Origin of the sequence: Martinezella multihospitum (assembly GCF_900094585.1) — a bacterium.
Lineage (GTDB): Bacteria > Pseudomonadota > Alphaproteobacteria > Rhizobiales > Rhizobiaceae > Rhizobium > Rhizobium multihospitium.
Window position 1 is genome coordinate 168933 of sequence record NZ_FMAG01000007.1, and the last position, 186619, is coordinate 355551.

Genomic DNA, 186619 nt, shown 5'->3' on the forward strand with positions numbered 1-186619 from the left:
GACGCGCTCGGCGTCCTCCTGCGACAAGGCGATGGTGCTGGCGCCGGTGTCGATCAGCATGTCGATCGGCTGGCCATTGATCATGACTCGCGCTTCGAAATGCCCGCTCGACCGCTTGTGGAGGATGACTTCCTGCCCGCCTTCGCTCGTGGTGACGACGACGGCATGGCCGGGCATCAAGCCGGCGAAGACGCGGTTGCCGACCTGCTCGGCATCGTAGCGGTAAATATAGGCGGTCGCGAGCGCCATGATGATGACGAACCAGATCAGGAGATTGCGGATCGACTGGCTGACCGTATGCCGGCTCGCCCAGACGGCGGCGCTCATCATCAGGGCGATCGGCAGGAGATAGACGACACGCGCGAAGTCGTCGTTGCGTATGCCGAAGGTGGAGCCGGTGTTATTGTTGAAGATGAGCAGTGCGAGGCCGATGCCGAGAATGGCGAGAACGATGTTCAGGCGGTTCATACGGCACTGCGCTCCCGTGCCATTCTTTGGCGGCGGGTCTCCCGGCGCGGCTTGCGCTCGACCTTCGTCAGGCGCTCCGGAAGCATCTTCATGATCTCACGCCGTTCGTCGTCGCTGTAGTTCATCCACGCACCGATTTCGGCTGATGTGCGGCCGCAACCGAAGCAATAGCCGGTATTTTGGTCGATGGAGCAGACGAGGATGCAAGGTGTCAGCATGGGATCATATATCGATGCTTCAAACGCACATGGCAAGAGTACAGAGGGATGCGATCTCGCAAATCTGCTGGGTCGCGCCGATCGTATCGCCCGTGTGTCCGCCCAGTTTCTGGCGGACATATCGGGTGGCAAGAAATGTCGCGACGCTTGTCGTGAGAAGGCAGCCAACCAGCGCCGGAACACCCATGGCAGGACCGACAAGCAGTATCGCAAGGCCGAGTGTCGCAATCAATGCCAGCTGCATCGCATCGCCGTCCGGCTTGCCTGCCGATGCCGCGATCCCATCCGGTTTGGCTGATGGCAGGGTGTACCAATGCCAGACCATGGCACCGCGGCTCAAGGTGGCTGCGGCGAGGATTGCGACGGCCGCATCCTCAGGCGGAAGATGTCGGGCAATGGCGGCAAGCGCCGCCGCCCGCAACCCGAACGACAGTATCAATGCCGCCGCCCCGTAAGTGCCGATACGGCTGTCCTTCATGATTTCGAGTGCGCGCTCGCGGTTCTTGCCGCCGCCCAATCCATCTGCCGTGTCGCTGAGCCCGTCTTCATGAAGGGCGCCGGTCAGGATCGTCTGCACGGCAATGGCCAGCAATGCGGCCATCAATGGATCCCCATTGAGGGCGAGCAGCACGCTGAACGTCAACGCCGAGGGCAGGGCGATCAGCAGGCCAGCGACAGGAAAAGCGCGTGAAACGCGCGAGAGCTTGCCATCGTCGCCCTCGAAGAAGGACGCTGGTACGGGAACGCGGCTCAAGAAAGCGACGGCGCGTGCGATGTCACGCATATATTCCCGCATTTCTTCCTCTCCCCGCCATACGCGCGACAGCATCGGGCGCTTTTTGGAGTTGTTCGCGCCGATTCCCAGGACTAATAGAGTCGCACGCAAAGAACCCGATTTGAGACCAAAAGACAAGGAACGCATTCATGAGCGTCAGCGGCCTCCCATTCGACGATTTCCGCGCATTGCTGCGCGACCTCCCAGGCCCGGATGCCCGGGCGCTCGTGGCAGCGCGCGAACGTGATGCGCAGCTCACCAAGCCGCCGGGCGCGCTTGGAAGGCTCGAGGAGATCGCTTTCTGGCTGGCCGCCTGGACCGGTCGTCCGCCGGCCGTCACCCGGCCGCTCGTTGCGATCTTTGCCGGCAATCACGGTGTCACCAAGCAAGGAATTACGCCGTTTCCGCCGTCCGTCACGCAGCAGATGGTGGAAAATTTCGCGGCCGGCGGCGCTGCGATCAATCAAATCTGCGTCGCCTATGACCTCGGCCTCAAGGTCTTCGACCTCGCACTCGATTTTCCGACTGCTGATATCACCGAAGAGCCGGCGCTCAGCGAGCGCGATTGTGCGGCTACCATGGCCTTCGGCATGGAGGCGATTGCCGGCGGTACGGATTTGCTCTGCATCGGCGAGATGGGCATCGGTAACACCACGATCGCCGCGGCCATTCATTACGCGCTCTATGGCGGCAAGGCTGAAGACTGGGTCGGTCCCGGCACCGGCTCCGAAGGCGAGATGCTGAAGCGCAAGGTTGCCGCCGTCGAGAAGGCGGTGGCGCTGCATCGCGATCATCTCAACGATCCGCTGGAAATCCTGCGCCGCCTTGGCGGCCGCGAGATCGCCGCCATGGCCGGTGCCATCCTTGCGGCGCGCATGGAGCGCATCCCCGTCATCATCGACGGCTATGTCGCGACGGCTGCGGCTTCCATTCTCAAGGCTGCCAATCCCTCAGCTCTCGACCATTGCCTGATCGGGCACGTCTCGGCGGAGCCGGGCCATCTGCGCTCCATTGAAAAGCTCGGAAAGACGCCGCTTCTGGCGCTCGGCATGCGACTTGGCGAAGGCACGGGAGCAGCGTTGGCCGCCGGCATCGTCAAGGCTGCGGCCGCCTGCCATTCGGGCATGGCGACCTTCGAAAGCGCTGGCGTTACGAACAAGCATTAGAAAATCGGAGCGGCGGGACGTTGAAATAAGCGTTTCGCCGCTAAATTTCCTGTAGATGATCGGTTTTTCGTCATAAATCTGCAATGAATTTTGAAGGTGGCGAGAGGTGTCGCCTTGCTTCGCCCACGGTGAGGCGGTATTCGCAAAGCATCCAGATTGCAACCGGGACAATACGGGCGGAGCGCGAATGGCTGAGTTTTCAAAATCAGCGGTCAACAAAGAGACCGGCATTCGGCACTTTTTCGCCGCTGCCGGCTATTCCTGGGGCGGATTTCAGCGGTTGTTGCAGGAATCGGCCTTTCGACAAGAGCTCCTTTTTGCCGGGGTTGGACTGATCCTGTTGATTGCCGTCGGCGCGACCATCGGTGAGATTGTCATCGCGATGGTTCTGTTCCTCGCCGTATTCGCCGTCGAGGCGATGAATACGGCGGTGGAAGAGGTGATCGACCGGATTTCGCCGGAGATTTCCAACGTCGGCAAACATGCCAAGGATCTCGGCTCGTTTGCCGTTCTCTGCATGCTGGTCGCGTCCGGCATCTACCTTCTTTATGTCATCGGCAGCCATCTGCTGTTCCGCTAGAGCAATTCCAGGAAAAATGCGTAGCGGCTTTCCGTCCGGAATTGCGTGAAAACAAAGAGATAGAGCGGTTCAGAGATTCCGTGAAAAGCTGACGCGCTCTAGTGGCCGGCACCCGAGCTTCGTTTAAGCGAAGCTCTTCTTGCGGCGCTCGACAAGAGGAGCGTCTTCGACTGCCGGCAGGCTTTGAAGGACGCGCTTTGCCGGCAATATGGCAATGACTTCCGTGCCTTCGCGCAGCTTTGATTTCAGCATGAACTGACCGTCATGCTTGGCAAGAATGGCCTGTACGATCGGCAGGCCGAGGCCTGTGCCCTGTTCGGCGCTCTTGATGGCGATGGAGCCCTGGCCGAAGGCGGACAGGACAATCGGGATCTCCTCTTCGGGGATGCCCGGGCCGTTGTCCTTGATCGCCACATATTCCCCGCCGCCGGCGGTCCAGCCGACCTTGACGCTAATCTCGCCGCCTTGCGGCGTGAATTTCACCGCGTTCGACAGGAGATTGAGGATCACCTGGCGCATCGATTTCTCGTCGGCCCAGACCGAGGGCAGCTGCGCTTCGAATTGCGACGAGATCGAAATATTCTTGGCGCGTGCGCGCAACTGCACCATGCCGATGCAATCCTCGGCAATATCGAGGAGGGAAATCGCTTCCTCGTTCAATTCGTATTTGCCGGCCTCGATGCGCGAGAGGTCGAGGATTTCGTTGATCAAGTTGAGCAGGTGCTGGCCGGATCGATGGATATCGGTGGTGTATTCGCGATAGGTGGGATTGTTGAGCGGCCCCATGACCTCGGCCGACATGACTTCGGAAAAGCCGAGAATGGCATTGAGCGGGGTTCTGAGCTCATGAGACATGGATGCGAGGAAGCGCGACTTGGCAAGGTTTGCCTCCTCGGCACGCCGGCGCGCCTCGTCCGACATCGACTTCGCGACTTCCAGTTCGGCAATCAGATCGTCCTTCTCCGATTGGAAGAAGAGGATCTTCAGGTTCGACTGATACATGCGGTTGGTGATGAAGCTGAAGAATATCACGGCAACCGAAATGGCTGCAGTGAGCGCAATATCGGAAGGCCTTCGCGTCAGGACGGCAGTCACGACCAGTGCTACGGTCGCCGGTGCGAAGGAAAACGGGACTGCCCGCGGCAGCATGAAGCTGGACATTGCCGTGATGCAGATCGCCACGAGCAGGGTCGTGCCCTTGTAGAAGGCGAAACTGTCGCCGCCACAGGTCGAGCAATTCTGGATGGCGAAGAGCGCCCAACAGAAGCCGACGAGCAATTGCCCGAGCAATAGCAACTGGCGCCATTTCCTGGCGCTTTCGACTGACATTTCCTGCTTTTTGGCGCGCCGCCCTATCAGCATGTTGATGGCATGCGCCGTCAGGATCGGAATAGTCCAGAAGAGAATGCCCGTATCACGCGTCAGATAGACGCCGAGAACGGCAACGACGATGACGAAGATCGGCACGACGGCGGCACTCTGCCGCAAGGTGTCGATATGCATCATCATCAGTTCGAGGTCGAAATTGCGGCTATGGCCGCTCTGCAGGCGCTCACGCGTTTGCCGCACGGCCTTCGACACAGCCCGGTTACGGTGACTGCGCGATCGGTCGACAATGTTTTTATCTGTCGATGTGCTGACGCCGGTGCTCATGGTTACATTGAAACTTGGCCTGCCTGAGACTACACACTAGCGTCCAAACCTTAAGAAGATGCTGCGCCGAAATGATTTGTTTGCCATCTTCGCCAAGGATTTGTTCTTAAAGGAGGCAACAACGTGATGCGGTCGCGCCGCCTGTTTCGTGACGGCGTGGTCACGTTCGCGCTGCTTGCTATTCTTGCATTATTCGCGTTGAAGATGAACAATCGACCGGAAATCGTTCAAAACGGCAGCTTTTATGTCATCGACGGTGACACGCTTTCCGCCAATGGCGAGCGTTTGAGACTGAAAGGTATCGATGCTCCCGAATATCGGCAGCGCTGCCGGCGCGATGGTGCGGATTGGGCCTGCGGCGAAGAAGCACGCAAGGCGCTTGCCACAATGATTAAGACCGGATCGCCCGAATGCAGGGGGCAGGAAAGGGATCGGTATGGTCGCCTGCTGGTGACATGTGTCGCCGGCGATCTCGATATCAACGCTGCGATGGTGCGCAATGGCATGGCGGTTTCCTACGGTGCCTATGCCAGCGAGGAACGGAGCGCAAGGCAGGCGAAAGCCGGGCTTTGGGCCAGTGATTTCGAGAAGCCTAGCGACTATCGGCGCGAGGAGCGTATGGCTGATGGCAATGACAATGATCCGATTGCCGGATGGTTCAGCTATTTGCGCCAGCTTGTCGGATGGAGCGCCCCATGAAGCAGGAGAGCGAATTGCAGATCCTGCGTTCGGCGATTGCAGCCTGTCGCCTCTGTCGGGATGCGCCGGCCAAAGGCGACGCGGATCGTTTGCCGCACGAGCCGCGTCCGGTTGCGACACTATCATCGACTGCGCGGATACTCATCGCGGGGCAGGCGCCGGGATTGCGCGTTCACGAGAGCGGTCTGCCCTTCAACGATGCCTCGGGCGACCGTTTGCGTCAGTGGCTCGCTGTGGATCGCGAGAGTTTCTACAATCCGGACCACTTCGCCATAATGGGCATGGGTTTTTGCTTTCCGGGCTATGACAAGGCGGGGAGCGATCTGCCGCCGCGCAAGGAGTGTGCACCATTGTGGCGGCAGCGGGCGATGGATGCGATGCCGCAGATCGAATTGATCCTGACGATCGGTCAATATGCGCAAGCCTGGCATCTAGGGGCGGAGCGCATGGGTTCGATGACCGAGACGGTCGCGGAGTGGCGGCGCTACCTTCTAACCAACCGGTCGCCGTCCGTCCTGCCATTGCCGCATCCGAGTTGGCGCAACAGCGGCTGGCTGAAACGTAACCCGTGGTTCGAGGCCGAATTGCTTCCAGTCTTACAACAACGTGTGAAAAGCCTGCTTCCTTGAGAAAAAGTTTCTTTTCTCTCGCTTAAAATAGGCTATAGAGAGAATATAATTCGAAGGGATGCTTTTAATGGACCGTCTAGACCGCAAAATCCTGCGCCTGCTGCAGGAGGATTCCACTCTGGCCGTAGCCGATCTTGCCAAAAAGGTCGGCCTCTCGACGACGCCTTGCTGGCGCCGTATCCAGAAGATGGAAGAGGATGGCGTCATTCGCCGCCGTGTGGCCCTGCTTGATCCGGAAAAGGTCAACACGAAGGTCACGGTTTTCGTGTCCATCCGCACCAACAGCCACTCCATCGAATGGTTGAAGCGCTTTTCGGAAGTGATCGCCGATTTTCCGGAAGTGGTCGAATTCTATCGCATGAGCGGCGATGTCGACTATCTGCTGCGTGTCGTCGTTCCAGATATCGCGGCTTACGACGCCTTCTACAAGCGCATGATCGCCAAGATCGAAATCCGCGATGTCTCTTCGGCTTTTGCGATGGAGCAGATCAAGTATTCGACGGAATTGCCGCTGGATTACATGCTGCTGGAAAATGCCAAGTCCAACGAGGATTGACATGGACTGAGCGCCGCTTTCATGAGGCGCTCAGCAGAAGTCGCCGATTTTCCGGCGCTCTTTACTTCTTGTCCAGACGCGCGAGCAGCGAGGAGGTATCCCAGCGATTGCCTCCCATCGCCTGGACGTCGCCGTAGAACTGATCAACGAGGGCCGTGAGCGGCAGCTTTGCCTGATTGCGGCGCGCTTCCTCCAGCACGATGCCGAGATCCTTGCGCATCCAGTCGACCGCAAAGCCGAAATCATATTTGCCTGAGTTCATCGTCTTGTGGCGGTTTTCCATCTGCCAGGAGCCGGCGGCACCCTTGGAAATGACCTCAACGACCTTTTCGATATCGAGCCCTGCCTGCTTACCGAAATGAATGCCTTCCGCCAGGCCCTGGACGATGCCGGCAATGCAGATCTGGTTGATCATCTTGGTCAGCTGTCCCGCGCCGACAGGCCCCATCAGGCCGACCATGCGGGCATAGGCGTCGATGGCGGGGCGGGCCTTCTCGAACACGGCCTCATCACCACCGCACATGACGGTCAATACGCCGTTTTCCGCGCCTGCCTGTCCGCCAGAAACCGGAGCATCGATGAAGTCGATGCCCTTTTCCTTGGCGGCGGCATAAAGCTCGCGGGCAACTTCGGCGCTTGCGGTCGTATTGTCGATGAGTATGGAGCCCGCCTTCATGGTTGAAAGGACGCCGTTCTCGCCTATGGTCACCGAGCGCAAGTCGTCGTCATTGCCGACGCAGGTGAAGACGAACTCTGCGCCGTCGGCAGCCTCGGCCGGGGTAGGGGCAAACTTGCCATTATATTGTTTGGCCCAAGCCTCGGCCTTGGCGATGGTGCGGTTATACACGGTGACGTCATGCCCGCCCTTGACCTTCAAATGCCCGGCCATGGGATAACCCATGACGCCCATACCGATGAATGAGACCTTTGCCATTTCATAACTCCATGACCGAATTTGTTTCGAAGGCTTAGCCGAAAGGCCAAAGCGACGAAAGACCGATTTGTCGGGCAACTTGTCACCATGGCATATGATTTGAAATCTGATTTCAAATTTTTTCATTTACCGGAATGAAATTTCGCTCTCGCTGCGAATCTTCATAATATCCTTTGTCGATATAATCTATGGATTTGCGATCTTAAATTATCGACAACGAGCCAATGGCAGCGGAAGCGCCGAGGCCTTATGAATAAGGGGATCTTCGATGATTTCGCGCAGACAGACACTCGGCCTTCTCGGGGCTACGGCGGCGGCCTTCGCGTTGCCTTCCATCCGGCCGGCGCGGGCGGCGACCGCGACGACGCTTCGCATTGGTTGGCAGAAGAATGGCGTATTGGCTTTGGCGAAACGCAAGGGAGCGCTCGAAAAGCGACTGTCCGATCGTGGCATCTCCGTCGAATGGTCGGAGTTCACATCCGGCCCGCCATTGTTGGAAGCGCTCGGCGCCGGAGCTCTGGATTTCGGCGCCACCGGCGATGTGCCGCCGCTCTTTGCCCAGGCCGCCAATGGCAACTTGCTCTATGTCGGCCTTTATACCGGCAGCCCGGAAAGCTCCGCCATTCTCGTGCGCAAGGATTCGCCGATCCAGACGCTTGCCGATCTCAAGGGAAAGAAGGTTGCCTTCAAGCGCGGTTCCAGCGCCCATAATGTCACCGTCAAGGCACTGCGCAAAGGCGGGCTGGCGGTCGGCGATGTTCAGGCGCTCGATCTTGCGCCGCCGGACGCCTCAGCGGCTTTCAAGACCGGTGCCATCGATGCCTGGTCTATCTGGGACCCCTATCTTGCAATCGCCGAGGCGGACCCGGACACACGCATCCTGACGACGGCGCGAGGTATCGTCGATTCCTTCAGCTATTTCCTGGCGAACGGCGATTTTACCAAGGATAATCCGCAGGTCGTCGTCGATGTTATCGACGAGTTGGCAAAGGTGGGCGTCGCGGCGCAAAAGAATCTGGACGACACGGTTGCTGCACTCTCCGAAATCACCGGCGTTCCGGCCGATGTGACGCGGGTGACGCTGACGCGTCCGGGTGCCGATCTCGGCGGAGTCTCGACCATCACCGATGCGGCGGTGTCGTACCAGCAGGGATTGGCCGACGAATTCTACAATCTCGGCATTGTCCCGAGGAAGCTCAACGTCACGGACATCGTCTGGCGGCCAAAGGCGAGCTGAGGCTAACGACGAGCTGCAGATTTAGCCTGCGCCCCAAGCACTACGGGTGCGGGCTTTATCAGCAAAAATATTTCGTCAAACACCGGCGATTTGAAAATCTATATTGTCGATATAATCGATAGTCTATGCCACTATCCAGATCGAGCATCGGGAAGTGGCTCCCGACCACGCGCATCCAGAAGGCAGGAAGCTTCATGACCGCGACCGCAAAACCCATCGATTTCCTCTGGTTCATTCCGACCTCCGGCGACGGCACCTATCTCGGCACGACCGATCTCAACCGTGGGCCGGAGATCGGCTATCTCCAGCAGATCGCGCAGGCGGTCGATCGGCTTGGCTATACCGGCGTGTTGCTTCCGACAGGTGTCTCCTGCGAAGAGTCTTTCGTGACGGCGGCCGCACTTTCGGCGCATACGCAGAAGCTGAAGTTCCTGGTTGCGATCCGCCCGGGTACGGCGTCGCCGGCTTATTATGCGCGCCTTGCTTCGACACTCGATCGCGTCTCGAATGGTCGCGTGCTGCTCAACATCGTCGTTGGCGGCAGCCCGGCGGAGCTGGCCGGTGACGGCATTCATCTCGAGCATGACGAACGCTATGCCCATGCCGATGAATTCTTCCATGTCTGGGAGGAGTTATTGGAGACGGGGTCGTCCACCTTCGAGGGCAAGTATATCAAGGCGACCAACGCAAGGCTCGGCCTGCCGCCGGTGCAGGCACCGCGCCCGCCGCTCTATTTCGGCGGCTCTTCCGATGCCGGTATCGAATTCTCGGTCGGTCGCGTCGACAAGTATCTGACATGGGGCGAGCCGCCGGCGCAGGTTGCTGAGAAAATTGCAAAGGTGCGGGCCGCCGCCGCCAAGCGTGGACGCGAGGTCAGCTTCGGCATCCGCCTGCATTTCATCGTCCGTGAGACGGATGAGGAGGCGTGGGCAGCGGCCGACAAGCTCATTTCGAAGCTCGATGACGAGACCATCCGCGAGGCGCAGGAACAGTTCGTCAAGCAGTCCGATTCGGTCGGGCAGAAGCGCATGGCGGCGCTGCATGGCGGCCAGCGCGACAAGCTGGAAGTGTCGCCGAACCTGTGGGCCGGCGTCGGGCTGGTCCGTGCTGGTGCCGGTACGGCTCTGGTCGGTTCTCCCAAGACGGTTGCCGCAAGGCTGCGCGAATATCAGGAGCTTGGCATCGAAACCGTGATCGGCTCCGGCTATCCGCATCTGGAAGAAGCCTATCGTGTTGCAGAGCTTCTGTTCCCCGAACTGGGATTGAAGCGTGATGAGCAGCGTGCCGGGTTCCGCAACGAGTTCGGCGCCAAGCAGATTTTTGCCGGCGGCAGCCATGGCGGCAATCTGAAGGTCGTTTCCGGCTCGTAACGCCAGCTCAAAAGGGAGATCCCCATGTCGGCATTCGACACGTCCTTCGTCCGCGTCGGCTCGGAGCGCCGCGCACGCTCGGCCAAGGCGGCTCGGCAGGCCATCTCGTTGCAGAGATTCCTGCCCTTCCTGCTGCCAGTCGTCGTCATTGCGGCATGGCAGCTCGGCTCCTCGTTCGGCTGGATCTCCACCCGCATCATGCCATCGCCGGCGGCTGTCGTGGTCGCCTTCTGGCAGACCACGATTTCCGGGCAGCTGCCGAACAATATCCTCGTCAGCGCCGGTCGCGCTTTTGCCGGCCTGCTGGTCGGCGGTTCGATCGGCTTTCTGCTCGGTATCGCCAACGGAGTCTCGCGGCTGTCGGAACAATTGACCGATACGACGCTGCAGATGCTGCGTACTATTCCGCACCTTGCCATGGTGCCGCTCGTCATTCTCTGGTTCGGGATCGGCGAGGAATCCAAGCTGTTCCTGACCGCGCTCGGCGTGCTTTTCCCGATCTATCTCAACACCTATCACGGCGTGCGCAATGTCGACCGCGGCCTGATCGAGATGGGGCGGGTCTATGGCATGAGCAACTGGACGCTGTTCCGGAAAGTCATCTTCCCCGGCGCGCTTCCGTCCATTCTCGTCGGCTTGCGTTTTGCCCTCGGCATCATGTGGCTGACGCTGATTGTGGCTGAATCGATCGCCGCATCGTCAGGCATCGGCTACATGGCCAACAATGCCCGCGAGTTCGGCATGACCGATGTCGTCGTCCTGACGCTGGTCATCTATGCCATCCTCGGCAAGCTTGCCGACGTCGTCGCACGGGTGATCGAGCGCAGAGCCTTGCGCTGGAACCCGGCCTATCAGAATTGAGGAATCTGCCATGAGCGCCATCGCGATAGATCGTCCACGGGCAGAGACTGCAAATATCACGCCGCAGGTTGCGGGTGCCGCTGCCATCCATATCAAGGGCCTGGAGAAGAGCTTTGGCAACAACCGTGTCCTGCGCGGCATCGATCTCGATATTCCTGCCGGGCAATTCGTCGCCGTCATCGGCAAGAGCGGCTGCGGCAAGAGCACGCTGCTGCGCATCCTGATGGGGCTGGAAGAGCCGAGCGCGGGCCACCTGCGCTTCGAGGCGGCCGATGGCAGCGACGCGCAGCCGAATACGCGCATCGTCTTTCAGGAGCCGCGCCTGCTGCCCTGGTTTTCCGTCGCTGATAATGTTGCGGTCGGTCTCGGTGATGGCGTGCCGCAGGATATTTCGCGGAAGGAGACCGCTGCCGTTCTTTCCGAGGTGCAGCTGGCAGAGAAAGCGGGCGAGTGGCCCTCAAGCCTTTCCGGTGGCCAGAAGCAGCGCGTGGCGCTTGCCCGCGCGCTGGTCAGCAAGCCCGGTATCCTCGCGCTCGATGAGCCGCTTGGCGCATTGGACGCGCTGACCCGCATCAGCATGCAGGAATTGCTGAACCGCGTCTGGCGAGAGCTCGGCTTTACCGCCGTGCTCGTCACGCACGACGTCAGCGAAGCCGTGCATTTGGCCGATCGGGTCGTTGTGCTGGATGAGGGCAGGATCGTGCTCGATCTTGATGTTCCCTATCCGCATCCCCGCCGCCACGGCAATCCGGCCTTGGCAGAGCTCGAAGGGCAGCTGCTGGCGGCAATTCTGGGTGACGCACGGAGTTAATTCGGCCTGCTGTCGTCTCCCTCGACGTAGAGCCTGAGATTGTCGAAACCGATTTCCGTGCCCATGAGGCGCGAACCGTTGTCGCTGTAGCCGTCGAGAAAGACAACCTGTTCGACGAAGATCATCTTCGTGCCGCCGGGCTCCGCAGCAAAGTTGACCGTTGCCAGCGACACGGAAATTCTGACGTTATCGAGCATCATGTCGAAGGCATAGATGAAGCGCTGGTTCTGGACGACATCGATGTAGCGCGCCTGATACGCATGAACGACACCGTCCGGGGAGGCGACACGGTTGCTTTCGCTGCCTCCCGTGCGGAAATCAAGCTGAGATTCCAACGGTTTCCAGTCTTCATGACAGCCGAACCATTGCCGCTTGTGCTCGGGGATTGCCCAGGCATTGAAGACCTTCGGCAGCGGCGCCTTGAAATGGCGTTCTATGGTGATGGTCGTGTGTTCGGTCGATCGTTCGCTCATTCGTCTGTCGTCTCCGTCGATGTCTCTGCCAGAAACAGGTCGAGCCGGTCGAAGGCCTGGTTCCAGGATGCCTTGTGCTCGGCGATCCATCGCTCGACGGATGCCAGCGCTTCCTTGCGCAGGTGATAGGTGCGCACCCGGCCAGCCTTTTCCGACAGCACCAGCCCGCTCGTCTCCAGCACCTGCAGATGTTTCATCACGGTCGGCAGCGCCATGTCGAGCGGCTGCGCCAGTTCGGTCACGGAAGCAGGACCGCGGCCCAGCCGGTCGATCATGCCGCGCCGACTCTGGTCTGATAGGGCCTGGAACATCCGGTCGAGTGCCTGTGTCTCCTCAAGCATTCGGCTTTTCCGGCCGGAACTGAGTCGGCAGTTTCTCGCTGTACGGATAAAAATGGAAGTAGGGCATGGCTTCCTTGAGCACGCGCGCAAAGGACGGGCGGTCGAGGAGGCGCTGATAATAGGCCTTCAGCCGGCCATGCTCTTCGCCAAAGGGAACGAGCGTCTCGGCATAGAATAGGGCTGGTGCGGCGGCGCAATCAGCCATGGTCAGGCTATCGCCGGTGATCCAGATTTTTCCGTCCAGCTGCTTTTCGATCATTCCATAGGCGGTGCGTAGCAGTGACTGCGCTTCGGCTACGCTCTGCGAGCTCCGATTCTCGTCTGTACGGCGCACGTCCGCGACGATCGCTTGCATCGGCTCCTGCACATATAGGTCGAAAAAGCGATCCCAGAGCCGGACGCACAAGGCATCCGAAATTTCGGTCGGCAACAGCTGCGTTGTGCCGGGATAATGCCGGTCGAGATATTCGATGATGATGCTGGTTTCGGGAACGGTGCTGTCGAGTGCTTCGTCACGCAGGACTGGAAACTTGGCAAGAGGCCAGAGGCGTATCAGTGAGGCGCGCGATTCCGCATTGCCGAGATCGATGATGCGGCTTTCGAACGGTGTCCCGTTTTCATAAAGCGCCATCAGAACCTTATGGCAGAACGAGGCGAGGGGATGCTGATAGAGAATAAGGGACATGCGGCGACCTTTCCTATATGAAGGCTCGATCTGAAACTTATCTGAATGGCTAAGTATCAGCTCGTTGGTCACGGCGCAAGAAAATGGTTATCCAAATGGATAACTATTTTCCATACGGCATGTTTCGTCTCAATCGGCAATCAGGCGCGCAATGACCAGATGGCCCGGCGTCGGCTGGCCATCTTCCATGCGGACGTTGATATCGGTGATCTCAATGAGTTCGAAGCCGGTCGCTTTCAGCCGTTCGCGCACATAGGCTTCCGAATGGGCGAAGCGCTGATGCACGCCGACCATATAGGGGCGTCCGGCCATGGTCGCTTCAGGCAGGGTTTCGGAGGAGAAGATGAAGAGACCGCCCGGCGTCATGTTTTCGGCGGTGCCGAAGAAGAGGGGCTCCAGCGCGCCGAGATAGGGCAGAACGTCAGTCGCGGTGATCAGATCGAAGGCATCCTCATCATTGTCGTCGAGGAAGTCCTCGACTTCGGCGACGAAGAGCGTTTCGTAGATGTCCTTTTCATGGGCGACTTCGACCATGTTCTCGGAAATGTCGATGCCGGTGATATCCTCGACGATATCGCGCAGCGTACCGCCCGTCAGGCCCGTGCCGCAGCCGAGGTCGAGCATGCGCTTGAAGGGGCCGAGGCCGAGCGCCTGCAGGCGCTGACGTACGAGAACCGGGACGTGATAGCCGAGCTGCTCCACCAGCACGTCTTCGAAAACCTCGGCATGCTGGTCGAACAGGGTTTCGACATAGGCGTCCGGCGCCTTGACCGGCGTTTCGCCGCGTCCCATCGAGGCGATGCGAACGGCTGCGCCGCCATGATCCTCCGGGTCGAGGGCCAGCACCTTTTCATAGGCCCGCACGGCAGCGTCGATATCGCCCGCCTTCTCCAGCGCCAAGGCCTGGTTATAGGCTTCCGCCAGCGCGTCTTCGTCGATCTTCTTCTTTGCCATGATTACAGGCCCTTCCTTTTGTCACGGAGGCATTAAGACGCTTGCTCAGCTTTTGCAATGCTTGCCGCACAGGCGCAGAATATCGCCTTCGGCAAAGGCGAGTTGGGGGGCGCTATCCGGATAGAACAATAAATAAGGGAGGAACGACAATGGACACCGAATTGACTGCGCCGAACCAGGCAGGTGGCGCGGCGGAGCGCGCGCGTCCCGCCTTGCCGGCAACGTCGGCCGAGGTCACCAATACATTGACCCATTACTACCGGGGCGAACTGGGACGGATGACCAGCTGGCGCGATCGCATCGACCGGACGTCGAACTGGGCAATTACGGTAACCGCGGCTCTGCTTTCCGTATCGCTGTCGACACCGACGTCGCATCATGGCGTGCTGTTGTTCGGTATGATGCTGATCACGCTTCTGCTCATGATCGAAGCGCGTCGATATCGCTTCTTCGATGTCTACCGCTCGCGGGTGCGGCAGCTGGAGCGGCATTATTTTGCACAAATCCTGGCGCCGCAAGCCGAGCTTACCTCCGACTGGGCGCTGCCGATCGCCGCCAGCCTGCGATCGCCTCGGCTGCTCCTCAGTCATGCCGAGGCGGCGCAGCGGCGGCTGCGGCGCAATTATTGCTGGATGTATGCGATCCTGTTGCTTGCCTGGATTCTGAAAATCTCGACGCCAAGGCTTCAGACCGATGGCCTGGCGCGGGAGCTGGCGCATTCGTGGAACTATATCGTTGACAACGCGGCCCTTGGACCGATGCCCGGCTTCATCGTCATCATCCTTGTTGCGGCCTTCTATGCCGCCATTCTTTACGGCACGCTCCATCGCGGGCCGGATGACGGGGATTTCGTGCATGGCGAGGCGCATGTCTGAGGACGTCCGGTCGCTGCTCAGACGATGTTTGCCCCTGCCTGATGTCTAGTGCAGGATGAATTCGCCCTTTACGGCGCGCCATTCGGTCGCTGAAATCAGCTTGCGATGGACATAGCGCACGGAATGGAGCGGCCCGTCCAGCGTTTCCTGCCAGAATTTCAGGAAGCCGCGCATTTCGGGAAAGTTCGGGGCGAGGTCGTAGTCCTGCCAGATATAGGTCTGGAGAAATTGCGGGTGATCGGGCAGGCGGTAAAGAATCTGTGCCGTCGTCAACCCATAACCCTGCAACTGCTTTTGCATGTCGTCGTGCATGAGCTTTCTCTTTCCGTTCCCATTTTTTCGTGACTCATGGTCACAGAGATATGGAAACAGCTGATGGTAAACTCAAGCTTTACAAAACTGTCATGAAGGAAATTTATTCACAGAAATCAATGTGTTGGCAGCGATGATGCGAGAGTGCTGCCAAAGGCGGCGCTTCAAACGCCGCCTTTTATCAGATCAGCGCTTGAGATGTCGGGTCAGCCGGCCTTCCATCCGCGCCCAGCCGTTGCGCATGAGTTCGACGATCACCAGATAGAAAATCGCTGCCCAGAGATAGATCTGGTAATCATAGGTGCGTGAGAACGCATAGCGGGTCTCGCCCATCAGGTCGTAGACCGTGATGATGGAGACAGTGGCCGAGCTCTTGATCAGCAGGATGATCTCATTGCCGTAGGGACGCAGTGCGACGATGAGCGCCTGTGGAATGATGATCTTGCGCAAGGCGATCCATGTATGGATACCGAGCGCGCTTGCTGCTTCCGTCTGGCCCTTCGGCACGCTCTGAATGGCGCCGCGGACGATTTCCGTCTGATAGGCTGCCGTGTTCAGCGTCATGGCGAAGACGCCGCAATAGAAGGGGTCCTTGAAGAACCACCAGAGGCCGATATCCTCGAAGAACCAGCGAAAACTCGGGAAGCCGTAATAGACCATGAAAATCTGAGCCAGCAGCGGCGTGCCGCGGAACAGATAGACATAGCAATAGGTCAAGGTGCTCAGAACCTTGTTGCTCGACATGCGGGCGAAGGCCAGCGGTATCGACAGGATCGCGCCTAGGATGAAGGATGTGGCGACCAGCTTTACCGTGATCCAGAGGCCATGCAGAAGCCGAGGCCCATAGGTCTGGAGCTTGTCGACATCCCAGCCGGTGACGATCATGGCTATCAGGGCGATGCCGAGAATGGCCCACAGGGTCAGGAAGAAATAGCCCGCCATGGCGGATTTGGACACTTTCCTGGCCGTTTTTGGCGGCGCAGGCTGCGCCGCTATCAGAACTTCGGCATGGCTCATCGACGAACCTCCGCGCGTTTGGCCCATCGATCGAGATAGAAGAGGCCGATCGAAGAGATCACGGCCAGAGTCAGATAGAAGAGGCAAGCGATAGAATAGAAGGTGAAGGGCGCCTTTGTGGAGCGAACGGCAATGCCCGTCTGCCGGATGATATCGGCAAGACCGATGATCGACACATAGGATGTATCCTTCAACAGATTCATCCAGAGATTTCCGAGATTCGGCAGGGAAATGCGAACGAGCTGCGGTATGATGATCAGCCGCATGGTGCGCACGCGGTGGAAGCCGAGAGCATCGCCCGCCTCATACTGGCCCTTCGGTATCGCCTTGAAGGCCGATAGCAGCACTTCCGAGCAGTAGGCCGAGAACACGATCGCCAGCGCGATCATGCCGGCCGCGAAGGCGTTGATCTCGATCGGACCGTCATAGCCGAATTTGGCAAGTACCGACTGCAGCAGGATCTGCATTCCGTAGTAAATGATGAAGAGCGTCAGCAGCTCCGGCAGGCCACGGAAAATCGTCGTAAACACGCCGGCAGCAAGCCGCAGCGACTTTTCTTCCGATTGCTGCGCGAGTGCGACGAAGAAGCCGATGACCAGCCCGAGCGGCAGCGTCGCGACAGAGACGGCTATCGTAACCTTCAGGCCGCCGGCCAGTTCATCTCCCCAGCCGGTATCGCCGCAGGCCAGCATCGTGTTCTGGAAGAACACACTGAACAAACCGGCCGGACCACACAATGGGTCAAAAATCGTAGTCAACCAGGTCCAAAACGAACCGAGGGCGGAAAACAATCCGCTCATGCTGTATTTCCCCTAGCGGCTTTTGCCGCGTTTCTGCTTATATTCTTCTCGTTGTCAAACAAAAACGGCGGAAGAGCAAGCTTCCGCCGTCATCTTTTCCCAGGGAATCGACGGGCGATCAGTCGCCGTAGACGTCGAAATCGAAGTACTTGTCCTGAATCTTCTTGTAGGTGCCGTCGGCGCGGATCGCAGTGATCGCGGCGTTCAGCTTGTCCTTGAGGGCTGTATCGCCCTTGCGGATAGCGATACCGGCGCCGGCGCCGTTGACGACCGGGTCGATCTTCAGCGTGCCGAGCATCTTGCAGCAGCTGCCGGCATCCGACTTCACCCATTCCGACAGCACGACGACGTCGTCGATGGCGGCATCGATACGGCCGTTGCCGAGGTCGAGCTTGTATTCGTCGGCCGACGGATAGAGCTTCAGCTCGGCGTCCTTCAGGTGGACGGTCGCGTAGTTGGCGTGCGTCGTGGAGGACTGTGCACCGATGGACTTGCCCTTCAGGGCTTCATCGGTCGCTTCCTTGATGGTCGAATCCTTCGGAACGGCGATCGCCGGCGGCGTGTTGTAGATCTTGTTGGTGAAGTCGACGATCTTCTCGCGTTCCGGCGTGATCGACATGGACGAGATGATGGCGTCGAACTTCTTGGCCTGCAGGGCCGGAATGATGCCGTCGAAATCCTGATTCACGAAGCTGCACTTGACCTTCATCTGATCGCAAAGCGCATTGGCTATATCAATGTCGAAGCCGACGAACTTGCCGCCTGCTTCCAGCGATTCGAAGGGCGGGTAGGTCGCGTCGGTGCCGAAGACGATCGTGTCGCCGTCGGCAAGCGCCGCGCCGGCGACGAGCGACATCGCGGCAAAGGATGCGGCGGCAAAAAGACGAGTGGAGATGCGCATATTGACCCTCTCTGTTGGTGGCCGGCAGCCCATTATTGTTTTTGGCAGACGGCTCGAGTGGAGCGGGCCGGTGGCCCGCCTTGCGGCGATATTCGTACTTTTTTTCTGGAAAATGCAACTGGAATTACGAAGGCAACCCGCCTTTGCGCAATGCCGCCGCAATGCAGGCCCGCCACAGGGAAACCTGAACGAAAACCATCCACTGCGTTCAGCCAGGGTTAATTGCGGCAACCTAATAGTGCGGGAACATATAGCGGCCTGCCGCGATTCAGCCTCATGAGAACCGAAAATTGGCCGGGATCTTGGGGCAATCGCCTTGCCCGCTGAGATTCGCAATTCGGCGGACAAAGATCATAAGAGGAGACCCCATATGGGAAAGCGATCCAGACTATTTGCCAGCGCCGCGTTTCCGCTGCTTTCGCTATCGCTCGCCTTCGAGCCGGCAGCAGCGGCGGCGCTTCGCGAACAGCCCATCGCACCGCTGAACAACGGCATCGGCGATGCGGCCGCGATGGCTCCCAACGCCAGTTTCGAGGTGGCGCAGCAGGAAGCGCCGGCAGCTCAGCCCGATGAAGAGCAGCTCAAGCACAAGAAGCCTGCCGAAGGCGGAGAGGGCCAGAAGCATCAGGGTGGCGGTGAGCAGCAGCACCAGATGAAGCAGGCCGAGCCGGAAGGCGAGCCGCAGCAAAAGGCGCCGAAGCAGCAACAGCCGGAAGCCCAGCCGCCGAAGGCCGAGCGTCAGCAACCTGCAGAGCAGGAGCAGCCGAAGCCGCAGAAGCAGCAGCCGGCTGCAGAGGCTCCGCCCGAGCCGAAGAAGCAGCGCCAGCAACCGGCCGAAGAGCCACAGGCACAGCCCGAAGCCAAACCGCAGCCAAAGGCTGTCGCTCCCGAGGCACAGCCAGAGGCACCGCAGCCGAAGCCGCAGGCAAAGCAGCCGGAAGCCAAGCAACCGGCCGAAGCGCCGCAGCCGAAGGTAGAGCAGCAGCAACCTGCTACGGAAGCGCAGCCGGAAGCCAAGCCCGAGCCGAAGGCCAAGCCTGGTGCGAAGGTGCAGCAGCCGGCGCCGGCTGAGAAGCAGGCTCCTGCCGCCAGCGAACAGCCGAATCAGGAGGCTCAGCCTGGAAAGCAGGCGCAGCCGGAACAGAACACCCATCCCAAGCAGCAAGGTCAGACCGAGGCTCCGGCAAAGCAGCCCGCCGAGCAGCCGCCGGCACCGGCCGGTGAGCCCGCCCAGGGACATAAAGCACAGCCGGGAACGCAGGCGCAGCCTCAGACACAGGCACAGCCCGAAACGCAGCCCGGAACGCCGGCGACACCTGGCGCCCAGCAGGGGCAGAAGCAGGGTGGGGACAAGACCCACGGCAAGCAGCCGCAGAACCAGCAGCAGGGCGAGCAGCCCGCCGTCAATCCGCAGCAGCCGGCCCAGCAGGGCACGCCGCAAGGACAGCCCGCCCAGGCTGGCAACCCGGCGGCGCCGCAGCCTGGCAAGCAGCAGCCGGCCAATGGTGCCGCGACGCCGGCTCAAGGTGGTGCAACGGCTCCCGCCGCCAACGGCAATGGCCAGCAGGCTGGCGAAATCCAGGTGCCTCCGGCCGAGCAGGTTTCGCCGCAGGAACTGGAGCGCCGCAAGAAGATTGCCGAGAACCCGGCTTCTGCCAACGGCCCGGTCATCCTGCCGGTTGAAAACGGCAGCGCGGTTCTCGACAGCCAGAAGGGCGCGGTTCGCCGAGGCGATCACCTGAACAACGGTCAGAACCCCGGCGCTCCCGGCGCGCAGGGTGGTCGCGGGCAGGCCGGCCAAGGCCAGGGCCAGAATGGACAGGCGCAGAACGCGCCCGGCCAGCAACCGCCTCCGGCTTATACCAAGCCGCCGACATCCGATGCCGAGGCTCAGCGTGTCACAGGTGGCGGCCAGGCGCAGCCGCCGGTGAAGATCGAAGCCGTGACCAGCGAGCAGGGTCGCCGTATCGATCGCCGGCCGGACTTCGCCCCGCCGCAGGGAACGACGGTCCAGACCATCATCAATCAGGACAACCGGACCATCGTGAATGTCGACAACACCTATGTCGTTCGTCACGATGACAGCGAGCGTTTCATTCGTGGCGGCGAACGGCCGGTCTACGAACAGTTGCCGCGTGACCGCTATCGCGAGACGATCGATCAGCCAGACGGCGATCGCGTCGTCACGATCCGCAACCGCTACGGCGACATCATCCAGCGCTCGCGCATCGACGCCAGCGGCCGCGAATATGTGCTGTTCTACTCGCCGGAGCTGGAAGATCGTCCCGACAATGACGACTACTTCCGCGATCCGGGCGATAGCCTGCCGCCGATGCGACTGCTCATTCCGCTGAGCCAGTACATCATCGACACGGCATCGAACCGCAATGCCGACTACTACGACTTCCTGCGCGAGCCGCCGGTCGAGCCGGTCGAGCGTATCTATTCGGTCAACGAAGTCCGTTATTCGGCTCGTATCCGCGACAAGATCCGCCGTATCGACCTCGATACCATCACCTTCGCAACGGGCAGTGCCGACATTCCGATGTCGCAGGCGAGCACCCTGCGCGGTGTCGCCGACGGCATATCGAAGATCGTCAAGCGTGATCCGACCGAAACCTTCCTGATCGAAGGCCACACGGATGCCGTCGGCTCGGCCGAGAGCAACCTGATCCTGTCGGATCGCCGCGCCGAATCGGTCGCCAACGTGCTGACGGATGTCTACGGCATTCCGGCCGAAAACCTGGTCACCCAGGGCTATGGCGAGCAGTATCTCAAGGTGAATACGCTCGGACCGTCGCAGGAAAACCGCCGCGTCACCATCCGCCGCATCACGCCGCTGGTGCGCCCGGTTGCGTCCAATCAGTAAGCATTGGCTACATTCAGAGCAGGGGCCGCCGGGAAACCGGCGGCCTTTTTATTTCGTCGGTTTGCCGAGGCCAACTTTCGCAGCGATGAAATCGGCGATGGCGAGAGTGTCGTTGAGGTCGAAAACGGCGAGAGGACCGGTGTCTTCCACCGGATGGTCGGCGGCGATGGCGACGATGTGAGGGTCCTGTGGGGCGAGCGGCTCGCGATTTGCCGCTTCCAGCCGGCGGGCTTCGATCTTCGGTATGGGTTCGCGCTTGTAACCCTCGATCAGAACGAGGTCGCAAGGGGCAAGACGCGCCAATATTTCTTCGAAGCTCGGTTCGGGCGCGCCGCGCAATTCGTGCATGATGGCATAGCGCGTGCCGGAGACGATGGTGACTTCATGCGCGCCCGCCTCACGATGGCGAAAGCTGTCGGTGCCGACCTTGTCTATATCGAAATCATGATGTGCGTGCTTGATGGTCGAGATCCGGTAGCCGCGCTGGGTGAACTCGGTGACCAGCCGCACGGCGAGCCCTGTCTTGCCGGAATTCTTCCAGCCAGCAATGCCGAAGATCTTGGGCCGAGATTTCGTCATGACCTGCTTTCCAAAGCTGCCAGCCATGCCTCCGCTTCGGCGAGATCGGCTGGTGTATTGATGTTGAAGAAGGGATCGAGAGGCCCGATCGCCGTTTCGATCGCGGGAAATTCCACCTGCCGCACCTTATGCCGGGCGAGGAAATCTCTTACGCGCCGCTTGTCGTCGGAGACGATCCATCGCTCCAGATCCGCGGCGGCGGAGACGGGCCAGAGACCGAAAACAGGATGATCCTGGCCGAGCGATGCTGCAATGGCAATCTCATCAGGGCCGTGAATGACGCGAGCAAGGTGCGTGACAAGATCGGGAGGAAAGAACGGGGTGTCGATGGGGATGGTGGCGACATGCGAGGTCTCTCGGTAACGCGACTGCGCATCCTGCAGCGCGGCGAGCACACCTGCGAGCGGCCCCAATTTACCGGGAATTCTATCCGGAATAAGCCGCATCCCCATGGCGTCTGGCCAATCGGCATCCGCATTCAGCGCGATCGGTTTGCGCTGTTGTTGCCCAACCTTCGACGCGATGCGAGCGAGCAAGCTTTCACCGCCAAGGAGTGCAAAGGCCTTGTTTGCGCCCATGCGGCTGGAACGGCCTCCCGCAAGCAGAACGACGGGAATATCTTCGGGATTGGGGATGAAGTCGGACATGATTGCGACCTCAGGCGGGAACGCGGGGTTCTGATTCCTGCGCGATGGGCTCGGCCGCCCGCCGTTTGCTTTCGCGATAGAAAGTATAGATGCCGGAAGCGATGACAACAGCAGCGCCGAAAACAGACCATCCGTCCGGCACTTCGCCAAAGGCGATCAGTCCGAGCAGGGCCGACCAGATGAGACTGAGATAGCGGAATGGTGCGACGAAAGAGATTTCGCCCGTGCGCATGGCCAAGATGACGCTCTGGTAGCCGATCAGCACCAGGACGGAGGCCAGCAGGATCTGCAGAAGCGATGTCGTGCTCACCGGCTGCCAGCCGCCGAAGGGGACGATGCACAATGCTCCGAATATGGAAATGGAAATTGCGGTGCAGAGCGTGACCATCAGCGACGGCACGTCCTTGTCGATGCAGCGTGTCGCCAGATCGCGGGCGGCGGTCGCAAACATGCAGGCGATAGCAAGGAGGGCCGCGGTCGTGAACCCGTCCCGGCCAGGCCTGATGATGATCAGCACGCCGACGAAGCCGACGGCAATGGCCGTCCATCGCCTCCATCCCACAGGCTCCTTAAAAAAAATCATCGCGCCAAGCGTCACGGCAAGCGGCACGGCCTGCTGGATGGCGGAGGCATTGGCGATGGGCATCATTCCAAGAGCCGTGATATAGGTTGCTGCCGCCAGAGCTTCGCAGGCGATGCGCAGCGCAATCATCGGCTGCAGAATGACGCGCCAATTGCGCAGGGCGCCCATTCTACGGGCGAGCAGATAGACGAAAAAAGTCGTGAACAAGCCGCGGATGAAGATGATCTCGCCTGCGTTCATCGTGGCGATGACCGTCTTGGACAGCGCATCGCTGCAGGAGAAGCCGGCCATGGAGGCCGCCATGAAGAGCGCGCCCTGCGTATTCTTGGTCAGTCGCATGAGAAAGGTGAGTCCCCCGATATACCCATTTGGATTAGCGCCGTTTTCGGCAAATTGGAATCGACTGTGCTTTGACTGCAGTTGAATTCGATTGTGCGGTGCGGCGAAATTGCTGCGAAAGAAGGTTGGTTTTTCGCGTAATGGTCGCGAAATGATACGGCGGTTGTAATTTTTTTGCCAATGCGAAGGGTTTCGGGCAGGCGATTAATCCTTATTCAATCTTATTTCCCGAGGCTCACAGCGGTTTTGCATGAGGCAGAAGCACCTACCGCAGCGCAGCAGGAATGACGATCCCGCCTTCGCTGGAGATTTTTATAATCCAGTTGAGGCGCCGCATGTTTTTCATTGATCGTCTTTTGCAAGGCCGCAGGATTGTCACCAAAGTCCTTATTTTCGTGGTGCCGCTGGTGGTTCTCATCGCCGGTGTTGGCCTGGTCGGCTACCACACCGCCAATATTTTGAATGGTCATATGACCGTGACGCGCGCCACGATCGAAAATATCAGCGATTTCGAAAACCTGCAGGCGGCGCTGCAAGAATTCACCGGCTCGCCTTCGGAAGAGACGCGCCAGGCACTGGCCGACAAGATCGACGCGCAGGAACAGGGTGTCCGTCGCTTGAGCGGGCTGCTCAGCGACGATCAGCGCGCCAAAATCGTTCCGGTCACCGAGCTTGCCGCCAAGATGCGCACGCAGGAAGCCACGCTCTGGTCTATCAAACAGAAGCAGGACGGTGACGTCGAAGCCATCCGGAAAGCGGTGCAAAACGTCGAGGCGACCGCCAAGGCCGCCGGCAAGCAGATCGACATCATTCGCAAGGATTTCAGCGACAAGGAAACCTTCGCCAAGGAACTGCTTTATGATGCCGCAGCCTACAAGGGCCTGTCGGAGAAGATGAGCAATCTGCGTATTCAGGTGCAGATGGCAGCCGATTCCACCGAAGAGATTTCAGACGCGCGTACCTATGCGGACGCGATTCTGAAGCAGGTGACAGTCTCCAAGGCACTGGTTTCCAAGCGCGGTGCCAGCCTCGTCGCCAATGCCTCCGATGCCGCCGACAAGCTCGATGCGGTCTTGAAGGGCTCCGGCACGCCCGACCAGAAGGTCGAGGCCATGGGGCCGATCCTGCAGAGCTTCGTCAAGATCGAGGGCGATATGACCCTTCAGTCTGCCAAGAACAGCGATACGGCCGCCGATCGTTTCGTCAGCCTGGACAAGATCATTGATGGCCAGAAAGAGCTTCTGGATCACGTCGACCAGGCGCTCGGCCTCGTCGATCGCCTGACGCTGCATGCCTCGCGCATGGAAAATGTCCGCGATGCTGCATCGCGCGAGCCTGTGATTGCGGATCTCAAGGATCTGCAGAGCGTTGCTGCCAGGATCTCGGAACTCGGCCAGACCAACGCCACCATGCGTGATTTTGCGGCACACATGAAGCCGCTGATCGACGGCCTGACCAATGGATCGGCCGATCTGCTGCAGACGGCGGCCGATTGGAAGACGACGCGTGTTCAATCCAACGGCCTTCTTGCCGATGCGATGACTTCGCTGCGCGGCTTCGTCGCCCAGGCGCAGGAACTCGGCAAGGAAGACAGCGAGCGCTCGGCCAATGTCTCGGTCATCGCCATGATCGTCGGCACGCTGCTTGCCATCATCGGTGGCCTCATGCTCGTGGAAACCCTGCGTGGTCCGCTGAAGCGCGTCGCCGACGTGATGACGCGCCTTGCAAGCGGCGACCTGGAAGTCGCGATCGACGGCCGCAATCGCGGCGACGAGATCGGCGACATGGTGCGCTCTGTCAGCGTCTTCCGTGATGCCGCCCTCGAAAATGTCCGGCTGGAGCGAGAAGCCGAAAGCGCCCGCGCGCTCTCTGCCGAAGAGGCTGCCCGACGCGCCGCTGAGCGCGCCCGTATCGAAGCCGAGCAGAAACAGGCGCTCAATGCACTGGCGGATGTCCTTTCCAAGCTTGCCGACGGTAATCTGGAGGAGGGCATGCGCGAAGATCTTTCCGCAGACTTCGTCGAAATGGCCTTCACCTACAATCACGCCGTCGAGGCTCTTCGCGAGACCCTGACGGACGTTCGCTACACGGCCGAGGAAATCAAGGGTGGCACCGGCAACCTTGCCATGTCGGCCGACGATCTGGCGCGGCGCACCGAGCAGCAGGCGGCCGCTCTCGAGGAAAGCTCACGGGCACTGCATCGCCTCAGCGACGTCGTGCGCTCGACGGCCGATCGTGCCCGACAGACGGCAAGCTCCGTCAACGAAACGCAGGCCTATGCGACGCAGTCGGGCGAAGTGGTTGCCAAGGCTGTGGGCGCCATGAGCGAGATCAACCGTTCCTCCGAGAAGATCGCGACGATCATCGGCGTCATCGACGAGATCGCCTTCCAGACCAACCTCTTGGCGCTGAACGCCGGCGTCGAGGCTGCTCGTGCCGGCGAGGCGGGCCGTGGCTTTGCCGTCGTCGCCCAGGAAGTGCGCGAATTGGCGCAGCGTTGCGCCAATGCGGCAAAGGAGATCAAGGGCCTGATTTCGGCAAGTTCTGCCCAAGTGCAGAATGGCGTTCATCTGGTCGAGCAGACCGGCGCGGCGCTTGCGGAGATCATCAACCACGTTACTGGGGTCCAGAGGCTGGTTGCCGATATTTCGTCTGCCACCACCGAACAGTCGACCGGTATCGAGGAGGTGACGCGCGCCGTGTCCGAGGTGGAGCTGATCACGCAGCGCAATGCGGCCATGGTCGAGGAGAACAATGCCGAGATCCACGGCCTGCGCCAGCGCGTCGACATGCTCTCCGAGAAGATCGACCGCTTCCGCACCGGCGATGGCGAGGCGGATTACACAGGCTACAGCAATGCGGATGCTCGTTATCGCGCAGCATAAAGCGGTACTTTAGATAAAACTTATAACCGATTGATGCGCTGGGCCAATGGTTCGGCGCATTTTGATTGAAGCTTACTGTCGCAATCACGGCGTTGCGGACGAATTACCGGCCGAGATTAAGCGTTTCACCATCGGCGGGGATTAACAGGCGCGACGGATCGAGACCACTTGCGTCTGCGGTTTGACGAAGATTTTGGCGCGTGACGGTCGCGTGATCGAGCGCTTCCATATGGGTTGCGATGATGGTCGCTTGCGGTGCGAGGCGGCTGACTTCGAGTGTCTGCTTGTCATCCATGACGATTAGGTCACCATCCCAGCGGGCGCCGCAGGAATGGGTGATGATGATATCGGGTGAGACCTGCCGGATCGTCTCGACGACTGGCGGATAAAGCACGGTATCGCCGGACCAGTAGACGATGGGCTCGCCTGACGCTTCCAGGGTGAAGCCGATGACCGGCCCCATTTTTTCCACCACCGGGCCAACGCCGTGGCTGCCCTGCCGCGGCGTGATCGTCAGTCCCTGCCAGACGGTCGATTGTGTGAGGGGCGTGACGTTCGTGAAGCCGGCGTCACGGATAGTTCCTTCGTCGCCGGGTTGGCAGAGGATTGGCAACGATTTTGGCACTCGCTCCTTCGCGACGGCATCGAAATGATCGGTGTGCAGATGAGACACGATCACCAACTCGACACCTTGGAGAATGTCGTCGATCGAGCGCGGCAGTTCCGTCATCGGGTTGGGAGAGCGGCCGGTGAAGGACGGGAGACTGTGGCGCGGTGCAAAATACGGGTCGATCAGCAGCACATGGCCGCCATAGGCGATCTTCAGCGTCGCGTTGCGAAGGAGCTCAAGCTGCATGTTGATTGTCCGGGTTTCGGTTAGCCGCCGGTGACGCTCATGTGGCGCGCGACCGCTGGGCGGTTGTGCGTGCGGTCGATGATAAAGTCATGACCTTTCGGCTTGCGGGTAATGGCTTCGTCGATTGCGGCATGGAGCAGGGCATCGCTCTCGCTGGCGCGCAGCGCGGTGCGCAGGTCGGCCGCATCGTTCTGCCCCAGGCACATATAGAGCGTGCCCGTGCAGGTGAGCCGCACGCGATTGCAGCTCTCGCAGAAATTATGGGTCATCGGCGTGATGAAGCCGAGGCGGCCGCCGGTTTCGGCGATTTCGACATAGCGGGCAGGGCCGCCCGTCTGGTAGGGAATGTCGGTCAGCGTGAACTGACGTTCGAGATCGGCGCGCAACTGGGAAAGCGGCAGGTATTGATCGGTGCGATCCTCGTCGATTTCGCCCATGGGCATGGTCTCGATGACGGTCAGATCCATGCCGCGACCGTGCGCGAACCGCAGCAGGTCGGGAATTTCGGTATCGTTGAAGCCTTTGAGTGCGACGGCATTCAGCTTGATCTTCAGGCCGGCTTTCTGCGCTGCGTCGATGCCTTCCATCACCTTGGAGAAATCTCCCCAGCGGGTGATCGCGCGGAATTTGTCGGGATCCAGCGTATCGAGCGAGACGTTGATGCGCCTGACGCCGCTCTCGTAAAGCTCGTCGGCATGGCGGGCGAGCTGAGAACCGTTCGTCGTCAGGGTCAATTCGTCGAGCGCACCATTCTGCACGCTCTCACCGAGTTTGCGGACCAGAAACATGATGTTCTTGCGTACCAGAGGTTCGCCCCCGGTGAGCCTGATCTTGCGCACGCCCTTGGCGATGAAGGCGGAACAGAGCCGGTCGAGCTCTTCGAGCGTCAGCAGATCCTTCTTCGGCAGGAAGGTCATGTGCTCGGCCATGCAGTAGGTGCAACGGAAATCGCAGCGATCGGTGACGGAAACGCGCAAATAGGTGACCGCGCGCCCAAAGGGATCGATCATCGGGCTTGTATCCGCTGCCAGCGGCGAGGCGCCGCCTATCGTACCGACAATGCTATTCACTCAAATCTCCATCACACTGCTAATGTGTGCATAGGCGATTGTTGCGTCAAGGAAAATGCCTTTCAATTATGCTTGCGTGTGAACGTGTGGCGGCATAATTCTCGGAAAGACACTGAAAGGCATGGGAAAATCGATGAGTGACGTTTGGCCGACCGAATTACGGGTCTCGAAGGATCGCCATCACCTCATGGTGACGTTCGATAATGGAGCGAGCTTCGACTTGCCGGCCGAGATGCTGCGGGTGCTGTCCCCCTCCGCGGAGGTCCAGGGACACGGACCGGGACAAAAGGTTACCGTGCCGGGTAAGCGCGATGTCGGCATCATGTCCATGACGCCGACCGGCAACTATGCTGTCCGCATCGGCTTCGACGACATGCACGACACAGGCATTTTCACATGGTCCTATCTGCGCGAGCTTGGAGAAAAGGGCCAGGAGCTTTTCGCGGCCTATGAGGCCGAATTGAAGGAAAAGGGTCTCAGCCGCGATCCGGTTGGAAAGCCGCACTAGAAAATCTCCAGTAACGGACAGGGGGCGCAAGCATGATCCTTGGGGGTAGGGAAAACTGGCTTCGCGCCAAGGGCAGCAAGAACGAGAGCAAGGTCTCCTTCGTCGAGCTGTTTTTCGATCTGGTCTTCGTTTTCTCGATCTCGCAGCTTGCGCATGCGTTGGCCGAGCATTTCACCCCAATGGGGGCGCTCGAAGCCATCATGCTGATCTTTGCGGTGTGGTGGGTCTGGGTTTTCACCGCCTGGGTAACCAACTGGCTCGATCCGGATCGCATGCCGGTGCGTATCATGCTGTTTACGCTGATGTTTGCGGGACTTATCCTCTCTGCCGCCATTCCCGAGGCTTTTGGCGAGAAGGCGATTTTCTTTGCTGGCGCCTATGTCTTTATGCAGGTCGGTCGTTCGCTGTTCACCGTCTACGCCCTCAAGAATGCCAGCGCGGCCAACCATCGCAATTTTTTGCGCATCACCAGCTGGCTCGTTCTGTCCGGCATCTTCTGGATTTCAGGCGCCCTGATGGAGGGCGAAACGCGCATCATATTCTGGCTGATCGCGCTCATCATCGAATATGCGGCTCCGGCGCTCGGCTTCCGGGTGCCTGGGCTCGGCAAATCGACGACGGCGGACTGGGACGTGTCGGGTGCGCATCTGGCCGAACGTTGCGCACTTTTCATCATCATCTGCCTCGGCGAAGCGGTCCTGCAAGCCGGCAAGACCTTTGCCGAGCAGCCGGTGACGCCGCTGATCGTGGCGGTATTCATCACCGCTTTCATCGGCACGGTTGCTCTCTGGTGGATCTACTTTCAATTTGGGCATGAAAGAGCGGCTCATCGCATCGAGCATGACGACACGCCCGGCAGCCTCGCGCGACAGGCATTCACCTATGCGCATATTCCGATCCTCGCCGGGATTATCCTGAGCGTTGTCGGCGACGAATTCCTGTTCGCGCATCCCCGCGATGCGGCCGACATGCACGCCGCGGCCGCCGTTCTGGGCGGCCCGGCAGTCTTCCTGCTTGGAAATCTGTGGTTCAAGGGGGTGACCACCGGCCGGCCGCCGCTATCGCATATGGTGGGGCTCGCCGGGCTGGCACTGTTGCTCATCACCCTGCCGATGGTCGTGGTCTACCAGCTCGGCATTCTTGCGACAGCCGTACTCGTCGTCGTCGCGATCTGGGAATTCGCCTCGTTGAACAGGGTCGTTCCCTCGGCGCGTTCGACTGGCGATCATTGATCGCCAACGGGCTCCAGCGGTTCACGCTCTTCCTGTATCAATAGGCTGACGACGCGCTCCATATGCACGGTGATCGCTTCGCACTCTTCGATCGGCGCATCCGAGAGCATCCGGTCGATGAGCGCGGTCTGGATGGTCATGGCTTCCTCAGTTACGCGTCGCCCTTCCTCGGTCAGGTGGAGGCGGAGCACGCGCTTGTCGAGACGATCGTCGCGCCGTTCGATCAGTCCCCGCTTTTCCATCTGCGGCAAGAGCATGCTCATGTTGGAGCGGCCGACCAATAGCTTGCGGGCGAGTTCCTGCTGGGAAATCCCTTCAAAGCGAAACAGGTTGACGAGAATGTCGAGATGCGGCGGCTTGATGTCGAGATGCGCCAATGCCCGCCCGAGTGATTGTTGCATCAGCTGACAGGCGCGCGCCACGGCGATCCAGCTTCGAAAACGCGGATGGTCCCAGGGAAGGGATTGATTTTTGTTCATCGTTGTACTTTATTGTTCATAGTTGAACATTATTGGATTCCCACTATGCCATCCTTTGCGCTCAAGGTCACCCGGTCGGGTCTGTCCGGCCTCGAAAGGCTGTCTCCGCGGCTCGCCGGCAAGGCGGCTTTCCGACTTTTCTGCCTGACGCCATCGCGTCGCCCCCGTGGCTCGAAGGCCAAGGTGGCGCATATGGAGGGCAGGCAGCGTCTGCTCGCGGCAGAGCAGGTGCTGCTGCCATTTCCGGGCGGCCGTGCCATGGCTTACCGCTTCAATGGCGGAGCCAAGGGATCGCGCAAGCGCTATCTCGTGGTCCATGGCTGGGGTTCCAGCAGTGAATACATGTCCGAACTTGCTGCTTTTCTTGCCGATAGTGGGGCAGAGGTGATTTCCCTCGATCTTCCCGGGCATGGCCGCTCGGACGGGCGGTTCCTGAATATCCGCTTGGCCGTTTCCGCGATCGCAGCGGCGTCGGCCCGTTTCGGCGCCTTCGATGCCGCCATTGGCCATTCTTTCGGGGGGGCGTCGCTGGCACTGGCCTCCGCGGGTTTTCTGCCCGATGTGGATCCGTTGCGCGCAGGAAAACTGGTGCTGATCGGCTCGCCAAGCGCCATGGGTTGGCTGTTCAAGGATTTCGGCCGACTGATGCGCCTTGGTCCCGCGACACAAGCTGCACTGGAGGATGAGGTTCGCCGCGTCACAGGCAGGACGCTCGCCGCTTACGACCAGAAACGCGACATTCTCGATCCGGCACGGCCGGTCCTGGTCGTCCACGCCGAGGACGACAAGGAGGTGAGCGCGGACCACGCACGCACTTACGCCGCCGAAGGATCGCATGTGCGCCTTTTCTGGGCCAACGGCTTTGGGCATCGGCGCATCGTCAGCGCCGCGCCGGTGTTCGAGGCGATCGATGGCTTTCTGTCGGAAACCGTAAATCCCGAAAATCCGCTCGAAAATGGCGATGGGACGGTGCTATCGTTCTACCGAACTCCGCTGCGTCGCTCGTCGTAACAATGTCTGTGCCGCCCCGGATCTGAGTGGATTGCCACAGAGAAGCGTGAGGCCGCATGTACATCGTCACATCCGTCGAGGAACTGAAGCAGCTCTATGGTGACGCTGGCGAGGCGTCGATCACCAAGGTTACGAGCGTTCTGACACCGTTCTATCGCCGAATGATCGAAGCGTCGCCGTTCATGGCGCTGGCAACGGCCGGGCCTGAGGGGCTCGATTGCTCACCGCGTGGTGACTTGGGCGGAGTCGTTCGTGTCGAAAACGAAAAGACGCTGCTTCTGCCGGATTGGCGCGGCAACAACCGCGTCGACTCTCTTGCGAATATCGTGCGCGATCCGCGCATAGCGCTGATGTTTCTCATCCCGGGATCGAATACGACGATGCGGCTCAATGGTCGGGCAGTTGTCTCGATCGAGCCGGCCTTGCTCGACAGTTTCGAGATGGATGGCAAGCATCCGCGCTGCGTTGTCGTCATCACGATCGAGGAGGTCTATTTCCAGTGCGCGCGGGCGGTGATGCGGGCTGAGCTGTGGAATGCGGAACGGTTCGTCGACCCGGCGGACTTACCGAGCCCAGGCATGATGCTCAAGGCCGCAAAGGCGGATTTCGACCAGGAAACCTATGATCGCGAGGCGCCGGCGCGGGCGGCCAAGACGCTTTGGTAAACAAGCCGCCGGCATGCCTGGGAAAGCAGCGCCGGCGGTTGGTTGGCTTCGCTTCTAATTCTTGTAGATGAGCCAACTTTTGGTGAAGTCCTTCTGCATGCCGTCCTGATAGACGCTGCTGCAATTGCGGCCGGCATTCTTGGCGCAGTAGAGCGCCAGATCGGCCTTGTTATACAGCTCTCCCGAATCGGTTGCTTCCGAAGCCATACAGATGCCGAGCGAGAGGGTGATCGGACCATAGTCGACCCTGGTGCGGGAATTCTTGAATGGCGTCATCTGCAGCGTGCGGCGGATCCGCTCGCAGACCGTCGTGACGTCTTCGACGCTGGTTGCTTCCAGAATCAAGGCGAATTCTTCGCCGCCGATACGGGCAACGAAGACATCGCGTCGTACATTGGCGCGGATGATGGAGGCGACGGTCGCAAGGATCTTGTCGCCGACTGGATGGCCGAAGGTGTCGTTGATCCGCTTGAAATGATCGATATCGGCAAGTACCAGAGCGGTCGTCGGCCTGGTCAGCTGATTGTCGAAGATCGAGACCAGCCGGTCCTCAAAGGCGCGGCGGTTCGAAAGCCGGGTCAGTGCATCGGTATTGGCGATGCGCTTGTATTCGTCCAGTTCCTTGCGGACCAGCTCCATTTCCTGGCTGCGCTGAGCGACGTTCTCGACGGTCTTTTCCCCATGAGCCATGGTGTCGCCTGTTGCGGCGGCGAGCATGTCGATGGCGCCGCGCAGCAGTTCGGCGCTGTTGTGGCTCCTCGAACTTATGCTCTCACAGGTCTCGCCAAGCAGGCGATTGTAGCTCTGGAGCGTCGTCTGTTCCTGGCGCAAGGCACGCAAGACGGCATCCAGTTCCGTGGCCAGGCGGGCATGAGCATCATCAAAGACACGACCTGCGTGATGCGGGAAATATTTGGCGCCGATCTCATCCAGCTCTTCCTGGGTGGCGCTCTTGCCGAGAGCTGCCAGTTCACGGGTGAGAACGAGATTGGAGCCGATATAGGCTTCGTAGAAAAGTTCGTAATTGCGCGGAATAGGTGCGATCCCCATGGATCGCATGGCGTATGTAATCTGCCCTGCCACGTCGGGAATTTGCGCCTTGGGCGCAATCGCCGTACTCATCGGTGAGCTCCGTAACATGTATTGGTTAAATCCCTTCTTTATCTATACAAAGATTCTTTGAGAAAATATTAAGGACGTGATTATGAAAAATCCTCTGTGATTACGGTTTTATTCGGAAATAATTACAATTGAAGAATGGTTTTACAGAAGGGGCGCTGATGCACCCCTTTCAATATGTTCGATCGTAAGTGGTGGTTTCTATCCCAGATTGAGTTCCTGGAAGAAATCGTTGCCCTTGTCGTCAATGACGATGAAGGCTGGAAAATCCTCGACCTCGATCTTCCAGACGGCTTCCATGCCGAGTTCCGGATATTCGAGAACCTCTACCTTCTTGATGCAATCCTGGGCAAGGCGTGCTGCCGGACCGCCGATCGAACCCAGGTAGAAGCCGCCGTATGTCTTGCAGGCTTCGCGCACGGCGCGCGAGCGATTGCCCTTGGCGAGCATGACCATGGAACCGCCGAAGGACTGGAACTGGTCGACATAGCTGTCCATGCGGCCCGCCGTCGTCGGGCCAAAGGAGCCGGAGGCGTAGCCGGCAGGCGTCTTGGCCGGGCCGGCGTAATAGACCGGATGGTTTTTCAGGTATTCCGGCATGCCTTCGCCTTTTTCCAGGCGATCGCGGATCTTGGCATGGGCAAGATCGCGCGCCACGATGATGGTACCGGTGAGCGACAGGCGCGTCTTGACGGGATGTGCAGACAGTTCTGCCAGGATATCCGCCATCGGCCGGTTGAGATCGATGCGGACCATCGATTCTGAAAGCTTGGCTTCGTCTATCTCCGGCATGTACTTGGACGGATCGGTCTCGAGCTGCTCGATGAAGATGCCATCGCGCGTGATCTTTCCCTTGGCCTGGCGGTCGGCGGAGCAGGAGACGCCGAGGCCGATCGGCAGCGAGGCGCCGTGGCGGGGCAGGCGGATGACGCGGACGTCATGGCAGAAATATTTACCACCGAACTGCGCACCGACGCCGAGGCTCTGCGTCAGCTTGTGGATTTCCTTCTCCATTTCGATATCCCGGAAGGCATGCCCGCTTTCGGAGCCTTCCGTGGGAAGACAGTCGAGATATCGCGTCGAGGCGAGTTTGACCGTCTTCAGGTTCATCTCGGCCGAGGTGCCGCCAATGACGATGGCGAGATGGTAGGGCGGACAGGCTGCCGTGCCGAGCGTCAGGATCTTCTCCTTCAGGAAGTCCAGCATGCGGTCATGGGTCAACAGTGATGGTGTGCCCTGATAGAGGAAGGTCTTGTTGGCCGAACCGCCGCCCTTGGCGACGAAGAGGAATTCGTAGGCATCGGTGCCTTCCTCGTAGATATCGATCTGCGCCGGCAGATTGTTCTTGGTGTTCTTTTCCTCGAACATCTTGATCGGGGCGAGCTGCGAATAGCGCAGGTTCTTCTTCTCGTAGGCATCGAGGACGCCCTTGGCCAGCGCGCCGCTGTCGCCGCCTTCGGTCCAGACGCGGCGGCCCTTCTTGGCCATGATGATGGCCGTGCCGGTGTCCTGGCACATGGGAAGCACGCCGCCGGCGGCAATATTGGCGTTCTTCAGCAGATCATAGGCGACGAAGCGATCGTTGTCGGTCGCTTCCGGATCTTCCAGGATCGAGGCCAATTGCTTCAGGTGGCCGGGACGCAGGAGATGGTTGATGTCCGCAAAAGCGGTCTCGGCCAGCAGGCGGATGCCTTCGGGGTCGACGGTCAGGATCTCCTGACCCTTGAACGTGTCGACGGAAACATAATCGCCGGAAATCTTGCGATAGGGCGTCGTGTCGTCGCCGAGAGGAAATAGATCGTCAGCCATGTGTGAAACCTTTCAAGCCGGATGGCGGGGAAAATGTTTGGAAACGATCTAAATCTGGCTTGAGGCAAAAGCAATTGTTTGGCTGCTATGTCGAAATCTCAAAATGGGAGATTGTCGATAGGAGATGCGCGGGACGAGTGCGTCTTTTGATGCTGAAATCTTGTGTCCGGCCCCTCACCCTAGCCCTCTCCCCCCTCATGCGGGGAGAGGGGACTTGTTCTGTGTTGCGGCACCTACTGAGGTTGTTGATCTTGCATGATCAACTCCCTCTCCTCGCAATGCGGGGAGAGGGTTGGGTGAGGGGCCATGCACACGGCTGCAACATCGGAGGACATACCCGGATGATCACCGTCCAGTGATATCACTTCGGTCCGATCATCGTCTCCGGCCGGACGATGGCGTCATATTCTTCCGATGACACCAGCCCGCTCGCCAGGGCTTCTTCCTTGAGGGTCGTGCCGTTCTTGTGGGCCGTCTTGGCAATCTTGGCGGCGTTGTCGTAACCGATCTTCGGCGCCAGCGCGGTCACCAGCATCAGCGAGCGCTCCAGGCCCGCTTTGATATTGTCCTCGCGCGCCTCGATGCCGACAACGCAATTATCGGTGAAGGAAACTGCCGCATCGCCGAGCAACTGCACCGACTGCAGGAAGTTGTAGGCCATCATCGGATTATAGACATTGAGTTCGAAATGGCCCTGGCTGTCGGCGAAGGTGAGGGCGGCATTGTTGCCGAAGACTTGAATGCAGACCTGCGTCAGCGCCTCGCACTGGGTCGGGTTGACCTTGCCCGGCATGATCGACGAGCCCGGTTCGTTTTCCGGCAGCGCCAGTTCGCCGAGGCCGGAGCGCGGGCCGGAACCCAGCAGGCGGATATCGTTGGCGATCTTGAAGAGGGCTGCCGCCGCCGCATTGATGGCGCCATGGCTGAAGACCATGGAGTCATGCGCGGCCAGCGCCTCGAATTTGTTCGGAGCGGTAACGAAGGGCAGGCCGGTAATCTCCGCAATCTCATGTGCGACTTTCTCGGCAAAGCCGATTGGCGCATTGAGGCCGGTTCCGACTGCCGTGCCGCCCTGGGCGAGTTCGCAAAGGCCCGGCAGCGTCAGCTCGATGCGCTTGATCGAGGAGGCGACCTGGGCGGCATAGCCGGAAAACTCCTGGCCGAGCGTCAGCGGCGTTGCATCCTGCGTATGGGTGCGGCCGATCTTGATGATATGGGCGAAGTCGGCGACCTTCTTTTCCAGCGCCGCATGCAGGTGGCGCAGGGCCGGCAACAGGTGATGGACGATCTGCTCGGCGCAGGCGATGTGCATGGCCGTCGGGTAGGTATCGTTCGACGACTGGCTTATGTTGACGTGATCGTTCGGATGCACCGGCTTCTTCGAGCCCATGACGCCGCCGAGCATCTCGATCGCGCGGTTCGAGATCACCTCATTGGCGTTCATGTTCGACTGCGTGCCCGAGCCGGTCTGCCAGACGACCAGCGGGAAATGATCGTTGAGCTTGCCATCTATGACTTCCTGCGCCGCATCGACGATCGCCTTGCCGAGGGCCGGATCCAACTGGCCGAGCTCCATATTGGCGCGTGCAGCCGCCTGTTTGACGATGCCGAGGGCGCGGACGACCGAGAGCGGCTGCTTTTCCCAGCCGATTTTGAAATTGCCGAGCGAGCGCTGTGCCTGCGCGCCCCAATAGCGGTCGCTGGCGACTTCGATCGGGCCGAAGGTATCGGTTTCGGTGCGGGTGGACGTCATCTTCCTGGTCCTGCTTTCCATTGAGACAGATAGCAGCCATATAGGCTCGAACGGCGCTCATGAAAATATCGAAGCGCCATTCATGACTACAAAAATCATGTTTTCAATGCGATCTTCGGGCGTGCTCTTTTTAACACGCTTGGCATATATTCGCGGAGGCGCATTTTCCGCCCCTCAAAAAGCCTGGCAAATTTCAATAAAGGATTAACCAATAATTTCATAATTCGGTGTGGAGTAAGCGCGGAAGACGCCACTGCTTCGTCACGTGAAGTTGAGGCATTGAACGAAAGGCGGGGTCTCGCCGTTTTTAGTGTAGTGGGTGTATGATGTCTAAGACATCGCGGCCGAGTTGAAAACAGCACCGTCGAGCTCGAAGTTACCGTACGATACAGGGACTGATTAGAGAATGAAACTTGCCATCAAAGCCACAGCATCCGTCCTGGCTCTTTCCTGCTGCCTTTCCTCGATTGGCGCAACCTCTGCCAGCGCTATGACCCTCATGGATTTCATCCGTGGCGGTCAGGGCCGTCAGCAGAGCACGCAGGTTTCGGCTCCGGTTCCCGTCAACCCGGCGCAGACGCTGAACTCCGTCGAGCCTCCGAAGGCAAAGCAGCCGCTGCCGACCGTCGATGCGCCGAAATACTATACTTACAAGGCCGATCAGATGCGCTTGGTCTCGACAGCGCATTTCGCCGATCCGGTGGTGACCGGCGCCGTTGCCGACGCCTCTCCCACGCCGATCGCTGTCGATACCGACGTCTCGCAGCGCCGCTATCTGGCGGATGCGCGCGTCATGGCGACCAATGACATCGCCAAGGCGATCGAAGCCTATTATGCCGATCAGAGCAAGCCGCTTCTCTGGGTTGCCGATCACGCCGTCAGCGAAAAGGCCAAGGCTGCCATTGCGGTTCTTGCCGATGCCGGTTCCGTCGGTCTCGATCCCGCCGACTATGCGGTGACGCTGCCGAGCGCCGACGCGGCGAATGCCGATCCGGTGATGCGCGATCGCGTGCTCATGCAGTTCGAGCTCGCGCTGTCGAGCAAGATATTGATGTTCGTTCAGGATACGGTTCGCGGTCGTCTCGACCCGAACAAGATCTCCGGCTATCACGACTTCAAGCGCAAGGACGTCAACCTGACGGCCATGCTCGATGTGTTGCGTGCGAGCTCTGATGTCACGGCCTATCTCAACAGCCGCAGCCCTTCCAATTCGCAATTCATGGAATTGAAGGCGGAACTGGCCAAGCTTCGTTCCGAAGCCGGAACGGACGGCAGCCGTATTTCCATTTCGCTCGCCGGTACGCTGAAGCCGGGCGATAGTTCGCCGGAAATGGCCAATATCGTCAAGGCGATCGAGCATCGCGGCTCGGATGCACTGAAGACGGCTCACGCCGATCTTTTCTCCGCTTATCTGGGCACGCCAAGCTATACGCCCGAGCTCGTGTCACTGGTCGAGGACTTCCAGCGCGAAAAGGGTCTGACGGCTGATGGCGTGATCGGTCCGTCGTCCGTTCGCGCCATGGTCGGCGAAAACAATGATGCGAAGATCCAGAAGCTGGTCATCGCCATGGAGCAGCTGCGCTGGCTGCCGGACGAACTCGGCCCGCGCTATGTCTTCATCAATCAGCCGGCCTTCATGGTCTATTACTACAATAACAACCAGGAACAGCTGTCGATGCGCGTCGTCGTCGGCAGCAAGCAGCACCAGACCTTCTTCTTCGAAAATCAGGTGCAGACGGTCGAGTTCAATCCGTTCTGGGGTGTTCCGCAGTCGATCATCATCAACGAGATGCTGCCGAAGCTGCGTTCCGATCCGAACTATCTCGACCGCATGGGCTATCAGGTCGAAGTGGGCGGCCGCGCCGTCGCTTCGTCCAGCGTCGACTGGTACGGCTCGACGAAGAGCATTTCAGTCCGCCAGCCGCCGAGCAGCGACAATGCGCTCGGCGAGTTGAAGATCCTCTTCCCGAACTCGCATGCGATCTACATGCACGACACGCCGCAGAAGAGTTTCTTCAAGAAGGACATGCGCGCGCTCAGCCACGGCTGCGTCCGCCTTGCCGACCCGCGCGCCATGGCTGCTGCCGTGCTGAACACCACGGTCGACGATGTCGCCAAGCAGATCGCAACCGGCCAGAACAAGGGCGTGTCGGTGCCGCAGAAGTTCCCGATCTACATCGCCTACTTCACCGCCTGGCCGAACAAGGACGGCGTCATTCAGTATTTCAACGACGTCTACGACCGCGATGCCGCCACGCAGAAGGCGATCGATGCGACCTCGAAGGCACGTACCGCTCAGATCTGAGTTGGGTTCGATCAGGAAATATGCAAAGGGCGGCTCATCGGCCGCCCTTTTTGATTTGAAGAATACGAACTTCTCAAGCCGCCAGCAGTCCCTCGACCAGTTCCGGCGTCAGCTCGTCATAGTGATAGATGATGCGGTTGGGGCCGAGCGTTTCCACGCCGACATCGGAATAGCCGAAGGGGACCGCCACCGAAGGCACGCCGGCGTTGCGGGCGACAAGGATGTCGTTGACGCTGTCGCCGATCATGATCGTGCGGGCGATATCGCCGCCGGCTCGTTCGATCGTGCCGATCAGATGTTCGGCGTGCGGCTTGCGCACCGTGAAGGTGTCGCCGCCGGTGATTGCCTCGAAATAATGGGTGAGTTGCAGCCGTTCGAGCAAGGTGCGGGCTAGCGATTCCATCTTGTTGGTGCAGACGGCGAGCTTATAGCCCTTGTTCTTCAGCGTCGTGAGCGCTGCCAGCAATCCCGGATAGGGCTGGGTGGCGCCCGGCATCGTCTCTGAATAATGGGTTATGAAGCGCTGGAGAAGAGCGGGCAGTTCTTCCGATGACAGCGTGTAGCCATGCAGTTTGCAGGCCCGCTCGATCATGACCTGCGCGCCATTGCCGACGAGGTGTGTCACGTCGTCATAAGTGACCGGCGGAAGCTTGAGCGCGGCGATCGTATGGTTCAGGCTGACGATCAGGTCTGCATGCGTATCCAGCAGCGTGCCGTCGAGATCGAATACGACAAGGGGAGATTTCACGAGGAATCGGCCTTTGCATAGAAAAGAGTGCGTCTTCCGGAGTTAAAAGATCACGCGGGCAATTGCAACTGAAGCGCCCGAAAGCCTTGGCGGGAAGGGGTCGGGGATTTCTATATCGCGCCGTTATTTTGGCTTTCGTTTGGCTGGAGAGCCGTGTAAACAGCAGACCAACGTAACAATGGGAGCAGGTGGCGCATGGACGCCCGCCAGATGAAGATTGAGGCTGCGAGGGCCGCACTGGCTTATGTCGAGAACGGCATGCGGCTCGGCATCGGCACCGGCAGCACGGCGGAGGAGTTCGTTCGTCTGCTGGCCGAAAAGGTCGCGGCCGGCCTCTCGATCCAGGGCGTTCCCACGTCTGAAAGGACAGCCAAGCTCTGCAACGAGCTCGGCGTGCCGCTGAAGTCGCTCGACGAGCTTCCGGAACTCGATCTCACCATAGATGGCGCCGACGAGCTGGACGGTAAACTGACCCTGATCAAGGGCGGTGGCGGTGCGCTGCTGCGCGAGAAGATCGTCGCTGCCTCGTCCGCCCGCATGATCGTTATCGCGGATCAGAGCAAGGTCGTCGAAACCCTCGGGGCCTTTCCGCTGCCGATCGAGGTCAATCCTTTCGGCCTCGTTTCCACGCGCATCCTCATCGAAAAGGCCGCGTCGCGTCTTGGGCTCTCGGGCGCGCTCAATATGCGCCACTCGGGTGACAGCCTCTTTGTCACCGATGGGGGGCATTTCATCGTTGATGCATCTTTCGGCCGTATTCCTGATGCAGAGGCGCTTTCGAGCGAGCTTTATTCGATTCCCGGCGTTGTCGAACACGGGCTCTTTATCCATATGGCGACACAAGCGATTATTGCCGGCCCTGCCGGTGCGCGCACGTTGCAGGCGAACAATACATAGGAGCACTCATCTCATGATCAAATTTGCGGGTCTTGGCCGTCTTGCCGCTGCAACCGTCCTTCTCTCCGGCATTGCCTTCGGTTCCGTCAACGCTCAGGAAGTTTCCGAGGATCAGATCAAGGCTGCGCGCGCCGCGATCAATGCTCTCGGCATCACCAATCAGTTCGACAATATCCTGCCGAACCTCGCAGAGCAGCTGAAGAGCACGATGATCCAGGCCAACCCGAATTTCGGTGACGCGATCAACTCGACCGTCGATGCCACCGCTCTGGCGCTTGCACCGCGTCGCGCCGATCTCGAGCGTGAAGCCGCCATCACCTACGCCAAGGCCTTCTCTGCCGACGAGCTGAAGGCGATCGCCGATTTCTACAATTCCGCGGCTGGCAAGAAGCTGCTCAAGGATGGCCCACTCGCCACCCGCGAACTCTACAAGGCTGCCGATATCTGGAGCCAGGGCATTTCGCGTGACCTCGCCAACCAGAGCAACGATGCCCTGCAGAAGGTCGTGAAGCAGCCGGTGGCAGCGCCGGACGCCGGTGCTGCTGCTCAGCAGCCTGCGCCGAAGCAGTAATCAACGGCCGGCCGCCGCAGCGGTTTCGAAAGCTGCGTTCGTTGTTTTCGGTATCTGCGGCAAGCAGTTACAAATTCGAAGCCCGGATCGATTCCGGGCTTTTCTTTTTGGGTCGCGGCTCCCTATATGAGTGCCAACCCCCTGGCGCTTCTTGCGCATCTTCATGACCATAGGAGCCACCGATGCCTTCGTTTGATTTCGACCTTTTCGTGATTGGCGGCGGTTCCGGTGGCGTGCGCAGCGCGCGCGTGGCGGCGTCGCTCGGCAAGAAGGTCGGCATTGCGGAAGAATATCGCTATGGCGGCACCTGCGTCATTCGTGGCTGCGTACCGAAGAAGCTGTTCGTCTACGCCTCGCAGTATAGCGAGCATTTCGAGGATGCGGCCGGCTTCGGCTGGACTGTCGGCGAAAGCAGTTTTGACTGGACGAAGCTGATCGAGGCAAAGGACAAGGAAATCGCCCGGCTGGAGGGCCTCTATCGCAAGGGGCTCGACAATGCCAAGGCGGAGATCTTCGATACGCGCGCCGAGCTGGTGGATGCCCACACTGTCAAGCTGCTGAAAACCGGCCAGACCATCACGGCCGAGACCATCGTCATTGCAACCGGCGGCAGGCCGAACCTGCATACGGCGCTGCCCGGCCACGAGCTTTGCATCTCGTCGAACGAGGCCTTCCACCTGAAGGAATTGCCGAAAGCGATCCTGATCGCCGGCGGCGGCTACATCGCCGTCGAATTCGCCAATATCTTCCACGGCCTCGGGGTCGAGACGACGCTGATCTATCGCGGCGCCGAAATCCTGTCGCGCTTCGATCAGGACCTGCGCAAGGGCCTGCATGAAGCGATGGAAGAGAAGGGCATCCGCATTCTCTGCCACGACATCATCCAGAGCGTCGAGAAGACGGAGAACGGCCTTAGCGTGCGGACGAAGAACGACAAGGTTCTGACGGTCGATACCGTCATGCTGGCGCTCGGCCGCACACCGAATACCGAAAATCTTGGACTGGAAGCTGCCGGCGTCGCGCTCAACGAGCAGGGCGCTGTGATTGTCGACGAGTATTCGCGTACTTCCGTTGCGAACATTTACGCGCTCGGCGACGTCACCGATCGGGTACAGTTGACGCCGGTGGCGATCCATGAGGCCATGTGCTTCATCGAGACCGTCTACAAGAACAATCCGACGCTGCCGGATCACGAACTGATCCCGACGGCGGTCTTTTCGCAGCCGGAGATCGGCACGGTCGGCCTGACCGAGGAAGACGCCGCCAAGCGTTATCCGGAGCTCGAAGTCTATCGCGCCCAGTTCAGGCCGATGAAGGCGACGCTGTCGGGCCGTACCGAGAAGATGATCATGAAGCTGATTGTCAATGCTGCCGACCGCAAGGTGATCGGCGCGCATATTCTCGGCCACGATGCCGGCGAAATGGCGCAGCTGCTCGGCATCACGCTGAAGGCCGGCTGCACCAAGGACGATTTCGACCGCACCATGGCTGTGCATCCGACCGCGGCGGAAGAATTGGTGACGATGTATTCGCCAAGCTATCGCATCCGCAACGGCGAGCGCGTGTAACGCGCCCGTTTTGGCGCAGAAATCGACTGCACCATAAAAGATCCGCACAGTAGTTTGCCCGCCTTTGCAAGCGGGCGGCAAAGGTTTATAAGCGCGCGTTATTTACGACGACGGGACGCCCGGCAACGACCGGGCGCACAAGCAGGTGAGTGAGATGGCACAGAATTGGACACCCAGCAGTTGGCGGCAGAAACCGATCCAGCAGGTGCCGGATTTTCCGGACAAGGCAGCGTTGGCAGAGACCGAAGCGCAGCTTGCAAGCTATCCGCCGCTCGTTTTTGCCGGTGAAGCTCGTCGCCTGAAGGCCCATCTTGCCAACGTTGCCGAAGGCAACGGTTTCCTGTTGCAGGGCGGCGATTGCGCCGAAAGCTTCGCGGAACACGGCGCTGACAATATTCGCGACTTCTTCCGCGCTTTCCTGCAGATGGCGGTCGTTCTGACATTCGGCGCGCAGCTGCCGGTGGTGAAGGTCGGCCGTATTGCTGGCCAGTTCGCGAAGCCGCGTTCGTCGAACATAGAAACGCAGAATGGCGTCTCGCTGCCGAGCTATCGCGGCGACATCATCAACGGCATCGACTTCAATGAAGAGTCGCGCGTTCCCAATCCGGAGCGTCAGATGATGGCTTACCGCCAGTCTGCCGCGACGCTCAACCTGCTGCGCGCCTTCGCGATGGGCGGCTACGCCAACCTCGAAAACGTGCAGAAGTGGATGCTCGGCTTCGTCAAGGACAGCCCGCAGGGCGAGCGCTACCGCAAGCTTGCCGACCGCATCGGCGAGACCATGGATTTCATGCGCGCGATCGGCATCACTGCCGAGAGCAATGCGAGCCTGCGCGAAACCGATTTCTTCACCAGCCACGAAGCGCTGCTTCTCGGCTATGAAGAGGCCTTCACCCGCGTCGACTCCACGACCGGCGACTGGTACGCGACCTCGGGTCACATGCTCTGGATCGGCGACCGTACGCGCCAGGCCGACCACGCCCATGTCGAATATTTCCGCGGCATCAAGAACCCGATCGGGTTGAAGTGCGGTCCTTCGCTGCAGGCGGACGATCTCATCAACCTGATCGATATCCTGAACCCGGAGAACGAAGCTGGCCGTCTGACGCTGATCTGCCGTTTCGGTCACGACAAAGTTGCCGACAACTTGCCGCGCCTCATTCGTGCCGTCGAGAAGGAAGGCCGCAAGGTCGTCTGGTCCTGCGATCCGATGCATGGCAACACGATCACGCTCAACAACTACAAGACGCGCCCGTTCGAGCGCATCCTGTCGGAAGTCGAGAGCTTCTTCCAGATCCATCGCGCCGAAGGCACGCATCCGGGCGGCATCCATATCGAAATGACCGGCAAGGACGTGACCGAATGCACGGGCGGCGCCCGCGCCGTCGGCGCCGAGGATCTTCAGGATCGCTATCACACTCATTGCGACCCGCGTCTCAATGCCGACCAGGCACTCGAACTTGCGTTCCTGCTCGCCGAGCGGATGAAGGGCGGCCGCGACGAGAAGCGTATGCGGGCTCACGGCTGAGGGAAGCCGGATCCATGACCTTATAAAGCGGGCCGGCGAAAAGCCGGCCCGTTTGCTTTCGTGCCGGACGGATCAATCCGGCTTAAAGCCTCTTCATTTCTTTGAAATTGACCCGAATGCCGTTCTCGGAAAGGCTGCCCTCAAAACAAGGGGAGCGATCATGAGCGACGAACACACGGGAGCCTGCCTTTGCGGCAGCGTACGTTTCAGGACACGCGGCAAGCTGCGCGAGGTCGTCGCCTGCCATTGTTCGCAGTGCCGCAAGCAGACCGGGCTCTATTATGCCGCGACCAACGTCGCGCGCGAAAATCTCGTCATCGAGGGAGAAGAAGCTATCACCTGGTATCGTGCCAGCACATTCGCTCGCCGGGGTTTCTGCAGGACCTGCGGCTCGGCTTTGTTCTGGGTGGCTGACGGCGCCGATGAAGTATCGATCATGGCCGGTCTGTTCGACCGGCCGAGCGGCCTTGAGATAGGCTATCATATCTATTGCGCCGACAAGGGCGACTATTATGAGATCAGCGACGGATTGCCGCAATATCGGCAGGGGCGACCGGGATTGCTGACGGCCGGCCCTTCCGATTGACCCTCAGATACTGCCTTTTTCCGTAACGAGCTTGCTGAGCTTGGCGAGTTCTTCCCGCACCACTGCGAGCTCCGTCAGCACCTGCATATCGATCTTCTGATGCAGGGACAGCACTTCCAGCTCGGACTTCAGATTGACTTCGTAATCCTTGGCCGCCTCGAAGCGATCCCGCTCTGCCTGCCGGTTCTGAGACATCATGATGATCGGCGCCTGGATCGCGGCGAGCATGGAGAGGACGAGGTTCAAAAAGATGAAAGGATAGGGGTCGAAGGCGTTCGTGGTGAGAAGGATCGTGTTGATGGCGCACCAGAAGACCAGAAACAGCAGGAAAGCGATGATGAAGGACCAGGAGCCGCCAACGCGGGCGATGCCGTCAGCCAGACGCTGTCCCGTGGACGATTCCGCCGAGATGGCTGCATTGATGTCGGTGGAAATGATCTTTCGCTCGTGCGCCTTTTTAAGAACGCGCTTTTCGATATCGCCGAGCTGATCGGTCGTCTTGTCAAAATGCAGATGGACGAAGTTGGGAAGATTATGCATTGGGAGGGCTCCGAGGTCCTTGTGGCATTGAATGCAACTATTCGACCAACGGGTAAAAATGCAACGAGGGAAGGGTTTCAAACCCGACTACGCATGGAGCCGCTGCGTGTGTCGCTATGGCAAAACCGCTGCATTAACCCATGCTCGCGATGGAGCTAGCTGTTCTCCTGGCTCACCAGCTCTGCATGCGATGGGAAGAAGCGTTCCAACCCATATTGACGGCCGAACATCATGTCGTGCTGCAGATAGCGATAGTCGCGCACCATCGGGTCAAGCTCCTGCTCGTTGCGTGCCCAATCGGGGAAGGCTTGATTGTCGCGGCTCGCAAGCTGGTAACGATCGACGACGTTGTATTTCCTCTGAATGCGGCCGAGGAAGCCCGTGTAGAAAGGATGCTCGTAGCCGGCGGTTTTCAGCAGGTGATACGGCAGCTGCGATGGGCTGATGGTGCCGATGTCCTTGCGAATACCCTTCCTGCTCGACCAGACGACGAGCGGCGTCTCGTGCTCCTTCTTCATGACATCGAGCGGTGCCTTGCGGGTCGCCACCTGCTGCGGCATGTAGCCGGTGTTCGGATAGACGTTGCCGAGCGGCGGCAGATGATCGCCCCAGAGGACGATGATGGTTTCGCGGTCGCGCTTCTCGGCCCACCCCATCAGCATCTTCAGGCTGTCATCGGCTTCGCGCACACCTTGTGCATAGGTAGCGAGCGCCGCACGGTCATCGTCGTTCAAATTGCCGGCGATATCGACGGTATTCTCAGGATAGCGGTCGGCTTCGTAAGGCCCATGTCCCTGCAGGGTGACGGCAAAGAAGAAGAAGGGGCGCTCAGCGGCGTCTCCTTCGCGCATGATTTCCTTCATGAGGGAATCGTCGGCGGCGAACATGCCGCGCTTGTCCATGGCCGGTAGGGTTTCCTGGGTGTGAAACTCCTCGAAGCCGAAGGCGCGGTAAACCTCGTTGCGGTTCCAGAACCAGCCACTGAAGGGATGGAGGGCGCGTGCCATGTAGCCTTCGCCACGGAAGAAAGTAGCGAGCGATGGCATCGGGCGCCGCACATATTGCTGATAGGGAATGCTGCCATAGGGCAGAAACGCATTGGAAAAGCCGGTCAATGCCTCGAACTCGACATTGGCTGTCATGCCGCCGAATTCCGGTGAGAAGACATGTCCGGATTGTCTGGCGCGGATGGTCGGCATCGGATCGGGCGTGAAGGCGATGTCGGCAAGGCGCGTCGGGTCCCAGAGGGATTCGCTCATAAGCATGATGACGTCGGGCTTTTGGCGCGGCCCGGAGAGATAGCCGTAATTTCTTGCGGGCAAGGCGTCGATGGCGCCAGGTCCGTAGCCAGCCGGTGACTTGACGTCGGCCATGGGCAAATTCAGTGCGAAGGCGACGATGAAGCCGTTGTGGTTATAATTTTCCGTCTGGTCCCAGACGATCGGTATGATGCCTAGCTTCTCGCGAACATAGGAATATTGTGTGGGGTCCATCTGCGAGGCGAAAAGTGCTGCTAGCGGCAGGCAGATCGAAAGCCGGGCAAGGCGCTCCTTGTGTGAAAACAAGGCGGTGCGGCCGCTGATATGGCGCCAGACCAGGATCAAGCTAGCGAGGCCGACGAGGAGGCCGATCGCCAGTGCTGCGGCCGTCCAGGGGCGATCGCGGACCATGACCGGCATCAGCTCCATGATCTGCCGCCCAAACAGGAAGTCCGAAGGGTAGAGCGGATCGGAGAGAAAATTCTGCTTCTGACTGGAAATGAAGGCCGGTATGAGCAGCAGCGGAACGACGATCAAAGCGGATAGATGCGCGCGACCGATCAAGGCATCCAGGGTCAGCATGGCCAGCATGACAACGCCGATGGTGGCGGGGCCGGGGCGGGACGGGGAAAGGAGATAGGTCCAAGCCGAGGCGAATTCACCGCGTGCGATCCATTCGACCGTCATGACGATGGACAGGGAGAAAAGCAGGGTCAGCGCGAGGCTCAGAAGCAGACGCAGAGCGGCGGACTTCTGTCTCGCGTCGCCGATCTTCTGGAAAAGGGCAAGCTTGCCCGCCAAGGCGGACTCGATGACCAATGCGACCAATGATTTCTCCAAAAGCTACAAAATATTCATATAAGTGTCACGCTTCTGTCATGAATGATGCATGAACCGCAAGGCAAGCCTGGTATTTTTCCGGGCAAAAATACCGCCTATGCGCGTGGCGCGATCTTTGATGCGTGTGCGGGAAGGAAGGCGGTTGCGGAAGAAAGATGCCATCGCTAAATGTATGGCATGACAGAGCAAAGCCAGATCACCCACACCATCCGCATCGCCGTCGCGCAGCTCAATCCGACGGTCGGTGACATCTCCGGCAATCTTGCCAAGGCGCGTGAGGCACGCGCTGAGGCAGCGCGCGAAGGCGCGCAGCTCATATTGCTGACGGAACTGTTCATTTCCGGCTATCCGCCGGAGGATTTGGTGCTGAAGCCGGCCTTCATTCGCGCCTGCTGGAAAGCAGTCGAGACTCTGGCTGCCGATACCGCCGATGGCGGCCCCGGCGTCATCATTGGCTTTCCCCGGCAGGATGAGACTGGCCGCTATAATTCGATTGCCGTGCTTGATGGCGGTAAGGTGATCGCGGTCCGCGACAAGGTTGACCTGCCGAATTACGGCGAATTCGACGAAAAGCGCGTCTTCGATCAGGGGGCCATGCCAGGCCCGGTCAATTTCCGCGGCGTGCGGCTGGGTATCCCGATCTGCGAGGACATCTGGGGCGAACTCGGCGTCTGCGAGACGCTGGCTGAGAGCGGTGCGGAAATCCTTCTCTCGCCGAATGGCTCGCCGTATTATCGCGGCAAGGTCGACGTGCGCCATCAAGTCGTGCTGAAGCAGGTTATCGAGACGGGTCTGCCGATGATCTATGCCGCCCAGCTCGGCGGCCAGGACGAATTGGTTTTCGATGGCGCGAGCTTCGGCTTCAACGCCGACAAGACGCTGGCCTTCCAGATGAGCCAGTTCGAAACTGCCCTGACGGTCACCACCTGGAAGAAGAACGGCGATGGCTGGCACTGTGCCGAAGGGCCGATGGCTCATATTCCGGAAGGCGAGGAGGCGGATTATCGCGCCTGCCTGCTGGGCTTCCGCGACTATGTCAACAAGAACGGCTTCAAGTCGGTCGTGCTCGGCCTTTCCGGCGGCATCGACTCGGCGATCTGCGCAGCAATCGCGGTCGACGCGCTGGGCGAAGAGCGTGTGCGCACCGTCATGCTGCCCTATCGCTATACCTCGCAGGATTCGCTGAAGGATGCGGCCGATTGCGCCAAGGCGCTTGGCTGCCGTTACGATATCGTGCCGATCGAAGATCCCGTCACCGGCTTCACCTCCGCCTTGTCCGACCTCTTCGAGGGCACCGAGAGCGGCATCACCGAAGAAAACCTGCAGAGCCGCGCCCGCGGCACCATCCTGATGGCGATCTCGAACAAGTTCGGCTCGATGGTGGTGACGACGGGCAATAAGTCGGAAATGTCGGTCGGATACGCTACACTCTATGGCGATATGAACGGCGGCTTCAACCCGATCAAGGATCTCTACAAGATGCAGGTCTACGCGCTGTCGCGCTGGCGCAACCTGCATGTGCCGCCGGGCGCGCTCGGCCCTTCGGGCGAGGTCATTCCTCATAACATCATCGACAAGGCGCCTTCGGCGGAGCTGAGGCCGAACCAGACCGACCAGGATTCGCTTCCGCCCTATCCGGCGCTCGACGATATCCTGGAATGTCTGGTCGAGAAGGAAATGTCCGTCGAGGAGATCGTCGCGCGCGGTCATGATGTCGCGACCGTGCATCGCGTCGAGCATCTGCTCTATCTCGCGGAGTACAAGCGCCGCCAGTCGGCGCCGGGCGTGAAGATCACGAAGAAGAATTTCGGTCGCGACCGTCGCTATCCGATCACCAATCGGTTCCGCGATCGCTGATCGCACCTCCGACAGAGGAAGAGGACGAATGCGCAGCTCGGTCGAGATCTACAACATCCGCACGGGTGAAAATCGCGTTGTCTGGCAGACGGAGGAGCTTGTCGAGGCGCCGAACTATTCGCCCGACGGACGCTATCTGCTGCTGAACGGCGACGGCCTGCTTTACCGTTTGTCCCTGGATGGCGGCGCCGGGATCGCTCAGGTCGATACCGGTTTCGCCACCCGATGCAACAACGATCACGGCATCTCGCCCGACGGCTCGCTGATCGCCATTTCCGACAAGACGGAGCACGGCAAGGCCTGTATCTATGTTCTGCCGGCAGAGGGTGGCACGCCAAGGCAGGTTACGACCAATCTGCCGTCCTACTGGCATGGCTGGTCGCCGGACGGAAAGCGCTTCTCCTATTGCGGTATCCGCAACGACGTGTTCGATATCTATACGATCTCGATCGATGGAGGCGAGGAAACGCGCCTGACGCATGGTGAAGGCCGCAACGACGGGCCTGATTTTTCGGCCGATGGGCAATGGATCTACTTCAATTCGAGCCGTACCGGCCTGATGCAGATCTGGCGCATCCATCCCGATGGCACCGGCCTGCAGCAAGTGACCCATGATAATTACGGCAACTGGTTCGCCCATCCGTCGCCGAAGAACGACAAGGTTGTGCTGATCTCCTACGATCCCGATGTCTTCGATCATCCGCGGGACCTGAATGTCCGCATGCGGTTGATGGATATGGATGGCGGCAATATCACCACGCTGTTCGAGCTCTTCGGCGGGCAGGGGTCGATCAATGTGCCGAACTGGTCACCGGATGGTGATGCTTTTGCCTATGTGCGGTATCAGCCGGCTTGATCCAGGGAGCATGACCTCTGGACAGATCGCAACCGCCGCGATAGATGTGACTTGTTCTCAGGGCGCATCCGATCCGCGGGAAGGGCTGGGCCCACCTGATGCATATAAAGTGAGACTGCCACACCTCTTTTCAGTCTGTGGGCGCGGATACCGGACGTAAATGGAAGGAGGTCTATCGTGACCACGCGCTCTTTGGCGGTCGACGCCACTCTCGATTCCCTGAAAAAGCAGGCCAAGTCTTTCCTCAAGGCCGTCCAAGCCGGCGATGTTTCGGCGCATAGCCGCATTGCGCCCTATTTTGCCGATGTCGCCGATGTTGGGCTGCAGGACATTCAGCTCGTTCTTGCCCGCGAATTCGGTTTCTCCAGCTGGACGAAGCTCAAGGCGCATCTCGAAAGCAGCGATCGCAGGCATGCTCCGCGGGATCAGCTCGCCAACCGTTTCCTGTCGCTCGCGACGGTTTCGTATTTTGCCAATATTCCCGCCGATCCCGCACGCTTCGATCAGGCGCTGCGACTGCTTGAAGACAATCCGGAGATTGCGGACGAAAGCATCCATGTCGCTGCTGCGCTCGGCGATGCCGACCGCATAGGTCGCTGGCTCGATCGCCAGCCGCAGCTTCTTGATCGCAAGGGCGGGCCGCATGATCTAACTCCGCTGATGTGCGCCGCCTACGCTCGCGTGCCGGGTCGATCCAGCCTGCCGGCGGCCCGCGAGCTGGTCCGGCGTGGGGCCGATGTCGACGCCTTCTTCCTCGATGCCGGTCAATATCGCTTCACCGTTTTGACCGGCGTCTTCGGCGAAGGTGAGGCGGGAAAGGATCGCCAGCCGCCGCATCCGGAATGCGAGGCATTCGCGCGGCTGCTGCTCGACGCCGGCGCCGAAGCCAATGACAGCCAGGCGCTCTACAACCGCATGTTCGAACGGGACGATACTTGCCTGAAATTGCTGATCGAATATGGCTTGTCCGCTAGGGATAAGAACAATTGGCTCGTGCGCGAAGATGGCAGATTCGTTGCAAATTCGCAGACCGTTTTCGACTATCAGCTTGCCTGGTCGTTGGAACATCACATGGGCGAACGGGTGCGCCTGCTGGTGGAGCACGGGGCGGATGTTCATAAGGTCGTCAATGGCAGAACGCCGTATGAGTGGGCGCGGCTGGGTGGTGACAGCGAGCTGGCCGCATATCTTGTGCAGAAGGGCGCGGTGGCCGTTCGTCTGAAAGACGAGGATCGAGTCTATATCCAAATACACCTGAAGCAGCGCAAAAAGGCGATCGATCCGGCCGTAGCCATCAAGCACATGGCGTCATTCGTTAAGCACATAAAGAGATTTGCGGGCGATGGTGATATCGTGGCGGCGATGCGCAAGACCCATCCGGCCATGCTCCACGACGCTGCTGGCGAAAACAACCTTGAAGCTGTCCGCCGAATGCTGGCTTTGGGCTTCGACGTCAATGCCATGACAAGCCGAACGCCGCTGCATGAAGCCGCGCTGCATGGCCATATGGAGATGGCGAAACTGCTGATCGAGCATGGAGTCGATACCACCGTTCGCGATCCCAATTTTCATGCGCCGGCAATCGGTTGGGCCGAATATAATGGCAAGGAGGAAATGGTCGAGTTTCTGAAAGCCCATCCGCTCGATATTTTCGCGGCGGCCGCTTTCGGTCAGATCGATCAGCTGGCTGCTATTCTTGATAAGCATCCGGAACAGGTGAATATCCGCTTCGGGGACTTCCGCCCGCATGGGCAGTCCACCGATCGCGACTGGATGACGCCGCTTGGCTTTGCCATCGTCAATCGCTGCGGCGAGGCGGTGCGTTTCCTGCTGGCGCACGGGGCTGATCGTTCGGTCAGGGACGCCTCCGGTCGATCCTACCGCGATCTCGCGCAGGAGACGGGTGATGAGTCCATTATCTCCCAGTTGCGCCAGTCGGGAGCGGCATGAAACCAGGGAAGCGGGGCGGTCAGGCGAAGATGAGAAACGTCTGGCCGCGCGTTATTGCGTCGGCTGCGGCCCGGCCTCTTTCGGATGTTTGAGGTCGATGCTGCCCTGGTCGGTCGCGAGAAATTGCGGGCCGACCTGGCGCACCTTATGGGCCGAGGGATCGTAGGGGCGATCCGGCGGAAACTGCTGAGGCTGCGCCTGTGTTACCTTGGGTGCTGCCGTCGGGGGTGCCTGCCTTTGTTGCAGGCTGGAATCCTTCTGCAGCCTCGGCGTCTCGATGACGGTAATAGAGCTTTCCGGCTTAGCCAGGGATTGCTCCTGCGGCGCATAGGCATCCATTTTCGTGCGGGTGTCGATGACGATATCCGGAGTTGCCGAAGCCGGCAGGCTGCAGCCGTTGCGCTGCATCGTATCCAGCAACTGCCGGCGCTGCATGGCAACGGCATCGACACGGCCGACGCTCTGCTCACGCTGATCCATCAGCAGGGAGAGGTCGTGCCGCATCTGATCGATCGATTGCCGCATGTCGTTGCAGACGCCTTGATTGTCCTGCCCGCCAAACACTGCATCGTCGCCTTCGATGCAGCCCTGGTTGCGCAGATCGCTCATCGTTCGGCGGATCATCAGGTTCTGTTGGACGATGGCACGCGACAGCTGGCGCGTTTCCTGGCTGGCGCCGATCACTTCGTTGATATCGACGTAGCGGCCGCGCAGCTCGTCGCAGAGGTCTGCCTGCGCAAGAGCCGGCGTGGCCGTCAGCAGGGATAACAGGGCAATGGAAGCTTGTTTGGTGCCGCGGTTCACGGTTCTGCTCTCGAAAGCGGTTTTAAGTCGCTGAAGATTACACGTTGCAGCTTAACAACGTATCCATGAAAAAGCACGGATTTCGAGAGGATTTTCATGAAATTGCAGCTCGCGGCTGCCAACAGCAAGAAGATTGAACGGTTCCGCGATTGCATAAAGCGCGGAACCGTTCTGACGTAGGGTGTGAGCCGCTGTATTAAGCGATCTGCGAGGCCTCGACGACGGCAAGCGCTGCCATGTTGACCACGCCACGGGAGGTGACCGACGGCGAGAGAATGTGGGCCGGAAGCGCAGTGCCAAGCAGGATCGGGCCGACATGTAGGCTGTCGGTCATGGTTTTGACCACGCCGAGCGTGATATTGGCGGCATCGAGATTGGGGAAGACCAGCAGGTTCGCTTCGCCCGTAAGCGTGCTGTCCGGCATCACGTGACGGCGCAGGCTCTCGGAAATGGCGCTATCGCCATGCATTTCGCCGTCGACTTCCAGCTCCGGCGCCGCCTTGCGGACGAGAGCGAGCGCCTCGCGCATCTTGGTGGCGCTTTCCGACTCCCGTGAACCGAAGTTGGAATGCGAGACGAGAGCAGCACGCGGCTCGATGCCGAAGCGCTTGATTTCCTCGGCAGCCAGCCAGGTCGACTCCGCGATTTCCTCGGCGGTCGGATTAAACGTGACGTAGGTGTCGGTATAGAAGGTCGCGCCGCGCTGCGAGATGAGCAGGCTCAGTGCCGAGAAATCACGAACATCAGGCCGCTTGCCGATGATCTGGCGGACGATGCGCAGATGACGCTCATAACGGCCTTCAAGGCCGCAGATGAGCGCATCGGCTTCGCCGCGCTTCAGGGCAAGCGCGCCGATAACGGTCGCGTTGGTACGAACGATCGTGCGTGCGGCTTCGGGGATGACGCCAGCGCGGCCGACGAGCGAGAAGTAGAGGTCGACATATTCGCGGAAGCGCGGATCGTCTTCCGGATTGATGACAGCGAAATCCGTATTCGGACGGATCTTCAGGCCGTAGCGCTTCAGGCGCGTCTCGATAACGGAGGGACGGCCGATCAGGATCGGGACGGCGGTGCCTTCCTCGAGCAGGACCTGGGCGGCGCGCAGCACGCGCTCGTCTTCGCCTTCGGAGAAGACCACGCGCTTGCGTTCCGCGATCTTCGCGGCCGCAAAAATCGGCTTCATGATGAAGCCGGAGCGGAAGACGAAGCGATTGAGCTCGTCCATATAGGCGTCGAAATCGGCAATCGGGCGCAGTGCCACGCCGCTATCGGCGGCGGCCCTCGCCACGGCCGGTGCGATGCGCAGGATGAGGCGCGGATCGAAGGGCGAGGGGATCAGGTAATTCGGGCCGAAGACCGGTGTTTCGCCGGTATAGGCGCGGGCGGCGACATCGGAAGGCTCCTCGCGGGCAAGCGCGGCGATGGCGCGCACGGCCGCCATCTTCATCTCTTCGTTGATCGTCTTCGCACCGCAATCGAGCGCGCCGCGGAAGATGTAGGGGAAGCAGAGGACGTTGTTGACCTGGTTCGGGAAATCCGAGCGCCCGGTGCAGATCATCGCATCCGGGCGGGCGGCACGGGCGAGATCCGGCATGATTTCCGGCGTCGGGTTTGCCAGCGCCATGATCAGCGGCTTTTCCGCCATCTGCTCGAGAAGCTCGGGCTTCAGCACGCCGGCGGCGGAGAGGCCGAGGAAGACATCGGCGCCTGGGATGGATTCGGCCAGCACACGCTTGTCGCTGTCCTGCGCATAGACGGATTTCCACTCGTCCATCAGGACGTTGCGGTCCTTGTAGACCAGGCCCTCGATATCGTGGACCCAGATGTTTTCGCGCCTGGCGCCAAGGATAACGAGCAGGTTGAGGCAGGCGAGGGCAGCGGCGCCGGCGCCGGAGGCGACGATCTTGACGTCTTCGATCTTCTTGCCGGCCAGTTCCAGTCCGTTGAGGATGGCGGCGGCGACGATGATGGCGGTGCCGTGCTGATCGTCGTGGAAGACCGGAATTTCCATCTTCTCGCGCAGGCGGCGCTCGACGTCGAAGCATTCCGGCGCCTTGATGTCTTCGAGATTGATGCCGCCGAAGGTTGGCTCGAGCGCCGAAACGGTGTTGACCATCTCATCGACCGTCGGTGCTGCGATTTCGATGTCAAAGACGTCGATGCCGGCAAATTTCTTGAAAAGGACAGCTTTGCCTTCCATGACGGGCTTGGAGGCGAGCGGGCCGATATTGCCGAGACCCAGTACCGCCGAACCGTTCGAAATCACGGCAACGAGATTGGCGCGGGACGTGTAGTCGGCTGCCGTCTCGGGATTGTCGCGGATGGCGATGCAGGGGGCGGCGACGCCGGGAGAATAGGCAAGCGCCAGATCACGCTGGTTGCCCAGCGGCTTCGTCGCCTGAATTTCCAGCTTGCCAGGGCGGGGATAGCGATGGAAATAAAGCGCCTGTTCATCGAGATTTCCGCTCGCCATGTTCTTGGCTGCGTTCGAAGTGTCATTCGTATCCAAGTCGCGTCTCCATTCCTGCCTGCGCTAGAGTCCCCTGCATACATCAATCGCTTCGCCTTCACAGTATGCAATTGAGGTCGCAAAGCGTTTTTGTCGTGGCAAAACTGAATTGCCTTTTCCGCAATGATCGCGTGATGTTCTTTGCGCAAGTCGAACGTTGCGGTCGCGTCATCAGGTATTCATCGCGCCGACCTATGAATATCTCAGGCGGAGATTTCCCTGATGACTCTGATTGCCTCCCATCGCGGCGGTGCGCATTTGTGGCCCGAAAACACCAGGCTCGCCTTTTCGAAGACGGCCAAGCTCGATGTCGATCTCGTCGAATTCGACGTCCATCAGACGCGCGACGGCAAGCTCGTCGTGCATCACGACGCTCTGATCGACCGGATGACTGATGGCAAGGGCGCGATCGCCGATTTCAGCTATGACGAGTTGATGCGCCATGTCGTGATCGGAAGCGGTGGCGAAACCATTCCGACGCTCATGGAGACCATCGATATTTTCGGACCATCCGCCGTCGATCTCCGGCTGGAGATCAAGACCAAGGCGGACGGTACGCCCTATGACGGTATGGAGCGCCGCATCGTCGATGAGCTGATGGCGACCGGCATGCTGACGCGTACCATGGTGACGAGCTTCTCCCTGCCGCGTCTCGAAGCATTCGGTGCTGCGCTTGGCGAACAAGGGCTGAATGTCGGCGAACTGCTCGGTTTCATCTTCCTCTGTTCGCCTCAGGTCGCCGGGCAACTCGGCTGGAGCGGGATCATGGCCGCCATGCGTGGCTTCGGCGTACGCGAGATTGCAATACGCGCCGATGTGCTTGATGGCGAGGTCACGCAGCTCTTTGGTAGGAATGGCGTGAAGGTGCACGGATGGGCGGCCCATACGAGCGAGTCGGCGCGGGCCATGTTTCGCCTTGGTATCGCCAGTTTTACAAGCGACCGTCCCGACCTCGCAGTCGCCGCGAGACGCGGTTGAAACTCGTCGCTGAGCCGCCAGGCACAGGGTTTGTCATCTTCCTGAAACACGAGTCTGGTTTTGGAATAGCCAAGGTAGGATAGGGCACGGACATAAAGTTCGTGAATGAAAACATGGACCCCCGGCATTTCCGAACGCTATTCATTTCTGACGTGCACCTCGGCTCGAAGGCCGCCAAGGCGGACTACCTGCTCGATTTTCTCCGTTACCACGACGCCGACACGATCTTTCTGGTCGGGGATATCGTTGATGGCTGGAGATTGAAGCGGAACTGGTACTGGCCGCAGGATTGTAACGACGTCGTGCAGAAGCTCCTGCGCAAGGCGCGCAAGGGTACGCGCATCGTTTATATCCCTGGCAATCACGACGAATTCCTGCGTGACTTCCCCGGAATGCACTTCGGCGGTATCGAGGTGGCACAGCGCGCCATGCACGAAACGGCTGACGGGAAGAAATATCTCGTGCTCCACGGCGATGAATTCGACGTCGTGGTTCGTAATGCCCGCCTGCTCGCCTATCTCGGCGACTGGGCTTACGACATGGCCATCTTGATCAATATCGGGCTTGCAGCGGTACGCCGCCGCCTGAACATGCCTTATTGGTCCTTTTCGGCCTGGGCGAAGCTGCAGGTGAAGCACGCCGTCAATTTCATCGGCGAGTTTCAGCGTGTCGTCGCCGAAGAGGCCAAGCGCAACGACGCCGATGGCGTGATCTGCGGTCACATCCACCATGCGGTCATCGAGGATCTCGACGGTGTGCGCTACATCAATACCGGCGACTGGGTGGAGAGCTGCACGGCGATCGCCGAGCATGAGGACGGTACGTTCGAGCTGATCACCTGGCGGGCTATCCTCGAGACGCAGCCTGTGGATTCTCTGGTCGGAGAATTGCCGCGGCCGATCGGTGCGCAGGCGGCATAATTCCTACGCCTCTTCACGTCGCTGATAATGGCCTGTCATAATTATTGATCGCCGTAGGACGGCCTTGGCTTCGGATTTTTCCGAAACGTTACGGTTTTGGCCATTTCTCGCCATAGTCGTATTCTCGATAGCATGATAGGGACAAATAAGTTCCCCTTCAGGTCTGTCATGATTCCCGCGATCAAGTCCTTCCAGGGCGAGGGTGCGCCTCCATATTTCCGCTTGCGTGCCGCCTTGTCCTATTGCGCTCCGTTGTTCGTCAACGGCATTGCCGTACCCTTCTTTCCCGTCTGGTTGGCGGGGCTGAATTTCAACGATCACGAGATTGGCCTGGTGATCGCCATTCCCATGGTCGTGCGCGTCCTCGTGACACCCATCATCGCGGTGCTCGCCGATCATATGAGGGAGCGGGCCGATGTATTGTTGTGGTCGGGTGCCTTGTCGCTGCTGACGGCAATCGCGCTTTACTGGACCAGCGATTTCTGGCCGGTGCTTCTGGTCTACGGTATTCAGGGCGCTACCTATGCGCCTTACGTGCCGGTGGTCGAATCGATTGCCATGTCGGGCGTGCGCCGCTGGGGCTTCGATTATGGCTCCATGCGGGTCTGGGGATCGATCACCTTCATCCTGTCGACCCTTCTCGGCGGCCAGCTGATTGGCATGTGGGGTGGTACAACAGTATTGCCCGTGATGGTGGCGGGGTTCATTCTGACGACGTTGATGGGCTTTTTCGCGCCGCGCATCGGGCCGACGCGCCGGCGTAACCAACCGATCAATCTGCAATCACCGACCGGAAATCTGCGCTCGCCGCAATTGCTCATCACCATGATCGGCGTGTCAATACAGCAATCGAGCCATGCGATGCTCTATACGTTTGCGTCGATCTACTGGCATAAGCTCGGCTTTTCCGGCGCCGAGATAGCCGTGCTGTGGAGCATTGGCGTTACGGCCGAGGTGATGGTTTTCTTCCTGTCGAAGAAACTGAGCAGGCGGTTCAGCGCCTGGACGCTCATCTTCTTCGGTTCGACCATGTGCATTCTGCGCTGGGTCCTGTTTCCGAGCAATTTCGGTTTCATCGGCTATTTCGTGCTGCAGTGCTTTCATTCCTGCACCTATGCCTGCGTCCATACCGGTGTTCAGCGGCGCATCGTTGCGTCCGTCCATGAGGCGCAGGAATCATCGGCCCAGGGCGCCTATTATTTCTACAATGGCATGTTCCTGGGCCTGATGACGCTTGCATCCGGCTATCTCTATGCCTGGCTTGACCTGGCTAGCTATTATGTCATGGCCGGCATCGCTGCCTTCGGGCTTGCGATGGTCGTTTTCGCCTATGGATTGCAGGACAGGAAGCCGGCAATCGACGGGGGTGCTCACGGCGTATCCTGACGCGGTGCAACAAATTCATTTGGATATCAAAAAGCCGTGACATATGTTGGCGCCGGCGCGAGATGGAAATTCCATGCATAGTCGGTGTATTAAGCACTGACCATGCGGGCTCACCGAGTCGGCATATGTTGTGCCAGATTTGAAAGACGCATGAGTTTGAAAGCAGCCGAACAAAGGTCCGATGCACCGAAGATCGATGATGCGCCCGAAGGCGCAGGCCATCGCTATCGGCTGGAGGGCAATTGGCGCAGCGCCAATGTGCACGGCGTGCTGCGTCAGATCGAGCAGCTGTCGAAGCGTAGCTCCGGTGGCGAGGTCGTGATCGATCTTTCCGGTCTTTCCGATGTCGATACGGCGGGTGCGCTGTTGATCCGCCGGCTGAAGGAAAGTCAGGAAGCGCATAAGGCCCATGTCACGATCGAGGGCTCCAATCCGCATATCGATGAATTGCTGACCGCGTTCGATGCGTATCCGGACGATGAGGCCGCCGCGGCAAAGCCGAGGACATCATTGGCGGAGCGCATATTGGCGCCCATCGGCAAAACCGTCTACGAGATCTGGGGCAATCTCGTCGCCGCCATGTATATTCTGGGCTCGGCCGTGCGCGGCGCGCAGCTTAAATTCGGCCGCGGCAGTGGTGTTTCACCGGCCTCGATCATCAATCAGATCGACCATATGGCGGTGCGCGCCGTTCCGATCATCCTGCTGATGTCGTCGCTGATCGGTGCGATCATCGCTCAGCAGGGCGCTTTCCAGCTGCGCTATTTCGGCGCGGAAATCTTCGTGGTCGATCTCGTCGGCATCCTGCAATTGCGCGAAATCGGCGTGCTTCTGACGGCGATCATGATCGCCGGCCGTTCCGGCAGCGCGATTACAGCCGAAATCGGCTCCATGAAGATGCGCGAGGAAGTGGACGCGCTGAAGGTCATGGGTCTGAATCCCATCGGCGTCCTGATTTTCCCCCGGCTGGTGGCGCTGACGGTCGCTTTGCCGCTGCTGACCGTTATTGCCAACTTCGCTGCGCTTTTTGGCGCCGCCCTGGTGTCCTGGGCATATTCCGGCATCACGTTTGCGACCTTCATCTCGCGACTGCACGAGGCCGTCAGCCTTTCGACGATCATTTCGGGCATGATCAAGGCGCCGTTCATGGCGCTTGTTATCGGCATCGTCGCGGCGGTCGAGGGATTGAAGGTGGGGGGCAGTGCGGAGTCTCTCGGTCAGCACGTGACTTCATCGGTGGTGAAGTCGATCTTCGTCGTTATCCTCATGGACGGGCTCTTCGCCATGTTCTACGCAGCAATCGACTTCTGAGAGACGATAACGATGAGCGCGCTTCACTCGGAAATCCCGTTGGAAAAGGATGAGCAGGGCAGGGACATAGTGCTGTCGGCGCGGGATGTCACCGTCGGCTTCGGATCGAAGATCGTCCTCGACAAGCTGAACCTCAATATCTATCGCGGCGAGATCCTTGGTTTCGTCGGTGCCTCCGGCGCGGGGAAGTCCGTGCTGCTGCGCACGGTGCTGCGGCTGCTGCCGCGCCGCTCGGGCAAGATCGAGATTCTCGGTGAAGATTACGACAAGCTCGACGAGCAGGACCGCAACCGCCTCGATATGCGGCTCGGTGTTCTCTTCCAGCAGGGTGCGCTGTTTTCCTCACTGACGGTCAAGGAAAACATCCAGGTGCCGATGCGGGAATATCTGGACCTGCCCAAGGAGATGATGGACGAGCTGGCGCTGATGAAGATCCGCATGGTGGGTCTCGCCGCTGATGCCGCCGACAAATATCCTTCCGAACTTTCCGGCGGCATGATCAAGCGCGCGGCGCTTGCCAGGGCCCTGGCGCTCGACCCCGACCTCGTTTTCCTCGACGAGCCGACCTCGGGCCTCGATCCGATCGGCGCTTCGGAGTTCGACGAGCTGATCGCCAAGCTGCGCGACACGCTCGGCCTGACCGTTTATATGGTGACTCACGACCTCGACAGCCTGTTTTCCGTCTGCGACCGTATTGCTGTCCTCGGACAGAAGCGGGTATTGGTGGAAGGTACGGTTGAGGACATGCTCGCCTGTGATGATCCCTGGGTGCAATCCTACTTCAGGGGCAAGCGCGCACGTTCGATCGTGCCGCGCGAGGACATCAGAGGGCACAACGACGACAAAGGCGCAAGCGCCCACAGCCGCGAGAAGTGACTGGAGACTATGGAAACCAAAGCCAATTATACGATCGTTGGGTTCTTCACGCTGCTCGTCATCGCGGCTGCCTTCGGTTTCGTCTACTGGATGGCCGAGTATGGCCGCGGCGGCCCGATGGTCGAGCTTGTCGTGCGCATTCCCGGCTCGGCAAACGGCTTGAGCGTCGGCTCGCCAGTTCGCTTCAACGGCATTCAGGTGGGCTCGGTGCAGGGTCTGTCGATCGATGCCGACGATCCGAACTATTCGCTTGCCTTTACGCAGGTGCGCGCCGATGCGCCGGTCTATACCTCGACCAAGGCCATTCTTGAGATCCAGGGCCTGACGGGAGCTGCCTACATCGAGCTTTCCGGCGGCCGCAACGGCGACGAAAACATCCTCAAGCGTTCGATCGACACGGGCAAGCGGGCGGTGTTGCTTGCGGATCAATCGAGCGTGACCAATCTGTTGACGACGGCCGACAAGATCCTGAACCGCGCCAATGATACGATTGGTGACATTCAGGGCTTCGTCTCGGATTCGCGTGGGCCGTTGACGGATACCGTGCGCAATGCGCAGAAATTCTCGAAGGCCATCGCCGACAATTCCGACAATATCGACAAGTTCCTGGCAAGCGTCGGGCAGCTTTCCGATACCTTCAAGACCGTCTCGACCCGCGTCGATTCGACACTGGATGCGATCGAAAAGCTGGTGCGCGCGGTCGATGCGCAGAAGGTCAACGACGTCATCGCCAATGCCGACAAGATCACGGCCAATGTTGCCGACGCGACGACCGACCTGAAGGCGACGATTGCGAGCTTCAAGCAGACAGCCGACACCTATACGACGTTCGGTCAGAATGCTCAAAAGACGCTGGACCGCGTCGATGCGATCGTCGCGCAGATCGATCCGGCCAAGATCAAGGGATCGGTTGACGATATTGCCGATGTGACGAAGCAGGCGCGCACGGCGGTCGCATCGATCCGCGACGTCGCCAATTCCGTTGCTGCGCATCAGCAGGATATCGACCAGACGATCGCCAATGCCCGTGACATCTCCACCAAGCTCAACGCGGCATCCGGCAAGGTCGACGGGATCCTGACCAAGGTCAATTCCCTGCTCGGCGATGACAGCACGAAATCGCTGTTCGCAGAAGCCAAGGACACGCTCGAATCCTTCAAGAAGATGGCGGACAATCTCAATTCCCGCATCGGTCCGATCGCCGACAATCTGCAGAAATTTTCCAGCAGCGGCTTGCGCGATGCCCAGACCCTCATCAACGACATGAGGGGTACGGTTGACAACCTGAATAGTACAATCACTAATTTCGACCGCAATCCGCAGCGATTGATCTTCGGCGGGGATACGGTCAAAACTTATGACGGCCGGGCGCGGCATTGATGAATAGCGATATCTGGTCTCCAGGGGATAAGCGGAATATGGTCGGTTGCGTGTCGAGTGAGCGTCATCAGGTGTGGAAAGCTGTGATCGCATTGCCTTTGCTCGCAGCCTTGCTCGGGGGCTGTGGAACCTCCGCAAGCAACGACACCTACGATCTTTCCGCCTCTGTGAAGGGAAATGGGCCTTCGGTGAAAAACCGGCAGATCCTTATCCCGGCACCGACTGCACTGCAGGCGCTGGACAGCAACCAGATCGTCATCCGAGTCTCGCCGTCGGCAATCCAATATCTCGGCAAATCGCAATGGAGCGACAAGCTGAGCAAGATGGTGCAATCGAAGCTGGTCGAGGCTTTCGAGAACACAGGCAAGCTTGGCGGCGTCGGCGTACCAGGGCAGGGGCTTGCGATCGACTATCAGATCGTCACCGATATCCGCTCCTTCGAGATCAATGCGTCCGGCGGCCAGAAGACGGCAATCGTCGAAATCTCGGAAAAGATCTTGAACGATCGCACCGGTACGGTGAAGGCCCAGAACGTGTTCCGGAAGGTCGTGCCGATCAGTGGCGGCAGCAATCCCGATTTCGTGCGAGCGCTTGATGCCGCATTTGCTGGTGTGACAGGCGAACTCGTCGACTGGACGTTGCGCTCGCTGTAAGGGCGATCAGCGCTCCATCAATTGCTTCAGTGTCTCCAGATCGCCCATGACATGCGCGGCATCGGCCGCGAATTGTGCAGCGTCCATGCCCGGCAGCTGGAGCACGGTGAACATGACCTCGCAACCATCGCCGTTCGGTGCGACACGCAAGGCATTATAGACCTGCAGATCGGATTCCAGCGTTACCCAATGGTCGATGACGCCGAAGTCATTGCGAGGCGCGAAGCGCACTCGTGCAGTCCCAAGCATGCCTTCGGCGATCCAGTCATCCCCATCCTGCGTCAGTCCCGATGCCAGGCCAGAGGCCCAGAAAGGCATGTTTTCCGGGCGGCTGGCGTAGTCGTAGACCTCCCTCCAGTCGCGAGCGATGGAGACATGTACGATCTTCGCGCTCATGGTCGACATGATGGTTTCCTCCTCTATATCACCCTCATGGGGCTGCGATCGGCAGAAAAAACGTCAGTTCGGAAACGGATGAATCGCGAATTCCGCAACATTGTTGCACAGTCCTGCAAAGAGAACGATTCACGGCTTTCGAAGACTTGCCGTTTTCCGTCCGGAGTGCAACAACAGCCCCCAACGCAGGGCTGTCGCCGGTCGCGTCGAGCGTCGGTGGCATTGCGTCACATCGGATGTTGCTGTGTCTTCCGGGTCTTCAGGGTGGGGCCGGGCGCAGTCAACGGCTCATTGGAGGATTGTCGTGGAAAAGGCAGAAATCGGGCTGATCGGTCTCGCGGTGATGGGATCGAATCTGGCGCTCAATATCGCTGAAAAAGGCAACAAGATTGCAGTGTTCAACCGTACTCCTCAGGTGACGGATGAATTTTATGCGAATGCGGGCGCACTCAAGGACAAGATCATTCCCTGCAAGACGATCGAGGAATTCGTCGAGGCGATCCGCCCGCCGCGGCCGATCATCATCATGATCAAGGCCGGCGAGCCGGTCGACCAGCAGATGGCGGCGCTGCAGCCGTATCTGGACAAGGGCGACATCATGATCGACGCCGGCAACGCCAATTTCCGCGACACGATCGCCCGCTTCGACCGTCTGAAGGACACCGGCCTGACCTTCATCGGCATGGGCGTGTCCGGCGGCGAGGAAGGTGCGCGCCACGGCCCGTCCATCATGGTCGGCGGCACGGAAGAGTCCTACAAGCGCGTTGAGAAGGTGCTGACCTCGATCGCTGCGAAATACAATGACGATCCATGCGTAGCTTGGCTCGGCAATGACGGCGCCGGCCATTTCGTCAAGACCATTCACAACGGCATCGAATATGCCGACATGCAGATGATCGCCGAAATCTACGGCATTCTGCGCGATGGTCTCGGAAAAAGCGCTGCCGAAATCAGCTCGATCTTCGGCAACTGGAACAAGGGTCGCCTCAACTCCTACCTTATCGAGATCACCGAGAAGGTTCTTGCCGCCAAGGACCCGGCAACCGGCAGCGCCATGCCGGATATCATCCTCGACAAAGCCGGCCAGAAGGGCACCGGTAAGTGGTCTGCCATCGAAGCCCAGAACATGGGCATTCCGGCCACCGCCATCGAAGCGGCCGTTGCAGCCCGCAGCCTCTCGGCCATCAAAAGCCAGCGTGAAGCTGCCGAGAAGATTTTCGGCACGCCTGACTACAAGTTCCCGATCGCTTTCGGCCCCGATCTGCTGAAGGATCTCGAGCTTGCGCTGTTTGCCGCCAAGATCGGCGCCTATGCGCAGGGCTTTGCCGTCATGGCCGAGGCTTCGAAGGAGTTCAACTGGTCGCTGCCGATGCCTGTCATCGCCAAGATCTGGCGTGCCGGCTGCATCATCCGTTCGCAATTCCTCGACGAGATCACCAGCGCCTTCACCAAGACCCCGGATGCGGCGAACCTGATCGTCACTCCGGCCTTTGCCGAGATGGTCAAGGAATCGATCCCGTCGCTGCGCCGCATCGTTTCGGCTGCGACCGCATCCGGTCTGCCGGTTCCCGCCCTTGCTTCGGCATTGACCTACTTCGATGCCTATCGCCAGGCGCGTGGCACCGCCAACCTGATCCAGGCCCAGCGCGACTTCTTCGGTGCGCACGGTTTCGACCGCATCGACGGCAAGGACATCCATCACGGCCCATGGGGCAGCGGCGCTCAAGGCTGAAAAAACAGTCAGATGTGATTATGAAAAAGCCCGCCGGAGAAATCCGGCGGGCTTTTCGTTGTCAGCTCGTCGGCCAGACGGGTGGGCTGATGCTTTGCAGCAGTTCTGGCTCCACGCCGTCGATACGGGCGATGACCGCCTTGGCGAGTTCCCGGCCGGCATGGCGGAAATCCTCCGAGACCGTGATGATCTCGGGCCTGATCCAGCTCAACACGTCGGTCGATTGCTTGGCGACCATGTCGATGTCGCGGCCGAGACGGAAGCCGGCGGCCTCGATGCCGGCGTTGACGGCGATAGCGCCGCCGCTGCTGGAGCAGACGATCCCGTCTGGCGCATGCGGTGAGCGCATTAGCGCCTCGACCGTATCCTTGATATCGGCAAGCGCGTTGTCGGTGGTGATCCTGAGCGGGATTTCCTCGGCACCATATTGGTGCAAGCCGGTCTGGAAGCCGATGCGGGTGTGCGAATAATAGGTCAGCTTGCTGGAGGGCTGCAGCAGTGCCAGGCGGCGGCGGCCTCTTGCGACCAGTGCCCGCACGGCCTCATGTGCGAAGGCCTCGTTGTCGAAATCATGGAAAGGATGGATGATGCCCATATCCGTCCGCCCATGGGTCGAGAAGGGCATACCGCGTTCATGCATGAGCTCGACGCGCGGATCATCCGGCTCTGTACGCGATATGATGACACCATCGGCCGAGCCGGTGTCGAGAATGTAGCGCACCGGCACCAGTGGATCCTTGCTGTGCGAATGCGGCGTGATGACCAGATGATATTGCGTGCCGGCCAGAACCTCGGAAATGCCGAAGACGATGTGGCTGGTGAAGCCCATGATTTCTTCATCGATGCTCAGCACCAGGGCGATGACGTTGGTCTTGCCGGTTCTCAGGCGCACGCCCGCACGGTTCGGTTGATAACCCAATTGCCGGGCGACCATGCGCACCCGCTCCTTGGTCTCGGCGCCGATATCGGGGGCATCCTTCAACGCGCGAGAAACGGTGGTGATCCCTAACCCCGTCATGAAGGCGATTGTTTTCAATGTCGGCCGTTCGGGAGTGGATGGCGCTCCGCTCCCTGACATTTTCTTATTTTCCATTTCGCTCACGCTTGCCTCCCGGCCGCCTCCCGCAGCCAATCCGCTTATATTGCCAATGTGCCCACCGCAAGCATAGACGCCATGCGGCTTCGCCAATGCAATGAGAAAAACTGTAACGATACAGTTGAAAAGTCGAGCCTTATTTTGACACCGATTTTCATGCCTATTCCCTTGGTTGTATTCGCGATCCTTGTCTCGAAAATTGAGCGGGCCAAGATTGTGTATGAGGGTTGGATGAGCGTCTTCTTTGTAAAAGTTGTTGAATATCAATTATTTGTAAGGAATTTCCAGATTTTTCGGCGGCCGATGTTGCGATGGAGTGAAGTTATCTTCCACAGGTAAAATGTAATCCCTGATTGTATATTCAAGCAGTCATGAAAAATTTGTGGCTAGGCGGTTGCGCGTTGAAAATGATTCGAATACGTTTTTCCGGCAACGTTTCAGTGAGGGAGGAGAACTCATGAATATTCGTTTGATGGCCGCCGCTTTGCTCGCATCTGTCGCGATCCCGGCCTTTTCAGCGCATGCGACTGATCTCGAAGTAACGCATTGGTGGACATCGGGCGGCGAGGCTGCTGCCGTGAAGGTTCTGGCTGAGCAATACAACGCTTTGGGCGACAATCACTGGGTCGATGGCGCTATCGCCGGGTCCGGTTCGACCGCAACGCCCCTTATCGTCAGCCGTATCCTGGGCGGCAATCCCATGGGCGCCACGCAGCTCAACACGGGTCGCGACGCCGAGGAGCTGGTCAAGGCCGGCCTGATGACTGATCTGACCGATCTTGCCGAGAAGGAACACTGGAAGGACATCATTCGTCCGGCCAGCCTGCTCAACTCCTGCACCTATGAGGGCCGTGTCTATTGCGTGCCGCTCAATATCCACTCCTGGCAGTGGATGTGGGTCAACCGGCACGTCTTCGAAGACAACGGCATGAAGGTTCCGGCCAACTGGGATGAGTTCGTTGCCGACGCGCCGAAGCTGCGCGAGAAGGGCATCATTCCGCTTGCGACCGGCGCTCCATGGCAGGTCGACGGCATGCGCAGCGTCATGCAGATCGGCATCGGCGGCAAGGAAACCTATCTTGCGATCTATCAGAAGAAAGACGCAGACGCTGTGAAGAGCCCCGAAAACCGCAAGGTTTGGGATGCTTTCGCGCAGGCTCGCGATCTGGTGGACGAGAGCTATTCCGGCCGCGACTGGAACGTCGCCACCAACATGGTGATCACAGGCAAGGCCGCCGCACAGATCATGGGCGACTGGGCGCAGGGCGAGTTTGGCGTTGCCAAGCAGGTTGCCGGCAAGGACTACGACTGCTTGCCGGGCCTCGGCTTCAATGGCCTGCTCGATACCGGTGGCGACAGCTTCTATTTCCCGAAGAACAGCAATCCCGATATCACCAAGGCGCAGCTCGAACTTGCGAGCATGCTCGTGTCCAAGGAAACCCAGGTCAAGTTCAACCTCGCCAAGGGATCGCTGCCGGTGCGTGGCGATATCGATCTGAGCGCGGCCAGCAGCTGCATGAAGAAGGGTCTGGAAATCCTGAAGAATCCGGACAACGTCGTGCCGGGCGTCACCCAGCTGATCGATCCGGATACGCGCGGCCAGATGACCGACCTCGGGCTACAGTTCTTCTCGTCGAAGATGACGGTAGACGAGGCGATCGAAAAGCAGGCCGCCATCTTCAAGCAGGCGCAGTAAGCAGACGACCATCCTATCAATCGCGATGGCCGGCTTAGGACGGGCGAGGGTACTCGCCTGTCCTGATGCGCGCCACCAACGGAGGTATCGATGGCTAACGCTGTCCGGCCATTTGGTCTGTTCCGCAACCTGAATGCAAAGATCGCCGCCATTCCCATGGTGTTGACGGTGATCGTCGTCTTCATCGGTTGCACGCTCTGGACCGTCATCTATTCGTTCACAGATTCAAGACTGCTACCGAGCTCCAACTTCGTCGGTCTGGCGCAATATCAGCGCCTGTGGGGCACCGATCGCTGGAATGTCTCGATCGGCAATCTCGCCACCTATGGCATTCTCAGCCTGGTTTTCGCGTTCGTCGTCGGCTTCATCCTGGCCGTGCTGATGGATCAGAAGATCCGCTTCGAGAATACCTTCCGCACCATTTTCCTCTATCCCTTCGCCCTGTCGTTCATCGTCACCGGCCTTGTCTGGCAATGGATCCTCGATCCGGCGCTCGGCCTGCCGAAACTGGCGCAGGACATGGGATTTACCTGGTTCAATTTCGCGTTGCTCGGCAATCAGAAGACCGTGCTCTACGCGCTCGTCATCGCCGGGCTCTGGCAGGGCACGGGTCTTGTCATGGTGCTGATGTTGGCGGGCCTTCGCGGTATCGACGGTGAGATCTGGAAGGCGGCCCGCGTCGACGGCATTCCGGCCTGGCGAACCTATATTTTCGTCGTCATCCCAATGATGCGCGGTGTCTTCGTCACCACGCTCGTCATCGTCGCCTCGGGCATCGTGCGCGTCTACGATCTGGTCGTCGCCATGACCGCGGGCGGGCCGGGCTTCGCGTCCGAAATGCCGGCCAAATATGTCTACGACTTCATGTTCCAGCGTTCGAATCTTGGGCAGGCGCTTGCCGCCTCCACAGTCATGCTGGTCACCGTGTTCATCTTCGTCGTGCCGTGGGCTCTCTACGAGTTCCGCCAGAAGCGCAGATAAGGAAGGCACTAAATGGCACTTGCCACCACAATCGAGCCTTCGGGCGCAAAACCCAAGCGCCGCTTCGCGCCGCGCACCATCATGCTCTATGGCATTCTCGGGCTTGCCGCACTCTACTACGTGCTGCCGCTCTATGTGATGATCGTCACTTCGTTGAAAGGCATGCCGGAAATCCGCCTCGGAAATATTTTCGCGCCACCGATGGAAATCACCTTCGAGCCATGGGTGAAAGCCTGGTCGCAGGCCTGCACTGGTCTTTATTGCCACGGCATTCAGGTCGGCTTCTGGAATTCGGTGAAGATCCTCGTTCCGAGCGTCATCGTCTCGATTGCCGTCGCTTCGGTCAACGGCTATGCGCTGGCCAACTGGCGTTTCAAGGGATCGGAAGTCTTCTTCACGATCCTGCTCTTCGGCGCTTTCATCCCCTACCAGGTCATGCTCTATCCGCTGGTCATGGTGCTGCGCGAGCTCGGCCTGTTCGCGACGCTTGGCGGCATCGTACTTGTGCATACGATCTTCGGCATGCCGATCAACACACTGCTGTTCCGCAATTATTTCGCCTCGCTTCCGCCCGAACTCTTCAAGGCGGCGCGTGTCGATGGCGCGGGCTTCTGGCAGATCTTCCTGCGTATCATGCTGCCGATGTCGCTGCCGATCTTCGTCGTCGGCATCATCATCCAGATCACCGGCATCTGGAACGACTTCCTGTTCGGCGTCATTTTTGCCGGCACGCAGAACTATCCGATGACCGTGCAGCTCAACAACGTCGTCAACGCCGTTCAGGGTGTGAAGGAATACAACGTCAACATGGCCGCAACGCTGCTGACCGGCGCGGTGCCGCTTATCGTCTATTTCGTGTCCGGACGGCTCTTCGTCCGCGGCATCGCCGCCGGCGCAGTGAAGGGGTGATCCATGAACAGCAGCGTTTCCATCAAAGACCTTTCGCTGAATTTCGGTGCGGTCAACGTCCTGAAGAATCTCAATCTCGAGATCAATGACGGCGAGTTCCTGGTGCTTCTCGGTTCGTCCGGCTGCGGCAAGTCGACCTTGCTTAACTGCATTGCCGGCCTTCTCGATATCAGCGAGGGGCAGATCTTCATCAAGGGCAAGAACGTCACCTGGGAAGAGCCCAAGGATCGCGGCATTGGCATGGTGTTCCAGTCCTATGCGCTCTATCCGCAGATGTCGGTCGAGAAGAACCTCTCCTTCGGCCTGCGCGTCGCCAAGGTGCCAGGAGAGGAGATCAACAAGCGCATTGCGCGTGCCGCCGAAATCCTGCAGATCGAGCCGCTTTTGAAGCGCAAACCGGCCGAGCTTTCGGGCGGTCAGCGCCAGCGCGTCGCGATCGGCCGTGCCCTGGTGCGCGATGTCGACGTCTTCCTCTTCGATGAGCCGCTCTCGAACCTCGATGCCAAGCTGCGCTCGGAGCTGCGCGTCGAAATCAAGCGGCTGCACCAGTCACTGAAGAACACGATGATCTACGTGACCCACGACCAGATCGAGGCGCTGACGCTTGCCGATCGCATCGCGATCATGAAGAACGGCGTCATCATGCAGCTCGACGATCCCACGACAATCTATAACGAGCCGCGCAATCTCTTCGTTGCCGGCTTCATCGGATCGCCGTCGATGAACTTCCTCAAGGGCGAGCTGGTCAATCGCGAAGGCAAGGTCGTGTTCGCGACCAACGACGTGCTGTTTTCTCTCGATGGTTACAAGGCCGGCGAGGCACTGCAGGCCGGCCGCAAGGTCGTGCTGGGCGTGCGCCCCGAGCACATCAAGGTCAACGAGGAATCGGCGTCCGGCGCCGAGGTCCACAATGCCACAGTCGACATCGAGGAGCCGATGGGTGCTGATAACCTGTTGTGGCTGAAACATGCCGGCCACACCATGTCGGTGCGCGTCAACGGAGCCAGACGTTTCGGCCCCGGCTCGGCCGTGAAGCTCGGCTTTGACATGTCTCTCGCATCGCTCTTTGATGCGCAGACAGAACTCAGAATATGATCCCATGCAAGGAGGCGGTCTTGCCGCCTCCACCTTACAGCGGTCCGGGGAGGTCCGATGTCGTCTTCGATCAATGATAACTTCACCGTCGATCTGGCCGGGTTGTGGAAGCTGACATCTCCCGACAGCGATCATTCGCTTTCCATGTCTCTACCCGGTGATGTGCACACGGCTCTCAGTGCGGAAGGGCTCATCCCCGATCCCTACTTCGGCCGGAACGAAGAGGTCGTGCAGTGGGTCGCCAAGCAGGATTGGGAACTGACGCGCAGCTTCACCCTCGATGATGACGGCGGAGACTGGTATCTCGATATCGATTATCTCGACACGGTTGCCAGCGTCTATGTCAACGAAGCGCTGGTGCTGGAGGCCAACAACTGCTTCCAGCGCTACCGTCCCGATGTCTCGAAAGCGCTGAAGACGGGCGAAAATACCGTTCGCATCGTCCTGCATTCGAGTATTTCGGCCGGCGCCGACCTGCAGGCGAAGCAGCCTTTCTACATTCCCTACAGCACCGGCAATTCGCCGATCCCGAACGGCAACATGCTGCGCAAGCCGCAATGCCATTTCGGTTGGGACTGGAACATCGCGATCGCGCCACTCGGCCTCTACGGCACGATCGCGCTGAAGAAGCTTGAGATCGCGCGCATCGAGAATGTCGTCACTCAGCAGATCCATAACGATGACGGCTCGGTCGATCTCAAGGTGACGGTGGCGCTGTTTGCCAAGGGAACGGGCATCGCCCAGCTCTATTTCTCGCTTGGCGACGAGCGTGTGCGCCTCGATGTCGGCGTCAATGCCGGCGAGACGTCGATCACCCACTTCTTCCATGTCGACAAGCCCAGGTTCTGGTGGCCGGCCGGCAATGGCGAGCAGGCGCTCTATGCCTTGTCAGTCGAAACCAACTTTGAAACCGTAACGCGGCAGATTGGTCTGCGGACGGTCGAGCTGATTACCACAGAAGATGAAGCTGGCAGCCGTTTCGCACTGAAGGTCAATGGCCGCGAAATCTTCGCCCGCGGGGCCAACTGGATTCCCGCCGACGCGCTGTTTTCACGTTCCAACCCGGCCGCGACCCAGGATCTGCTGCAATCGGCAGCGGCAGCCAATATGAATGCCATCCGCGTCTGGGGCGGTGGCTTCTACGAGCACGACTGGTTCTACGATGCCTGCGACCGTTTGGGCCTCATGGTGTGGCAGGACTTCATGTTCGCCTGCAATCTCTATCCCTCGACGGGCGACTTCCTCGAGAATGTCGAGGAGGAAGTCGGCTATCAGGTTCGCCGGCTGGCGACCCATCCTTCGATCGTCCTCTGGTGCGGCGATAATGAGCTGGTGGGCGCGCTTACCTGGTTCGAGGAATCCCGCAAAGATCGCGACCGCTACCTCGTCTCCTACGATCGCCTGAACAGGACGATCGAGAAGGCGATGAAGAAGGCGCTGCCGGATGCGATCTGGTGGCCGTCGAGCCCGGCGTCGGGCTATCTCAATTTCGGCGATGCCTGGCATGCCGATGGCTCCGGCGACATGCATTATTGGTCGGTCTGGCACGAGAACAAGTCCTTCGACAATTATCGCACCGTGCGGCCGCGCTTCTGCTCGGAGTTCGGCTTCCAGTCCTACACCTCGCTGCCGGTCATCAAGACCTATGCCGAGGCGAAGGATATGAACATCGCTTCTCCGGTCATGGAGCTGCATCAGAAGAATGCCGGCGGCAATGAGCGCATTGCCGGCACGATGTTCCGCTACTTCCGCTTCCCGAAGGATTTTCCGAATTTCGTCTATCTGAGCCAGGTCCAGCAGGGCCTCGCGATCAAGACGGCGGTGGAATATTGGCGCTCGCTGAAGCCCCATTGCATGGGCACCATCTATTGGCAGCTCAACGACACCTGGCCGGTGGCCTCGTGGTCGAGCCTCGATTACGGTGGCCGGTGGAAGGTGATGCATTATCTGGTGCGGCGCTTTTTCCAGCCGGTATCCGTTGCGGCAATTCCATCGGAAGATAACAAGACGATCCGCTTCTCTCTCGTCAACGACACCAATGCCGACGTCACAGCCGATATCTCCGTCTCGCTGCTGAAGCTCAATGGCGAACGCGTGCCGCTCAGCACGGCGCATGCCGTCTGCACGCCGGATGCAGCAGTGACGGCATTGTCGATCGATGCGGATCAGATACCGGCGGATTGCTTGCTGGCGTGGCGTTTCACCGCTTCGAACGGCATGGGCGGTGAGGGGCATTATGTTCACGGCACCTACAAGGCACTCGAGCTTCAGCCCGCCGGCCTGACGATGCTGCGGGAGGAGAAAGAGGAAAACGGGACAGTGGAACTCACCGTCACCGCAAAGGGACTTGCGCTGTTCGTGATGATCGAGAGCGAGGTGGAGGGGCGTTATTCCGACAATGCCTTTGATCTTGCCGCCGGCGAAAGCCGCCGCATCGTCTTCACACCGGCGAAGGCCGTCAGGGGCGGCGTTCCTGCATTCCGCATCTACGATCTGCAATCCAGCCAATAGGTGGTCAACCAACCGGTGGATTGAGCTATCGCGTCGCAGTGGCGGCGCTTTCGGGGCCACAAGCCCAAGACAGACGGCCGGCAGGCCATTGGAGGACTATCGATGACGAAACTTGGATTTCAGCTTTATAGCGCCCGCAATTTTCAACCCTATTCGGAGATCTTCGTCAAGCTCGGCAAGGCCGGCTATGCCGAAGTCGAGGGCTTCGGCGGCATCTATGCCGATCTCGACGAGACGGGCCTCAAGACCCTGCGCGCCGAACTCGACAAGAACGGCCTGCGGATGGCGAGCGGCCATTTCAGCCCGGATTTCCTCGACGGCGAAGTGCAGAAGGCGCTGACGATTGGTAAGACCCTCGGCATGGATTCGATCTATGCGCCGCATATCGGCGCCGACCAGCGTCCGAGCGATGCCGCCGGCTGGCGCGCATTCGGGAAGCGCCTGCATGAAATGAGCAAGCCCTACAAGGATGCAGGCTTCGAATTCGGCTGGCACAACCACGACTTCGAATTCGTCAAGCAGGCAGACGGTTCGCTGCCGATCGAGCAGATCTTCGAAGGCGCTCCGGATATTTCCTGGGAAGCCGATATCGCCTGGGTCATTCGCGGCGGCGGCGATCCCTTCGCCTGGATCGAAAAGCTCGGTCCGCGCATCACCGCCGTTCACGTCAAGGACATTGCTCCGGCTGGCGAGAACAAGAATGAAGACGGCTGGGCCGATGTCGGTCATGGTACGGTTCCGTGGGCGAAGCTGCTCAAGGCACTGGCCGGCACCAAGGCCAAGCACTTTGTCGTCGAGCATGACAACCCGAGCGACGTCGATCGCCTGATCACCCGCTCCATCGCATCCTTCAAGAGCTTTTGAGGCACTTCCACATGGCTAAGGAACTTGGCGTCGGCATCATCGGATGCGGCAATATCTCGACCACCTACTTCTCGCTCGCCCCGCTCTTCAAGGGCCTGAAGGTGCTGGCCTGCGCGGATATCAACATGGAAGCGGCGCGTGCGCGCGCCGAGGAGTACAAGGTCAAGGCCCAGACCATCGACGAACTGCTCGCCAATGACGAGCTCGACGTCATCGTCAACCTGACCATCCCGGATGCGCATTTCCCGGTTTCCAAACGCATCCTGGAAGCAGGCAAGCACGTCTACTCCGAAAAGCCGTTGGTGCTGACGCTGGAGCAGGGCGAGGAGCTGCGCCGCATCGCCAAGGAAAAGGGGCTGGCCGTCGGCTGCGCTCCCGATACCTTCCTTGGCGGCGCGCATCAGCTTGCCCGCAAGTTCATCGATGACGGCGGCATCGGCCGCGTCACCTCGGGCTCATGCCATGTCATGAGCCCCGGCATGGAAATGTGGCATCCGAACCCGGACTTCTTCTTCCTGCCCGGCGGCGGCCCGATCCTCGATCTCGGCCCGTATTATGTCGCCAACCTGATCAACCTGATCGGTCCGGTAAAGCGGGTGGGTGCGATGACCTCGATGGCATCGCCGACCCGCACCATCACCAGCCAGCCGCGCAATGGCGAGATCATTCCGGTGAAGACGCCGACGACGATCCAGGCGCTGCTTGAATTCGTGAGCGGTGCTCGCATCACGCTGACGGCGAGCTGGGATGTCTGGTCGCATCGCCATGCCAATATGGAGCTCTACGGCACTGAAGGCTCGCTCTACGTACCCGACCCCAACTTCTTCGGCGGCACCGTCGAGGCCAGCGGTCGCGACAAGGAGATCAAGCCGCTGGAAAACTGGGCGCATCCTTTTGGCATTGCCAACCAGGAAAGCCCAAGCGGCGCCCGGGCCAACTACCGCACGGCCGGCCTTGCCGACATGGCGGCATCGCTGATCGACGGTCGCGATGCACGTTGCTCGCTCGACCGCACGCTGCACGGCGTCGATGTCATGACCTCGATCCTGAAGTCTGGCGAGGAAGGCCGCTTCATCGATCTGACCACGACCTGCACGCAGCCGGCAGCCCTCGGCATCGAAGAGGCACAAGCGCTCTTGAAGTAAGCGCCGGAAGAGCTAGTTTGCGCGCGGGTGACCAACCCGCGCGCTTTTTCATCTCGAAGGAATTCCATCATGGCCTGGCAACCGGCAACCGATCGCTATTCAAAAATGAAATATAACAGGACCGGCCGCTCCGGTCTGAAGCTGCCGGCGGTCTCGCTTGGGCTCTGGCACAATTTCGGCGGCGACACGCCGCATGACCGCAAGGTCGACATGTGCCGCACGGCCTTCGACCTCGGCATCACCCATTTCGACCTCGCCAACAATTACGGACCGCCTCCCGGCAGCGCGGAAACCGCGTTCGGCGAGATTCTGCGCACCGATTTCGCCGGCCTGCGCGACGAGCTCATCATTTCCTCCAAGGCCGGTTACGATATGTGGCCGGGTCCCTATGGCGAATGGGGCAGCCGCAAATATCTGATCGCCTCCTGCGACCAGAGCCTGAAGCGCATGAGTCTCGACTATGTCGATATCTTCTATTCTCACCGCTTCGATCCGGACACGCCGCTTGAGGAAACCTGCGGCGCGCTCGATCATATCGTCCGCTCGGGCAGGGCGCTCTATGTCGGCATTTCCTCCTATAACTCGCAGCGCACGCGCGAGGCTGCCGCCATCCTCAAGGACCTCGGCACGCCATGCCTGATCCATCAGCCGAGCTACTCCATGCTCAACCGCTGGGTCGAGGATGACGGTCTGGTGGACACGCTTGAGGATCTCGGCATCGGTTCGATCGTCTTCTCGCCGCTGGCGCAGGGCATGCTGTCGACCAAGTATCTCGGCGGCATTCCGGACGACAGTCGCGCAGCACAGAACCATTTCCTGAAGCGCGACTTCATCCGTCCGTCGATCATCGACAATATAAGAAAGCTCAACGAGATCGCCGAGAAGCGCGGCCAGACGCTGGCGCAGATGGCGATCGCCTGGGTTCTGCGTGGCGGCCGTATCACCTCGGCTCTGATCGGCGCCAGCCGCTCGTCGCAGATCGTCGATTGCGTCAAGGCGCTCGACAATCTCGACTTCACCGCGGAAGAGCTGAAGCAGATCGATGTCTATGCCAAGGAGGCCGACATCAATCTCTGGGCCAAATCGGCCGAACGCGATTGACCATCCTAAAACGCCCGGAACTGGTTTCCGGGCGTTTTACCTATTGCCGCTTGCCATGGTCTCCGGAGGAGAGAGTTCATGATCCGCAATCCGATCCTGCCGGGGTTCAATCCGGATCCGTCCATCTGCCGCGTCGGCGAGGACTACTACATCGCCACCTCGACATTCGAATGGTATCCGGGCGTGCAGATCCATCATTCGCGCGATCTCGTGAACTGGTCCTTGGTGAGGCGGCCGCTGGAGCGGGCATCGCAGCTCGACATGCGCGGTGAGCCCGACAGCTGCGGCATCTGGGCGCCTTGCCTCTCCTATGCGGATGGCCTGTTCTGGCTCGTCTATACCGACGTCAAGCGTTATGACGGCAACTTCAAGGATGCCCATAATTACATCGTGACCTCGCCGACCATCGAAGGCGAATGGTCCGAGCCGGCCTATGTAAACTCCTCCGGTTTCGATCCCTCGCTGTTCCACGACGACGACGGCCGCAAGTGGTTCGTCAATATGCAATGGAACCACCGCACGGAGAGCTATGGCGGCTCGCCGAAGACGCCGGCCTTCGATGGTATCCTGCTGCAGGAATGGGATCCGGCAACGAAATCCTTGAAGGGACCGATCAGGAACATCTTCGGTGGCACGGAGCTCGGTTTGGTCGAAGGGCCGCATCTCTTCAAGCGCAACGGCTGGTACTATCTGACTACGGCGGAAGGCGGCACCGGCTATGATCATGCGGTGACGATGGCGCGCGCCCGCGACATTGCCGGGCCGTACGAACTGCATCCCAACAAATACCTGATCACCTCGAAGGACCATCCGGAAGCGCCATTGCAACGCGCCGGCCACGGACAATATGTCGAGACGCATGACGGACAGTTCTATCATACGCATCTTTGCGGGCGGCCTCTGCCTCCGCATCGTCGCTGCACGCTCGGTCGGGAGACGGCTCTGCAGAAATGCGTCTGGAAAGGGGATGGCTGGCTCTATCTCGAAAATGGCACCAGCGTTCCCGATGTTGACGTCGCTGGCCTGAATGGCGCCCAGCGTATCGATAAGTCCCGCCGTAGCGGTTATAATTTCGACGAGCGCACTCTTCCGATTGATTTCCAGTGGCTGCGCACGCCGCAGCCGGAACGCATCTTCAGCCTGACGGACCGCCCCGGCCATTTGCGGCTTTTCGCCCGCGAAAGCATCGGTTCCTGGTTCGAGCAGGCGCTCGTCGCCCGCCGTCAGGAACATCACAGTTTCCGTGTCGAAACGGTCGTCGATTTCGAGCCCGACACCTACCAGCAGGTTGCGGGCCTGACGCATTACTACAATCGCTTCAAACTGCATGCCATCGCCGTGACCTTGCATGAGAAGCTCGGCCGCTGCGTCACCATCATGACCTGCCCGGGGGACTATCCGAACGGTCGCCTGAGTTTTCCGATCGAGGGTGGCATCGCAGTGCCGGACGGGCGGATCCAGCTTGCCATGGAAGTGCGGGACAACGACCTGCAGTTCTATTGGCAGGCAGAGGGCATGGGCGCGTGGCAGGCCATCGGGCCTGTGCTCGACGCTGGCGTCATCTCGGATGAAGGCGGCCGCGGCGAGCATGGCTCCTTTACCGGCGCCTTTGCCGGCATGTTTGCCTTCGATACCTCGGGGCGGGCGAAGACGGCGGATTTCGATTGGTTCAACTACGATGAGCTATAAGGCTTCCAGCGGTGCAGGCGCGCCCGGCCGAACCAATCGCGCCCATTACGGAATTGTAATTCGACTGTCAGACGCGTTTCATGTCTGTCACGATAAGTTCGCGTGCAGATTCTGAAATGAGGAAACACCCAATGAGAAAAATCTTCACTGTCCTTCTTGCGGCATCCATCATCGGAATGCCCCTGGCAGCGACTGCGCAAGTCAAGCCTGCTCCCGCCGGCAAGCAGGCCGTCGTCCAGAAGGAAGTGGTGAAGAAGAAGGTCGTCATCCGCAAGGGCGGTTGGGTCAAGGGACGCCGCCTGTCGGCTTCCGACCGCCGCCGCGCAACGGAAATCGACTATCGCGCCTACCAGCTGTCCGCGCCTCCGCGCGGCTATCACTGGGTTCGCCTCAAGAGCAATTTTCTCCTCGTCGGTATTACCAGCGGTTTGATCTCGAAGGTGCATGAGGCCCGCTGAATTCGAATCCATACGGGGAAGGAAAGCAGTCAATTACCGGGCCGCCGCCAGCCGAAATTCGAAGCATTTTCTGTCGCAGCATTCGGATTGCCGGGACTGGCTTTGCGGCAGGAATTTCTCGAAGAATACGACGCCGGCCTTTCAGGGAAGCAAGGGTTTCCGCTCCAACGATCCGTAGCCTTCTTCTCCGAAAACGAACGCCGGCAGACCTATTCCCCCAAATTGACGCCACAGCTCTTCCATCCATTCCATGCAAGCGTCCACGATGGCATCGTTAACTGAAAAGCTTAGCGCCTCCGGATCAAACCTTGGGACATGTGGCTGTATACGGCCATCGACAATCCTGACATCAAAGAGGGAGCGGTATGGCTGTATCGCTTTGTTGAGGACGTAAAGATCCGGGCCGTCCAAGTGAACCATGATGGTGAAGAAGCCTTCCTCACTTTGGCCGGGATGAACCCCCACCATGATCTGCCGGGCTTTTTCTGAAAGTGACCGCTTTACCGCGTGAAGCTTCTCCAACGCCGGTTGCGCATGAGCTCGCAGGATGCCTTGGAGTTCGGTTTTATACTCATCCTCTGTCATCGCCTGCACATCCCCTTCGCTATCTCGGTCAGATATAGTTCCGGCTTCTGCCGTCGTTCCAAAACAAAATCCCCGGCATTTCTGCCGGGGATCGATCATTCCTCTTTTGTCTATCTCAGCTCAGGCGACCTGCCGCGTGCGCCAGCATGGTGTAGACCTTGCCGGTATCCGATGTGAGATAGGATTGCGTGACCGTCTTGTCGCGATCGGTGCGGGCAACGTCGGTGAGCAGCTTTTCGAAATCGGCGATGTAGCGATCGACTGCGGTGCGGAATTCCGGCTCGCGGTCGTATTTGCGCTTGATCTCATCGAAGGTCTGCTGGCCCTTGAGTGTATAGAGGCGGCGTGTGAACACGTCGCGCTCGCCACGCTGGTAACGGCGCCACAGATCGACCGAGGCGTCATGATCGATCGCGCGGGCGATATCGACCGAAAGCGAGTTCAGCGATTCCACGACATGGCGCGGGTTGCGTGCGGCGGGAGCAGGAGCCTGTTCCGCCGGCGCTTTCTGTGCCGATTGACGGGCTGGCTGCAGACCGGCGTTTTCATCGCGTGACGCGCCACGCAGCAGATCGCTGATCCAGCCGCCGCCTGCTGCTTCCTGACGGACAGGAGCTGCTGTTTCTGCTGGACGCTGCGGCTGTGCCGCCGGGCGCTCGGCCGGGATCGACCCACGCAAGCCGAGGGACTCGATCGAAGGCTGCTGCGGCTGCGGTGCCGGCCGCTGCACGGGCTGCTGGGCGACCGGTTGCTGTGGAGCCGGCTGTTGCGGCGCAGGCTGCTGTGGCCGGGCGGCGACCGGGGCTGGTGCCGCCGGCTGCGGGCGCGGAGCGGGTTGTGCATCGGCCAGCGCACGAGCTGCAGGCTCGGAAATTTCCAGCTGCTGTGTCGAGCGACCGACAATCTGCGAGATGTCCTGCAGGGCCTTGATCTGTTCGGCAACGGCGCGACGCATGGCTGCGGCGCTTTCCTTTGCCTCTTCCGGAAGGTCGAAGGCACCGCGCTTCAGTTCGCTGCGGGTAAGGTCGAGCTCGCGGCGGATATCACCGGCCGAGCGACGGATTTCGTCCGTCGCGCCAGCGAAGCGGCCGATCGCGTCGTCGACAGCGACACGTAGCGTTTCGCGCAGCTGCTCGGCGGCCGTGTCGGAGGTCTTGCCGGCATCGGCGAGCATTTGCTCGACTTCGGACAACGAAGCCGTCAGGCCGCCGCGCAGGCGGTTGGTGAGATCGCTGGAACGGCGCTCGGCATTGGCGAATGTGTTTTCGACAGCCTGGTTCGCTTCCTCGCCGGCCTTGTGCAATGCTCCACGCATGTTTTCCGCTGCATCCTCGGCGCGCTTTTCGGCATCGGAGAGAACGCGGCCGATATCCGCGAAGGAAGACTGCACGCTCTGGCGGAGATTGCCGGTTACCTGGTTCGAGCGTTGTTCGGCGCGGTCGAAGGCGGTTTCCACCATCGAGCCGAGGGCGCGCATGGTGTTCTCGATCTCTTCCGAGCGCTGAACGAGGCCGACCGCCAGGTTCTGCAGTGCCGTTTCGCGTTCTTCCAGCGTCGATACGAGGTTCGATTGGGCGGCACCCAGAAGCTGGGAAGCCTGTGACAGCACCTTGGAGTGGTCGTCGAAGCGGCCGACGATGCTGCCGACCTGCGACAGGGTCTGGCCGGTGATCTCGGACAGCTTGTCGACCTTGCCTTCGAGGAGACGGCTGGAGGCGGAAACCATCTCGCCGGCCTTCGCGGCAGATTCGGCGAAGCGCGACGAAGTTGCCGTCAGGCGGTCGTCGACGTTTGAGAATTCGGTGGCGGCGTTGGACAGCAGGCCGGCAATCGCCGAGTTGTTGTCCGCCAGTCGCGCGATGATGCCGTTGACGCTCGCAAGCAGGTTGTTTTCGAGCGCGCTGACCGTGTTGACCGCATGCTCGGTGCGCGATGAGATCGCGTTGATGAGGGCGGCGTTTTCGGCACGCAGGCGTTCCGTGCTTTCCTGTGCCGCTGCGGAGATGAGGGCTGCGGCTTCCTGACCCGTTGCCGCGTAGCGATCGACGATCGGGCGAGCCTTTTCGTCAATGAGGCGCGACAGCTCGGTGGAACGTCCGGCAAGCATCGAATTCAGCTCGCGGGTGCGCTCGTCGAGCGAGGTACGGATAGAGGAGCCACGGGCTTCCAGCGCCTTGTCGACATCGGCAAGTGTGGAGCCGATTTCACGGGCGCGCTCTTCCAGAGAACTGCGGATCGCCGTGCTGCGCTCGTCGAGTGCGCGCTCGACCTGGGCCATGGAGGCAGCGATCTGCTCACTGCCGCCGGCAAGCGTGTTGCGAATAGCTGCGCCGCGGGCTTCCAGCGACTGTTCCGCGGAAGACAGGGCCTGCGAGATCGTATTGACCTGATTGCTGACGAGGCCTTCGGCTTCTGCGACCTTGTTGACGATCGCATTGCCGGCTTCCGAGAAGGTCTGGGCGACGGCCGCAGCCTGGCTTGCCAACCGGTTCTGCGTTTCCGAGACGCGGTTGACGAGATCGTTGGAACGCTCGGTCATGGCACGGGCGAAGGCATCGCTGTGGTTGCCGAGGTTTTCGGCGAATTGCTGGCCGGTGTTGGCGAGCAGATCGGCCGTGCGTGTCGCTTCCGTGTCCATGCCTTGCGCGGCATCGGCGACTGCCGTACGCAGCGTGGTGGCCAGATTTGCGGCTTTGCCTTCAATCGTGCGATTGACGGCTTCGAGACCGACATTGAGGGCACGGTCCATGGTCGAAAGGCGCTCTTCGATGCGGGCGGATGCCTGGCTGCCGCTGTCGTCGATCTTTGCCGCGCCGCTTGCCAGCGTATCCGAGAGGCGGTTGCCGGCGGCATCGACCTGGGCGGCAACACCGGTGACGCCTTCATTGATGCGGTTTTCAAGAGCCGACAGGCTGGCCTCGACCCGCGAGCCGGTCTCGGCAAAGCGGTTCGTCATGCCGTCGATAGACTGGTTGAGGTTGGACGAGAAGGTTTCGGCAGAGCGCGCGATGTCGCCTGCGGCCTGCTGGATACGGCCGGCAATGTCGCCCGCACCGCTGTTCAGACGCTCTTCCAGCGTCCTCGCGCTCGTGTCGATGGTCTGGCGCAGCGAAGCCTCACGATCCTCGAGCGACATTTCCAGCATGCTGGCGCTGGTGGCAATCGAGGTGCCGATAGCGGTCGTCTGTTCCATCAGCGTGTTATCGATCTGCGCATGCGCGTCGCGCAAGGCGAGATTGATGGCATTGCTGCGATCGTCCAGCGTGGAGCGCATGCGCTCGTAGGCCGAAGCCAGGTTCTGGTCCATCTGCGACAGACCGGCGCCGAGCGTATTTTCGAGATGGCGGGTGGTGGTGCCGAGAACGGTCTCGACGCGATCGCTGTTGCTGCCGAGTATTTCGGACAGGGCGTCCGTATGGGCAGTGAGCGAACGGTCGAGGCGATCCTGGTTTTCGCTGTAGGCGGCACGGATCGCATCCGCCTTGTCGCCGAAGGCGCCGGCGACGCGGGACTCGGCGCCGGAGACGCTGTCGAGAAGGGCGTTGGCACGGTCTTCCAGGGCGCTTTCGAAGCGGTTCTGGTTTTCGGCGAGCGAGATCGCGAAGGCCATGCTCTTGTCGTCGAGCGTGTTGGTCAGCGCCTCGTGACCGCTGGTGACGGTATGGGCAATGGCCTTGGCGCTACTGGTGAGAGTGTCTTCGAGCTTCGCATGGTTTTCCGAAAGGGCCATGGCGAGCGCCATCGTCCGGTCGTCGAGGCTGTTGACGATCCTGTCGTGAGTGCCGGCAACGGTTTCGGAGAGGGCATCGAGACGGCTCGATACCGCATCCTCAAGCCGTGACTGGGTGTCGGAGAGCGAAATGGCGAGAGCCATCGCCTTGTCGTCCAGGGCGTCGGCGAGCGCGTTGTGGTTGCTGCTAAAGGCGTTGGTGATCGCTTCGGCACGGTTGGCAAGCGTTGCTTCAAGGCGCGACTGGCCGGAGGTCAGCGCATCGGAGAGCGCCCGCGTCTTGCCTTCGAGCGTATCGGCAACGCGTTCGGCGTGGCCGGATACGGTATCTTCGAGACGGGCCTGAGCTTCCGACAGCGCGATGGCCAGCGCCATCGTCTTGTCGTCCAGCGTGGCGCCGACGCTTTCCGCATGGCCGGAAACGGCGTTTTCAAGGCGGGCCTGGCTTTCGGAGAGGGCAATGGCCAATGCCATCGTCTTGTCATCCAAAGTGCTTGCAACGCTTTCCGCGTGCCCGGCGATGGTGCTTTCCAGGCGGGATTGGCTTTCGCCGAGCGCGATGGCGAGTGCCATCGTTCTGTCGTCCAGCGCTTCGGCCAAAGCACTATGGTTGCCTGCAAATGCCTTGATGATCGCCTCGGCGCGGTTGGCGAGGGTTTCTTCAAGACGAGACTGGCCGGAGGTCAGGGCAGCGGCGAGGGCACTGGTCTTGCCTTCGAATGTATCGGCGACGCGGTCGGCGTGACCGGCAACGGTTTCCTCCAGCCGGGCCTGGCTCTCGGAAAGCGCGATAGCGAGCGCCATCGTCCTGTCGTCGAGGGCGTTGGTGACGCTTTCGGCGTGACCGGAGACGGTGCTTTCGAGACGAGCCTGACCCTCGGCGAGTGCCCGCGCAAGGTCCTTGGTCTTCGCATCCAGCGTGCCGGCAACGTGTTCCGCATGACCGGAAACGGTGTCTTCCAGGCGGGATTGGCCTTCGGAAAGCGCAATAGCGAGCGCCATCGTCTTGTCGTCGAGCGTGTCGGCCAGCTTGCTATGGGTGTCGGCCATGGCGCTGTTGATGGCATCGGCGCGGCTCGCCAGCGTGTTTTCGAGGCGCAATTGGCTTTCAGCCAGCGAAATGGCCAGCATCGAGGTGCGTTCGTCGAGGGCGGCGGTCAGATGCTCGTGGGAGCCGCTGACGGCACTGGTGATCGCTTCCGAACGCTCGGCAAGCGTCTGTTCGAAACGGGACTGGTTGTCGGCCAGTGCACCGAAAAGCGCATTGCTGCGAGCGGCCATCACGGCATCGATGCGTTCATGGGCAGAACCCAAAGCCTGCGTGATCTCGCTGGTGCGGGCAGAGAGGGTATTGTTGATGTCATTGGCGCGGCCGGTGAAGGCCGAGGTCAGTTCTTCCGTGCCACTTTGCAGGGCGGCGGAGACGTCGCGCGTGACACCCTGCACGGCGGAGGTGAAGGTGCCGGCATGCGATGCGAGCGTGGTGTTGAGCTCGCTCGTGCCCGAGGTGAGGGCCGAGGAAATACCCGTCGTGGCGTTCTGTAGCGCCGACGTGATCTCGTTCGCCTTGGAACCGATAGCGCTTTCCAGCACTTCCTGTCCGGTTGCCAGCGTCGTTGCCAGCGCGAAGGACTGATCGGTGAGATGCGAGCCCAGGCGCTCGATGCTGGAGGTCAGGATACCTTCCAGCGCATCGGAATTGCTGCCGAGCGACTGATTGATGCGGGCGAGGCTTTCCGTGAGCTTGGTATCCAAGGTGCCGGCGCGCTTGTCGAAGGCTGAGGTGAATTCCGATACGCGCTCGTCGAACGCTGTCGAAAGCTGTGCGATCGTCGACTGGAAACGCTCGTCAAAGAAGCCGGAGCGCAGATCGATGTCCATGATGGCGTCGTCGGCCGTCGACTGCAGGCTTTGACGGAAGCTCGCGCCCTTTTCGTCGAGGGCCGTGTTGAGGCGGGACAGAACATTGTCGAGCGTGCCCGTAATGGAGCGCTCTCCGCCGGTGAGGCTCTCGCTGATTTCACGGGTGCGGGCAACCAGCGTTTCATTGAGTTGGCGCGCACGTTCGTTCAGCGCAGAGTTGAGCTTTTCGGTGTTCGCATCGAGCGTCGAGGCGCGCGTTTCGAACTGGCCGAGCAGCGCATTGCCGCGTTCGGCGAGGGTCGACGACAGGGATTCCAGGCGGGTGTCGAATTCGTGGCTGAGAGCAAGGCCCGAAGCGTTGAGGTTCTGCAGCAGGCTGTCAGTCTTGGCGGCGAGAAGGGTGCCGAGAGCCTGGACGGCGGAATCCGATTTCTCCATCAGCGCGGCGGCGCGCGTATCGATCATCGATGCGAAGGCTTCGCCCGAAGTGGAGAGGCGCACGGCGATTTCTTCGGTCGCCAGCGACAGGTCTTCCTTGATCTGGTCGTGCACGCCTGCAATCGACGAGCGGATCCGCTCGGCGTGATTGACGATGGCGTCGCGCTCGGTACCCAGCTCATGGACCAGGCTGCGCACGCGCAATTCGTTGTCGGCGTAGCTGCGCTCCAGCGCATTGACCTCGGTATGGACGAGGGTTTCGAGTTCGGTGGCGCGCGCAATGGTGCGTTCGATGCCTTCGTTCATGGCGGAGACTTCGCGGCGCACGGCCTGACCGACCGTCATAATGCGCTCGGAAGCAACGGTTTCCGGCTCGACGAGACGCAGGGCGACTTCCGCCATGGAGCGGGCTGCATTGCGCATGTCGTGCGCACGCGAAATCATCATGCCGAACGCATAGAAGAGCAGCACCGGAACGATGATGCCGACGATGCAGGCGATGACGCCTGGAAGGGCTGCGAGATCCGCGATCGAATGGATGTTTCGGATCTGCGTGCCGTAGAGCATGAAGGCGAGGCCGGCGCCGCCGATGATCCAGAACAGCGAGAAGATCGTGGCGTTTCGCACCGCGTGGCTCTGCGAGGCTCCGTCGAGCGCTCTCAATATGCTTGCGGAACTCGCCCGGCTGCCGTCATTGGCGGCTGCAAGGTTCGGGTTTTTCGGCGCCTCGGCGGGGCGGGGCGGAGTAGCAGGGGCGGCGGTGCTGCGTGCGCCGCCATTCTTGCGGGCGGCATCATCCCTGGTCTGCTTTATCGGCTGTTTCGGCGGCTCAGACACATTTCGCTCCGGGACATCGGGCGTAGTGCCGCTGCGGGACTCCAAGCTCTCGTCACTGAAATCGATCTGCAGAGCTTCGTCCAATGCCTGAAAGGCCTTGTCCTCGACCGACTCGATGTACTTTTTGTTCGCCATGCGGTTACGCCTCGTTACAACTCACTCGGGCTTGCCGTGTCTTTTCCGGTAATTCCGCCGCGTCCGGAAAAGACGAACCCTGCCTCCCGTGGGGTCTTCCGCCTTCGATCAACATCGAGCTTGGATTTCCCATTACATTCAGAGTGGATAACTGGTTTTTCAAACGGATGTTATGAAAACATTACCATCATCCACTTCCGGGGCAAAGGCATGTGCCATCTACCCAATTTACTAGTATCGTAGTGACACATTCCCCCAGTCATGACAATTAATTCCACCTTAAAGTCAGTGGATCGTTAAGGTGCCATTAACCCTGTTTACCTGTTCAACGCCATGAAAACCCAAGATTTTGAGCATGTTTAACGCACGTTAACCATGTCTGGAGTTTTCGGCCCTGAATGTGCCAAAATTTAACTGGATGGCCATGCCCGGGCCGCAACTATGCGGCAGGTCCATAAAACAGTCATAGATAAATGACGGGAGCATTGGCACATGGCAGCTTTGAACATCGCATTTGAATCTCCTGATAATTCGCGGGGCGCGGCTCCGTCGCGGGAGCGGGCGATCGATCTCGTCCATCTCGGCAAGCAGACGATGGGCGACAAGGTGCTTGAGGTCGAGGTATTGCAGATGTTCGCAAGGCAGGCTCGCTCCTGCCTGCAGGAGATCGGCAGCGGCGATCCGAAGCGCATGGAGGCCGCATCGCACAAGCTGAAGGGCGCGGCCAGCGCCGTCGGCGCTTTCCGTGTGGCGGATGCGGCCGGGGCACTCGAAAGCAATGTCGGCGATGCCGCTCGCATGGCAGCGGTCACGACCTGCGTCATCGAGGCCGAAAACTTCATTTTGAAGCTTTCTCGCTAAGGCGATCCGCTCGAAGATCGATGAAGTGCAATCCTTGCGCCGCCAGACGGGTGAAACCGTTTCGGCGGCGCAAATGTTGACTGCCCCAGCGATTTGTTGGAAGTAAAATTCCGATCACCCTTCATTCACGAAATATCGGAATTCACCCACATGACCAAATTGACCATCGTCGCCTTCGACGGCACGCGCTTTGACCTCAATGTCGACGAGGGCTCCACCGTGATGGAAAATGCCGTGCGCAACTCCGTTCCCGGCATCGAGGCGGAATGCGGCGGCGCCTGCGCCTGCGCCACCTGTCATGTCTACGTCGACGAGGAATGGACCGAGAAGGTCGGCGGCCCCGAAGCCATGGAAGAAGACATGCTCGACTTCGCCTACGATGTCCGCCCCAACTCGCGGCTCTCCTGTCAGATCAAGATGAAGAGCGCACTGGACGGCCTTGTCGTCCACGTGCCGGAACGCCAGGCCTGACACCCAACCTCGGGGACATCACGCCCGATCCGTTGCGATAATCCCGCTGAAGGTTAAATGCCCAAAAAAGATGCCCCGCTCAGCTGGTGCAGCGAGCGAGGCGAGGCGGGCGCATCACCGCAGGCAAGGGAGGAAACACCTGCGGCTTCAGGACGCGCCAGGAGAACACTTAGCGCATGCTTTGAAAAACAAACCCCGACTGCGCCGAAGAGCGAAGAAACCCGCCGCCGCAGGTACTCAAAATCGATCCTTTTGCGACATCCGCCCGGTCTTCTTCGAATCAACCAGTGCGTTTGTCTCTGTAATTGATAGGAAAAACCTATTTCAGATTCTCGTAAAGTTCAAAGAGCGACGAGATCAAACGATTCACAGGATATAGTGACCGATTTCCCACAGTTGGCGCTTCTGATCGCCTTTGCGCCGAAGGGTAGTTTTTCGAAAAGCTACTGCCGAGCGCCTTGGCGGCTGCGGTAGTAGAGCAGCCTCTGGATCCGGCTCGTGAAATTGATCGCTTCGATGCGGTCGAAGCGCGCCTGATCGGCATCGTGCCGGTCGGTTTCGCGCGACGTCACCTCGTTTGCCTTTTCCTGAAGCGCATCACAATTGCTGGCTGACGGCAGAGACAGGATCTGCCTTTCCATCTGCCGCGCATGCTGACGGGCGATTTCGACATGCCGGTCCTCGTGGCGCCGGATATCGGCAGCCAAGGTATCCCAGATCGTGGAAAGCTGCTTGCTGGCATGCCGCCGGTCGCGCCATCGCGGCAGAATGATTTCCGTATCGACCGTAACCTTGACGCCGGAGATATAGCAGCGGCCGTTTGCTTCGCTGTAGGTCGCATTGCCGCCGAAGCGAATCTTCGTAGCACCTGGATGGTGGCTGCTGGAGCCCATCGCCAGCGGACCGCGTTGGTTCAATGCCGCATCGAGCTCGTCGGCGGTGCTGCCCTTGATGTCAAAATAGGAAATGGATTTGCGAGCGATGACTTCGGCATTGGCTAGGCCGGGTATGCAGAACGCGAGCAGCAAGGCACACGAAAGACTGAACTTATGGGATGCAAGCGGCATTCGTGTCGCTACCATGTTGAACTTCTGCGAACCTTGCGGCATAGCCACTGTGAGCGCAATATCAAGCGCAAGGTTTTTTCCTTTTCAATGGGATGGACGGTTCGTGACGGAGCTTCGCAGCCAAACTTGGCATGTCGCCCATGGTCGCCGTATCGATGTCGGCGGACAGAGCGTCATCATGGCTATCGTCAATGTGACGCCTGATTCCTTTTCTGACGGCGGGCATTATGAGGCCGTCGATGCGGCCGTTGCCCATGCGCTGGCCTGTGTCGAGGATGGGGCTGGCATCATCGATATCGGCGGCGAATCGACCAAGCCGGGTGCCGCCGCCGTCAATGCCAGCGAAGAGCAGGGGCGGGTACTGCCCGTCATCGAAGCCTTGCGCGGCAGGACCGATGCGCTGATTTCCATCGATACCTATCGTGCCGATACGGCGCGGCTGGCGATCGGCGCCGGCGCGCATATCGTCAATGACGTTTTCGGCCTGCAGCGCGAGCCTGATATTGCTACCGTGGCCGCGCAAACGGGCGCTGGCCTCTGCATCATGCATACCGGTCGTGACCGACAGAAGCTGCCCGATGTGATCGATGACCAGCTTTTCTTTCTCAATCGCTCGCTGGAAATTGCCGTTGCGGCCGGCGTCGACAGGCAGACTATCGTGCTCGATCCGGGTTTTGGCTTCGCCAAAGAAAATGCTGAGGAGAATCTGGAGCTGATGGCACGTTTCAATGCGTTGTTGCGCTTCGAGCTGCCCCTGTTGGTCGGCACCTCGCGCAAGCGGTTCATCGGCACTATAACGGGCCGCGAGGCAGCCGATCGCGATGTCGGCACCGCCGCAACCAGTGCGATCCTGCGGCTGCAGGGAGCTGCGATATTCCGCGTACACAATGTCGCAATCAACAGGGACGCGCTGGCGGTTGCGGATGCTATTCTCAGGACGCGCGCGAGACTTAAAGCATAATGCTCGAATCCAGGGAGCGGTTTTCGAACCCGATCGCGCCTGTTCGAAACGGAGAGACGCCATGAGCGCTGTGACATACACCATTACTTTGCAGAATTGCGCCTTCTTTGCCCGGCACGGCGTCCATGATGAGGAGGAATTCCTTGGCCAGCGTTTCTTCGTCGATGCCGAACTCGATGTCGAAGCCGGCGATGCGCTGGAGCGCGATTCGATCGACGACACCGTCAATTACGGCATCGCGTTCAGCGTCATCGAGGAAATCGTGACTGGGCGTAGACGCTATCTGATCGAGGCGCTGGCGCTCGATGTGGCGAAGGAACTATGCCGTCGTTTTCCGAGTATCCGCCGCGCCAAAATCACGGTACGCAAGCCCAATGCCCCGGTTCCGGGCGTTCTCGATTATGTGCAGGTGAGCATTGAGCATTTTGCCTGAAGGTGTAGCCGTGCGGGCGACGCTCGGTTTGGGTGGCAATCTGGACAACCCGGTCCGCGCCATGGCGCTCGCCTTGCGCACGCTGGATCATCGCGCCGATTGTCAGGTGGTTTCGGTGTCGCGGCTTTATCGCACGCCGCCCTGGGGCAAGACGGACCAGTCCTTCTTCTATAATTCCTGTGCGGCCGTCGACACGACCCTCACTCCGGAAGTCCTGCTCGATGTGTGCCTCGATATAGAGCGGCAGATGAAGCGGGTGCGGATCGAACGCTGGGGGCCGCGAACGATCGATATCGATGTCCTGACCTATGGAGATCTGGAACAGGCCGAGCCACTGCTCACCATTCCGCATCCGCGGATGGTGGAGCGTGGTTTCGTGCTGATGCCGCTTGCCGATTTTGCCGCGGATCTAGTGGTGAAGGGTAGGGCGATCTCGGATTGGCTGCAGGATGTTGATGTCGAAGGTATCGAGGTTGCGGACGAAAGCCGCGACTGGTGGCGGACGGCCTGAACTGGATCATATGATTATATTTATATAAAGAGAAAGGCCGGCAATTTTGCCGGCCTTTCTCTTTATGGATTGTTGTCCAATGCTTACTGGATCGATCCAACCGCCATCTGGTCGACGTCGGCGCGCTTCAGCGTGACGCCGATGACAGGCACCATCTGTTCGCCGACCTTCACCGAAATGGTGACGTTCATCGACTTGCTGTCCGGAACGCGGGCGATCATGGCACCGTTCAGCTTCTGGCGGATCAGTCCAAGGACGACGGTGTTGTCGTTGACGGTGCCCGATGTGACGTCGAGGCCCTTGCCGGCCGCGCCATCCAGGAATTTTCCGCTATAGGAGCCGCCGCTCTGCGTGATCTCGGCCGACATCGGCTGCTGGAAGACGCCGACGCGGCAGGTGCCGTCGAGCTTGACGCCGGCGCTGCTGCCATCGGATGGCTTGCCGGTGAGATTGCAGGTGAATTTCGTGCCTTTGTACTTGCCGGCAACGATCTCGCCGGGGCCGCTCCATGTGCCTGAAATCGACTGGAAGAAGGCCTTGTCGCGGGGTGCCGCGTCGGCTGATTGCGTCCAGACGCCGGTGGAGATGGCTGCGGCGGCAAAGCTGCTTACAAGAAGAAATCGACGCGAAAACATGGACATTCCCTAGCGAGGCGAAACCGTGAAACTGGTTGTCACTTTTGCCCTAGAATGGTTAATGCTTGGTTTCCTGATGTGCTGAAGTCCCTAATTTGCAGGTCATCACGCCGGGTTGCGGCCGGTGACATTCGGCGTGAGGTCGCCAGCGAAATCGGCAATGCCCGGTCGCTTGAGCGCCTTGAAGGGCAGGGGCCGGCAGAGATCCATGGCCGCTATTCCGATTCTTGCGGTCATCATGCCATTGACGACGCCCTCCCCAAGACGGGCGGAGAGCTTCGACGCCAGTCCGTGGCCGATCAACTGCTGGACGATGCTGTCGCCGACGGCGATGGAGCCGGTGACGGCGAGATGGGCGATCACATCGCGCATCAGCCTGACCATGCCAAGCGTGCCGGGTCTGCCGCCATAGAGTTCGGCCATGGCGCGGACCAGTTTGGCCGCTTCATAGAGAACATAGAGAATATCGACGAGGGCGCGGGGACTGACGGCCGTTACGACCGACACGCGTTTCGACGCGCCGAGGATCAGCGCCCGGGCACGGCGGTCGAGGGGGCCGAGAAGCTCGCGCTCCGCAAGGTCGATCAGCTGCGGCGCATCGATGATGTCGCCTTCCGCTGCCTTCAGGGTCGCCCGGCCTCTTGCCGTGTCCGGATTGGCTTCCAGAATGGTGCAGAGGCGCTTGACCAATGCCTTGGCACGGGCGGGCCGGGTCTCGACGATGGCGGCTTCCGCCTCGGCCTTGATGGTCTGCACGGCGGCGAGCCGCATCATTCCGGCGGTCTCGCGGATGACGATGGCAAGCACGGCCAGGATGCCGATGGCGACGACCGCAAGGGCGGTATAGCCAAGCCAGTCGGCCCGACTGAACAGATCGCGGATGAGCTGATCGGTCCAGAGGCCGAAGGCGAGCGACACCAGAATGCCAAGCGCACTGAGCGCCACCTTGCCAAAGGAGAATCCCTTGCGGCGGGGCTTGGCGATGGCAGTTGCATCCGCATCGGCACCGAGGGCCGGATTGATGAACGGATCCTCCGCATCGGGCGTCAGCACGATGTCGGTATCGAAGCTCCGCGGCTTGCGAACCGCTGGCGGAGTTGCCTCTTTTCTGGAGGTTTCCGGTTCCACCGTGAAGGCGGCCGGGCGGCGGTTGCCGTTTTGCTCGTTTTCGGTCGATTTCGTCATGCGAGACGGTCTCCGAACAGGAACTGCATGGCGCGGTCGAGGCGAATATGCGGCACCGAAAGCTTGATGCCTTCACCGGTTTCGTCGAGCTCCGGCGGGCGAAACCGCACGACGTTCACTTCGGGCAGATGGACCTTCGCCCCGTCCGATTCAAGAGCTTCGAACAGCCAGCGCGGGTTTTCCGGCAGATCTCCGGGGAAGACCGCCGTCTTGCGGTTGCCGTCGAAGGTCTCGCCAGCGATGGTTTCCTTATCCATCGGCGTGCCGACGATGACCGGAAGCGTCTGGCCGTCGCGGGTCACCGTCGCCTCCCGCGTCGCGCGCACCGAAGCGATCGCCATGACCTCTATGCCGGCGCCGGCCATGCCGATGCGCTCGATCGCACGTTCGACCAGACGGCGCGTCAATGCCTCAAGTCGGTCATGGCTTTCATGATGAAGATGGTCGGCCTTGGTGGCGGCAACCAGTACGCGATCGATGCGGCGGCCGAGCAGAGAAGAGAGGAGCGAGTTCGTGCCTGGGCGGAAGCAGGCCAGTACATCCGTCAGCGCCCGTTCCAGATCCTGCACCGCTTCCGGGCCGCGATTGATGGCCTGCAGGGCATCGACCAGAACGATCTGCCGGTCGAGGCGAGCAAAGTGCTCGCGAAAGAAGGGTTTGACCACGACGGACTTATAGGCCTCGTAGCGGCGCTCCATCATCGCCCAGAGCGAGCCCTTCGGCGCTGCGCCTTCGGGCGGCAGCTTCAACGGTGCGAAGGTGAGGGCAGGTGAGCCGTCGAGATCGCCAGGCAGCAGGAAACGGCCCGGCGGCAGCGTCGAGAGCGAGCGCTCGTCGGATTTGCAGGCTTTGAGATAGTCGGCAAAGGCGGTGGCGAGGTCGCGTGCCCTCATTTCATCCGCAGATGCTGCGACATTGGCCTCTTCCGTCATGGCAAGCCAATGACGTGAAAGCTCGGAGCGAATGCCGGTGTTTGCCAGGGCCAGCGTTTCCTCGCTGAAAGTGCGGAAATCCTTGGTGAGCAGCGGCAGGTCGAGCAACCATTCGCCGGGGTAATCGACGATATCGATGGAGAGGCGACCGGGCGAAAACAGGCGGTTCCAGCCGCTCGCGCTTTGATAATCCAGCGTGATGCGCAGTTCGGAGATGGCGCGCGTCGAATCCGGCCAGATGCGGTCTTTGACCAGGGCGCGGATGTGATCCTCATACTGAAAACGCGGCACGGCATCGTCCGGCTGCGGCTCGAGGCGGACGGCGGAGACGCGGCCGGATTGAACGGGCTCGAACAGCGGCAGGCGTCCGCCATTCAGGAGATTATGCACCAATGAGGAGATGAAGACGGTCTTGCCCGAACGGGAGAGGCCTGTAACACCCAGACGGATCGTCGGATTGACGAGGCCGGCGGCGCGATCGGCCAGATTGTCAAAGGCGATGAGGGCGTCGTCGGTAAAAGAGGTCAGGCTTGGGGGCAAGGCGGAATCCCTGGATGACAGCGAGGCCGTGAATATAGGGATCGAAACCCGCGCCGAAAAGGTGAGCAGATATGCCTCGGCAATCACTGGCGCGCGGGATCGCAGCCGATATCGGGGAAGTCTCTATGCGGTGACAAAATCCGTCAGGGTCCAGCCCGATGGTGCCGCATCGATCACAGCAAGGCCGGCTGTCGGAAAGCCATGCGGGAGCGCATCGGCGAAGGCCTCATGTCCGATCAGCGCGGCGAGCGTCAGCTCGATGATCGGATTGTGCGCGACCAGCATGACCGACTCCTGGTCAGTCTGCGCCGAGATAAGCGACAGGTAGATATCCGGCGTGCCGCTATAGAGTGCATCGACAAAGCGGAATTCCGTCGAAGGCGTGACGGCGCGGCGCATGGCCGCGGCAGTCTGACGACAGCGCATTGCAGTGGAAGAAATGACGAGGTCCGGCTTATAGCTTTTATCGACCGCTTTCTCCGCGACGATCTCGGCCGCCGCATAGCCATTGTCGCTCAAGGGACGATCGAAATCTTTCTGTCCGGGCGCAGCCTGCCGGGCCTCGGCATGGCGTAGAAGATAGATCCTGGAGGGCGGCGGCGAAATTTTGGTCATGGCGAAATTCCGAGGCTCGATTTCCCCAATGAGGTAGCGTCTGTTCGCATGCGCCGTCAACTGCGAGGCGATCCGCGTGAAGGCGAAATGCCCCACCTTCACGGGAAGGTTACGAGCACCCAGAATCGGGGCTGACGTGAAGAAGTGATGAAAAAATAGACCCTTAGCCGAATTTTATGACAAATTTAAAAATCAGTTGACAGCATCTATTTGGCTTGAATCGGCACTATTGGTTGGGATATACAGCCCAGCCATATGAGATGTTCTTCAGGAGAATCGCGTTGAGTGAGAAGATCGATCTTAGCAACTATGTGCCCTCGGAAGACGAGGAGTTCATGAATCTGAACCAGCGAGCTTATTTTCGAGCGAAGCTGGTGGCATGGAAAAACGACATCCTTAGAGAAGCGCGCGAGACCCTGGATCATCTGGCAGAAGAAAGCGCAAATCATCCCGATCTCGCCGATCGGGCATCTTCGGAAACAGACAGAGCCATTGAGCTTCGGGCCCGCGACCGCCAGCGTAAACTCATCTCCAAGATCGATGCCGCATTGCAGCGTATTGAAGACGGTACTTACGGCTATTGCGAGGAAACTGGTGAGCCGATCGGCTTGAAGCGTCTGGATGCGCGTCCGATCGCCACCTTGTCGATCGAAGCACAGGAACGCCACGAGCGCCGCGAGAAGGTTTATCGCGACGAGTGAATGGTGGTTCGGCTTCGACCGGGCTTATAGAACAAAGGCACGACGGAGATATCCGTCGTGCCTTTTTCGATTCCGGCGTTTCAGAGGCCGCGCCCTATTTGTCGCGGCTGACGCTCATTTCCCCGAAGATGCGAGCGACTTCTTTCTGAAGGGCGCTGTCGGCTCCGGTGAGCGGTGCTAGTTCGGGTTCGACGCGTTTTGCCGGGCTCGGGATTGGGGATGGCGCGGCATTTGGCTGCTGCTGCACCTGCCGCGGTGCCGGCGCGTTTGGAATGATCCGTTCGGCGGTCAGGTTCTTTGACATTTCAGCTTCCAGTATGCGCTGGAAATCATTGCCGGGTTCGGCAGCGGGCGTGGGTGCGAGGGTGGGTTCGACTGCCGCCTGGCGCGCCGGAGCAGGTTGCTGCTGTGGCAGAACAACATGGCGAGCAGCGTCCAGTATGTCGGCTGCTTCTGCCTCGCTGATTGCCGGAGCGGGCTGAGGAGCCGGTTGCGGCGGCTTGACGGCGGCGACTTGTGGGCGTTCGGCCACCTGCGGCACCGGAGCGGGTTCCGCTGCAGGTGCAAGGCGGGGTTCATTGCGCAAATAGGCTTCGATCTTGTCTTCAGCGGATTGCTGGCGCTGCGGAAGCGCTGCGGGAGGTGCTTCCACCGCAGCCGCCTTCTGCTGCTGTGGCGGCCTCTCTTCAAATGCCATGGGGATATCGACCGGCGTTGCGGCACTTCCAGCCCGGGTGGCATCGGAAATGCCCGATTCGATGACGATGTCCGTCGGGCCGCCGATCATGATCAGATGCTCGATGCCATCGCGTCGCACGAGCACGAGACGGCGGCGGGCATCGACGGCGGCGGCATCCAGCACCTGCAGGCGAGGCTGACGGTTCTTGCCGCCGCGCACGAAGGGAGAAGGCGCTCGGTTGCGCATGATCCACAGAATGCCGATCAGCACGAGCAGGGCAATGCCAACTCCACCGGCTGCGAGAAAGAAACGGCTGCCATAGGCTCCGGCGATATCGTCCAACATATCGAGATACTCCGTAATTGTCCCCGATGTCGCGGTCTACGGCGCCGCGCGTCAGATGTGACGCGCAAAGGTCGCTGTAGTACTTTAAATCCGCTGCATAATTTTATCCCTAAATCGATTCCGATTTAACGAATTATGCAGTAGGCGCAACTGCGGCGGGTAAAGCTTTGACCATGACCCTTCTATACGGCGATCATATGAACAGGATTGCGCCGGAGACAAGATGCGATTGCAGGCTGTTGTATTCTATTGCTTGTGAATTCAAGCCTTTCTGGCCCGGCAAAGCTTTTTGTGGATGACGCAAATTGATAAAGAAGATTCGAAAGGTCCGACTCCGGCGACCCCCAACGTGTATGACATGTCGCGAGGAGAACGGCTGACACGAGGGGTTTATGACGAAGCAGCGTCCGTCCGACGAGTATAGCGTGCCGCTGGTGGATCGCGGAGTTCGTTCGGGAACCGTGCTGCGCATCATTCTGCTTGCGCTGGTTCTTATGGCAGCGGCGGCGGCTTTTGTCGTCTTCAAGAACCAGCTCGACAATGAGGCGGTTCTTGGCGGCCTGGGCATTCTTGCCATGGTCGGCATCTTCTTCCTGGTGTCTTCGATCATCGGCTTCGTCGAGGTCATGCCGCAGCCGCAGTCCGACAGCCTGGCGCGCTCCTTCCTCAACAGCCATCCGGATGGGACGCTGATCACAGACGAGAAGGGCCGCATCGTCTACGCCAATGCCGCCTATGGCCGGCTGACCGGCGCGACCAAGGCGACGGAAGTGCAGTCGCTGGAGATGCTGCTGTCGCGAAACCGTGAGTCCAACGAAGCTCTCTACCGGCTCGCCAATGGCCTGCGCGACGGCAAGGAGGGATCGGAGGAGTTCCGGTTGCTGAAACCCCTCGGTCCCTTCAACGGGATCGGCCAGGGAGCCCATTGGTATCGTCTGAAAGCGCGGGTGCTGCCGGCGGAACAAGACAGCAATAAAGCGCTGCATATCTGGCAGATCACCGACATCACCTCCGAGCGCGACGATCAGGAGCGCTTCTTCAAGGAATTGCAGAACGCGATCGATTATCTCGACCATGCGCCGGCCGGCTTCTTTTCCGCCGGCCGCAAGGGCGAGATTTTCTACCTCAATGCGACGCTTGCCGAATGGCTGGGCTTCGATCTGACCAAGTTCGTGCCGGGCTCGATGACGATAGGCGATCTCGTCGCCGGCGAAGGGCTTGCGCTCATTCAGTCCGTACAAGCGGAACCGGGCCTCAAGAAGACGGTGACGCTCGATCTCGATCTGCGCCGCGCCAACGGTCAGAGCCTTCCGGTTCAGATCGTCCATAGTGTGACGTCGATGCGCGACGGCGCTCCCGGCGAGAGCCGCACCATCGTCCTGACACGGCAGAACGGTGCCGACACCGAGCAGTCGGCTTCCGCAGCGGCGATGCGTTTCAGCCGCTTCTTCAACAATACGCCAATGGCGATTGCTTCCGTCGATGGTGCCGGGCGCATTCTGCGAACCAATGCACCGTTCCTGAAGCTATTCTCGGATCTGGTGTCGCGCGACGACATCGAACGCGGCGCAGCCCTCGAAGCCATCGTCAATGAAAGCGATCGGCCGAGCCTGCATCAGGCGCTGGCGGCCGCCAAGGACAGGCAAGGCGATATCCCACCGATCGACTCCCGCAATCCCAAGGACGACACGCGGCATTTCCGCTTCTACGTCAACGCCGTCATCGACCAGACCGATGAGGCGCCCGAGGAGGCCGCCATCGTCTATGCGGTCGAGGTGACCGAGCAGAAGGCGCTCGAGACGCAGATGGCGCAGACGCAGAAGCTCAATGCCGTCGGTACGCTTGCGGGCGGCATCGCGCATGACTTCAACAATGTGCTGACCGCGATCCTGCTTTCGTCCGACCATCTGCTGCTGCAGGCGCGGCCCTCCGACGCCAGCTTCGCGGATCTGATGGAAATCAAGCGCAATGCCAATCGTGCAGCCGTGCTGGTCAGGCAGCTGCTCGCCTTTTCGCGCAAGCAGACGATGCGGCCGACGGTTCTCAACCTGACCGATGTGATCGGCGATCTCCGCATGCTGGTGGATCGGCTGCTGTCGGGCACGCATGTCAAGCTCGACGTCGAATACGGCCGCGACCTCTGGCCAGTCAAAACCGACCTGTCGCAGTTCGAGCAGGTGCTCATCAACTTGTGCGTCAATGCCCGTGATGCCATGCCCGGCGGCGGTACGCTGACGCTGCGCACCCGCAATCTGCTTGCGGCCGATGCCGGCGCGTTCAATTATCCCTTCCTGCCGCATGAGGACATGGTGCTCGTCGAAGTCAGCGACACGGGCACCGGCATCGCGCCTGAGATCATGGACAAGATCTTCGAGCCCTTCTTCACGACCAAGGAAGTGGGCAAGGGCACCGGCCTCGGCCTTGCGATGGTCTATGGCATCATCAAGCAGTCCGGTGGCTATATCCAGCCGGAATCGGAAGTGGGCAAGGGAACGACCTTCCGCATCTTCCTGCCGCGGCACATCGTTGAAATGCCTGCCGTGACGGATGCCAAGCTGCCGGAGAGCCGCGATGTCGCGGCCATGGATCAGAGTGTCGGCCTGGCGGCAGCGCCGGAAGAGCCGGCCGATCTCACTGGCAAATCTGCGGTCGTGCTTCTGGTCGAAGACGAAGAGGCGGTGCGCCGCGGCGGCAAGCGCATGCTGGAGACGCGCGGCTATACGGTCTATGAGGCTGGCTCCGGCGTCGAGGCGCTCGACATCATGGACGAACTCGATGGGCAAGTTGATGTCGTCGTCTCCGACGTGGTCATGCCTGAAATGGACGGACCGTCGCTGCTGCGGGAACTGCGCAAGAAATATCCCGAGATGAAGTTCATTTTCGTGTCGGGCTATGCCGAGGATGCCTTTGCCCGTAACCTGCCGGCCGATGCGCAGTTCGGCTTCCTGCCGAAGCCGTTCTCGCTGAAACAGCTTGCCGTCGTCGTACGCGAGACGCTGGACAAGAACTAGGTGAGGGGCGTCTCTCGCCTCTCCATGTTGCCGATTGCGGCGCAACGGTGTAATCAACCGCCCATGATCGATCTTGCCAAGCCCATTTACCAAATTTGGTGGCGCTCCTTCTAGGAGCGGCAGTCGTCGTGTCTTGAAATCGACCCTGCCGCCGTGATCCGGCTGGCATTGGTTTATTTTAGTTTTCCTTCCCGATTGCGGCGGCTCCTTTTGCGGAGCAACGAAATGTTTTCCCCTATCGATACTCGTCCTGTTATCCTGACGGGCGACCGGACCACAGGTCCGCTCCATCTCGGCCACTATGTCGGCTCGCTGAAGAGCCGCGTCGCGCTTCAGCACAGCCACGAGCAATTCCTGCTCTTGGCGGATACACAGGCGCTGACCGATAACGCCCAGGATCCTGAGAAAGTCCGTCGCAATGTTCTCGAAGTGGCCATCGATTATCTCGCTGTCGGCATCGACCCGGCACTGACGACGATCTGCGTGCAATCCGCTTTGCCGGCGCTGGCGGAACTGACGCTGCTCTATCTGAATTTCGTCACGGTCAGCCGCCTGGAGCGCAACCCGACGATCAAGACGGAGATCCAGCTGCGCGGCTTCGAACGCGACGTGCCGGCCGGCTTTCTCTGCTATCCGGTCGCGCAGGCCGCCGATATCACCGCTTTCAAGGCGACGGTCGTTCCGGTGGGCGAGGACCAGGCGCCGTTGATCGAGCAAACCAACGAGATCGTTCGCCGTCTCAACCGGCAGATCGGGCGTGATGTTCTCGTCGAGGCTATCGCCATGGTGCCGAGCGTCGGGCGCCTGCCTGGTGTCGACGGCAAGGCCAAGATGAGCAAATCCCAGGGCAATGCCATCCCGCTTTCGGCATCGAAAGATGAGATACGCGACGCGGTGCGGCGAATGTATACCGATCCGGATCACTTGCGTGTCAGCGATCCCGGGAAGGTCGAGGGAAACGTCGTCTTCACCTATCTGGATGCCTTCTGTGAGGATCGGCAGCTGGTCGATGAGATGAAGGCACATTATCGCCGTGGTGGTCTTGGCGACGTCACCCTGAAGAGACATCTGGAGGAGGTCCTGCAAGCGCTGCTCGCACCGATCCGCGAGCGCCGCGCACACTACGCGGCAGAGCCGGATTATGTGATGGGGATCGTGCGCGAGGGCACTCGACGGGCGAGGGAACGGACGGAGGCGACGCTTGCGGAACTACGATCTGCCCTGGGCCTGTTCTCCTTGGCCTAAAACAAAAGAACGGCCGGGCGATTTTTGACGCACCCGGCCGTTCTTGTGACTGATATTCTAATTACTCTGCCAGAGCGACGGCGATCTCGGCGGCCAGGCGCGCATTGTTTTCGACAAGCGCGATGTTGGTCTTGAGGCTGCGGCCTTCGGTGATGTCGAAGATGGTGCTCAGCAGATAGGGCGTGACCGCCTTGCCGGTGATCTCGTCGCGCTCGGCGCTGTCGAGGGCTCGTTCGATGTAGATTTCCATCTCCTCGCGCGGGATCTCGTCGGCTTCCGGTACCGGATTGGCGATCAGCATGCCGCCGTCGATGCCGAGCTGTTCGCGCGTCGTCTGGAAGTTGGCGATGGCGGCCGGGCTGTTGAGTGTCAGCGGGCTCGTCAGGCCGGAGGAACGCGACCAGAAGGCCGGGAATTCGGTGCTGTCATAAGTCACGACCGGAACGCCGCGGGTTTCCAGTACTTCGAGTGTCTTCGGAATATCGAGGATCGCCTTGGCGCCGGCGCAGACGACGATGACGCCGGTGCGGGAAAGCTCTTCAAGATCTGCTGAAATGTCGAAGCTCTCTTCGGCGCCGCGATGCACGCCGCCGATGCCGCCGGTGGCGAAAACCTTGATGCCGGCGCGAGCTGCGGCAATCATCGTGGCAGCAACCGTGGTTGCGCCGGTGCGGCGCTCGGCGATCGCAAAGGCAAGGTCGGCGCGCGAGACCTTCATCGCACCTTCCGTCTTGGCAAGGGCTTCCAGCTCTTCCGGCTCGAGGCCGATGTGCAGCGTGCCGTGAATGACGGCGATGGTTGCCGGCACCGCGCCTTCCTGCCGGATGATCGCTTCGACGCTGCGGGCCATCTCGATATTGCCCGGATAGGGCATGCCGTGGGTGATGATCGTCGATTCCAGTGCGACGAGGGGGGCACCGCGCAGCTTGGCGGCAGCGACTTCCTTCGAATAGGAGATCGGAAGCAGGGGCGAGATAGGCTGGGTCATTGTCGTTTCCAATTCACTGAAACAGTATACGCGTTTTGAACAGGCTTCATGACAGAATTTCGGCCCTGGGAACAAGGGCCAGCATCGTCTTTAGCAGTTCGGGAGAGAGATTTTCCGCCGTGGCAAAGGGTGACTGAACGGTGATCGCCGCTGCCGCGGCGCCATGGCGGACGGCTTCTGCGAGATCGTGGCCAGCGAGCACAGCGGAGAGAACGCCCGAAGCAAGCGAATCTCCGGCACCGGTGACATCGGCCACATCGTCGACGACAGGCGGCTGCAGGCTGACCACGGTATCGCGAGAGAAGGCAATCAGCGGGCGCTTGCCGCGGGTGATGACACCGTTGCGCAGGCCAAGCGCGCGCAAAGCATTCACCCATTCGCGTGGGTCTTCCGGACGGATTTCGGTCAGTGCGGCAGCTTCGGCTTCATTGAGAAACAGATGGTCGACGCCGGCGAGGCTCGGTTTCAGCCGCACGACTTTGGCCGGCGAGATGGCGATGGCGGCAACGGGCTTGCCGCAAAAAGCCGCCCTTGCCGCAATCGCGCCTAAGGTTTCCGCCGGAAGATTGGCGTCGCAGAGAATGAGGTCGGTTTCTTCGAAGGCATCGCGAACGGCGCGAATCGCCAAGCGTCTTGGTACGAAGAGCTTGTAGAGTTCCATGTCGGCAAGCGCGATGACCAGATTGCCGTCATTCTCGAGGATCGCGGTGTAGCTCGGCGTCTTGCGATCGAGGAAGACGAAGGGCTTGTCGTCGATGCCGGCATGGCTTGCGGCTTCCGCCACCATCTCGCCCGAGGGATCGCCGCCACGCGGCGAGATCAGCTTTACGTCAAAACCCAGGCGGGCAAGATTTCGGGCCGCATTGAAGCCGCCGCCGCCGGGTTCCTCAAACCATGCACCGGGGTTGCTGGCGCCGGGCGCCGTCTCGCCGAAGATGCGGCCGCGCCGGTCGATATGGGCGCCGCCAAGAACGAGAATCTTTTTCGCCATAGGGTTATCCTCAGCAGCCGAAAAGGCGAATCGAGCGAGCCGCAAACATCTCGCAATTCACCGTTTCGGGCATGTAAGTGCCTGGGAAGAAAGAAGAAAACAAAAATAGAACGGAATTCATTTTACCTTTTTCTTTCAATTGCTTGTTGTGCTCTTGCGATATAAGAACAAATCAAGTACACAATTCTCATCAGCGGCGACATTGCTAGAGCGGCTTCAATAACCTAAAGGTGGATCGAATGTCTCAGAATTCTTTGCGGCTTGTAGAGGACAAATCGGTGGATAAAAGCAAGGCACTTGAAGCGGCACTGTCTCAAATTGAGCGGTCGTTCGGCAAGGGCTCGATCATGAAGCTCGGCTCTAACGAGAACGTGGTCGAAATCGAAACGGTTTCCACCGGCTCTCTGAGCCTCGATATCGCTCTCGGCATTGGCGGCTTGCCGAAGGGGCGTATCATCGAAATCTACGGGCCGGAAAGCTCGGGTAAGACGACGTTGGCGCTGCAGACCATTGCGGAAGCGCAGAAGAAGGGCGGCATCTGCGCCTTCGTCGATGCGGAACATGCGCTCGATCCGGTCTATGCCCGCAAGCTTGGCGTCGATCTGCAGAATCTCTTGATTTCTCAGCCGGATACCGGCGAACAGGCGCTTGAAATCACCGATACGCTGGTACGCTCCGGCGCCATCGACGTTCTCGTCGTCGACTCCGTTGCGGCGCTGACGCCGCGCGCCGAAATCGAAGGCGAAATGGGCGACAGCCTGCCGGGCCTGCAGGCTCGCCTGATGAGCCAGGCGCTGCGCAAGCTCACGGCTTCGATCTCCAAGTCCAACTGCATGGTGATCTTCATCAACCAGATCCGCATGAAGATCGGCGTCATGTTCGGTTCGCCGGAAACGACGACCGGCGGTAACGCGCTGAAGTTCTACGCCTCGGTTCGTCTCGACATTCGCCGCATCGGCGCCGTCAAGGAGCGCGAAGAGGTGATTGGCAACCAGACGCGCGTCAAGGTCGTCAAGAACAAGATGGCACCGCCCTTCAAGCAGGTCGAGTTCGACATCATGTATGGCGAGGGCGTCTCCAAGACAGGCGAACTGGTCGATCTCGGCGTCAAGGCCGGTATCGTCGAAAAGTCCGGTGCTTGGTTCTCCTATAACAGCCAGCGCCTCGGCCAGGGCCGCGAGAATGCGAAGATCTTCCTGCGCGACAACCCGGATCTCGCCCGCGAAATCGAATTGTCGCTGCGCCAGAATGCTGGCCTGATCGCCGACCGCTTCCTGCAGAACGGTGGTCCCGATTCTGGCGATGACGGCGACGCTGGCGGCGAATAACGGATTTCGGGAGCAATTCCCGGCTTGATATGAATTGAGTGATCGAACCGGCCGCATTGTCCATGGGATGTGCGGCCGGTTTTGTTCGTGCGGCTGGACAGCGCCCGGAGCGAACGATAAAAGCCTCTGACTTTGACGCAAGTTGCTGAGCGCAGGACTGAAGGGCCCCCTATGAGCGGTGTGAATGAAATCCGGTCGACCTTTCTCGACTATTTTAAGAAAAACGGTCACGAGATCGTGCCGTCGAGCCCGCTGGTGCCGCGCAACGATCCGACATTGATGTTCACCAATGCCGGCATGGTGCAGTTCAAGAACGTCTTCACCGGCCTGGAGCAGCGTCCCTATACGACGGCCTCGACGGCGCAGAAATGCGTGCGCGCCGGCGGCAAGCACAACGACCTGGATAATGTCGGCTACACCGCACGCCATCACACCTTCTTCGAGATGCTCGGCAACTTCTCCTTTGGCGATTACTTCAAGGAGCGCGCCATCGAGCTTGCCTGGAACCTGATCACCAAGGAATTCGGCCTCGATGCCAAGCGCCTGCTGGTCACGGTCTATCACACCGACGACGATGCTTTTAATCTCTGGAAGAAGATCGCCGGCCTTTCCGACGACCGGATCATCCGTATCGCCACCAGCGACAATTTCTGGGCGATGGGCGATACCGGCCCTTGCGGTCCCTGTTCGGAAATCTTCTACGATCATGGCGATCACATCTGGGGTGGCCCTCCCGGCTCGCCGGAAGAAGACGGGGACCGCTTCATCGAGATCTGGAACCTCGTCTTCATGCAGTTCGAGCAGATCACCAAGGAGCAGCGGGTCGACCTGCCGCGTCCGTCGATCGACACCGGCATGGGTCTCGAGCGCGTGGCTGCCGTGTTGCAGGGCAAGCATGACAATTACGATATCGACCTGTTCCGCGCGCTGATCGAAGCCTCGGAAGAGGCAACGGGCGTCAAGGCCGAAGGCGAGCATCGCGCCAGCCATCGCGTCATCGCCGACCATCTGCGTTCGTCCGCCTTCCTGATTGCTGATGGCGTTCTGCCGTCGAACGAAGGCCGTGGCTATGTCCTTCGCCGCATCATGCGCCGCGCCATGCGCCACGCGCAGCTGCTGGGCGCCAGGGAGCCGCTGATGTGGAAGCTGCTGCCGGCGCTGATCCAGCAGATGGGCCGCGCCTATCCTGAGTTGGTGCGCGCCGAAGCGCTGACGTCCGAGACGCTGAAGCTTGAAGAGACCCGTTTCCGCAAGACGCTGGAACGCGGCCTGTCGCTGCTCAACGATGCCACTTCGGACCTGCACAAGGGCGACAGCCTGGATGGAGAGACCGCCTTCAAGCTCTACGACACCTACGGATTCCCGCTCGATCTGACGCAGGATGCGCTGCGCGCCCGCGGCATCGGTGTCGATATCTCCAGCTTTACCGATGCCATGGAGCGGCAGAAGGCCGAAGCGCGCTCACATTGGACCGGTTCCGGCGACAAGGCGACCGAGACCATCTGGTTCGAACTCAAGGAAAAGAACGGCGCCACTGAATTCCTCGGCTACGACACGGAATCTGCCGAAGGCGTCATCCAGGCGATCGTTAGGGACGGCGTCGCGGTCGATAGCGCTGCTGCCGGCGACAAGGTGCAGATCGTCGTCAACCAGACGCCGTTCTACGGTGAATCCGGTGGCCAGATGGGCGACACCGGCGTGATCTCCAGTGACCACGGCAAACTTGCAGTCAGCGATACGCAGAAGAAAGGCGAGGGCCTCTTCGTTCACAGCTCCGAAGTGTCCGAGGGCAAGATCAAGGTCGGCGATGCCGTCGTCCTGACGGTCGATCACAACAGGCGTTCGCGCCTGCGCGCCAATCACTCCGCCACCCATCTTCTGCATGAGGCGCTGCGCGAAGTGCTCGGTACCCATGTGGCGCAGAAGGGCTCGCTGGTTGCGCCGGAACGCCTGCGTTTCGATGTTTCGCACCCGAAGCCGATGTCGGCCGAGGAGCTGAAGGTCGTCGAGGAGATGGCAAACGAAATCATCCTGCAGAATTCGCCGGTGACGACCCGCCTGATGAGCGTCGACGACGCAATTGCGGAAGGCGCAATGGCGCTGTTCGGCGAGAAGTACGGCGATGAAGTTCGCGTTGTGTCGATGGGGCAGGGTGTGCGTGGCGCGAAGTCCGGCAAGCCCTACTCGGTCGAGCTTTGCGGCGGTACGCATGTCTCCGCCACCGGTCAGATCGGTCTCGTGCGCATTCTCGGCGAAAGCGCCGTTGGTGCCGGCGTGCGCCGCATCGAAGCTGTGACCGGCGAATCCGCTCTTGCCTATCTCGCCGAGCAGGATGAGCGCGTGAAGAGCCTCGCATCGACCCTGAAGGTTCAGCCGACGGACGTGGTTTCCCGTGTCGAATCCCTCATGGACGAGCGCCGCAAGCTGGAGCGCGAATTGGCAGACGCCAAGCGCAAGCTTGCGATGGGTGGCGGCCAGGGCGGCTCCACCGATGCGGTGCGTGAGGTCAACGGCGTAAAGTTCCTCGGCAAGGCCATTTCCGGTGTCGACCCCAAGGATCTCAAGGGTCTGGCGGATGAGGCCAAGGCAAGCCTCGGCTCGGGTGTCGTCGCGCTGATCGGCGTCTCGGAAGACGGCAAGGCCAGCGCCGTCGTCGCCGTCACCGAAGACCTGATCGGCCGGACAAGCGCTGTCGATCTTGTCCGTATCGCTTCGGTCGCCCTCGGCGGCAAGGGCGGCGGCGGCCGTCCCGACATGGCCCAGGCCGGTGGCCCGGATGGCGCCAAGGCCGATGAAGCGCTTGAGGCGATTGCTGCGGCTCTTGCTGGCTAATTTGCTGATTTCATAGTTCTAACTAAAATGGCGGATGCTTCGGTGTCCGCCATTTTTCTTTGTGCAGACAACTCCGCAGGATTTGTCAAATCGGGTTATGCTCTTGTCGGGCCGATCGATTTGCAAGGGATTTGACATGAGTGGCGGAACGGCGTGGACGCTTTACGAGACCCGGTTACGACGGGTTTCGGCCCATATTCACGAGCATCTGGATGATGATCTGGATATGGAGAAGCTTGCCGAGATCGCCTGCATGTCCAGCTATCACTGGCACAGGATCTATCGGGCGATCTATGGCGAGACGGCGGCGGCGACCGTCAAGCGGCTGCGGCTGCATCGCGCCGCCGGCGATCTCGTCAACACCCGTCTATCCGTCAGCGACATTGCAAAGCGGTCGGGCTATCCCAACCTCCAGTCGTTCAACCGCATCTTCAGATCCGTCTACGGCATGCCGCCGGCGCGATATCGGAATGAGGGAAGCCACACGATCTTCGAACCCAGCACCCAAGGAAGGATCACTGTTATGTTCGACGTTGCGCTTCGCACCATGTCTCCGATGTCACTGATCGGTGTCGCCCATCGCGGCTACTATATGCAGATCGGCCAGGCTTTCGAGACACTGTTTGGCACGATTTTCACCCGCGGTCTGGCCGGGCCGAACATGCGTATGATCGGCATCTATCTCGACGATCCCGACGTCGTGGAGGCCGACAAGCTGCGGTCCTATGCGTGTGTCACCGCGGGCGCGGGAATTGCCGTCGATGCGCCGCTGGAGCGCCGTTCCCTTGATGGCGGCGAATATGCCGTGCTGCGCCACAAGGGGCCTTACGCCAACATGCACAAGGCCTATCAATGGCTCTATGCGCAATGGCTGCCGGCTTCCGGACGGCAGTTGCGCGATACGGTCATGTTCGAGGAATATATCAACAATCCGCGCGACGTCGCGCCTACGGAGCTGTTGACCGATATCTATATGCCACTCCAATAGCGGCATATAGTTTGATCTGTTGAGGATTCCCCCTTAATGCCTTGTATTGTCAGGCATTAGCCGGCTTCGGCATGGCGGCGTTATCAATCTCGTTGCCGCGGCGGTAAGCGTCGCGGTCGCTCACACGGCTCCAATAATCGATGAAGGCCGGGCGCTTTTCGATCGTCCCGAAATTCAGCCCATAGCCGACATGCGAGCCGACATAGACGTCGGCGGCCGTAAAACGGTCGCCGGCGATGAAAGGCGAGGTCGTGACGGCGTGCTCCATGGCATCAAGTACATTTAAGAAGCTGCCGCAGCCGGCCATGCGCAGGCGCTCCGGCGGGACTTCGAAACCGAGGGCGCGATTGGTGATCGCCATCTCGAACGGCCCGGCCGCAAAGAACATCCAGCGGAAATAGCGGCCGCGCTCGGCTGCAGTTGGTGCCAGACCGGCTTGCGGAAAGGTTTCTGCTAGATAGGCACAGATGGCAGCGCCTTCGGTAACAACGGTATCGCCGTGCTTGATGGCCGGCACCTTGCCCATGGGGTTGAGCGCAAGATATTCCGGCGCCTTCATCGTCGTGCCGTAGTCGAGATATTCGGTGCGATAGGGCTGGCCGGTTTCCTCAAGCATCCAGCGGGCGATACGTCCGCGCGACATCGGGTTGGTATAGAAAACGAGTTCGTCGGCCATCTGTCTCTCCCTTTTGTTGCGCGCATTCTTGCCACCGCTTCGCCACGGCGGCAAGATTCCACGCAAAAGAAAACCCGGCGCTGAGGCCGGGTTTTCGCATCCGTTTATGTCCGCAAGGCTTAGGCAGCCATAGCCTTCTGGAGGTTTTCGTCGATCTTGTCGAGGAAAGCGGTGGTCGAGAGCCACGGCTGATCGGGGCCGATCAGCAGCGCCAGATCCTTGGTCATGTAGCCGGCTTCAACCGTGTCAACGCAGACCTTTTCGAGCGTCGAAGCGAACTTGGCGAGTTCGGCATTGTCATCGAGCTTGGCGCGATGTGCGAGGCCGCGGGTCCAGGCGAAGATCGAAGCGATCGAGTTCGTCGAGGTTTCCTGGCCCTTCTGGTGCTGGCGGTAGTGGCGGGTCACCGTGCCGTGCGCGGCTTCAGCTTCGACCGTCTTGCCGTCCGGCGTCAAGAGAACCGAGGTCATCAGGCCGAGCGAGCCGAAGCCCTGGGCAACCGTATCGGACTGGACGTCGCCGTCGTAGTTCTTGCAAGCCCAGACGTAGCCGCCGGACCACTTCAGAGCCGAAGCGACCATGTCGTCGATCAGGCGGTGTTCGTAGGTGATGCCGATCTCGTCGAACTGAGCCTTGAATTCGCTCTGGTAGACTTCTTCGAAGATATCCTTGAAGCGGCCGTCATAGGCCTTGAGGATGGTGTTCTTGGTCGAGAGATAGACCGGCCACTTGCGCATCAGGCCGTACATCATCGAGGCACGGGCGAATTCGCGGATCGACTCGTCGAGGTTGTACATGGCCATGGCGACGCCGGCGCCGGGAGCGTCGAAGACGTCCTTTTCAATGACCGTGCCGTCTTCGCCGACGAACTTGATGGTCAGCTTGCCCTTGCCGGGGAATTTGAAGTCGGTGGCGCGGTACTGGTCACCGAAGGCGTGGCGGCCGACGACGATCGGCTTCGTCCAGCCCGGAACCAGGCGCGGCACGTTCTTGCAGATGATCGGCTCGCGGAAGATGACGCCGCCGAGGATGTTGCGGATCGTGCCGTTCGGGCTCTTCCACATCTGCTTGAGGTTGAATTCCTTGACGCGGTCTTCATCCGGCGTGATCGTCGCGCACTTGATGCCGACGCCGTGCTTCTTGATGGCGTTGGCGGCGTCGACGGTGACCTGGTCGTTGGTGGCGTCGCGGTTCTCGACGGAAAGGTCGTAGTAGTCGATATCGATATCGAGGTAGGGGTAGATCAGTTTGTCTTTGATAAACTGCCAGATGATGCGAGTCATTTCATCGCCATCGAGATCGGCAACCGGATTTGCGACCTTGATCTTCTTCATACTTCTGCCTCGTTTAAGCTGATGGGACCGGATGGTCCTGTGGGTAATTTAAAGTCCCGAGGGCTATAGCACCGCAAGTGCGGAACGCAAAGCCGATAGAGCCTCCGGCATCGCGTTTTTGATCATTCGTGACATCACCCGCTTTTTACGATCCGGCCATTGCCAAAGCGGTCGATGGGGCTAATGTCGCCCAGGTTTTGCCTGTTGCCCCCATCGTCATGGAATCACGTCATGCAGAAGTTTGCCGCATCCGCACTTGCTTTCACGCTTATTCAGTTTTCGCTTGGCACCCATATGGCGTTCGCGGCCGATGCGACGACACCGGTCAAGGCCATCATGGATGCGACGGTCTCGAACTGGGCGGGCGGCGACAGCGACTGGCAGGATATTTTCGACGAGAGCAAGCTCAAGGATATCTACAGCAAGGATTTTGCAGCGAAATATCAGGCGGCCGCGCAGTTTCCCGCTGCCGACGAGGATGGCATTTCGCCCTTCGACTATGACGTTATCGTCAATGCGCAGGATGCCTGTCCGCTTGAGGAGGTGAAGATCGCCGCCCAGCCGCCGAAGAGCAATGTGACCGAGGTGCTGGCCACCTTCAAGAAATCCGTTTGCATGGGCTCGGATGCCGACTATCAGAAGACGACCGCGGTTCGTTTCGAGGTCATCGAAGAAGGCGGAAAGCCCGTCGTCGACGACATCATTACGAATGATGACAACGGCAATCCAAGTTCGCTGAAGAGCGTGATGGTGGATCTCGTCAAGCAGCAGCAACAGCCGGCAGACCAGACGCAGCAGCCGTCGGATCAGCAGAAGCCGGCCAATCCTCAATAAATCGGCCTGGTTCATTCCGCCGTTTATGCGCAAAAACCTTGCCGATTGGCCGGTGTCTCGTTATTGCGAGCCCGCAGTCGGATGATTTCAGGTCTGTTCGACCCAAAATCATCCGGCTGCGGAATCGAGAAAATAGAGCATGATGTCCTCCGAAAACCGCTGACACTTTTCGGCATCATGCTCTAATTGGCGCGACTTGGTTCGCGCGCGGAGATCTAGGCACATGGCAGGCACCAACAGCGAACGTGCACTTCTGGCCGAAGGACCGGCCATTATTCTGGTCGAGCCGCAGATGGGCGAGAATATCGGCATGGTGGCGCGCGCCATGGCGAATTTCGGTCTTGTCGAACTGCGCCTCGTCAACCCGCGCGATGGCTGGCCGAACGAAAGGGCGCAGGCGACGGCCTCGAAGGCCGATCACATCATCGAGGCGACGAAGGTCTATGAGACGCTGGAGCAGGCGATTTCAGATCTCAATTTCGTCTATGCGACGACGGCGCGCGAGCGGGATGGCTATAAGCCGGTGCGCTCGCCTGTGGTTGCCGCCGAGACGCTTCGCACCAGATTCAAGGCGGGCGAGGGCACCGGCATTCTCTTCGGCCGCGAGCGCTGGGGTCTGACGAACGAGGAAGTGGCGCTGGCCGATGAAATCGTCACTTTCCCGGTCAATCCGGCCTTCGCATCGCTGAACATCGCCCAGGCCGTGCTCTTGATGTCCTATGAATGGATGAAGTCGGGCATGGAGGATGTTGCCGAGGTACCTTTCCAGGCGATCGAGCAGCGGCCTTCGACGAAGGATCAACTTTTCGGGCTCTTCGACCAGCTCGAGGAGGCTTTGGATGCCCGCAATTATTTCCATCCTGCCGGGAAAAAGCCGAAAATGGTCGACAATCTCCGCGCTGTCCTCTCGCGCCGGGCGTTCACCGAACAGGAAATCAGCGTCTTGCGCGGGGTGATCTCGTCTCTCGACCGTTTCACGCGGAAATCTCCGCGCGGCAGCGGCTCGCATCCCAGATCCTCGAAAGCGCCCAAGGAACCCATTAGCGATGACAGCGGTATCGAATGAGCTGAAACCGATCCTTGTCTTTGATTCAGGGATCGGTGGTCTGACGGTGCTGCGCGAAGCGCGGGTGCTGATGCCGGAGCGCGGTTTCATTTATATCGCCGACGATGCCGGCTTTCCCTATGGCGGCTGGGAAGAGCAAGCGTTGAAGGCTCGCATCGTCGATCTCTTCGCCAAGCTGCTGGCCCAATACGATCCGGAAGTCTGCATCATCGCCTGCAACACGGCATTTACGCTTGTCGGCGCCGATCTGCGCGCTGCCTTCCCGCAGATGACCTTCGTGGGCACCGTGCCGGCGATCAAGCCGGCGGCGGAACGGACGCGCTCCGGCCTCGTGTCGGTGCTGGCGACGCCGGGTACGGTCAAGCGCGCCTATACGCGCGACCTGATCCAGTCTTTTGCCACGCAATGCCATGTGCGGCTTGTCGGATCAGAAAATCTGGCACGGCTGGCTGAAGCCTATATTCGTGGCGACGCCGTAGCCGACGAGGCCGTCATGACCGAGATCGAGCAGTGCTTTGTCGACATGGATGGGCGCAAGACCGATATCGTTGTGCTCGCCTGCACCCATTATCCGTTCATGGCCAATATCTTTCGTCGGCTCGCGCCCTGGCCGGTCGACTGGATCGACCCGGCAGAGGCAATCGCGAGACGTGCGCGTAGCCTGGTGCCGCAAGTGGCCGATGCCGTCCATCCCGACAATTTCGACTTTGCGGTGTTTACCTCCGGGGCACCGGATTTTCCCACCCGACGCCTGATGCAGGGCTTTGGGCTCAAGGCTTGATGATGACCGACAAGATTTCATTGCGTAAACTCGATCTCGCGGACATGCCGGCGGCTGCCGCCGTCCACCGGGCTTCCTTCAATGAGCGGTTGTCGACGCTCGCCGGGCTTCATACGCCGGAAGAAGACCTCGGCTTTTGGAGCGCCGTCGTTTTCAAGGATTGCCAGATCTGGGGTGCGGAAGAGGGCGGGCGCCTCGTCGGCGTCATCGCCTTTCTCGAGGATTGGATCGACCAGCTTTACGTGCTGCCCGAGGCGCAGGGCCGTGGCATTGGCAGCCGCTTGCTCGATGTCGCGAAATCCGCCTATCCGGTGCTCTCGCTCTGGACGTTTCAGAGAAATGAGCCTGCGCGCCGCTTTTACGAGAAGCACGGCTTCTTCGCAGTTGACGAGTCGGACGGGGCAGGCAATGAGGAAAAGGAACCGGATGTGCTTTACAAATGGGAAGCACGGTTGCACCGGCTGTAATGCAGGATTTGACTGAGCAGCGGGATATTGGGAGGTCGATATTTGATGCCTTTTGAAAATGATAGCAGTGTTGTCGAGGCAAGCCATGCGTCTGCGTGAATGCCACAACTTCCATGATTTTCGCCTTCTCGCGAAGAAGCGTCTTCCCGGTCCGATCTTCAACTATATCGACGGTGCAGCCGACGACGAGGTGACGTTGCGACGAAACACGTCGAGCTTCGAAAGCTGCGATCTCGTTCCCAACGTCCTGCGCGGGGTCAGCGAGATCGACATGTCTGTCACCGTCATGGGACAAAAGCTGGCGACGCCCTTCTATTGCTCGCCGACGGCGCTGCAGCGGCTCTTCCATCATCAGGGCGAGAATGCGGTTGCCGCCGCGGCCTCCTCGCTCGGCACCATGTTCGGCGTTTCCTCGCTCGGCACGGTCAGCCTTGAGGAAATCCGCAAGAAGCATCAGGGGCCGCAGGTCTACCAGTTCTATTTCCATAAGGACCGCGGGCTGAACCGGGCGATGATGGAGCGGGCGAAGGACGCCGGAGTCAACGTGATGATGCTGACCGTCGACAGCATCACCGGTGGCAATCGCGAGCGCGATCTTCGCACCGGGTTTTCCATTCCGTTCAAGCTCAATCTGGCGGGTCTTACCCAATTTGCCATCAAGCCGGCCTGGGCACTGAATTACGTTACCCATGAGAAATTCCGCCTGCCGCAGCTCGACGAGCATGTGGACATGAGCGGCGGCGCGATGTCGATCGGCAAGTATTTCACCGAGATGCTCGATCCGTCGATGAACTGGAATGACGTCGCCGAGATGGTGAAGCACTGGGACGGGCAGTTCTGCCTGAAGGGCATCATGTCGGTCGAGGATGCCAAGCGCGCGGTCGACATCGGCTGCACCGGCATCGTGCTGTCGAACCACGGTGGCCGGCAGCTCGACGGTTCGCGTTCGGCGTTCGATCAGCTGGCGGAGATCGTCGATGCGGTCGGCCATCGTATCGATGTGATGATGGATGGCGGCATCCAGCGCGGCACGCATGTGCTGAAGGCGCTGTCGCTCGGCGCCAAGGCGGTCGGTCTCGGCCGCTTCTACCTCTATCCGCTGGCTGCCGCTGGTCAGGCCGGGGTGGAGCGAGCGCTCAAGCATCTGCGCACGGAAGTCGAGCGCGACATGAAGCTGACGGGCTGCACCTCGGTCAGTGAGCTGTCGCGCGCCAATCTGCGCTTCAGATAGGCCGCACAATCGCCTGTGGGTTTTTTCAATCCACGGGCGCGGAGCTTGGAAATCTTTGCTAGACGGAGGCGCGTCCTTTCAGAAAGATGGGACGCATCCACATTTGATTCTCGCTGATAGGGGAAGTGCATTGCAGGTCGGCATCGACATGGGAACGGCGTCCGGCGGGACCAGCGCCCAGCTCGATATCGAGGAGCTGCTGGCGACCCGTCTTTTGGTGCAGGGCAATTCCGGCTCCGGAAAGTCGCATCTCCTGCGGCGGCTGCTCGAACAGTCCGCGCAATGGGTGCAGCAGGTCATCATCGATCCCGAGGGCGATTTCGTCACGCTGGCTGACAAGTTCGGGCATGTCGTCGTCGATGGCGAACGCACGGAAGCAGAACTTGCCGGCATCGCCAACCGCATCCGCCAGCACCGCGTTTCCTGCGTGCTGACGCTCGAAGGGCTTGATATCGAGCAGCAGATGCGTGCCGCAGCGGCCTTTTTGAATGGCATGTTCGATGCCGACCGCGAATTCTGGTATCCGGTGTTGGTCGTGGTCGACGAGGCGCAGATGTTTGCGCCCTCGGTCGGTGGCGACGTCTCGGAAGACGCGCGCAAGATGTCGCTCGGCGCCATGACCAATCTGATGTGCCGCGGCCGAAAGCGCGGCCTTGCCGGCGTCATCGCCACGCAGCGACTGGCAAAGCTCGCCAAGAATGTTGCGGCGGAAGCCTCCAACTTCCTGATGGGCCGAACCTTCCTCGATATCGACATGGCGCGCGCCGCCGACCTGCTCGGCATGGACCGCAGGCAGGCGGAAATGTTCCGCGATCTTAAGCGTGGCAACTTCGTTGCGCTCGGGCCGGCACTCTCGCGTCGGCCGCTGCCGATCACCATCGGCACGGTGGAAACCTCGGCGCGTTCATCGAGCCCGAAGCTGATGCCGTTGCCGGATGCGCCGCAGGATGTGGAAGATCTGATCTTCACACCCGATCCGGAAGAATTCGCGCGGCCCGCTGTTCGCCGCGCTACGCCGGCACCGCGCCCGACGACCGATATTCTGGCCGAACTTTCCCGTTCTGTGCCGGCGGCAAGCCCGGCGCCTTCGGAGCCGAAGGTCAGCCAGCAGGAAATTTCGAGCGAAGACAGAGAGGCGAGGGTGAGTGCCGTGCTCTCCGAAATCCTTGATGATCCGGCTTCAGGCTTCCGCACGGATTCGGTGCTCTATCAGGAGTTTCTCGTTCGCTTGCGCATGCGCCGTGTTCCCGGTTCACCAATGGGCCTGCCGGAGTTCCGCCGCCGTGTGGCGATTGTGCGTTCCGGTGCCGACGAGGACGTCATGGCGACGGAGCAATGGGCTACGGCGCTATCGCTTTCCTCCAGCGTCACCGATGATCTGCAGGGCGTTTTCCTGATGCTGGCGAAGGCCGCTATCAGCAGCGAACCGTGCCCGTCGGATGCCCGCATTGCCCGGGCCTACGGCACCCATTCGGCGCGTCGGGCCCGTCGACTGCTGAGCTATTTCGAGGAGCAGGGCAGCGTCGTCGTCCACACGGATTTCTCCGGCAAGCGCATCGTTGCTTTTCCGGACATGAGCTGCCAGACCGCGCCGGGAGACGCCAATGCGCCCGATCTCGAAGGTGGAGAGCAGGCGGCGGCGGAATAGATGCGCAGTTGATACGTATCCGGGATACGCTTATATTGTCTCCATAGGAGATAATTTCATGGCGGTGCGTGATAGAATCCAGCGATATAGACAAACCGGCGGAGCTTCCGACCTCGTGAGGGTGGAAGTTTTGGTTCCGGCCGCTCGTCGCGATGACATTCTTTCACAAGCGGCGGAAATGCGAGCCGAATATCGCCAGCGAAAAGAGCGTCTTCAAGTCGATATAGAGGAGGCGGTTGGTCGCTATGGGATTCGTCTTCTTGATAATATCGATTTGGATCGATTGCCGGATTTGACGCAGAAGGCGAAGGTGATAGCCAGCGCTTTGATGGAACGCGGCGATGCGCGTGCCTTTGCTATGGGGCGCCGCATGCTGGATGAAATCGGGCGATAGTCGATGGCGCTGACGAATCTGCAAAGAGAAATCATGGCGTCCATCGCGAAGAACCGCTCGGAAACCAGCTACGTCGCAGGCGGGCTTGTCCTGAATATGAACTGGCCCCGTCTGTCGGACGATATCGATATCTTTCAAGATACCGACGAGGAAATCGGTCCCGTCGCCGAGCGGGACATGGAAACGCTCAGAAGTGACGGTTTCCGTGTTTATGTCGAGGTGAATGTCTATGGCTGCGTCGAGGCGGAAGTCTCCAAGGCGCAGGAGAATACGCTCATTCAATGGATGAGCGAATCTCGAACCCGGTTCTTCCCGCTTATTCGAGACAAGGAGTGGGGCGCAAGGCTTCACCCAGCGGACCTTGCCGTGAATAAGGTTCTGGCGGCATCAACCCGGACAAAGCCACGGGATTTCGTCGATTTGTTAATGATCGACGAAAGGTTGTCTCCGCTTGGTGCTGTTGTCGTGGCCGCCTCGGGAAAGCCACCGCATTATTCTCCAATCAGGATAATTGATGAAATTCGGCGAAGAGGGCTATCGGTTTCGAACGAGGATTATGATTCCGTGAGAGGTCTTCCAGTCGATTTTGCGGCCAGCGTCATTCGCGACAGGCTTGTGGAGGTGCTGGATGGAGCGGAGCGCTACATTCGATCGGCGCCGCCGGATATAGTCGGTCTGCTTGCGGTCAACGCCAGCGGCATCCCAATTCAGATATCGGCTTTGACCGAAGACGGCGTGCAGTTTCGGAAGGCGACATCCGAGCCGGATCTGATGCCGTCGTTACCGGATGTGCCCGAGGACTGGCGCGGTCTCGGGCGTGCGGAATGAAACTGCGCTTCTCGCCGAACCTGCTGTTGACATTTTCATGACGACCCCTTACAGACCGCCCCAACGCCGGGCAGAAATGTCCGGTGTTTCATTTGACATGTCCCGTGGCTTTCTCCGTTCGCTAATGTGAGAAGCCTGTCAGAGCTCGAAAACGGAGTTCAGAGGAGGGCGTGTTTCCTTCGCGGTTCGGCAACGGGCCGCGGCAACGTTTGAAAGGAAATGCGATGAGCAAGCGCGAATCGTCCAAGTACAAAATTGACCGCCGTATGGGCGAGAATATCTGGGGCCGTCCGAAGTCCCCGGTTAACCGTCGCGAATACGGCCCGGGCCAGCACGGCCAGCGCCGCAAGGGCAAGCTTTCGGACTTCGGTGTGCAGCTGCGCGCCAAGCAGAAGCTGAAGGGCTACTACGGCGACCTGCGTGAAAAGCAGTTCCGCGCCACCTTCGACGAAGCCAACCGCCGCAAGGGCGACACCTCCGAGAACCTGATCGGCCTGCTCGAATCGCGCCTCGACGCGATCGTCTACCGCGCCAAGTTCGTTCCGACGGTCTTCGCTGCCCGTCAGTTCGTCAACCACGGCCACGTCACGGTCAACGGTGTTCGCGTCAACATCGGTTCGTACCGCTGCAAGGCTGGCGACGTTATCGAAGTTCGCGAAAAGTCCAAGCAGCTCGTAACCGTTCTGGAATCGGTTTCGCTCGCTGAGCGTGATGTTCCGGACTATATCGAAGTCGATCACAACAAGATGGTTGCGACCTTCGCTCGCGTTCCGGCTCTCGCTGACGTGCCGTACGCCGTCGTCATGGAACCGCATCTGGTCGTCGAATTCTATTCGCGTTAATAAGCGGATAACTTTCTTGATGAATGAAAAGCCGCTCGTTTCGAGCGGCTTTTTTGTCTTTGGAGCGCCTCATGACGGATTTGCAGGCCATTCTCGACGGTATCCATGCGGAGCTTTCGCCGCGCATCGGCGAAGGCAAGGTTGCCGATTACATTCCGGAACTGGCAAAGGTCGATCCGAAGCAGTTCGGCATGGCGATCGCGACGGTTAACGGCGATGTCTACAGCATCGGCGACGCGGGCATTCCGTTCTCCATTCAGAGCATCTCCAAGGTCTTCATGCTGACCCTGGCGCTGGGCAAAGTTGGCGAGAGCTTGTGGAACCGTGTGGGACGCGAGCCATCCGGCACTGCTTTCAACTCCATCGTCCAGCTGGAGCGTGAAGAGGGAATACCGCGTAATCCCTTTATCAATGCGGGCGCAATCGCCATCAGCGACGTCGTGCTGGCGGGACATGAGCCGCGGGAAGCAATCGGTGAGCTGTTGCGTTTCGTGCGCTATGTCGCCGACGATGAGACGATCAGCATCGACGACAAGGTCGCGCGTTCGGAGACGCAGACGGGTTATCGCAATTTCGCGCTTGCCAATTTCATGCGCGCTTACGGCAATATCCATCATCCGGTCGAGCACGTGCTCGGCGTTTATTTCCATCAATGCGCGCTGTCGATGACGTGCCAGCAGCTCGCCAAGGCTGGGCTTTATCTCGCCGCGCGCGGCAGCAACCCGATCACCGGTCATTCCGTCGTCTCGCCGAAGCGGGCGCGGCGCATCAATGCGCTAATGCTGACTTGTGGCCACTATGACGGCTCGGGGGATTTTGCCTATCACGTCGGCCTGCCGGGGAAGAGCGGCGTCGGCGGCGGCATTCTGGCGGTGGCGCCTGGCATCGGCTCGATTGCGGCCTGGTCGCCGGGCTTGAACAAGGTCGGCAATTCGCAGCTCGGCGCGGTGGCGCTGGAAATGCTGGCGGCGCGCACTGGCTGGTCAGTGTTCGGCGATTGATACCCATGTCTTCTCGTTCGGCTTTCTGCTATCAGCGTGGCGAGACGCAAGGAATGACGGAATGAATATCGCGACGACGGTAAAGGACGACATCGATATCGAGGCTGAGGATGGCGGCTCCGCCGTTCATCCGATGTTTTTCGATGCGCCGCGTTCGGTCTCTTTCAACAAGCTTCGCAAGCGTCTGCTGCGGCAGGTGCGCCAGGCTATGGAAGACTTCCAGATGCTGAAGGGCCAGAAGCGCTGGCTCGTCGGCCTTTCTGGCGGCAAGGATTCCTACGGTCTGCTGGCGCTGCTGCTCGATCTCAAATGGCGCGGTCTGCTGCCGGTGGAGCTAGTTGCCTGCAATCTCGATCAGGGCCAGCCGAATTTCCCGAAGCATATCCTGCCGGAATATCTGACGAAGATCGGCGTTACCCATCGCATCGAGTATCGCGACACCTATTCCATCGTGAAGGAAAAGGTGCCGGAGGGCGCAACCTATTGCTCGCTCTGTTCGCGGCTGCGTCGCGGCAATCTCTATCGCATTGCCCGCGAGGAAGGCTGCGACGCGCTGGTGCTCGGCCATCACCGCGAGGATATTCTCGAAACCTTCTTCATGAACTTTTTCCACGGCGGCCGGCTTGCCTCGATGCCGGCGAAGCTGCTCAACGACGAAGGCGACCTGATGCTGCTGCGTCCGCTCGCCTACGCTGCCGAGGACGACCTCGCCAAGTTTGCGACGGCGATGCAGTTTCCAATCATTCCCTGCGATCTCTGCGGCTCGCAGGACGGGCTGCAGCGCAATGCGATGAAGGACATGCTCGCCGATATCGAACGCCGCATGCCGGGCCGCAAGGACGCGATGCTGCGCGCTTTGGCGCATGTGAACCCGTCGCATCTGCTCGACCCGAAGCTCTTCGATTTCGCTGGGTTGATGACACAGGGATCTTCTGGCGAGCGAGCGTAAATTCAGCCCTTTTGCCACACCGATGTCATCGAATCGGGCATAAGAGGAAGCCCTTTCAAAACAGAGGCTTCCAATGACCTTCTCCGATGCGGATTTCGACTATGTGATGATGATCGTTGCCGAGGCGGCGGCAAAGGAAATCATGCCGCGCTTCCGCAATCTGGATGCAGGCGACATAGCGGAGAAGACCTCGGCTATCGACCTTGTGACCGAGGCCGATCTCTTGGCCGAGCGGCACATCACCGCTGCGCTGAAGGCGCGTTTTCCGAAGGCTGTCATCGTGGGCGAAGAAGCCTATGAGGCTGACAAGTCGGTCGTGCCGACGCTGGCGCATGCGGAATTGGCTTTCACTATCGACCCGGTGGATGGCACGTTCAATTTTGCGGCCGGACTGCCGGTATTCGGGACGATAGTGGCCGTCACCGCCAACGGAGAGACGATCGCCAGCATCATCCATGATCCTGTGCTTGGCGACACCCTGACAGCCGTTAAAGGCGCCGGCGCATTTCTGCGCCGGCAAGGCGGGCAGGCGAGGCGGCTTGCCGTTGCTGAGCCCGCTCCCTTGAGCGCCATGACGGGCGCGATATCCTGGGGCCATATGGACGAACCGGATCGGTCGCGCATCTGCGGCAACCTGTCCGAGACCCGCATGGTTTTCTCAGTAAATTGCTCGGCTTACGAATATTGGATGGTGGCGTCGGGCAAATGGCATTTTATCGGCCATTCCAAGCTGATGCCGTGGGATCATCTGGCCGGCGTGCTGGCGCATCAGGAAGCCGGCGGCTATACGGCCAAATTCGACGGCACGGCCTATAGGCCCGGCGAGACGACGGGCGGCATTATTTCTGCGCCGGATGAGGAAAGCTGGCGGGTGATCCGTCGCGAGATCATCGGCGCCTGACAGAAAGGAAGAAGCATGACATCGCTCGTTGACGTTACGACCCTGGCTCATGTGCTGCGCCGCGCGGCACAATCGGAGATCCTGCCACGTTTCCGCAGGCTCGGCAGCGACGATGTCCGTGCCAAGAGCGAGGCGACCGATCTGGTGACGGAAGCCGACGAGCGTGCCGAGCGCATGATCAAGGCAGAGGTCTCGCGGCTCTGGCCCGAGGCGCTGTTCGTCGGCGAGGAATCGGTTGCGGCCGATCCGGCATTGCTGAAGAAACTTGCGGATGCCGATCTCGCCATCATCGTCGATCCCGTCGACGGCACATTCAATTTCGCGGCCGGCATTCCGGCCTTCGGCGTCATGGCCTCGGTTGTCTCGAAGGGCGAGACGGTTGCCGGCATCATCTTCGATCCGATGGGCGACGATTGGGTGCTGGCGGAACGGGGCGGCGGCGCCTGGCTGCGTCGGCCGGATGGCGAGACGCTGCGCCTTAACGTTGCTTCATCCGTTCCGCTGGACGAGATGGTCGGCATGGCAGCCACCGGCTTTCTGCCCAAGGAGAAGCGCGCGGAGATCATGGGCAATCTCGCCAAAGTGCGTTACACGACCTGCTATCGCTGCGCGGCGCATGAATACCGCACGCTCGCGGGCGGCTATGTCCACTATCTGATGTACAACAAGCTGATGCCCTGGGATCATCTGGCGGGATCGCTGATATCAGCCGAAGCCGGCGCCTATGTCCGCCGCTTCGACGGTTCTCCCTATCTGCCGCACCATCTTGATGGCGGACTGCTGATGGCCGTGGACAAGGATACATGGGAGTTGCTGCGGCGCGAGGTCTTCACTCTCTAAGGAGAGCCGCGCCACGATAGCCGGTATGGCCCCTTGGAAAGTAATGGCTGGAGAGCTATCTTTGCTGCAACAGGCAAGAGCCTTGGTCGGCGCTTGCCGCGGGGATGAGACAGATGTCCGAGACGAGCCGCAAGCTGACCACTATCTTCTGCGCCGATGTGCAGGATTATACGCTCCTCATGGGAAAGGACGAGGAGGGGACGCTATCCACCCTTCGCCGCTACCGCGATGCGATGAAACGACTGATCGAAGCGCATGGCGGCCGCGTCATCAATACCTGGGGCGATGGCGTCTTCGCCGAATTTCCAAGTGTCGTCGAGGCCGTGCGTGCGGCAATCGACACGCAGAATGAGCTTGCCGGCTACAATGCCGTAAGCGATCCCGACAAGCAGATGCTGTTTCGTATCGGGCTCAACCTCGGCGACGTGATCGCCGACGGCGACGATCTCTATGGCGATGGCGTCAATATCGCTGCCCGGCTGCAGTCGCGGGCAGTCCCCGGCGGCATCGTCATTTCCAACACGGTCTACGATCAGGTCCGCAACAAGGTTGCGGTCGGATTCGATTTCCTTGGCCAGCTCGATGTCAAGAACATCGAGGGCGGTGTGCCGAGCTATGCGGTGCGGATCGGCGGCGTGCAGGTTGTCGATACCACGTCAGACTATCGTTCGGCTCCACCTCCCTCGCGTGCGCCCGAAGCTCCCGAACCCGCCGCGGCTCGAGAGGCGGCTATGCCCCTGGATTGGCGGCGCAGTTATGGTGGGGTGCTTATCGTCTGCGTCGGTCTTGCCGCGCTCAACGGGCTGACCTGGCATGGCGATTTCTGGGCAAAATGGCCCATACTCGCCATTCTGTGGGCCGCTGCATTTCGTTACGTTCGCAGCAACAGGCAGATCGATATGGCGATTGCGAGCCTTGTCATCACAGGTATCGGCATCGTGATGATCAATCTGTTCACCTGGCATGGAACGCCATGGGCGATGTGGCCGCTATTCGGTCTTGCGATCGCTGCGGCGCTACGCTGGGTCAGCCGCCCGCGTAGCGACGCATAACGAAGGGGGACACGTTAGAGCATTTCCGTTTTTAAACGGAGTCACGGAAATGCTCTATCTCTTTGTTTTCACGCAATTCCCGACAAAAACCGCTGCGCACTTTTGCTGGAATTGCTCTAGACGTGCCCCATGCCCGGCTCCAGTGCCGGCGTATCGCCGGGATGGGTGAAGAGCTTGCCGCGTTCCGCCCACAGCGTCGCAACGATCGACAACGCACCGAATACCGTGAAACCGGCGAGCAACGGCTGTGCCGTGCCATCGAACATCTGACCGACGACGCCGCCGAGGAGAACGCCCACCGTGGTGGACACCGAGCTGGTGATTGCGGCCGCCGTTCCTGCCAGATGGCCCATCGGCTCCAGGCTGATGGCCATGCAGTTGGTGGTGATAACAGCAAACATCATCAACATGACCGAGATCAATATGTAGATGAAGGTGAAGCTTGGCTGACCGAACATGCCGACGATGTAGCCGATGGCGCCTAAAACGGTGAAGACGATCATGGCCGCGTGCGAAATGCGGCGCATGCCGAAGCTGCGGACGAAATAGCCATTGGCAAACTGTGCGACGGCCGTACCGGCTGCGGTTGCCGCAAAGGCGATCGGGAAAGTTTCTCCGAGACCGTAGACCTCGCCAAAGACCTGCTGCACGGAAACGATGTAGGCGCAGATGACGCCGGTATAGAGCGTCAGGCCGATCATGTAGCCGCAGGTGATGCGGTTGGTGAGTACGGTCTTGAAGCCAGACAGCACGGAAGCAACCGACAGCGGCAGGCGTTCCTCGACCGGAAGCGTCTCCTTCATGCGGAAGAAGGCGACCAGAAAGAGGCCGGCGCTGACGATGCCGATCAGGATGAAGATCCATTGCCAGTTGGAATAGGCAACGATCACTTGGCCGACGAAAGGTGCGACCATCGGCATGATCATGAAGACGATCATGACATAAGACATGACGCGGGCCATTTCGCGGCCGCCGAAGCAGTCGCGGACGATGGCGAGCGTCGTGATGCGCACGGCCGCGGCGCCGACGCCCTGCGCAAAGCGCAGTGCGAGCAGCGCGAAAAGGCTGCCGCTCCAGGCCGCGGCGAACAGCGTCACGGTGTAGAAGGCCAGGCCTCCCAACAGAATGCGCCGCCGGCCATAGGTGTCCGACAGGCTGCCGAAGAAGAGCTGGCAAATGCCGAAACCGAGGAAATAGACGCCGATGACGAGCTGCGTGTCATTCGGATTGGCGACCGAGAGCGACTGGCCGATATTCGGCAGCGCCGGCAGCATGCTATCGATGCCCATGGAAATGCTGGCCGTCATCAGGGCGATCGTGAGGATGAATTCGACGATGCCGAGGCCGATGCGGTTGGAGCCGGATTGTTCCGACTGCTGGGACTGAGGCGGGGTTGTCATTCGAATATGCCTGTCAATGTAACGCGAGAGACTGGTCGGCTGGAGGTGGCGCATTGTGCGGGCGGAACAGCTTTCCTTTTTCAGCGATCAGCACGAAGACGACGCCAATGAGGGAAACGGTAAAGTAACCGATGACCATCGGTGTTGCCGTGCCATTGTAGAACTGCCCGATGCAGGCGCCGATCGATGCGCCGCCGACCGTGCTCATGAAGCCGAGTACGGAGGATGCTGTGCCGGCGACGTGGCCGAGGGGCTCCATCGCGAGAGAATTGAAATTGGAACCGATCCAGCCGAACTGGAACATGGCCAATGCAAAAAAGACCATGAACAGCGGGAAGGGCATTGGCGATGGTCCATAAAGCTGCACCAGCAGCCAACAGAAGGTGATGGCGACAAAGCCGAGCAGGGCCGTGTGCGACAGCCGGCGCATGCCGAACCGGCCGACGAACTGGGAGTTGACGAAAGACGACAGGGCCATGAATGCCGCAACGCCGCCAAACGCCAGTGGCGTATAGACGCCAAGGCCGTAGATGTTGTTGTAGATCTGCTGGGCGGAATTGATGAAGCCGAACAACGCGCCGAAGAGGAATGTGCTCGCCAGAGTGTAACAGAGTGCCACCCGGTCCGTCAGAACGATCTTGAAGCCGGAGGCGACAGACCTCACGGTCAGCGGCCGGACGTTTTCAGGCTTCAGCGTCTCCGGAAGCCGGAAATACATCCAGAGGCCGACGAGCGTTGCCATGGCGCCGATGAAGACGAAGATCATGTGCCAGGTGCTGACCAGCAGGATGATCTGGCCGCTTCCGGGCGCGATGACAGGGACGATCATGAAGACCATCATGATGAGTGACATCACTTCGGCCATCAGGCGACCGCCGAAAACGTCGCGAACAATGGAGACGGTGATGACGCGGGTGGCCGCCGAACCGAGGCCCTGAATGAAGCGGAGCGCCAGCAGGCCGGCAAAGGATGGGATGAGAGCAATGCCGAATGCCGAAATCACGTAGATGGTGATGCCGACCAGGAGTGGCATGCGGCGGCCGAAGCGATCCGACAGGGGACCATAGATAAGCTGGGCCGAGCCGAAGCCGATCAGATAGGCGGTTACGACATATTGCCGGTGGTTCTCGTTCATCACGCCGAGGCTGGAGCCGATCTGCTGCAGTGCGGGAAGCATGATGTCGATGGCGAGCGAATTGATGGCCATCAGGAAGGCCGCGAGTGCGATGAACTCACGTTTGCCCATGGGTAGTTGCCCATGGGACATGGCCTGGGATGAAGTCGTCACGGTTTTATTCCCATAAACATGTCAAGGGCGCCGCCCGGTGGCAGCGCCTTATCGATCAAATTGAACTATGGAAACCGGACGGGGAGCCCGGTGCCCGGTCAGGCGGCGCCGCGAACGCTGATGCCGTGTTCCTGAAGGTGTTGCTGCAACTCGCCCGCCTGGAACATTTCGCGCACGATATCGCAGCCGCCGATGAATTCGCCCTTTACGTAAAGCTGCGGAATGGTCGGCCAGTTGGAATAGTCCTTGATGCCCTGACGGATTTCAGCGTCGGCCAGGACATTGATGCCCTTATAATCGACGCCGATATAGTCGAGAATCTGGACCACCTGGCCGGAGAAACCACACTGCGGGAACTGGGGCGTGCCTTTCATGAAGAGAACGACGTCGTTGTTCTTAACTTCGTTGGCGATGAATTCCTGAATGCCGCTCATTGTCCAGTTCCTTTCACATGCGGGGTCAAGGTCCGCAGCGTTACATCTGTCCCTTAAATAGCAAGCACCCGGCTTGATTTCCAGCGGCAAAACGTAGGTGCCATCTTTTTCATCGCATGAATAGATTTCCGGCATCACCTGTTAACAGGAACGTCCAGAAAGTGTCGATTGGCTTTCATTTCTGAACAGTGCGTTTTGAAATCACCTCTTCAACTCCAAGCCTGAACAACACACATCAATTTAAAATCAAGGGACGATGAATATTAGTATGCTACCTAATTTACAAACCATCGGTATGTTTGTTAGAGTTTGCCGATTGATGCGATTTGGCGCGTATCGATCCCTTGTCGGCATTGCATTCGCATTTTTAAGGGAGCGGACTCCATGAGCCACCATCACTATTCCGAAGGACAGGTTGGTGAAGAGCGGGAATTTTATAGCTCTGAAGATACGAGTGAAGGCGAGCGGGAATATTACGAACATGTGCGCACACCGCGAGCATCGATCCTGAACAGCACCGTGACCGTAAGCGCCATCGTGCTTATTCTGAGCATCGCTTTCGGTTACCGTGCCTCGACCGCACCGACGCCGCAATCGACCACGCCGCCGGCCGTCGAGAAAATCATAACGGCGCCGTCGCTGGACTCTTGTGCTGATATCTCTCCATATCCGCGCCGGGAATGCTGATATGCCGGAACTCGGATTTTTACCCTTGGTATGGAGAAAAAGCCGGCTGAGGACGGTTGTGTATCCGCCATGCGGGCTGAAGCGATTATAAACGTTTGATCCTATGTTTTTGTTTTTGGGATGATTTGTTGCAGCCTGCCATGAAAAAGCCAGCAGGCCATGGTCTTGGCGATTTTCAGATTTTATCAGTGCTACTGGCGCCCCGGGGACAGACTACAATATGAATCCTATCAAGAAGAGGGTGGTTCTCCACTTCCCCGGCTTCGAGCCGCTGGACGCTGCCGCACATCGGGCTCGTTATGAGCGTTCCGCCCGGCAGAGCGCCGCCGCCTGGGATTTTTCCGCCTCGGTCGGGGAATTGAAGAATTTTGGCCGGGCACCGTATTTCGATGTCACGGCGACAGCTGCGGATTGGCATATCCAAAGCCGGATTCATATCGTCGATCATAACGATCTGGTGGCAGTCCTGAACGGCAGGTCATTCTTCACGCGGCTCATCCAGGGCTATCTTGCTGCCGCAAGGGTTGCCATTTCGGGCGGCATGGCCGGCTATTTCCGTCATGCATGGCGCTTCGGCCTGTTCTTCATCTTTCCCTTTCTGCTGATGTTCGTGGGGCTGATTCTCAGCCTATCGATCGCGTTTACGCCAATCCTGTTCGGACTGCCGGCCTGGAGCCATATCGGCAGTATCGCGCTCGCGGTCGCCTTCTTCGTCTATGTCTTCCTGCCGCAGGCCGAGAAGCTGCATACTCTGCACCTCTTCTCCGACTGGGAAATGGCGGTCGCGATGGCGGGATTGAACGGAATAGGCGCCGAACAGTGGCTGGAAGCAAGCGCCGTCAGCGTCCGGCAAGCCTTGGATGAGCCCGACGTCGAAGAATTCGTCATCTCCTCGCATAGCATGGGCTCGTCCGTAGCAGCTCACGTAGTTGGCCTGTTGCTTGAGCGTGAGCCGGAACTGTTGCGGGGCAAGCGCGTGGTGTTTACGACACTTGGCAGTGCCATTCTGCAATGCGCCCTCATGCGGCCGGCAAAGGTGCTGCGCTCACGCGTGGGATTGATCGCACGCTGCAAGGACATCTTCTGGCTCGACGTACATTGTCTGACCGATGCGATCCATTTTTATAAGACAAAGGTCGCCGCCGTTTGCGGACACGAGGATGCCCGGCAGGCTTCGATCCTGTTCATACGCTTCAAGCAGATGCTGTCGGAGAAGCATTACAAGAAGATCAAGCGCGATTTCCTGCGGGTTCACCGGCAATATGTGCTCGGTCCCGATGTGAGGGCGTTCTTCGACTTCACGCTGATGACGGCCGGTCCGCTGCCGGCTTCGGATTTCGCTGAATTCTCACCGAAGAGATTGCCGGAGCTGAGCTTCAACTCCGGCGAAGAGGCGCAAGCGCTCTCAGTCGGGCGCTGACGTCTGCAGCGCAAGGGCGTGCAGCACGCCGCCCATATTGCCCTTCAAGGCATCATAGACCATCTGGTGTTGCTGCACGCGGCTCTTGCCGCGGAAGGCTTCCGCGACAACTTCGGCGGCATAGTGATCGCCATCCCCGGCCAGGTCGCGAATCGTCACCTTGGCGCCGGGAATGCCGGCCTTGATCATGTCTTCGATATCGCCGGGGTTCATGGGCATGAGTGGTACCTCGATTATTCCGCGGCAGCGAGCGCGCTGCCGTCCATGAAGGCAGGAAACCACGATTCATGCGCCTCGCGCAACTGTTCAACCGGAAGCGTTAACAGGCCATCGACCACGAGTGCGTCACCGCCAACCGTACCAAGGCGGCGGAAGGGTACGCCGGCGCTTTCCGCATTGATGCAGACGAAATCGGCGACATCGGCCGGAACGGCGATGACGTAGCGGGCCTGATCTTCGCCGAAAAGTGCCGCATGCGGCAGCGTCCGGCCTTCGCTGAGGTCGATGCGCAGGCCCTTGCCGGATGCCATCGCCATTTCTGCCAGAGCGAGTGCAAGGCCGCCGGAGGAGATGTCGTGGCAGGCCGTAACCTGGCCATTGCGGATGGCGGAGCGGACGAAATCGCCATTCCGGCGTTCGGCGAAGAGATCGACTTCCGGAGCCGGGCCGTCGGTCGAGCCGATGATATCGCGCAGATAGATAGATGAGCCGAGATGGCTGCCGTCGAGGCCGATCATCAGCACGCGGTTGCCTTCGGAAGCGGAGCCGATGCGGGCCATGGCCTTCCAGTCCGGCAGCAGGCCGACGCCGGCGATGGTCGGGGTCGGCAGGATCGCGACGCCGTTGGTTTCGTTGTAGAGCGAGACGTTGCCGGAGACGATCGGGAAATCCAGCGCGCGGCAGGCGTCGCCGATGCCTTTGATCGCGCCGACGAACTGACCCATGATCTCGGGCTTTTCCGGATTGCCGAAGTTCAGGTTATCGGTCGCGGCCAGCGGCTCGGCGCCGGTTGCCGTGATGTTGCGCCAGCATTCGGCGACGGCCTGCTTGCCGCCTTCGAACGGATCGGCTTCGACATAACGTGGCGTGACGTCGGAGGAGAAGGCGAGAGCCTTGGTCGGGTGACCCTCGACGCGGACGACGCCGGCATCGCCGCCGGGAAGCTGCAGCGAATTGCCCTGGATCAGCGTATCGTACTGTTCGTAGACCCAGCGACGGCTGGACTGGTTGGCAGAGCCAACGAGCTTCAGCAAAGCCTGACCGTAGTCTTCTGGCGCAGCGACAAGATCGGCAGGCAGGGCGGCGCGCTTGTCGGATTCCCGCCACGGACGGTCATATTCCGGAGCCTGGTCGCCGAGATCCTTGATCGGCAGGTTGGCGACTTCTTCGCCCTGATGAATGACGCGGAAGCGCAGGTCGTCGGTGGTTTTGCCGACGATCGCGAAATCCAGACCCCACTTGACGAAGATCGCCTTGGCGACGGCTTCCTTTTCCGGCTGCAGCACCATGAGCATGCGCTCCTGGCTTTCCGACAGCATCATTTCATAGGCGGTCATCTGCTCTTCGCGTACCGGCACCTTGTCGAGCTCGAGCTCGATGCCGAGGTCGCCCTTGGCGCCCATTTCGACGGCGGAGCAGGTGAGGCCGGCGGCACCCATGTCCTGGATGGCGATGACGGCGCCCGTCTGCATCAGTTCCAGGCAGGCTTCCAGCAGGCATTTTTCGGTGAAGGGGTCGCCGACCTGAACGGTCGGGCGCTTTTCCTCGATCGATTCGTCGAATTCGGCCGACGCCATGGTGGCGCCGCCGACGCCGTCACGGCCGGTCTTGGCGCCGAGATAGACGACCGGCAGGCCGACACCCTTGGCTTCCGACAGGAAGATGGCATTCGACTTGGCAAGGCCGGCCGCAAAGGCGTTGACCAGGATATTGCCGTTGTAGCGCGCATCGAACTCGACTTCGCCGCCGACAGTCGGGACGCCGAAGGAATTGCCGTAGCCGCCAACGCCGGCAACGACGCCGGAGACGAGGTGGCGGGTCTTCGGGTGATCCGGCTCGCCGAAACGCAGGGCATTCATGGCAGCGATCGGGCGGGCACCCATGGTAAAGACGTCACGCAGAATGCCGCCGACGCCTGTGGCAGCGCCCTGATAGGGCTCGATATAGGAGGGGTGGTTGTGGCTCTCCATCTTGAAGACGACGCAGTCGCCGTCATCGATATCGACCACGCCGGCGTTTTCGCCGGGGCCCTGGATGACGCGCGGCCCCTTGGTCGGCAGGGTGCGAAGCCACTTCTTGGAAGACTTGTACGAGCAGTGCTCGTTCCACATGGCCGAGAAGATGCCGAGCTCGGTAAAGGTGGGCTCGCGGCCGATCAGATCCAGAATGCGCTGATATTCATCCGGCTTGAGGCCGTGGGCGGCAATCAGTTCGGGGGTGATCTGGATCGAATTGGAAATGGTCATGGGCGCTCGAGTGTCCTTGCCTGTAAAGGATTGGAAGACCGGTCAGGGGATCGGGGTCTCTTTAGCGCAAGTCTCCCTGTCGTGCGACAGGAAAATCACCGGCGTTCACAACACGCCGGCATTGATGCCGGGGAAATCGAGCGCGCGGCCATCGCTGACCGCTGCGCGAGATCAGAACTTGTAGCCGACCATGAGGCCGACGCGCGTCATGCCGCCATTGGGGCCGTCACAAAGATTGGCGTGCGAGGAATGCGCGATCTGCGCCATCATGTTCCAGTGGCTGTCGAAATTGTAGCCGAGGCCGGCATATTCGTGGAAGAGCAGGCGACAGCCCAGCATCGGGCCATGGTCCTGCCAATTGTCAAGGTTGCCGGTATGGACCGTGCCGCCGAAGCCAACTTCCGTGAAGATGCCGTTGCTGTGGGTGAGCGTCCAGGAGAGGCCGCCGTAAACCTGGGTCGCCGAACCGGCGGTACCGATCGAAGTTCCGACATGGATGCGAGGATGGGTCAGCTGATCCTTCCAGTCGGCGGTCGGATTGTAGCCGAACGGATTGAAGAGCACCTGGACATCCGGAAAAACGCCGTTCTCGTGATCATATCCGCTCTGAATGGAGCCGCTCGCGCCGAAACGGAGTTCGTCGAAGATCTTGACTGGGGCGGCAGGAGCAGCCGTCACCGTATCTGCAGCGGTTGCGGCCGATTGACCTGCAACAAATACCGAACTGACTGCCAGAAAACTCGAAACTAAACGCTTGCTGAAAAAGCCTGCAATAGCCATGCACTCCCCCTGGTGTGGCGGGCGAATCCTCATTTTTTATTGATAGAATGGTAGCGTGCTAAGTGTCGAGATGGCGAAATCGCAATTGTGTAAGATGTCTGTCGATAAATTGATAAGGCTTGCTTAAATGTGACTATCGTATCCCGATGAGCCGTTTTCCAGCAACCTGCGTAATGTCATGAAGCCGGCCGCAACATCTTCCCGCTGTGGAGGCGACGAGAAAGCGACTCGGACCCTGTGGAAAACACGTTCGATTCGAGCTGCCTTGAACTCGTCTTCGTCATCGATCAATACCCCCTCGGTCAGGGCGGCATTCTTGAATGTGCCTGATAACCAGGGTTCGGGCAGCTTCAGCCACAGGAACGGCAGATGCGGATGCGAATTGAACTCAAAGCCCGCCAATGCCTCGCGCGCCAGCTGCTCGCGTGCCTTGATTTCTTCGACCGCTTTGCGACGCAACTCCAATGCGTGACCGCCCAGGACGAGCCTGGCGCAGGTTTCGGCCAGGATGAAGGGCAGGCCGCCCGTCGTCATCTTATGGGTGACCTTGATGCGCTGAGCGAAATGTGGCGGGCAGGCGACCCAGCCGCCGCGCACGCCAGCCGTCACCGATTTCGAGAGACTGCTGACCACGAAGGTCCGTTCCGGCGCAATGGTGGCCATAAGCGGATTCTGGTCGCCGGTCATGCCGCCATAGAGATCGTCCTCGATCAGCCAGACGCTGTGCCGGCGTGCAATGGCGGCAATCGCCCGGCGTCTTGCCTCGGGCATTGTCACCAGTGTGGGATTATGGGCTGTCGGCATCAGGAAGGCGAGACGCGGATGCTGCTGCTGGCATAGGCGCTCGAAATCCTCGGGGATCATGCCGTGCTCGTCCGAATCCACCAGGATCGTACGGCGTCCGAGCAGGCGTGCAGCGCGGCTGATCTGCGTATAGGTGAGGTTTTCGAAGACGATCTTGTCGCCCGGTGAGGTAACGGCCGAAATGACCGCAATTGTGCCGGCATGGGCGCCGAGCGTCGGCACGATTGTCTCGATTGCCGGCTGCCAGCCGTTACGGGCAAGCCAGATCTGTCCTGCCTCGAACCAGCTCGCCGGGAAGTTCCTTGAATAGGAGGAGATTTCTGTCTGGTGCTCACTGCTGATGTCGGCAAAGAGCTTGCCGATGATCACACCCTGGCCGATATCGGGAGCGGCGGTCGTATCGAAGCGGATCTTGGCATCCGGCGTATTCAGGCCGCGGGTGCCGGCAAGCGCCTGCGTGATCGGATCCACGAGTTCGATCTGCTTGCCATTCGAACGTTCCAGAACATAGGTGCCGCGGCCGACTTCGCCGGCGACCAGACCGCGTTCGTGCACGAGGGCATAGGCCCGGCTGACCGTGCCGATGGTGACGCCGATATCATAAGCAAGATTGCGCTGTGGCGGCAGCTTGGTGCCGGGCGGCAATACGCCATGGGTAATGGCATGTTCGATGGCGTCGGCGACGCGGATATAGACCGGGCCGGTTCCGCTTGAAATGTCAGGAAGCCAATTTGTCATAATGACAATTTCCTAGATTGTCTCCGTTGTGGAGTCAAGCATATGAGTCAATTTGTATCGTTTGGCTCGATACATCACAATTGTCACCATCATATGGAAATGAAGATGAGTACAATAGCTACAATCCACTCGGCCGTGGCAGGAGATGCCTGCGCGGCGGACGTGGGAATTAGAGCGGCCCAGCCAAGGCCGCATATATTGCGCCGGCTCTGGACGTCCTATCGGGATTGGCTGGAGAAGCGCGAGGGACGGCGTATTCTAAGGGATCTGACTGATGATCAGTTACACGACATCGGCCTGACGCGCCGCGAGGCGGCAAAGGAAGTCAGTAAGTCATTCTTTTGGGATTGAGTGTCAGCGCGAGCCAATCTCGGCATCAACCTGTCTGGCGCCTAATTGAGACCCAGAACGGAATGAACGAAATCGGCGCGTTCCTCGACGTCGATTTTCGGCAGGATATGGACTTCATAGCCGAGCCTGGGATAGGTGGCGGTCAGCCGGTCATACTCCGCAACCGCCGCTGCAAAATCGTGTCTCCGCTCGCGATCGCCGACATAGATTTCCGGCCATGGCGGCGTCAGGAAGACATGTGTGTTGTAGCGGTGCAATCGGCCGAGCGAAGCCAGAACGGGTTCGCCCGTCAGATGTTCCAGCGCCGACGCGGCATCGATCAGCCCTCTGTCGAAAAAGATCAAGCCGGATAATTTTGCAGCCGTCTCGCGGTCGGCCAGCGAGGTGGCGATCGCCTGGCGGGCAAATGCCGGTGCGTCGACCCATGGCAGGGCCGATCCGTCGCCTTGCAATTCCTCGATGACGATGCGGCGGCCCGGTTCTTCGACGACGTGGTGACCACGGCGCTTGAGTGCCTCAAGCAACGTCGATTTGCCGCCGCCGGAGCAGCCCGAAAGAATGATAAATCTGTCCATGACAATGATCCCTGATTAGGACGGCACGTCATGCGCTGGCTGTGAGGCCTCCTTGGAAAGCCTCAGGCCATCGACCTAGCTGCAAGCCTTGGAGCCGCCAGCCCAGCGATTGACGTCGCCCGTGATGCGGCCGCCGGAAGCGCCTGACATCATCGGACCGAAGGCCTGCAGCTGCGCGGGATTGCCCTCCGCTTGCACGACGAGTGACGGCCGTCCGGTCGGATGTTTCTTGTCGACCACGAGGATGCGCGGGCGACCGGTAAAGGAGTTGAGTTCCGGAGCGAGCTGATAACTCGCGAAAGCCGGATCCGAAGACTTGAACCAGCACGCACTGGCGCTGAGCATGATACGCTCCATCGTCGACAGGGCGCTGTGATCGGTCGCGGTGATGCTCGGCGGACGCGGGCCGCACGAGGTAACCAACAGCCCAAGCATCGCGATGGCAGCGGCGGAATAAAGTCCTGTCGGGAGGCGAGGGCGCATCAATTTCTTTCCAATGAGGCGATTAGGGCTGATCTGCCAAAGTTTGCCGGGTCGCTTTCCGGCGCCCTGCTGTTCTATACAACGACGCCGATTTTATGGTTCCGATAGTGGGTTGGCCGTTATCAGGCTGCAACGACGCCGAGCGCGGAAGCGAAGAGGCCACGGCCATCGCTGCCGCCATGGGCTGCCTCGATCAGATTTTCCGGATGCGGCATCATGCCGAGCACGTTACCCTTGGCGTTCATGACGCCGGCGATGTCGTTGACCGAGCCGTTCGGGTTGGTGCCTTCGGCATAGCGGAAGACCACCTGGCCGTTGTCTTCAATCGCCTTCAGCGTTTCGGCATCGGCGAAATAGTTGCCATCATGATGCGCGACCGGGCTGCGGATGATCTGGCCCTTGGCATAGGCGGCGGTGAAATCCGTCTCCGCATTGACGATTTCCAGCTTCACTTCGCGGCAGACGAATTTCAGCGAGGCATTGCGCATCAGGGCGCCCGGCAGCATGCCGGCTTCGAGCAGGATCTGGAAACCGTTGCAGACGCCCAAAACCTTGACGCCCTTGTCGGCCTTGTCCTTGATTGCCTGCATGATCGGCATGCGGGCGGCAATCGCGCCGCAGCGTAGGTAATCGCCGTAGGAGAAGCCGCCGGGAATGACGATCAGGTCGACATCCGGAATCTCGGTTTCCGTCTGCCAGACTGTCACCGGCGCCTGACCGGAAATCTTGGTCAGCGCTGCGATCATGTCGCGATCACGGTTGAGGCCGGGGAGTTGGACGACTGCTGATTTCATGATGCTGTTCCCGCAATAGGCAAAGGGATAATCGCTGGAAGTGCTTCGTGAGCCATACTCCATTGCCTCAGACAAAGGAAGAATGGCTCGCGAAAGAGGACAATCAGTCGATCGAAATGCTGAAGTTCTCGATGACCGTATTGGCGAGAAGCTTTTCGCACATGGCCTTGAGATCGGCTTCGGCCTTGTTCTTGTCGGTGCCTTCCAGCTCGAGATCGAAGACCTTGCCCTGGCGGACCTGATGGACGCCGTCAAAGCCGAGTGCGCCGAGCGCGCCTTCGATTGCCTTGCCCTGCGGATCGAGAACGCCGTTCTTCAGCGTGACGGTTACACGAGCCTTGATCACGATTGTCCTTCCTGAACTTACTTGACGAGAACCGGTCCCGTGCCGCGCACGGGTTCGTTTTCATTGATGATGCCGAGACGGCGAGCCACTTCCGAATAAGCTTCCAGCAGGCCGCCCATGTCGCGACGGAAGCGGTCCTTGTCCATCTTTTCCCGGGTTTCGATATCCCAGAGACGGCAGCTGTCCGGCGAGATTTCGTCGGCGAGGATGATGCGCATCATGTCGCCTTCGAACAGGCGGCCGCATTCGATCTTGAAATCGACGAGCTGGATGCCGACGCCGAGGAAGAGGCCGGTCATGAAATCGTTGACGCGGATGGCAAGCGCCATGATGTCATCGAGCTCGGCCGGATTTGCCCAGCCGAAGGCCGTGATATGCTCCTCGGAGACCATCGGGTCTTCGAGCGCATCCGACTTGTAATAGAATTCGATGATCGAGCGCGGTAGCACCACGCCTTCCTCGATACCGAGGCGCTTGGAGAGCGAGCCGGCAGCAACATTGCGCACGACGATCTCGAGCGGAATCATCTCCACTTCCTTGATCAACTGCTCGCGCATGTTGAGGCGACGGATGAAATGGGTGGGAATGCCGATCTTGTTCAGATGGCTGAAGATATATTCGCAGATGCGATTGTTCAGAACGCCCTTGCCATCGATGACTTCGTGCTTCTTCTTGTTGAAGGCGGTGGCGTCGTCCTTGAAGAACTGGATCAGCGTGCCCGGCTCAGGCCCCTCGTAAAGGATCTTGGCCTTGCCCTCGTAAATACGGCGGCGACGGTTCATTGGTATTGTTCTCTGTCTTTGGCGCTCATGGGACAGCGCAAGTGGATCGTATGTGGGCGTCCCCATAACGGATAAGAAGCGAATTCACAATCCGCCTGCGCCTCCTTCCTCGGAATTCCGGCCTTGGCGGGGCGCCAATGCGAGATTCGGGGTCCAGTCATGGCCTGTTTTACAGGCTTTTCTCTGACGATGGAATGAAGGTGCCCGGTACTTCACAGGCTAATGGGGCGAGGCATGCCTCTATCCATCGTCACTCATCCATAATACTACGGCTTCAGCTGGCTGAGAAACTTCGAAAAGACCATGGTGCCCTCCGGCCACGGTCCGTGGCCGGATTCGGTATTGATATGGCCGGATTCGCCGGCATCGATCAGCAGCGAGCCCCAGCTGTTGGCAATATCGTCCGCATGTTCATAGGTGCCGAAGGGATCGTTGCGGCTGGCAATGGTGATCGACGGGAACGGCAGCGGATCGCGCGGATAGGGACCGAAGGTCATCAGATGCTTTGGCCGGATGCCGGGATTGGCGACATCCGGAGGCGCGACGAGGAAGGCGCCTGCGACCTTGTTGCGGAAATGCGGGATCGCATGGATCACCGAGGGAACGCCGAGCGAATGCGCGACCAGCACGACGGGCTTGTCCGAGGCATTCACCTCCTCGGCAATGCGGGCCACCCAATCGTCGCGCACGGGCTTCGACCATTCCGCCTGTTCCACGCGCCGTGCGGTCGAGAGCTTCTGCTCCCAGCGCGTCTGCCAGTGGTCGGGGCCGGAATTCGTATAGCCGGGGATGATGAGGATGTTTGCGTCGGAGGCTTTCATGATTTCGCCGATGTGGAAAAGGGGAGCCCAACTGTCAAGGGAAAAAGGCGACAATTGTGGCAAAATTTGCTAGGATTGCCGTTGCCGGTAGCGAATGACGATGTCGGCAACCATCTTGCCGCCATTCTGCACCGCCAGCCGAGCACCACGGTTGAGGAGGAGAGCATTATGACGACCTTTCACGTCATGGCCGGAGCGGACCACACTTTTACGCGTCCCGCCATCCGAAAGATCGGTATCGCCGATCTCGTCGATGCCCTGAAGATGGGGCTGGACGATTTCAGCGAAAAGCCATCGCATTATGTCTTTCTGTGCCTGATGTATCCGATTGCCGGCATCGCGCTGGCGATCTGGAGCACCGACCAGAATTTGCTGCCATTGCTGTTTCCGCTGATGTCCGGCTTCGCTCTGCTCGGGCCGCTGGCCGCAATCGGTCTCTACGAGATCAGCCGGAGACGGGAAAAGGGACTGGATACGTCATGGAGCCATGCGTTCGACGTCCGTTTCTCGCCGGCCTTGCCGTCGATCATCGTCGCCGGCCTGATGCTGTTCGGCCTGTTCATCGTCTGGCTCTTCGTGGCACAGAGCATCTACTTCACCTACTTCGGCGATGGTGTCCCTCCGACGCTTTCATCCTTCGCGTCGAGCGTGCTGACGACGCGCGAGGGCATGGCGATGATGCTTTGGGGCGACCTGATCGGCTTCCTCTTCGCTCTCGTCGCGCTGGTGACAACGGTCGTTACGTTCCAGCTGCTGCTGGATCGTGACGTCGGTGTGGTCGCCGCGATCGATGCGAGCATCCGGGCGACGCTGACCAATCCGGTGCCGATCGCGGTCTGGGGCCTGATCGTGGCGGTGCTGCTCGTCATCGGGACAATCCCGATCTTTGCCGGGCTGGCGGTCGTCATGCCTATTCTCGGTCACGCATCCTGGCATCTTTATCGCAAGCTGATTGTGACCGAAGGCTAGAAGAAGCCGGCATATGCGGAAGCCGTCATCATTGGAACCGCGGCACGGTTTCTTACGTTGATCCGCATCATCAGGAGATGCGGATCATGGCGCGGCTTACGCATATTTTCACCCGTTTCGCAGTTGTTGTTTCGGAATGGACCGGCAAGCCGGCCATCTTCGTGCTTGCCCTGTTCTCCGTCGCTCTCTGGGGCTCTACCGGGCCGATCTTCGGTTACTCGGACACATGGCAGCTGGTCATCAACACCAGCACAACGATCGTCACCTTCCTGATGGTTTTCCTGCTCCAGAATGCGCAGACGCGCGATACGCGGGCCATCCAGGCCAAGCTCAACGAACTCATCCTGACGAGTGCGGCTGAGAACCGCTTTGTCGGGATCGAGAATCTCGATGAAGAGGATCTGAAGCACCTCGACCGGCTAGTTGAGAAGGCGGCAAAGCGCCATCATGAACAACATCAGGGCAAGGCTGGCGAGAGCATCGAGCATGATCGCGCTATCGCGGCCAAATCCGCCAACAAAAGAAAGAGGCGGCGCGTCAGCCGCACCGCCTCAGGAAAAGCGCAATCGAAAGCGGGAAATTCTAGCCGAAAACCCGCTTGAAGATCGTGTCGACATGCTTGGTATGATAGCCGAGGTCGAACTTTTCGCGGATATCTGCTTCCGAAAGGGCGGCGCGCACTTCTTGATCGGCCAGCAGTTCCTCGAGGAAGTCCTTGCCTTCCTCCCAGACCTTCATGGCGTTGCGCTGGACCAGGCGATAGGAATCCTCGCGGGAAACGCCGGCCTGGGTCAGCGCCAGCAGCACTCGCTGCGAATGAACAAGTCCGCGGAACTTGTTCAGATTCTTCATCATATTGTCCGGATAGACGAGCAGTTTGTCGATGACGCTGGTGATGCGGGCGAGCGCGAAATCGAGCGTGACGGTCGCATCGGGACCGATCATGCGCTCAACGGACGAGTGCGAGATATCGCGCTCATGCCAGAGAGCGACATTCTCCATCGCCGGGATCGAGTAGGAGCGGACCATGCGGGCGAGGCCCGTCAGGTTTTCCGTCAACACCGGATTGCGCTTGTGCGGCATGGCGGAAGAGCCCTTCTGGCCCGGAGAGAAATATTCCTCCGCTTCCAGGACTTCGGTGCGCTGCAGATGGCGGATTTCGGTGGCGAGACGCTCGATCGACGAGGCGACGACGCCAAGCGTGGCGAAAAACATCGCATGACGGTCGCGCGGGATGACCTGCGTGGAGACAGGCTCCGGCTTCAGGCCGAGGGCGGCCGCGACATGTTCCTCGACGCGCGGATCGATATTGGCGAAGGTGCCGACGGCGCCCGAGATGGCGCAGGTTGCGACTTCCTCACGGGCGGCGATCAGGCGCTGCTTGCAGCGCTCGAATTCGGCATAGGCGAGCGCCAGCTTGACGCCGAAGGTGGTGGGCTCGGCATGGATGCCATGTGAGCGGCCTATCGTGACGGTGTCCTTGTGCTCGAAGGCACGGCGCTTCAGGGCTTCCAGCAGCTTGTCGATATCGGCGATGAGCAGGTCGCTGGCGCGCACGAGCTGGACGTTGAAGCAGGTATCGAGAACGTCCGAGGAGGTCATGCCCTGGTGGACGAAACGGGCATCCGGCCCGACGATTTCGGCCAGATGCGTCAGGAAGGCGATGACGTCGTGCTTGGTGACCGCTTCGATCTCATCGATGCGAGCAACGTCGAACGTGGCCTTGCCGCCCTTTTCCCAGATGGTATCTGCTGCAGACTTCGGAATGACGCCGAGTGCCGCCAGCGCGTCACAGGCATGGGCCTCGATCTCGAACCAGATACGGAACTTGGTTTCGGGAGACCAGATGGCGACCATTTCCGGTCGGGAGTAGCGCGGGATCATAGGCTCAAAGCTTTCTTGGCTAACGGGACAAGGAGAACTTGGCGCCCCCATAACAAAGACGGGCGGTAATCACAATGTTTCATGGGCACAATGTTTAGCGGGCACAAGGTTTGTCGTACCGATCTTCCGCGGGGCTTCAATGCGCCCGTCGCGCAAGATAGGCCGAAACGACGGTCAGGCATAGCAGGCCGAATGGCAGAAACAGGGAGAGGCCGAGGACGGCGAACTGGTAGACGGCACTGGCGCCGGTGAACAGGAACTGGAACGTCCAGATAAGTGAACCGAACGGCGCATGCCAGCGCGAATAGAACCAGCGATAGTCCATGGCGAAGAGGAAGGCTGTCATCGCCGCGGTGCCGATGGAGAGAGCCAGAAAGAAGGCGGCAAAACGCACGCTGGTCGGTCGCCGGCGGGCAAAACGCCGGGTCAGCGGCACAAGGATGGGCCAGGAGAGGGCGCCGCCAAAGAAATAGACGAGGGTGAGGGTGGTGATGTGGCTGGTCAGCAGCCCGTTGCGCAGATAGAGCGCCATGATCGCAGAGGCGGCCATGGTCGCGCCCCAGCAGAGCGCACCGCCCAGAACTTCCAGGCAATGCGAGGCGACGGTCCGTGTCCGGCCCGTCGCGATGAAGGCATTGGTCGGATTAGTTTGATCCAACGCGGCCTCGTTCGGCGGCCGCCCGGAGATCACCGATCGTTTGCCGGTAGGCTTCGACCGATTCGCCCTTGAAGATCGCCGAACCAGCAACGAGGACGTTGGCGCCGGACGCGGTGATCAGAGGGGCCGTTTCAACGGAGACGCCGCCGTCGACTTCCAGTTCGATCGGGCGGTCACCGATCAGGGACTTGGCGTTGCGGATCTTGTCGGCCATAGCTGGAATGAACTTCTGGCCGCCGAAGCCCGGATTGACCGACATGATCAGGATCAGGTCGATATCGTCGAGCACGTTTTCCAGCACGGAAAGCGGCGTTGCCGGGTTGAGGGTGACGCCGACCTTCTTGCCGAGATGGCGGATTGTCTGAAGCGAGCGATGCAGATGCACGCCGGCTTCGGCGTGAACCGTGATGCGGTCGCAGCCGGCCTTGGCGAAGGCTTCGAGATAGGGATCGGCCGGCGAGATCATCAGGTGGCAGTCGAAGGTGGCAGTGGTGTAAGGGCGCAGCGCCTTGATGACATCGGCGCCGAAGGAGATGTTCGGCACGAAATGGCCATCCATAACGTCGAGGTGGATCCAATCGGCTCCGGCTTCGGTCACATCCTTGACTTCCTGCCCGAGCTTGGCGAAGTCAGCTGCGAGGATGGAAGGGGCAATGCGGATCGGCAAGGTCATAGATAGCTGAGCTCCAACTGATTTTTTCGCGCCTGAGTTACCACCGCTACGGTAGGCAAACAACCGCCCGAACGGATCGTCTCAATTCGATGGCTTCAGCGGCATGAAGGCGCTGCCGCGCCATTCCTGCAGCCAATAGGGATTCTCGGTCAATTCATGGTTCGGGCCGAAGGTGAACACATTGATTGCGGTTAGGAAAGACGTACCGACAAGCTCGTCGGCTATGGGCTTGTTTCCCGCCTTTTTTGCGTCTTCCCCAGCCTGATTGGCGATCTGAGAGGCGGCAGCAGCTGGCAGGACATATCCATCCGGTTCTATACCGGCGGCGCGCAAGTTTTGTACATATGGCTGCGCTACCAGCAGATTGGCATAATCTGGCAATGTGATCGCCTGCACACCCTCCAGAAGAGGCACCGGCTGGTCGGCGGCGCGCATGGCATCGCCGCCCATGATGGTTAGCGCAATATTCTCGCTTTTGGCGTCGCGTGCGATCACTGCGACATCGCTACGATCACCACCGATGAAAACGCGTGTGGCACCGGCCTTCTTGAGGCGGCGGACAAGGGCAATCTGCTGGTCTTGACCCGGACGATAAGTATCCGTGAAGACAGGCTTCAGCCCTTTTTCCTCAAGAGCGTTGCGGATCGCCCCAACCAGTTCGCGGCCGTGGATCGTGCCATCGTCTATCAGGGCCATCGGCTCGGCTGCCCAATTTTTCAGGATCGTGCTGATGGCCATGGCGGCTTCCGCGCCATCCACTGGCGCAAGGCGAAAGAGTGGCCAGCCGTTTTTCAGTGCATCTTCCATCAGGATGCGGGAGCGCACGGAGACGGTAATGGCCGGGATGCCGGCATCCTTGAGGCGGGGTAAGGCGCCTTCCAGCGTTTCCGTGCAGAGAAAGCCGATCGCGATCTGCACTTTTGCCGCAATGAGCGCTTCGGCGGCGGTCCGGCCGCCATCTTCTGTGCAGGGTTCGTTGACGATTGTCGCCGTGTTCTGATGTCCTTGTATGTCGAAACTGGCGCCAGCGATGATTTGTGCTCCGAGCGCAGCGAAATTGCCGTCCTGTGGTGCTACCACGCCGATATGAATTCCTGCGGCATAGCTGCTGCCGGCCGCCGAAAGCAGCGCAAACAGGAGCGGAAGGCGGCGCAGAACGTTCATCGATAGAGTATCCCGGACAATTTTCCTGCCCTATTTATCCACCTGAAGGGGATCGTCAAAGAAAAAGCAGCAAAATCGCTCTGTTTTCAATAATGCTATTGTAGAAAAGCTAACACCTGACCGTCATATTAATGAGAAGTGAGCACGACATGACAAAGGAGACGGTGGTGCTAGACAGGCAGCGTATGGATCCTGCGCTTTATCGTGATGCCATGAGCCGCTATGCCGGCCATGTGCAGCTGGTGACGACGGCGTTCGGCGCGGAGCGGCGCGGCGTGACGATTACAGCCGCCTGCTCGGTGTCGGATAGTCCTGCAACGGTTCTGATCTGCCTCAACAACAGCAATGAGAAGAACGAGATCTTCTTCAAAAGCGGCATCTTCGCCCTGAATACGCTGGGCGCGGATCATCAAGCCCTCGCCGACGCCTTTTCCGGCAAGACGCAACTGACCGTCGACGAGCGTTTCGCAGCCGGGAAGTTCGAGACGCTGGTGACAGGCGCACCTGTGCTGAGCGATGCCCTTGCCGCCTTCGATTGCCGCGTGCTCGAGATCAAGCAGGCCTCCACACACAACATCATCTTCGGCGAAGTGATGGCCATACGCTACAGCGAACCGAAGCCGGCATTGCTCTATATGAACCGGGGCTATCACGCGCTATAACCCCTGCAAGGGAGTTATCATGGCGGATCAAACATTACCTTCTTTGCCAGGGTCGATCGACGAGACGATGGCGTTGCTCGGCGCTCATGACTATCTGGCCGGACGCGCGCTCGGCACTGTCCTGTTTCTCGCATTGAAGATGAAGCGGCCGCTCTTTCTGGAGGGCGAGGCCGGTGTCGGCAAGACGGAGATCGCCAAGGTGCTCTCGAAGGTGCTCGACCGGCCGCTCATCCGGCTGCAATGCTATGAGGGGCTGGATGTCTCCTCGGCCGTCTATGAATGGAACTATCCGGCACAGATGCTGGAAATCCGCCTCGCAGAAGCATCGGGCCTTACCGACCGCGACCGTATCGAAGCGGATATCTTTTCCGAGCGCTATCTGATCCGCCGGCCGGTATTGCAGGCGCTGTCTGCCGTTGGCGGTCGGGCGCCGGTCTTTCTGATCGATGAGCTTGATCGTACCGACGAGGCGTTCGAGGCATTTTTGTTGGAGGTGCTGTCCGATTTCCAGGTGACGGTGCCGGAGCTCGGGACCATCCGGGCCGCCGAGCCGCCAATCGTCATCATCACCACCAACCGGACGCGTGAAGTGCATGACGCCTTGAAACGGCGCTGTCTCTATCATTGGGTCGATTATCCTGGGGCCGAGCAGGAGCTTGACATCATCCGCCGCAAGGTGCCTGGCTGCAATGAAGCGCTATCGCGCCAGATCGTCGCCTATGTGCAGAAGCTGCGCACGCTCGATCTCTTCAAGAACCCCGGCGTTGCCGAGACGATCGATTGGGCAACAGCCTTGACCGAACTCGACCGGCTGGCGCTGGATCCCGATACAGTTTCGGATACTTTGGGCACATTGTTGAAATACCAGGATGATATCGCTCGCATCCAGGGTGCTGAGGGCAGGCGCGTCCTTGATGAAGTGAAATTGGAGCTGCTCGCGGCAGGTTAAGCCATGGAACCGGGTGGGCAAGATGGGGTCATTATTGCGCCGTCACCGACCGGTGACGGGCGCCTGGCAGATAATATCGTGCTGTTCGGCCGAACGTTGCGCAAGGCCGGGCTGAAGATCGGACCTGGCGCCATTGCCGATGCCATCGAGGCGGTTGAGGCGATCGGCATCGGCTCGCGCGAAGAATTTCACGCTGCTCTCTGTTCCATCTTCGTCAAGCGACATGAGGATCTCGCCGTGTTTGATGAGGCGTTCCGGCTGTTCTGGCGCTCTCGCGATCTCGTTGCCAAGATGATCGCCATGATGTCCCCGGTCGCGCCCGATTATCGCGAGAAGGAAAAGCCGAAGCCGGGCGAGACCAGGGCAAGCGATGCCTTGCTGAATAGCCGCGGCGACCGGCAGCCGCAGCGCGAAACGCCCGATATCGAGATCGATGCGCGCTTTACCAGCTCAGGCAGCGAAGTCCTGCGTCGTCTGGATTTCGCGCAGATGTCGGCAGCCGAGATTGCGGGCGCAAAAAAGGAGCTTGAGAAGCTGCAATTGCCGCTGGATCGGGTACGCACGCGCCGCTTCGCGGCATCCCTGACACCGGGGAAAGTCGATCCGAGGGCGACGATGCGCTCGGCCCTGCGCACCGGAGGCGCGCTGATCCTGCCGCGTTTCCGACGGCCGAGGGAAATCCAGCCGCCGCTGGTCGTGCTTGCCGATATCTCCGGCTCGATGAGCCAATACACGCGCATCTTTCTGCATTTTCTGCACGTGCTGACCGAACGGCGTCGACGCGTGCATACGTTTCTGTTCGGGACCCGCCTGACTAACGTGACGCGGGCAATGCGCCACAAGGACCCCGATCAGGCGCTGGACGAATGCGCCGCCGCGGTGCGCGACTGGTCGGGCGGAACCAGGATTGGCGAAACGCTGAAGGAGTTCAACAGATTATGGGCGCGCCGCGTGCTGGGGCAGGGAGCGATCGTGCTTTTGATCACCGATGGGCTGGAGCGCGAAGGCGTGGAATTGCTCAGCGCAGAGATGGATCGCCTGCATCGCTCCTGTCGGCGGCTCATCTGGCTCAACCCGCTCTTGCGCTTCGAGGGTTTCGAGGCTCGGGCACGCGGTGTAAAAGCGATGCTCCCGCATGTTGACGAATTCCGTCCCGTTCACAATCTATTATCTCTAGCCGATCTCGTATCGGCTCTCACCGCCGGCCGCGCGGATTCCTATGATCCCAAGCGGTTTCTCGGCAAGCAATGAGGCTCCGATGTCAGATATATCCGAAAGTCTGGATCCGCTCGTGATCGCGGAGGAATGGGTGTCGGCGGGCCGCAACGTGGCCATGGCGACCGTTGTCGATACCTGGGGTTCGGCACCACGGCCCTCAGGTAGTCATCTCGTGATCGATGGCGAGGGTAATTTTCATGGTTCGGTTTCCGGTGGTTGCGTCGAAGGCGCCGTCATCACCGAGGCGCTAGACGTCATCGAGACCGGCAAATCACGCATGCTGGAATTCGGTGTTGCCGATGAGACCGCGTGGCGGGTCGGCCTGTCCTGCGGCGGCCGGATCCGCGTCTATGTTGAAAGGCTCGGCTGATGGACCGGCAGATACTGGCGCGGCTGAATGAGATGCGGCGCAGACGGCAGGCCGCAATCCTCGTCACTGATCTTTCGGGAGGGCCGGATCGGCTCATCGTCGAAGGCGATGCGCTGGAAGGCGCGCTCGCCGATGCTGCTTCAGCGGCGTTTCGTTCGGGCAAGTCCGCAGCGCTTGAAGTGGACGGACAAAGCCTGTTCTTCAACGTGCATCTGCCTCCGCCGCGCATCATTATCATCGGCGCTGTCCATATCAGTCAGGTTCTGGCGCGCATGGCGGCCCTTGCCGACTTCGATGTGACGATCATCGATCCGCGCACCGCCTTTGCCACGCCGGAACGCTTCGAAGGCATAGACCTGATCGCCGACTGGCCCGTGGATGCGCTGAAAGAGCGGCCGCTCGATAGCTATATGGCGCTGGTTGCCGTGACCCACGATCCAAAAATCGATGACGATCCGATCATTCAGGCCCTGAAGACGAACTGTTTTTACGTTGGCGCGCTCGGCAGTCGCAAGACGCATGCCGGTCGCCTGGAACGCTTGAAGCGGGAAGGCGCGAGCGAAGCCGAGCTTGCCCGCATCCATGCGCCTATCGGGCTTCCCATCGGTGCTGCAAGCCCGGCCGAGATCGCGGTTGCCATTCTGGCTGAAATCATCGGTTCGCTTCGCGGGCGGGATGTCTCGTCGCCAAAAGGCGCTGCGCTATGATCTTCGGTGAATTTTTGACGACGGAGGCGGAAGGCGCTGTTCTCGCGCATTCCGTCCGGCTGGCCGATGGCGGTTTTTCCAAGGGACATCGACTTGTCGGCGGAGACATCGAACGGCTCGCCGCCGCCGGGATCGAGCACATTATTGCCGCGCGCATTGAACCGGGCGACCTCATGGAAGACGAGGCGGCCGAGCAGCTGGCGCGGGCCGTCGCACCCGATCATCTGACTTTTTCAGAGGCGGCGACAGGACGGGTGAATGTCCATAGCGCCGTCGATGGCCTGTTCGTTGCAAATCGCATAGCGGTCGATCGGATCAACAATCTCGATCCGGCGATCACCCTTGCCTGCCTTGCAGACCATGTGCCTGTGCGGGCAGGCGACATGGTGGCGACCTTCAAGATCATTCCGCTCGCTGTGTCCGGAGCCAAAATCGCTGCAGGTGTCGAAATTCTGCGGCGGATGCCGGTCTTCGAGGTCAAGCCCTTCATGCAGCATGCCGTTTCGCTTGTTGCCACGGAGCTGCCGTCGCTGAAGGCCTCGGTCATGGACAAGACTGCACGAATATTGTCGCAGCGGCTGCAGCCTTCGGGCAGCGTGCTGCAGCGCGAAGAACGTGTCGCCCATAAGGCGGGCGCCGTTGCCGATGCGATCCGTCGTATGCTGGCGGCGCCCGACCGGATGCCCAAGCTGGTGATCGTTTTCGGAGCGTCGGCCGTCATCGATGCAGGCGACGTCATTCCGGAGGCGATCCGGCTTGTCGGCGGTGAAGTCATTCAGGTCGGCATGCCCGTCGATCCGGGCAATCTACTGGTGCTAGGCAGCGTGGGCGCCGTCTATATCGTGGGGGCGCCGGGATGCGCGCGCAGCCCGAAGGAGAATGGCTTCGACTGGGTACTGGATCGCATATTAGCCGGCGAACGACCGGCGCCGCAGGATATCAGCGGCATGGGCGTTGGAGGGCTGCTCATGGAAATTCAATCACGCCCGCGGCCGCGCGACATCGTCAACAAGCCGCCGTCAGAGATATCGGTTGCCATTGTTCTGCTGGCTGCGGGAAAGGCGAGCCGCATGGGCGAGGGTGGCTCGCACAAGCTTCTAGCGGAATTCGATGGCGTGCCGCTGGTGCGCCGTTCGGCATCTATCGCCATTGCAAGCGGCGTATCGGATATCGTCGCCGTCACAGGGCATCGGCGCGATGAGATCGAAACCGCATTAAGTGGTCTCGCCGTCGAAGCGGTATTCAATCCGGATTATGGCTCGGGCATGGCCAGTTCGCTGGTTGCAGGTGTCGGCACGCGGGCAGCACGGAGAGCTGATGGCGTTCTCATCATGCTGGCCGATATGCCCGGTGTCACTAGCGACGATCTGATAGCGCTGGTCACCGCCTTTCGCGAGGCAAACGGCCAGGCGATCGTGCGGGCGGTATCCGGGGGCAAGCGCGGCAATCCCGTTATCCTGCCGCGATCTGTGCTGAATGCGGTGATGAGGCTGGAAGGCGATGTGGGCGCGCGGCATATTATCGAGACATCGGGGCTTCCGGTCGTTGACGTCGAGATCGGCGAGGCGGCACATCTCGATGTTGATACGCCTGAGGCCGTTGTCGCGGCCGGTGGCGTTTTGAAGGGGTAGGGAATGGACAATATCGATATCGAGGAGATGTTTCAGTCGCTTGGGCCGATCACCATCAAACGGATGTTCGGCGGCAAGGGAATCTACCATATGGGGCGGATATTGGCGCTTGAGGTAGATGACGAAATTCTCCTGAAGGCCGATGATGCCAGTGCCTCCCAATTCGAGGCCGCCGGCGCGCGACGCTGGGCCTACGAGGGCAAGAAAGGCAAGGCCGTCAACATGCCCTACTGGTCGATACCCGACGACGCATTCGACGATCCGGATGAAATGGCGCGTTGGGTGCGGCTTGCCTATGAGGCCGCGCTTCGCTCGGATAAATAGGCGTCAGCGGAAATCCGCTTCGCTCAGATGGGCGATCGCTGCCTTGGCGAACTCTGAAAGCTGAGCGGGCAGCTCGCCGCGGCTGAACCAGCCGAAATCGGAGAGCTTGTCCGGCTCCATCAGGCGCGGTTCGCCGGAAAAATCCGTACAGATATAAATGAGTGATATCCAGTGCTGCCGCTCGGCCTCGATGATGACTTCCTGCGTGCAAAGATAGTCGATCCTGCCGATGGAAAGGCCACTTTCCTCTTCCGCTTCGCGGATAGCGGCCTTGGCGGCAGGCTCCATATGATCGACCTTGCCGCCGACGATGCTCCAGAAGCCGGCTTCCGGTGCCTTGAGGCGCCGATAGAGCAAAAGCTTGCCGTCCCGCAGGATTGCGAGACCGGTTCCTAGCCCTGGGAAATCGATGCCGGGCTTGCCCAATATTCAAATCCCGAGATTGGACGCAACATCCGGCAAGCCGATCTGCTGCGTGTCTGAGCGGAATCTATCAGGCCTTGGCGTTTGCCACGATGAGCATGAAAGCCGGGATATCGTCGCCGAAGCCGACCGGCGTCGGGCCGTCATCCTGATCGCGATAGCGGTTGCGGCGCTCGCGGTGATCGTCATTGGCAGCAGGGAAGGGCCGGTGGCTGTTGCGAGAACCGTTATGGGATCTGTTATTGTTGTTCTCAGACTTGCGCTCGTTCTTCACGCTTTCGGCCTTTGCTGGTGCTGCTTCGATCGCTACGACGTCATTATCCTCGACGTCGATATCAGATTTATGACTCGAGGCGTTGCGGCCTCCACGGCTGCGATCCCGATCGCGGCCCTTGCCCTTCTGGTCACGGCGGCGGGAAGAGCGGTTGTCGTCGCCACTCTCGTCAGCCGGCGGCAGAGCCGAAAGATCGCCGTTCAGCCACTGGACATCTTCGCCGATCAGCTTCTCGATGGCGTCGACATGCTTCGTGTCGCGCTTCGTGACGATGGTGAAAGCGGCGCCGGAGCGGCCGGCACGGCCGGTGCGGCCAATGCGATGAACGTAATCTTCCGAATGGATCGGAACATCGAAATTGAAGACGTGGCTGACATCGGGGATGTCAAGGCCGCGTGCTGCGACGTCGGAGGCAACCAACAGCTGCAGATTTCCATCCTTGAAGTTCTGCAGCATGGCCATGCGCGAGCGCTGGTCCATGTCACCATGCAGTGCGCCGGCGGAGAAGCCGTGGCGATCCAGCGAACGGAAGAGATCGGAAACATCCTTCTTACGATTGCAGAAGATGATTGCGTTCTTGAGATCCGTCTGGGCGCGGATGAGATCGCGCAGCGTGGCGCGCTTCTCATAATCCTTGCCATGCGAAGCGACGAATCGCTGCGTCACGGTCTTGGCGGTCGATGCCGGCTTGGCGACTTCGACGCGTTCCGGATTCTGCAGGAAACGATCGGCCAGCTTCTGGATTTCCGGAGGCATCGTTGCCGAGAAGAACAGCGTCTGACGCGTAAAGGGGATGAGCTTGGCAATGCGCTCGATATCCGGGATGAAGCCCATATCGAGCATGCGGTCGGCTTCGTCGATCACGAAGATCTCGACGGCGCTCATCAGCAGCTTGCCGCGCTCGAAATGATCCAGCAGGCGGCCGGGCGTGCAGATCAGCACATCGGCGCCGCGCTCAAGCTTGCGATCCTGGTCTTCGAAGGAAACGCCGCCGATCAGCAAGGCGATGTTCAGGCGATGGTTCTTGCCGTACTTCTCGAAGTTTTCGGCGACCTGCGCTGCGAGTTCCCGCGTCGGCTCCAGAATCAGCGTGCGCGGCATGCGTGCGCGAGCGCGGCCCTTTTCGAGCAGGGTCAGCATCGGCAGCACGAAGGAAGCCGTTTTGCCGGTTCCGGTCTGGGCAATGCCGCAGATGTCGCGGCGCTGAAGCGCAAAGGGGATTGCACCGGCCTGGATCGGCGTCGGTGTGGTGTAACCCGCGTCTGTGACCGCGGAAAGGACTTTTTGGCTCAGGCCAAGGTCAGCAAATGTTGTCAAAGGGAAAACTAATTCCGTCTTGGTTCAGTCGAACACCATGAGTCGACACGCAGGAACGTGCCGCAATGCAGCGCGACATAGAACCAAATACCCGGGAAGTCAAGGAAAGCAGGCGCTTCAACAGGCCGGAAGTTCATTCATAACGCAATTTTCGGATTAGTGCCATCTTTGTTGCGCGTTTGTCACAATTCCCGCAGCTAAATTGCGCCCAATCCGCTGATGTAACTTGCGAGTTTCGTGCCGGCACCGATGAAATACATCGGGTCTATGGGACGTCCGTTCTCGCGCACTTCATAATGCAGATGTGTTCCTGTCGAGCGACCGGTACTGCCGGCAAGACCGATCGCATCGCCGGCGCCGACCTTGTCGCCGACTTTGACGAGCACCTGTTCCATATGCCCATAGCGGGTGGAGATGCCGTCGCCGTGGTCGATCTCCACCATGTTGCCATATCCACCGGTCCATCCGGCCGAAACCACCTTGCCGGGAGCGGTCGCCTTGATCTTTTCGCCGGGACTGAAATGGAAGTCCGTGCCGGTGTGGAGCGCCAGCGTGCCGAAGAAGGGGTCCTTGCGATTGCCGAACGGGCTGGTCACGAGCTTGCCCGGTGCGGGATTGCGGAAGGGCAGGCTTTCGGCGGCACCCCGCACCGTTTCCAGATGCGTCAAGGCAGTATCGAGGTCTGCCATGGATTGCTCGAACTGATCGACATTCTCAGGCGGCACATAAGGTCCCCCAACGCCGCCATCCGTGTCTTCACGAGCAGCATTGGCAACCTGGTTCGGAACTCTGACCCCGACGTTCTGCATGATCGATTGGATCTCGCTCGCGGTTTCAGACGCATCGGCGGTGAGATTGCGGATTCGGGACAACTGATCCTGCTCTATGTGCTTCAGCGACAGCGTCACCTTCGAAAAGACGCGATCGGCGCGGTCGGCTACGGTTTCGGGGGCAGGGACATAGGCGAGCGTGGAATTGTCGGGTGTGGCGTCAGCTGGCCTGCCGCTCAGGAGAAGCTTTTCGATCGCCTTGGGCGACGTCAGCTGAGCATGTTCGTTCTTTGGCGCGGCAGCGTTGGCATCCGGGTGCGCGCTTTTGTCGGTCAGGCCGGAGTTCTCTGCCCGGTCGAGCAACGTGCCGAGCTTGCCGTTGCGCGACGAAAGTTGCTGCTGCTGCTCGATCAGCTTGTCAACCTTTTCCTCGACCACTTGCTGATCGAGGAGCTGGCGGGAGGTGACGCGATCGACCTGGGCGCGCAGGGCGGCGATGCGATCTTCATAGTCATATTGCATGCGTGCCTGGCGGGCCATCGTCGCGCCGATGAGATCGTCGCGCAGCACGAGGTAGGAGGTCGCAAGGAGATAGCCGATCGAGAAAATCCCGACCATGCAGACGGCAACAGCGGCCATCCATGGGCGCACGGTCATATGGCGCACCGTATCGCCGCTGGCGAGGATAATGGTGTGATGTCGCTGTTGCTTGCCGAAAACCCGGTTCTGAGGCCTTGCTGTCACCGAGAATCTCCCAATCGGTGCCTTTTGGCACCCAATGGAAGTACATGGCATTATGGTTAATAAATGCTTTCTATCGCAGTATTAAATACCGGAAAAAGCCGTTCTACGTTAGTATATCAAGCATTGCTTGTAGATGTCAGCGAACGATAGAAGGAAGGTGTCAGTCCGGCTTCCGCCCGGGCTATATCGTTGAATGGTGCTTTCAGCGAACCGCGGAAATTAGCGCGTACCAGCTCCTGGAAGGTTCGAGCCGGATCGCGTTTTTCCCGCGCGCACAGGAAGCGGAACCATTTGGCGCCGACGGCGACATGGCCTTTTTCGTCGTTATAAATGACATCAAGAACGGCAGCGCTCTCCAGATCTCCGGTTTCGCGCATCTTCGCCTGCAGCGCCGGCGTCACGTCCAGTCCTCTGGCTTCGAGGATCAGTGGTACGACGGCCAGGCGGGCAGTCAGATCGGTGCGGGTTGCATGAGCCGCCTGCCACAGACCATCGTGAGCTGGCAGATCGCCGTAATCTGCGCCGAGGTCGCGCAGGCGCGCCCGTACCATGCGAAAATGCTTGGCCTCTTCGAAGGCAACCTGCATCCAGCCGTCGAAGAAGGAATTGGGGACCGGACCGGTTGCAAAACGCGCGACGATATCGAGCGCCAGATCGACCGCATTCAGCTCGATATGGGCGATGGCATGCAAGAGCGCGATACGGCCCTTGAGCGTATGCAGGGAACGCTTCTCCATATTTTTTGGCGGCACAAGCTCCGGCTTTTCGGGCCGGCCGGGCCGATCGGCGAGCGGTGGATCGAGCGGCGAACGTAACGACAGGGTGCGGGCAAACCAGCGTGTCGCCGATTCCTGGGCGAGCTCGGTCTTCAGATCGAGATCGGCCGAACGGATGGCGGCGATGGCGCCGCCGCGCAGCGACGTGATGGTTTCGGGACTGCCGGACATGCCGTCAAAGTTCCCTGGCTGCGGCCAGAACGGCTTCGGCGTGTCCAGCGACCTTGACCTTGTCCCATATTCCAGTGATGCGCCCATCGGCACCGATCAGGAAGGTCGAGCGCACCACACCCATATAGGTGCGGCCATACATGCTCTTTTCGCGCCAGACGCCATAGGCCATTGCCATGGTCTTTTCCTCGTCAGAGGCGAGCGGCACGGAAAGCGCGTGTTTCTTGACGAATTTGTCATGGCTTTTCACCGTGTCAGGCGAGACGCCGAGGAGGGCGACGCCGAGCTTTGCGAAATCGACTGATAGTGCCGTGAAGGTAATCGATTCCGTCGTGCAGGCTGTCGTATCGTCCTTGGGGTAGAAATAGATCACCAGCGGCTTTCCGGCAAAATCGACAAGGCGAACGCGATCGCCGCCGTCACGCGGAAGATCGAAATCCGGCGCCTTGTCACCGATGTTCAGTTGAATCGGGAAAACTTCCGCCACGGGAAAACCTTTCTTTTGCCGGTTTTTTAGATGACACTTGAGGTAAGCCATATATACTGCTCGCGTGTGCCGTCCAATGGGACGCAGCGTCACCAACAAAATTGTATAAGTGAAAGGCACGCGCAGGAGTGATCCGAGGCGAAAAGGTAACATTCCGCAAAAAGGACCTCGTGCCGCTCGACCATCTGCCGTCCGCTCAGATGGAAGATCCGTTGATCGTGCACGTGCCGGAGCGCGTGCGCCGCAGCCGTTCGCATGTTTGGCATGTTTGCCGCATGACGCTGGTTTTCTTTGCGTTTCTCGCCATCATTCTCGGCGCCGTCATCGCGACCATCGAAGGCGGTATCTTCGATGCGCCGCTATCACAGAAAGCGCAGACGGCTCTCGATCAGGCCATCGGCCCGCGTTACAAGGCAGAAGTCGGCGCGACCGTGATCCGCTTTACCTCCGACCTGCGCTTGGCGCTGGAGGCACGCGACGTCAATGTCGTCGATCAGGAGAGCGGCAAGCATCTGTCGACGATGTCGGCCGTCAACATGGAGCTGGATCCGTTAGCCCTCGTCGAGGGTCGGGTGGAGGTGGCGAGCGTTGCAGCAGAGGGCATCGCGCTCGATACCTCGCTGCTGCCGCAAGGCGATCCGGTCGATTGGACTGCCTTGCGCGTCGATGCGTTGCCCAAGGCTCTGAATGCGGCCTTCGACAATCTCGATTTCCTCGAACATTTCGTCCAGCGCGGCGGCACGAATTCCGTGCGCATTTCCGGCTTCTCGATGAAGCTGGCACGACAGGAGGGTGACCCGATCTCCCTCGTCGTCGATAACCTCACATTCGAGCGGGCGGCGCCGAATTCTCTCCATCTCTATGGCCAGGTCGCGCTCAATGGGTCGGTAGCGCTCCTGGACGTGAGGGCGGATCAAAATGAGGCCGGTCATAGCTCGTCGCTGGCGGCCAGGATATCCAATCTCGATCTCAAGCCACTCACGATGACCTATGACCCGAACGGGACGCCGCGACAGGGGCTGATGAGCTTCGGGGACATCACGCTTTCGGCGGTCAAGGGCGAGGCAGGCGTCGATCCGAAGCTGAGCGCCACCATCAATGTCCAGCCGGGTGTCCTCTATATGGACCATGATGTGCAGGAGTTGACGCAGGCCAATATCAACCTCGCCTACAACTTCGATCACCAGACCCTGGAGATTGCGCCGTCGAAAGCGCAGTTCCTCGGGACGATTGCGCCCTTTTCCGGCGCGGTCATCGATCTCGATCACGTCGATGCCAATGCAGGCAAGGGTTTCGGCATCGATTTCGTGATCAAGGACGGTATCGCCGCTTCGTCTCTCTCGGGGGAGAAGCCTGTCAGCTTCGACGGCCGCGCCACGGGGCGGTTCTTTTCCGCGACCAAGGAATTCCAGTTCGACAATCTCGGCATATCGACGCCGCAAGGTGCGCTTTTCGGCTCTCTGCACATGAAACTCGGCGACAGCTCGCCAGAAATCAGCTTCGGTGGGCGTGCGGACAAGCTGGATACGACTGTTGTCAAGCAGCTGTGGCCTTTCTGGATGGCTTCGAAACCGAGAGTCTGGGTCGAGAGCAATCTTTTCGGTGGCTCGGTGACCAATGCCGCCATATCGGTCTTTATTCCGGCTGGCCGACTGCGAGAGGCGTCACAGACCGGCAAGCTGCAGCTTGGCAAGAACGAGTTGCATATCGCCTTCGACATAGATGGCGCACGGATGAACGTTCCCGGCGAAATCCCGCCGTTGCGCGATACCAAGGCTCATTTCGATCTGACCGGTCCGAATATGGTCGTCGATATCGCCACGGCCACGTCTTATTTCCCGACAGGTCGCAAGATCACGCTGAGTGATAGCAGCTTCTCGATCCCGGCGACTTACGACAAGCCGCTGATGGCCGATCTTGATTTGACGATATCCGGTTCCGGCGATGCGATCGGCGAACTTCTGACCTACAAGCCTCTGGAGGTTCTGCAGCGGACCGAATTCAAGCCGGAGGACTTCAACGGCAAGATCGTCGCCAAGGTCGATGCCAGGATAGGGCTGATCAAGGATCAACAGCCGCCTCCGCCGGACTGGCAGGCGAAGCTCAATCTCGACAATGTCGATCTGCTGAAGCCGATGAACAATCGCAAGATCGACAATCTGACCGGCGTGATTTCGGCCGATCCCCAATCCGTGCATCTGCAAGCCCAGGCCCAGATCGACAGTATTCCGGCCCAGATCGACATGGTGGAACCGACCGACAGCAAATCGACCGTCAAGCGCGCCCGCGTGATCACGGCGACACTGACCGATACGCAGCGCAACACCGTTCTGCCCGGACTTCGGGATATAGTTGATGGGCCTGTCAAAGTGGAGTTGACGCGCATCGACGATGATCGCCAGGGCGTCAAGGTCGATCTCGGCAAGGCGGCTCTGACCGTGCCTTGGGTCGGCTGGTCGAAGGGCAGCGGCATTGCGGCGACTGCGCAGTTCGAGGCATCCGGCCCAGACAACCAGACGACGCTCAAGAATTTTACGCTCAAGGGAGATGGGTTTGGCGCCAGCGGTGATCTTCTGATCAGCAAGGGGAGCCTCACCTCGGCGAGCTTCGACAGCGTGAAGCTCTCGGCGCTCGATGATTTCGCCCTCTCGCTGAAGCGGGGCAAGAGCGGCGGCTACGATGTAGCGATATCGGGCAATTCTGCCGACATACGACCGATCCTCGCACGCCTGAAAGCGTCCACATCGGGCGGCCAGCAGAGTTCGGACGGAGACGCTTCGGCGAGCGCGACCGTTCGCGCCAATCTCGACAAGGTCATCGGCTTCAACGACGAGACCGTCGGCAATGTCAAGGGCGTCTATTCGATTGCCGGCGGCAAGACGACGGCTGCGGACTTTTCCGGCGTGACCCGTAGCGGCGAAGCGCTCGTTACCCAGATGAGCAAAGGCGCTAACGGCGTCATCCGCATCACGAGCGGCGATGCCGGTGCCGTCGCGCGTTTCACCGATCTCTACAGGCATCTGCAGGGTGGATTGCTCAATCTGTCGCTGCGCTCGATCGGGCAGGATGATTGGGACGGTTCGCTCGATATCCGCAACTTCTCCATCATCGACGACAAGAAACTCTCGACCATCGTATCGACGCCGAGCGGAAAGAACGGCAAGAGCCTGAATTCTGCTGTGAAGCAGAATATCGATACGCGTTCGCAGAATTTCGAGCGCGGCTTTGCGCGGCTGGTGATGCGCGATGGGGTGCTCTCGGTCGAAAACGGCGTGGTACGTGGCGTGCAGGTCGGGGCGACGTTCCAGGGCACGCTGAAGGACGCCAATGGCAAGATGGACATGACGGGGACCTTCATGCCTGCCTACGGTCTGAACCGGCTGTTCGCGGAAGTTCCGATCGTCGGCTTCATCCTGGGCAATGGCAGCGATCGCGGCTTGATCGGCATTACCTTCAGGCTGACCGGTACGATCGAGAAATCAAACCTGCAGATCAATCCTCTCTCGATCATCGCGCCAGGTGTTTTCAGGCAGATATTTGAATATTGAGGCGGCGCGAAGCTGAGGCCGCCGCCTTTCGATAGCGGAGAGGTTGTAAGGCGGACTATCTTTCTTCCGCCAATCGCTCGCGTATGCGTTCCGGCCCGCCGTTCATGCGCCGTGCGAATGGTCGATCAGGGTCCACGATGCGCCAAAACGGAGCCGTGCCGCTTTGGCTGATCTGCACCAAATGTCGCTGAACAGTGACAGGGCAGCAGGCATCGGCGCCATATTGCTTGGCAAGCGCCTGTCTTATTCCCGCAATATCGGACAATTGGCCCGGGGGCGCTGCCCAGAGGGCGCGAGCGAGCATCTCCTCGCTGGGAATCAACATGCTTTGCGTAAGGCTTCGGCCCTTGCGCCTCGTCTTGATCACCGGCACTTCATCCATAATCCACCTCCGGAGTTGGAATCTTGACAGAGGACGAATGGGCAGGTCGCGATCCGACATCGCAAATGCGGAAAACTAGCCGGGGCCAGGCCGTGAACTTACAGACCGGCGCCTTCAGGCGTCGCAGTAGCGGCCTGAACATTCCGGCGTGATATTCCCATCGATGTTCCAGATGAACTATGGCACTTTGAGAGACATGACCCAAAGCAAATCGTGCCTTGCAAGTTGGACCACTGGCAACTGCAATGTAAACGGCGTCGACATTCACTATCTGCGAACGGGCGGCCATTATCCGCCGCTGGTCGCGCTACATGGGCTACTCGGCAGCGGCGCATGTTTGGCGCCGCTGGCGCGTGCGTTGGAGGATGACTTTGATGTCGTCTTGCCGGACGCACGGGGACACGGAAAATCCAGCGCGCCGGCTCAAGGATACTTGTATGGCGACCTCGCGGGCGATGTTGTCGAACTCATAAGGAGTTTGAATCTCAACGCTCCAATATTGCTCGGTCATTCGATGGGAGGCATGACCGCTGCTGTCGCCGCTCGCGAACTCGGAGCAGGGATTTCGGGCGTCGTCCTGGTCGATCCAACCTTCATAAGTCCAGAGTGGCAGCGCGAGGTTTTTGAAAGCGATATTGCAGAGGAGCAGCGGCGATCGCTAGTTTCGAGCAGGGCTGATCTCCTTACCCACGCGCGCGTTCGACATCCATCCCGGTCGGAGGAGATTCTGGAATGCCTGGTTGATGCAAGGCTTCAGACCAGCATGTTCGCATTTGAGGTGCTCACACCTCCAAATCCGGATTATCGCGAACTTGTCCAAAGCATAGGCGTGCCGATTCTTCTCGTGATCGGAGATAAAGGGGTCGTTTCGTTGGATGCGGCCCGCGAGCTGCAAAAGCTCAATCCCTTGCTTCGATATGAACTGATCGCTGACGCCGGTCACGGCCTTCCATACGATCAGCCCGAGCGGTTAGGAGCAGTGATAATGTCCTTCCTCCGGTCGATATCGACTTTCCAGGTCGGTTCTGCGCGCATCGACTGACGAAGCAGCTCGGTTTTGTCGACCGAAGAACTTCAGTTAGACGGAAACAAAAAAGCCGGCGAGAGGGCGCCGGCTTTTTTGTTGTCAGCGTGTCGGCGCCTCAAGCGGCCGGACGGATCAGGATGTGCTTCTTCTTGCCGAGTGAGAGTTTGATGACACCATCGGCTGTGACTTCACCTGTGCCGATCACCTTGCGTTCGTCGCTGATGGCCTGATCGTTGATGCGCACTGCGCCGCCCTGAACGTGGCGGCGTGCCTCGCCGTTAGAACCGGCAAGGCCGGCGCGCACGATCAGAGCCAGCAGGCCGATGCCAGCTTCGAGCTCGGAAGTCGGAACATCGATCGATGGCAGGTTTTCGGACAGGCCGCCTTCTTCGAAGGTCTTGCGCGCAGTTTCGGCCGCCTGTTCTGCTGCCGCGCGGCCGTGAAGGATCGCCGTGACTTCGGTCGCGAGGATCTTCTTGACCTCGTTGAGTTCGGAGCCCGCGATGGCGGAAAGCCGTGCAATCTCGTCCATCGGCAGCGTCGTGAACAGCTTGAGGAAGCGCGGAACGTCGGCATCCTCGGTGTTGCGCCAGTACTGCCAGAAATCATAGACCGGCAGCAGGTCGGCATTCAGCCAGACGGCGCCGGAGGCAGATTTGCCCATCTTGGCACCGGAAGAGGTCGTCAGCAGCGGCGAGGTCAAAGCAAAGAGCTGCTTCGTCCCCATGCGGTGACCGAGATCGATGCCGTTGACGATGTTGCCCCACTGATCCGAGCCGCCCATCTGCAGGCGGCAATCGTAACGCTTGGCCAGTTCGACGAAATCGTAGGCCTGCAGGATCATGTAGTTGAATTCGAGGAACGAAAGCGATTGCTCGCGGTCCAGACGCGTCTTGACGCTGTCAAAGGACAGCATGCGGTTGACCGAGAAATGGCGGCCGACATCGCGCAGGAATTCGAGGTAGTTCAGCGAGCGCAGCCATTCTGCGTTGTTGATCATCAAGGCCGCGTTGCTCGGCTTATTATTATAGTCGAGGTAGTTCGAGAAACAGCGCTTGATCGAGGCGATATTGTCCTCGATCATGTCGACGGTCATCAGCTTGCGAGCCTCTTCCTTGAAAGAAGGGTCGCCGACCATGCCGGTGCCGCCGCCCATCAATGAGATCGGCCGATGGCCGGTCGCCTGCAGCCAGTGCAGCATCATGATCTGGGTGAGGTGGCCGACATGCAGGCTCGATGCCGTCGGGTCATAGCCGATATAGGCCGTCACGGTTTCCTTGGCGAAGAGGTCGTCGAGGCCGGCTTCATCGGAAATCTGATGAATGAAGCCGCGCTCTTGCAGGGTGCGCAGGAAATCGGATTTGAACTCAGCCATGATCTTGGTCTCTCGAGGCCGCAACCCTGGAGGATGCGGCGAAGTCGCTATTGTTGAAAGTCGCGGGGCGCGTTTATCACCGATTTACCGGCGCGTCACCATTTTGGTGGGGGCGAGATCAAGTTTCGACAAGTGCCGTAGGCCGGGCGCGGTTTGTAAACGGATGCTTCTGAACGTCAATAGACCGTAACATCGCCGCGAAGCCGCCGGGAATAAGCCGTGCAATCGCCCGAATCAAATCCTAGTGATTTCCTGTTGATCCCCGTACGCACCTCATGTTTCGTGAAAGAAACCGGTATGTCGCCTCTGCTTTCGAAGATGGGATTGTCATCCAAAAAGACGATCTGGGCATTTTTTGCCATGATGTTGGTTTTGGCCGGTATCGCTGCTGCGAATCCGGCCGAAGCTCAAGGTTCCCCTGAAAAGAGAATAGCCTTTGTCGTCGGTAATGCCGCCTACACGGTAGGCGCGCTTCCGACGCCGGCCAACGATGCCGGCCTGATCGCGCAAACGCTGCAGGCCGCGGGCTTCGATGTGATCGGCGCGCGCGACCTCGACCAGAACGGGTTGCGCGACGCGATGCGCGACTTTCTGACGAAGGCCAACGCCTCAGGCCCCAATACCGTCGTCTTCGTCTATCTGGCGGGTTACGGCGTGCAATATCAGGGCGACAATTATTTCGTGCCTGTCGATGCACAGATCGCCAATGCCACGGATGTCCCCGTCCAGGCGGTCCGCGTGAGCGACTTCACCAAATCGCTGGCGGCCATCAACAATCGCGGCAGCATCGTCGTGCTCGACGCGGCGAGGGCCAATCCGTTCGTGCAGTCCAATCAGCCGCTGGCTGGCGGTCTGGCGCTGGTCGATCCCGATGTCAACCAGCTGATCGCGTTCAACGCGGCGCCCGGCACGGTCGCACCGCAGGAAGCCGGTCCCTATGGTTCCTACGCCCATGCGCTGGCGGAGATGATCCGCGTCGGCGGCCTTTCGCTTGATGACGTCTTCGATCGTACACGGTTGCGGGTCGGCGACCTGACCAAGGGTGCCGAGATTTCCTGGGATGCCTCGAAATTCAAGAACGCCTTCAATTTCTTCGATCGCGGTCCGAATGCGCCGGCTGCTGCGGTGTCAAGCACCGAGGATGTAGCAAACCGGACGAAGCCGATCCGCGATTTCGACGAGCGGGATGCCTATTTCGCCGCGCTCGATCGCGACACGCTGCAGGGCTATGAGGATTTCCTCGCGGCCTATCCGAATGACTCCATGGTCAGACGTGTCCGCGCCATTGTCGCCGCTCGCCGTGAGGCGATCACCTGGCGCGAGACCTGGATTGCCGATACACCCGAGGCCTATTGGTCTTATCTGAGACGTTATCCGCGTGGTCCCCATGTCTGGGATGCCCGCCGCCGTCTCGAGCATTTCGAGGCAGCCCTTGAGCCGCCGTCGTCTTTTACCGTGATCGAGTATGACGTGCCGCCACCACCACCGCCGGAAGTGGTCTATGTCGACCGTCCCGTGCTTTATTTCGATGATGCCGATTTCGGTTATGCCCCGCCGCCGCCCGTCGTCTTCCTGGCCCCGCCGCCGCCGGATTTTGTCGTGCTCGCGCCGCCGCAGCCCGCGGTCGATCTCTACGTGTTGCCGGCGCCGGTCTTCGTTCCGGTCCCTCAATGGGTCGAGCCGCCACGCGATATTGCGCCGCCGGAAAACAACATCATCTTCAACAACATCCACAATACGGTCGTGAACAACACGACGGTCATCAACAATAATACGACTGTCAACGAGAGCGGGGCTGCGCCTGCAGCACCCGGGCTGACGACAGGTCAGAAGCTTGCCGGCGCCGCTGTCATCGCCGGGGCTGGTGCTGCAGCACTGCATGTTGCCCTGCCGCCATCGGTGCAGAAGAAGGCCGCAGTTCTGCAAAAGCAGAATCCGGCTGCGGCCGTCAAGGCAGCACCCGGAACCGCTCCGGCGGTCACGCCTTCGGCCCAGCCGCAAGGTGGAAATGCCGCTGCCCACGTGCTTCCCGGCGCCAATGGTCAGCCGCTGCCGGCTGGCGGCAAGCTGCCCGTTAATTCGGGAACGGCCCAGACGAAGCAGGGGCAATCGCCGCAAGCCGCGCCGAATGCAGTGCATAATCCGGCTGTTGCCACGCAACCCGCCCAGCAAGGCACAAATGCCAATGCCCATGCGCTTCCCGGCGCGAATGGTCAGCCTTTGCCAGCTACGGGCAAGCTGCCGGCCAATTCTGGCGCAGCTCAGACGAAGCAGGCTCAACAGCCTCAGGCTACGCCGAACGCCAATGCACATGCGCTTCCCGGCGCCAAGGGGCAACCGCTGCCGGCGGCTGGCAATACACCTGCCGCGAAGGGGCAAAACCAGATTGCCAAGACGCCCGCGCCGCAAGCAGCGCCGAGCGGTAAACCAAATCCGGTTGTCGCTGCACCGAAGCCCAATGCGCATGCCCCAGCAGCGCCGGCCGTCGCCGCCAGAACTCCGGCAAAGCCCAAGGTGCCCCCTAGCAATCAAGCTCGGGTCAACACTCAGCCTCATGTCGCTGCCGCGCCGCCCCGGCAAGCCAATCCGGCTCCTGCGCGGCCCAAACCTGCGCCGCATGTCGTGGCACAGGCGAGACCGCCAGCGCCGAAGCCGCAGGCTCAGCCCAGGCCGCAACCGCAGCCGAAGATCGTGCAGCAGCAGGTGGAGAGACCACCTCCGCCTCCGCCGCAGAAGCCTCCCGAAAAGAAGAAGTGCGGCGCTCCCGGCTTGCCCGCATGTCACTGACGGATGATTTCAAGCGATAATCTGGAGGCCCGCTTCGGCGGGCCTTCGTATTCGATATCGTCGCTTGATCGGCTTGTTGAAATCAGGCCGAGCAGTTAGCACTGACCGGCCGGTTGCCAATCGGCTCTGCCATACACGTTATGGCAGGCGGGAGATCCATCACGAAAACAGGCAGGCAGATGAGTGACACCATCATACTCGAAACCCCACGCCTCGTTCTGACGATGTGGGACAAGGGTGATGCCGAAGTGATTCGGCAATTACATTCGACGATCGAGACTACGCGCTATCTCTCGGGTGCGGCTCCTTGGACGCTGGAGAAGGCCGAGGAGCGGCTGAAAAGCTGGTTCGGCGAACAGGCGTGCGACGGTACGACCAAATACAAGATGCTGCGGCGCGAGGACGGCCGCTTTATCGGCCGTGCAGGGTTCTCACGTTTTCATCAGGAAAGCGGCAGGGGCGAGTTCGAGCTCGGCTATTCCATTCAGAAGGATGCTTGGGGCAACGGCTATGCGACGGAGATTGCCGGCGCATTGGCGCAATGGTTCTTCAAGCGTGGCTTTGCCCGGCAGTTTATCGCCTTCACGCATCCGCAAAACGTCGCATCGCATCGTGTTTTGCGGAAGATCGGCATGCAGGATCACCCGTCGATGACGATCGACGGGATCACTTGCCCGACGTTCAGAATGGCTCGATAAGGGTTATCGAATGCGCTTGGCGGCCGGTTCCGGCACCAGTTCGCCGTTCAGGCGACGATCGAGGTAGTCCTCGCATTCGCCGAGCAGCGTCTCGACCTGGCCGTTGAAGAAGTGGTTGGCTCCCGGCACGACCTTGTGCGTGATCAGAATGCCCTTCTGCGTCTTCAGCTTTTCGACGAGGCCGTTGACGTCCTTTTCCGGCGCAACCTTGTCCGCATCGCCGTTGATGATCAGGCCGGATGACGGGCAGGGTGCCAAGAACGAGAAATCGTAGATATTCGGCTGCGGCGCGATCGACATGAAGCCTTCGATCTCGGGGCGGCGCATCAGGAGCTGCATGCCGATCCAGGCGCCGAAGGAGTAGCCGGCAACCCAGCAGCTCTTCGAATCGGGATGGAGGCTCTGCACCCAGTCGAGCGCCGAGGCTGCATCGGAAAGCTCGCCGGCGCCGTGATCGAATTCGCCCTGGCTGCGGCCGATACCGCGGAAATTGAAACGGAGCGTCGTGAAACCGCGCTTCTGGAACATATAGAAGAGCTGGTAGACGACCTGATTGTTCATCGTGCCGCCGAACTGCGGATGGGGATGAAGGATAATCGCGATCGGGGCGCTCTTTTCCTTGGAGGGCTGATAGCGGCCTTCAAGGCGACCAGCGGGGCCGTTGAAAATTACTTCGGGCATCGATACTCCGGCTCTTCTTTTTCTGCGTTCAAACCTGACGGTACGCAGCAAGTTGACTTGACGAATGCGCTCATCTTTTCTAGAACGCAGTTTAGAACAATTCGAAACTTGATGCGGTGGTCCGCGCGTTGTGTACGCAACGGTTTGTGGAACGTGTCATAAGGCATGCCCGGCTGAAATTTCAAGGAAAATGAGCCGGCCGCAGCAAAGCAAAGTCGCGCAGGAAGAAGATTATGGCGGCAACACGCCTTTATCTCGATTGGAATGCCACCGCACCGCTTCATCCGGCGGCGCGCGAAGCAATGCTGCGTGCGATGGATATACAAGGCAACCCCAATTCCGTTCATGGGGAAGGTAGGGCGGCGCGCGCAGCTGTCGAGGCCGCACGCCGGCAGGTTGCAAGATTGACTGGCGCCGAAGCCGCCCACGTGGTTTTCACCAGCGGCGCCACCGAGGCGGCCAATATGGTGCTGACGCCGGAGTTCCGCATGGGGCGCACACCGCTTGCCGTCAGCCATCTTTATATATCTGCCGTCGAACATCCGGCCGTGCGGGAAGGCGGGCGGTTTGCTAGGGATAGTGTCAGCGAAATAGCGGTGACATCTGAGGGCATGGTCGATCTTGCCGCGCTGGAAGCCATGCTCGCTGCCCACGACAAGGCCAGCGGCCTGCCGATGGTCGCTATCATGCTCGCCAATAACGAGACTGGAATTCTTCAGCCCGTCGTTGAAGCAGCGAAGCTTGTTCAGGCCGCGGGCGGCCTTCTCGTGGTGGATGCCGTTCAGGCAGCCGGCCGCGTTCCGCTCGATATCAATGCGATTGGCGCGGATTTTCTGATCGTCTCCTCGCACAAGATCGGCGGCCCCAAGGGCGTCGGCGCTCTCGTCTCGCGGGGCGAGGTGCTGATGCCGAAGCCGCTGATCCATGGCGGCGGTCAGGAAAAAGGCCATCGTTCTGGCACGGAAAACACGCTTGCCATCATCGGCTTTGGTGCGGCTGCCGAGGCTGCTGCCGCAGACTTCGAGGTTCGCAATGCTACAATCGGTTCGTTGCGCGATCGGCTGGAAGTGGGCATGGAGCTTGCGGCACCGGATGTCATCATTCACGGCAAGGACGGCGCACGCGTTCCAAACACCAGCTTCTTCACGCTGCCGGGACTGAAATCCGAAACCGGCCAGATCGCCTTCGACCTGGAAGGGGTGGCGATTTCCGCCGGCTCGGCCTGCTCGTCGGGCAAGGTTGGGGAGAGCCATGTGCTCGTGGCGATGGGATGCGACCCGAAACTCGGGGCGCTCCGCATTTCGCTCGGGCCGACCACAACCGAAGCGGATATCGATCGTGCAATCGCTGCTTTTGCCCGCATAGCGGGAAGGCGCAAGCTGGCGGGTGCGGCGGCCTGACGGCCACAATTTTGCGGAAACCGAAATTTCCGCTTGCCAAGCGGGGTGAAAAGTCCCTTTTGGCCGACTACATAGGGGGCAGACATAAGTCTGCCGCAACGTTGACAAGCTGCCGGACCTTGGATCCGGCGAGATTGGAGAACGAAATGCCTGCAGTCCAGGAAACGGTCGATCAGGTTCGCCAGATCGACGTGGACCAGTATAAGTATGGTTTCGAGACCACGATCGAGGTGGAAAAGGCTCCCAAGGGTCTTTCCGAAGACATCATCCGCTTCATCTCCGCCAAGAAGCAGGAGCCGGATTGGATGCTGGAATGGCGCCTCGAAGCCTATCGCCGCTGGTTGACGCTTGAGGAGCCCACATGGGCGCGCGTCGACTATCCGAAGATCGATTTCAACGACATTCACTATTATGCCGCGCCGAAGAAGTTCGCCGGTCCGAAGTCGCTCGACGAAGTCGATCCGGAACTCCTGAAGACCTATGAGAAGCTCGGCATTCCGCTGCGCGAGCAGGAGATCCTTGCCGGCGTCGAGAAGCCGAAGATCGCCGTCGACGCGGTGTTCGATTCCGTCTCGGTCGTCACCACCTTCAAGGAAGAGCTGAAGAAGGCCGGCGTGATCTTCATGTCGATCTCGGAAGCCATCCGCGAGCATCCGGAACTGGTGCGCAAGTATCTCGGCTCCGTCGTACCGACCTCGGACAATTTCTATGCGACGCTGAACTCGGCCGTCTTCACCGACGGTTCGTTCGTTTTCGTACCGAAGGGCGTTCGTTGCCCGATGGAACTGTCGACCTATTTCCGTATCAACGAGAAGAATACCGGCCAGTTCGAGCGCACGCTGATCATCGCCGAAGAGGGAGCTTACGTCTCCTACCTCGAAGGCTGCACGGCGCCGCAGCGCGACGAAAATCAGCTGCACGCCGCCGTCGTCGAGCTGGTTGCGCTTGACGATGCCGAAATCAAGTATTCGACGGTCCAGAACTGGTATCCGGGCGACAAGCAGGGCAAGGGCGGCATCTACAACTTCGTCACCAAGCGTGGCGATTGCCGCGGCCATCGCTCCAAGATCTCCTGGACGCAGGTCGAGACCGGCTCCGCCATTACCTGGAAATATCCGTCCTGCATTCTGCGCGGCGACGACAGCCGTGGCGAGTTCTACTCGATCGCGGTTTCGAACGGCCATCAGCAGGTCGACAGCGGCACCAAGATGATCCATCTCGGCAAAAATACCTCGAGCCGTATCGTCTCGAAGGGCATTGCTGCCGGCGTGTCGCAGAACACCTATCGCGGCCAGGTTTCGGCTCACCGCAAGGCATCGAACGCGCGCAACTTCACGCAGTGCGACTCGCTGCTGATCGGCGACAAGTGCGGCGCGCATACGGTGCCCTATATCGAGGCGAAGAACTCATCCGCGCAGTTCGAGCATGAAGCCACGACCTCGAAGATCTCTGAAGATCAGCTGTTCTACTGCCTGCAGCGCGGCATCCCGACCGAAGCGGCGATCGCGCTGATCGTCAACGGCTTCGTCAAGGAAGTGCTGCAGGAGCTGCCGATGGAATTCGCCGTCGAAGCGCAGAAGCTGATTGGCATCTCGCTCGAAGGCAGCGTCGGCTGACGCACACGAAACAGAATTAGCTTTGGCGCGCCACGCGCGCCGCACCTTCATTCCTGCGATTAGGATACTAAAATGCTTGAAATCAAGAACCTGCACGCCCGTATCGCCGAAGACGGCACCGAGATCATCCGTGGCCTGAACCTGACCGTGAAGGCTGGTGAAGTCGCCGCCATCATGGGTCCGAACGGCTCCGGCAAATCGACGCTCTCCTACATCCTCGCCGGCCGCGAGGACTATGAAGTCACCGAGGGTGATATCCTTTATAACGGCGAGAGCATTCTGGAACTCGACGCTGCAGAGCGCGCCGCCAAGGGCATCTTCCTGGCCTTCCAGTATCCGGTTGAGATTCCCGGCGTTGCCACCATGCAGTTCCTCAAGGTTGCTTTGAACGAGCAGCGCAAGGCGCGTGGCGAAGACGAGCTGACGACGCCGGATTTCCTGCGCCGCGTCAAGGATGCCGCCGCCAAGCTGCAGATCAACATGGACATGCTGAAGCGCCCGCTGAACGTCGGTTTCTCCGGCGGTGAAAAGAAGCGCGCCGAGATCCTGCAGATGGCGCTCCTGGAGCCGCAGCTTTGCGTGCTTGATGAAACCGACTCCGGCCTCGATATCGACGCGCTGAAGATCGTTGCCGACGGCGTCAATGCGCTACGCTCTCCGGATCGCGCCGTGATTGTCATCACCCACTACCAGCGCCTGCTCGACTACATCGTTCCGGACACCGTTCACGTCCTCTACAAGGGCCAGGTGATCAAGTCCGGCGACAAGACGCTGGCGCATGAGTTGGAAGCCAACGGTTATGCCGATATCATCGGAGCTGCAGCCTGATCGGGGCGGAAAGGATACGTCGATGAACATTCAGACGACGAACCGCCTCACTGCCGCGGAGACGGCGCTGATCGAGGCGTATAACGACCAGATGGGCGATCTGCCTGGCGATGGTGAAGTTTTCGCCGTCCGCGATCGTCTGCTGGACGAGCTGAAGACCGCCGGCCTGCCGACGCGCAGGGTCGAGGCGTGGCACTATACCGATTTCAAGAACCTGCTGCGCCTGGTTCCGAGCGATATCGGCAAGGGCCTTGCCGAGGCGCTGCCGCCGACGGTCGAAGGATCGCCCGTTATTGCCGTCCTTCAGGGCAAGGCAAGCGAGAAGGCCTCGGTCAAGAACCTGACGGTTGGCCGCTATGCGGATAGCCTGATCAACGGCACGGCTGCTGTCGGTCTCGAAGCGCTCGGCAAGGATGACGCCATCGGCCGCATCAATGCGAGCTTCGTGCGTGACGGTTATGTCATCGATTTCCCTGATGGCACCGAACTCGATGCACCGCTCGAAGTGCAGTTCATCCATGCCGGCGGCCAGATCCACAGCCGTCTGCCGGTTACCTTCGGTGCCGACGTCAAGGCGACCTTTATCGAGCGTCATCAGGCGGTCGAGGGTGCCGCTGCCCTGGTTTCCTCGGTCAGCGAAGTCAAGATCGGCAAGGGTTCTGAAATCACCTGGATCATTCTGCAGGAGCAGGGTAGCGAAGACACGCATCTCGGCCAGCTCCGCATCGATCTCGGGGAAGATGCCAAGCTGAAGCTGTTCGTCATCAACGCCGGTGGCAAGCTCGTGCGCCAGGAGCTGTATATCAAGGTAGTGGGCGAGGGTGCCGATCTGACGCTTCGCGGCATCAATCTGCTCGGTGGCGATACGCATACCGATGTGACGATGGTGCTTGGTCATGACGTTCCGAACACCGGATCGACTGAGGTCATCCGCAATGTCGTGTTCGACCGCGCACGCGGCGTCTTCCAGGGCATGATCCGGGTCGCACCGGATGCGCAGAAGACCGATGCCAAGATGGCCTGCAACACGTTGCTGATGTCCGACGATGCCGAGTTCTCCGTCAAGCCGGAGCTTGAAATCTTCGCTGATGACGTGCAGTGCGGCCACGGCGCGACTGTCGCCGATATCGACGGCAACCATCTCTACTATCTGATGGCGCGCGGCATTCCGGAGAACAAGGCTCGCGCCATGCTGGTCAACGCCTTCGTAGCCGAGATCGTCGAGGAACTGGAAGACGAAGCCCTGGTCGAGGCGCTGGAAGGCGTTATCTCTAGCTGGCTGGAAAAGCACGCCTGATTGGAGGCAAAGCTCGTGGACAAGATCGTGCCGGCAACGGCCTATGACCTCGAAGCCATTCGCCGGGATTTCCCGATCCTGGCGAAAACGGTGCATAGCAAGCCGTTGGTCTATCTCGACAACGGCGCTTCCGCACAGAAGCCGCAGGTCGTCATCGATGCCATCTCGCATGCCTATTCGAATGAGTATGCGAATGTGCATCGCGGCCTGCACTTCCTGTCCAATGCTGCCACGGAAGCCTACGAAGCGGCACGCGAAAAGGTGCGCCGCTTCCTGAATGCGCCGTCGGTCGACGATATCGTCTTTACCAAGAACTCGACGGAAGCGATCAACACGGTCGCCTACGGCTGGGGCATGCCGAAGATTGGCGAGGGCGACGAGATCGTCGTCTCCATCATGGAGCATCACTCCAACATTGTCCCCTGGCATTTCATCCGGGAACGGCAGGGCGCAAAGCTCGTCTGGGTGCCTGTCGATGACGAGGGCGCGTTCCACATAGAGGATTTCGAGAAGAGCCTGACCGAGCGTACCAAGCTCGTCGCCATCACCCATATGTCGAATGCCCTGGGAACCGTCGTTCCGGTAAAGGAAGTCTGCCGCATCGCCCATGAGCGCGGCATTCCCGTTCTGATCGACGGTTCGCAGGGCGCCGTGCATATGCCTGTCGACGTGCAGGATATCGATTGCGACTGGTATGTCATGACCGGTCACAAGCTCTACGGCCCCTCGGGTATCGGCGTTCTCTACGGCAAGAAGGAACGGCTCGCCGAGATGCGGCCGTTCCAGGGCGGCGGCGAAATGATCTTCGACGTCACCGAGGAAAACGTCACCTACAATGAGCCGCCGCACCGTTTCGAAGCGGGAACGCCGCCGATCGTTCAGGCGATCGGCCTCGGTTACGCGCTCGATTATATGGACAGCATCGGTCGCGAAGCGATTGCGCGGCATGAGGCTGATCTGGCGGCCTATGCGGCGGAACGGCTGCGCGATATCAATTCGCTGCGCGTCATCGGTACGGCGCCCGGCAAGGGCGGTATCTTCTCCTTCGAGCTGGCAGGAATTCACTCCCACGACGTCTCGATGGTGATCGACCGCCAAGGTGTTGCTGTTCGCGCCGGCACGCATTGCGCCCAACCACTCTTGAAACGCTTCGGCGTCACCTCCACATGCCGTGCATCGTTCGGCATGTACAATACGCGCGCCGAGGTGGATGCCCTGGCCGACGCACTGGAATATGCACGGAAATTCTTTGCCTGAGGAGGCAAGCGATGTCACTCGACGAAAGCGAACAGAAGATCGATGTGCGCGAGGGTATCGTGCATTCCAGCATCCCCGAGGATGAGCTGGCACGCCTCAGCGACGACATCATCTCGGCGCTGAAGACCGTCTACGATCCGGAAATTCCGGCCGACATTTTCGAGCTGGGTCTGGTCTACAAGATCGACATCGAAGACGACCGCATGGTGAAGATCGTCATGACGCTGACCGCGCCAGGTTGCCCCGTTGCCGGCGAAATGCCGGGCTGGGTCGAAAACGCCGTCGGCGCCGTCGAAGGTGTTTCCGGCGTCGACGTCTCGATGACCTTCGATCCGCCGTGGACGCCGGATCGCATGTCCGAAGAAGCGCAGGTTGCCGTCGGCTGGTATTGAAGCTTTAAGCCGCCGGCTTTACATTGAGACTCGAAGCGCCGGATCTTGACCCCGGTTGCGGAAGGAGAATGAGCCCATGGGCTTTGCAGTCATGAGCATGACGGATGCGGCAGCAGCCCGCGTCAAGGCGATCGTCGGTAACTCCGGCCCTGATGCCAAGGGCGTTCGCGTCGGCATCAAGAAGGGCGGCTGCGCCGGGATGGAATATACCATCGACCTGGTGACCGAGCCGAACGCGAAAGACGACCTGATCGAGCGTGACGGCGCCAAGGTCTGGGTTGAGCCGTCGGCAGTACTTTATCTGCTCGGCACCCAAATGGGCTTCGAAACCACGACGCTGCGCTCGGGCTTTACGTTTACCAATCCGAACCAGACGTCGGCCTGCGGTTGCGGCGAATCCGTCGAGCTGAAGCCTGCAGATCTGGCAGCGCTGGCAGCTCAACGTCAGGCCGCGCAGCCCGCTTAAAGCACCATATTTAACCTCGCTGCATTTCATGCTTTGATCGACGAATGCTGAGGGTCTTTTTGTTGCTCCTTTGCTGACCGGCTGAGCCGGACGAGGTCGACATGGCGCGAGGGGGAACATATGGCGGCTGCGGCATGGGTTTACACATTGATCCCGGCAGGCGCTGCGATCGCGGGGGCTGCCGTTGCGGTGAATACGCGACCGGGACCCAATCTTGTCAGCGCTATCCAGCATTTTGCCGCCGGTGTCGTGTTTGCGGCTGCGGCCGGCGAGATTCTGCCTGATGTCATGCATCGCGGCTATCCCTTGGCAACGGTGATCGGTGGCGCGATCGGGGTTGGCGTCATGCTGCTGGTCAAACAGTTGGAAAATTGGGCCAAAGGGCCGGTTGGCCTTCTGGCCGCCATCGGCATCGACATCCTGATCGACGGTCTGGTGCTCGGTATCGGCTTTGCCGCCGGTTCGAAGGTCGGTTTGCTGCTGACGATCGCCTTGACGATCGAGGTGCTGTTCCTTGGCTTGACGGTAGCGAATGAGCTTGGCGAGAGCGTTCGCTCTCGAGCCAGGATCGTCGCGATCACGGCAGCGCTTGCGCTGCTGCTACCGATCGGCGCCTTGCTCGGAACGCCGATCGCTTCATTGCCCGGCCCGGTTCTCACAGGCTTCTTCGCGTTCGGGCTGATTGCGCTTCTCTATCTCGTCACCGAGGAATTGCTGGTAGAGGCCCATGAAACACCCGATCGCCCCTGGGTGACGGCGATGTTCTTTGCCGGCTTCCTCGTGCTGCTTCTGCTCGAAGAGGCGATTGGTTAGCGATTTATCGGCTGCTCTGCCCAGAGCGTGCAGAGTTCGCAAGGCGCTTTCGTGCTTACTGATTGACTTTGATGATTGCACTACAAGGTTGCTATCGAGTGTTCCACGATAGAGGCATTCAAATGCAAAAATGGTATAGTGAAATTGTTGATGCTTATGGAGCGCCATCCGAACGGATTGAGTTCAGCCCAAACGAGATCACTGGTCTCGCAAGCGTCTTCCCCGCCAGCTTAAAGGGATTTTTCTTGGAAATGGGTCGATCTGTCTTGCGCAGAGGACGCATACAGACCTGCCACCCCAACGATATGGAAGGCGTATTGTCGCTAATATTTAACGTAGATAGAGAGTTCTCATCCGATAAATGCTTCGCTTTTGCCTATTCCGCTTTCGGAGACATCTTTTTTTGGATGGAGGATTTCGGATACGGCCGTCTCAGTCTCTACGAAGGGCACGTATTTCAAAAGAATTTGGTAAAAGGTCGACGTCCTGGCTCCGAGGCGATCAATGCAGTTTCGGTTCCGTTCTGGCTTTCGGATGAGGCCTTGGACTACGGAGACGAGACCGGCAGACCGCTGTTCGAGCAAGCTCGGCATGGGCTGGGGCAATTAGAGATTAGCGAGTGCTATGGATTTGTGCCTGTACTCGCGTTTGGTGGGCGAAGAGATATTGGCGATCTCAAGCGCCTTAAGGCAGCCGAACACTTTTCAATCGTAGCGCAGACCATGGACTACCACCTGATGGATGTACAAGGCTATGGGAAAATCGCGAAGATACGCCGCATAGGGTCGCGCTAATCTCAACGCCACGGTCAGGCATTCGAAGTTCGGGCTGGCAGTTCACCGGTTGTTATTACGCGGCCGACACCGGCGTCAGCTTGAGGCCGAGCGCCCTGACGACCTTCAGGATCGTCGCGAATTCCGGATTTCCATCGCCGCTCAGCGCACGATAGAGCGCCGAACGGTTCATGCCGACATCCTTGGCAAGCTTGCTCATGTTGCGCGTGCGGGCAACCTCGCCCAATGCCCTGGCGATCGAGGCAGGATCGTCCGTGGCGAAAGCTGCCGCGATATAGATGTCGGGATTGTCGGTGTTCAGGGAAATCTCCTGGTTCATGTCATAGGCCTTTCCGTATGAGCCAGTCGCGGATGATACCGATGTCGTCGTCGTGAAAGTCGTGACCGGTCGCCAGCACGTGGGCGCTGACATCCGCGCCGGCGTTTGCAAGTTGATTTTTCATGATATCGGCGTCGCCGGGCTCGCGCCGCTGATCGTATGTGCCAGACGTGATCAGGATCGGCAAGGCGGCCAGCGGCGGAAATGGCAGCCGCTGTGCCGGCGAGAGTGGTCGCATCAAAACGGCAGCGGCAGCCAAGTGCGGCCGGCGCAGAAGGATGGATGCCGCGATGATCGCACCATTCGAAAAGCCCACCAGTACAGGCGCTTGCTTGAGCGTCCCTAGCTGCAGAGCCGCTCCGATAAATTGACAAAGTTCATCCGTGCGCCTTGTGAGATCGACCTGATCCAGGCTGCGATCGGGATTGCGACGAAAGAAGGCAAATCCGTCCTCCCAGGCAACGGCGCCTCGCAGCGCCATATAGGGACGCTGCGGCGCAACGGAATCGGCGAGAGGAATAAGCGCGGCTTCATCCATGCCGCTCCCATGCAGGAGAAGCAGCGGCGCGGAAGGGCGTTCCGTTCGCCCGGCGACGACGTGAAATTCCGGTTGTTCCGGCATAAATCTGAATTCCAAGGCCCCATTGTCGCGTTAATAAAAACGCCGCGCCTCCAACAGGAGGCGCGGCGCTTTCATAGACAAGTTTCACAATAGATTTATGTCTGTTCCCAGCGAAGCGACTGAACCGCTTCGCTTTTTTGCAAAAATCTTACTCTGCCGCTTCGGCGTAAGACTCCAGCGGCGGGCAGCTGCAGATGAGATTGCGATCGCCATAGACGTTGTCGATGCGGTTGACCGGAGACCAGTATTTGTCCACGCGGAACGCGCCGGGCGGGAAGCAGGCCTGTTCGCGGGAATAAGGACGATCCCACTCACCGACGAGGTCTTCCACCGTGTGCGGAGCGTTCTTCAGCGGGTTGTTGGTCTTGTCCATCCGTCCATCTTCGATGGCGCGGGCTTCCTCGCGGATCGCCAGCATAGCCGCGCAGAAGCGATCGAGCTCGGCCTTGGTTTCCGATTCGGTCGGCTCGATCATCAGCGTGCCGGCAACCGGCCAGCTCATGGTCGGTGCGTGGAAGCCACAATCGATCAGGCGCTTGGCGACATCGTCGACCGTGACGCCGGCGCTTGCGACCAGCGGACGGGTGTCGATGATGCATTCATGTGCCACGCGTCCGTCCTTGGACTTATAGAGCACGTCATAGGCACCCTTGAGGCGGGCGGCGATATAGTTGGCGTTGAGGATTGCCACCTTCGTCGCCTGGGTCAGGCCTTCGCCGCCCATCATCAGGCAGTAGCTCCAGGAGATCGGCAGGATGGAGGCCGAACCGAAGGCCGCCGCCGAGACAGCACCGCTGCGGCCGTCCGTTTCCGGATGGCCGGGCAGGTGAGGCGCCAGATGCGCCTTGACGCCGATCGGGCCCATGCCGGGACCACCGCCGCCATGCGGAATGCAGAACGTCTTGTGCAGGTTCAGGTGGCTGACGTCGGAGCCGATATCACCCGGGCGCGACAGGCCGACCATGGCGTTCATGTTGGCGCCATCGAGATAGACCTGACCGCCATGCTTGTGCACGAGATCGCAAATCTCCTTCACCGTCTCCTCGAAGACGCCATGCGTCGAGGGGTAGGTGATCATGCAGCAGGAGAGGTTGTCGGCATATTGCTCGGTCTTGGCGCGGAAATCGGCCATGTCGATATCGCCGTCGTCGCTGACCTTGACGACCACGACCTTCATGCCGGCCATTTGTGCCGAGGCAGGATTGGTGCCGTGTGCGGAGGTTGGGATGAGGCAGATGTCGCGATGACCCTGGCCATTGGCAATGTGGTAGTTGCGGATGGTGAGCAGGCCGGCATATTCGCCCTGCGCGCCGGAGTTCGGCTGCATGGAGAAGGCGTCGTAGCCGGTGACGGCGCAGAGCTTTTCCGTGAGATCGTCGATCATCTCGCGGTAGCCGAGCGCCTGATCGGCCGGGACGAACGGATGGATATCCGAAAATTCCGGCCAGGTGATTGGCAGCATTTCCGCCGTGGCGTTCAGCTTCATGGTGCAGGAACCGAGCGGGATCATCGAACGGTCGAGCGCCAGGTCGCGGTCGGAGAGGCGACGGATGTAACGCGTCATCTCGCTTTCAGCGCGGTTCATGTGGAAGATCGGATGCGCCAGGTATTCGCTGGTGCGCAGCAGGGTCTTCGGCAGGCGGTAGGAAGGCTCGAAATCGGCGATGCGGAAATCGCCGCCGAATGTGCGCCAGACGGCTTCGACCGTTGCCGGGCGCGTACGCTCGTCAAGGCTGATGCCGATCCTGGTTTCACCGACCTTGCGCAGGTTCACGCCCTCTGCGACGGCTGCACGCAGGACAAGACCCTGCATGTGGCCGACCTCGACTGTGATCGTGTCGAAGAAAGTCTCCGGCTCGACGGCGTAGCCGAGCTTTTCCAAGCCCTTGGCCATCAGGACGGCCTTTTGATGCACCTGCTGGGCAATCGCCTTCAGACCCTGCGGACCGTGGAAGACCGCATACATGGAGGCCATGACGGCGAGCAGCACCTGGGCGGTGCAGATATTCGATGTCGCCTTTTCGCGGCGGATGTGCTGCTCGCGGGTCTGCAGCGACAGGCGATAGGCGCGATTTCCGCGTGCATCAATGGAAACACCGACGAGGCGGCCCGGCATGGAGCGCTTGTAGTCGTCCTTGACGGCCATAAATGCAGCATGCGGACCACCATAGCCGACAGGCACGCCGAAGCGCTGCGAGGAGCCGACGGCGATATCCGCGCCCATTTCGCCGGGAGACTTCAGCAGCGTCAGCGCCAGCAGATCGGTGGCCATGATGGCGATTGCGCCGGTCTGGTGCAGGCGCGCGATCAGGCCGCTGAAGTCGTTGATGTGGCCGTGCGTGCCCGGATACTGGAAGATGGCGCCGAAGACATCGACCGGATCGAGATCGGTGAAGGGATTGCCGACGATGACGGTCCAGCCGAGTGGCTCGGCGCGGGTCCTGATCAGTGCGATGGTCTGCGGATGGCAGGCGGCATCGACGAAGAAGGCCTTGGCCTTCGACTTGGCGACGCGTTCGGCCATCGCCATGCCTTCGGCTGCCGCCGTTGCTTCATCGAGCAGCGAGGCATTGGCGACGTCGAGACCCGTGAGGTCGCTGATCATCGTCTGGTAGTTCAGCAGGGCCTCGAGGCGACCCTGGCTGATTTCGGGCTGGTAGGGCGTATAGGCGGTGTACCAGGCCGGGTTTTCCAGGATGTTGCGCTGGATGACCGGTGGCGTGATCGTGCCGTAATAGCCTTGGCCGATGAGGGAAACGAGAACCTTGTTCTTGTTGGCGGTCTCGCGCAGCCGGTCGAGCGCCTCGCGCTCCGTCATCGGAGCGCCCCAGACGAGCGGTGACTTCTGGCGGATGGCCGGCGGCAGCGTCGCGTCGATCAGGCCGTCGAGGCTGTTATAGCCGATGACTTTCAGCATCTCGGTCATCTCCGACGGAGACGGACCGATATGACGACGATTGGCAAAATCGTATGGCTGGTAGTCGGTGAATGTGAATTCCGTAGGCGTCGTCATTATCCGATCAGCTCCTTGTAACCGGATTCATCAAGAAGACCATCAAGATCGCTGACATTCTTCAGCTTGAGCTTGAAGAACCAGCCGGCACCCATCGGGTCGGAATTGACCAGCGCCGGATCGGCGGTGATGGCTTCGTTGACTGTGGTGATTTCTCCGTCGAGCGGACAATAGACTTCGGAGGCTGCCTTGACGGATTCGACAGTTGCCGCGTCATCGCCCTTGGAGAAGCTGGCGCCGACCTCGGGCAATTCCACGAAAACGAGATCGCCGAGCTGCTCGGCGGCATGCGCGGTGATCCCGACCGTTGCGACATCGCCCTCAACCTGCAGCCACTCATGTTCTTCGGTGAATTTCAGCATGGGTAATCCTCTCTGGAAAAAACGTTCAGCGTTTGTAGGTAGGCTTGATGAAAGGCAGGGTGCTGACGACGACAGGCAGGTATTTGCCGCGTACTTCAGCGTAAACGGTGGTGCCGGGGGCGGCGAAATCTGTGGGTACGTAGCCCATGGCAACGGGAGATTCGACGCTTGGGCCGAAACCGCCAGACGTGACTTCGCCGATCTCCGTCTTGCCTTCCGCATCGGCATAAAGCTTGGAGTGGCCGCGCACCGGCGCCTTGCCGTCCGGCTTCAGGCCAACGCGGCGGCGCTTGGTGCCGCCATCGAGTTCACCGAGAATGCGGGCCGCGCCAGGGAAGCCACCGGCGCGGGCGCCGCCGGTCTTGCGGGCTTTCTGGATAGCCCATTCGAGCGCGCCTTCGATCGGCGTCGTCGTCTGGTCGATATCGTTGCCATAGAGGCAGAGACCGGCTTCAAGGCGCAGCGAGTCGCGGGCGCCGAGGCCGATCGGCTGCACGTCCGGATGCTCCAGCAAACGCTTGGCGATATCCTCGGCCTTGTCCGCGGGCACGGAGATCTCGAAACCATCCTCGCCGCTATAGCCGGAGCGCGACACGAGGCAGGAGACATCGTGGAGGCGACAATGGCGCACATCCATGAATTTCATATGGGCGATGTCGGCCCAGAGCTCGGCGAGCACGTCCACAGCGCGGGGGCCCTGCAGGGCGATCAGCGCGCGATCAAGTAAAGTAACTTCGCAACTATCGCCGATATGATCTTGAAGATGCTTGAAATCCTGTTCTTTGCAAGCGGCGTTGACGACGACAAAAAGATAGTCGTCCATATGGGCGATCATCAGATCGTCGAGGATGCCCCCCTTATCGTCGGTGAAGAAGCCGTAGCGCTGGCGATTTTCAGCGAGGCCGAGAATATCGACCGGTACCAGGCTTTCCAGTGCGAGCGCGGCATCCTCATATTTGCCGGAACGGGCGCGGATCGTCACTTGACCCATATGCGACACGTCGAACAGGCCGGCGGAAGATCGAGTCCAGAGATGTTCCTTCAACACGCCGGGCGCATATTGAACCGGCATGTCGTAGCCTGCGAAGGGCACCATGCGGGCGCCGAGCGACACATGCAGGGCGTGAAGGGGGGTGGTCTTGAGGGCAGCGGTCTCGTCCAAATGACGCCTCCGGGGTTTGCGCTCGTTTCGAAGCGCAGAGCTCACAATTTCGGCGCAAGCGCGCCTGACGATGAGCCCCCTCTGTCTGTTTGCCTGAGATTGTTATCCCTTCGGCGAACGCTTGCGCGTTTCTCTCCAGAGTTCCGTCTGCCCCTTGCTGGTCCTTTGGCCTGAGAGTTTCCGGGGCGGTTGCTCCTTCGGCACCGGCTTGCGCCGGATTCTCCCAACAGGGTCGATAGCCATTATCCGGTCCCGGGCAGAGATGGCAAGGGGCAAATGTCGCCGCTGAACAAATTTTTGTCGTCCCGATCAATCCTGCGTTTGGCAATGATTACGGGCCTTTGCAACTGCCATGGGAGAGGCTATCCCTTCTCATCGATTGAGGGGCCGGGTAGGAGACAAAGATGAACCGCAACCACGCCGCAGCATTGCTGATTTCGATTGGTGCGTTTTCGCTTCCCCTCAGCGGAGCGATGGCGCAGGACAATGGCGCGATGAAATCCATGCCTGGAATGCACATGGATGCGGGCACAGCAGCACCTTCCGGCTCGGCATCTGCAAAGCTCGGCGATCTCGACATCAGTGGTGGCTATGTCCGCGCCATGCTTCCCGGCCAGCCGGTCGGCGGTGGCTACATTACCATCCACAACATCGGCAAGACCGACGACAAGCTCACTTCCGTGACCTCTTCGTCCGCCGGCAAGGTGGAGCTTCACGAGATGAAGATGGAAGGCGAGATCATGAAGATGCGCGAGATCAAGGGCGGCATCGCCATTCCCGCCGGCGCGACCGTGACGCTTGCGCCCAGTACGATGCATATGATGTTCAAGCAGGTGAAGGCGCCCTTCAAGCAGGGCGGTACTGTGCCCGTGATGCTGATGTTCGACAAGGCGGGCATGGTCGATATCAATCTGCCCGTCGTCTCGGCCAAGGGAAACTGAGCCAGAAAATCATTCGACCTGACAATTCCGGTTTCCACTTTTCCTCGAAATGCTCTAAAGCCACGTCAAAAGGCCGGGAAATCTCCGGCTACGGGGCGAATTGTCCCGTCGTTTGAATTCGCATGATCCCGCCGAACAAGGTTTGGCGACGTCTGGGACATGCTGCGGTATTTGAAAGAAGAAGAATGGCCGGGATTGAGCATATTAAGGTCGAGCCTGACGAGGCCGGCATGCGCCTCGACCGCTGGTTCAAGGTGCATTTTCCAGGGCTCGGCTTCGGTCAGTTGCAGAAGCTGCTGCGCTCGGGCCAGGTGCGCGTCGATGGCGGCCGCGTGAAAACGGATGCGCGTGTGCAGCCGGGGCAGATGGTGCGGGTGCCGCCGCTCGATGTTGACGCCAAGGGGCCGAAGGGTGGCCCCATTGCGAGCAATGACCTGAAACATTCCGGCGATGCGGAACTTCTTGCGCGCATGCTGCTGCATGAGGACGAAAAGGTCTTCGTGCTGAACAAGCCGGCGGGCCTTGCAGTGCAGGGCGGCTCCGGCCTGACCCGTCACATTGACAAGATGCTCGAGGCATGGACGAACAAGAAGGGCGAGAAGCCGCGTCTGGTGCATCGTCTCGACCGCGACACGTCAGGCGTCCTCGTCGTTGCCCGTACCCGTGGTGCGGCCCAGAAGCTGACGGCCGCCTTCCGCGAGCGCGACACCAAGAAGACCTATTGGTCGCTGGTCAAGGGCGTGCCGCGCAAGCATGAGGACAAGATCTCCACCTGGCTGGTGAAAGAGGCAACGGCCGATGGCGACCGGATGCGCATCGCCAAGCATGGGGAGGAGGGCGCCGATCACGCGATCTCCTACTACCGCGTGCTCGAAACCGCAGCGCAGAGCCTTGCCTGGCTTGAGATGGAGCCCTATACCGGCCGCACGCACCAGCTGCGTGTTCACGCGCTGCACATGGGTCACCCGATCATCGGCGACCCCAAATATTTCGACGACGATCCGAATTGGGATTTCCCGGGCGGTGTTCAGAAGCGGCTGCATCTGCATGCACGCCACATCGACATTCCGCATCCGAACGGCGGCCGTCTGCGCGTCACGGCCCCGCTGCCACCGCATATGGTGCAGACCTGGAATCTTCTCGGATTTGACATGGAATCGGCGGGGGAGCCGGACGACGAATGAAGCTGGTACTTTTCGATTGCGACGGCACGCTGGTCGACAGCGCGCGGCTGATCCATGAGGTCATGGCGCGCACCTTCGTGGCCTTCGGCTACAAACGTCCCGATGTTTCTGCGACGAAATCGATCATCGGCCTGACGCTCGATATCGCCATTGCCCGCCTGCAGGGCAAGCCGCATGTCGACGATGAGGCAATCGCCATGACGGCGCATTACAAGTCGATCTTTCCCGAGGTGCGAGACGAGGCTGATATGCAGACGCCTCTTTTCGACGGCATCAAGCTGCTGATCGAGACGCTCGCTGCCCGCGATGAATTGCTGATCGGCGCGGTGACGGGCAAATCCCGCCGCGGATTGATCCATATCCTTGAGGTCAATGATTTCACGCCCTATTTCATCGTCTCGCGCACTGCCGACGATTGCCCGTCGAAGCCTCATCCGGCGATGGTGACGGAATGCTGTGACGAGACCGGCATGAACCCGCATGATACGATCGTGATCGGCGATGCCATCTACGACATGCAGATGGCGAAGGCGGCGGGTGCGACTGCCATCGGTGTGGCCTGGGGCTACGCCTCAGTCGAGGAATTGCTGGCGGCTGGGGCAGATGCCATAGCCCACCATCCGAACGACTTGTTGAGCCATATTCTCTGAGGTGACGCCATGCGCGACCTGTTGAACGATCTTTCCGAAGGTCTCAGCCATCCCGATCCGATCCGCCGCGCGCAGATCCAGATGAAGAAGCCATTGCCGAAACGCTTCTACAAGGAAGTGACGATCAACAAACACGAGGATGGCCATGCCATCGCGCTTGACGGCAAGGTGGTAAAAACGCCGGCGCGACGCTCTTTGGCGTTGCCGACGGAAGCACTTGCCAGGCTGGTGGCGGCCGAATGGGCACGTCAGGTCGATGTCATCGATCCCGCCACCATGCCGGTGACGCGTCTCGTCAATACGGCGATCGACGGCGTTGCGACCGAGAACCAGGCCGTGTTCGATGAAATCGTCCGCTTTTCGGGCAGCGATCTGCTCTGCTACCGTGCCGACGGGCCTGAGCGGCTTGTCGAGCGCCAGTCGGAACGCTGGAACCCGGTCATCGAATGGGCCGCGCGCAACCTGGGTGCCCGCTTCATCCTGGCGGAAGGCGTCATGCACCAGGAGCAGCCGGGCGAAGCTATCGAGGCGTTCGCCGCCGCTATGCGCAAGTACGACACACCGATGGAGCTGGCGAGCTTGCACACGATCACGACGCTCACCGGCTCGGCGATCCTGGCGCTGGCCTTCGCGGAAGGATTCTTGCCGCTGACCGACGTCTGGTCGCTCGCCCATCTCGACGAGGATTGGACGATCGAGCATTGGGGCAGCGATGAAGAAGCCGAACAGCGCCGTGCACAGCGTTTTGAGGAATTTCAGGCCGCAACCGACGTTTTTTCCGCGCTTCGCAGTTGAATATTGTTGATTTCCAGTCCTTTATATCGATCGTCGCATCTTGCAAGCTTGGAAGTCGGGACAGGAATCATGTTGTTGTCGAGGTCGGGAGCCATATCGGCGCTCGTGGGATGTTTGGCACTGGCTGCGTGTTCGAGCTGGTCCGTCGATCCTCCGCCTCCAACCTATGCCGTGCGCAGTGCAACCGTCGTAGCCGACGAGGCTTTGCCGCCGGTGTCGCCGGCGCTGGTTGCAGCCGTCAATGATCGTGTCAACGCCGCGATCGCTGCAACAAGCTTCAGCCCACAATTGCCGCAGGTTGCCATCACGGTCAGACTGAGCGACGTCCGCAAGGCGCGCGGCTTCAATCGCGATCGCAGCAGCGCCAAGATCAATATCGATGCGGCGGCAGCCGATGGCGGCGCCGTGGTTGCCATGGCGTCGTTCGAGACAAAGACCGTCGCTCCCGATCCGGCTACAGCCGATGAGCTGATGGCGGAAGATATCGCCGCGCGTATCCGATCCATCTTTTCGCTGAACACTCCACGGCTCGCAAACTGAGCCAACAGCTTCAAACAAGGCTCGCGCCATGCTAAGCCCGAGCGATGAGGGAGAGAGGGCCGCATGAAGGAAATCCTGCAGGAGCTGGAACGTCGTCGTGAGATCGCAAGGCTTGGCGGCGGGCAGGCGCGGATCGATGCGCAGCATGCGCGCGGCAAGCTAACGGCCCGCGAGCGCATCGACATCTTCCTCGACGAGGGCTCCTTCGAAGAGTTCGACATGTTCGTCGAGCATCGCTCGACCGATTTCGGCATGGACAAGAGCAAGATCGCCGGCGACGGCGTGGTGACCGGCTGGGGCACGGTCAACGGACGCACCGTTTTCATTTTTGCCAAGGATTTCACAGTCTTCGGTGGATCTCTTTCAGAAGCACATGCGGAAAAGATCACCAAGGTCCAGGACATGGCGCTGAAGAACCGGGCGCCGATCATCGGGATCTATGATGCCGGCGGCGCCCGCATCCAGGAAGGCGTGGCCGCACTGGGCGGTTATGCCGAGGTATTCCAGCGCAATGTGCTGGCCTCCGGCGTCATTCCGCAGATTTCCATTATCATGGGTCCATGCGCAGGCGGCGACGTCTATTCGCCCGCGATGACCGATTTCATCTTCATGGTGCGCGATACCTCCTACATGTTCGTCACGGGACCGGATGTCGTAAAGACGGTCACCAATGAAACGGTGACATCGGAGCAGCTCGGCGGTGCTTCTGTGCACACGACGAAATCCTCGATCGCCGATGCTGCCTACGACAATGATGTCGACACACTCTTGCAGGTGCGCCGTCTCATCGATTTCCTGCCTCAGTCGAACACGGCAGATGTGCCCGAGATCGAGTGCTATCAGTCCGTGACCGATCCCGATGCTTCGCTCGATACTCTGATTCCGGCCAACGCCAACAAGCCCTACGACATCAAGGAACTGATCCTGAAGGTGGCGGACGAGGGCGATTTCTTCGAGATCCAGGAGAGCTTCGCCAAGAACATCGTTTGCGGTTTCGGCCGCATCGAGGGCGCTACGGTCGGCTTCGTCGCCAATCAGCCGATGGTGCTTGCCGGTGTGCTCGACAGCGATGCGTCACGAAAGGCGGCGCGCTTCGTCCGTTTCTGCGACTGCTTCAACATTCCGATCGTCACCTTCGTCGACGTACCCGGCTTTCTGCCGGGGACGGCGCAGGAATATGGCGGACTGATCAAGCATGGCGCCAAGCTGCTCTTTGCCTATGCCGAGGCGACCGTGCCGAAACTGACCGTCATCACCCGCAAGGCCTTCGGCGGCGCCTATGACGTCATGGCCTCGAAGCACCTGCGCGGCGATCTCAACTATGCCTGGCCGACGGCGCAGATCGCCGTCATGGGCGCCAAGGGTGCTGTCGAGATCATCTTCCGCAAGGATATCGCCGACCCGGAGAAGATCGCCGCCCATACCAAGATGTATGAGGACCGCTTCCTGTCGCCCTTCGTCGCCGCGGAGCGCGGCTACATCGACGAAGTGATCATGCCTCGCTCGACCCGGCGCCGGCTGGCGCAGGGGCTTAGAATGTTGCGCAACAAGGACCTGACCAATCCCTGGAAGAAGCACGACAACATCCCGTTGTGAGCATGTGACAACAAGTCACGGATTTGACACGGAAAATTGATTGAGCGTCAGAATCCGTGTTTTCACGTTCCGGCTCCTGCGCTCTATTGCTTCCTCGTGGGGGAGTTAAAACTGGAGTTTAACATGGCGCTTTCCGATCGGCTGAATCAATATCAGCCCTATGCTCTTACCGTATTGCGTGTCGTCACCGGCGTATTGTTCATCGAACACGGCTTGCAGAAGCTGCTCGGCTTTCCGGCCGGCGGTCAATTTCCAAGCCCGCTGCCGACCCTGATTCTGGTTCAGGGTATCCTTGAAGTCGTCGGTGGATTGGCGACGATCGTCGGCTTCTTTACCCGTCCGGTCGCGTTCATTCTCTGCGGCAACATGGCGGTCGCCTATTTCATGGCGCATTATCCGAAGAATTTCTTTCCGGCCAACAACGGCGGTGATGCAGCGATCCTCTATTGCTTCATCTTCCTGTTCCTGATCTTCGCAGGCCCGGGCCTGCTGGCGATCGACAACAGCAAAAAGTGACAGCCTTTTCGTCGGGCTCGGCTGATTGTCGGGTCCGGCGAATAAATTGGTATCTCGCGTGTTCACTCCGTTGTCGGCGAAGCGAGAGTACTTTTGACAGGATCTCCTTCGCATCCCCTATCGAACGGAGATCCTCATGTCATTTCCCGAGCGCTTGTCGCATTATCAGCCCGCTGTCCTCGCCATTTTGCGAATCATGACTGCCGTGCTGTTCATCGAACACGGCACGCAAAAGGTCTTCGGCTTTCCGCCAGCGCCTTACGAAATCACGACGCTATTCTTCGTGGCCGGAATTATCGAGCTGGGCGGCGGCATCTTTATCCTGCTTGGGTTTTTCACCCGGCCGATTGCCTTTCTCCTGAGCGGCGAAATGGCGATCGCCTATTTCATGGTCCACATGCCGATCAATTTCTTCCCGGCCAACAATGAGGGAGATGGGGCGATCCTGTTCTGCTTCATCTTCCTGTTTCTGGTGTTTGCCGGACCGGGAATCTGGGCGCTGGACAATCGCCAGCGCCGATGATCTCGGTCAGGCCGTGAGCTTGAGACCGGCGATGCCTGCCACGATCAAGCCGATGCAGAGTAGCCGAATCAAGGTCGCGGGATCGCCGAGCAACCATATACCAAGCAGAACCGTGCCGACGGTGCCGATGCCGGTCCAGACCGCATAGGCCGTACCCATCGGCAAGGTTTTTACGGCCAGGCCAAGCAGCACGACGCTGATGACCATGGAGATGACGGTGAGAACTGTCGGCATCGGCCGCGTGAAGCCGTCGGTATATTTCAGGCCGACGGCCCAGCCGATTTCGAACAAGCCTGCGAGGAAAAGCAGGAACCAAGCCATGTTACGCTCCTTTGTTAAGAGCGAGGCCGTCCCCGCGATGTCTACGGCTGGTTTGGTTGCCGGCCGCCGCAGTCGTCTGCGTGTTTCCTATATGCCTTTGTCGGCTGCCTATTTCAAGGCGATGGCACTACCCTTACTTTTCCAGCCGTTCGGCATGCCACTTCAGGTGATCGTCCATAAAGGTGGAGATGAAGTAGTAGGAGTGGTCGTAGCGCTCGTGCATGCGCAGCTTCAGGCTGATATCGGTGCCTTTAATGGCGTCCTCGAACAGCCAGGGGCGCAGGCCGTTTTCGAGGAAACTGTCAGCCTTGCCCTGGTCGATCAGGAACTCGGGGAAGCGGGCACCATCCTCGACGAGCGCGCAGGCGTCATATCGGCGCCATGCGGCCTTGTCGCTGCCGAGATATTTCTCAAGCGCAGGTGCCGACCAATCGGCCGTCGACGGCTGGATGATCGGAGCGAAGGCCGAGCAGCTCTTGAAGCGATCCGGGTTCTTCAGCGCGATCGTCATGGCGCCATGGCCGCCCATGGAGTGGCCGAAGATACCCTGGCGGCTCATATCGGCGCGGAATTGCTTCGATATGATCGCAGGCAGTTCTTCCGTGATGTAGCTGTACATCTGGTAGTTTTCGGCCCAAGGCGTCTCCGTGGCGTCGAGATAGAAGCCGGCACCTTTGCCCATCTGCCAATTGGTCAGTTCGTCCGGGACGTCATTGCCGCGCGGGCTGGTGTCCGGGCAGACGATGATGAGGCCGAGCTCGGCGGCCATGCGGCGATATTCGCCCTTTTCCATGACGTTGGCGTGGGTGCAGGTGAGGCCGGAGAGATACCAGAGGACCGGGCGGGGCTCCTTGATTGCCTGTGGGGGTACGAAGACGGCAAAGGTCATCTCGCATTTGCAGGCTTCGGATTCATGCGAGAAGACACCCTGCATGCCGCCGAAGGCGGTGTTCTGGGAAATGATGTTCACGGCTGGCCTCCAGGCGTCTGGTGAGTTTTTGCACGCCGGCAGAGCCGGTCGAAGGTTTCGAGAAAGGCGGAGCGGTCGCGCGGCGAGAAGGCGGCATTGTAGCCCTTGCTTTCGCCGGTTTCGCGAAGATGGGCGCCGAGGTCGCGCATGGCCGTTGCCATGCCGATATTGGTCTTGTCGAAGATGCGGCCGGTCGGTCCCGTCACCAACGCTCCCGTCGCAACGCAGCGACCGGCAAGCGGCACATCGGCGGTGACGACGATATCACCGGCAACGGCATGTTCTGCGATCCAGTTGTCGGCGGCGTCGAAGGCGTTGGAGACGATGACGTTATGCACCATCGGATCCCGCGATGGCCGCAGTCCCGAATTGGCGACAAAGGTCACCTCGATGCCGTGGCGTTCGGCAACCTTCAGGATCTCCGGCTTCACCGGACAGGCGTCGGCATCGACATAAATCATAATATCAAATCTTTTCAGCTATATGCGGCGCATTTCTCACGCGCCGCATATGTCTCTTCGAATGATTTAGGCGTCAGTAGAGCACGACGCTGCGGATGCTTTCGCCCGAATGCATGAGCTCAAAGCCCTTGTTGATGTCTTCGAGCGGCATGGTGTGGGTGATCATCGGATCGATCTGGATCTTGCCCTCCATGTACCAGTCGACGATCTTCGGAACGTCGGTACGGCCACGCGCGCCGCCGAAGGCCGTGCCCATCCACGAGCGGCCCGTCACCAGCTGGAATGGACGCGTCGAAATCTCCTGGCCGGCGCCGGCAACGCCGATGACCACGGACTTGCCCCAGCCGCGATGGCTTGCCTCCAGTGCCTGGCGCATCACCTTGGTGTTGCCCGTGCAGTCGAAAGTGTAGTCGGCGCCGCCGATCTGGTCGGCCCCACGCTTCGTCATGTTGACGAGATAGGGCACGATATCGTCGCCG

At 60.0% G+C, this 186619-nt stretch carries 176 protein-coding genes and 1 riboswitch (1 of these 177 running past the window's edge); of the genes, 101 read left to right on the forward strand and 75 right to left on the reverse strand.

Annotated features, from left to right (window positions below; translation table 11 throughout):
* The 3 genes in view from GA0061103_RS25785 to GA0061103_RS25795 are tightly spaced (at most 19 nt apart) and all read right to left on the reverse strand, a layout consistent with a single transcriptional unit that may run on beyond the window.
* Window positions 1-468 carry the 5' portion of a retropepsin-like aspartic protease family protein gene (locus tag GA0061103_RS25785; protein WP_092716210.1) on the reverse strand. It extends 234 nt beyond the left edge of the window, so only the first 468 of its 702 coding nucleotides appear in the window; the start codon lies at window positions 466-468; its stop codon lies off the left edge, out of view.
* A complete protein-coding gene (locus GA0061103_RS25790; RefSeq protein ID WP_092716212.1) occupies window positions 465-686 on the reverse strand; it encodes a DUF1289 domain-containing protein in 222 nt (73 codons plus the stop codon). The genes GA0061103_RS25785 and GA0061103_RS25790 overlap by 4 nt, the downstream gene beginning before the upstream one ends.
* 19 nt (window positions 687-705) lie before the next feature.
* Window positions 706-1482 (reverse strand): adenosylcobinamide-GDP ribazoletransferase, encoded by a 777-nt coding sequence (locus GA0061103_RS25795; protein WP_092716214.1) that lies wholly within the window; start codon window positions 1480-1482, stop codon window positions 706-708.
* A 128-nt stretch (window positions 1483-1610) separates the two neighbouring features.
* Between GA0061103_RS25795 and cobT the strand changes: the two genes are divergently transcribed.
* The gene (gene cobT, locus GA0061103_RS25800) at window positions 1611-2627 is read left to right on the forward strand and encodes a nicotinate-nucleotide--dimethylbenzimidazole phosphoribosyltransferase (RefSeq protein WP_092716216.1); all 1017 of its coding nucleotides are present in this window, start codon (window positions 1611-1613) and stop codon (window positions 2625-2627) included.
* A gap of 187 nt (window positions 2628-2814) precedes the next feature.
* Window positions 2815-3207 (forward strand): diacylglycerol kinase, encoded by a 393-nt coding sequence (locus GA0061103_RS25805; protein ID WP_092716218.1) that lies wholly within the window; start codon window positions 2815-2817, stop codon window positions 3205-3207.
* A gap of 123 nt (window positions 3208-3330) precedes the next feature.
* Here the strand turns inward: GA0061103_RS25805 and GA0061103_RS25810 are convergent, their stop codons facing one another.
* A complete protein-coding gene (locus tag GA0061103_RS25810; protein WP_092716220.1) occupies window positions 3331-4860 on the reverse strand; it encodes a sensor histidine kinase in 1530 nt (509 codons plus the stop codon).
* 123 nt (window positions 4861-4983) lie between these two features.
* Between GA0061103_RS25810 and GA0061103_RS25815 the strand changes: the two genes are divergently transcribed.
* The 3 genes from GA0061103_RS25815 (at window position 4984) to GA0061103_RS25825 (ending at window position 6744) form a co-directional block, all read left to right on the forward strand.
* The gene (locus GA0061103_RS25815; RefSeq protein ID WP_092716221.1) at window positions 4984-5559 is read left to right on the forward strand and encodes a thermonuclease family protein; all 576 of its coding nucleotides are present in this window, start codon (window positions 4984-4986) and stop codon (window positions 5557-5559) included.
* A complete protein-coding gene (locus GA0061103_RS25820; RefSeq protein WP_092716223.1) occupies window positions 5556-6188 on the forward strand; it encodes a uracil-DNA glycosylase family protein in 633 nt (210 codons plus the stop codon). The genes GA0061103_RS25815 and GA0061103_RS25820 overlap by 4 nt, the downstream gene beginning before the upstream one ends.
* A 67-nt stretch (window positions 6189-6255) precedes the next feature.
* On the forward strand, window positions 6256-6744 hold the full coding sequence (locus GA0061103_RS25825; protein ID WP_069613098.1) for an Lrp/AsnC family transcriptional regulator: 489 nt from the start codon (window positions 6256-6258) through the stop codon (window positions 6742-6744).
* 61 nt (window positions 6745-6805) lie between these two features.
* Here the strand turns inward: GA0061103_RS25825 and GA0061103_RS25830 are convergent, their stop codons facing one another.
* Window positions 6806-7678: an NAD(P)-dependent oxidoreductase gene (locus GA0061103_RS25830; RefSeq protein WP_092716225.1), complete on the reverse strand. Its 873-nt coding sequence runs from the start codon at window positions 7676-7678 to the stop codon at window positions 6806-6808.
* A 268-nt stretch (window positions 7679-7946) separates the two neighbouring features.
* Between GA0061103_RS25830 and GA0061103_RS25835 the strand changes: the two genes are divergently transcribed.
* From GA0061103_RS25835 to GA0061103_RS25850, 4 genes are all read left to right on the forward strand, one after another.
* On the forward strand, window positions 7947-8915 hold the full coding sequence (locus GA0061103_RS25835) for an aliphatic sulfonate ABC transporter substrate-binding protein (protein ID WP_092716226.1): 969 nt from the start codon (window positions 7947-7949) through the stop codon (window positions 8913-8915).
* A gap of 194 nt (window positions 8916-9109) precedes the next feature.
* The gene (gene ssuD / locus GA0061103_RS25840) at window positions 9110-10285 is read left to right on the forward strand and encodes an FMNH2-dependent alkanesulfonate monooxygenase (RefSeq protein ID WP_092716503.1); all 1176 of its coding nucleotides are present in this window, start codon (window positions 9110-9112) and stop codon (window positions 10283-10285) included.
* 24 nt (window positions 10286-10309) lie between these two features.
* Window positions 10310-11146 carry an aliphatic sulfonate ABC transporter permease SsuC gene (gene ssuC, locus GA0061103_RS25845; protein WP_092716227.1) on the forward strand — a complete coding sequence of 279 codons (837 nt, stop codon included), beginning with the start codon at window positions 10310-10312 and terminating at the stop codon, window positions 11144-11146.
* 10 nt (window positions 11147-11156) lie between these two features.
* A complete protein-coding gene (locus GA0061103_RS25850) occupies window positions 11157-11957 on the forward strand; it encodes an ATP-binding cassette domain-containing protein (RefSeq protein WP_092716229.1) in 801 nt (266 codons plus the stop codon).
* Here the strand turns inward: GA0061103_RS25850 and GA0061103_RS25855 are convergent.
* From GA0061103_RS25855 to GA0061103_RS25870, 4 genes are all read right to left on the reverse strand, one after another.
* Window positions 11954-12430 carry an SRPBCC family protein gene (locus GA0061103_RS25855; RefSeq protein ID WP_092716231.1) on the reverse strand — a complete coding sequence of 159 codons (477 nt, stop codon included), beginning with the start codon at window positions 12428-12430 and terminating at the stop codon, window positions 11954-11956. The two genes, GA0061103_RS25850 and GA0061103_RS25855, sit on opposite strands and share 4 nt — an antisense overlap.
* Window positions 12427-12771, reverse strand: coding sequence for an ArsR/SmtB family transcription factor (locus tag GA0061103_RS25860; protein WP_092716232.1), 345 nt, complete (start codon window positions 12769-12771; stop codon window positions 12427-12429). Before GA0061103_RS25860 ends, GA0061103_RS25855 begins: the two co-directional genes overlap by 4 nt.
* Window positions 12764-13456 carry a glutathione S-transferase family protein gene (locus GA0061103_RS25865; protein WP_092716234.1) on the reverse strand — a complete coding sequence of 231 codons (693 nt, stop codon included), beginning with the start codon at window positions 13454-13456 and terminating at the stop codon, window positions 12764-12766. The genes GA0061103_RS25860 and GA0061103_RS25865 overlap by 8 nt, the downstream gene beginning before the upstream one ends.
* Window positions 13457-13585: 129 nt before the next feature.
* Window positions 13586-14410: a methyltransferase domain-containing protein gene (locus GA0061103_RS25870; RefSeq protein WP_092716236.1), complete on the reverse strand. Its 825-nt coding sequence runs from the start codon at window positions 14408-14410 to the stop codon at window positions 13586-13588.
* 149 nt (window positions 14411-14559) lie between these two features.
* Between GA0061103_RS25870 and GA0061103_RS25875 the strand changes: the two genes are divergently transcribed.
* Window positions 14560-15285 (forward strand): DUF2270 domain-containing protein, encoded by a 726-nt coding sequence (locus GA0061103_RS25875; protein WP_092716238.1) that lies wholly within the window; start codon window positions 14560-14562, stop codon window positions 15283-15285.
* A 45-nt stretch (window positions 15286-15330) separates the two neighbouring features.
* Here the strand turns inward: GA0061103_RS25875 and GA0061103_RS25880 are convergent, their stop codons facing one another.
* The 4 genes from GA0061103_RS25880 to GA0061103_RS25895 all read right to left on the reverse strand — a co-directional run bounded on the left by GA0061103_RS25880 (window position 15331) and on the right by GA0061103_RS25895 (window position 18315).
* On the reverse strand, window positions 15331-15597 hold the full coding sequence (locus tag GA0061103_RS25880; protein WP_075850725.1) for an usg protein: 267 nt from the start codon (window positions 15595-15597) through the stop codon (window positions 15331-15333).
* A 186-nt stretch (window positions 15598-15783) separates the two neighbouring features.
* Entirely contained in the window at window positions 15784-16614 is an 831-nt protein-coding gene (locus tag GA0061103_RS25885) for an ABC transporter permease (RefSeq protein ID WP_092716240.1), read from the reverse strand.
* Window positions 16611-17414 carry an ABC transporter permease gene (locus GA0061103_RS25890; protein ID WP_092716242.1) on the reverse strand — a complete coding sequence of 268 codons (804 nt, stop codon included), beginning with the start codon at window positions 17412-17414 and terminating at the stop codon, window positions 16611-16613. The genes GA0061103_RS25885 and GA0061103_RS25890 overlap by 4 nt, the downstream gene beginning before the upstream one ends.
* Window positions 17415-17532: 118 nt before the next feature.
* On the reverse strand, window positions 17533-18315 hold the full coding sequence (locus tag GA0061103_RS25895) for a lysine/arginine/ornithine ABC transporter substrate-binding protein (RefSeq protein ID WP_092716244.1): 783 nt from the start codon (window positions 18313-18315) through the stop codon (window positions 17533-17535).
* A 370-nt stretch (window positions 18316-18685) separates the two neighbouring features.
* On the opposite strand from GA0061103_RS25895, the gene GA0061103_RS25900 reads away from it, so the two are divergent.
* Complete coding sequence (locus GA0061103_RS25900; protein ID WP_092716246.1) at window positions 18686-21184, forward strand: OmpA family protein; 2499 nt, start codon at window positions 18686-18688, stop codon at window positions 21182-21184.
* A gap of 48 nt (window positions 21185-21232) precedes the next feature.
* Here GA0061103_RS25900 and mobB read toward each other — a convergent pair whose 3' ends face one another.
* From mobB to GA0061103_RS25915, 3 genes are read right to left on the reverse strand one after another with little or no spacing between them, the layout of a single operon-like run.
* The gene (gene mobB, locus GA0061103_RS25905; RefSeq protein WP_092716248.1) at window positions 21233-21763 is read right to left on the reverse strand and encodes a molybdopterin-guanine dinucleotide biosynthesis protein B; all 531 of its coding nucleotides are present in this window, start codon (window positions 21761-21763) and stop codon (window positions 21233-21235) included.
* The gene (gene mobA / locus GA0061103_RS25910) at window positions 21760-22410 is read right to left on the reverse strand and encodes a molybdenum cofactor guanylyltransferase MobA (RefSeq protein WP_092716249.1); all 651 of its coding nucleotides are present in this window, start codon (window positions 22408-22410) and stop codon (window positions 21760-21762) included. Before mobA ends, mobB begins: the two co-directional genes overlap by 4 nt.
* A gap of 10 nt (window positions 22411-22420) precedes the next feature.
* Complete coding sequence (locus GA0061103_RS25915) at window positions 22421-23332, reverse strand: DMT family transporter (RefSeq protein ID WP_092716251.1); 912 nt, start codon at window positions 23330-23332, stop codon at window positions 22421-22423.
* Between the two features lie 335 nt (window positions 23333-23667).
* Between GA0061103_RS25915 and GA0061103_RS25920 the strand changes: the two genes are divergently transcribed.
* The gene (locus GA0061103_RS25920) at window positions 23668-26217 is read left to right on the forward strand and encodes a methyl-accepting chemotaxis protein (protein ID WP_092716253.1); all 2550 of its coding nucleotides are present in this window, start codon (window positions 23668-23670) and stop codon (window positions 26215-26217) included.
* A gap of 103 nt (window positions 26218-26320) precedes the next feature.
* Here the strand turns inward: GA0061103_RS25920 and GA0061103_RS25925 are convergent, their stop codons facing one another.
* Both GA0061103_RS25925 and moaA read right to left on the reverse strand, forming a co-directional pair.
* Window positions 26321-27073 carry an MBL fold metallo-hydrolase gene (locus GA0061103_RS25925; protein ID WP_092716255.1) on the reverse strand — a complete coding sequence of 251 codons (753 nt, stop codon included), beginning with the start codon at window positions 27071-27073 and terminating at the stop codon, window positions 26321-26323.
* Window positions 27074-27093: 20 nt separating this feature from the next.
* On the reverse strand, window positions 27094-28143 hold the full coding sequence (gene moaA, locus GA0061103_RS25930; RefSeq protein ID WP_092716256.1) for a GTP 3',8-cyclase MoaA: 1050 nt from the start codon (window positions 28141-28143) through the stop codon (window positions 27094-27096).
* A 133-nt stretch (window positions 28144-28276) separates the two neighbouring features.
* Here moaA and GA0061103_RS25935 point away from each other — a divergent pair, with 133 nt between their 5' ends.
* Window positions 28277-28651, forward strand: a complete 375-nt coding sequence (locus GA0061103_RS25935) for a gamma-butyrobetaine hydroxylase family protein (protein ID WP_092716505.1) — start codon at window positions 28277-28279, stop codon at window positions 28649-28651.
* Between the two features lie 32 nt (window positions 28652-28683).
* On the forward strand, window positions 28684-29883 hold the full coding sequence (locus GA0061103_RS25940) for a low temperature requirement protein A (RefSeq protein ID WP_092716258.1): 1200 nt from the start codon (window positions 28684-28686) through the stop codon (window positions 29881-29883).
* Here GA0061103_RS25940 and GA0061103_RS25945 read toward each other — a convergent pair.
* Window positions 29877-30362: a MarR family winged helix-turn-helix transcriptional regulator gene (locus tag GA0061103_RS25945; RefSeq protein WP_092716260.1), complete on the reverse strand. Its 486-nt coding sequence runs from the start codon at window positions 30360-30362 to the stop codon at window positions 29877-29879. The genes GA0061103_RS25940 and GA0061103_RS25945 overlap by 7 nt on opposite strands.
* A 45-nt stretch (window positions 30363-30407) precedes the next feature.
* Between GA0061103_RS25945 and GA0061103_RS25950 the strand changes: the two genes are divergently transcribed.
* Together GA0061103_RS25950 and GA0061103_RS25955 are read left to right on the forward strand one after the other, a co-directional pair.
* The gene (locus GA0061103_RS25950; protein WP_092716261.1) at window positions 30408-31373 is read left to right on the forward strand and encodes an alpha/beta hydrolase; all 966 of its coding nucleotides are present in this window, start codon (window positions 30408-30410) and stop codon (window positions 31371-31373) included.
* Between the two features lie 56 nt (window positions 31374-31429).
* Window positions 31430-32038 (forward strand): pyridoxamine 5'-phosphate oxidase family protein, encoded by a 609-nt coding sequence (locus GA0061103_RS25955; RefSeq protein WP_092716263.1) that lies wholly within the window; start codon window positions 31430-31432, stop codon window positions 32036-32038.
* 54 nt (window positions 32039-32092) lie between these two features.
* Here GA0061103_RS25955 and GA0061103_RS25960 read toward each other — a convergent pair whose 3' ends face one another.
* The 3 genes from GA0061103_RS25960 to fumC form a co-directional block, all read right to left on the reverse strand.
* Window positions 32093-33160 carry a GGDEF domain-containing protein gene (locus tag GA0061103_RS25960; RefSeq protein WP_092716265.1) on the reverse strand — a complete coding sequence of 356 codons (1068 nt, stop codon included), beginning with the start codon at window positions 33158-33160 and terminating at the stop codon, window positions 32093-32095.
* A gap of 198 nt (window positions 33161-33358) precedes the next feature.
* Complete coding sequence (locus tag GA0061103_RS25965) at window positions 33359-34966, reverse strand: fumarate hydratase (RefSeq protein WP_092716267.1); 1608 nt, start codon at window positions 34964-34966, stop codon at window positions 33359-33361.
* Window positions 34967-35327: 361 nt separating this feature from the next.
* Entirely contained in the window at window positions 35328-36719 is a 1392-nt protein-coding gene (gene fumC, locus GA0061103_RS25975; RefSeq protein ID WP_092716271.1) for a class II fumarate hydratase, read from the reverse strand.
* A gap of 406 nt (window positions 36720-37125) precedes the next feature.
* Between fumC and GA0061103_RS25980 the strand changes: the two genes are divergently transcribed.
* Window positions 37126-39024: a L,D-transpeptidase family protein gene (locus GA0061103_RS25980; RefSeq protein WP_092716273.1), complete on the forward strand. Its 1899-nt coding sequence runs from the start codon at window positions 37126-37128 to the stop codon at window positions 39022-39024.
* Window positions 39025-39097: 73 nt separating this feature from the next.
* Here the strand turns inward: GA0061103_RS25980 and GA0061103_RS25985 are convergent, their stop codons facing one another.
* On the reverse strand, window positions 39098-39772 hold the full coding sequence (locus GA0061103_RS25985) for an HAD family hydrolase (RefSeq protein WP_092716275.1): 675 nt from the start codon (window positions 39770-39772) through the stop codon (window positions 39098-39100).
* A gap of 195 nt (window positions 39773-39967) precedes the next feature.
* On the opposite strand from GA0061103_RS25985, the gene rpiA reads away from it, so the two are divergent.
* From rpiA to GA0061103_RS26010, 5 genes are all read left to right on the forward strand, one after another.
* Window positions 39968-40669, forward strand: coding sequence for a ribose-5-phosphate isomerase RpiA (gene rpiA / locus GA0061103_RS25990; protein ID WP_092716277.1), 702 nt, complete (start codon window positions 39968-39970; stop codon window positions 40667-40669).
* 13 nt (window positions 40670-40682) lie between these two features.
* Window positions 40683-41240 (forward strand): DUF2059 domain-containing protein, encoded by a 558-nt coding sequence (locus GA0061103_RS25995; protein ID WP_092716279.1) that lies wholly within the window; start codon window positions 40683-40685, stop codon window positions 41238-41240.
* Between the two features lie 182 nt (window positions 41241-41422).
* Window positions 41423-42808 carry a glutathione-disulfide reductase gene (gene gor / locus GA0061103_RS26000; RefSeq protein WP_092716280.1) on the forward strand — a complete coding sequence of 462 codons (1386 nt, stop codon included), beginning with the start codon at window positions 41423-41425 and terminating at the stop codon, window positions 42806-42808.
* Between the two features lie 154 nt (window positions 42809-42962).
* The gene (locus tag GA0061103_RS26005; protein ID WP_092716282.1) at window positions 42963-44336 is read left to right on the forward strand and encodes a class II 3-deoxy-7-phosphoheptulonate synthase; all 1374 of its coding nucleotides are present in this window, start codon (window positions 42963-42965) and stop codon (window positions 44334-44336) included.
* A gap of 160 nt (window positions 44337-44496) precedes the next feature.
* Complete coding sequence (locus tag GA0061103_RS26010; RefSeq protein ID WP_092716284.1) at window positions 44497-44922, forward strand: GFA family protein; 426 nt, start codon at window positions 44497-44499, stop codon at window positions 44920-44922.
* Between the two features lie 3 nt (window positions 44923-44925).
* Here the strand turns inward: GA0061103_RS26010 and GA0061103_RS26015 are convergent, their stop codons facing one another.
* Together GA0061103_RS26015 and GA0061103_RS26020 are read right to left on the reverse strand one after the other, a co-directional pair.
* Window positions 44926-45462, reverse strand: a complete 537-nt coding sequence (locus tag GA0061103_RS26015; protein ID WP_092716286.1) for a DUF1003 domain-containing protein — start codon at window positions 45460-45462, stop codon at window positions 44926-44928.
* A 155-nt stretch (window positions 45463-45617) separates the two neighbouring features.
* Window positions 45618-47549: an LTA synthase family protein gene (locus GA0061103_RS26020; protein ID WP_092716288.1), complete on the reverse strand. Its 1932-nt coding sequence runs from the start codon at window positions 47547-47549 to the stop codon at window positions 45618-45620.
* Between the two features lie 189 nt (window positions 47550-47738).
* Here GA0061103_RS26020 and GA0061103_RS26025 point away from each other — a divergent pair, with 189 nt between their 5' ends.
* The 3 genes from GA0061103_RS26025 to GA0061103_RS26035 all read left to right on the forward strand — a co-directional run bounded on the left by GA0061103_RS26025 (window position 47739) and on the right by GA0061103_RS26035 (window position 52224).
* Entirely contained in the window at window positions 47739-49418 is a 1680-nt protein-coding gene (locus GA0061103_RS26025) for an NAD+ synthase (protein ID WP_092716506.1), read from the forward strand.
* A 28-nt stretch (window positions 49419-49446) separates the two neighbouring features.
* Window positions 49447-50274, forward strand: a complete 828-nt coding sequence (locus GA0061103_RS26030; protein WP_092716290.1) for a TolB family protein — start codon at window positions 49447-49449, stop codon at window positions 50272-50274.
* 177 nt (window positions 50275-50451) lie between these two features.
* The gene (locus GA0061103_RS26035; RefSeq protein ID WP_092716292.1) at window positions 50452-52224 is read left to right on the forward strand and encodes an ankyrin repeat domain-containing protein; all 1773 of its coding nucleotides are present in this window, start codon (window positions 50452-50454) and stop codon (window positions 52222-52224) included.
* A 51-nt stretch (window positions 52225-52275) separates the two neighbouring features.
* Here the strand turns inward: GA0061103_RS26035 and GA0061103_RS26040 are convergent, their stop codons facing one another.
* Both GA0061103_RS26040 and GA0061103_RS26045 read right to left on the reverse strand, forming a co-directional pair.
* A complete protein-coding gene (locus GA0061103_RS26040; protein ID WP_092716294.1) occupies window positions 52276-53028 on the reverse strand; it encodes a hypothetical protein in 753 nt (250 codons plus the stop codon).
* A 196-nt stretch (window positions 53029-53224) separates the two neighbouring features.
* A complete protein-coding gene (locus tag GA0061103_RS26045; protein ID WP_092716508.1) occupies window positions 53225-55501 on the reverse strand; it encodes an NADP-dependent malic enzyme in 2277 nt (758 codons plus the stop codon).
* 258 nt (window positions 55502-55759) lie between these two features.
* Between GA0061103_RS26045 and GA0061103_RS26050 the strand changes: the two genes are divergently transcribed.
* The 7 genes from GA0061103_RS26050 to GA0061103_RS26080 all read left to right on the forward strand — a co-directional run bounded on the left by GA0061103_RS26050 (window position 55760) and on the right by GA0061103_RS26080 (window position 63041).
* A complete protein-coding gene (locus GA0061103_RS26050) occupies window positions 55760-56515 on the forward strand; it encodes a glycerophosphodiester phosphodiesterase (protein ID WP_092716296.1) in 756 nt (251 codons plus the stop codon).
* A 113-nt stretch (window positions 56516-56628) separates the two neighbouring features.
* Window positions 56629-57435 carry a UDP-2,3-diacylglucosamine diphosphatase gene (locus GA0061103_RS26055; protein ID WP_092716298.1) on the forward strand — a complete coding sequence of 269 codons (807 nt, stop codon included), beginning with the start codon at window positions 56629-56631 and terminating at the stop codon, window positions 57433-57435.
* A gap of 168 nt (window positions 57436-57603) precedes the next feature.
* Entirely contained in the window at window positions 57604-58821 is a 1218-nt protein-coding gene (locus GA0061103_RS26060; protein ID WP_092716300.1) for an MFS transporter, read from the forward strand.
* Between the two features lie 150 nt (window positions 58822-58971).
* Window positions 58972-60132, forward strand: coding sequence for an ABC transporter permease (locus GA0061103_RS26065; protein ID WP_092716302.1), 1161 nt, complete (start codon window positions 58972-58974; stop codon window positions 60130-60132).
* 12 nt (window positions 60133-60144) lie between these two features.
* On the forward strand, window positions 60145-61008 hold the full coding sequence (locus tag GA0061103_RS26070; RefSeq protein ID WP_092716304.1) for an ABC transporter ATP-binding protein: 864 nt from the start codon (window positions 60145-60147) through the stop codon (window positions 61006-61008).
* Between the two features lie 9 nt (window positions 61009-61017).
* Window positions 61018-62388: an MlaD family protein gene (locus tag GA0061103_RS26075; protein WP_092716306.1), complete on the forward strand. Its 1371-nt coding sequence runs from the start codon at window positions 61018-61020 to the stop codon at window positions 62386-62388.
* A 38-nt stretch (window positions 62389-62426) separates the two neighbouring features.
* On the forward strand, window positions 62427-63041 hold the full coding sequence (locus GA0061103_RS26080) for an ABC-type transport auxiliary lipoprotein family protein (RefSeq protein WP_092716308.1): 615 nt from the start codon (window positions 62427-62429) through the stop codon (window positions 63039-63041).
* A 6-nt stretch (window positions 63042-63047) separates the two neighbouring features.
* On the opposite strand, the gene GA0061103_RS26085 is transcribed toward GA0061103_RS26080, so the two are convergent.
* Window positions 63048-63446 carry an SRPBCC family protein gene (locus GA0061103_RS26085; RefSeq protein ID WP_092716310.1) on the reverse strand — a complete coding sequence of 133 codons (399 nt, stop codon included), beginning with the start codon at window positions 63444-63446 and terminating at the stop codon, window positions 63048-63050.
* 295 nt (window positions 63447-63741) lie between these two features.
* Between GA0061103_RS26085 and gndA the strand changes: the two genes are divergently transcribed.
* Window positions 63742-65169 carry an NADP-dependent phosphogluconate dehydrogenase gene (gene gndA / locus GA0061103_RS26090; RefSeq protein WP_092716312.1) on the forward strand — a complete coding sequence of 476 codons (1428 nt, stop codon included), beginning with the start codon at window positions 63742-63744 and terminating at the stop codon, window positions 65167-65169.
* A 61-nt stretch (window positions 65170-65230) separates the two neighbouring features.
* Here gndA and GA0061103_RS26095 read toward each other — a convergent pair whose 3' ends face one another.
* Entirely contained in the window at window positions 65231-66262 is a 1032-nt protein-coding gene (locus tag GA0061103_RS26095) for a LacI family transcriptional regulator (protein ID WP_092716314.1), read from the reverse strand.
* A 460-nt stretch (window positions 66263-66722) separates the two neighbouring features.
* On the opposite strand from GA0061103_RS26095, the gene GA0061103_RS26105 reads away from it, so the two are divergent.
* From GA0061103_RS26105 to GA0061103_RS26150, 10 genes are all read left to right on the forward strand, one after another.
* On the forward strand, window positions 66723-67961 hold the full coding sequence (locus GA0061103_RS26105; protein WP_092716317.1) for an ABC transporter substrate-binding protein: 1239 nt from the start codon (window positions 66723-66725) through the stop codon (window positions 67959-67961).
* 90 nt (window positions 67962-68051) lie between these two features.
* Window positions 68052-68942, forward strand: a complete 891-nt coding sequence (locus GA0061103_RS26110) for a carbohydrate ABC transporter permease (protein ID WP_092716319.1) — start codon at window positions 68052-68054, stop codon at window positions 68940-68942.
* A gap of 12 nt (window positions 68943-68954) precedes the next feature.
* Window positions 68955-69851: a carbohydrate ABC transporter permease gene (locus GA0061103_RS26115; protein WP_092716321.1), complete on the forward strand. Its 897-nt coding sequence runs from the start codon at window positions 68955-68957 to the stop codon at window positions 69849-69851.
* Between the two features lie 3 nt (window positions 69852-69854).
* Complete coding sequence (locus GA0061103_RS26120) at window positions 69855-70946, forward strand: ABC transporter ATP-binding protein (RefSeq protein WP_092716323.1); 1092 nt, start codon at window positions 69855-69857, stop codon at window positions 70944-70946.
* A gap of 57 nt (window positions 70947-71003) precedes the next feature.
* Window positions 71004-73457: a beta-mannosidase gene (locus tag GA0061103_RS26125; protein ID WP_092716325.1), complete on the forward strand. Its 2454-nt coding sequence runs from the start codon at window positions 71004-71006 to the stop codon at window positions 73455-73457.
* A 102-nt stretch (window positions 73458-73559) separates the two neighbouring features.
* Complete coding sequence (locus tag GA0061103_RS26130; RefSeq protein ID WP_092716327.1) at window positions 73560-74321, forward strand: sugar phosphate isomerase/epimerase family protein; 762 nt, start codon at window positions 73560-73562, stop codon at window positions 74319-74321.
* A gap of 11 nt (window positions 74322-74332) precedes the next feature.
* On the forward strand, window positions 74333-75466 hold the full coding sequence (locus tag GA0061103_RS26135; RefSeq protein WP_092716329.1) for a Gfo/Idh/MocA family protein: 1134 nt from the start codon (window positions 74333-74335) through the stop codon (window positions 75464-75466).
* A 69-nt stretch (window positions 75467-75535) separates the two neighbouring features.
* Window positions 75536-76567, forward strand: a complete 1032-nt coding sequence (gene mgrA / locus GA0061103_RS26140; protein WP_092716331.1) for an L-glyceraldehyde 3-phosphate reductase — start codon at window positions 75536-75538, stop codon at window positions 76565-76567.
* 78 nt (window positions 76568-76645) lie between these two features.
* Window positions 76646-78256: a glycoside hydrolase family 43 protein gene (locus GA0061103_RS26145; RefSeq protein WP_092716333.1), complete on the forward strand. Its 1611-nt coding sequence runs from the start codon at window positions 76646-76648 to the stop codon at window positions 78254-78256.
* A 131-nt stretch (window positions 78257-78387) separates the two neighbouring features.
* A complete protein-coding gene (locus tag GA0061103_RS26150; RefSeq protein WP_092716335.1) occupies window positions 78388-78714 on the forward strand; it encodes an RcnB family protein in 327 nt (108 codons plus the stop codon).
* 141 nt (window positions 78715-78855) lie between these two features.
* Here GA0061103_RS26150 and GA0061103_RS26155 read toward each other — a convergent pair whose 3' ends face one another.
* Together GA0061103_RS26155 and GA0061103_RS26160 are read right to left on the reverse strand one after the other, a co-directional pair.
* Window positions 78856-79398, reverse strand: coding sequence for a DUF6389 family protein (locus GA0061103_RS26155; protein WP_092716337.1), 543 nt, complete (start codon window positions 79396-79398; stop codon window positions 78856-78858).
* Window positions 79399-79414: 16 nt separating this feature from the next.
* Window positions 79415-86302 (reverse strand): apolipoprotein A-IV repeat region-like domain-containing protein, encoded by a 6888-nt coding sequence (locus GA0061103_RS26160; RefSeq protein ID WP_092716339.1) that lies wholly within the window; start codon window positions 86300-86302, stop codon window positions 79415-79417.
* A gap of 492 nt (window positions 86303-86794) precedes the next feature.
* Between GA0061103_RS26160 and GA0061103_RS26165 the strand changes: the two genes are divergently transcribed.
* Both GA0061103_RS26165 and GA0061103_RS26170 read left to right on the forward strand, forming a co-directional pair.
* Window positions 86795-87163 (forward strand): Hpt domain-containing protein, encoded by a 369-nt coding sequence (locus GA0061103_RS26165; protein WP_092716341.1) that lies wholly within the window; start codon window positions 86795-86797, stop codon window positions 87161-87163.
* Window positions 87164-87313: 150 nt separating this feature from the next.
* A complete protein-coding gene (locus tag GA0061103_RS26170; RefSeq protein ID WP_092716343.1) occupies window positions 87314-87634 on the forward strand; it encodes a 2Fe-2S iron-sulfur cluster-binding protein in 321 nt (106 codons plus the stop codon).
* Window positions 87635-88077: 443 nt separating this feature from the next.
* Here the strand turns inward: GA0061103_RS26170 and GA0061103_RS26175 are convergent, their stop codons facing one another.
* On the reverse strand, window positions 88078-88701 hold the full coding sequence (locus tag GA0061103_RS26175; RefSeq protein WP_092716510.1) for a DUF922 domain-containing Zn-dependent protease: 624 nt from the start codon (window positions 88699-88701) through the stop codon (window positions 88078-88080).
* A gap of 103 nt (window positions 88702-88804) precedes the next feature.
* Here GA0061103_RS26175 and folP point away from each other — a divergent pair, with 103 nt between their 5' ends.
* The 3 genes from folP to folK all read left to right on the forward strand — a co-directional run bounded on the left by folP (window position 88805) and on the right by folK (window position 90606).
* Window positions 88805-89662, forward strand: a complete 858-nt coding sequence (folP, locus tag GA0061103_RS26180; RefSeq protein ID WP_092716345.1) for a dihydropteroate synthase — start codon at window positions 88805-88807, stop codon at window positions 89660-89662.
* 61 nt (window positions 89663-89723) lie between these two features.
* Window positions 89724-90095 (forward strand): dihydroneopterin aldolase, encoded by a 372-nt coding sequence (folB, locus tag GA0061103_RS26185; RefSeq protein WP_075850666.1) that lies wholly within the window; start codon window positions 89724-89726, stop codon window positions 90093-90095.
* Window positions 90079-90606, forward strand: coding sequence for a 2-amino-4-hydroxy-6-hydroxymethyldihydropteridine diphosphokinase (gene folK / locus GA0061103_RS26190; RefSeq protein WP_425349548.1), 528 nt, complete (start codon window positions 90079-90081; stop codon window positions 90604-90606). Before folB ends, folK begins: the two co-directional genes overlap by 17 nt.
* Before the next feature lie 83 nt (window positions 90607-90689).
* Here folK and GA0061103_RS26195 read toward each other — a convergent pair whose 3' ends face one another.
* From GA0061103_RS26195 to GA0061103_RS26210, 4 genes are all read right to left on the reverse strand, one after another.
* The gene (locus tag GA0061103_RS26195) at window positions 90690-91241 is read right to left on the reverse strand and encodes a hypothetical protein (protein WP_092716349.1); all 552 of its coding nucleotides are present in this window, start codon (window positions 91239-91241) and stop codon (window positions 90690-90692) included.
* Window positions 91242-91346: 105 nt separating this feature from the next.
* The gene (locus GA0061103_RS26200; RefSeq protein ID WP_092716351.1) at window positions 91347-92426 is read right to left on the reverse strand and encodes a YcjF family protein; all 1080 of its coding nucleotides are present in this window, start codon (window positions 92424-92426) and stop codon (window positions 91347-91349) included.
* Window positions 92423-93898, reverse strand: coding sequence for a YcjX family GTP-binding protein (locus tag GA0061103_RS26205; RefSeq protein WP_092716512.1), 1476 nt, complete (start codon window positions 93896-93898; stop codon window positions 92423-92425). Before GA0061103_RS26205 ends, GA0061103_RS26200 begins: the two co-directional genes overlap by 4 nt.
* A 123-nt stretch (window positions 93899-94021) precedes the next feature.
* A complete protein-coding gene (locus tag GA0061103_RS26210) occupies window positions 94022-94513 on the reverse strand; it encodes a SixA phosphatase family protein (RefSeq protein WP_092716514.1) in 492 nt (163 codons plus the stop codon).
* Window positions 94514-94794: 281 nt separating this feature from the next.
* Here GA0061103_RS26210 and dksA point away from each other — a divergent pair, with 281 nt between their 5' ends.
* On the forward strand, window positions 94795-95214 hold the full coding sequence (gene dksA, locus GA0061103_RS26215) for an RNA polymerase-binding protein DksA (RefSeq protein ID WP_015340076.1): 420 nt from the start codon (window positions 94795-94797) through the stop codon (window positions 95212-95214).
* A 94-nt stretch (window positions 95215-95308) separates the two neighbouring features.
* Here the strand turns inward: dksA and GA0061103_RS26220 are convergent, their stop codons facing one another.
* Entirely contained in the window at window positions 95309-96238 is a 930-nt protein-coding gene (locus GA0061103_RS26220) for a flagellar biosynthetic protein FliO (RefSeq protein ID WP_092716353.1), read from the reverse strand.
* Between the two features lie 392 nt (window positions 96239-96630).
* Here GA0061103_RS26220 and cckA point away from each other — a divergent pair, with 392 nt between their 5' ends.
* Together cckA and trpS are read left to right on the forward strand one after the other, a co-directional pair.
* Window positions 96631-99249, forward strand: coding sequence for a cell cycle histidine kinase CckA (cckA, locus tag GA0061103_RS26225; protein WP_092716355.1), 2619 nt, complete (start codon window positions 96631-96633; stop codon window positions 99247-99249).
* A 225-nt stretch (window positions 99250-99474) separates the two neighbouring features.
* Entirely contained in the window at window positions 99475-100494 is a 1020-nt protein-coding gene (gene trpS, locus GA0061103_RS26230; RefSeq protein WP_092716357.1) for a tryptophan--tRNA ligase, read from the forward strand.
* Between the two features lie 61 nt (window positions 100495-100555).
* Here trpS and GA0061103_RS26235 read toward each other — a convergent pair whose 3' ends face one another.
* Together GA0061103_RS26235 and GA0061103_RS26240 are read right to left on the reverse strand one after the other, a co-directional pair.
* Entirely contained in the window at window positions 100556-101482 is a 927-nt protein-coding gene (locus tag GA0061103_RS26235) for a pseudouridine-5'-phosphate glycosidase (RefSeq protein ID WP_092716359.1), read from the reverse strand.
* A gap of 46 nt (window positions 101483-101528) precedes the next feature.
* Window positions 101529-102473, reverse strand: coding sequence for a carbohydrate kinase family protein (locus GA0061103_RS26240; protein ID WP_092716361.1), 945 nt, complete (start codon window positions 102471-102473; stop codon window positions 101529-101531).
* Window positions 102474-102712: 239 nt separating this feature from the next.
* Between GA0061103_RS26240 and recA the strand changes: the two genes are divergently transcribed.
* From recA to GA0061103_RS26255, 3 genes are all read left to right on the forward strand, one after another.
* Entirely contained in the window at window positions 102713-103801 is a 1089-nt protein-coding gene (gene recA, locus GA0061103_RS26245; RefSeq protein WP_075850656.1) for a recombinase RecA, read from the forward strand.
* A 171-nt stretch (window positions 103802-103972) separates the two neighbouring features.
* On the forward strand, window positions 103973-106633 hold the full coding sequence (gene alaS / locus GA0061103_RS26250) for an alanine--tRNA ligase (RefSeq protein ID WP_092716363.1): 2661 nt from the start codon (window positions 103973-103975) through the stop codon (window positions 106631-106633).
* 136 nt (window positions 106634-106769) lie between these two features.
* A complete protein-coding gene (locus tag GA0061103_RS26255; RefSeq protein ID WP_092716516.1) occupies window positions 106770-107621 on the forward strand; it encodes an AraC family transcriptional regulator in 852 nt (283 codons plus the stop codon).
* A gap of 49 nt (window positions 107622-107670) precedes the next feature.
* Here the strand turns inward: GA0061103_RS26255 and GA0061103_RS26260 are convergent, their stop codons facing one another.
* Both GA0061103_RS26260 and GA0061103_RS26265 read right to left on the reverse strand, forming a co-directional pair.
* The gene (locus tag GA0061103_RS26260) at window positions 107671-108297 is read right to left on the reverse strand and encodes a glutathione S-transferase family protein (RefSeq protein ID WP_092716365.1); all 627 of its coding nucleotides are present in this window, start codon (window positions 108295-108297) and stop codon (window positions 107671-107673) included.
* 119 nt (window positions 108298-108416) lie between these two features.
* A complete protein-coding gene (locus GA0061103_RS26265) occupies window positions 108417-109631 on the reverse strand; it encodes an NADP-dependent isocitrate dehydrogenase (RefSeq protein ID WP_092716367.1) in 1215 nt (404 codons plus the stop codon).
* Window positions 109632-109862: 231 nt separating this feature from the next.
* On the opposite strand from GA0061103_RS26265, the gene GA0061103_RS26270 reads away from it, so the two are divergent.
* From GA0061103_RS26270 to GA0061103_RS26335, 14 genes are all read left to right on the forward strand, one after another.
* Complete coding sequence (locus GA0061103_RS26270) at window positions 109863-110465, forward strand: hypothetical protein (protein WP_208603567.1); 603 nt, start codon at window positions 109863-109865, stop codon at window positions 110463-110465.
* 223 nt (window positions 110466-110688) lie between these two features.
* Window positions 110689-111531, forward strand: a complete 843-nt coding sequence (locus GA0061103_RS26275; protein ID WP_092716369.1) for an RNA methyltransferase — start codon at window positions 110689-110691, stop codon at window positions 111529-111531.
* On the forward strand, window positions 111512-112312 hold the full coding sequence (gene murI, locus GA0061103_RS26280) for a glutamate racemase (protein WP_092716371.1): 801 nt from the start codon (window positions 111512-111514) through the stop codon (window positions 112310-112312). Before GA0061103_RS26275 ends, murI begins: the two co-directional genes overlap by 20 nt.
* A 2-nt stretch (window positions 112313-112314) precedes the next feature.
* A complete protein-coding gene (locus tag GA0061103_RS26285) occupies window positions 112315-112779 on the forward strand; it encodes a GNAT family N-acetyltransferase (RefSeq protein ID WP_092716519.1) in 465 nt (154 codons plus the stop codon).
* Window positions 112780-112864: 85 nt separating this feature from the next.
* Window positions 112865-114010: an alpha-hydroxy acid oxidase gene (locus tag GA0061103_RS26290; protein ID WP_092716373.1), complete on the forward strand. Its 1146-nt coding sequence runs from the start codon at window positions 112865-112867 to the stop codon at window positions 114008-114010.
* Window positions 114011-114140: 130 nt separating this feature from the next.
* Window positions 114141-115658: a helicase HerA domain-containing protein gene (locus tag GA0061103_RS26295; protein ID WP_092716375.1), complete on the forward strand. Its 1518-nt coding sequence runs from the start codon at window positions 114141-114143 to the stop codon at window positions 115656-115658.
* A 58-nt stretch (window positions 115659-115716) separates the two neighbouring features.
* Entirely contained in the window at window positions 115717-116052 is a 336-nt protein-coding gene (locus GA0061103_RS26300; RefSeq protein WP_092716377.1) for a hypothetical protein, read from the forward strand.
* 3 nt (window positions 116053-116055) lie between these two features.
* Complete coding sequence (locus tag GA0061103_RS26305) at window positions 116056-116880, forward strand: hypothetical protein (RefSeq protein ID WP_167376651.1); 825 nt, start codon at window positions 116056-116058, stop codon at window positions 116878-116880.
* Window positions 116881-117104: 224 nt separating this feature from the next.
* Window positions 117105-117722 carry a 30S ribosomal protein S4 gene (rpsD, locus tag GA0061103_RS26310; RefSeq protein WP_092716378.1) on the forward strand — a complete coding sequence of 206 codons (618 nt, stop codon included), beginning with the start codon at window positions 117105-117107 and terminating at the stop codon, window positions 117720-117722.
* 71 nt (window positions 117723-117793) lie between these two features.
* Window positions 117794-118723, forward strand: a complete 930-nt coding sequence (locus GA0061103_RS26315; protein ID WP_092716380.1) for a glutaminase — start codon at window positions 117794-117796, stop codon at window positions 118721-118723.
* Window positions 118724-118784: 61 nt separating this feature from the next.
* Window positions 118785-119672 carry a tRNA 2-thiocytidine(32) synthetase TtcA gene (ttcA, locus tag GA0061103_RS26320; protein WP_092716382.1) on the forward strand — a complete coding sequence of 296 codons (888 nt, stop codon included), beginning with the start codon at window positions 118785-118787 and terminating at the stop codon, window positions 119670-119672.
* A 73-nt stretch (window positions 119673-119745) separates the two neighbouring features.
* Complete coding sequence (locus GA0061103_RS26325; RefSeq protein WP_092716384.1) at window positions 119746-120573, forward strand: inositol monophosphatase family protein; 828 nt, start codon at window positions 119746-119748, stop codon at window positions 120571-120573.
* Between the two features lie 15 nt (window positions 120574-120588).
* On the forward strand, window positions 120589-121413 hold the full coding sequence (locus GA0061103_RS26330) for an inositol monophosphatase family protein (protein ID WP_092716386.1): 825 nt from the start codon (window positions 120589-120591) through the stop codon (window positions 121411-121413).
* Window positions 121414-121526: 113 nt separating this feature from the next.
* A complete protein-coding gene (locus GA0061103_RS26335) occupies window positions 121527-122465 on the forward strand; it encodes an adenylate/guanylate cyclase domain-containing protein (protein WP_092716388.1) in 939 nt (312 codons plus the stop codon).
* Between the two features lie 116 nt (window positions 122466-122581).
* On the opposite strand, the gene GA0061103_RS26340 is transcribed toward GA0061103_RS26335, so the two are convergent.
* The 3 genes from GA0061103_RS26340 to grxD form a co-directional block, all read right to left on the reverse strand.
* Entirely contained in the window at window positions 122582-123865 is a 1284-nt protein-coding gene (locus tag GA0061103_RS26340) for a multidrug effflux MFS transporter (RefSeq protein WP_092716390.1), read from the reverse strand.
* A 13-nt stretch (window positions 123866-123878) separates the two neighbouring features.
* Complete coding sequence (locus GA0061103_RS26345; protein ID WP_092716392.1) at window positions 123879-125111, reverse strand: multidrug effflux MFS transporter; 1233 nt, start codon at window positions 125109-125111, stop codon at window positions 123879-123881.
* Window positions 125112-125251: 140 nt separating this feature from the next.
* Entirely contained in the window at window positions 125252-125587 is a 336-nt protein-coding gene (grxD, locus tag GA0061103_RS26350; protein WP_047633128.1) for a Grx4 family monothiol glutaredoxin, read from the reverse strand.
* Window positions 125588-125971: 384 nt separating this feature from the next.
* On the opposite strand from grxD, the gene GA0061103_RS26355 reads away from it, so the two are divergent.
* Window positions 125972-126274: a hypothetical protein gene (locus GA0061103_RS26355; protein ID WP_092716394.1), complete on the forward strand. Its 303-nt coding sequence runs from the start codon at window positions 125972-125974 to the stop codon at window positions 126272-126274.
* Window positions 126275-126494: 220 nt separating this feature from the next.
* A complete protein-coding gene (locus GA0061103_RS26360; RefSeq protein ID WP_092716396.1) occupies window positions 126495-127694 on the forward strand; it encodes a hypothetical protein in 1200 nt (399 codons plus the stop codon).
* Here GA0061103_RS26360 and GA0061103_RS26365 read toward each other — a convergent pair.
* The 4 genes from GA0061103_RS26365 to GA0061103_RS26385 form a co-directional block, all read right to left on the reverse strand.
* Entirely contained in the window at window positions 127680-127913 is a 234-nt protein-coding gene (locus GA0061103_RS26365) for a BolA family protein (RefSeq protein ID WP_004108912.1), read from the reverse strand. The two genes, GA0061103_RS26360 and GA0061103_RS26365, sit on opposite strands and share 15 nt — an antisense overlap.
* 14 nt (window positions 127914-127927) lie before the next feature.
* Window positions 127928-130159 carry a phosphoribosylformylglycinamidine synthase subunit PurL gene (gene purL, locus GA0061103_RS26370; RefSeq protein WP_092716398.1) on the reverse strand — a complete coding sequence of 744 codons (2232 nt, stop codon included), beginning with the start codon at window positions 130157-130159 and terminating at the stop codon, window positions 127928-127930.
* Between the two features lie 171 nt (window positions 130160-130330).
* The gene (locus GA0061103_RS26380) at window positions 130331-130939 is read right to left on the reverse strand and encodes an acyloxyacyl hydrolase (protein ID WP_245304869.1); all 609 of its coding nucleotides are present in this window, start codon (window positions 130937-130939) and stop codon (window positions 130331-130333) included.
* Between the two features lie 123 nt (window positions 130940-131062).
* The gene (locus tag GA0061103_RS26385) at window positions 131063-132481 is read right to left on the reverse strand and encodes an aminotransferase-like domain-containing protein (RefSeq protein ID WP_092716402.1); all 1419 of its coding nucleotides are present in this window, start codon (window positions 132479-132481) and stop codon (window positions 131063-131065) included.
* A gap of 105 nt (window positions 132482-132586) precedes the next feature.
* Here GA0061103_RS26385 and GA0061103_RS26390 point away from each other — a divergent pair, with 105 nt between their 5' ends.
* Window positions 132587-132832 (forward strand): DUF1127 domain-containing protein, encoded by a 246-nt coding sequence (locus GA0061103_RS26390; protein ID WP_092716404.1) that lies wholly within the window; start codon window positions 132587-132589, stop codon window positions 132830-132832.
* Between the two features lie 41 nt (window positions 132833-132873).
* Here GA0061103_RS26390 and GA0061103_RS26395 read toward each other — a convergent pair whose 3' ends face one another.
* The 6 genes from GA0061103_RS26395 to GA0061103_RS26420 form a co-directional block, all read right to left on the reverse strand.
* Window positions 132874-133407, reverse strand: a complete 534-nt coding sequence (locus GA0061103_RS26395) for an AAA family ATPase (RefSeq protein ID WP_092716406.1) — start codon at window positions 133405-133407, stop codon at window positions 132874-132876.
* Window positions 133408-133482: 75 nt separating this feature from the next.
* Window positions 133483-133890 carry a hypothetical protein gene (locus GA0061103_RS26400; RefSeq protein ID WP_092716408.1) on the reverse strand — a complete coding sequence of 136 codons (408 nt, stop codon included), beginning with the start codon at window positions 133888-133890 and terminating at the stop codon, window positions 133483-133485.
* Window positions 133891-134012: 122 nt separating this feature from the next.
* Complete coding sequence (gene purQ / locus GA0061103_RS26405; protein WP_092716410.1) at window positions 134013-134684, reverse strand: phosphoribosylformylglycinamidine synthase subunit PurQ; 672 nt, start codon at window positions 134682-134684, stop codon at window positions 134013-134015.
* 103 nt (window positions 134685-134787) lie between these two features.
* Window positions 134788-135030, reverse strand: coding sequence for a phosphoribosylformylglycinamidine synthase subunit PurS (gene purS / locus GA0061103_RS26410; RefSeq protein WP_069613006.1), 243 nt, complete (start codon window positions 135028-135030; stop codon window positions 134788-134790).
* A gap of 17 nt (window positions 135031-135047) precedes the next feature.
* On the reverse strand, window positions 135048-135812 hold the full coding sequence (gene purC, locus GA0061103_RS26415) for a phosphoribosylaminoimidazolesuccinocarboxamide synthase (protein ID WP_034504846.1): 765 nt from the start codon (window positions 135810-135812) through the stop codon (window positions 135048-135050).
* A 266-nt stretch (window positions 135813-136078) separates the two neighbouring features.
* Window positions 136079-136633, reverse strand: a complete 555-nt coding sequence (locus tag GA0061103_RS26420) for an RBBP9/YdeN family alpha/beta hydrolase (RefSeq protein ID WP_092716524.1) — start codon at window positions 136631-136633, stop codon at window positions 136079-136081.
* 168 nt (window positions 136634-136801) lie between these two features.
* On the opposite strand from GA0061103_RS26420, the gene GA0061103_RS26425 reads away from it, so the two are divergent.
* Both GA0061103_RS26425 and GA0061103_RS26430 read left to right on the forward strand, forming a co-directional pair.
* Window positions 136802-137602, forward strand: coding sequence for a DUF2189 domain-containing protein (locus tag GA0061103_RS26425; RefSeq protein ID WP_092716526.1), 801 nt, complete (start codon window positions 136802-136804; stop codon window positions 137600-137602).
* Between the two features lie 86 nt (window positions 137603-137688).
* Window positions 137689-138204, forward strand: a complete 516-nt coding sequence (locus GA0061103_RS26430) for a low affinity iron permease family protein (RefSeq protein WP_092716412.1) — start codon at window positions 137689-137691, stop codon at window positions 138202-138204.
* Here the strand turns inward: GA0061103_RS26430 and purB are convergent.
* The 4 genes from purB to GA0061103_RS26450 form a co-directional block, all read right to left on the reverse strand.
* Entirely contained in the window at window positions 138185-139486 is a 1302-nt protein-coding gene (purB, locus tag GA0061103_RS26435) for an adenylosuccinate lyase (RefSeq protein WP_092716414.1), read from the reverse strand. The two genes, GA0061103_RS26430 and purB, sit on opposite strands and share 20 nt — an antisense overlap.
* A gap of 136 nt (window positions 139487-139622) precedes the next feature.
* On the reverse strand, window positions 139623-140114 hold the full coding sequence (locus GA0061103_RS26440; RefSeq protein WP_167376655.1) for a hypothetical protein: 492 nt from the start codon (window positions 140112-140114) through the stop codon (window positions 139623-139625).
* 16 nt (window positions 140115-140130) lie between these two features.
* Complete coding sequence (rpe, locus tag GA0061103_RS26445) at window positions 140131-140817, reverse strand: ribulose-phosphate 3-epimerase (RefSeq protein WP_092716416.1); 687 nt, start codon at window positions 140815-140817, stop codon at window positions 140131-140133.
* An 81-nt stretch (window positions 140818-140898) separates the two neighbouring features.
* A complete protein-coding gene (locus GA0061103_RS26450; RefSeq protein WP_092716418.1) occupies window positions 140899-141981 on the reverse strand; it encodes a branched-chain amino acid ABC transporter substrate-binding protein in 1083 nt (360 codons plus the stop codon).
* Between the two features lie 167 nt (window positions 141982-142148).
* Between GA0061103_RS26450 and GA0061103_RS26455 the strand changes: the two genes are divergently transcribed.
* From GA0061103_RS26455 to GA0061103_RS26485, 7 genes are read left to right on the forward strand one after another with little or no spacing between them, the layout of a single operon-like run.
* Window positions 142149-142643 carry a flavin reductase gene (locus GA0061103_RS26455; protein ID WP_092716529.1) on the forward strand — a complete coding sequence of 165 codons (495 nt, stop codon included), beginning with the start codon at window positions 142149-142151 and terminating at the stop codon, window positions 142641-142643.
* Between the two features lie 19 nt (window positions 142644-142662).
* Complete coding sequence (locus GA0061103_RS26460; protein WP_092716420.1) at window positions 142663-143592, forward strand: AAA family ATPase; 930 nt, start codon at window positions 142663-142665, stop codon at window positions 143590-143592.
* Window positions 143593-143595: 3 nt separating this feature from the next.
* Window positions 143596-144843 carry a vWA domain-containing protein gene (locus GA0061103_RS26465; protein ID WP_092716421.1) on the forward strand — a complete coding sequence of 416 codons (1248 nt, stop codon included), beginning with the start codon at window positions 143596-143598 and terminating at the stop codon, window positions 144841-144843.
* 7 nt (window positions 144844-144850) lie between these two features.
* Window positions 144851-145180 carry an XdhC family protein gene (locus GA0061103_RS26470; RefSeq protein WP_015340028.1) on the forward strand — a complete coding sequence of 110 codons (330 nt, stop codon included), beginning with the start codon at window positions 144851-144853 and terminating at the stop codon, window positions 145178-145180.
* Entirely contained in the window at window positions 145180-145887 is a 708-nt protein-coding gene (locus tag GA0061103_RS26475; protein ID WP_092716422.1) for an XdhC family protein, read from the forward strand. The genes GA0061103_RS26470 and GA0061103_RS26475 overlap by 1 nt, the downstream gene beginning before the upstream one ends.
* Window positions 145884-147518, forward strand: coding sequence for an NTP transferase domain-containing protein (locus tag GA0061103_RS26480; protein WP_092716424.1), 1635 nt, complete (start codon window positions 145884-145886; stop codon window positions 147516-147518). The genes GA0061103_RS26475 and GA0061103_RS26480 overlap by 4 nt, the downstream gene beginning before the upstream one ends.
* Window positions 147519-147521: 3 nt before the next feature.
* Window positions 147522-147842, forward strand: a complete 321-nt coding sequence (locus GA0061103_RS26485) for a TfoX/Sxy family protein (protein WP_069612994.1) — start codon at window positions 147522-147524, stop codon at window positions 147840-147842.
* 3 nt (window positions 147843-147845) lie between these two features.
* On the opposite strand, the gene GA0061103_RS26490 is transcribed toward GA0061103_RS26485, so the two are convergent.
* From GA0061103_RS26490 to GA0061103_RS26510, 5 genes are all read right to left on the reverse strand, one after another.
* Window positions 147846-148268 carry an NUDIX domain-containing protein gene (locus GA0061103_RS26490; protein WP_092716426.1) on the reverse strand — a complete coding sequence of 141 codons (423 nt, stop codon included), beginning with the start codon at window positions 148266-148268 and terminating at the stop codon, window positions 147846-147848.
* 67 nt (window positions 148269-148335) lie between these two features.
* Window positions 148336-149856, reverse strand: coding sequence for a DEAD/DEAH box helicase (locus GA0061103_RS26495; RefSeq protein ID WP_092716428.1), 1521 nt, complete (start codon window positions 149854-149856; stop codon window positions 148336-148338).
* Between the two features lie 197 nt (window positions 149857-150053).
* Window positions 150054-151370, reverse strand: coding sequence for a M23 family metallopeptidase (locus GA0061103_RS26500; protein ID WP_092716430.1), 1317 nt, complete (start codon window positions 151368-151370; stop codon window positions 150054-150056).
* A gap of 116 nt (window positions 151371-151486) precedes the next feature.
* Window positions 151487-152317 carry a ferritin-like domain-containing protein gene (locus GA0061103_RS26505; protein ID WP_092716431.1) on the reverse strand — a complete coding sequence of 277 codons (831 nt, stop codon included), beginning with the start codon at window positions 152315-152317 and terminating at the stop codon, window positions 151487-151489.
* Window positions 152318-152321: 4 nt separating this feature from the next.
* Complete coding sequence (locus GA0061103_RS26510) at window positions 152322-152804, reverse strand: peroxiredoxin (protein ID WP_092716433.1); 483 nt, start codon at window positions 152802-152804, stop codon at window positions 152322-152324.
* A 128-nt stretch (window positions 152805-152932) separates the two neighbouring features.
* On the opposite strand from GA0061103_RS26510, the gene GA0061103_RS26515 reads away from it, so the two are divergent.
* A complete protein-coding gene (locus GA0061103_RS26515) occupies window positions 152933-156352 on the forward strand; it encodes a YhdP family protein (protein ID WP_092716435.1) in 3420 nt (1139 codons plus the stop codon).
* 55 nt (window positions 156353-156407) lie between these two features.
* Here the strand turns inward: GA0061103_RS26515 and GA0061103_RS35460 are convergent, their stop codons facing one another.
* Window positions 156408-156734, reverse strand: coding sequence for a hypothetical protein (locus tag GA0061103_RS35460; protein WP_092716437.1), 327 nt, complete (start codon window positions 156732-156734; stop codon window positions 156408-156410).
* Between the two features lie 163 nt (window positions 156735-156897).
* Between GA0061103_RS35460 and GA0061103_RS26525 the strand changes: the two genes are divergently transcribed.
* The gene (locus GA0061103_RS26525; protein ID WP_245304870.1) at window positions 156898-157776 is read left to right on the forward strand and encodes an alpha/beta fold hydrolase; all 879 of its coding nucleotides are present in this window, start codon (window positions 156898-156900) and stop codon (window positions 157774-157776) included.
* A 100-nt stretch (window positions 157777-157876) separates the two neighbouring features.
* Here GA0061103_RS26525 and tyrS read toward each other — a convergent pair whose 3' ends face one another.
* A complete protein-coding gene (gene tyrS, locus GA0061103_RS26530; protein WP_092716439.1) occupies window positions 157877-159136 on the reverse strand; it encodes a tyrosine--tRNA ligase in 1260 nt (419 codons plus the stop codon).
* Window positions 159137-159433: 297 nt separating this feature from the next.
* Between tyrS and GA0061103_RS26535 the strand changes: the two genes are divergently transcribed.
* Window positions 159434-161923, forward strand: coding sequence for a caspase family protein (locus tag GA0061103_RS26535; protein ID WP_092716441.1), 2490 nt, complete (start codon window positions 159434-159436; stop codon window positions 161921-161923).
* 179 nt (window positions 161924-162102) lie between these two features.
* On the forward strand, window positions 162103-162621 hold the full coding sequence (locus GA0061103_RS26540; RefSeq protein WP_092716443.1) for a GNAT family N-acetyltransferase: 519 nt from the start codon (window positions 162103-162105) through the stop codon (window positions 162619-162621).
* A gap of 3 nt (window positions 162622-162624) precedes the next feature.
* On the opposite strand, the gene GA0061103_RS26545 is transcribed toward GA0061103_RS26540, so the two are convergent.
* Window positions 162625-163302, reverse strand: a complete 678-nt coding sequence (locus tag GA0061103_RS26545) for an alpha/beta hydrolase (protein WP_004108794.1) — start codon at window positions 163300-163302, stop codon at window positions 162625-162627.
* Between the two features lie 233 nt (window positions 163303-163535).
* On the opposite strand from GA0061103_RS26545, the gene GA0061103_RS26550 reads away from it, so the two are divergent.
* From GA0061103_RS26550 to GA0061103_RS26590, 9 genes are all read left to right on the forward strand, one after another.
* Complete coding sequence (locus GA0061103_RS26550) at window positions 163536-164702, forward strand: cysteine desulfurase family protein (RefSeq protein ID WP_092716444.1); 1167 nt, start codon at window positions 163536-163538, stop codon at window positions 164700-164702.
* 146 nt (window positions 164703-164848) lie between these two features.
* Window positions 164849-166318 carry a Fe-S cluster assembly protein SufB gene (sufB, locus tag GA0061103_RS26555; RefSeq protein ID WP_092716446.1) on the forward strand — a complete coding sequence of 490 codons (1470 nt, stop codon included), beginning with the start codon at window positions 164849-164851 and terminating at the stop codon, window positions 166316-166318.
* A gap of 72 nt (window positions 166319-166390) precedes the next feature.
* A complete protein-coding gene (gene sufC / locus GA0061103_RS26560) occupies window positions 166391-167146 on the forward strand; it encodes a Fe-S cluster assembly ATPase SufC (RefSeq protein WP_092716448.1) in 756 nt (251 codons plus the stop codon).
* A 22-nt stretch (window positions 167147-167168) separates the two neighbouring features.
* A complete protein-coding gene (gene sufD / locus GA0061103_RS26565) occupies window positions 167169-168443 on the forward strand; it encodes a Fe-S cluster assembly protein SufD (protein WP_092716533.1) in 1275 nt (424 codons plus the stop codon).
* 15 nt (window positions 168444-168458) lie between these two features.
* Window positions 168459-169700, forward strand: coding sequence for a cysteine desulfurase (locus GA0061103_RS26570; protein WP_092716534.1), 1242 nt, complete (start codon window positions 168459-168461; stop codon window positions 169698-169700).
* A gap of 11 nt (window positions 169701-169711) precedes the next feature.
* Window positions 169712-170092, forward strand: coding sequence for an SUF system Fe-S cluster assembly protein (locus GA0061103_RS26575; protein WP_092716450.1), 381 nt, complete (start codon window positions 169712-169714; stop codon window positions 170090-170092).
* A 76-nt stretch (window positions 170093-170168) separates the two neighbouring features.
* Window positions 170169-170558: a Fe-S cluster assembly scaffold SufA gene (gene sufA, locus GA0061103_RS26580; RefSeq protein ID WP_092716452.1), complete on the forward strand. Its 390-nt coding sequence runs from the start codon at window positions 170169-170171 to the stop codon at window positions 170556-170558.
* 120 nt (window positions 170559-170678) lie between these two features.
* Window positions 170679-171371, forward strand: a complete 693-nt coding sequence (locus GA0061103_RS26585) for a ZIP family metal transporter (RefSeq protein WP_092716454.1) — start codon at window positions 170679-170681, stop codon at window positions 171369-171371.
* A gap of 71 nt (window positions 171372-171442) precedes the next feature.
* Window positions 171443-172165, forward strand: a complete 723-nt coding sequence (locus tag GA0061103_RS26590; protein ID WP_092716456.1) for a T6SS immunity protein Tdi1 domain-containing protein — start codon at window positions 171443-171445, stop codon at window positions 172163-172165.
* Window positions 172166-172220: 55 nt separating this feature from the next.
* Here GA0061103_RS26590 and GA0061103_RS26595 read toward each other — a convergent pair whose 3' ends face one another.
* From GA0061103_RS26595 to gcvT, 5 genes are all read right to left on the reverse strand, one after another.
* Complete coding sequence (locus GA0061103_RS26595; RefSeq protein WP_092716458.1) at window positions 172221-172484, reverse strand: addiction module antidote protein; 264 nt, start codon at window positions 172482-172484, stop codon at window positions 172221-172223.
* Window position 172485: 1 nt separating this feature from the next.
* The gene (locus GA0061103_RS26600) at window positions 172486-173106 is read right to left on the reverse strand and encodes an alpha/beta hydrolase (RefSeq protein WP_092716460.1); all 621 of its coding nucleotides are present in this window, start codon (window positions 173104-173106) and stop codon (window positions 172486-172488) included.
* Window positions 173107-173254: 148 nt separating this feature from the next.
* Window positions 173255-176119: an aminomethyl-transferring glycine dehydrogenase gene (gene gcvP, locus GA0061103_RS26605; RefSeq protein ID WP_092716462.1), complete on the reverse strand. Its 2865-nt coding sequence runs from the start codon at window positions 176117-176119 to the stop codon at window positions 173255-173257.
* Entirely contained in the window at window positions 176119-176481 is a 363-nt protein-coding gene (gene gcvH / locus GA0061103_RS26610) for a glycine cleavage system protein GcvH (RefSeq protein ID WP_092716464.1), read from the reverse strand. Before gcvH ends, gcvP begins: the two co-directional genes overlap by 1 nt.
* Window positions 176482-176506: 25 nt before the next feature.
* Window positions 176507-177643, reverse strand: a complete 1137-nt coding sequence (gcvT, locus tag GA0061103_RS26615) for a glycine cleavage system aminomethyltransferase GcvT (RefSeq protein WP_092716466.1) — start codon at window positions 177641-177643, stop codon at window positions 176507-176509.
* Between the two features lie 148 nt (window positions 177644-177791).
* Window positions 177792-177879, reverse strand: a riboswitch (glycine riboswitch).
* 168 nt (window positions 177880-178047) lie between these two features.
* Between gcvT and GA0061103_RS26620 the strand changes: the two genes are divergently transcribed.
* From GA0061103_RS26620 to GA0061103_RS26655, 8 genes are all read left to right on the forward strand, one after another.
* Window positions 178048-178584: a copper chaperone PCu(A)C gene (locus tag GA0061103_RS26620; protein ID WP_092716468.1), complete on the forward strand. Its 537-nt coding sequence runs from the start codon at window positions 178048-178050 to the stop codon at window positions 178582-178584.
* 185 nt (window positions 178585-178769) lie between these two features.
* Entirely contained in the window at window positions 178770-179768 is a 999-nt protein-coding gene (locus GA0061103_RS26625) for an RluA family pseudouridine synthase (protein WP_092716469.1), read from the forward strand.
* The gene (locus GA0061103_RS26630; RefSeq protein ID WP_092716471.1) at window positions 179765-180418 is read left to right on the forward strand and encodes an HAD-IA family hydrolase; all 654 of its coding nucleotides are present in this window, start codon (window positions 179765-179767) and stop codon (window positions 180416-180418) included. Before GA0061103_RS26625 ends, GA0061103_RS26630 begins: the two co-directional genes overlap by 4 nt.
* A 9-nt stretch (window positions 180419-180427) precedes the next feature.
* On the forward strand, window positions 180428-181213 hold the full coding sequence (locus tag GA0061103_RS26635) for an ATP12 family chaperone protein (protein ID WP_092716473.1): 786 nt from the start codon (window positions 180428-180430) through the stop codon (window positions 181211-181213).
* A 69-nt stretch (window positions 181214-181282) separates the two neighbouring features.
* Window positions 181283-181753, forward strand: a complete 471-nt coding sequence (locus GA0061103_RS26640) for a hypothetical protein (RefSeq protein WP_092716475.1) — start codon at window positions 181283-181285, stop codon at window positions 181751-181753.
* A gap of 63 nt (window positions 181754-181816) precedes the next feature.
* Window positions 181817-183349: an acyl-CoA carboxylase subunit beta gene (locus GA0061103_RS26645; protein ID WP_092716477.1), complete on the forward strand. Its 1533-nt coding sequence runs from the start codon at window positions 181817-181819 to the stop codon at window positions 183347-183349.
* Between the two features lie 123 nt (window positions 183350-183472).
* The gene (locus GA0061103_RS26650; RefSeq protein WP_092716479.1) at window positions 183473-183865 is read left to right on the forward strand and encodes a DoxX family protein; all 393 of its coding nucleotides are present in this window, start codon (window positions 183473-183475) and stop codon (window positions 183863-183865) included.
* 136 nt (window positions 183866-184001) lie between these two features.
* A complete protein-coding gene (locus tag GA0061103_RS26655) occupies window positions 184002-184388 on the forward strand; it encodes a DoxX family protein (RefSeq protein WP_092716481.1) in 387 nt (128 codons plus the stop codon).
* Window positions 184389-184394: 6 nt separating this feature from the next.
* Here the strand turns inward: GA0061103_RS26655 and sugE are convergent, their stop codons facing one another.
* The 4 genes from sugE to GA0061103_RS26675 form a co-directional block, all read right to left on the reverse strand.
* Window positions 184395-184709, reverse strand: a complete 315-nt coding sequence (sugE, locus tag GA0061103_RS26660) for a quaternary ammonium compound efflux SMR transporter SugE (protein ID WP_092716483.1) — start codon at window positions 184707-184709, stop codon at window positions 184395-184397.
* Window positions 184710-184842: 133 nt separating this feature from the next.
* Window positions 184843-185679 (reverse strand): S-formylglutathione hydrolase, encoded by an 837-nt coding sequence (fghA, locus tag GA0061103_RS26665; RefSeq protein ID WP_092716485.1) that lies wholly within the window; start codon window positions 185677-185679, stop codon window positions 184843-184845.
* On the reverse strand, window positions 185676-186140 hold the full coding sequence (locus tag GA0061103_RS26670; RefSeq protein WP_092716486.1) for a YaiI/YqxD family protein: 465 nt from the start codon (window positions 186138-186140) through the stop codon (window positions 185676-185678). Before GA0061103_RS26670 ends, fghA begins: the two co-directional genes overlap by 4 nt.
* A gap of 73 nt (window positions 186141-186213) precedes the next feature.
* On the reverse strand, window positions 186214-186619 hold a 406-nt coding region (locus GA0061103_RS26675), incomplete at its 5' end, for a zinc-binding dehydrogenase (protein WP_141694474.1).

Excerpts from the sequence above, each read along its gene's own strand:
- alaS (WP_092716363.1), top strand. The coding sequence starts at position 103,973 with ATGAGCGGTGTGAATGAAATCCGGTCGACCTTTCTCGACTATTTTAAG.
- ssuC (WP_092716227.1), top strand. The coding sequence starts at position 10,310 with ATGTCGGCATTCGACACGTCCTTCGTCCGCGTCGGCTCGGAGCGCCGC.
- GA0061103_RS25790 (WP_092716212.1), bottom strand. The coding sequence starts at position 686 with ATGCTGACACCTTGCATCCTCGTCTGCTCCATCGACCAAAATACCGGC.
- GA0061103_RS26170 (WP_092716343.1), top strand. The coding sequence starts at position 87,314 with ATGACCAAATTGACCATCGTCGCCTTCGACGGCACGCGCTTTGACCTC.
- GA0061103_RS25885 (WP_092716240.1), bottom strand. The coding sequence starts at position 16,614 with ATGAGCCATGCCGAAGTTCTGATAGCGGCGCAGCCTGCGCCGCCAAAA.
- GA0061103_RS26155 (WP_092716337.1), bottom strand. The coding sequence starts at position 79,398 with ATGATCGATCCCCGGCAGAAATGCCGGGGATTTTGTTTTGGAACGACG.
- GA0061103_RS26400 (WP_092716408.1), bottom strand. The coding sequence starts at position 133,890 with ATGCGCCCTCGCCTCCCGACAGGACTTTATTCCGCCGCTGCCATCGCG.
- GA0061103_RS26480 (WP_092716424.1), top strand. The coding sequence starts at position 145,884 with ATGATCTTCGGTGAATTTTTGACGACGGAGGCGGAAGGCGCTGTTCTC.
- GA0061103_RS25890 (WP_092716242.1), bottom strand. The coding sequence starts at position 17,414 with ATGAGCGGATTGTTTTCCGCCCTCGGTTCGTTTTGGACCTGGTTGACT.
- GA0061103_RS26475 (WP_092716422.1), top strand. The coding sequence starts at position 145,180 with ATGGACCGGCAGATACTGGCGCGGCTGAATGAGATGCGGCGCAGACGG.
- GA0061103_RS26130 (WP_092716327.1), top strand. The coding sequence starts at position 73,560 with ATGACGAAACTTGGATTTCAGCTTTATAGCGCCCGCAATTTTCAACCC.
- GA0061103_RS26340 (WP_092716390.1), bottom strand. The coding sequence starts at position 123,865 with ATGACAACCCCGCCTCAGTCCCAGCAGTCGGAACAATCCGGCTCCAAC.
- GA0061103_RS25925 (WP_092716255.1), bottom strand. The coding sequence starts at position 27,073 with ATGCAGCTTGAGCTCCTTCGCAACGCGACGCTGAAGATCGCCTATGGC.
- GA0061103_RS25825 (WP_069613098.1), top strand. The coding sequence starts at position 6,256 with ATGGACCGTCTAGACCGCAAAATCCTGCGCCTGCTGCAGGAGGATTCC.
- trpS (WP_092716357.1), top strand. The coding sequence starts at position 99,475 with ATGTTTTCCCCTATCGATACTCGTCCTGTTATCCTGACGGGCGACCGG.
- GA0061103_RS26145 (WP_092716333.1), top strand. The coding sequence starts at position 76,646 with ATGATCCGCAATCCGATCCTGCCGGGGTTCAATCCGGATCCGTCCATC.
- mobA (WP_092716249.1), bottom strand. The coding sequence starts at position 22,410 with ATGTCCGACTTCATCCCCAATCCCGAAGATATTCCCGTCGTTCTGCTT.
- GA0061103_RS26330 (WP_092716386.1), top strand. The coding sequence starts at position 120,589 with ATGACATCGCTCGTTGACGTTACGACCCTGGCTCATGTGCTGCGCCGC.
- GA0061103_RS26585 (WP_092716454.1), top strand. The coding sequence starts at position 170,679 with ATGGCGGCTGCGGCATGGGTTTACACATTGATCCCGGCAGGCGCTGCG.
- purC (WP_034504846.1), bottom strand. The coding sequence starts at position 135,812 with ATGAACCGTCGCCGCCGTATTTACGAGGGCAAGGCCAAGATCCTTTAC.
- GA0061103_RS25965 (WP_092716267.1), bottom strand. The coding sequence starts at position 34,966 with ATGGCTGACGATCTATTTCCTCTCGGCGACGACACGACGCCCTATCGC.
- GA0061103_RS26120 (WP_092716323.1), top strand. The coding sequence starts at position 69,855 with ATGAACAGCAGCGTTTCCATCAAAGACCTTTCGCTGAATTTCGGTGCG.
- GA0061103_RS26025 (WP_092716506.1), top strand. The coding sequence starts at position 47,739 with ATGACAGAGCAAAGCCAGATCACCCACACCATCCGCATCGCCGTCGCG.
- GA0061103_RS26290 (WP_092716373.1), top strand. The coding sequence starts at position 112,865 with ATGCGTCTGCGTGAATGCCACAACTTCCATGATTTTCGCCTTCTCGCG.
- GA0061103_RS25895 (WP_092716244.1), bottom strand. The coding sequence starts at position 18,315 with ATGCGCATCTCCACTCGTCTTTTTGCCGCCGCATCCTTTGCCGCGATG.
- GA0061103_RS25870 (WP_092716236.1), bottom strand. The coding sequence starts at position 14,410 with ATGGCAAAGAAGAAGATCGACGAAGACGCGCTGGCGGAAGCCTATAAC.
- GA0061103_RS26325 (WP_092716384.1), top strand. The coding sequence starts at position 119,746 with ATGACCTTCTCCGATGCGGATTTCGACTATGTGATGATGATCGTTGCC.
- GA0061103_RS26015 (WP_092716286.1), bottom strand. The coding sequence starts at position 45,462 with ATGCATAATCTTCCCAACTTCGTCCATCTGCATTTTGACAAGACGACC.
- GA0061103_RS25810 (WP_092716220.1), bottom strand. The coding sequence starts at position 4,860 with ATGAGCACCGGCGTCAGCACATCGACAGATAAAAACATTGTCGACCGA.
- GA0061103_RS26590 (WP_092716456.1), top strand. The coding sequence starts at position 171,443 with ATGATTGCACTACAAGGTTGCTATCGAGTGTTCCACGATAGAGGCATT.
- GA0061103_RS26195 (WP_092716349.1), bottom strand. The coding sequence starts at position 91,241 with ATGTTTTCGCGTCGATTTCTTCTTGTAAGCAGCTTTGCCGCCGCAGCC.
- GA0061103_RS26265 (WP_092716367.1), bottom strand. The coding sequence starts at position 109,631 with ATGAAGAAGATCAAGGTCGCAAATCCGGTTGCCGATCTCGATGGCGAT.
- GA0061103_RS26505 (WP_092716431.1), bottom strand. The coding sequence starts at position 152,317 with ATGTCCGGCAGTCCCGAAACCATCACGTCGCTGCGCGGCGGCGCCATC.
- GA0061103_RS25805 (WP_092716218.1), top strand. The coding sequence starts at position 2,815 with ATGGCTGAGTTTTCAAAATCAGCGGTCAACAAAGAGACCGGCATTCGG.
- rpiA (WP_092716277.1), top strand. The coding sequence starts at position 39,968 with ATGGACGCCCGCCAGATGAAGATTGAGGCTGCGAGGGCCGCACTGGCT.
- GA0061103_RS26160 (WP_092716339.1), bottom strand. The coding sequence starts at position 86,302 with ATGGCGAACAAAAAGTACATCGAGTCGGTCGAGGACAAGGCCTTTCAG.
- GA0061103_RS26365 (WP_004108912.1), bottom strand. The coding sequence starts at position 127,913 with ATGCCCATGAACCCCGGCGATATCGAAGACATGATCAAGGCCGGCATT.
- GA0061103_RS26105 (WP_092716317.1), top strand. The coding sequence starts at position 66,723 with ATGAATATTCGTTTGATGGCCGCCGCTTTGCTCGCATCTGTCGCGATC.
- GA0061103_RS25865 (WP_092716234.1), bottom strand. The coding sequence starts at position 13,456 with ATGTCCCTTATTCTCTATCAGCATCCCCTCGCCTCGTTCTGCCATAAG.
- GA0061103_RS26275 (WP_092716369.1), top strand. The coding sequence starts at position 110,689 with ATGGCAGGCACCAACAGCGAACGTGCACTTCTGGCCGAAGGACCGGCC.
- recA (WP_075850656.1), top strand. The coding sequence starts at position 102,713 with ATGTCTCAGAATTCTTTGCGGCTTGTAGAGGACAAATCGGTGGATAAA.
- GA0061103_RS26305 (WP_167376651.1), top strand. The coding sequence starts at position 116,056 with ATGGCGCTGACGAATCTGCAAAGAGAAATCATGGCGTCCATCGCGAAG.
- GA0061103_RS26650 (WP_092716479.1), top strand. The coding sequence starts at position 183,473 with ATGGCGCTTTCCGATCGGCTGAATCAATATCAGCCCTATGCTCTTACC.
- GA0061103_RS25920 (WP_092716253.1), top strand. The coding sequence starts at position 23,668 with ATGTTTTTCATTGATCGTCTTTTGCAAGGCCGCAGGATTGTCACCAAA.
- GA0061103_RS26080 (WP_092716308.1), top strand. The coding sequence starts at position 62,427 with ATGGTCGGTTGCGTGTCGAGTGAGCGTCATCAGGTGTGGAAAGCTGTG.
- GA0061103_RS26620 (WP_092716468.1), top strand. The coding sequence starts at position 178,048 with ATGAACCGCAACCACGCCGCAGCATTGCTGATTTCGATTGGTGCGTTT.
- GA0061103_RS26360 (WP_092716396.1), top strand. The coding sequence starts at position 126,495 with ATGAATCCTATCAAGAAGAGGGTGGTTCTCCACTTCCCCGGCTTCGAG.
- gcvP (WP_092716462.1), bottom strand. The coding sequence starts at position 176,119 with ATGACGACGCCTACGGAATTCACATTCACCGACTACCAGCCATACGAT.
- GA0061103_RS25995 (WP_092716279.1), top strand. The coding sequence starts at position 40,683 with ATGATCAAATTTGCGGGTCTTGGCCGTCTTGCCGCTGCAACCGTCCTT.
- GA0061103_RS25860 (WP_092716232.1), bottom strand. The coding sequence starts at position 12,771 with ATGCTTGAGGAGACACAGGCACTCGACCGGATGTTCCAGGCCCTATCA.
- GA0061103_RS25935 (WP_092716505.1), top strand. The coding sequence starts at position 28,277 with ATGAGTGACGTTTGGCCGACCGAATTACGGGTCTCGAAGGATCGCCAT.
- GA0061103_RS26540 (WP_092716443.1), top strand. The coding sequence starts at position 162,103 with ATGAGTGACACCATCATACTCGAAACCCCACGCCTCGTTCTGACGATG.
- GA0061103_RS26315 (WP_092716380.1), top strand. The coding sequence starts at position 117,794 with ATGACGGATTTGCAGGCCATTCTCGACGGTATCCATGCGGAGCTTTCG.
- fumC (WP_092716271.1), bottom strand. The coding sequence starts at position 36,719 with ATGACGTCCACCCGCACCGAAACCGATACCTTCGGCCCGATCGAAGTC.
- GA0061103_RS26395 (WP_092716406.1), bottom strand. The coding sequence starts at position 133,407 with ATGGACAGATTTATCATTCTTTCGGGCTGCTCCGGCGGCGGCAAATCG.
- GA0061103_RS26425 (WP_092716526.1), top strand. The coding sequence starts at position 136,802 with ATGACGACCTTTCACGTCATGGCCGGAGCGGACCACACTTTTACGCGT.
- GA0061103_RS26470 (WP_015340028.1), top strand. The coding sequence starts at position 144,851 with ATGTCAGATATATCCGAAAGTCTGGATCCGCTCGTGATCGCGGAGGAA.
- GA0061103_RS26485 (WP_069612994.1), top strand. The coding sequence starts at position 147,522 with ATGGACAATATCGATATCGAGGAGATGTTTCAGTCGCTTGGGCCGATC.
- GA0061103_RS26115 (WP_092716321.1), top strand. The coding sequence starts at position 68,955 with ATGGCACTTGCCACCACAATCGAGCCTTCGGGCGCAAAACCCAAGCGC.
- GA0061103_RS26625 (WP_092716469.1), top strand. The coding sequence starts at position 178,770 with ATGGCCGGGATTGAGCATATTAAGGTCGAGCCTGACGAGGCCGGCATG.
- sugE (WP_092716483.1), bottom strand. The coding sequence starts at position 184,709 with ATGGCTTGGTTCCTGCTTTTCCTCGCAGGCTTGTTCGAAATCGGCTGG.
- GA0061103_RS26240 (WP_092716361.1), bottom strand. The coding sequence starts at position 102,473 with ATGGCGAAAAAGATTCTCGTTCTTGGCGGCGCCCATATCGACCGGCGC.
- GA0061103_RS25880 (WP_075850725.1), bottom strand. The coding sequence starts at position 15,597 with ATGCACGACGACATGCAAAAGCAGTTGCAGGGTTATGGGTTGACGACG.
- GA0061103_RS26420 (WP_092716524.1), bottom strand. The coding sequence starts at position 136,633 with ATGAAAGCCTCCGACGCAAACATCCTCATCATCCCCGGCTATACGAAT.
- sufA (WP_092716452.1), top strand. The coding sequence starts at position 170,169 with ATGGGCTTTGCAGTCATGAGCATGACGGATGCGGCAGCAGCCCGCGTC.
- GA0061103_RS26075 (WP_092716306.1), top strand. The coding sequence starts at position 61,018 with ATGGAAACCAAAGCCAATTATACGATCGTTGGGTTCTTCACGCTGCTC.
- GA0061103_RS25850 (WP_092716229.1), top strand. The coding sequence starts at position 11,157 with ATGAGCGCCATCGCGATAGATCGTCCACGGGCAGAGACTGCAAATATC.
- rpsD (WP_092716378.1), top strand. The coding sequence starts at position 117,105 with ATGAGCAAGCGCGAATCGTCCAAGTACAAAATTGACCGCCGTATGGGC.
- ttcA (WP_092716382.1), top strand. The coding sequence starts at position 118,785 with ATGAATATCGCGACGACGGTAAAGGACGACATCGATATCGAGGCTGAG.
- GA0061103_RS26640 (WP_092716475.1), top strand. The coding sequence starts at position 181,283 with ATGTTGTTGTCGAGGTCGGGAGCCATATCGGCGCTCGTGGGATGTTTG.
- GA0061103_RS26175 (WP_092716510.1), bottom strand. The coding sequence starts at position 88,701 with ATGCCGCTTGCATCCCATAAGTTCAGTCTTTCGTGTGCCTTGCTGCTC.
- sufB (WP_092716446.1), top strand. The coding sequence starts at position 164,849 with ATGCCTGCAGTCCAGGAAACGGTCGATCAGGTTCGCCAGATCGACGTG.
- GA0061103_RS25915 (WP_092716251.1), bottom strand. The coding sequence starts at position 23,332 with ATGCGACTGACCAAGAATACGCAGGGCGCGCTCTTCATGGCGGCCTCC.
- GA0061103_RS26150 (WP_092716335.1), top strand. The coding sequence starts at position 78,388 with ATGAGAAAAATCTTCACTGTCCTTCTTGCGGCATCCATCATCGGAATG.
- murI (WP_092716371.1), top strand. The coding sequence starts at position 111,512 with ATGACAGCGGTATCGAATGAGCTGAAACCGATCCTTGTCTTTGATTCA.
- GA0061103_RS26655 (WP_092716481.1), top strand. The coding sequence starts at position 184,002 with ATGTCATTTCCCGAGCGCTTGTCGCATTATCAGCCCGCTGTCCTCGCC.
- GA0061103_RS25950 (WP_092716261.1), top strand. The coding sequence starts at position 30,408 with ATGCCATCCTTTGCGCTCAAGGTCACCCGGTCGGGTCTGTCCGGCCTC.
- GA0061103_RS26135 (WP_092716329.1), top strand. The coding sequence starts at position 74,333 with ATGGCTAAGGAACTTGGCGTCGGCATCATCGGATGCGGCAATATCTCG.
- GA0061103_RS25875 (WP_092716238.1), top strand. The coding sequence starts at position 14,560 with ATGGACACCGAATTGACTGCGCCGAACCAGGCAGGTGGCGCGGCGGAG.
- GA0061103_RS26260 (WP_092716365.1), bottom strand. The coding sequence starts at position 108,297 with ATGGCCGACGAACTCGTTTTCTATACCAACCCGATGTCGCGCGGACGT.
- GA0061103_RS25955 (WP_092716263.1), top strand. The coding sequence starts at position 31,430 with ATGTACATCGTCACATCCGTCGAGGAACTGAAGCAGCTCTATGGTGAC.
- GA0061103_RS26010 (WP_092716284.1), top strand. The coding sequence starts at position 44,497 with ATGAGCGACGAACACACGGGAGCCTGCCTTTGCGGCAGCGTACGTTTC.
- GA0061103_RS26060 (WP_092716300.1), top strand. The coding sequence starts at position 57,604 with ATGATTCCCGCGATCAAGTCCTTCCAGGGCGAGGGTGCGCCTCCATAT.
- GA0061103_RS26430 (WP_092716412.1), top strand. The coding sequence starts at position 137,689 with ATGGCGCGGCTTACGCATATTTTCACCCGTTTCGCAGTTGTTGTTTCG.
- GA0061103_RS26045 (WP_092716508.1), bottom strand. The coding sequence starts at position 55,501 with ATGGCGAGCGGAAATCTCGATGAACAGGCGCTTTATTTCCATCGCTAT.
- GA0061103_RS25945 (WP_092716260.1), bottom strand. The coding sequence starts at position 30,362 with ATGAACAAAAATCAATCCCTTCCCTGGGACCATCCGCGTTTTCGAAGC.
- sufD (WP_092716533.1), top strand. The coding sequence starts at position 167,169 with ATGAACATTCAGACGACGAACCGCCTCACTGCCGCGGAGACGGCGCTG.
- GA0061103_RS26050 (WP_092716296.1), top strand. The coding sequence starts at position 55,760 with ATGACTCTGATTGCCTCCCATCGCGGCGGTGCGCATTTGTGGCCCGAA.
- GA0061103_RS26125 (WP_092716325.1), top strand. The coding sequence starts at position 71,004 with ATGTCGTCTTCGATCAATGATAACTTCACCGTCGATCTGGCCGGGTTG.
- rpe (WP_092716416.1), bottom strand. The coding sequence starts at position 140,817 with ATGACCTTGCCGATCCGCATTGCCCCTTCCATCCTCGCAGCTGACTTC.
- cobT (WP_092716216.1), top strand. The coding sequence starts at position 1,611 with ATGAGCGTCAGCGGCCTCCCATTCGACGATTTCCGCGCATTGCTGCGC.
- GA0061103_RS26345 (WP_092716392.1), bottom strand. The coding sequence starts at position 125,111 with ATGGGCAAACGTGAGTTCATCGCACTCGCGGCCTTCCTGATGGCCATC.
- GA0061103_RS26465 (WP_092716421.1), top strand. The coding sequence starts at position 143,596 with ATGGAACCGGGTGGGCAAGATGGGGTCATTATTGCGCCGTCACCGACC.
- GA0061103_RS26220 (WP_092716353.1), bottom strand. The coding sequence starts at position 96,238 with ATGTTGGACGATATCGCCGGAGCCTATGGCAGCCGTTTCTTTCTCGCA.
- ssuD (WP_092716503.1), top strand. The coding sequence starts at position 9,110 with ATGACCGCGACCGCAAAACCCATCGATTTCCTCTGGTTCATTCCGACC.
- tyrS (WP_092716439.1), bottom strand. The coding sequence starts at position 159,136 with ATGGCTGAGTTCAAATCCGATTTCCTGCGCACCCTGCAAGAGCGCGGC.
- GA0061103_RS26335 (WP_092716388.1), top strand. The coding sequence starts at position 121,527 with ATGTCCGAGACGAGCCGCAAGCTGACCACTATCTTCTGCGCCGATGTG.
- GA0061103_RS35460 (WP_092716437.1), bottom strand. The coding sequence starts at position 156,734 with ATGGATGAAGTGCCGGTGATCAAGACGAGGCGCAAGGGCCGAAGCCTT.
- gcvH (WP_092716464.1), bottom strand. The coding sequence starts at position 176,481 with ATGCTGAAATTCACCGAAGAACATGAGTGGCTGCAGGTTGAGGGCGAT.
- GA0061103_RS25855 (WP_092716231.1), bottom strand. The coding sequence starts at position 12,430 with ATGAGCGAACGATCGACCGAACACACGACCATCACCATAGAACGCCAT.
- GA0061103_RS26005 (WP_092716282.1), top strand. The coding sequence starts at position 42,963 with ATGGCACAGAATTGGACACCCAGCAGTTGGCGGCAGAAACCGATCCAG.
- GA0061103_RS26635 (WP_092716473.1), top strand. The coding sequence starts at position 180,428 with ATGCGCGACCTGTTGAACGATCTTTCCGAAGGTCTCAGCCATCCCGAT.
- GA0061103_RS26535 (WP_092716441.1), top strand. The coding sequence starts at position 159,434 with ATGTCGCCTCTGCTTTCGAAGATGGGATTGTCATCCAAAAAGACGATC.
- folB (WP_075850666.1), top strand. The coding sequence starts at position 89,724 with ATGAGCGCTGTGACATACACCATTACTTTGCAGAATTGCGCCTTCTTT.
- GA0061103_RS26200 (WP_092716351.1), bottom strand. The coding sequence starts at position 92,426 with ATGACGAAATCGACCGAAAACGAGCAAAACGGCAACCGCCGCCCGGCC.
- sufC (WP_092716448.1), top strand. The coding sequence starts at position 166,391 with ATGCTTGAAATCAAGAACCTGCACGCCCGTATCGCCGAAGACGGCACC.
- GA0061103_RS26165 (WP_092716341.1), top strand. The coding sequence starts at position 86,795 with ATGGCAGCTTTGAACATCGCATTTGAATCTCCTGATAATTCGCGGGGC.
- GA0061103_RS25820 (WP_092716223.1), top strand. The coding sequence starts at position 5,556 with ATGAAGCAGGAGAGCGAATTGCAGATCCTGCGTTCGGCGATTGCAGCC.
- grxD (WP_047633128.1), bottom strand. The coding sequence starts at position 125,587 with ATGAGCGGCATTCAGGAATTCATCGCCAACGAAGTTAAGAACAACGAC.
- GA0061103_RS26380 (WP_245304869.1), bottom strand. The coding sequence starts at position 130,939 with ATGGCTATTGCAGGCTTTTTCAGCAAGCGTTTAGTTTCGAGTTTTCTG.
- GA0061103_RS26065 (WP_092716302.1), top strand. The coding sequence starts at position 58,972 with ATGAGTTTGAAAGCAGCCGAACAAAGGTCCGATGCACCGAAGATCGAT.
- GA0061103_RS26070 (WP_092716304.1), top strand. The coding sequence starts at position 60,145 with ATGAGCGCGCTTCACTCGGAAATCCCGTTGGAAAAGGATGAGCAGGGC.
- purQ (WP_092716410.1), bottom strand. The coding sequence starts at position 134,684 with ATGAAATCAGCAGTCGTCCAACTCCCCGGCCTCAACCGTGATCGCGAC.
- GA0061103_RS26525 (WP_245304870.1), top strand. The coding sequence starts at position 156,898 with ATGTTCCAGATGAACTATGGCACTTTGAGAGACATGACCCAAAGCAAA.
- GA0061103_RS26095 (WP_092716314.1), bottom strand. The coding sequence starts at position 66,262 with ATGGAAAATAAGAAAATGTCAGGGAGCGGAGCGCCATCCACTCCCGAA.
- GA0061103_RS26630 (WP_092716471.1), top strand. The coding sequence starts at position 179,765 with ATGAAGCTGGTACTTTTCGATTGCGACGGCACGCTGGTCGACAGCGCG.
- GA0061103_RS26300 (WP_092716377.1), top strand. The coding sequence starts at position 115,717 with ATGGCGGTGCGTGATAGAATCCAGCGATATAGACAAACCGGCGGAGCT.
- mgrA (WP_092716331.1), top strand. The coding sequence starts at position 75,536 with ATGGCCTGGCAACCGGCAACCGATCGCTATTCAAAAATGAAATATAAC.
- GA0061103_RS26545 (WP_004108794.1), bottom strand. The coding sequence starts at position 163,302 with ATGCCCGAAGTAATTTTCAACGGCCCCGCTGGTCGCCTTGAAGGCCGC.
- GA0061103_RS26055 (WP_092716298.1), top strand. The coding sequence starts at position 56,629 with ATGGACCCCCGGCATTTCCGAACGCTATTCATTTCTGACGTGCACCTC.
- GA0061103_RS26670 (WP_092716486.1), bottom strand. The coding sequence starts at position 186,140 with ATGATTTATGTCGATGCCGACGCCTGTCCGGTGAAGCCGGAGATCCTG.
- gor (WP_092716280.1), top strand. The coding sequence starts at position 41,423 with ATGCCTTCGTTTGATTTCGACCTTTTCGTGATTGGCGGCGGTTCCGGT.
- GA0061103_RS25980 (WP_092716273.1), top strand. The coding sequence starts at position 37,126 with ATGAAACTTGCCATCAAAGCCACAGCATCCGTCCTGGCTCTTTCCTGC.
- GA0061103_RS25960 (WP_092716265.1), bottom strand. The coding sequence starts at position 33,160 with ATGAGTACGGCGATTGCGCCCAAGGCGCAAATTCCCGACGTGGCAGGG.
- GA0061103_RS26210 (WP_092716514.1), bottom strand. The coding sequence starts at position 94,513 with ATGACCAAAATTTCGCCGCCGCCCTCCAGGATCTATCTTCTACGCCAT.
- GA0061103_RS26110 (WP_092716319.1), top strand. The coding sequence starts at position 68,052 with ATGGCTAACGCTGTCCGGCCATTTGGTCTGTTCCGCAACCTGAATGCA.
- GA0061103_RS25835 (WP_092716226.1), top strand. The coding sequence starts at position 7,947 with ATGATTTCGCGCAGACAGACACTCGGCCTTCTCGGGGCTACGGCGGCG.
- GA0061103_RS26595 (WP_092716458.1), bottom strand. The coding sequence starts at position 172,484 with ATGAACCAGGAGATTTCCCTGAACACCGACAATCCCGACATCTATATC.
- GA0061103_RS26460 (WP_092716420.1), top strand. The coding sequence starts at position 142,663 with ATGGCGGATCAAACATTACCTTCTTTGCCAGGGTCGATCGACGAGACG.
- GA0061103_RS26385 (WP_092716402.1), bottom strand. The coding sequence starts at position 132,481 with ATGACAAATTGGCTTCCTGACATTTCAAGCGGAACCGGCCCGGTCTAT.
- GA0061103_RS25940 (WP_092716258.1), top strand. The coding sequence starts at position 28,684 with ATGATCCTTGGGGGTAGGGAAAACTGGCTTCGCGCCAAGGGCAGCAAG.
- GA0061103_RS25795 (WP_092716214.1), bottom strand. The coding sequence starts at position 1,482 with ATGCGGGAATATATGCGTGACATCGCACGCGCCGTCGCTTTCTTGAGC.
- GA0061103_RS26600 (WP_092716460.1), bottom strand. The coding sequence starts at position 173,106 with ATGCCGGAACAACCGGAATTTCACGTCGTCGCCGGGCGAACGGAACGC.
- GA0061103_RS26285 (WP_092716519.1), top strand. The coding sequence starts at position 112,315 with ATGACCGACAAGATTTCATTGCGTAAACTCGATCTCGCGGACATGCCG.
- GA0061103_RS25900 (WP_092716246.1), top strand. The coding sequence starts at position 18,686 with ATGGGAAAGCGATCCAGACTATTTGCCAGCGCCGCGTTTCCGCTGCTT.
- GA0061103_RS26030 (WP_092716290.1), top strand. The coding sequence starts at position 49,447 with ATGCGCAGCTCGGTCGAGATCTACAACATCCGCACGGGTGAAAATCGC.
- cckA (WP_092716355.1), top strand. The coding sequence starts at position 96,631 with ATGACGAAGCAGCGTCCGTCCGACGAGTATAGCGTGCCGCTGGTGGAT.
- GA0061103_RS26450 (WP_092716418.1), bottom strand. The coding sequence starts at position 141,981 with ATGAACGTTCTGCGCCGCCTTCCGCTCCTGTTTGCGCTGCTTTCGGCG.
- GA0061103_RS25830 (WP_092716225.1), bottom strand. The coding sequence starts at position 7,678 with ATGGCAAAGGTCTCATTCATCGGTATGGGCGTCATGGGTTATCCCATG.
- GA0061103_RS26355 (WP_092716394.1), top strand. The coding sequence starts at position 125,972 with ATGAGCCACCATCACTATTCCGAAGGACAGGTTGGTGAAGAGCGGGAA.
- GA0061103_RS26645 (WP_092716477.1), top strand. The coding sequence starts at position 181,817 with ATGAAGGAAATCCTGCAGGAGCTGGAACGTCGTCGTGAGATCGCAAGG.
- mobB (WP_092716248.1), bottom strand. The coding sequence starts at position 21,763 with ATGACGAAATCTCGGCCCAAGATCTTCGGCATTGCTGGCTGGAAGAAT.
- purB (WP_092716414.1), bottom strand. The coding sequence starts at position 139,486 with ATGATCCCGCGCTACTCCCGACCGGAAATGGTCGCCATCTGGTCTCCC.
- GA0061103_RS26550 (WP_092716444.1), top strand. The coding sequence starts at position 163,536 with ATGGCGGCAACACGCCTTTATCTCGATTGGAATGCCACCGCACCGCTT.
- GA0061103_RS26235 (WP_092716359.1), bottom strand. The coding sequence starts at position 101,482 with ATGACCCAGCCTATCTCGCCCCTGCTTCCGATCTCCTATTCGAAGGAA.
- GA0061103_RS26255 (WP_092716516.1), top strand. The coding sequence starts at position 106,770 with ATGAGTGGCGGAACGGCGTGGACGCTTTACGAGACCCGGTTACGACGG.
- GA0061103_RS26270 (WP_208603567.1), top strand. The coding sequence starts at position 109,863 with ATGCAGAAGTTTGCCGCATCCGCACTTGCTTTCACGCTTATTCAGTTT.
- GA0061103_RS26085 (WP_092716310.1), bottom strand. The coding sequence starts at position 63,446 with ATGTCGACCATGAGCGCGAAGATCGTACATGTCTCCATCGCTCGCGAC.
- purL (WP_092716398.1), bottom strand. The coding sequence starts at position 130,159 with ATGACCATTTCCAATTCGATCCAGATCACCCCCGAACTGATTGCCGCC.
- GA0061103_RS26575 (WP_092716450.1), top strand. The coding sequence starts at position 169,712 with ATGTCACTCGACGAAAGCGAACAGAAGATCGATGTGCGCGAGGGTATC.
- GA0061103_RS26390 (WP_092716404.1), top strand. The coding sequence starts at position 132,587 with ATGAGTACAATAGCTACAATCCACTCGGCCGTGGCAGGAGATGCCTGC.